This window comes from Streptomyces europaeiscabiei, assembly GCF_036346855.1.
Classification (GTDB): Bacteria; Actinomycetota; Actinomycetes; order Streptomycetales; family Streptomycetaceae; genus Streptomyces; species Streptomyces europaeiscabiei.
The window spans coordinates 6,542,315-6,773,000 of sequence record NZ_CP107841.1; the positions used below are offsets into that span (position 1 = coordinate 6,542,315).

The window sequence follows — 230,686 nt, forward strand, 5'->3', positions numbered from 1 at the left end:
CTGCGGCCGTCGTGGTTGTGGGCCGCGCTGTGCGTACCGCTGCTGGCGGCGCTCGCGGCGGGCACGGGGGTGTGGGCGGCGCGCGGCTGCCCCCGGCTGCCCCTGCCCGCGCTCCTCGGCGGCACCCCGACGACGGAGGGCCGACGGCACGTCGCGGCCGCCGCCGGACGGGCCGCTGGGGCGGGTGTGCTCGTGCTGGCCGGCGGCGGCGCTCTGCTGGTGGCCGTGTCCCTCGTCTGGCACGGGGGCGCGGCCCGCGACTCCTTCCTCCAGCTCACCGAAGGGCTGTCCGGGCGCTTCGCCGTACTGCTGCTCTGCCTCGCCCTCGTCCCGAACGCGGCGCTGTGGGCGGCGGCCTACGCCCTCGGCCCCGGCTTCGTGCTGGGCGCCGGACACACCACAGCCCCGCTGGCCGCAGCCGCTCCGGTCGCCCTCCTGCCCCCGTTCCCCCTGCTCGCGGCCGTCCCGGCGGGCGGGGGGACGCCGGTGTACTGGGCGGTGGGCGCGGTGCCCCTCGCCGCGGGGGTGACGGTCGGCTGGTTCACCGCGGCGCGGGCCGCCGCCGACCGGACGGAGCCGTGGTCAGCGTGGCGCACGGCCACCGCGACCTTCCTCGCGGCCCTCATGTCCGCCGCCGCCTTCGCCCTCCTCGCGCTCCTCGCCGGCGGGCGCCTGGGCGTCGCCGCCCTGACCGCTTTCGGCCCGGTGTGGTGGCAGGCGGGCGGCGCGGTCGGGGCCTGGGTGGGTGTGGTGGGGATGCCGGTGGCGTTGACGGCGCGGTCGTGGCGGATGCGGGCCCGGACACGGAAGAAGAAGACGTCGGCGGTGCCGGTGGCCCGGGGAGCCGGACAGGGGCAGAGGCCAGGGGCGCCTGTGGTCGCGGGGGCCGGTCGGTGGCGGAAGCGGCGGCCGGTGGCGGCCAGGGTGTCCCGGAGTGGGGCGAGGGCGACCGGGAGCGGGGCGATTCCCGAGGCTGTGCGGGCGGCAGACGCCGAGGCTGTCCGGGGCGGCTCCGATGGCCGGGACGCGACGACGGGCGGCGCGTCGGGCGAGCCCCGAACCGGGGCCCGGCGCACCGAGCGGTCGACGGAGCCGACCTACCCGCCGCAGCCGCAGCCCCTTCCGAAACGCTCCCGCCGGTTCCCCGCGTGGCTCTCCACAGCGAAGCCGCGTCCGGTCGAGCCGCCGGTCCCGGCCGGCTCCGCATCCGCCGCCGAGGCCAGAGCCGACGCCGGTCCCGGTCCTCGTCCCGGCCCGGGCTTCGGCGGCAACGCCGACCTCGGCTCCGGCTACGGCATCAGCCCCACCGACGCCCTCGCGCCGTACGACGCCCTCGACCCGTACGCCTACGAGTCCACCACCCCCGTACCCGAGCCCGTCTGGGACCCGGACTCCCGCGCGGCCCGCTGGGCGGCGCTGCGCGAGGCGTCGTCAACCCGCCGGGACGAGCACGGACGCACCCCTCACTCCGGCTCCGGCTCCATCCCGGGCCACGCCCCCGCCCCCGTCACCGATCCCACTTCCGGGGAGGCCGTCTGACGTGGTGAAGGCGCGCTGCCGGGACCACCGGCAGACGCGCCTTCACCTTTCGCTCTGCCTCGGCGCCCCTACTGCGCGCCCAGCACCTCCCGCAGCGGCCCCTCCGGCAGGAGCTCCTTGCAGGACTTCGCGGAGGTGGTGGTCAGGGAGTCGTTGACGCAGGTGTAGTAGTCCCGGTACACGAACTGGGCCGTGAAGGTGACGGCCACGATGGTGAGGGCGATCGTGGAGGTCACCAGGCCGCTGATGGCCGCCGTCTTCTGGGGACGGCCGCTCGGCTCGGGGGTCGCCGGCCGGTCCGGGTCCGGGGTGCCGGGCTTGGCGCGCAGGGCGCTGACGGCCCAGTACACGGCCAGGGAGCCGAGCAGCAGGGCGACGTACGGCCAGGCGAAGAGGGCGAAGAAGAAGGCCCACATGCCGCAGAGCAACGAGTACCGCGCGCGACGCTGGGAGGGGTCCGTCGGGTCCCAGCGCAGCCCGCTGCCCGGACCGCCCTCGGAGCCCTGGCCGGGACCGCCCGGCCCACCCGGCCCACCCGGTCCGCCCTGGCCGCCCGGACGCTCACCGAAGGGTCCGCCGGACGAGCGGCCGGGCTGCCGGTCGCTCCACTGACTGCCCCAGGGGGAATGACCGCCACCGCGCCCCGTTCCGTCGTCGGAACCCTGGCCGTCGGGCCGGCGCGGCTGCCACGGCCGGTCGGGCGTGCCCTCGGGCGGCGGCGCGAACGGATTGTCGTCCGAAGAGCCCGTGCCCTGGCCCCGACCGGGCTGCCCGGACTGCTCGGGGGTGTCCTCGCTCTCGCGCGGAGGCGTGGGCGAGGAACTCCGCTCGCGCAGCAGGAGCGAAGGAAGGCGGAGGCTGCGGTCCGGCATCAGGAGTGCGTCTTCCCCTTGGTGAATACGGCGGTGAACAGGGTGGTGATTACGGCGGTGAACTCGGAGGTGTGCTCAGTGGTGAACTCGAAGGCGTGCCTGGCGGCGGTGGAGTCCGTCGGTGAACTCGGCGGTGAGTTCGGTCGTGATCCCGGTCGTGATCTCTGTCGTTCCAGTAGTGATCCCGGCGGTGAAATCTACCGGCAGCGCATGAGCTGTCACTCCGTGAACGCCCCGCACACCGACCGCGTTCCCGAGCCCGCTCCTCGCAGACGCTACCTTCCGGCCACGCCCCCGTCCCACGGGGGCCGTCCGGTGTGCCGGTATCGTTGCTGACGGTCGGCCGCTTCGTAGACTTCCCCGTATCGGGGGACGTGAAGCATTCGTATGAATGCACAAGTACACATTCGGCGGACCGAACGTTCCCCGTAGAACCCGTAGAAAGGGCCCCACCGTGGCCGCCAAGCCCGTGGCCAAGCGCCTCGTCGTGCTGGTCTCCGGATCCGGCACCAACCTCCAGGCGCTGCTGGACGGCATCGCCGCGACCGGTGTCGAGGCCTACGGCGCCGAGATCGTGGCCGTCGGGGCCGACCGCGGTGGCATCGAGGGGCTCGCCCGTGCCGAGCGTGCCGGGCTGCCGACCTTCGTGTGCCGGGTCAAGGAGTACGAGACCCGTGACGAGTGGGACGCGGCGCTCGCCGAGGCCGTCGCCGCGTACGAGCCCGATCTCGTCGTCTCCGCCGGGTTCATGAAGATCGTGGGGAAGGAGTTCCTGGCGCGGTTCGGTGGGCGGTTCGTCAACACCCACCCGGCCCTCCTCCCCAGTTTCCCGGGGGCCCACGGGGTGCGGGACGCGCTCGCGTACGGCGCCCGGGTCACCGGCTGCACCGTCCACTTCGTCGACGACGGCGTCGACACCGGGCCGATCATCGCGCAGGGCGTGGTGGAGGTCCGGGACGAGGACGACGAGAGCGCTCTGCACGAGCGCATCAAGGAAGTCGAGCGAAGGCTGCTCGTCGATGTCGTGGGGCGGCTCGCCCGCAACGGCTATCGCATTGAGGGACGAAAGGTAGTTATCCAGTGACCGCCGACAGCACTGTCACGGCCGAGAGCGGCAAGCGGGGCATCCGTCGCGCGCTCGTCAGCGTCTACGACAAGACGGGCCTCGAAGACCTCGCGCGCGGCCTGCACGAGGCGGGCGTCGAACTCGTCTCCACCGGGTCCACCGCCGGGCGCATCGCCGCTGCCGGTGTCCCCGTCACCAAGGTCGAGGAGCTGACCGGCTTCCCCGAGTGCCTGGACGGCCGGGTGAAGACCCTGCACCCCAAGGTGCACGCGGGCATCCTCGCCGACCTCCGGCTGGAGGACCACCGGCAGCAGCTCGCCGAGCTGGGCGTCGAGCCGTTCGACCTCGTCGTCGTGAACCTCTACCCGTTCCGGGAGACCGTGGCCTCCGGGGCCACCCCCGACGAGTGCGTCGAGCAGATCGACATCGGCGGCCCGTCGATGGTCCGCGCCGCCGCCAAGAACCACCCCTCCGTCGCGGTCGTCACCAGCCCCGCCCGGTACGCCGACGTCCTGGCGGCCGTGCAGGTCGGCGGCTTCGACCTCACCACGCGCAAGCGGCTCGCCGCGGAGGCCTTCCAGCACACGGCCGCGTACGACGTCGCCGTGGCTTCCTGGTTCGCGTCCTCCTACGCGCCCGCCGACGACTCGCAGTTCCCCGACTTCCTCGGGGCCACCTGGGAGCGCGCGCACACCCTGCGCTACGGCGAGAACCCGCACCAGCCCGCCGCGCTGTACGTCTCCGGCACCGGCGGTCTCGCCGAGGCCGAGCAGCTGCACGGCAAGGAGATGTCGTACAACAACTACACGGACACGGACGCCGCGCGCCGTGCCGCGTACGACCACGACGAGCCGGCCGTCGCGATCATCAAGCACGCGAACCCCTGCGGTATCGCGGTCGGCGCGGATGTCGCCGAGGCACATCGCAAGGCGCACGCGTGTGACCCGTTGTCGGCGTTCGGCGGTGTGATCGCGGTCAACCGCCCGGTGTCGAAGGAGATGGCCGAGCAGGTCGCCGAGATCTTCACCGAGGTCATCGTCGCTCCCGACTACGAGGACGGCGCCCTCGAAGCCCTCGCCAAGAAGAAGAACATCCGTGTCCTCAAGGCCGCGGGCGCGCCCGGCAACCCGGTCGAGCTCAAGCCCGTCGACGGCGGTGCGCTCCTCCAGGTGACCGACCGGCTCCAGGCGGACGGCGACGACCCGGCCGACTGGACCCTCGCGACCGGCGACGCCCTCTCCGCCGACGAGCTGGCCGAGCTGGCGTTCGCCTGGAAGGCCTGCCGCGCGGTCAAGTCCAACGCGATCCTGCTCGCCAAGGACGGTGCCTCGGTGGGCGTCGGGATGGGGCAGGTCAACCGCGTCGACTCCTGCAAACTGGCGGTGGAGCGGGCCGGGGCCGAGCGGGCCGCGGGCTCGTACGTCGCCTCGGACGCCTTCTTCCCTTTCCCGGACAACATCGACGTCCTGAGCGCCGCCGGCGTCAAGGCCATCGTCCAGCCCGGCGGTTCGGTCCGTGACGAGCTGGTCGTCGAGGCCGCACAGAAGGCCGGGATCACGATGTACTTCACGGGGACACGGCACTTCTTCCACTGAACTTCTTCCACTGAACCGCACGAGCATCAGGAGGGCCCGCCGGTCTCGTACCGGCGGGCCCTCCTCCTACGTGGACTCGCGCGGTGCCGACCGGGTCAGGTTGCCCACCTCGCCGTCGGGGCCCAGGGAGCCCTCGGCCTGGTTCAGTACGAGGACGTGGCGCCGTCGAGCCGTCGGACCCGGGGTTGCCGTTCACGACGATGTCGATGGCCGGGTTGTGGCCCCGGGTGTTGAGCTGCCACTTGGTGTCGCACTTGAACGTCAAGGGCGGCCCGGAGGGCAGACCCTCATCCGAGCCACCCGCTCGGGCCCGGGCGGAACACACCGAGGGCCGTGCCCCCTCGTACGGGGGCACGGCCCTTCTGGTGCGGTGCTCGGTCGTGCGGGTGCCCGGCCGCTCAGTAGCGCGGGCGGTTGAACCATGCCTTGCCGTTGGTGTTGCCGACGAAGACGGCGATCAGGATGCCCAGCACCAGGTGGACCAGGCCGATCAGGAGGAACGGGAAGACCCCCAGGATCGCGGTGATGATGCCGAAGACCAGGGCGGCGGTGCGTACGCCGCTGCCGCCGGACTTGAACTTCACGGCCAGCATGATCGCGTAGACACACCAGGCCACCGCGAAGATGGCGATCGCCACCATCTGGCCGACGGGGATGTTGCCGAGCGCCTCCGCGAGGGCGGGGTCCTCGGTGCTGTCGCTGGCCGCGGACACACCGATCGCGCCGATGCCGTACAGGAGCACGCCGATCACCTGCAGGCCGACGATGACCCAGAGCATGATGCGGGCCGCGTTCACCGTGCTGGGCATGGTCTCGGGCGCGTTCGGGTAGCCCCCGTATCCCTGGGAGACCGGCGGGGCGGCCGGGTAGCCGTACCCGGGCTGCTGGGGCTGGCCCTGCTGCGGGTAGCCGTAGCCCTGGGCGGGCGGCTGCTGCTGGGGCTGGCCGTACGGGTTGTTCGGGTCGCCGAAGCTCATGGCGGGGTTTCCTCCGTTGCCTGGTGCGGGGACGCGCGGCACGGTTCGGAGGAATGCCCTGGATCTTTTGAAATGGTCACGCCCCCCGGCAGTGCCCGCGGCACTGTGTCCCAATCGTTTTATATGCCCGGCCGGATGTCCAGGGAGATTCGTCGGGTGTTGTGCAAGTGCAACACATCTGATCATGTCGGGCACGGGCCGCCGCCCTGTCGGGTACGGGGCTGTCGGGAACAGCCCGACGCGTGCCCGGAAGCGGGGGAGAGCGTCCGTCAGGTGACCGGATTGGAACCCGGCGCCGGTCATCCGCGAAGATTGGGGCCATGAGCGCCCAGATTCTCGATGGCAAGGCCACCGCAGCCGCGATCAAGTCCGATCTGACCGCCCGCGTGGCGGTGCTGAAGGAGAAGGGCGTCACGCCCGGACTCGGCACGATCCTCGTCGGCGAAGACCCCGGAAGTCAGAAGTACGTCGCGGGCAAGCACCGCGACTGCGCACAGGTCGGCATCGCCTCCATCCAGCGGGAACTGCCCGCGACCGCGACCCAGGAGGAGATCGAGGCGGTGGTGCGGGAACTCAACGAGGACCCCGCCTGCACTGGTTACATCGTCCAGCTGCCCCTCCCCAAGGGCATCGACGAGAACCGCATCCTCGAACTGATGGACCCCGACAAGGACGCGGACGGCCTGCACCCGATGAACCTCGGGCGCCTCGTCCTCAACGAGCCCGCCCCGCTGCCCTGCACCCCGAACGGTGTCCTGACCCTCCTCCGCCAGTACGGCGTCGAGATCAAGGGCGCCGAGGTGGTGGTCGTCGGGCGCGGTGTGACGATCGGGCGCCCGATGCCGCTGCTGCTCACCCGGCGCAGCGAGAACGCGACGGTGACCCAGTGCCACACCGGCACGCGTGACCTGGCCGCGCACCTGAGGAAGGCGGACATCATCGTCGCCGCGGCAGGCTCGGCCCACCTCGTCCGGCCCGAGGACGTGAAGCCGGGTGCCGCCGTCCTCGACGTCGGTGTCTCCCGCTCCGCCGAGGGCAAGATCGTCGGCGACGTCCACCCCGGCGTCGCGGAGGTCGCCGGCTGGATCTCTCCCAACCCCGGCGGCGTCGGCCCGATGACCCGCGCCCAGCTGCTCGTCAACGTGGTCGAGGCGGCGGAGCGCAGTGCCGGCTGACGACAGGGCGGAGGGCGCTTCGAGGGTGCCGCGGGCGTCGGAGTCGTCGGGGGTGTCGGGGGCGCCGGAGAAGGCGACCGGCCCGGTGAAACCGGGGGCGTCCGTGAAACCGGGGGCGTCCGTGAAACCGGGGGCTTCGGGAACTGCGGAGGGTTCTTCGGGAGCTCCGAGGGCCGCGGAGAACGCCGAGCCGCCCGGGGAGACGGCTGACCGGTCGGAGGCCGCGGAGCGGTCCAAGTCGACGGACGGGGCTGGAGCTTCGGAGAGGGTGGAAATGCCGAGGCCCGCGGGGACGGCCGGGACGGCCGGGAAGGCCGGGACGGCCGACGCGACTGGGACGGCCGGCGCGGCCGAGGCAGAGGCCGCTGGCGAGATCACGGTGCGGGATCACATCGGCGTGCCCGATGCCGAGGGCAAGCCCGTTCGCGGTACCCGGCGCTTCCCCATGTTCACCAAGGACACCGCACGGCCCGAGGGCGGCGGCCGGGCGGCGCCGCGTGAGGCGCCCGCGCCCTTCCGCCAGTGGCCGATCCTCGCCGTGCTGTCCACGGTGGGGCTCGGGCTGCTGCTCACCGCGCTCGACGTGTTCCGGGTCGGCACGATCCTGATCGGGGCCGCGCTGCTCGCCGGCGCGGTGCTGCGCTGGTCCGTCCGGGACGTCGGCATGCTCGCGGTCCGCTCCCGTTTCACCGACATGGCCACGTACATCGTCCTGGGCACCGCCATCGTGCTCCTCGCGCTGATGGCCCAGCCGAAGCCGTTGCTGGAGATCCCGTTCCTCAAGGACACTCTGCACTTCACCGTGGGCGACGAGGCGGGCTGAGGCCGCTGCCGCACCGCCCCCGGTCCCGAGCGCACGCGACGGCGGTCCGTCCCCTCCCCCGAGTAAGGACGGACCGCCGTCGCGTTCCACGTTCCTGCACGGCGAACGCCCCGTTCAACACCTGTCAGCCCGCTGTGGCACGGAAGTGACCATTCCGCCAAGGTGTCCGCACCGGGCGACGACGACGGCACCCGGACGTCATCACGGCATGCGTCACGGGCGCTCGAAGCCGGCGCCCGGGTTGTCTCGATGCGGGGCGCGGGCGCGCCCTGATATCGGGGCGGGCGCCTGGAAGCCGGGGCGCGGACGCCCGTGAGCGGGGCGCGCGGACGCCCGTGAGCGGGGCGCGCGGACGCCCGTGAGCGGGGCGTGGACGCCTGCAAGTGGGCGCGCGGGTCGCCTCACGCGCCCCTCAGTACACCCTTCGCTTCGCCTCATGACGCCATCCGTGCCGTGTCACTCCTCGCGCTGTCCGCCCGCCGAGGCGGCCCGCGTCCGTTGCGGTGGGAACCGGTTCACCCGCGACCGTCGTCACCTGCTCAGACCCGCTCTTGAACCGAGGAGGCAGCCGATGAGCGCCTGGCAGCCGCTGCCGGACGAACTCCCTCCGGAGGTACAGCATTTCGTCGAGCAACTGCGCCTGCTGAAGGACCGCACGGGACTCAGTCTCGTCGCGCTCGGCGCGCGCACCGCGTACAGCAAGTCCTCCTGGCAGCGATACCTCAACGGCACCCAGCCCCCGCCCCGGCAGGCGGTCGTCGCCCTGTGCCGGGTCGCGGAGGAGGATGCCGAACGCTTCGGGGTGCGCTGGGAACTGGCCGTGCGGGCCTGGCCGCGCCCGGCGCCCCAGACGGTGCCCCCGTCCCTGCCGCCGCATCCCGTGGGGGCCGGGGCAGGGGAGCGGGCCGGGGCGGAGGCGTACGAGGACGACCCCACGCGCCCCTGGTGGGACACCCCCGTCGACGAGCCGGACCCCCGCCCACCTGGCCGTATCGCCCTCTACGCGGCCCTCGCCGTCCTGATGGCCCTGGCCCTCGTCGGCGCCGCGCTGACAGGGGCCGTCACGCTGCTGTGACGGCTCCTCGCCCGGTGGGTCCACCGGCGCCGGCGGAATCCGCCGTCACCGGTCGGCGCCCACACGCCCCTCAGTCGCGCCGGTTGCACGCGGCGACCTTCCACTTCGAGCCGGTCCTGACGTAGTACTCGCCGTCGTGCGGCTCGAAGGTCACCCCGTGCTCAGGCCCGGGTAGGTGACCTTGCGTGTGATGCCCCTGGTCCACGTCGAGCTTCCGGCGTTCACTGACGCACACGGTCCGCAGGAGCCCCGGCCGCCCCGACGAGGTGTAGGAGTGCCGAGGCGCCCGCTGGTGTGTGCGAGGCGAACGAGTCCTCGTTCGACTCGTGCGACTGTGCATGTGTGGTCGTTGTGCCGATGTGTTGACAGGTTCGAGGATGTGGCACCGCTCCGCTCAACACCAGGGCTAATGTGGGCATTTGGGATGGTCAGGGATGTCCCGCGTGTGGACCTGTCATTCCGTCCGGAAATCCGGGATGCCGATGGGACACTGGACCGCAGGCCCGTTGGGGGGCGTGCAGAGGCGCGCAGCCCCGCCCGAAATGCTCCCGCACGCCCCTTTCCAGGGAACTGGCATCCTGACTGGGCGCATCCCAATGGGTAGGCCAGAACGGGGCTCCGGAGAGAGCCTCTAGCCGGCTCCCGGACCAGGATTCAGCGAGGGCATCATGCGCGGCGCAGGGGCAGTGGGCGCGGGGGGAAAGTCCAGAGTCGTACGGAGAGTCGTACGGGGGGAAGAGGGGGGAAGCAATGCCTCGTTGGAGGGCCTTGCCCGATGAGCTCGATCCACAGGTCAGGGAGTTCGCGGGCCAGCTGCGCCGGCTCGTCGACCGCAGTGGACTGAGCATCGCCGCGGTGGCCGACCGCACGGGCTACAGCAAGACGTCCTGGGAGCGGTATCTCAACGGCAGACTGCTCGCGCCGAAAGGCGCGATCGTAGCGTTGGCCGAGGTGACCGGTACCGATCCCGTCCATCTGACCACCATGTGGGAGCTGGCCGAGCGGGCCTGGAGCCGTTCGGAGATGCGCCATGACATGACCATGGAGGCGATCCGCATCTCCCAGGCGCGCGCCGCCCTGGGCGAGACGGGCGGCCAGTCCACCGTCAAGGGCGGCAGGAACGGCAGGGGGAGCCGGAGCGCGACCGCGACACCGGGCGTGGCCGGTCCGGCGGGCGTCTCGCCGACGGTGCCGGCGCAGCCGCGCTCCTCGGAAGGCGACCGGATCTCCCGGCCGCCGTACGGGGGTTCGGCCAAGCCGTCCACCTCGTCACCGTCCTCCTCGTCCTCCTCGTCCTCCTCGTCCTCCTCTTCCTCCGTCCCGCCGTACGGCGGGGGCGGCGGGGCGGGGCCGATCGCCGGCGGCGCGTCGCGTGTCAGCTGGGGTGTCACGCCGTCGTCGGCCCCGTCGACGCCATCGCCGTCGACTTCGTCGTGGTCGTCGTCGCCGTCGGGCCTGGCCGGGGGGCCGCCCTCCTCGGGTTCCGCGGCCGCGGCCTCGCCGTCGGCCTCGTCCCGCGTCCCGGCCGGCGCGTCGGTCCCCGGTGGTGCCCAGGTTCTCGGTGGAGCCTCGATGCCGTCCGGTGTCTTCGGCCCGCCGCCGGGCGGCGGCAGCGGCCGTTCCGGCGACGGCCGTTCCGGCGACGGCGACTCCCAGCCGAAGCGGCGCGTGACGATGTTCCTCGCGGGAGCCGTCGGCGCGCTCGTCGTGATCGCGGCGGCCTTCTTCCTCACCAACGGTGACGGGAAGGACCAGGCGGAGGACAAGCCGCCCACCTCACCGTCGACCTCGATCGGCGCGAACCCCGACCTGCCGGCCGGAGTGAAGTGCAGCGGCAAGGACTGCGACGGCAAGGACCCGGAGACCATGGGGTGCATCGGCAACCTCGTGCGGACCGCCGACGAGGCCACGGTGGGCACCACGAGGGTCGAGGTCCGCTACAGCAAGACCTGCCAGGCCGCCTGGGCCCGCATCACCGGTGCCGCCCAGGGCGACGAGGTCCAGGTCGCGGTCGGCATGACCAAGCGGACCGCCGCCATCGAAGCGGCCGGCGACAACATCGCCTACACCCAGATGATCGCCGTGAAGGACGCGGGCGAGGCCACGGCCTGCGCGACACTGGCGTCGGGCCTGAAGGGCTGCACGGGTTGACTTGCTCCTCGGGCTGAAAGCCCGAGGATTCTGGCTTTCCCATCCGTTGCTGTGCCGCTACGCGGCACAGTCTTCGGACGAACAGCAGAACCGGCCCGTGTGAGCATCGCCCGGCCTCCGCCGGGACCGGCCTCGCGACGCTCCGTGCCACGGGTGAGGAACACGTCATCCGGCTCCGCCGGACAAGAACCTGCAACGCTCCACGTCGCAGCCATCAAATTCGCCGCACCACCGGACTGAAGCCCGACGCACTGCGATGAATCCCGGTAGCGGGACGGAAGGGGGCGCGCCGGAGCGCCCCCATGGAGGCGTGGGGAGCGCGCGACCGGCTCCCACGGGCCGCCAGGCGCGTGACACACCGTATTCGTCGTTGCCGTAAAAGTAATCTCGGCGTAAGTGGAATGCCCGTCGAACTCCGGGGCATGCGGACAGTACCCCCACGGGAGTCCGGCCCGCCCGGGAGATCGGTACCCCCTCCCCTCCCGGCCCGGCACCCCCACAAAGGCGGCCGCCCTGGTCCTCCCCCCGGACCGGCGGCCGCCTTTTCGTGTCGCCCTCGCCACGGAGCGGCAGTGCGGAGCGACTTGTGGGCTGGGCCACACGAACCCCGGCCGTCCGGCATCCCGGATGCGCGGTAGCCTGACCACCGATCTCTCTTGACGCCAAGAGATCGATCATTTGTACGTCCCGCCAGGGGCAGGGACGCCCCACCGCCAGCTGTCATACGGAGAACGCCATGACCCGCACTCCCGTGAACGTCACCGTCACCGGCGCGGCCGGCCAGATCGGTTACGCCCTGCTCTTCCGCATCGCCTCCGGCCAGCTGCTCGGCGCGGACGTGCCGGTCAAGCTCCGCCTGCTGGAGATCACGCCGGCGCTGAAGGCCGCCGAGGGCACCGCCATGGAGCTTGACGACTGCGCCTTCCCGCTCCTTCAGGGCATCGACATCACGGACGACCCGAACGTCGCCTTCGACGGCGCCAACGTGGGCCTGCTCGTCGGCGCCCGCCCCCGCACCAAGGGCATGGAGCGCGGTGACCTCCTCGAGGCCAACGGCGGCATCTTCAAGCCGCAGGGCAAGGCCATCAACGACAACGCCGCGGACGACATCAAGGTCCTGGTCGTCGGCAACCCGGCCAACACCAACGCCCTGATCGCCCAGGCCGCCGCGCCGGACGTCCCGGCCGAGCGCTTCACCGCGATGACCCGCCTGGACCACAACCGCGCGCTGACCCAGCTGTCGAAGAAGACGGGCGTCCCGGTCTCCGAGATCCAGAGGCTCACGATCTGGGGCAACCACTCCGCGACCCAGTACCCGGACATCTTCCACGCCACGGTCGCCGGCAAGAACGCCGCCGAGGTCGTCAATGACGAGAAGTGGCTCGCCGAGGACTTCATCCCGACCGTCGCCAAGCGTGGCGCCGCCATCATCGAGGCCCGTGGCGCCTCGTCGGCCGCCTCCGCCGCCAACGCCGCCATCGACCACATCTACACCTGGGTCAACGGCACCGCCGAGGGCGACTGGGCCTCCATGGGCATCCCGTCCGACGGTTCGTACGGTGTGGCCGAGGGTCTCATCTCCTCCTTCCCCGTCACCGTCAAGGACGGCAAGTACGAGATCGTCCAGGGCCTGGAGATCAACGAGTTCTCCCGCGCCCGCATCGACGCCTCGGTCCAGGAGCTGGCGGAGGAGCGCGACGCGGTCCGCGCGCTCGGCCTCATCTGAGCCGTCCTGCGGCCGACGCCGTAGCGTCGACGTACTCGCATTCGACGTCCAATAGCTTGTTCTCGCAGGCCCTGTCCCGGTTTCGACCAGGACGGGGCCTGTTCGGCGTGTACGCCGCTATCGTCGGTGAACGCACGTCGTGAGAACGCCGACGGCGGCAAGGGGGACGACATGACGAGCTGGGACCCGCACCAAGGACGCTGGGTGGACGACCCGCCCGGACGTGGCAGCCCGTGGTCGCGCACGACCGCCGTCATCGTCCTTGCCGCGCTGCTCGGCGGCGGCGCAGGGTTCGGGGTGTGGACCCTGTCCCGGGACGACGGCACGACCCGTACGACCTCCACCGACAGCGCCACGTCGACGCCCTCGCCCTCCGTCTCGGCGGCGGGCCCGGAGGACGGCGGGAACACCGGCCCGGCCACGCCGAAGCAGTCGGACACTGATACGGATACCGATACGGACACGGACTCCGACCCGGGTGGCGCCTCCGGCTACGTGCACTCCGACGACCCGGCCGGCTTCACCGTCGATGTCCCCTCCGGCTGACGCACCGCGAAGACGCCGACGGACAAGCCCGCGGTCGTGACGTACGACTCCCCGGACGGCAGCCGGATCCTCCAGCTCTTCCGGGTCAGCGAGGGCACCCCCGCCGAGTCCATGGACCTGGCCGAGAACGAGAACTACGGCTTCGCCCGCCTCCCCGGCTATCGCGTCCTCGACCGTTCCGCCCCGGACGACAGCTACTCCGAGGTCGTCTACCGCTTCGACGGCGAAGGAGAGCTGGGCCCCCGTCAGGTCATCGACCACCGCTTCCGCACGGCCGACGACAAGATCTACGGAGTCCGCCTCAGCGCCCCCGAGTCGACCCCGCTCGACGAACTGCGCGAACCGGTCACGATGGTGGTCACGTCCCTGTGTCCGTCCGGGGCGACCTGCGTACGAGGTTGAGCGCGCAACGGCGTACGAGGCCGGGCCCACGCCGAGCCCCGACGGAACCCGAGCCCCGACGGAACCCGAGCCCGAGCCCGAACCCGAACCCGAACCGAAACCCGAACCGGCTCCGGCATCTCGGGGACGGGGCCGCGCGCCGGCCACCTCCACCTCCACTGTCATCGTGGCGTCGCGAGCCGCTTCTCGAATCGATCCGCCGTCCGTGGCTCCGCCTCCGCACCCGGTTGACCTCCTCCCGGAGTCGATCACTAGTCTGAGCGCCGATAAAGCGCACATAAGGCGTCGGCCGGTCGTCGCGTACCGCATCGCGAACCGGCCCCGGTACAGCAGGGTCCATGGGCCCGACGGGGGAGCACACATGGGAGAACAGCGCAGGCGGCTGCGGTCCAGCACGGTCGTACTCGGTGGAATGGGCGTCGTCGCGGCGGCCCTGACCTCCTGCGGTTCCGATCCGGACCGCCGTTGCGTGGACCGCGACAGCTACGACTTCGCCAACGGCTACAAGATCATCGCTGACAAGAACTGCAATGCGGGCTCCAGTTCGTCGTCGTACGGCAAGAACCGCAAGAGCAACAGCAGCGGCAACCGGCAGCAGGCCGGTTCGGTCGACGCCGCCTGGTACTACGACGCGGACGTCAGTGGCGGCCGGGCCGACGACGGCACCTTCAGCCGCAGCGAGGCCGTGGACCGCGACGGCTTCGGCTGCTCGGGCGACGGCGACGGCTCCGGCTCCAGCGGCGGCTGATCCGGCGGACGAGGCAGAACCATGGAACGCCGCACCATCGAACCCCGGCCGGGCTGGCAGGAGACCGTCGAGGAGCAGGGGCTCATCTACCCGCTGACCCGCCACCCGGACGGTTCCCTGCGCCCGTACTGGGACGAGAGCGCGTACTACGTCTTCTCGCTTCCCGAGGTCGAGGCGCTGGAGGAGGTCGTCGAGGAACTGCACGGCATGTGCCTGGCGGCGGCCGCGCACATCGTCGAGCAGGACCACTTCGCCGACCTTGGCATCACCGACCCGCGCCTCGTCGGCCTCGTCGCCGAGGCATGGCGACGACGGGCCGAACTGCCGTCCGTGTACGGCCGCTTCGACCTCCGCTACGACGGGACCGGCCCGGCCAAGCTGCTGGAGTACAACGCCGACACCCCGACCTCGCTCGTCGAGGCGGCCGGCCCCCAGTGGTTCTGGATGGAGGAACGCTTCCCGGGCGCCGACCAGTGGAACTCCCTCCACGAACGCCTCGTCGACGCCTGGAAGAAACAGTCCCCCCTCCTCCCGCCGGGCAGCCCCCTCTACTTCGCGCACTCCGCAGGCGACGAACTCGGCGAGGACCTGATGACGGTCGCCTACCTGAAGGAGACCGCCGAACAGGCCGGCCTCGACACCGACTGGATCTCCATGGAGGACATCGGCTGGGACCGCCTTTCCGACCGCTTCGTCGACAAGAAGCTCCGCTTCATCCGCAGCGTCTTCAAGCTCTACCCCTGGGAGTGGCTGACCACCGACCGCTTCGCCCCTCACGTCCTCGCCACCCTCGACAACGGCGGTGGCACCGGGACCACGATGTGGATCGAACCCGCCTGGAAGATGCTCCTCAGCAACAAGGCTCTCCTCGCCGTCCTCTGGGAGCTGTACCCCGGTCACCCCAACCTCCTCCCCGCCTATCTCGACGGCCCCCGCGAACTGGCCACCACCGCCGGCTATGTCGCCAAGCCCCTCCTCGGCCGCGAGGGCGCCGGCGTCACCCTCCACGAACCGGGCGCCGACCCCGTCCTCCGTGAAGAGCCCTGCTGCTACCAGGAGTTGGCCCCGCTCCCGACCTTCGACGGCCACCACGTCGTCCTCGGCGCCTGGGTCGTCGAGAGCGAGTCGGCGGGCCTCGGCATCCGGGAGTCCTCGGGTCTGGTCACGGACGAGTACGCCCGCTTCCTCCCGCACGTGATCCTCTAGCGCGCCCCGAGAGGCGCAGGGAACTGCGCGACCAGCCGAAACGGAGCCGCAGACCGCTGCCGACGCTTCCGAAACGGCTGCCCGAGCGCAGCGGCGTCGTTCGTATGGTGGACGCCCGGGTCCGGGCGTCCACGGCGACCGATAGGGTGATCAGCGGGCCGTGACTGGCGCGCTGGGATGGGACGGACCATCGGGGAGCGGCTCGGGAAGATGAGTGCCGTGCGCCTGGGCCGTACCGTGAACGCTGAACGCAACGTCCGGAGGTCCCCATGTCAGCCGAGCCCCTCTCCCACGAGTCCACCGCCTTCCGTGCCGCCCTCGATGTGATCCGCGCCGTCGAGCCGCGTGTGGCCGACGCCATCGGCCAGGAGGTCACCGACCAGCGCGAGATGCTCAAGCTGATCGCCTCCGAGAACTACGCCTCCCCGGCCACCCTCCTGGCCATGGGCAACTGGTTCAGCGACAAGTACGCCGAGGGCACCGTCGGCCGCCGCTTCTACGCCGGCTGCCGCAACGTCGACACCGTCGAGTCACTCGCCGCCGAGCACGCCAGGGAACTCTTCGGCGCCCGCCACGCCTACGTCCAGCCGCACTCCGGCATCGACGCCAACCTCGTGGCCTTCTGGTCCGTCCTCGCCGACCGCGTCGAGGTCCCCTTCCTGGAGAAGAGCGGCGTCCGCCAGGTCAACGACCTCTCCGAGGCCGACTGGGCCGAACTCCGCCAGGCCTTCGGCAACCAGCGCATGCTCGGCATGTCCCTGGACGCCGGCGGCCACCTCACCCACGGCTTCCGCCCGAACATCTCCGGCAAGATGTTCGACCAGCGCTCCTACGGAACCGACCCCGCCACCGGCCTCATCGACTACGAGGCCCTGCGCGCCTCCGCCCGTGACTTCAAGCCGCTGATCATCGTCGCCGGCTACTCCGCCTACCCCCGTCTCGTGAACTTCCGGATCATGCGCGAGATCGCCGACGAGGTCGGCGCCACGCTGATGGTGGACATGGCGCACTTCGCGGGCCTCGTCGCCGGCAAGGTCCTCACCGGCGACTTCGACCCGGTGCCGCACGCCCAGATCGTCACCACGACCACCCACAAGTCGCTGCGCGGCCCGCGAGGCGGCATGGTCCTGTGCGACGACTCCCTCAAGGACCAGGTCGACCGCGGCTGCCCGATGGTCCTCGGCGGCCCCCTCCCGCACGTCATGGCCGCCAAGGCCGTAGCCCTCGCCGAGGCCCGCCGGCCCGCCTTCCAGGACTACGCCCAGCGCATCGTCGACAACTCCCGCGCCCTCGCCGAGGGCCTGATGCGCCGGGGCGCCTCCCTGGTCACCGGCGGAACCGACAACCACCTCAACCTGATCGACGTCGCCACCTCCTACGGTCTCACCGGCCGCCAGGCCGAGGCCGCACTGCTCGACTCCGGCATCGTCACCAACCGCAACGCCATCCCGGCCGACCCCAACGGCGCCTGGTACACCTCAGGCATCCGCATCGGTACGCCCGCGCTGACCACGCGTGGTCTGGGCACCGCCGAGATGGACGAGGTCGCCGGCCTGATCGACCGTGTCCTCACCACCACGGAGCCCGGCACCACCAAGTCCGGCGCCCCCTCCAAGGCCCAGCACATCCTCGACGCGAAGGTCGCCGACGAGATCTCCCGCCGTGCCACCGACCTCGTCGCCGGCTTCCCGCTGTACCCGGAGATCGACCTCGGCTGACCCATTCAGCGCCGCCGGTCAGGCATCCAGCAGCTCCTGACGGGGCTCCCGCGGCGGTCCGGACTCGTGCCGGGCCGCCGCGCGGCGCAGCCAGAGCGTGGCCCCTCCGGAGCCGAGGAGCAGGCCCAGGGCCAGGGCGGGTATCGCCCAGCGGGCCAGGTCGGTCGGATCGGGTGCGTCTGCCCCGGCCCGTGCGTCGGCGGCCGTCTCGACGGCGTCGGCCCGAGCCCCTGAGAGCGCGTCGGCCGAGGACGGTTCGCCCGGCTCCGGGCTGCCGGAGGCCTCGCCCAGCACCCCGAGTCCTTGAAGCAGCGTGCGCAGCTCCTCCGACTGCTTCGCCTTGTGCCAGATGCCTTCGCCCGAAGCACCGGTGCCCTTCGCGACGTCCAGGTCCGTGTGGATCCAGACGTCCTTGGTGTCGGGCGATGCCGTATACAGCTCGTCCACCCGCCAGGGCCTCCCACCGGGGAACATCCACGTCACGGTGACCATGTCGCTGATCCTCTCTCCGAATGTGTCCCCCCTTGCCCACTCCGGAGCCTCCTCCCGGTTCCCGTCGAACGCGGAGTCCTCAGGGGCCAGGAGCCTCCCCAGAAATTCGTACTGCTTCTCCGTGCCGTACAGCGAAGCCGTCCGCTGACTGGTCGGTGAGACCAGCAGCACGCTGGTCGGCCCGCCCGCGGCCGAGGGCGGCGCCCCCAGCAGGAGCAGGGCCAGAGCGGTCATCAACCCGCCTACCGCCGCCGCCAGTTGTCGCAGTCCACGCATCCGACACCCCCGATCGATCCCGGTGCGGCCCGTCCGCACTCGCGGTGTCATTCCTGGTACACCGCTCGAACCGCCGGGGTTCCCACCCCGGCGGGACCGATCAACCCAATGACTCCGCGATCTCCCGCGCCCGCGCCTTCGACGCCACGCCCTCCAGCCGCAGCGTGAACGTGTCGTCGTGGACCCACAGCAGGGTGGGCCCCGCCGTGCGCTCGGAGCGGGTGAAGCGGGATCCGTCCTCGGAGGTCATCCAGAAGCGCAGGAGGTGCGGCTCGGGGAACCACAGCGCGCCGGGGTACGTGCTTCTGCTCAGCTCGACCCACTCGACGGCCTGCTCACCCGCCACGGTCTTGCCGTACTCGGGTGCCAGCCGGGCCGCGTACTCGTCGAGCCGGACGGTGTGCCCCCGCTCGTCCCAGCACAGGGTGATCACGAAGCGGTCCTTCGGCGCCCGTGTCACGGACACCGCGTCCGGGGCACCCAGCGCGCCCGGCACCAGCGGGGCGAACCCCGCCCGTCGCCCGGCCTCGGCGAGCGGGACCGGGTCCGGGCAGCCCGGCACCTGGGGACCGGGCGAAGGCGTCGCCGACGGGTCGTACCGCACCTCGACGCCGCCGAAGTGGAACCAGTCCGCCACCGCCGCCCGCACCGGGGGCGTGAGGACGAGCACGGTGAGCAGCCCGCACAGCGCGGCCGTCAGCGCGCGTCGGCGGAACACCGCCCACCGGCGCACCGCCCGCAGCCACTCCCCGGCCCCCGGCGGATCGGCCACCGGGCTCGGCACTCTCCCCCACTGCCCGGAGGGCGTGGGTGGTACCCCCACGGCGAGTATCTGCTGCAGGACCCGCTCGACCATGGTCTCGTCCCCGTCGGCCCCCGGCCGGTCCAGTGCCCGCCCGAGCGCCCGCAACTCCTCGGGCAGCCGGGCGTCACGACCCTCACCCTCCGTGATCTCCCGGTCCCGGTACTCGTACCTGTCCGGCCTGTCCGGCCTGTCCGCCCTGTCCGCCCTGTCCGCCCTGTCCGGCCTGTCCGGCCTGTCCGGCCTGTCCGCCCTGTCCGGCTCACTCACCCCCATCACCTCCTCCCGTCCGCCCCAGGGCTGGGCCCGGTTCGAACTCCGGCAGCAGGCGGCCCAGCTTGCGCAGCGCCCGGCTCAGGCGGGACTTCACCGTGCCCCGGGGCCAGCCCAGGGCGGCGGCCGTCTCGGGCTCGTCCATCTCCAGCAGGTAGCGGTAGGTGACCACCAGCCGGTGTTCCTCGCGCAGCTTCTCCAGGGCACTCAGGAGCGCGACGCGGCGCTCTATCTCCAGCGCTGCGACCGCCGGGTCGGCCGAGGGCGGTATCAACGGCTCGGCCTCGACGAAGGCCGCCTCCCGGTCGGCCAGGGACCGCTGGCGCCCTGCTGTCCGCACTGTGTTCCTCGTCTCATTGGCCACGATCGACAGCAGCCACGGCCGGAACGCGGCGCCGTCCCGGAAGCGGCTCAGTGAGCAGTACGCCTTGAAGAAGGCCTGCTGCACCACGTCCTCCGCGTCCGCACCGGCGCCGAGCGCCCGGGCCGCCCGCAGCGCGATGCCCGTGTGGGCACGCACCAGCTCCGCATACGCCTCCGGCTCCCCGGCCCGTACGCGTGCGATCACCGCGGCCTCATCGACGATGCGGCCCCCCTCCCGCGTTCTCACAAAATGGGTACACCGCCCGAGCCCGATCGGTTCCCACCCGTGTCACATCTGTTTCCGGTCGGTTCCGGAACGGGCCCGGATACCTGAGAGAATGGTGAGCATGGCTTCTGACCGACCCCGCGTGCTGTCCGGCATCCAGCCCACCGCCGGCTCGTTCCACCTCGGCAACTACCTCGGCGCCGTCCGCCAGTGGGTGGCTCTGCAGGAGTCCCACGACGCGTTCTACATGGTCGTCGACCTGCACGCGATCACCGTCGCGCAGGACCCCGCCGACCTGCGCGCCAACACCCGGCTCGCCGCCGCGCAGCTGCTCGCAGCCGGTCTCGACCCGGAGCGCTGCACGCTCTTCGTCCAGAGCCACGTCCCCGAGCACGCCCAGCTCGGCTGGGTCATGAACTGCCTCACGGGCTTCGGCGAGGCCTCCCGTATGACCCAGTTCAAGGACAAGTCCGCCAAGCAGGGTGCCGACCGAGCGAGCGTCGGCCTCTTCACGTACCCGATCCTCCAGGTCGCGGACATCCTGCTGTACCAGGCGAACGAGGTGCCGGTCGGCGAGGACCAGCGCCAGCACATCGAGCTCACCCGTGACCTCGCCGAGCGCTTCAACGGCCGCTTCGGCGAGACCTTCACGATCCCGAAGCCGTACATCCTGAAGGAGACGGCGAAGATCTACGACCTTCAGGACCCCGCGATCAAGATGAGCAAGTCGGCATCGACCCCGAAGGGGTTGATCAACCTGCTCGACGACCCGAAGGTCACCGCCAAGAAGGTCAAGAGCGCGGTCACCGACACCGACACGGTGATCCGCTTCGACACCGCGGAGAAGCCGGGCGTCAGCAACCTGCTGAGCATCTACTCGACCCTGACCGGTGCGGGTATCGGGGAACTGGAGCAGAAGTACGTCGGCAAGGGCTACGGTGCGCTCAAGACGGACCTCGCCGAGGCCATGGTCGAGTTCGTGACGCCTTTCCGGGAGCGCACCCAGCAGTATCTGGACGACCCGGAGACGCTCGACTCGATCCTGGCCAAGGGGGCCGAGAAGGCGCGCGCCGTCGCCGCGGAGACGCTCTCCCAGGCGTACGACAGGGTGGGTTTCCTGCCCGCCAAGCACTGAGCCGCTCCGCCTCTGCCCCAGAGCGCCGATCGCACCACCCGTCGCACCACCGACAGCGCCGCACATCACTCCCGCTGCGCCTGCCCGGAACACCGCCGTGGCCGTACAGTCGATAGCCGGTGCGACGGACCGCGCCCTGCAAGGACTACGACAACTCGCATGACACGACGACAGGAGACGACGTGGGGACCGTAACGATCGGCGTGTCGATCGCGGTCCCGGAGCCCCACGGCAGCCAGCTCCAGGAGCTGCGCGCGGGCTTCGGCGACGCCGCGGCTCACGGCATCCCCACCCATGTCACGCTGGTGGGGCCGACCGAGGTCGAGGCCACCACGCTGCCGGAGATCGAGACGTACCTCACCGAGGTCGCGGCGGCCGGTCGGCCCTTCCCGATGCGACTGTCCGGCACGGGAACATTCCGCCCGGTGTCACCCGTCGTGTTCGTGCGGGTCGTGGAGGGGTCCGAGGCCTGCACCTGGCTGCAGGAGCAGGTGCGGGACCCCTCGGGCCCGGTGGCGCGGGAGCTGAACTTCCCGTACCACCCGCATGTCACCGTGGCGCACGGCATCGCCGAGGAGGCGATGGACCGGGCGTTCGAGGAGCTCGCCGCGTACGAGGCCCAGTGGCCCTGCACCGGGTTCGCGCTCTACGAGCAGGGTCCCGACGGGGTCTGGCGCAAGCTGCGCGAGTTCACGTTCGGAGGGTCGGTCGTCCCGCCGCAGGCGGGGGCGCCGGTGGGGGACACGGCGACGCTGCCGCTGGGTGGAGCGGGCGCCTGACAGCTCGGGGATTCGGGCTGTCCGGCGGGTGCGGGCGCGCGGAGGATGCTCGCGCGGTTCCCCGCGCCCCCGAAAAGCGAGGTGCCCCGCCCTCTTAGAGCGGCAGGCGGCGGAACACCGCCCTCGGTACATGCCTCAGGGCTGCCATCACCAGACGCAGCGAACCCGGGACCCAGACCGTCTCCGAGCGCCTTCGCAACCCCAGTTCGATGGCGGCGGCCACCGCCTCCGGGGTCGTCGCGAGGGGGGACTCCGGCCGGCCCGCCGTCATGCTCGTGCGGACGAAGCCGGGGCGGACGAGCATGACGTGGGCGCCGGTGCCGTGCAGGGCGTCGCCGAGGCCCTGGGTGAAGGTGTCGAGGCCGGCCTTGCTGGAGCCGTAGATGAAGTTGGAGCGGCGGGCGCGCTCGGCGGCGACGGAGGACAGGACGACGAGGGAGCCGTGGCCCTGTGCCTGGAGGGCGCGCCCGCAGACCAGGGCGGACGAGACGGCGCCCGTGTAGTTGGTCTGGGCGACGCGCGCGGCGGCCACCGGGTCGCGTTCGTCGTTCGCCTGGTCGCCGAGTACGCCGAAGGCGAGGAGGACCATGTCGATGTCGCCCTCGGCGAAGACCTTGCCGAGGATCGCCTCGTGGGACTCGGGGTCGAGCGCGTCGAAGGTGATGGTGTGGGTCTCCGCGCCGAGTCCACGCAGGTGGACGGCCGCGTTCTCCAGTTCCTGCGAGGGGCGCCCCGCCAGCCACACCGTGCGGGTGCGGCGGGCGATCAGACGGCGTGCCGTGGCCAGCGCGATGTCCGACGTACCGCCGAGGATCAGCAGGGACTGGGGGGTGCCGAAGGCGTCCTTCATGACAGCTCCTGGGTGTGGGGACAGGGGGGTTTTCGGGGGCTTCCGCCGGTCTGCGGCCGGGGTTCCGTCCGTCTTCAGCCGGTTGTCGCGGGTGTCTCTACAGCCCCAGGCGGCGGGCCAGGTCCGACACGAAGACCCCGCCCGGGTCCAACTCCCGCCTCAGTGCGCGGAACTCGGGCAGCCGGGGGTACATCGCGGCCAGTAGTTCGGGGCGCAGACGGGCGTCCTTCGCCAGGTAGACGCGCCCGGCGGCGGCCGCGACCTCCTCGTCGAGCGTGTCCAGGAAGGCGCCGAGGCCGGGCAGGCCCGCCGGGATGTCCAGGGCGAGGGTCCAGCCGGGCATCGGGAAGGACAGCCAGCCGGGGTCGCCCTCGCCGAACCGCTTCAGGACGGCGAGGAACGAGGAGCAGCGGCGCGCCGAGATCCGGTCCACGACCCGGCGAAGGGCCTCCTCGTGGCCGTACCCGACGACGAACTGGTACTGGACAAAACCGGACCGGCCGTAGATCCGGTTCCAGTGCGGGACCCCGTCGAGGGGGTGGAAGAAGGCGGAGATCCGCTGCAGTTCGCCGGTGCGGGCGTGGGGGGCCCGGCGGTACCAGAACTCGTTGAAGAGGCCCACGGTCGTACGGCCGAGGAGGCCTTCCGGGACGAAGGCGGGGGCGGCCGGGAGCCGGTGGGTGCGGAATTCCAATGGACTGGTCGGTGCGTCTCGCCGGAGTGCGCCCCTGCGCGGGAAGTGCCGTCCACGCGCGCGCGTGGAGGGCGATCTCGGCGGCTCCAGCGCTGCCAGGGGCGCGTGGTCGCCGCGGGTGAGGACCGCGCGGCCCGTCGACGCGCCCCGGGCGAGCAGGTCGATCCAGGCGACGGAGTAGCGGTAGTGGTGGTCGGTGGCCGTGAGGCGGGCGAGGAGGTCGTCGAGGTCGCGGGCGCGTTCGGTGTCGACGGACATCCAGGACGTCTCCACGGGCAGGAGCCGTACGGTCGCGGTGAGGATGACGCCGGTCAGGCCCATGCCGCCGGCGGTGGCGTCGAAGAGGGGGGTGCCGGGGACGGCCGTACGGATCTCGCCGTCCGCCGTCAGCAGTTCGAGGGACAGGACGTGTCGGGCGAACGACCCGGAGACGTGGTGGTTCTTGCCGTGGATGTCGGCCGCGACGGCGCCGCCGACGGTCACCTGGCGGGTCCCGGGGGTCACCGGAACGAACCAGCCCAGGGGGAGCAGCACCTGCATCAGCCGGTGCAGCGAGACGCCCGCGTCGCACAGGACCGTGCCGCCCTCCGCGTCGATGGCGTGCACCCGGTCGAGCCCCGTCATGTCGAGGACGGTCCCGCCCGCGTTCTGTGCCGCGTCCCCGTACGCCCGCCCCAGCCCCCGGGCGATCCCGCCGCGCGCCCCGCACGCCCGTACGACGGCCGCGGCCTCGTCGTACGTACGCGGGCGGAGCAGTCGGGCCGCGGTCGGGGCGGTGCGGCCCCAGCCGGTGACGGGAACGGCGCGGCCGGGGCTCGGGGGTTCGGGAGCCGGAGGGGCTGCGGTGGCGTCGGCTGGCATGCTCGCGACCGTATCGCCGCGTATGCGAAGGAATCGGGCGCGTCGGCCCGGCCGCTCTGCCGCCTCACCGAAATGGGTGATTAATGGGATGTCGTTCTAGATTGCCGCAGCTCTCGGGCTGCCGCCTAGAAGAGTGACATCGCATGGATGAAGTTGACGTCGTCGACGGCGTGCGCGGCCTGGACCGGCGGTTGCTCTCCGTGCTCCACGCCCGTGGCGCGGACCCGCGCGTCGCGGGCGCCGCGCGTGGACTGTCCTGGGCCGGGGAGCACGGCCTGCTGTGGCTCGCGGCCGGGCTCACGGGCGCCGCCGCCGACCGGGAGCGGCGCGGAGCATGGCTGCGCGGCACGGCGCTGACCGCCGGGGCGCACCTGGCCAGCATGGGTGTCAAAAGAGTCGTACGACGGCCCCGCCCCGCACATGTCGAACCCCTGGTCCGCACGGCCGGACGGCACTCCTTCCCCAGCTCGCACGCGAGTTCGGCGGCAGCGGCGGTGGTCGTGGTGGCCCACGGGGCCTCGGGCGCCCCGCTCGTGCTCGCCGCCGCCGCGCCGCTCGCCGCCGCGATGTGTCTCTCCCGACTGGTCGTCGGCGTGCACTACCCGTCGGACGTGGCGGCGGGTGTGGCCCTCGGGGCGCTCACGGCGCGGCTCGGCGCACGCTGGGTGGTGAACGGCCATGGCTGAGCGCACGGCGGTCCTGGAGCGGTGGCCGGCCCCCGGGCAGGCGCCCCCGAGAGCCGGTCTCGCCCTCGGCCTCCTCCGCACCGCCCGCCCCCGCCAATGGATCAAGAACACCCTGGTCGTCGCCGCGCCCGCGGCCGCGGGGGAGCTCTTCACCACCCGGGCGCTCACCCAACTCCCCCTCGTCTTCGCCCTCTTCACGGCCTGCGCCGCCGCCGTGTACCTCGTCAACGACGCCCGGGACGCCGAGGCGGACCGCGCGCACCCGGTCAAGCGCCACCGCCCGGTCGCCGCCGGACAGGTTCCCGTAGCGGTCGCGTACGGCGTCGGGGGCGCCCTGGCCGTGCTCGCGCCCTTGGCCGCCGCGTGGCTCTGCTCCCCGCACACCTCCGCGCTGCTGACCGCGTACCTCGGACTCCAACTCGCCTACTGCCTCAGCCTCAAGCACGTACTGGTCGTCGATCTGGCGGTCGTCACCACCGGGTTCCTGATGCGGGCGATGATCGGCGGGCTGGCGCTGGGTATCCCGCTGTCGCGCTGGTTCCTGATCACCACCGGGTTCGGCGCGCTGTTCATGGTCGCGGCCAAGCGGTACTCGGAGGCCGTGCAGCTGGCCGACCGGGCCGGCGCGACCCGGGCGCTGCTCGCCGAGTACACGCCCGGATACCTGCGCTTCGTCTGGCAGCTGGCCGCGGGCGTCGCCGTGCTCGGCTACTGCTTCTGGGCCCTGGAGGAAGGCGGCGTACCGACCACGGGCATCCTGCCCTGGCGCCAACTCTCCATGGTCGCCTTCGTCCTGGCCGTCCTGCGCTACGCCGTCTTCGCCGACCGGGGCACGGCGGGCGAGCCCGAGGACGTCGTCCTGCACGACCGCGCGCTCACCGTCATCGCGGTGGTGTGGCTGACGATGTACGGGCTGGCGGTGGCGGACTGGTGACGCGGCCGGCCAGGGCGCCGTCGCAGGGTGTTCGGCCGATCGGGGCAGGGTGTTCGGGCTTCCGGGCCCGAGAGGCGGCAACCGCCCTCCCGGTTCTCTCGCCGGTCTCCTGCAGTGGCCGCGGTACGGCCGCGTCGGCCGAGGGCACTCGCCGTCGCCCACATGGGCCCGCCATCAGCACCCGGCAACCGGCCCCCGGCACCCGGGCATCCGGTTGCCGGTTGCCGGGTGCCGGGTGCGAGGTGCCGGCGGAACCGGCGAACACGACAGGAAGCAGCTCCGGCGGCGTGTGGCCGGGTGGAGCAGGAGGCCGGGATGCCGCCGAGCGCGCCGTCCCGGATCGGCTGCGCGGTCATCGAGCCCACGGTGATGTCAGGCGCGGGTGGACGTGCCGCGCCGACGCGACCACGTGCGGGGGCAGATCGACGCCGAAGGAGACACGCCGGGCACGCCGGGCACGCCGGGCACGCCGTGGCCCTTCCGGGCCGCAGCCCGGGTCCGTGACCCGGCCGAGGCCGCCCGCCCGCACTTCTTCGGCGAACGCGGTCGGCATGCGCGGGGCAACGGGCAACTCCGCGGGGTTCTCGACGAGTTCCGCCCACGAGGCGGGGATTGGGCCGTACGACTCCCGGACCCCGGTGACATGGAAGGGCTCGGTCACACCGGAGAAGCCAGCCTCGGGTCGGCTTCCGGGCCGGTACGGGGGTACCCGGCATCGGTCGCCGACGAGTGGGGCAGAGTTCGGATCATGGACTGGCTGAAAAGGCTCCCCGGGGTCGGCCCCCTGGTCGAGCGTCTGATGACCACGCACGCGTGGCGGTCGTACGAACGGCTGGACCGGGTGAAGTGGACCCGGCTGGCCGCGGCGATGACCTTCATCAGCTTCCTGGCGCTGTTCCCGCTGATCACCGTGGCCGCCGCCGTCGCCGCGGCGACCCTCGGCAAGGACAGGCAGCAGGACCTGGAGGACCGGCTCGCCGAGCAGGTGCCCGGCATCTCCGACCAGCTCGACATCGCCGGCCTCGTCGACAACGCCGGCACGGTCGGGATCATCGCCGGCGCGCTGCTGCTCCTCACCGGCATCGGCTGGGTCGGCGAGATGCGCGGCTGTCTGCGCGCGGTCTGGGAGAAGCCCGACCCCGACGAGAACCCCGTCCTCGCCAAGGCCAAGGACACGGGCGTCCTGGTCGGCCTCGGCGGCGCGGTCCTCGTCTCTCTGGCCGCCTCCACCGCCGCCTCCTGGGCCGTCGGCGGGTTCGCCGATCAGCTCGGCATCGACCGCGACGGCTGGGGCGGCATCCTCCTGCGCGGCGCCGCGTTCGCCGTCGCCGTCCTGGCCGGCTTCCTGCTCCTCCTCTACGTCCTCACCCTGCTCCCCGGTGTCCAGCCACCCCGCCGCCGCCTCGTCGTGGCCGCCCTCATAGGAGCCGTGGGCTTCGAACTGCTCAAGCTCCTCCTCAGCGGCTACATGCAGGGCATCGCCTCGAAGAGCATGTACGGCGCCTTCGGCGTCCCCATCGCCCTGCTCCTCTGGATCAACTTCACCACCAAGCTCCTGCTGTACTGCGCCGCCTGGACGGCGGAGGGCAGCAAGGAGCCGCTGGGCGACGACACCTAGGGGCGCGGGAAACAGCGAGAGGAAGTGTCATCCCGCCACTACGACGGACCCGCACCCCGCACCCCGCATCCGCCATCAACCAGGCAGACGCTCCCCGCCCCGCCTACTTCCGCCCCTGCAGAGGCCACTTCCGATTCACCAGAAACACCGCACCGGCCAGCAACACCAACACGCCCCCCATGATCCCCAGCGCGACCCCGACCCCGCCGCCCCCACCGGAGGCACTCGCGGCAACCGACTTCCCGCCCGCCCCACCGGGGGCCGACGGCGACGCGGTGGCCCCCGCCTGCGCACTCGGCTCGGTATCCCCACCGGGGGTCTCCGCACTCTTCGGCGACACCAACTCCCCCACCGGCGTCACCTTGCCCGCCGCCTTGAACCCCCAGTCGAGGAGGCTCGCGGTCTCCTTGTAGACCTGGTTGTGCTCGTTCTTCTCCGGGTGCATGACGGTGACGAGGAGGGCCCGGTCGCCCCGCTGGGCGACCCCGGTGAAGGTCGCGCCCGCGTTCGTGGTGTTGCCGTTCTTCACACCCGCGATGCCCTGGTAGGAGTCGAGACCGCTGTCCCCGGTGAGCAGCCGGTTGGTGTTCTGGATCTCGAAGGACGAACGGCTCTTCTTGCCGTTCTTGCCCTTCTTGGTCTCGCCTGGGAACTTCGCCCGCACGGTGGAGCAGTACTTCCGGAAGTCCTCATTCCGCAGCCCCGACATGGCGATCAGGGTCAGGTCGTACGCGGACGACACCTGCCCCTTGGCGTCGTAGCCGTCCGGGCTGACCACGTGGGTGTCGAGGGCCTGGAGCTCCTCGGCGTGCGCGTTCATGTCCGCCACGGTCTGTTTCACCCCGCCGTTCATGGCCGACAGGACGTGCACCGCGTCGTTGCCGGAGCGAAGGAAGACACCGAGCCAGAGATCGTTGACGGTGTACGTCTCGTCCTCCTTTATGCCGACCATGCTGGAGCCCGCGCCGACGCCCGCCAGGTCGGCCGGGGCGACCTTGCGCTCGTCGTCCTTGTCGAACTTCGGCAGCAGCGTGTCCGCGAACAGCATCTTCAGCGTGCTCGCCGGGGCCAGCCGCCAGTGCGCGTTGTGCGCGGCCAGCACCTCGCCCGTATCGGCGTCCGCGACGATCCAGGAGCGCGCGCTGATGCCCTTGGGCAGGACGGGCGCGTCGCCGCCGAGGGTGGCCTGGGTACCCGACTTGCCCAACAGCTCGCCGCCGACGGTCGACATGGTCGCCGGGGGAGTCGCGGACGGAGTGACACTCGGGCTCGGTGACGGCTTCGCCGCGAAGGCCGGGGCGGCCGTCAGCGTCGACAGCGAAGTCAGCGAGAGGGACAGCAGGGTGGCTGAGGTGACCAGCAGGGAGCGCCTGGCGGTCTTCTTGGAGGCGGGCACGATCGAGAAAGTACATGGCTCCGACCGGTAAATCCCACCGGAGCGCGCCATGGCTTCCTCTCTCCTGTTCACGCCCCCGCTCGCACCCCGGCGCGAGGACCCGGCGGCCGACGGCGATACTGAACACATGAAGCTCAGCCGCCCCCTCTCCTGGTTCCTGCTCGCCTTCGGGGTGTGGAGCTGGGTCATCTGGATCACTTTCATCAAGAATCTGTGGAAGGACGGCAGCGGGCTCGCGTTCGACGACGCGGGTGATCCGACGGCGTACTTCTGGGTGCATCTGACGCTCGCCGTCGTCTCCTTTGCCCTTGGGACGGCCATCGGGGTCATCGGGTTGCGTGGAGTGCGCGCCCTTCGCCGGACCGTGTGACCGGGAGTACGACGTGATGATCGTTGTCTTTGTCCTCGTCGCCCTGCTGGTGCTGGGCGCCTTCGGGGCGCTGCACTGGTACGCGTGGCGTCGGCTGGTGCGCGACACGACACGCGGGCCGGGTCTCGCCAGACGCGTGGGCACGGTGGTGTTCATCGCCGGGCCGGTGCTGATGTTCGCCGGCTTCGCGGCCGAGCGCGGCGGTGCCCCCTTCTGGCTGCAGCAGACACTGACCTGGCCGGGCTTCATGTGGCTCGCCCTGTCGCTGTACCTGCTGCTGGCCCTTGTGGCGGGGGAGCTCGTACGGCCCCTCGTGAGCCGTCTGGTGGCGCGACGCGACCCGGAGCCCGCGCTGCAGCCGGAGCCGTTGGTGCGCGAGCCCGAACCCCAGCCGGTGCCGGCGGGGGCGCAGCCCACGGAGGCCGCCGAGCCCGGACAGCCGACACCGCCCACCGCGACGGAACCCCCGGCCCCGCCCGCCCCGGCGGCCTCGACCGAACCCTCCCGCCGACTCTTCGTCTCCCGTGTCGTCGGCGGGGCCGTCGCCGCCGCGGCCGTCGGCACCGTCGGCTACGGCACCTACGGCGTCGTACGCGGCCCCAGGCTCAAGCGGGTCACCGTGCCGCTGGCGAAACTCCCGCGCGCGGCCCACGGTTTCCGGATCGCGGTGGTCAGCGACATCCACCTCTCGCCGATGCTGGGCCGGGGCTTCGCGCAGAAGGTCGTCGACACGATCAACTCGACGCAGCCCGACCTGATCGCGGTGGTCGGTGACCTGGTCGACGGCGATGTGGCGGACCTCGGCCCGGCGGCGGCGCCGCTCGCCGGGCTGAAGGCGCGGCACGGCAGCTACTTCGTCACCGGCAACCACGAGTACATCTCCGGCGCCGAGCAGTGGGTCGAGGAAGTGCGCCGGCTGGGCCTCACCCCGCTGGAGAACGCCCGTCGCGAGCTGCCGTATCTCGATCTCGCCGGGGTGAACGACATCGCGGGTGAGGACGAGGGCCAGGGGCCCGACTTCGCCAAGGCGCTCGGCGACCGGGACACCTCGCGGGCCGTGGTGCTGATGGCGCATCAGCCCGTCCAGATCCACGACGCCGTCGACCACGGCGTCGACCTCCAGCTCTCCGGGCACACCCACGGCGGCCAGATGTGGCCGATGACGTATGTCGCCGAAGCGGCCAACCCCACCCTCGCGGGCCTGGAGCGCTACGGCGACACCCAGCTCTACGTCAGCCGGGGCGCGGGCGCGTGGGGGCCGCCGGTGCGGGTCGGGGCGCCGTCGGACATCACGGTGGTGCAATTGGCGTCGAAACAGGCTTGACGGGGCGTCAGACCCCTTTCCCAACCGTTTCTTGAGCATTCTGAAACGTATGGGCAAGGCGCTTACTGCTTTCTGTCCCAACTCAACAAAACCCGTCTTCCGTCAACACAGCCGACTGTGATTAGGTGATCCGCGCCACCGCGGAACCACTGTGCCCAGTGAACCGGGTGGGGTTCTTGGGAGGGGCTCCGATGCGGTCGGTTCGGTTGCGGATTCTCGCGTCGCTGCTGGTAGTGGCGGTCGCGGCGATCGGCGGCTGGCAGTTGCTGCCGGCCCAGCTGGACGAGAACAGGACGATCACCGTCGGAACGACCGACACGGTCACCTCGCTCGACCCGGCCGGCGCCTACGACGCAGGCTCCTGGGCCATGTTCAGCAGTGTGTTCCAGTCTCTGCTGACCTTCGAACCGGGCGGCGCCGAACCTGTGCCGGACGCCGCGCGGAGCTGTGGGTTCGTCGGTAAGGCCCTCACCGTCTACCGCTGCACCCTGCGCCAGGGCCTGAAGTTCCCCAGCGGACGCGAGGTCACCGGCAAGGACGTCAAGTACTCCTTCGACCGGGTCAAGCGCATCAGCTCGGACGTCGGCCCCACCGCGCTCCTCGACGCCCTCCAGTCGGTCACCGCGAACGGGCTGTCGGTCGACTTCCGCCTCTCCTCGCCGGACGCCACCTTCCCCTTCAAGGTGGCCACCGGCGCCGGGTCGATCGTCGACCGCACGAAGTACCCGACGAGCCGGCTGCGCACGGACGGCGGCGCCGACGGCACCGGCCCCTACTCCCTGACCTCGTTCACGAACGAGCAGGCCCGCCTCACACCCAACGGCGACTACCAGGGCGTCGCGCGGTCCACCGGCAGCCCCGTCCTCATGCGCTACTACAAGGACTCGGCGGCGCTGCAGAAGGCGTGGAAGGCGCGGCGGGTCGACGTCGTCACGCGCACGCTGCCGCCCGCGACGCTCGCCGGGCTGTCGTCCAGTGATCCCGACCAGCGGGTCACCGAGGCCGACAGCACCGAGACCCGCAACCTCGTCCTCAACATGCGGGTGAACTCACCCTTCCGCGACCGCCGGGTACGGCAGGCGCTGGCCGCGCTCATCAACCGCGAGAAGCTGGTCGCCGACGTCTACCAGGGCACCACCGACCCGCTCTACTCGCTCATCCCGGCCGGCATCACGGGCCACACCACCTCGTTCTTCGACGCGAACCCCCAGCCCGACCCGCAGCGGGCCCGCAAACTCCTCGACGAGGCCGGCGTCGGCATGCCCGTGCGTTTCACCTACGGCTACGCCGAGGGCCGCGGCTCGTCCGCCGCCGAGGCCGCCGAGCTGAAGCAGCAACTGGAGGCGAGCGGGCTGTTCTACGTGACGACCAAGGCGTACGAGTGGACCGCCTTCCAGAAGCGGTACGCCGAGGGCAAGCTGGACGCGTACGGGGTGGGCTGGGTGGCCGACTACCCCGACCCCGACACCTTCAGCGGGCCCCTGGTCGGCACCGGCGGCTCCCTGAACAACGGCTACAGCAGCGAGCAGGCCGACCGGCTCATCCAGGACAGCCAGCGCTACGCGGACCGCAGCCGGGCCGCGCCGGACTTCAAGGAGCTGCAGGAGGTCGTGGCCCAGGACGTGCCGATGATTCCGCTGTGGCAGCGCAAGGAGTACGTGCTCAGCAGTGAGGAGGTCGGCGGGGCGCAGTACCTGTCCGACGGGACCGGGGTATTTCGGCTGTGGCGGCTGGAATGGATATGACCATGGATGCGGGAAGAGATGCGGCAATGGAGAGGGCGGAGGAGAGGGCGATGGACATGACGGACGGCCTCTCGTCCAGGGGCGGGTAGCCTCCGTGCCCGTGGTCGGGCAGGCGTGAAGTCGGCGGGCGGCGTCACGACGATCGTGCCTCCCGTCATCTCGACGCGGTGTCCCGGAAGGCGTTCCACGAACCCGCTCACCCGACAGTGATCACTCCGCCGCCCGCCCCTCGCCCCCCGGCTCCGGCTGCCCCTTAGTCATCCCCGGCAGGAAGTCCGTGAAGAGCTCGTGCACCTCGCGGGCCAGCGGCCGCAGCACCCGGAACCGGGCCAGCGAGACGCCCCGGGTCGTCAGCCGGGCCCCCCGCTCGGCGAACCGGTAGCTGCGCTCGCGTCCCTCCGTCCGGTCGAAGACCCAGTACATGACGAGCCCCATCTGGGAGAGCCACATCAACTCGGGCAGGACTTCGCGGAGTTCGTCCGGGACCTTGGCCTTGGACCCGGCGAGGACCTCGCGATGGATGGCGATGGACTCCTCGCGCGGCCCCTGCGACTCGGGGGAGAAGGGGCTGAGCGGGCTCTCCGGATCGGCGGCGTTCTTGAAGAACTGCGCCGCGAACTCGTGGTACGGCTCCGCCACGTCCAGCCAGGTCTTCAGCACCCCGGCGATCCGCGCCTCCAGGTCCTTCTCCCGCTCCAGCACCGGCCGTACCGCCGCCACGTGCTCCGCGCCGATCCGGTCGTAGAACCCCTGGATGAGGTGCTCCTTGCCGGCGAAGTAGTAGTACGCGTTCCCGACGGAGACCCCGGCCTCCTGCGCGATGGCCCGCATCGTCGTCTTGTCGTACCCGCGCTCCTGGAAGAGCCGCAGCGCGGTCTCCAGGATCAGTGCGCGGGTCTGCTCGGACTTGGCGGAGCCCTTGGGGCCGGGCTGCTCCGCGCCGTCCCTGGGGCCGACGGCCCCCGCGTCGGGCTTGTCGGCGCCGGGCTCTGGGCTGGGGTTGTCGTTCAGTGCGGGCACGGGCAGAGCCTAACGAGTCGTGCAGGTACCGGTGTCGCAGCAGCCGGCAGGGCGGTACACCCACCCGTACCCGCGGTCGTATGTCCACCCCTCCAGCGCTGCGCCGCCACCCGTGGCGGCCCCGCCGCCCGTGCCGACCCCGCCGCCCGTGCCGACCCCGCCGGCCTGCCGGTGGGCGCCCCGCCACTTCGCGGCGGCGAGCACGGCACCGCGTGCGAGCCGGGCTCCCGCCGGGGTGCTGAGCCGGTGTGCGAGCGGACGCTGCTCACGCAGCGCCCACAGACACACGATCCAGGCGGCGGTCCCCCGGTACACCTGTCCGCCGTCCCCCACGATCGTGATCTCCTCCAGCGTCGTCCCGTGGTCGAGCGACGGGAACAGCCGCCGAGCCTCCTCCGACCCCGCCGCCACGAACCCCAGCGGCACCAACTGCCGCTGCCTGCCCAGCCACTCCCGAAGAAAGGTGCACAACCCGCACCGGGCGTCGTACAGCACGGTGAGCCCGCGAACCGGGACGCGCCCGCGAACCGGGACGCGCTCGGCGCCCCGGTCCCCGGTGGCCGTCTCGGCCGTGGTGGTCATGCCCGCCCCGTCGGAGTGACCCAGCCCTGCGGCGGTACCGGCGGTACCGGCTCCCGCTCCATGATCCCCCGCCGCCGGAACTTGTTCAGCACGAACACGTTCCCCAGGTGCAGTGCTCCGAGCACGAGCAGCACCACGCCGAGCTTCGCCGACACCGCCTCGAACACCGCACGCGGGCTGGTGATGGCGTTCTCCGCGTTCAGATACAGCGCCACGAAGCCCAGGTTCACAAGGTAGAACCCGACCACCAGCAGGTGGTTCACCGCGTCCGCGAGCTTCTCGTTCCCCTGCAGCACATCCGAGAGGAAGATCCGCCCGTTACTGCTCAACGTCCGCGCCACCCACACCGTCAGCCCCACGCTGACCAGCAAATAGACGACATACGCGACGACCGTGAGGTCCATGTCCCCACCCCTTCCCGGCTTACTTGAACGCGTTCAAAACGTTCTGGGAGAGACTGTAGCCCTGTTTTTGAACACGTTCAAGCTGTCATCCGGTGCGGGCCAGCTCCGGCCGCTTGGTGTAGTCCGTGAACCCGACGACGTTCCCCCAGGGATCCGCGAACTCGACGGTCCACCCGGTGGCGACCGAGAACGGTGCGTCGAGCGGCGCCACCCCCGCCGCGGCGAGTGCCCGTGCCGCGGCCCGCGCGTCGCGCACCTCCAGCCACACCCGCGCCGCCCCCCACAGGGGCGGTCGGTGCGGCAACTCGTCCTCGACGCGAAGCAGCAGCCCGGGCGTCTCCTTGCCCACCTTCAGCCCCGCGATCCCGGCCTCGTCCAGCCGGAAGGTCACGGCGAATCCGACCCGCTCGTAGAAGGAGACGGCCTCGCCGAGGTCGCCGACGGGGAGGAGGAGGTTGTCGAAGCCGAGCAGTTCGTACGACTCATTGTCTGACATGTCGTCAGATTAGAGCCTCGGCCGACGTAGTCGCGGGAGCGACAGCACGCGCATGGTGCGGTCGGGGCGTCGGGAGGGCGGTGGGCGTGGGCGTGGACGTGTACGTGGACATGGGCCTGGGCGTGAAAAGGGGGCCGACCGCGGGTTTCCGCGGTCGGCCCCCTAGCCGCGCTCCGGTCAGCCGATAGCGATCCGGGTCTTCCAGTAACTCGCGGGCGCGATGATCTCCGTACCCGAGCCCGACAGGACGGCCTTGCCGCCGGCGTAGAAGCGGACCGAGCCGTCGGAACGCACGGTCCAGATGTCGGGGATGCCGTCCTTGTTGGCATCCGGCGTTCCGATGAGCAGGGGGACGTTGGCGACGGACCAGCCGGCGGAGCCGTATTCGAGATCGGTGCCGCCGGAGGAGTCGGCGCCGGACGACAGGGAGTCCAGGTCGGTGCCGCCGCCGCTCGCCGCTTTGCCCTTACGGAGCATCAGCTGGGCGTGCTCGTCCGTGCGGTACACCATGTCCGTCACACCGTCCCCGGTGATGTCCAGGACGGTCACGATGTCGCGCTCGGTCCAGGCGGAGGCCGACAGCCGGATCGCCTGGTCGATGCTGGCGCCGTGGTAGCCGGTGAGAGCCCAGAGTTCGTCGCCCGCGGTGGCGAAGAAGTCGGTACGGCCGTCGCCGGTGGCGTCACCCGTGGAGACGATCTGCGTCAGTGAGGCAGGGCTGGGAGCCCCCTCGGGCAGCAGGATCTCCACGCGCTTGTCGATGTTGACGGCGCCGTAGCCGTCGCCGGGATACACCCACAGCCTGCCGCCGACACGCACCACCAGGTCCTGGAGGCCGTCACCGCCGTAGATGTCCCCGTTGTGGGTGATCAGTGCGCCCGTGAAGTGTCCGGAGGGCGCGCCGGCGTACGGCGGCAGGTCGTCGCCGTTCGGATCCTTGTCGGGGTTGGCCCGGTAGGCACCGGCCATCGAGTAGTCCAGGTCACCGGAGCCCTTGTCGAGGTCGTTGGTGGCCTGGGACGGGTAGAGGGACAGGTTGCCCTCCTCGGTGACGGCCATCAGGTCCGGGAGCTTGTCCCCGGTGAAGTCGCCGGGCGAGTCGGCCTGGTCGCGCGGGGAGACGTAGAAGAAGTACTTCGTCGGCTGTGACACGTTGCCCGCGCCGTCCACGGTTCGCACGTACAGCACGTTGGGCCCTGCGGTGGGCGGCTTGGCATTGGTCAGCGTGGCACCGACGGTGGTCGCGGCACCGGCCTTCCGGTCCAGATGAAAGGGGTAGCTGGGCGAGTTGAATCCGTACTCGTACCGCACGACGTCCGTGTTGAGGGCGCGCACGGTGAAGGTGCCCGCCGTGCCGAACTTCTTCGTGCTCCACTTCGAGTCGTCGGCGCCGCTGCCGAAGCCGTTCTCGTCGGTGTCGGCGTTGGGGAAGTCGGTGGAACCGACCTTGGGCAGCTTCGGCGCGGCGGTGTCGAGGACGAAGCGGCACGGCGTCTTGGCCGGGGAGAACCGGGAGAACGATCCCGCGTCGTCCCGGGCCCGCACCCGCCAGGAGTAAAGAGTGCCGTTGGTCAGCTTGCTGGTGGAGAACTCGTCGGTCGTCCTCAGTGCGGTGTCCTTGTCACCGCCCACGGTCACTTTGCCGGTCTTGCCGAGCAGATCGCCCGTCGACGCCCATTTGCCGTGCGGCCACAGGTCGAAGTCGAGGAATTCGAGATTCTTGTCCCTGTCGGACGCCTTGGCGGTGAAGGTCAGACTTCCCGATCCCATCCGGACGTACGGCTGAGTGGTGGTGCATTTGGCGTCGGGGCCGAGGTCGAGGGAGGTGGGAGCGGTGGGCTTGCGGTTGTAGACGAGTTCGAGCACGGGCGGGTTCTCCCCGTTGGCCTGGAATTTCTTCCACGCGTACTGCGAGTTCTCGTCGCGGGCGCGCATCCCGAACGTGATGGTGTCCCGGCCGTCGTCGGCCTTCTTCTGGGCGGCCGTACGCACGTTGAAGCCTTCCCAGGCGTCCCGGCAACCGGACTTGTAGCCGTGCGCGAAGCTCTTGGTGGTGATCTTGTTGCCGTCGTGCAGCCTGGGCGCGTTCCTCCAGTTGGTCCGCCCGCTGACCTTGCCGGTGAGATGCACGCTCATCGAGCGGGGGCTGCACGACCAGGAGTACGTCTCCAGCATGTACAGCTTCGCCGACACGATCTTCGTGCCCTTGAGGTCCTTGTCGAAGTCGATGTTGAAGTAGGAGCGCGAGGTGCCCCAGGTGTCCGACTCGAAGCCGACCCGGGCCTCGTGCGTACCGCCCTTGTTGAAGCCCTTGCCGTTGTAGAACGTGGCGTTGGGGTGTCGGCTGTAGGCGGTGGTCCAGTTCTGGACATGCTTCTTGACCGACGGGTCGACGAAGACCGGGTACGTGGTGGCCGGGTCGCGGAGGAAGTCCTGGTCGGGAGTGAGGAGCCAGTTCCCTCCGGACAGGTCGGTCTCGACCAGCTCGCCGCGGGAGTCGGGGGAGGGGCCGTCGAGACCGGGCAGGCTGAGGGTGGCCGCCGAGCCGGACTGCGAGGGCTCGGGCGTCGGCTCGGCTGGTGCGGAGGGAGGCGGTGAGTCCGACGGAGTGGGCGCGGGGTCGTCCGTGCCCACCGGGAGTTCCTCGGGGTCCGGGTCGATCTGCTCGTCCGTCTCGACGAGTTCTTCCTCGGTGGCGCTCTCGTCGTCGCCCGGTGTCGGGGTGGACGAGTCGTCGGTGTCGGGGCTCTCCGGGTCGGTGGGCTGCGCGGAGGCGCCGACCGAGCCGTCGGTGACCGCCGGGGCGCCGCTGCTGTCCCACATCAGCGGCGTCGGCGACAGTGCGACCTCTTCACCGTCCGCGTCCTCGGCGGCGAGGACGCCGGTGACCGGGTTCAGCCGGAACGACAGGTCCGCCGAGGTGATGCCGTAGGTGAGCTGCTTGGCGCGCGGGTCGGCCGCGGCCTGCCGGTTCTTCAGGACCAGCAACTGCGCGAAGCCGTCGTCGTCGGCCGTCAGCACCAGATCGGCACCCGGGAAGATCTCCGGGTACAGGGCGCGCGAGCCGTCGACGATCGGTGCGGGGACCGGGCCGGGCCAGGTGAGGTGGATGTCGTGGCCGTCGACGGTGAGGGTGACGAGGGTGCTGGCGTCGGCGGCGGTGACTGTCGTGAGGCCCTTGAGCAGGGAAACCCGGTGCACGGTGGATCGGGAGGCACGCTCCTCGCCGTCACGTGTCCCCTCGGAGCCGGCCGAGAACACCATCCTGGTGTTGGTGGCCTTCGGCTCCCAGCCGTTCCCCGTGCGGCGGAGGTCGTAGTCGATGTCCTTCCACTCGCCGCCCACCTTGGCCCGGACCGGGGAGGAGTAGAGCTTCTTGGCCATCCTGCCGTCGGGCCGCGCCCAGGTGGTGGACCGTGCCGTTCGCAGCGCCGTGACCTCGACGGGCTTCCCGGTCTTCGCGGCCCGCGCGAGCGCGGCGCCGTCCGTGACCGGCTTCGCCCTCCGGTCGCCGCCCGACCTGCCGTGCGGACCCGGCTCGTCCAGGCCGAGGCCGATGAAAGTGATGCCGGTGGCAGCGAGCGCCGCGGTGAGTACGACGGCGGTGGTCCGTCCGCCGGGCACGCGGCGCCCGTTGCGCTCCTTGCGCGTCATCGGGCGAATTCCCCTTCCCCCTGTGGAACCGGCGCGGGACAGGGCTCGGCCGGGCCAGCCGATGATGGCTCACGAGAGCGCTGTCGTCACCCATCGCAAAGGGGGGCGCCGAATGAGTCGAGTAACAGCGGGAACCGTAAAGAGTGTTGTGCGTGGTTGTCGGCAACTGCTCCGGTGGCGGCCCCTCTTGGGGCAAAATGCTGCAGAACGGCAGCTAACTGCCTTGATTTCATGGGTGTTTGCGGCAAGTCCTCATGAACTGCGCGGTTGATCGCAGACGAGTCACTGCTTCCGGTAAAGCACGGGTAAATGCAGAATAAACGTCACTGACCGTTACCTTGCGTTACGCGCCGTGGCGATCATCACATCCTCTGGGTCGATCTAGCGGAACTCCACAGAGCCGACACAGAATCTGCCCATCTGATACGCCATCACGCGTGGTCCATTCCCGGCCCCGCCTCGAATGGTCCGGGGGGACCTCGCCGTGTTCGGTCGCTTCTTGCCTGTCCGCTCGCGTCGGCTGCGCCGGGTGCGCGCGGCCGTCGTGCCCACGCTCGGGGCGGCGCTGCTCGTGGGTCTGCTGCCCGCGCAGTCGTTCGCGCTGCCGCCCGACCCGGCCGCGGCCGAGAAGGGCCGCGAGACCGTCAAGCTGGAAACCCTCGACGAGGACGAGATCGTCGCCGGAGCGGTCGCCGAACCCGACCTGGAGACGCTGAAGGTCGACGTCCCTCCGGACCGGCAGCAGGCCCCGACAGGCACGGTCGTCACACCGGTGGCCGGCACGGAGCCGGTCAACTTCGGCTCGGCCGCGAGCACCGGTCCCGCATCGGCGCGGACGGCCGCGACCGCGCGACAGGTCGGCATGACCCCTGCCGGAAGGCTCCCCGTCAGTCTCGGGCAGGCTCCGGACCAGGCCGCACCCACCGGCACCTGGCAGGTCCAGCTCTACGACCGTGCGGCCGCCGTGTCGCAGGGCGTCGACGGCACCGTCGTGAAGGTCCAGGCCCCCGCCACCGGCTCCGTGCCGATCGAGGTCAAGCTCGACTACGCGAAGTTCAAGAACCTCTACGGCGCCGACTGGGCCTCCCGCCTGCGCTTCGTCCAGTTCCCCGAGTGCTACCTGACCACGCCCGACGACGAGGCATGCCAGGAGTACGAGGAACTGGAGACCACGAACGACATCACCACCCAGTCGATCACCGCCACGGTCGACACGGCGGCGGACGGAACCGTGACGCCCGCCTCGGCACGGACGACCCCGCCCGGCGGACCGTCGATCGCCCAGGCGTCCTACCGCACGTCGGCCACCGGAGTCACCTCGGCCACCGGGGTCACGTCGGCCACCGGGGTCACTCCGGTCGCCGCGACCGGTGACACGGCCGTCGTCGGGGCGGTCGACTCCGGCGGCGGTGCCGGCGGCACGTTCAAGGCCACACCGCTGGCCTCCAGCGGCAAGTGGTCGGCCGGCGGTTCGTCCGGTGCGTTCACCTGGTCGTATCCGCTGACGGTCCCGGCCGCCCCCGCGGGCCCTGCCCCCAACGTCGAGTTCAGCTACAACTCCCAGACCGTGGACGGCCGTACAGCCGTCGCCTCTCCCCAGTCCTCCTGGATCGGCGAGGGCTGGGACTACGACGCCGGTCACATCGAGCGCCGTTACCGAGCCTGCCAGGACGACCGCAAGAAGATGAAGTCCGGCACCGCCAACAACACCGCCAAGAAGGACAAGACGTCCGACCTGTGCTGGGTGTCGCACAACGCCGTGATGTCCCTGGGCGGCAAGACGACGGAACTGGTGCGGGACGCCGCCTCCGGCAGCGACCCCGAGAAAGACACCGAGATCTACCGCCCCGAGAGCGACGACGGCACCCGCGTCGAGCACCGCGTCGGCGGCACCAACAGCGACAACAACGGCGAGTACTGGATCGTCACGACCACGGACGGCACGAAGTACTACTACGGGCTCAACCAGGTCGGCGGTGGTCACGCCGACACCGACTCCGTCTCCACGGTTCCCGTCTTCGGCAACCACCCCGGCGAGCCCTGCCACGCCACGGCCTTCGCCGACTCCCGCTGCGGTACCGGCAAGAAGCAGGCCTGGCGCTGGGGCCTGGACAAGGTCGTCGACGTACACGGCAACGCCCTGGTCGTCACCTGGAAGCAGGAGACGAACCACTACGCCGTGAAGAAGAAGTTCAAGTCGCCCGAGCAGTACGACCGTTACGCCTACCCGAAGACCATCGAGTACGGCATGCGCGCGGACCTGACCAAGCCGTCCGCGACCGTCGAGTTCGGCGTGGCGCAGCGCTGCCTGAAGTCGGCGACGGCCTGCGACGCGGCCAACTTCGCGAAGACCTCCGACCCGGGCGCGTACCGCCCCTGGTGGGACACCCCCGGCAACCTCAACTGCAAGTCGACGTCGAAGCTGTGCCCGGCCTTCCCGTCCTTCTGGACTCAGCTGCGCCTGGACTCGGTGACGACGAAGGCGGCCCGAGCCGGCCAGACCGGTCTGGGCAAGGTGGACACGTACGAACTCCACCAGTCCTTCCCCGAAGACTGGTACTACACCTCCCCCGGCCTCTGGCTGAACTCGATCACCCGCCGCGGCTTCGCCCCCGGCGACACCACCGGCACCCTCCAGCACAAGGACGGCGTCAGCTTCGGCGAGTACACGGTCGGCTCCTCGTCCCCTCTGAAGGGTCGCCTGAGGGACCGTCAACTCCCCAACCTGGTGTTGAGCGGGCCGAAGGACCAGCGCCCGCCCTTCACCCGCCCCCGCATCGGCACGGTCGCCACCGAACACGGCGGTGACATCGAGATCGAGTACAAGGGCGGCTGCGCGAGCGAGCCGTCGGAGGACGAGGGCAAGAACAACGGCACCTGCTACCCGGTCCGCTGGTCGCCGGACGGCGACGAGAAGAAGCCCGCGAAGGCCTGGTTCAACAAGTACGTCGTGCACTCCGTGACCGAGAACGACAAGGTCACCGCGCGGGGCAAGCTGATCTACACCCAGTACGACTACACCGAACCCGCCTGGGCGAAGACCGACGACGAGTTCACCCGCCCGTCCCTGCGCACGCACAGCGTCTGGCGCGGTTACCGCCAGGTGGCGGTCACCAAGGGCAGCAAGACCACCACCTCTCCGGGAGTGCCGCAGGCGCAGTCCTACTCCGAGACGCGCTACTTCCTGGGCGTCGGCGGCGAGGTCAAGGACTCCACGGACAAGTACACGCTGGTCGCCGACGACGAGCCGCAGTACGCGGGCATGGCGGCGGAGACCCTCACCTACCTCGACTCGGACAAGGGCCAGCCGAAGAAGCGCACCCTCACCTACCCCTGGTCGGAGCAGACCGCGTCCCGGTTCCGTGAGGCCGAGGACGGCGCGGACATGGATCCGCTGCTGGCCCACCGCAGTGGTGTGAAGCGTACGGACGAGTTCCAGAGGGTCGGCGACAGCTGGCGGGCCGTCCGGACCCTGACGACCGTCGACGACACCTATGGCATCCCGGTCCAGGTCGAGACGGCGGTGGTCGAGCCGGACGGCTCCGGCGAGAAGTTCTCCGATCAGATCTGCACCAGGACGTCGTACGTGCACAACACGTCGGCCTGGCTCATCGGCCTGCCCAAGCAGCAGCGCACCACGGGCACCACCTGCGCGGATCACGACAGTGCCGACCCCGCCACGCAGCTGATCAGCGCGGGCCGCACCACCTACGACAACCAGTCCTACGGCGATGCCCCGACGAAGGGGCTGGTCACGGCCGCCGCAGGGGTGAACGGCGCCGGGACCTCGTACTCGGTCGTCACGAGGACGACGTACGACCCGCTGGGCCGGGTCCGTACCGTCGCCAAGCCGGGCGCCGGTACGACGGAGATGCGGTACACCCCGGGCGACACCGGGGGTCCCGTCACCTCGATGGAGGCGATCAACGCCAAGGGCCACGCCGTCACCACGACCTTCGATCCGGGCCGCGGCCTGGCACTGACGGTCAAGGACGCCAACGGCCGGGTCACCCGCAGCGAGTACGACGCCCTCGGACGCTTCGTGAAGGGCTGGTCGCCGGCCCGTTCCTCGGGCTCCAAGTCACCGAACGTCGAGATCGAGTACCAGCCGGCGATCGCCACCTCGAAGGAGTCCCGTCCTGCCGCCGTCACCACCAGGTCGCTGAAGGACGACGGTACGTACAGCCGTCAGGTGACGATCTACGACGGCCTGATGCGCCAGGTCCAGACGCAGTCGCAGGCGCACGGCCCCGGCCGCGTCGTCACGGACACCACCTACAACGACCACGGCCTGGCCGACGAGCAGACCAGCGCCTACCTCGCGAAGAACGAGCCGGCCACCGAACTCTTCTCGCCCAGGTCGAAGTCGCTCGTCCCGAGCCGGATCAAGCACCTCTACGACGGTCTGGAAAGGCCGGTCAGCCAGTCGACGTTCCACGACGAGAAGAAGGTGTACACGGCCAGGTCGGAGTACGGCGACACCTTCACCTCCGTGGACCCGGCCGGCTCGACGTCGCCGCGTGTCCGGACCGTCACGGACGCGCTCGGCCGGGTCACCTCGGTCGTCCACCACAAGGACGACAGCACGAGCGCCGGACGCACGACGACCTACGGGTACGACGACCGAGGCCTGCGCACCAGTGTCATCGACCCCGCCGGCAACAAGTGGACGTACACGTACGACGCCCGGGGCCGGGTCACCTCCACGACCGACCCGGACGTCGGCAAGACGGACACGTGGTACGACGAGGCCGACCGGCCGTTCAAGGTCACGGACGCCGAGAAGCGGACGACGTACACGGAGTACGACGAGCTGGGCCGGGTCAGGTTCGTCCGTGAGGGCTCCGAGACGAGCAACCCCGTCAAGTCGTTCACGTACGACTCCCTGTCGGGCGCCCTCGGCCGGCCGGTCGCCTCCACCAGGCACACCGCGAACGGCGACTACATCAGCCGCGTCACGGGCTACGACACCGAGTACCGGCCGACGGGCACCGAGACGGTGATCCCCGCCAACACCATGACGACGGGCGTCGCGGGCACGTACCCGTACAAGTACACGTACACGCAGACCGGAAAGCCGCAGACGGTCACGCTGCCCTCGGTGGGCGGTCTGGCCCAGGAGAAGGTCGTCACCCGCTACAACGGCGACGGCCTCACCGAGTCGACCTCGGGTCTCGCCTGGTACACGTCCGACGTCACCTACTCGCCGTACGGCGAACCCCTGCGGACGGTGTCCGGCTCCCAGCCGAACCGCGTGTGGACGACCAACTTCGTCGACCCCTACACCGGACGCCTCCAGCGCACGGTCGCGGACCGCGAAACCGCCGGCCCGCACCGCATCTCGGACAGCTCCTACTCGTACGACAAGTCCGGCGTCATCACGTCGAACGCCCGTCAGCTGTCGGATGCTTCGGGCGACACCTGGGACACCCAGTGCTTCACGTACGACGTGATGGGGGAGCTGGCCAACGCCTGGACGTCGAACATCGCTCCCACGGGCAAGGGCACGGGCTGCAAGTCGGCGAACGGTACGACGTGGGGCCCGCGCACGGACCACGCGGCCTCGTCGGGCCCGGTGGCCGACGCGCCGGACACGGCGAGCGACGCGTCCAGCCCGGACGCCTCGCTCAAGTCGACCCTGGCGGCCACGGCCCCCGCCGCCGCTACGGTCTCCACGGGCGCCACCGCGTACCACCAGTCCTTCACCTTCGACTGGCTGGGCAACCGGGCCACCCTGACCGAGGCCGACCCGGCGGACGCGACCAAGAACGTCACCTTCACGTACGGCTACAACACCTCCAAGCAGCCGCACACGATGACGTCGATCGCGTCCAGCCCGGCGGGGCAGGGCAGCACGTACACGTACGACGCGGTGGGCAACACGACACTCCGTGGCCTGCCGGCCGGGGCCCAGGACCTGAAGTGGACCTCGGAGAACAAGCTCGACACGGTCACCGTCGGCAGCAAGAAGACGACGTACGTCTACGACGCCTCCGGCAACCGCCTCCTGGAGAACTCACCCTCCGGTTCGACGCTGTACCTGGGCGAGACGGAGGTGACGACGGGCAGCGCGGGCGCGATCACCCGCGCCTCCCGGTCCTACGCCCAGCCCGGCGCCCCGATGGTGACCCGCACCGCGACCAGCGGCGCGACGACGGGACACCAACTCTCGGCCCTCCTCGCGGACCACCTGGGCACGGCGAACACGGCGGTCGCCCTGGCGAGCGGCCAGGCGGTCACCCGCCGAGCCGCCAAGCCGTACGGCGAACTCCGCGGCCCGAAGCCGGCGTCGTGGCCCAACAAGCGCGGCTACATCGGCGTCGGCATCGAGGACACCACGACCGGCCTGACGCACATCGGCGCCCGCGAGTACGACCAGAACGCGGGCCGGTTCATCTCGGCGGACCCGATCATCGACATCGCGGACCCACTGCAGATGAACGGGTACGCGTACTCCAACAACGGCCCGGTCTCGAACTCCGACCCGACGGGGTTGTGCTTGAGCTGCGGTGAGGGATATCCGATTGGAGGAACGGGCTCCAAGGGAAACAAGAAGCGCTATGTGAGCGCTTCGCAGGGTGCTTCTCAGGGAGAGGACCCGGGCTCCTACATGACCAAGGACCGGACGATCATCTATCCGGGCGTGGAAGTTCCGACGGGCTGGAAGGGGAGGGAAGAGTTTGATGATCGCTTCACCGAGTACCTGGACGGTGCCCGGTTCACGAACGGTCGGCTTCCCGTCGGTCTGAGTGACACCGAAAACACGGCCGTTCAGCAAATGCTCGCACATTGGGCAATGAACGTCTGCCTGGCAATGAAAACTTGCCCTGGTGAACTGGAAACGCAGTTCAGAGATCAGTCTGTGGGGTTCTCCTCATCAGTGACCGCAGCTGGTGACACCGGTATGCGCAGGACTCTGCCCGGAAAGGGAGCGAGGGGCGCCAACTCGAGCTGCAGCAAGTGCTTCCTGGCCGGAACAGACGTCCTCATGGCCGACGGCACCACCAAGGACATCGAGGACGTCGAACTCGGCGACGAGGTTCAGGCCACCGACCCGGAGACCGGCGAGACGGGAGCACGCGAAGTCACCCGCCTCATCGTCACGGAGGACGACAAGCACTTCAACGAACTCTCCATCGCGACGAAAGACGGTGTCGAACAGCTCACAGCGACCTACGAGCACCCTTTCTGGTCACCGTCAGAGGACAAGTGGACCGAAGCCGGCGACCTTGAGCCGGGCATGACCCTGCTCACCGACGAAGGCGACACGGTCATCGTCACCGGCAACCGTCCCTACACACAGCACGCCCGGACGTACAACCTCACCGTCGACGACCTGCACACGTACTATGTGCTGGCGGGTGAGACGCCGGTACTCGTTCACAACAGCAACTGCACGAAGCCGGTCAACCTTCCAGGGTGGCGGAAAGTGGACATCGATATGGATCATGTCCTCGACCGACACACCGCTGCAGGCAAGACGTACAAGCAGAGCGGAATCAAGACGAAGTTCCCGGACTACATGTCTCAAGGGGAGATTGAGTCCACGATTCGCCAGGCGTACAGGTCGTCTTCGGTTGCAGGGCGTTCTCAGGGGGATCGAGTCTTCCTGCGAGGCTCGGCAAATGGGCTTGACGTCGAGATGTGGGTAAACAAACAAACGCGCATGATTGAGACCGCATACCCGGTTTGGAGGTGAGATTGATGGAGTTCGAACTGTTCTGTGACGTGGAATCTCTCGATCTCGCTAGATCGGGCTCGATCTGGGGTAACGTCTGGATCGGTATCTCCGGGTGCCCCTTTCCGGAATCGAACTGGAACGACATGCCAGTCGCATTCATCGTGGAATTGATCGACGCGGTTTCCTTTGTTCGTCAGGCTGAGGGAAGGCGCAGGAGAGTCAGGTTCTTCGACGGCCCATTCTGGATCGATCTGGTCGGTCGGGGTGATGGTGCCGTGAATGTTTCGGCTAACGCCCACGGCGCAGACAAGAAGGTGACGGTCAGCGTTCACGACATGGCTCGATCGTTGACAGCGGTTCAAACTGAGTTGGTCCGTGCGTGCCTGGAGCGTGGATGGGGTGAACAGATGGACGTTCGCCGCTTGCTAGCTCAGTAACAGGCGTCCGACGAGACTCCTGATGGATTCAGAAGTGCAAATCTGAAGCCCCGCCAGGTACGTCCTGGCGGGGCTTCTGCACGGGGTGACGGCAGTAGTTGACGGCAACGTCAGCGGATGAAGGCGGTGCCGGGTGGCGGGTCGTCGCAGTCGCTGTTGGCCGTCTCGGTGGTCCGGCTCCCAAGTGCAGTGCTGAGGGTGTCGATGGCCTTGCGCTGGAGGCGGAGCCGAACGTGGGCGTAGACGGTGGCGGTGACGCCGATGTGGGCGTGGCCGAGGAGTTCCTTGATCACGACGAGTTCGACGCCCTGCTCCAGGAGCAAGGTCGCGGTCGAGTGCCGGAGGCCGTGGAAGCGGATGCGGCGGAGGCCGGCGCGGCGGAGGAGCGCGGTGAACGCGCGGGTGAGGTTGGTCGGGTCGATCGCTCCGCCCTGCGCGGTGGTGAACACGTGCCCGCTGTCCTGCCACGTGGTGCCTGCGGCCTCCCGTTCGCGTTGCTGCTGCTCGCGGTGGAGCTTCAGCGACTGGGCACAGCGGGTAGGCAGGGCGATGCGGCGTTCGGAGGCCCGGGTCTTGGTAGGGAGCGCGGTGAGCCCGCCTGCGCTGATGCGCTGCAAGGTGCGGCGGATGGCGGCGGTGCCCGTGTCGAGGTCTAGATCTTCCCAGTGGAGGCCGAGGAGTTCGCCCTTGCGGAGTCCGGTGTGGAGGGCGAGTTCGAACAGCGCATGCAGCCTATGGCCCTGGGCTGTGGTGAGGAACTGGCGGGCTTCGTCGGCGCTGAGGGGTTCGAAGCGTCGTGGCCGTGGGGTGCCCGTGCGGACTTTGCGGGCGACGTTGCGCGGGATCTCTTCCTCGCGGACGGCGTGCTCCAGGGCGGACTTGAGCACGGAGTGGATGTAGGTGAGCGTCAGCGGGGAGAGCAGCTTGTGGCAGCACTGGCCGGCGGCGCAGCAGCGGGGCTCGTCTCGTCGGGCGTCGAGGCCGCGCGTGCAGCACTGGCAGGTGGTGCGGAGCTGGTTGAGCCAGGTGCGGACGTCCTTGGCGGTGAGCTTGGTGAGCCTCCTATTGCCCAGGCCGGGGGTCAGGTACCGGTCGGCGCAGGCGGCGTATCGCGTGTGGGTGTTCTCGCGGAGATGGTGGACGGCGACGTTCTCCAGCCAGTACGTCAGATACGCGGCCACGCTGCCCTGAGCGGAAGGGACGGGGAGGCCGCGGTTGCTGGCGGCGATCTTCTCGGTGAGCTTGGCCAGGGCGTCTTTGCGGGTGGTGCCGTAGACGCGGACGCGCTTGCGGGTGTTTCCGGGGGCGAGGACGTATCCGGCGGCTTCCCAGCGGCCGTCCTTGCGCTGGTAGACGGTGCCGTCGCCGTTGGCGCGCACGCGGCGGGAGGCGGGGGTGTCGCGGGGCGTGGTCATCAGGCGGCGGCTTCCTGTTCGAGTCGGGTGGTGATGAGGGAGTCGAGCGCGGGGGCGGGGATGCGGCGGGCGCGGCCGAGGGTGATGGAGGGGAGTTGCCGGGTGCGGATGAGGTCGTAGACGGCGGTGCGGCCGAGTTGGAGGCGTTCCATGACCTGGGGGACGGTGAGGAGTTCGGTGCCGGCGGTCACGCGAGGGCCCCCGTCCGGACAGTGCTGGTCAGCCGATGAGTGGCGTGGCCGACCGGGTGACCGGCGGACTGACCGGCGCGGTCACCTCGGTGCTCCGAGTGGCGGGTTCGGGTCGGTTGTTCGGGCCGGGTCTGCCGTTTTGCGGCCAGGAGGTCGGCGAGGTGTTCGAGTTCGGGCAGGAGGCCGGTTCCGGCGTACTGCCAGTGGGAGATGACCAGCGTCGTGTCCGAATCCACGCCTTGACCGTCGATATTGCGGTGACCGGGACGGCGACCGGCGGCCAGGTCAGTGGGGTGTCCGGCGTCGTTGCTGACCTGATTGCCGTCCGTCTGGCCGGTCTGCGTCTCAGTCGACGCCGGGGTTGGGGTCTGGGTGTCGGGTCGGCCGGTTCGCCAGGCGGTGCGTTCGGCTCGGAGGTGGGCGAGGGTGGTGGAGTAGTGGCGGGTGCGGGTGGAGAAGTGGCCGCGGAAGCCGAGCATGTGGGCCCATTGGCGCAGGCGGAGGTGGGCGTGTCGGCGGTTGGTGGCGAGGTGCCAGGCTGTGTGGATCATGCGGCGGGCGTGATCGGTGATGTCATGTGCGGCGAGTTCGGCGAGGAGGCGGAGTCGGCGGTCGAGGGTGCCGGTGGTGGTCTCGGCGCCCTTGGTGGCGTACTTGGCGATGTAGGCGGCGACGTGCCGGTCGGTGACCGGGCCGTCTCCGGTGAAGTCGGTGCTGCGGATCGCCCGGACGTCGATCTGTCGTCCGAACCGGAACACCAACCGCCCTGCCCTATCTGAGTCTTGGGACGGGGATGCGTGGATGTCCCCGGCGGGCTGCGGTTGCTTCGGCGGTTCGCCGTGGTGGTGGACGCGGGTGCGTTGGGCGGCGGCGCGGACGGCGTGGTCGAGGAGTTGGGTGGTGGCCCAGGCGGGCGGGGTGCTGGTGGGGCCTGTGGGTCCGTCGAGGCGGATGACGGCGTGGAAGTGGACCTGGCCGCGTTTTTGGTACTCGGCGACCTTCCCGTACGAGAGCGTGGCGTGGTGCCGCAGCGCGCGGTGGGTGAGGCCGGCGGCCTTGGCGATCTCTCGACGTAGGTGGGTGGTGAAGCGTGCCCACAGGGCCGGGGCGTGCGCGTTCCACAGGACCGCGCCGGTGTAGTCGTAGCGCTCGGGGTCGAGCGGGGTGCCGAGGATCAGGTCGTCGTCGGGGTGGACCTGGCCGCAGTGGCAGCGGCCGGTGTCGGGCTGGTTGTGGACGGGCCCGAAGCCGGGCGCGGTGAGCGTCGCGAACACGCGCGGGTGCACGGCGACGCTGGTGGGGACGGTCTTGCCGCCTCGGAGTCCGGCGGCGATGAGTTGGTAGGTGTCGTAGCGGTAGACGGTGGAGCAGGCCGGGCAGCGGGTGGCACGGCGGTTGCCGCAGCGGACCAGCAGTTCGCCCGCCGGGAGTCGGCCGGAGTCGAAGTGGTCGAGGATCGCACCGGTAACGGAGTCCAGGCGCGTACGGTGCCCGGTGAGGCGGATCGGGTGCGCGCAGCCGCCGAGGGCGGTGATCTGTCGTGCGAGCGGTGCGAGGTGGCCGGTGGCGGCGAGCTTCGCCAGTTTGGCGGTGAGCCTGGCGCGGCGCTCCAGCGCCGACCGCCCTGCCGGTGAGGCGGTGGCGTCCGCCGGGCAGGTCGGTGCCGTGAACGGCGACGACGGACGTGAGGCGGCTGGAACGATCGTGGGGTACGGGAGTTGGAGCTGTGCGGGCATGCGAGATGAGGCCTTTCGGCGGGAGCGCGGACGCGGTACGGCGCGGGGTGGCGTGGGCAGGCCGAAGTGATCGGCTCACAGGGGAACGGGGCGCCTCGGAGTTGGGCGCGGGCGCCGGACCAGAGGGGGCTTGGTCGGCGGGGCGCGGTGGTGATCACCGGCGGGTGCGTGACGTTAACATCGGCCCACAGGCGCATTCAAGTGCATCCCTCCTCATTCCTTTCTGCGGGTGGTGGGACGCGGGTAGTGTGGGGCCGGTTTCCCGGTTTGGACGGGCAGGATTTTGCTGGTAGAGGGTGTGCAAAGAAGGGTGAGCGGCGTGGTGGTGGGGCGGCGCGGGCGCAGGCCGGCGGGTGGCGGGGTACCGCTGACGTTCGAGGTCGTCGCCGAGACCGTGCGCGAGCGGATCCGCTCCGGCGGGCTGCGGCCGGGGGACGCGCTGCCGACGCAGGCCATGCTGATGCAGGAGTTCGGGGCGTCGAGCCTGACTGTGCAGAAGGCCATGGCCCTGCTGAAACAGGACGGGTGGGCGGTCTCCCGCCCCGGCAAGGGTGCCTTCGTCGCCCACCGCGACCACGGCGTAGACGATGCTGATGACTTCGACAGCCCGGAGGCGACCGCACTCGTCAGCGGGGCGGCGGCCCGCGTCGAGGCGTTGGAACGGGCACTGGCCGAGGCCGTCGAGCAGATCGCCGACCTTTGCGCTCGTGTCGAGGCGCTGGAGTCGGGCGGCGGCGGGCGGGGCCGCTGACCCGCCGTGCCGGGCGGCCCGGGACACACCGGGTCGCCAGGGGTGTCTAGTCCCAGGTGATGTTTGACGTTCTGGTCCCAGATGATGCTTGACGGTGGGCCTAGACAACATCGGAAACCTTGTAGGGCTTGTTCGCCTTGACGTGGCGGACGGGAATGTCGGTCGTGCGCCGGATGACCCGGACCTGCCCGTCCAGCTCGACGGTGATCGTCGTCTCAGACACGTGCACGGTCACCGTCTGGCCTGCGTACGGGCGGCCGAGGGAGACGCTCTGGCGGCAGACCATGATCGTGCCCACAGCACTGATCCGCCGCTGCACCCGCACCGGCTCGATGCCCGGCCGCGGTGGCGGTCCGGCCGGACGCAGGCCCCGCAGCCGACGCACTTCCTCTCCGGTCAGCGGGTTGGGCCGCACCCGCAGGAGTTCTCGCGAGGATGGGTCGAAGAACGACAGCGTCTCGTCGTCGAGGCGGATGCCCACCTGGCGGCCGCCGAGGATCTCCGCGGCCAGCACCTGGCGCCCGGCCAGGCCCACCAGGCCGCTGTTGTTCACGACCCGGTCCACCTCGAACGCCATCCCCTCACCGGCAGGCAGCGGGGCCGGTCCGGCCGCACGGCCGCCCCGGACAGCCAGCCGTCCCAGGTCAGCCACCGACAGGTGCGACCGCACGCTCTTGATCCGCGTCCCAGCGATCAGCAGATGGATCACCGACGTGTCCGCCCAGAACGTCACCGTCAGCCCCGAACGGGCCGGACCCAGCCAAAACTGCTTGCCCGCCACCTGCAGATTCCCACTCGCAGGCACCACCCGATCGAACTCCACCGGCCCACCGGGCTCCACCGCCGCGGCCGGGACCACCTCAGGCAGGGCGGCGGGCACAGCCGAGGCTTCAGCCGGAGCCGGAGCCGGAGCCGGGTCCGGGTCCGCTGGAGGTGTCCGCTGCTGCGGCACCAGCGCCAGCACTCCGGGAATCTTCAGCCCCAGCATGTCCCGCTCCTCCTCGGGCACCGGGGTGAACCGGTCTCCCGGAGACTGCATGTCCAAGGCCTGATGCGGACGCATCGAGTTGTATTCCTGCACCCAACGATCCAGTGCCGCCTGGGCCGCTTCGATGCTCTCAAACGCGCCGCAGTCGTCGAGGAGTTCACGCCGCAGCGTCTGATGGAACCGCTCGACCTTGCCCGTCGTGGTCGGCGACGCCGGCTGCGTCAGCCGATGCGCGATCCCGTTCTCCCGGCAGATCCGGTCGAACAGCACCTCACCGCCCTGCCCGAACCGGTCGGTGAACTGCTTGCCGTTGTCGGTCAGCACCTCTTCCGGCACCCCGAACCTCCGCAGGGCCCCCGCGAACGCCGCACAGACCGCCCGACCGGTCGCCCGCTCCACCACCGACGCGATCACGCAGAACCGGGAATGATCGTCCACCCCGGTCACGACTTTGGCCTCGGTCAGCTCACCGGTCACCGTGTTGACCAGCATCACGCCGCCGACGATGTCCATCTGCCACAACTGCATCGGCCGGTCCCGCTGCCAGCGCTTGTAATCCGACCGCTTCCGCCGCCGCACCCCCGGCTCCACCAGACCGTGACGGACCAGGATCCGATACACAGTCATCCGTGACGGCAGCGGGCTCACCGCCCCGGACCGCTCCAGCGCATGAGCGATCCGCCGCGGACCCCAGCGAGGGTGCTTGCGCCGCAGCTCGCACACGGCCGTCTCCACCTCGGCGGAGGCCTGATGCGGACACGAGGCCGGCCTGCGTGACCGGTCCGCCAGCCCCGCCAGGCCCGAGGCGGCATACCTCGACTTCCACCCGCTCACCGTCTGCCGCGACACCCCCAGCGACGCGGCGATCTCCGTCACCGTCGCGCCCGCCAGCACCGCGAGCACAGCCCGGTATCTCTGCTCGACAACCGACAACTCCACCAGAGCCAATCCCGGCCTCCCGCCACACGCCACAACAACGTGCACAGAAAAGCCGATCACGGCCACCGTCAACCATCAGCTGGGATCGAAGTGTCAAGCATCTCCCGGGACCGGACACCGGGTCGCCAGGGGTGTGCGTTCAGATTTTCTCTTCGAGGTTCAAGGCGGGCCCCGCCCGCGTTGGCTGGCCGCCGTCGCTGACAAACCCGCCGTTCAATCGGGAGGCCGACTACGCCGCAGGTGGCGAGCCGCCCCCCGGCAGTCGGGGGTGATCCGGGGCTGCCAGAGCGGCAATCTGCCTGGTCACCGGGGCTGACCGTAACGGGGCTCCTGGCAGAGCAAGTTGTCGCCCACGACCGTCCTACGGCCGGATCGCAGGCACAGGGCCGGCCAGGGGGGCCGACCCTTCATATCCGTCACCGGGCTCACCGAGGGCGGTGGCCGGCGTCGTCTCCAGCGGGGAGCGAAGCTCCCAGCGCCCTACCATCAGCCGGTCCCTCTCCGACCCGACTTCGGAACATGCACTCGGCCGTTCGCCGGGCTGGCGTCGGCTTCCTGCGCGTACCCGCCCCCGGGCAGGCCACCAGCCCAAGATCCCGACAATGCCTGCGAGGATCGGCGCACGCGCGTTCGGAGATCGGCTCCGTGGGGTGAAGCCCGGTGCCAGCACGGGTCGGCCCCCGTATGCTGGCCTTGGTAGTCACATCCCGTCCTGGTGGAGGTCCCCGATGAGCACACCCGACGCGGAGTACTCCGGCTACCCACCGCTTCGGCCTCGCGTTTCGGTCGAGGAACTGCTGGCCGCGAAGAACACCCAGCCGATCCGGTCCCTGGACGACCTCGCCGCCGACACCTTCGAGTCGGACGAGGAACTGGAGGAGTTCCTGGCCTTCACGTACGGCGAGCGTCACCGCGACGTCGCCTGAGCCGCCGCCGTGCAACCCGTCATCCTCGACACCGACGTCGCCTCGCTGTCCCACAAGCGCAAGCTCACCGGCCCGCTCGCCACCAGGCTGATCGGACGCAAGCCGCTGATCACCTTCGTGACTTTCGGCGAACTGACCAAGTGGACCGAGATCCGCCACTGGGGCACCCGCAGTCGCCAGGAACTCGCCGACTGGCTCTCCGGCATCCCGATCCTGCCCGGCGACGAAGCCGTCGCCGCAACCTGGGGCCGCCTGTCAGCCGCAGGCATCCAGCGCGGACGACCACGCCCGATCAACGACATGTGGATCGCGGCCTGCGCCCTCACCTACGACCTGCCGCTGGCCACGCTCAACCTCAAGGACTACGAGGACTTCCGAACCCACCACGGTCTGCGCATCCTCGGCACGGAGTAGCCGTCGGCGCAGCCGGACCGGGCTCCCGGACGAGGCAGCGGCCCGTAACCAGGTTGACAAGAAACGGGCTGTTGGCGTGTCGCCTCCGACGGGGAATGAATCCAGCCCCTCCGAGCGGCGAGCCCGCTTGCCCCGGCCCCGCACTGCCGGACCGGCGGACGGCCGAGCCGCCGCGAGGCCCCAGCCCTGCCTGAGGGGTCAAGACCCTTGACGGCAGTAGTGACGGCAACAAACACGAACAACCCCGGCCGACCCCGCACCTCAGCGAACTGCCGAGTATCACTTGACCTGCGAAAACGCAGGTGGGGAGGGGGTGCGTAGCACACGTCTGTGTGCAGGCGGGGGAGACGCCGGTTCTAGTTCACAATAGCAACTGTTCCGGCATCGGCCGTGAATTGATTGGTGGGCAAGAGTAGTTCCATATCATTCACGGTGACAGAACGGGTGGCGGACATAAATGGCCCGGACAGCCTGGGAAGACCGTGTTTCCGCGCGGCTGGGACACCGACAAGATCCTTGATGGAATTGCCGATGTGGCGACCAGTCCCAACAGTGTTAGGACGCAACAGACAGGCCGAGCTGGAGCCCTGTATACGAGGAATGGGGATCCGTCGCGGTGGAAGGTTGAGGGAGTAGTGGACGGCGTGAACATCAGGGTCATTTATGAACCTGCAACGGACCGAATTGTGACCGGCTTCCCGTACCAGCCCTGATGGAGGTGCAGTGGAAGCTGTAGAGTACGAATCCAAGATCGAAGAACTGTTAGAGGAGTCTCCCATCGCTGCACCCTCGGTCGCAGTCGATGTGCGCGACCTTCTGACGGCCGGCGAGTTCGCCCTAGCTTTCGACACTATGTGCTCATGGATTTACGAGGACGAGTTGTCGATTAGTGAAGAGTATTACGAGCGACTTGTTCAACTGTCGGAAGATCTTGGATCTCGCGATCTGATCGCGCGAATGCGTGAGCTGGTGACGGGATAATAGCTGAGTGTGTTCCTCCCACTTCGATTGGGTCGCGTTGTGATCGTCTGATGTGCTCGAGTGGAGTGAGCGACCGCAAATCTGAAGCCCCGCCAGATGCGTCCTGGCGGGGCTTCTGTGGTGGGTACGGCAGTAGTTGACGCAGCGGACGGCTGCTTTGGCGGGTGGGTCGGCAATGTGATCGCTGTCCGTGGGAGCGGGCGGCCTTGCGAATTGTCGACGATGAGGTCAACAGCTCGACGCAAGTGGTCGTTTGAGGTGTGGGGATATGCCTCGCCGCGTCGCATGGAGCAGGGCGGTGAGTTCCCGGGGCTGGAAGTTCAGAGTGACCGTCGGGTCGTCGGACTCGCGGAGGTGGATCGTTCCGTCAGGGGCGGGGGCCAGCTCTATGCAGTTGCTGGCCTCGCTGCTGAACGAAGACTTCTGCCAATGGGGTTCAGGCATGAGGTGGCCTTTCAGAGGTTTGCGATCAAGGTGTGGATGAACTCGCGGGAGGGGTCGGGTCCGAGCGACAGGTTCTCCATGCGGCCCATGATCGTCCGGTACTTTACCAATTGAGCCTCTGCGTGCAGGAATTCGGAGCCGTGTTCCGTATCGAGTTGCACGGTGTCCAGCTGGGGATGCGGTCCTTCGGCGATGACCACGGTCTGACCTGCACCGGGGAAGATTCCCGCTGCGAACGGGAGCACGAGGACCGCCACGTGCTCACGCTCACTCATCTCGGCGATGTGTGCCAGTTGTTTACGCATGACTTCGGGGCCACCGAACTGCATGCGCAAGGCCGCCTCGTGGATGATCCCTGTGTACGGCTTCGGGCCGTCCGCATAGAGGACGCCTTGGCGCTTGATGCGGTGGGAAAGGCGGTGCTCGATCAAGGGTGGCGAGAGCGCCGGGACGTTCTGCTGGAAAACGAGGCGGCCGTAGTCCGGTGTCTGGAGTAGTCCCGGCAGGTGTGTGAACTGGACTGTGCGGAGCGCTGTCGCGCGCTCCTCCATTTCCGACAGGTCCAGCAGGACCGGTGGCAGAAGGTCGCGGTAGTCGTCCCACCAGTTGCGGGAGCGGCTTGCGGTCATGGCGGCCAGCGCCTCGACGTACGGCTCGTCGTCGCAGTCGTACCCAAGTGCGAACGCTCGAACGCGATCGGCGCTGACGCCGAATCTCCCGGACTCGATGTTGCTGATCCGGGCTGGATCGACGCCCAGTTTCTGACCCGCCGCACGAGTGGACAGGTCGGCGCGCTCGCGTAGTTTGCGCAGCTCAGCGCCTAGTCGTTGCTGCCTGGCAGTGGCTGTGGGCCTCGGTGGCACATCTGCTCCTCTTCAGGAAGTTTCCGTGTTCGGTAGCAGTATTGTAGTCGCCTGCTTTACGGTTGGTATCACACCAACTACCTACCGTGACATGACGTTCCCGGAAGTGCACCGCCCCTGCCTGCCCATGCAGAGCAGCGACTCGGCGGCAGAGCCACCGCACGCGTCACCCGACTGCCGCCCCTCTGTCCCCTATCCAATCCCCGTATCTCAAAGAGGAGTTACGGTCATGACCGAACTCGCCCTGAACGCCCACTTCGCAGCCTCCCCGCTCGACACCGACTGGGAGTACGCCCTCCGAATCCCCCACTCGCCTCTCGGTCCCGGCATCGTCCGCGCCCATGTGCGAGCCGTACTCACCCGCTACCGGGCCGATCCCACCGTCCTCGACAATGCCCAACTCGTCGCCTCCGAGCTGGTCACGAACTCCCTTGTTCATACGAGGGATTCGGTCGCTGTACGGCTTCTACGCGCCGATGGGCGGCTGCGGCTGAGCGTGTGGGACAGCAGCCCGTGTCTGCCGCGCGAAAGGCCGGGGCCAGGGCTCGACGCCGAAAGCGGGCGGGGGCTGTTGCTGTCGAGGGCGTGCGCCGACGAGTGGGGGCATTGCCTCGTCGTCAACGGGCGCCGTAGCGGCGGTGGCGAGGAGGTGTGGGCGGAGTGGCGTTTCCTGGGCGTATAGGCGAGGGGGCCGCCCGTTCTCGGAAAACGGGCGGCCCCCTCAGGAACTATGGCTTCGAGATCGGGAGAAGCGCGGTGCGTGGTCCGCTGTGCCAGGTCTCGCAGCCGCCCACCCGGCGGCTGCTCACGGCGATGTCATCTCGGGGTGACTGGATCGAAGCGGCGGCCTTGAGCCGGGCATGACCCTGCTCAGCGACGAAGGCGCCAAAGCCCTCGTGACCGGCAACGCTGCCTACATGCAGCACGCACGGACGTACAAGCTCACCGTCGCTGATCTGCACACCTACTATGTGCTGGCCGGGGACAACACCGGTCCTGGTCCATAACTCCACTTGCCCGGCGATCTCGATGGACGAAGCCGGGTCGAAGGTGGCCGCCTTCGTCGGCGGGAAGGACGGGTTGTCATCTCCGGAAGCGGCGGCCAATCCGCAGATTCCGATCGACATGAGCACCGTCAGACGTGGGGACATTCCGTGATTCAGTTTCAGTCGCAGCTCGTCGTCCGTTGTTCCGCGGAACCCGGTGAAGTGGAGGTCTCCGGGAGCGTGGACTCCCTGGAGGAATGGGCGAACGCCCTGACCGGGGACGACGTGGAGATCAGCACCAGCCCGGGGGATGATCCTTCCCCGTACTCCCGCTGTCTCACGGGGATTCGGGTGCGGTCGACCGCACCCGGGCTGGTGAAGATGTCCGTCGACGCGGACCGGCAGGCCCTGACCTTCACGGGTTCCGGGGAATCCATGAAGGTCCTGGCGGAGAACATCCTGGGCCTGTGCCGGGAAGGCGTGCCGGGGGAACATCTGCACATCGAGTACTTCCCCGACCACTTCTACCTTGCGGAATCGAGGATCTCCCTCGTCGTGGAACGCGCCGACTGACGGTACTGACCGGTCAGGAAGAGCAGCCTCCCACCCGTCGGGTGCTCACCGCGATGTCGTCCATGCGCATGTCGTACGACGACGGGGTGGGGCCCGACTGGTACAGCTGCCAGCCCAGCTTCAGCTTGTCGAAGGTGGGGAAGGTGAAGTCGTCCGCCGTGCCGCCGTGGTTCTTCGTGGAGACGGTCAGGTCGGGTTGGGGTACGCCGTCGAGGTAGACCGTGACCCGGCTGTCCGTGGCGTCCAGGTGGAATTCCACGCACTGCCACTTCGCGGCGACCGCCGGAGCCGAGGTCTTCCAGTTGGTCCAGTCGCCCGTCGGGCCCAGGTCGGAGCCGACGCCCCAGAAGTTGCCGGGCTCGGTGGGCGCGTACTGGCCGCCCAACGGCCGCACCAGCGTGGGGGAGTCGGCGCCGGAGGCTTCCGCGAGGGTCCAGTGAGCCCAGTCGGGGGCCGTGGGGAACTCAGTGACGCGCAGCCGCATCCGTGCCCAGAAGCTGTTGCCGCGCGGGGCCAGGTCGGACAGGACGACGAAGGCGCGGCCGTTGCCCTCGGTTCGGACGCGGAGTTCGCGGCCGTGGCCGCTGGCGCTGGGCTCGACGGTCAGGGTGCTGTTGGAGGTGTCGGTGGTCCAGCCCCGGCCCTTGGTCACCGGGCCGAGGGGGAGGTGATTGAAGTTCTCCCGGACGAGCGTGCCGCCGTACGTCTGATGAGGGGCGGGCGTTGCCGAGGCTGTGGGGGGTATCGCGATCAGGATCGCGGCCGCGGCCGACACTGCGGCCGCGGCTTTCCTCAGGGCGTTCATACGCGCAGTCTGTAACTAACTGCCTCATCTGTCACAGGAGTTGCACGGAATTTGGCCAGTCGCCCCATGGCGCATCCGGTCGTCCGAAGGCGTACGAGGGCGCTGCCGGTCTACAGCGGCGAAATCTCCACCCGCCCTGCGAACCTGCCGCCCACCTGGGCCGCCAGCCACTCGACGCGGGCAGTGTCCTGATCGCCGCGTACATGAACGTGGACGGTGTGGTCGGGGGACGGCTCGTCCTGGTAGAGGTCCCGGGAGTTCACCGAGAGGGTGAGGTAGGCGCACTTCTGCGTGATCGGGCCTAGGTCCGCTGTGGGGACCTCCGGCCAGCCGTTCAAGTCCCAGCGGACGGCCGCGGAGTCCGGGCCGAGAGCGGCGATGAACGGCTCGGCCAGCTCCAAGGGATGAGACCAGTCGTGCACCGCGATCGGTACACAGGCGGCCGGGTCGTCAGCGGACTCCGACGAACCGTGCTCCTTTCCCGCCTGCGCCCACCAGCTGAGGTTGGGAAGCAACCGGCCAATGTGGGCCGCGACGTCGGGCGAACGGATCGTGGCCTCGAAGTCCACCTCGGCGCCCTCCAGATCCGCGATGTCCAGCAAGGTGCGCACTGCGCGCATCGCCTCGGCGAGATCTACGGTGGTAAGGATCGCTGCTGCTCGGGAATTGCTCATCGCGCTGACCCTAGAGATGCCCACAGATCCCAGCAATGCGATTACGTGGTCTCAATGTCAGTGCCGCCCCCTACTGTCTCCCCTCACGGCAACGGTGACGTTCGTGGACTAGACGCCGAGTGGGATGCGCGGCGAGGGCCGGAGGCTCGAATTCACCGAGGAGCGGGTGACGGTGGGGGAGTTGATACGGCGGTGGGCTTCCTGGTGCCGCAGAGCGGCCGGAGGAGCAGACAGAGCCGGAGCTCAAGGCGTTCGCGGGGAACGGCTACCGGTCCTCGTGGGCGACCGCCAGGCCACCGAGCTGGACGAGGAGGTTGTGCCAATCAGAGTGCCGAGACCCGTCGGGTGCGGCTGTAGCCGCTTGTGCCGGGGCTCGCGATCGCCGTCAGGTGCACGCCGGAAGGGCGGTTCCTGCAGATCCAGGGCGAGTTGTACACGTATCGCATCCATCTCGGCTCCGGCAGCATCCTGCCGTCGCCGAACGACCGCTATCTGTGCCGTCCCCAAGTCGGCCGTCGGTGAGGGGAACGGAACCCCGCAGACCGGCTATCTCCCCTACGGGGGCGACCGTATGCTCGTTGTCATCCTCAGCAAGGCGATGCTGCTCGCCAAGGACACGGAGATCGCGGAACCGACGATCCTCAGCCGACTGGCCAACCGTGATCGCCGGACTGTGACTCCGCCCACATGCGGGAGTCGGGCGGGACCCGGCCGAAGTAACAACTTCTCTCGGGGCCCTTCCCTCCTGCAATATGACGGACAGCCCATAGTGAGTTATTCAGCCGCTCAAGCAAACAACACGCAGGAGTCAGTACCGTGACCGAGCAGCCTCAGCAGCCCGCTCAGCCCCCGCAGCCGCCGCAGCCCGGATACGGGTACCCGAGCGCCGCCCCCGGTCAGCCGGGTGCCAACCCGTACGACGCTTCGAAGGCCGGCGACCCGTACGGGGCTCCGCAGGGCGGCTACCAGCAGCCGGGTGCGGGCCAGCCCGGCTACGGCTATCCGCAGCAGGGCGGTTACCCCCAGCAGGGCGGTTACCCCCAGGGCGGCTACCAGGTGCCTCCCGCGCCGGGCGGCGCGTACACGGGTGACCCCAACGCCCCGTACGGCTACGACCCCTACGGGCGCCCGTACTCCGACAAGTCCAAGATCGTGGCGGGCATCCTCTCGCTGTTCCTGGGCACCTTCGGCGTCGGCCGCTTCTACATCGGTCACGTCGGTCTGGGCCTCGCGCAGCTGTTCACCTGCGGCGGCTTTGGCATCTGGGCGCTGGTCGACGGCATCATCCTGCTGACCGGCAGCAACACCACGGACTCCAACGGACGCGTCCTGCGTGGCTGAGCGCGGCCTCACCACCCTCCGGCATCCGGCGGCGGCCCCCTTCGCGGTGGCCGCCGCCGGGCTGGCGGGCGCCGCGTACCTGTACGGCACCAACCCGCACGAGCCCGGCCATCTGCTGCCCCAGTGCCCGTTCCGCTATGTCACGGGGCTGCTCTGCCCCGCCTGCGGCGGCACCCGCATGGTGTACGACCTGATGCACGGCCAGTTCAGCGCCGCCTGGCACGACAACCGGGTGCTGCTGCTCGCCGCGCCCTTCGCGCTCGCGCTGCTCGGCCGCTGGGCCGTCGAGGGCCTGCGAGGCCGCCGCTGGCGGCCCGAACTGAAGCCCCGCACCCAGGCCTTGATCCTGGGCATCGCGGTGACGTGGACGATCGTCCGCAACCTTCGCTGAGTGGCCTGAGTGGCCTGAGTGGCCTGAGTGGCCTGAGTGCCCTAGGCGCCCCGAGCGCCCTGGGTGTCCTGAGCGACCGCTGAGCGGTCGAGTCGGCGCCGCCGAACCCCTCCTTTTCCCTCTCCCGGCACCCGTAAATCCCTTACGCCCGCTTTATCTTGCCCAGTTGTAGCAAGTTGGCTGGAATCGGATCACGGAATCGGAACGATCGCCTGGTTCCCCTCCCCTGCGCCCCTTGCGTCTCACTACGCTGCAACGGCTACAGGGGGGATGACGGGGGACTACGTCGTGCTCGATCGTTGGCCGGTATTTGCCGTGCCCGATCGCTGCCGGTATTTGCCGCGCCTTCTCTCCTGGACTCCCCCGGAGCAATCCGCTTCGGTTATTCAGTCAGTACATCCAGGAGTTATTTCCATGACCGTCCCCACCCCTGACGCTCCCTACGGCCACGACCCGAAGGGTCTCCCGTACTCCGACAAGTCGAAGATCGTCGCCGGCGTTCTGCAGCTGTTCCTCGGCGCGTTCGGCATCGGCCGCTTCTACGTCGGTTCCGTCGGCGTGGGCGTCGCCCAGCTCCTCACCTGCGGTGGTCTGGGCATCTGGTCCCTGATCGACGGCATCCTGTTCCTCACGAGCAACGACCGCACCGACGCCCAGGGCCGTGTCCTGCGAGGCTGATCTCGCTGAGGATCACCGTCGAGGTGATCGACCGAAGGGCCTCGTCCGCCCCGGAGCTTCCCTCTGAGCTCCGCGCGGGGACGAGGCCCTCGTGCGTGGCGGTGCGTGGGGTGCGAGAACGCCCGCGCACGCCGGGCACGCGAAAGGCCCGCAGGTGAACCTGCGGGCCTTCTTCACGTGGTGCGGCGGCGGATCAGAAGCGGCGCGTGATGAGCGCCCGCTTCACCTCCTGGATCGCCTTCGTGACCTCGATACCGCGCGGGCAGGCGTCCGTGCAGTTGAACGTCGTACGGCAACGCCACACGCCGTCACGGTCGTTGAGGATCTCCAGCCGCTGCTCACCGGCCTCGTCACGCGAGTCGAAGATGAAGCGGTGGGCGTTGACGATCGCGGCCGGACCGAAGTACTGGCCGTCGTTCCAGAACACCGGGCACGAGGACGTGCACGCGGCGCAGAGGATGCACTTGGTGGTGTCGTCGAAGCGCTCGCGGTCCTCGGCGGTCTGGAAGCGCTCGCGCGTCGGCTCGTTGGTGTCCTTCGTGATCAGGAAGGGCATCACGTCCCGGTACGCCTGGAAGAACGGCTCCATGTCCACGACGAGGTCCTTGAGGACCGTGAGGCCCTTGATGGGCTCGACCGTGATCGGCTTCTCGGGGTTGATGTCCTTGATCAGCGTCTTGCAGGCCAGACGGTTCTTGCCGTTGATCCGCATGGCGTCCGAACCGCAGATGCCGTGGGCGCAGGAACGGCGGAAGGTGAGGGTGCCGTCCTCGTCCCACTTGATCTTGTGCAGACCGTCGAGGACACGCTCCTTGGGGTCGATCTCCAGGACGAAGTCCTGCCAGCTCGCCTCGGCCGCGACCTCGGGGTTGAAGCGGCGCACGCGGAACGTGACCGTGATGTACGGAGAGGCCGCGGACTCCGCCTCGACCTTGTCCAGAACAGGGGTAGCCATCAGTACTTACGCTCCATCGGCTGGTAGCGGGTCTGGACGACCGGCTTGTAGTCGAGACGGATGGACTCGGTGCCGTCGTCGCCGACCTCGCGGTACGCCATGGTGTGGCGCATGAAGTTGACGTCGTCGCGGTTCGGGTAGTCCTCGCGGTAGTGACCGCCGCGGGACTCCTTGCGGGCGAGCGCCGACACGGCCATGACCTCGGCGAGGTCGAGCAGGTTGCCCAGCTCGACGGCTTCCAGGAGGTCGGTGTTGAACCGGCGGCCCTTGTCCTGGATCGCCACGTTCCTGTAGCGCGCGCGCAGCTCGGCGATCTTCTCGACGGCCGTCTTGATCGTCTGCTCGGTGCGGAACACCATGACGTTGGCGTCCATGGTCTCCTGCAGCTCGCGCCGCAGCTCCGCCACGCGCTCGTTGCCCGTGGAGTTGCGCAGCCGCTCGATCTGCTCGACGACCAGGGACTCCGGGTTCTCCGGCAGCTCGACGAAGTCGGCCTTCTGGGAGTAGTCGGCGGCCGCGATGCCCGCCCGCTTGCCGAACACGTTGATGTCGAGCAGCGAGTTGGTGCCGAGCCGGTTGGCGCCGTGCACGGAGACACAGGCGACCTCACCGGCGGCGTACAGGCCCGGAACGACGGTGGTGTTGTCGATCAGGACCTCACCCTGGACGTTCGTCGGGATGCCGCCCATGGCGTAGTGCGCGGTCGGCTGGATCGGGATCGGGTCCGTGTAGGGCTCGATGCCGAGGTACGTCCGCGCGAACTCGGTGATGTCCGGGAGCTTGGCGTCGAGCTGCTCCGGCGGGAGGTGCGTGAGGTCGAGGTAGACGTGGTCGCCCTCGGGACCGCAGCCGCGGCCCTCACGGATCTCCGTGTAGATGGAGCGGGACACGACGTCACGGGACGCGAGGTCCTTCATGACCGGCGCGTACTTCTCCATGAAGCGCTCGCCGTCCTTGTTGCGGAGGATGCCGCCCTCACCGCGGGCGCCCTCCGTCAGCAGGATGCCCATGCGCCAGATGCCGGTCGGGTGGAACTGGAAGAACTCCATGTCCTCCAGCGGCAGACCCCGGCGGTACACGGCCGCCTGGCCGTCACCGGTCAGCGTGTGCGCGTTCGACGTCACCTTGAAGAACTTGCCGGTGCCGCCGGACGCGTAGATCACGGCCTTCGCCTGGAAGATGTGGATCTCGCCGGTCGCCAGCTCGTACGCCACGACACCGGCCGACTTCTTGACGCCGTCGACCTCGGTGATCAGCTGGTCCAGGACGTAGAACTCGTTGAAGAACTCCACGCCGTGCTTGACGCAGTTCTGGTACAGCGTCTGGAGGATCATGTGGCCGGTGCGGTCGGCCGCGTAGCAGGAGCGGCGGACCGGGGCCTCGCCGTGGTTCCGGCTGTGACCGCCGAAGCGGCGCTGGTCGATCGTGCCGTTGGGCGTCCGGTTGAACGGCAGGCCCATCTTCTCCAGGTCGAGGACGGAGTCGATGGCCTCCTTCGCCAGGATCTCGGCGGCGTCCTGGTCGACCAGGTAGTCACCGCCCTTGACCGTGTCGAAGGTGTGCCACTCCCAGTTGTCCTCCTCCACGTTGGCGAGCGCGGCGGCCATGCCGCCCTGCGCGGCGCCCGTGTGGGAGCGGGTGGGGTACAGCTTGGTCAGCACGGCGGTGCGGCTGCGCTGTGTGGACTCGATGGCCGCGCGCATACCGGCGCCGCCGGCGCCGACGATGACGGTGTCGTACTTGTGGATCTTCATGATCGGTTGCCTCAGCCCCGTGCCTAGCGGATGTTCGGGTCGAAGGTGAAGATCACCAGCGTGCCCAGCAGGATGGTGAACACCGTGGCGGTGTAGAGCAGGCCCTTCAGCCACAGGCGGGTGTTCGGGCGCTCCGCGTAGTCGTTGATGACCGTGCGCAGGCCGTTCGCGCCGTGCAGCATCGCGAGCCACAGCATCAGCAGGTCCCAGGTCTGCCAGAACGGGGACGCCCAGCGGCCCGCGACGAACGCGAAGCCGATCTTGGAGACGCCGCCGTCGAGGACGAGCTGGATGACCAGGTGGCCGATGACCAGGACCACCAGGACGATGCCGGACAGGCGCATGAAGAGCCACGCGACCATCTCGAAGTTGCCGCGGGTGGACCTCGGGGTCTTCTTGGTGCGCTTGCGGGGCGGCTCGATGAAGGGGGCCGGGTTGTCGGGGCTGTAGCCCGAGAGTTCCCCGGCGCCCTCGACGGGGCCGATGCCGGATGCGGTGGTTTCAGTGGCGGACATCTGTCTCAGCTCCCGAAGACTTCACGGACGGCGTGGCCGAGGACGGGGTACAGGGCCCCGATCATCAGCACGAGCCAGATGCCGACGACGGACCAGAGCATCGTCTTCTGGTGACGGGGGCCGTTCGACCAGAAGTCGACGGCGATGACCCGAAGACCGTTGAGCGCGTGGAAGAGGATGGCGGCGACGAGGCCGTACTCCAGCAGCGCGACGATCGGCGTCTTGTACGTGGCCACGACCTTGTCGTAGGCGTCGGGGGAGACACGAACGAGAGCGGTGTCCAGCACGTGTACGAACAGGAAGAAGAAGATGAGGACGCCGGTGACTCGATGAGCCACCCAGGACCACATTCCTTCCCGGCCGCGGTACAGCGTTCCAGCCGGCACGGAAGAACCCTCCGGGAGCGGGGATTGGGGCCGGCCGGCTTGCTTGTCGGTCTGACCCGGCCGGGTACGGTCCACCGGCCCCGGCCATGGTAGCGACGTCGTTGCACTTGGCTTAAGCCGGGATGGTTGGTGTGATCAAACTGGCATACAAAGGTGCACGTAAGGGTGAGTAGCGGGCGGCATCCGGAGTGGGGGGTGCCCGTGTGTTGCCGGGTGCGGGTTCGTGGTGGCCGATCGGCGCGGTTCCTCGAACCCCTAAAGGCGGCTCTTCGGGCCGGTCACGTGGGTGACCAGGCGTTCTCTTGCCAGGCGGCGTAGTTCTTCCGCCACCACCACCCGTTCCTCCTCCGGGTCGTTCGCGAGGCGGGACCGGAGGCCCTCCAGGGTGCGGTCGAGGAGTTCGTCGGGGCGGGCGCCGGCCCGGGAGATCACGAAGACGTGGCCGAAGCGGGCCTCGTAGGCGGCGTGGGCGGCGTTCAGGGCGGTGTGGGCCACGCCGTAGATGTCGTCGGGGAGGGAGGGGAGGGTCTCGCCGGCCAGGGCCTCCGCCAGATCGGCTGCCGTGAGGTCGTACGCGGCCTCGTCCGACGCGGCGAGCAGGGCGTCGAGGTCGGGGTAGGGGCGGTGGTCGGTGAGGCGCTGGGCCCAGCGGAGGCTGCGCAGGCAGGCGAGAAGGGCCTGCCGGGTGACGTCGGCGGGGGCGTGGTTGAACCGCTCCAGGGCTGACGGGCCGGGGGTGCGGACCTGCTCCGGTATGGCGACCTGGCCGGGGAGGTGGGGGAGACGGTGCGGAGGCAGCGTGGTTCCTCGGCGGTGCGTAGGGGTCGGCTGGGGAGGCTGGGCAGGCTGAGCGAAATGTGCCACCACGTTATCGAGGCGGGTCATGGGCTGTCCGTTCGATGCCCGAAATTCACCCGAACGGGAGAGTTTCGGAACCTGTGGTGGACGGATGGGGCGGTGGGACGTCGTAGGTTCGAGAAGGGGGCTCGGCAGAGAGTCGGGAGAAGACCGGGAGAAGACCGGGGGATGGTGCGGGCGAGAGGTGCGTGAGATGTCGTGGATGCTGACCGGGATCGGGACCGGGACCGGGGGCGCGTCGTGAACCGGGGTCGGCGCCGGGCACCCCGCAGGAAGACGGCGATCACGTCGAAAGGGTTGCTCCTCGGCGCCGGGGTCGTCCTGGCGGGCGGCGCGGTGGCGGCGGCCGTGACCGTGTGGCCGGGCGACGGGACGCGGACGTCGAGCGGGCCGGAGCCGTCGCGGGCCGGGCCGTCCGTGAGCGCCGCCGAGACTTCGCCCTCCGCGTCTCCGTCGCCTTCGCGCTCGTACCCGCTGTCCCAGGAGCCGCGGACCATTCCCGCCGTACGGCAGCACGAGGCCGCCCGCGGCCCCGGCTGGAAGCCCGCCGACGGGGGCCGGGTCGTCGTACGGAACGCGGCGCTGGCCGACGAGGGGCGGCTGACCGCCGGGGAGCTGGGTCTGGCCTACGCGGGGGAGGCCAGACCCCGGGACGGGGACGTGGAGCTGGCGCTGACGGGGGCGGACGAGCCGAGGTCGGAGGCCTACACGCTGACGGTGAAGGACCGCCGGGTGCGGATCGCCGCGCCCGCCGAGTCGGGGGTCTTCTACGGGACGCGCACCCTGAAGCAGGAGGTCCGCGGCGGCGGTACGGCCCCGGAGGGCGTCGTGCGGGACGAGCCGGCCAAGCCGCAGCGCGGTTTCATGCTGGACATCGCGCGCAAGCACTTCACGGCGGGCTGGATCGAGGACCGTATCCGTGAGCTGGGCGACCTGAAGTACAACCAGCTCGGGCTGCACTTCTCCGACGACCAGGGCTTCCGTATCGAGTCCGCGAGCCACCCCGAGGTGGTGTCGGACCAGCACCTCACCAAGGCCCAGGTGAAGAAGATCCTGGACCTCGCGAAGAGCCGGCACATCGAGGTCGTTCCGGAGATCGACTCTCCCGGGCATCTGGGGGCCGTGATCGCGGGCAATCCGGGGCTGCAGCTGAGGAACGCCCAGGGCGTGGCCGCGAGCGGAGCCGTGGACATCTCCAACCCCAGGTCCGCGGAGGTCGTGGACGAGCTGCTCGACGAGTACGCCGGCCTTTTCGACGGCGCGTACTGGCATCTCGGCGGCGACGAGTACCGGGCGCTGATGGTGTCGAACCCCGAGGCGTCCTACCCGCAGCTGGCCGCCGCCGCGCGGGCGAAGTACGGCTCCGGAGCGAGTGTCGCCGACCTCGCGACCGGCTGGCTGAACGACCGCGCCAAGGTGATGCGCGGCCACGACCGGACCGTGCGGGCCTGGAACGACGGGTTCTTCCGCGGCGGGTCGGTCCAGGCCGACAAGGCGATCCAGGTCGCGTACTGGACGGGCAAGGAGATCGGGGCCCGGCCGCCGGTCGAGTATCTGAGCGCCGGGCGGCAGGTGATCAACTACAACGACGAGTACCTGTACTACGTCCTCGGCGAGCCCAACCAGTTCGTCTACCCGACCGGGCAGCGCATCTACGAGTCCTGGACCCCGCGGGTGCTGCGCGGCACGACCGCCGTGCCCGCGCAGTACGACGACCAGATCCTCGGTGGTGTCTTCGCCGTCTGGTGCGACCTGGCGAACCGGCAGACCGAGGCGCAGGTCGCGGCGGGCGTCCGGATGCCGCTGCGGGCGCTGTCGCAGAAGCTGTGGGATCCGGGGAAACCGGCGATGAGCTGGACGGAGTTCCGGGAGCTCGCGGGGAAGGTGAGCTGAGCCCCGGGAAACCGGTGAAAACCGAATCGGGTGGACGGGCGGGGCCGGTGAACCGTATCTTCCGCGTGTTCTGATCGCCGAGCGTGAGGGTCTGGGGAGGACCGCGTTCGGTGTGTTTCGATCACACGGGGGATTCACGATGAACTGTGCGCGCTGTGGGAACCATGCGGCGGCGCCCGGCGGCGAGCTGTGCCGGCAGTGCGAGGCGGCGGATCTGCACCCGGCCGCCCCGCAGCCGCCCGCACACACGGCGCTGCCCATCCAGTCGCCCCATGGGCCCGCCCGGCTGCGGCCGACCGTGGGGCTGGGCCGGGCGGTGGCGATCCTGCTCGGGGCGGTGATCGTGACCGACCTGGTCGCGGTGTGGGCGGACCTCACGATGCTCGATGTACTGGGCAGGATGACGGACGGCGAGTACGGGCCGGCGGTCGAGGCGGATGCCGACCGGGCCGACCGGCTCTACGACCTGACCGGCAGCGCGCAGCTGCTCGCCTTTGTCGCCACCGTCGTCGTCTTCCTGATCTGGTTCCACCGGGTGCGGGTCAACGCCGAGGTGTTCGAACCGTTCGGGCATCGGAAGAAGCGGGGCTGGGCGATCGCCGGCTGGTTCGTGCCGATCGTGAACCTCTGGTTCCCGCGCCGGATCGCCCTCGAGTGCTGGGACGCCAGCAGCCCGTGGGAGAAGCCTCGCTCGCACGCGCTCGTCAACGCCTGGTGGACGATGTGGATCATCGGGGGTCTCACGAGCCAGGTGAGCGCGCGGTTCTCCCGGCAGGCCGAGACCGCCGAGGAACTGCGGTCGGCCGCCGAGCAGACGCTGTTCGCGGACGCTTTCGAGATTCCCACCGCCGTGCTCGCCATCCTCTTCGTCCTCGCGCTCACGCGTATGCAGGACGACAAGGCGCGGAGCGGTCCGCACGAGCCGGAACCCGTCACTGTTTGAGCCCGTCCTCCCGCAACCGTGTGGATTGCCCGATTCCGGGAGCGAACTGCTGCACGGGTGTGGTGTATTCCCGGTATGGGGTACTGGGGGTACTACGTCGTGGGCAGAAGCGGGCAGCCCCTCGCGGAGCTGGACGCGCTGGACGGGGCCGAGGGCTTGACGCTGTGTGCGACGGCGGCCGACGGCTGGCAGGTGTGGGCGTACCCGACGGGCACGCCCGGTGCCGAGGCCACGGGGGACGCCGGGGGCGCCGACGACGTGGGGAACATGAACACGCTGGCCCGGGAGACGGGGGCGCCCGCGCTGTTCGGGTACGTCATGGGCAGCGACTGTGTGGTCGTCGAAGCGGCAGGGCCGGAGAGCGGGGCGTGGACCACGTGTCTCGCGCGGCGTGCGATGGCCGCGTACCTGGGTGACGGCGAGGGGCTCACCGTCGAGGACTACTTCCTCGAACCGCGCGACGCCGCCGAGCGTGCCGTCGCCTGGGCCGCGGAGGCCGGGCGGGTCGCCGTCGCGCAGTCGCTGGTCGATGTGTTGACCTCGGAGCCTGGACCGGCGGACCCCCTGGCTGAAAACATTCTGTTCCGGTTGCTCGACCGGCTCGGGGTCGTCCCTCTGTGACACTCCCGGGTCGTCGCACGCAGTAAGGGGAAGTGCGGGCTCCGTATCACCGGGGTGTGGTCGAGCGGGATCTAGGGGAGGCGTGATGAGCCTGGTGGAGCTGATCGCCCAGGCCGACGAACGCGGTCTGGCGGCAAGCGGGTTGGCTTGTTTGGACCGTTGCGTACCGCTTCTCGGGGGTGGCGACGAGGTCCTGCGTCCGCTGTGGGCGGGGCTGGTGGACGACGGGGAGGGGTGGGAGGAGAAGGTGGTGAAGGTGCGGGGCGAACTGGTCCCGGCCGCCTCGGACTCGAACTTGGACTCGAACTCGGACCTGGAGGCGGAGTCGGACTGCGGCTCGGACTGCGGCTCGGACTCCGACTCCGGCGGTGACGTGCGATCCGCCTCCGGATCCGCCTCCGGATCCGCCTCCGGATCCGCCTCCGGATCCGCCTCCGGATCCGGTGGGGACGAGGAGATCGTCCTGCTCGCCCGTCGGATGCTCGACGCGGTTCCCCTGGAGCGGTCCGGCGAGGCGCTGCGTGAGTGGGCCGACGTGTGTTCGGTCTCCGCCCTGCGGATCCATCAGCTGCTCGACCCGTTGGACGCCGGGGGTGACGACTCGGTGGCGGCCTGCCGTGCGGGCCGTACCGAGGGCGCCTCCCATCTCGTCGCCGCCGAACTGCGCCGTCAGGTCGTGGTGCTGGAACTGCTCGCGCAGCACGGGGCGTCGGGGGTGCGGCAGGCGCTCGGTGTCTCCACGGAGGGGCGGCGGGTGCTGCGGGCGGTCGTGTCGCGGCGGGCGCGTGGGGCCAGGCGGTAAACCTCGGTTTCGTGGCGGGTCCTGTGGGTGTCCTGGGGCCGGCTGTGGTGGTCCTGCGCCGGTGTCGCGTACTCGCCGGAAAGCGCGAAACGTCTCGCCCGGGGCGAGCGCTGTCCGAGGTGTGAGCGCACAGCAGACATTCAGTTCGGGCAGTACCCCCGGTATGGCGGGGAGCCTCGGGAACCGGCCCGGGAGTGCGGCGAAGCCTCTTCGGTGGGCGGCCGACGCGGTGGCGATGATGCGGGAAGGGGCGCGGGTGCGTCTCGACTACTCGACGCAGAGTCTGTGGCGGGTGGACCGGATGATCGAGGAGATACGACGGGAAGGGGCGCCCTACGCCGCCGTGGAGGGAGCCTTGCGGGGGTTCGGGGCGTATGGCGGTGAGGTCGTCGTGCGCTGGGCCGGCGGTGAGTGGGTGGAGTCGGGCGGGGGGTACTGGGTGCGGACCTGGGACGGTCGCTTCTGGGATCCGCTCGACGAGGCCCGGCGGTGTTTCGCGGGTGACGGGTCGCTGCGGCTGTTGTGCCACGACGCGATGCCCTCCGGGTGACGTCGGGATTCTCTCGCCCCCGCCGCCCCTACCCGTTCCCGTCCCCAGGGGCGGTGCCCCTTCGACCCCCAGGTGCGGTCCGGTGGGGCTTCTCGCGCAGTTCCCCGCGCCCCTGAAAAGCAGGGGCTGCGCCCCGTGCTTTTCGGGGGCGCAAGGGCCGTAGGCCCTCAGGGGCGTGGGGAACCCGCGGTGGCTGACGGTGTGACACTTCCGCGGAGCGCGACGCAGATGACCATGGGGGCTTGGCGGCGGTCGGGACGGTCCCCGGGAACGCGATCCCGGCACTGACTTGGCACTGTCCCGGACAGCTCGGGGCCAGGGAGGGGAGCCTCGGCGCGTGCAGGCGTACGACGGGGAACTGGGGACGGCCGTCGCGCGGGCCCAGGACGGGGACGAGGCCGCGTTCGCGGTGGCGTACCGGCTCGTGCAGCCCGGACTGCTGGGGTACCTGCGCGGCATCGTCGGGGACGACGCGGAGGACGTCGCCTCGGACGCCTGGCTGGAGATCGCGCGGGACCTCGGGCGGTTCAAGGGCGACGGGGCCGGCTTCCGGGGCTGGAGCGCGACCATCGCCCGGCATCGGGCCCTGGACCATCTGCGGCGCCAGAAGGTCAGACCCCGGGCGACAGCCCTGGAGAACGACCTGCTGGAACTGCCCGGCACGCACAGCACCCAGGACCAGGCCCTGGAGGCCCTCTCCACCGAGCAGGCCCTCGCGCTCGTGGCGCGGCTGCCCCGGGACCAGGCCGAGGCCGTTCTGCTCCGTGTGGTCGTCGGCCTCGACGGCCCCGCTGCCGCCCGCGTCCTCGGCAAACGCCCCGGCGCGGTCCGTACCGCCACCCACCGGGGACTGAAGCGACTCGCCCAGCTCCTCCGGAGCGAGGGTGTGACGGATGACGGTCCCCGGACGCTGGGGGAGTCGAGATGACCGGCAGCGGCAGCGCCGACGGCCTTGGTCGCGACGGCGGAGACGGTGATCACCGCGGCCGTCACGGCAGCGGACGCAGCGGGACGTACAGCGGGACGTACGACGACAGGGAAGGGCGCGAGATGCCGTCGGGCAGGGCGGAGCCGGACAGGGACGAGGGGCGCGACAGCGAACGGCGCGACAGCGCGGGGCCGGACGACGGCCGCCGGTTCCTGAGCGACGGCACCGCCGTCGACCGTGTTTCCGAGGCCCTCGCACCGGAGGCCTCCGCACCGGAGGCCTCCGCACCGGAGGCCCTCGCACCGGAGGCCCCCGCACCCGAGGCCTCCGTACCGGATGGCGCCGCCTCCTCCGTCGACTCGCTTCTCGCCGCCGCCGTACGTGGTGGAGCGTCGGCCGACAGTGCGGGCGAGGCTCGGGCGGTGGCCGCCTTCCGGGCGGCACGGGAGACGGGGCCGCGTACGGCCCGTACCCGGCGTCGGGACGACTGGCGGCCGAACGCGCGGCGCCGCGTCCAGCTCTCGATACGCACCACCCTGGCCGTACTGCTGGCCAGCCTCACCCTCGGCGGGGTCGCCTTCGCGGCGATCGGCTCGGCCACGCGCGACGACGAGGGCGCCGGCGGGGACCGCGGGGGTTACGGGGGCCAGGACCGGCGCCCCCGCCCGACCGACGGCGCCCCCGCACGTCCCGGCCCCTCGACCGCCCCGCGCACGACCCCCTCGACGGCCGACCGCCCCGACCGGGACGAGGAATCCGGCGCGTCCCAACAGCCGGACGAGGACCGGCAGGCCGAAGGCAACGGCGATGGCGCCAAGGGCGATGGCCGGCACGGCAGCGATCGCACCGGCGAGGACACCGGCGACAGGCGGGGAGAGTCGCCACGCCCCGCTGAGCCGAACGCGTCGGCGTCGAGCAGGTCGAGGGTGCCGAACGAGCCGAGTCGGCCGACCGGGGCGGGCGGGCGAAGCCCGGGAGACGCAGACAGGAACCGGGGAGGCGCAGCAGGGAACCCGGGAAGCGCAGAACGGAAGCCAGGAAGCGCGGAGCGGGACCCGGGAGACGGGGCGAAGGTCCCGGAAACGAAGTGAGGCCGGCGTGCTCGCAAGACCCCCGTACTCGCAAGACACCCGGCCGACTCCGCCGATGGCAACGGTCGGGGCCGCCACCCCCCACAGGAGAGGCCCCGACCGTCGCGCGGCACGGGCCGCGCGGCGACCCGTATTACCTACAGCGCCGAGCCTGCGTTTTCTGTCACACCTCCCCGCATCACGAGTTAGTTGCATGTTCTATGGACATGGACGGCCAGTGGTTTCAGGCCGTAACGTGCCATTCGCGCCGGATCGAGGTTGGCGGAAGACCACCGCAACCACCGCGGTCCCGAAGACCGCAACCATCACTTGAGGTACCACGACGGCGAGAACCCGGTCCGCGAGAGCGGCGCCGGCTTAGGCGCAGAGGGGCGCGTGGGTGCTGGGGGACGACGCGGAGCTGACCGCCGCGGTGCTTGCGGCACAGGACGGGGACGAGACCGCGTTCCGGACTGTGTACCGCTCGGTGCACCCACGGCTGCTCGGGTACGTGCGCACGCTGGTCGGCGATCCGGACGCGGAGGACGTCACCTCCGAGTCCTGGCTGCAGATAGCCCGTGATCTGGAGCGGTTCACCGGAGACGCCGACCGGTTCCGCGGCTGGGCCGCGCGGATCGCCCGCAACCGGGCCCTCGATCACATACGCATGCGGGGCCGCAGGCCCGCGATAGGCGGCGACGAGACCGAGCTGACCGGCAAGCCGGCCGAGTCCGACACGGCCGGCGAGGCGATGGAGGCACTGGCGACCGGGCGCACGCTGTCGCTCATCGCCCAGCTGCCCCAGGACCAGGCGGAGGCGGTGGTCCTGCGGGTCGTGGTCGGCCTCGACGCGAAGACCGCCGCGGAGACGCTCGGCAAGCGCGCGGGTGCCGTACGGACGGCCGCGCACCGGGGGCTGAAACGGCTCGCCGAACTGATCGGGGAGAATCCGGAGACGGCTTCCGAGGCCGACCCGGAATCCGGCGACCCGCTGGACGCCGTACCCCCACCGAGAGCCGCGCGCGTGCGCGCGGCCACGTCCGCCGGTGTGACGCATACGCGTTCGCGGACGCAGAAGGATGTGTGATGGCCGACGAGCAGTACAGGTGGCTGAACCGCGACGCTGCGGAGCGGCTGCTGCGCGGGGAGCCCCTCGAAGCCGTCGACGCCGACACCCGCGCCCGTGCCGGCCGGCTCACCGAGGCGCTCGAAGCCCTGGCCGCCGAGGTCGCGCCGGTGTCCTCGCAGAATCCTGAACTCCCGGGCGAGGAAGCCGCGTTGGCCGCCTTCCGTACGGCTCGCACCACACGCTCGGTTCATTCGGCCGCCTCCGGTGAGGACGGTCGGGCCGCGGAGCCCGGCAGTGGAAGCCGTACACACACCACTGCGGCGCCCGACGCCGACGCGGGTCTCGTCCGCCTCGGACGTCCGCTGCGTCGGCCGGCCGGGCCGGCCGGCCGCCGGGCCCGCTGGGGGCGTCCGGTGCGGTTCGGGCTGGTCGCGGCCGTGGCTGCCGGGATGCTCGGTGGGGTCACGGCGGTGGTCGGCACCGGCGCGCTGAGCGCGTTCCGCGACGACGAACCGGAACCCTACGCCACCATCTCCGCCGCCCAGTCGCCGGACAAACCGCTGCTGTCGCCGTCACCGAACACCGAGCAGGGCGACGGCAGGCGTGGGGCGTGGGGCGAGGCGTCGCCCGAGGTGCCGCCGGACGCCTCCTCGAAGGGCGATGGCCCTTCCGGTGAGGGCGCCGGCGGTACCGACGAGGACGAGCAGCCCGGTGACAGCGGGCAGGACGGGAACCGCACCCAGGAGTGGTGGGACAAGGTGTTCTCCGCCTGCCGTGACGTCCACGCCGGCAAGCAGCTGGACGCCGACCGCCGACGCGGTCTGGAGGACGCGGCGGGCGGCAAGGGCAAGGGACAGCTGAAGCGGTACTGCGAAGGCATCCTGGCCGGCGGCGGCGCCAACCCCGGCACGGCGAAGCGGCCGGGCACGGGCACGGGCACCGGGACAGGGACGGGCAAGGGCAGCGGGACCGGCGCGTCGGACTCCGGCGGCCCCGCCGGCGGCGGTGGCAAGAACGCCCGGTCCGGCAACGACTCCGACGAGGACGACGACTCGGACAACGGCAAGGGCCGAAACGGGAATGGAAACGGCAAGAGCCGCCACGGAAACGGAAACGGCAAGAGCCGCCACGGCAACGGCAAGGGCAGCGGCAACGGCCTCGGACACGGCAACGGGAACGGCAAGAACAAGGGCGGCAAGAACAAGGCCGGCAAGGGCAACAAGGGTGGGAAGGGCAGCGGTGGCAGTGGCCACCGTGGGCGGCTCGCGGCGGTGAACCCGATCGGCTTCGGCGCCGGCGTCGGCACCGCGCCCTCCGAGCCGATGCTTACCCACCCATCCTGACCTGCGCTTTCGTATCCGCCATGAATTCTTTCGCGGGACGGGTAACACTTTCGGCCGCACCGGCGCAGTAATGAGTGAGCCGACTGGTCATCGGCCGTCGCACAGAGCCGGGGTTCCCCCCGTACCTACGGCTCGTGCACCTCGGCGCGGGCGGGACACGTTCCCCCGGTCCCGCCCGCGCCCCATATCCCCGTGATTCCCCCGTGGTCCCCCGTGACCCCGTACTCCCTCTGACGCGCCGGACACCCTCCCGCTATGCGTCATGTGACGCACGTCACCTCATTACCTTTCGAGTGATCCGTCGAGCATCCGTCGAGCGATCTGGCGGTTGATCCGTCCGCAGGTCTCGTCACCAGTACACGACCACCTTGTCGCCATTCCTGACCTGCGCGAACAGCTGCGCGATCTTTGCCTCGTCCCGGACGTTGACGCAGCCGTGGGAGGCCCCGTAGTAGCCGCGGGCCGCGAAGTCGGAGGAGTAGTGGACGGCCTGGCCGCCGCTGAAGAACATCGCGTAGGGCATGGGGGTGTCGTACAGGGTCGACCAGTGGTCGCGGGACTTGAAGTAGACGCTGAAGACGCCTTCGCGGGTCGGTGTGTACTCCGAGCCGAACCGCACCTCGACCGTCGTCAGCGTCCGGCCGTCCACCATCCAGCGCAGCGTGCGGCTGGTCTTGCTGATGCACAGCACCCGGCCGGTCATGCAGCGCGGGTCGGGTGAGGCGGCCGGCTGCCCGCCGTACGCGTACAGGTCCCACTTTCCGGGCTCCCGCGTCATGTTGAGCAGCCGTGCCCAGGTGACGCTGTCCGTCTTCCCGGTCTGCGGCAGTCCCCGCTTGCCCTGGAAGCCCCTGACCGCCCGGACCGTCGGATCGTCGTACGTCCCCGTGGGTCCGGCGAAGAGCCATGCGATCTGCCGTAGCCGGGCCTGCAACTCGCGTACGTCCAGCCCTTCGTCGCCCTGGGCCCAGAGGACCGTGGGGGCGACGGTGGGAGTGGGGGAGGGGGAGGCGCTGGGCGGCGGGGCCTGCTCGCCTCCCCCCTTGCCGTCACTGTCTCCGGCGACCTTGTCGCTGTCGCTGTCGCTGCTGTCGCTGCTGTCGCTGCCGTCGGCCTTGTCGCCGTCGTCCTGCTTCGGGGCGCCGCTCGGTGCGGCGGTCCCGTCGATGCGTACGGGCTGGCGCTGGCCGCCGTGCACATCGATCCCCTGGGCCGTGCAGGCGCCGGCCATGGCGAGTGCCGCGAGCGCGGCCACCGATCTCCGCATGTCCTTGGTACGCATCAAGGGCCCCCGTCGTCTCATGATCCGCCGCATCCGGTCGCTCTCCCCGGAGAGGTTTCCCGGACGTGACCCGTCGCGAACTAACGGGCATGGTGGTGAGCAAGGTCCCAGCCGGCCGCGCTCCACCGGGCGCGGACCCGCCGCTGCAGTCCGCGCGCGGGTCACGGTACCGGCTGGTAACAAGCGGGTGCGCGAGCAACCGGCGGACGGAGGGCACACCATGGCGCGCGAGTCGGAGTCCGGACTGCCCATCGAGCCGGTGTACGGACCGGAGGCGCTGCGGGACTGGGATCCGGCGGACAGGCTCGGCGACCCTGGCGCGTACCCCTACACCCGTGGTGTCTACCCGTCGATGTACACCGGCCGCCCCTGGACCATGCGCCAGTACGCCGGCTTCGGTACGGCGGTGGAGTCCAACGCCCGCTACCAGCAGCTCATCGCCAACGGCACGACGGGTCTTTCCGTCGCCTTCGACCTGCCCACCCAGATGGGCCACGACTCCGACGCCCCGATCGCGAGCGGCGAGGTCGGCAAGGTGGGCGTGGCGATCGACTCGGTCGACGACATGCGGGTGCTGTTCGGCGGCATCCCGCTGGACAAGGTCTCGACGTCGATGACGATCAACGCGCCCGCGGCCCTGTTGCTGCTGATGTACCAGCTGGTCGGCGAGGAGCAGGGCGTACCGGCCGAGCAGCTCACGGGCACGATCCAGAACGACGTGCTGAAGGAGTACATCGCACGCGGGACGTACATCTTCCCGCCCAAGCCCTCGCTCCGTCTGATCGCCGACATCTTCAAGTACTGCAAGGCAGAGATCCCCAGGTGGAACACCATCTCGATCTCCGGCTACCACATGGCCGAGGCAGGCGCCTCCCCCGCGCAGGAGATCGGCTTCACCCTCGCCGACGGCATCGAGTACGTGCGTACGGCGGTCGCGGCGGGCATGGACGTCGACGACTTCGCCCCGCGCCTGTCCTTCTTCTTCGTCGCCCGGACGACGATCCTGGAGGAGGTCGCCAAGTTCCGTGCGGCGCGCAGGATCTGGGCCCGGGTGATGAAGGACGAGTTCGGCGCGCGGAACCCCAAGTCCCTGATGCTCCGCTTCCACACACAGACGGCCGGCGTCCAGCTGACCGCGCAGCAGCCCGAGGTGAACCTCGTCCGCGTCGCCGTCCAGGGCCTGGCGGCCGTGCTGGGCGGCACCCAGTCCCTGCACACCAACTCCTTCGACGAGGCGATCGCCCTCCCCACCGACAAGGCGGCCCGCCTGGCCCTGCGCACGCAGCAGGTGCTGGCGTACGAGACGGACGTGACCGCGACGGTCGACCCCTTCGCGGGTTCGTACGTCATCGAGAAGATGACCGACGACGTGGAGGCGGCGGCCGTCGAACTGATGCGGAAGGTCGAGGAGCTGGGCGGCGCGGTCGCCGCCATCGAACACGGCTTCCAGAAGGGCGAGATCGAACGCTCCGCCTACCGCATCGCCCAGGAGACCGACTCCGGCGAGCGGGTCGTGGTCGGCGTCAACCGCTACCAGCTCGACGCGGAGGAGCCGTACGAGCCGCTGCGGGTGGACCCGGCGATCGAGGCCCAGCAGGCGGAGCGGCTCGCGACGCTGCGGGCGGAGCGTGACGGGGTGGCGGTGGAGGCCGCCCTCTCCGGCCTGAAGAAGGCCGCCGAGGGGGCGGACAACGTCCTCTACCCGATGCGCGACGCCCTGAAGGCCCGTGCCACGGTGGGCGAGGTGTGCAACGCGCTGCGGGAGGTCTGGGGAACCTACGTTCCGTCGGATGCCTTCTGAGCTGGGCGGTTGCTTCGCGCGGGTGATCATGGACCGAACCCGCGTGGGCCCGGCCGCGCTCGGCGGAGAGCGGACCCCGACGTCCGGGGCGGAGTGTCATACCCCCGTGCGACACTCCTTTTCATGTTCGGTGTCACTGACCTTCCCACCTATCTGGCAGGACTTGTCCTGATCGTCCTCCTGCCCGGCCCCAACTCCCTCTACGTGCTGTCCGTGGCCGCCCGGAGCGGGATACGGACCGGGTACCGGGCCGCCGCCGGGGTGTGGGTCGGGGACGCCGTGCTGATGACCCTCTCCGCAGCTGGTGTCGCCTCGTTGCTGCAGGCCAACGCCGTGTTGTTCGGGATCGTGAAGTACGCGGGGGCGGGCTATCTGTCGTGGCTGGCGGTGGGGATGCTGCGGGCCGCGTGGGGGATGTGGCGGAGCCGGCGTGAGCGGGTCGTCGAGGGGCCGGGGGACGAGGTCGTCGAGGGGGAGCGGCCGTTCCGGCGGGCTCTGGTGATCAGTCTGCTCAACCCCAAGGCGATCCTGTTCTTCGTCGCCTTCTTCGTGCAGTTCGTGGACCCCGGGTACGCCTACCCGGCCCTCTCCTTCGTCGTGCTCGGCGCCTTCGCCCAGCTCGCCAGCTTCCTCTACCTGAGCGCGCTGATATTCAGCGGCACGAGGCTGGCCGCCACCTTCCGCCGCCGGAAGCGGCTGTCGGCGGGTGCCACCTCGGCGGCGGGGGCGATGTTCCTGGGCTTCGCGGTCAAGCTGTCGCTGGCGAGCGGCACCTAGTGCCGCGGCAGGCGACGCGCGCCCCGTCGCGGCACTGGGCGAGGCCCGCCGCGGCCGTGTACGCGGTGAGGCCGACCGGGGTGTCGCCCGCCCCGCCGACGTAGCCGTCCGGACGGACGAGCCGTCCGGACGGACGAGCCGTCCGGACGGACGAGCCGTCCGGACGGACGAGGAAGACACCGGTGCCGTAGGCCTCGTACGGCGGGATGCGAGCCGTGCGTACGTTCTTCAGCCGCGGTGTTCAGCCACGGCGTCCGCCGAGTGACCTGCGCAGCAATGGCTGCAACGGGCGTTCGACCCAGTGGTGCAGCAGCCGGGCGAGCGTCAGCATCAGCGCCACGGTGAGCGCCACGGTCAGGGAGGACGGAAGGCCCAGGCCCTGGTGGAGTGCCCGCACCACCGGCCAGCCCAGGTGCTCGTGCACGAGGTAGAAGGGGTACGTCAGGGCACCCGCGGTGGTCAGCCAGGCCCAGTTGATCCGGTTCAGCCAGCCGAGGGCGATCGCCGTCACCGCCATGAAGCCGAGGGTGACGACGAGGACGATGCCGAACGAGGTGCGGAAGGAGAAGAACTCCGGGTTCGGGGCGTGCCACAGCCCGCGGACCGCGTAGTGCTGGCCGATCAGCCAGCTCACCGCCACGATGCCCCACGCGTAGGCGTCACGCCGGTCGCGGTGGACCAGGTAGAGACCGATCCCGCCGATGAAGAACGGCGCGTACTCCGGCATCAGCACGACGTCCAGCAGGGGCTCGTTCACGGACTGCGCGATCACCGCCGCCAGGGTCCAGCACGCGCAGAACATGATCACGCGGCGGCGGTTCGCGCCCGGCAGGACGACGCAGAGGGCGAACAGCGCGTAGAAGCGGACCTCCGCCCACAGCGTCCAGCAGACGCCCAGCACGCGGTCCACGCCCAGCGGCTGCTGCATCATCGTCAGGTTCACGAGCGCGTCGCTCGGTGACACCGCCTCGTACGCGACCACCGGCAGGGCGAACACCGCCGTCACCAGGATCACCGCCGCCCAGTACGCGGGCAGCAGCCGGGAGGCGCGGGAGACGAAGAAGGACTGCAGGGGGCGGCCCCAGCCGCTCATACAGATCACGAAACCGCTGATCACGAAGAAGATCTGCACGCCCAGACAGCCGTAGGCGAACCATTCGTGCAGCGTGGGGAACTGCAGCCTGGGCGAGGTTCCCCACGCCTCGGCGATCTCACCGTCCCGGCCGCCGTAGTGGTACGCGGCGACCATCAGCGCGGCGAGCAGCCGCAGTCCGTCGAGCGCGCGCAGCCGCGGCGCGGGCCGGCCGGCACCCCGCCGCACGGGGGGCGCCGACGTGGTCGTGGGTATCGCGCCGGTTTCCGGTGCGGGCATCGAGAGCGTGGTGCTTTCCGTGGTCAAACCGGGCTCACCCCAGGGTGGCGCGCTTGAGGGACCGCGCCCGCCGCGCGACTCTTCGTACCGTCGCGTTGCGCGGGATGAAGGCGAGCTGGACGGGGATGCCGCCGGGCAGCCCCAGCGAGGTGAGGCGGCGGCGCTTGAAGTACCGCAGGGCGTGCGTGCTCAGACTCCTCGTCAGATACGCCTCGGTCTCTGCGCGCAGCGACGGGTAGATCTTCGGCTGCATCGCGAAGCCCACCGCCCGGACCAGGGCGTCGAGGTCCGCCACCTTCGTGCCCGGCTGCTGCGAGGCGACCGACGCCCTGTCGCCCAGCTCCGGCAGCAGCGCGTCCACGATCGTGACGGGCACCCGGTTGCTGTTCTCGTACGGGGCGAGCCGGTCCAGCAGGGTGCTCGTGCCGACGCGGGCGACCGGCAGGCCGTACAGCGCGGAGGCGGTGAGCAGGGCCGTGGAGAAGCAGCCGACGACGAGGGCCGGACGCATCCGCTGGTAGAGCACCTCGGCGAGGACCGGTGTGTCCAGCACGGTCAGATCGGCGCCGAGCCGCTCCGCCTCCTTCTCCAGGCCGCGCGACCAGCGGGCCGGGGCGCTGGGATGCGGCTTGAACACGACCTCGGTGTGCCCGAGCGCGACCGCGCCCTTCAGCATCCGTACGTGGAGATCCTCCTCCTCCTCGGCGGTGAGGATGCCGAGCGCGGAGAGGTACTGCCCGAGCAGCAGCGCCGGCTCCTCGATCGCGGGGAGCACGTCACCGGTGTCGACCAGCTCCGCGAGCACCTTCACGAAGGCGTCCGTCGGCACGATCTCCGCCTCGACCCCGAACTCGGTGAGCAGCAGCGGCTTCAGGTCCGGCACCAGGTCCAGGTGCAGCAGCCGGTCGATGCGGGTGCCGACCAGCGGGTCGATCTTGTTGCGGGTGGGGCCGTAGCTCATCAGGCCGTCCGCGTACACGGTCACGGGGGCGCCGGTGAAGATCTGGGTGAAGCCGAGCGCCGGGTGGACCTGGATGGACTCCACAGCCAGCTCGACGTCGTCGTCGCCCAGGTTCCACAGCAGCCGCAGGTGCCGCTCCCACAGGGGTACGTCGTCCGGGCGAGGGGACCAGCCGCCGGGGTGGAAGGGGGAGATGGTCTCGTTCCAGGAGAGCACCTCGTCGAAGCGGCCGCGCAGCCGCTCGAAGCCGGGCATCTCGTCCAGGCCGGGGGCCGTCTCCGGCGTCGCCGCGTTGTTGGAGATCAGCAGGATGCGCCGGGCGGCGGGGCGGAAGCACTCGGTGTCCAGGGCGGCGGCCAGTGTGGCCGTGCCGTACAGCGTGGACGCCATGAAGATCTGTGTGGTCACGCGGCGACCCCCGCGGCGGCGGGACGGCGGCGCAGCCGACGCAGCCGGGTGGCGCGCTGGACGTCCATGGAGTCGAGGGCCTCGTCGAGCACGTCCTGCGGCATTCGGCGCAGCGCGACCGCGCTCATCGACTTCAGTTTCCGTGCCACCGCCGGCTCGAACCTTTCGATGGATCCCAAATGATGGGAGATAATCGCGCAATATGTGCGCACGGCCTTGGGGAGAAGTGCATCGGCGTCCCGGTCCTTCGCCGTTTCCGCGATGACCTGGTCGAATGCGCGAATGAAATCGAGCTGGCGTACGTCGCCGATCTGTGTCAGGGAAGAAGCCACCCCGCGCCGGTAGAAGACGCCCAGCAGCCCCACCGTGGCGAAGGAATCGGCCTCCCGGTGGAGCTTCCAGATCCACGGCCGGTCCTCCGCCGTGCGCAGTCCGTGGGTGAAGTGCAGCACGCCCTTGTCGACCAGGCGGCGGTGGTAGATGCCCGCCCAGGCGTACGCGTAGTCGACGGAGGTGGAGCGGTCGGCGGGCAGGATCGCGTGCCGCGGGTTCATCACCACGCCCCGGCGCCCGTTGGGCACCCGGTGGACGGATCGGGCCCGTGCGGTGCACTGGACATGGTCCGTGCGCACGAAGTCGCAGCCCAGGTCCTCGATGGCACCGAGCAGTCGGGGGTAGTAGCCGGGGGCGAGCCAGTCGTCCCCGTCGAGGAACGTCAGGTATTCGCCGCGGGCCCGGTCGATGCCCGTGTTGCGCGCGGTCGCCAGTCCTCCGTTCTTCTCGTGTCTGACATACACCGCCCCCGGCAGCTCGCGCTCCGCGCGCGCGAGAATGTCCGGTGTCTCGTCGCGAGAGCAGTCGTCGACGAGAATGAATTCGAAGTCGTCACGAGCGTTGGCTCTGAGACTCTTCAGGGTGTCGGGCGCGTATTGCTGCACGTTGTAGAACGGCACGATGACGGAGAGCTTGACCACCCCCGTGACGTTAGGGGGCCCTCCGGCATTCGTCTTGACCACCTGCTTGATGTCAGGTGAACGACGCGTGGCGGAACCGTGAACCAGGCACTTTCCTGTGCCTTCCGTACCCCGATTCGCTGTTCGGCGATGTGCTGTTAACCCTTTGTTGTATTCGGGTTGGGCCGTTCAACGAAATTACTTCCTAGCGTCTTCGGTGTGCCAGCAAGTGCTACGAACGGCCTGCGAGTCGCCGTACTCGCGGATTCCGACACCCGGTGGAAATGGGGCGCGCTCACCGCGACCCGTCTCGCTCCGGAGGATTCGGACATCCGCCTGGACGGCTACCTCCTGCGCGGCCGAGCCACCCCCACGGCCCGCCAGCTCCAGGAGGTCGGCGTCCGCCCCGACTCCCTGCGCGAGGTGACCGGCCTCGAGTTCCTGCGTGCCATGAAGGAGGAGTCGTACGACGTCGTCCTGCTCTCCCTGGTCGGCGGGGGCGTCCAGGCGATGCTGCACGGCCTGCGCCGGGCCTGGGACGGCCGGAGCGGGCGGCCCGTGGTCGTCACCGGTTACGTCGGTGTCGTCTACGAGAAGCTCGCCGACGGTCTGCTGCTGCGGCACGGCGCGGACCTCGTCCTCGCCAACTCCCGCCAGGACGCGGACCGGTTCCGGACCGTGTACGAGGGCGTGGGCGCCGACGCCTCCTCGGTCACCGAGGTCGCGCTGCCCTTCCTGGGCGGCAGGCCCTACGCCGGCGCCGAGGACCCGTCCGCGGAGCAGGGGCGCAGGCCCTACACGGTCGTCTTCGCCGTACAGCCGTCCGTCCCGGACAACCGCAGGGACCGTACGTACCTGCTGAACCGCATCGTCCGGCACGCGAAGCTGCACCCGGACCGTCAGGTCCTGCTGAAACTGCGCTCCAGGCCGGGCGAGCACACCACGCACATCGAGGAACTGCCGTACCAGAAGCTGGTGGAGCGGCTCCCCGGTGGCGCGCCCGCCAACTTCCGTCTGGTGTACGGGAACATGGGCGAGGTCCTCGACACCACCGACCTGCTGGTCACCATCAGCTCCACGGCCGCCCTGGAGTCGCTGCACCGCCGGATCCCCACCGTCGTCCTCACCGACCTCGGGATCCGCGAGACCCTCGGCAACCACCACTTCGTGGGCTCCGGCTGCCTCGCCTCCTGGGACCAGCTGGACGCCGGGTACGAGCCCGCGCCGGACCCGCAGTGGGTGGCCCGGCAGGGCGTCGTCGCCGGGGGCACCTCCCGGACGGAGTCCGGGGGAGGCTCGTACGCCACCGCCTTCGACGCGGCCCGCGACCGCATCGCCAAGCTGGTCGCGGCCGACGGACTGCCGCCCCTCGCGCCGTACTACACACCCGTCACCGCGCCCGGCTACCTGCCCGGCATCCTCGCCCGCCACCACCTCGGCCCCGACGGCGAACCGCTGCCCGGGGCGCCCGCCGCCGACAGGCAGGCCGGACCCGTACGGCAGATCGTGCGCCGGGCGGCGCGTGGCGCCTACCGCCACGGGGTGCAGCGCGTGGCACCCGTCATCCGGCGGATGGGGGAGCTGTGAGCCGCCGCCCGACCTCTTCGCACGCACCGCAAGGAGTCCCATCCATGTCCAACCCGGAAGCGGGCCGAGCGACTTCCGCACGCCGTGTGCTCGCCGTGATCCCCGCGCGCGGCGGCTCCAAGGGCGTCCCCGCGAAGAACCTGGCCCCCGTCGGCGGCGTTCCACTGGTGGCCCGCGCGGTGCGCGAGTGCCTCGCCGCCCGGCTGGTGACCGACGTCGTCGTCTCCACCGACGACCACGCCATCGCCGCCGCGGGCCGGGAGGCCGGAGCCGAGGTCGTGCTCCGCCCCGCCGCCATCGCCGGCGACACGGCGACCTCCGAGGCCGCCGTGCTCCACGCCATGGACGCCCACGAGGCGCTCCACGGTGCCGCTGTCGACGTCGTGATGCTCGTCCAGTGCACCAGCCCGTTCATCCTCCGCGAGGACATCGACGGCGTCGCCCGCGCGATCGTGGAACACGGCGCCGACACCGCCCTGACCGTCGCACCGTTCCACGGGTTCATCTGGCGCGAGACCGCGGACGAGTTCGCCGACGGCGAGGCGAGCCGGGCGGGGGCGGCGCTGGCGGGTGGCACGGCCGGATACGGCGGGTCCGCGCCGGCGCACGGCGCGCCCGTGGCAGCGGCCGACGGCGTGCGCGGCGAAGCAGTCGGTTCCCGCGCGGCCGCCGGGCTCAGCGCCGCGCCGACGCGGCAGTTCGGCGGCTCGGGCGGGGCGACCCGCGCCGATGTGGCGGCCGCCGACCACGCCTCGGTGACGAACGGCACCGCCGGGCTCGGCGAAGCCCCCGCCCGACTCGGCGAAGCCACCGCCGCGTCGGGCGCGGCCTCGGCCGTCGCTCTGGCGGGCGACGGCCATGCCACCCCCGGATCCACCGCCGGAGGCCACGGCGTGAACCACGACAAGTCGTTCCGCCCCCGCCGCCAGGACCGCCCGCAGGACCTGCTGGAGACCGGCGCCGCCTACGCCATGGACGCGGCCGGCCTGCGCAAGCACCAGCACCGCTTCTTCGGCCGTACGGAACTCGTCCGCACCGACCCCGCGCGGGTCCTGGAGATCGACGACCCGCACGACCTCGCCCGCGCCCAGGCCCTCGCGCCGCTCTTCGACGCGAACCGGCCCGGCGCCCTCCCCACCTACGACGACATCGACGCCGTAGTCCTCGACTTCGACGGCACCCAGACCGACGACAGGGTGCTGATCGACTCCGACGGACGGGAGTTCGTCTCCGTGCACCGCGGCGACGGACTCGGTATCGCGGCCCTCCGCAAGAGCGGCCTGACGATGCTGATCCTGTCCTCGGAGAAGAACCCGGTCGTCGCCGCCAGAGCCCGGAAACTGCAGATCCCGGTCCTCCACGGCATCGACCGGAAAGACCTCGCACTGAAGCAGTGGTGCGAGGAGCAGGGCATCGCGCCGGAGCGCGTGCTCTACGTCGGCAACGACGTCAACGACCTCCCGTGCTTCGCCCTCGTGGGCTGGCCCGTGGCGGTCGGCAGCGCCCACGACGTCGTGCGCGGCGCCGCACGCGCGGTCACCACCGTCCCCGGTGGTGAAGGCGCGATCCGGGAGATCGCCGGCTGGATCCTCGGTCCGTCTCTCGACTCTCTCGACCCCCTCGACAAGTAAGGAACCGGTCCCACCATGAGCACCAACTCCCGTCTGCGCACGTTCGGTTCGAAGACCGCCGGCCCCGGCCACCCCGTCTACGTCGTCGGCGAGATCGGCATCAACCACAACGGTGAGCTGGAGAACGCCTTCAAGCTGATCGACGCCGCCGCCGAGGCCGGCTGCGACGCCGTCAAGTTCCAGAAGCGCACCCCCGAGATCTGCACCCCCCGCGACCAGTGGGACATCGAGCGCGACACCCCCTGGGGCCGCATGACCTACATCGACTACCGCCACCGCGTGGAGTTCGGCGAGGACGAGTACCGCAAGATCGACGAGTACGCCAAGAGCAAGAACATCGACTGGTTCGCCTCCCCGTGGGACACCGAGGCCGTCGCCTTCCTGGAGAAGTTCGACGTCCCCGCCCACAAGGTGGCCTCCGCCTCCCTGACCGACGACGAGCTGCTGCGCGCCCTGCGTGGCACCAACCGCACGGTCATCCTCTCCACCGGCATGTCGACCCCGAAGCAGATCCGCCACGCGGTCGAGGTCCTCGGCAGCGACAACATCCTGCTCTGCCACGCCACGTCGACGTACCCGGCGAAGGCGGAGGAGCTCAACCTCCGCGTCATCAACACCCTCCAGGCCGAGTACCCGAACGTGCCGATCGGCTACTCCGGCCACGAGACGGGCCTGCAGACCACGCTCGCCGCCGTCGCCCTCGGCGCCACCTTCGTCGAGCGCCACATCACCCTCGACCGCGCGATGTGGGGCTCCGACCAGGCCGCCTCCGTCGAGCCGGGCGGCCTCACCCGCCTCGTCCGCGACATCCGCACCATCGAGGCCTCCCTCGGCGACGGCGTCAAGAAGGTCTACGACTCCGAGCTGGGCCCCATGAAGAAGCTGCGCCGGGTCTCCGGCGTCGTCGCCGAGGCGGAGATCGCGGTGGCGGCGGGCGAGCCGGTCGCGGTCTGAATCTCCTGCGATCCCTGACCACGGGTCTCCCTCACTACGGGACGGTCACACGTCGATGAGCCCCCGCGCCGGAACCGCCGGCCCCCACACTCTCGCCTTCGTCGAGAGCCCGGTACAGCTGCTGAACGTGCTGGAGTGGGCGCACGCCCACGCACTCCAGGACCCCGGCGCGGGCCCGCCCTTCGCGGCGACCGACGCGGGGCCCGCCCGGGCGTCCGGGGCCGGGCTCACCCTCGTGGTCCTGTCGCCCAACGACCCCATGACCCGGGGCCAGCTGCGCCGGATGGCGGAACTGGCCCGGGACGAGGGGCACGAGGTGCGCTGGGAGGAGGCCCGGGGCGGTACGACGGCCCCGTTCCACACCATCACCGGCCTGGCCCCGCTGTTGCGCAGGGCCAGGCGGGTGGTGATGGGCGACCCGTTCTCCCGCTACGTACAGCTCCTGCTGACCATCACCCGGGCCGAGGACCTGGTCGTCGTCGACGACGGCACCGCGACCATGGAGTTCGTCTCCCAGCTGGCCCGCGGCGAACGCCTCGTCCGCTGGCACCGCAAGGGCGGCCGCCCCGGCCCCCGTGACCTGATCTTCGCCCCGGTCTCCTCCAAGGCCCGCAAACGCCTCACCCCGACCGCCGGCAGAAGCGTCGAGGTCTTCTCCTCCATGCCGATCGACGAGAGTCCCGAGGGTGTCTCCGTCACCGCCAACGACTTCGCCTGGACCCGGGCCCGCTTCGGCCCGCCCCGCATCACCAAGGGCGCCGACCTCGTGGGTACGTCCCTCGTGGAGACCGGTGTCGTGGACGGCGGCCGCTACCTCGAAGCCGTCCGCTCCCTCGCGACGGTCCACGGCGCCACCCGCTACTTCGCCCACCGCCGCGAGAGCGCCGAGAAACTGCACACCCTCGCCGCGGAGACGGGCCTGGAGATCGTCCGCCCCGACCTGCCCCTCGAACTCATCGCCCGCCGGGGCCCCATCGGCCGTACGATCCTGAGCTTCCCCTCGACGGTGGTCCACACCCTGCCGCTCGCGCTCGCCGGAACGGACGTCCGCGTGGCGGTCTGCGACATCGACCCGAGCTGGCTGACGGAGAACGCCTCCCCCCGCGCACAGGGCTTCCTGTCCGGGGTCACCGGCACGGCACGGGACGTCCACCGCCTGTCGTCGGTGGCGCCGATCTGAGACGATCCTCGCCGCCGCTCCGCGTGCTCGGCTGCGTGAGCTCCGCTGTGCGTGCTCGGCTCCGGGTGTTCCGCTCCGGGTGTTCGCTCTGGGAGCGTCCGAAGCTGTCGCTTCCCCGGTCGGCCCGCGCCTGTCGTGCCGCGTGGCTGGGGAAGGCGAAGTGGCCTCACCTGCCGCTGGTGGCCGGCGTCGTCATCGCCGCCCTCGGCATGAAGAAGACCCTCCAGCAGGTCGCCGACACGGACCACTACGGACCGGCCGAGCCCCTCCACTCCATGCCCGCCTGGGCCCTGGCCGGCGGCGCGGGCCTGTTCCTGCTCGGCGCCGCCGCGATCCTGCTCCGCACCACGGGCCACCGCGCTCCGGTGCTGATCGTCGGAGGCGTGGCGTGCGTGGCGGCGGGCCCGCCGATCGCCCTCGTCCCGGCCCTGGTGGCGCTCACGGCCCTGGCCGCCACGATCACCGCCCTGCTGTTCCTGCACGGGCGCACATCGCACGGGCGTACGGCCCACAGGGCCGCCGCCGACTGAGAGGCACCGGACGGCGCCCATGCGCCGGTCGCCCGTCCGCCGGCCCCGCGCCCCCCACCGCTCCCGTGATCCCTGTCACCACCGCCACCCCCACGCCACCCCACCCGCACCCCGTGGCCCCGACACCCGGTTCACACCCGCAACCGCAGGCCAACACGGCCCTGCCTCCCCGGTGAGCCGCCTCGCCGACCACCCCGTCGAAGACGGGGCGTGACCGAGTCGTCGCGCGGCGGTGGTGATTCCGGGACGGCAGGACGGCGCGGACGTGGTATCCGTGGAGTGTGGGAATCGGCCGGGTACCCCCGGACGTTTAGACGATGGGATTCGCGGGCAACCCCGGCGCTCCCTTCTCCGAGGTCAACCTGCCCGCGAAGAGGCGGACGGGTATACCCATCCCTGCCAATACGTATGCGTCGTGCGACCGGAAATCTTCCCCTCACGGGCTGATTTTTTGTTGATCGAGGGTGAGAAGGTCGCCCGATCGCCCTACCCTTCAGAGGGTGAACCGACTGATGTCCCGAGAGTCCGAGGCAGATCTGCCAGGGGAAGCCGAAACATCGCTCCCCGGCACGTTGCCGGAAGCCCTGCGTGCCGAACTCGTCGCCTTCCGCCGCGACTTGCACATGCACCCGGAGCTCGGCAACCAGGAGTTCCGTACGACCGCCGCGATCAAGGCCCGCCTGGAGAAGGCAGGCCTCCACCCGCGCGTACTCGACAGCGGAACCGGACTCATCTGTGACATCGGCGAGTGGAACGGCCCCGACAGCTCCGCGCTCGCCCTGCGCGCCGACATCGACGCCCTGCCCATCCCGGACACCAAGGTGGACTGCGACTACCGCTCCACCGTCCCGGACCGCGCCCACGCCTGCGGCCACGACGTGCACACCACCGTCGTCCTCGGCGCCGGTCTCGTCCTCGCCGAGCTCCACCGCCAGGGCCAGCTGCCCCGCCCCGTCCGGCTGATCTTCCAGCCCGCCGAGGAGGTCCTGCCCGGCGGCGCCGCCGACGTGATCAGGACCGGCGCGCTCGACGGTGTCGGCCGGATCATCGCCGTGCACTGCGACCCGAGGGTCGACGCGGGCTTCATCGGCCTCCGCCACGGCCCCATCACCTCGGCCTGCGACCGGCTGGAGCTCTCCCTGGACGGGCCGGGCGGCCACACCGCACGCCCGCACCTCACCACCGACCTCGTCACCGCCGCCGCCCGGGTCGTCACCGACGTGCCCGCGCTGGTCGCCCGCCGCTTCGACGCCCGCGCCGGGCTCGTCGTGACCTGGGGCCGCATCGAGTCGGGCCACGCCCCGAACGTCATCCCGCAGCACGCCGAGCTGTCCGGAACGGTCCGCTGCCTGGACATCAACGCCTGGCGGCAGGCCCCCGACCTGATCCACGAGGCGGTCCAGGAAGTCGCGGTCATGCACCGCGCCAAGCCCGAGATCAACTACATCCGGGGCGTCCCGCCGGTCGTCAACGACCCCGTCGTCACCGAACTGCTGCACGACTCCATGGTCGCCCGCCGCGGCGTCAAGTCCGTCGAGGACACCGAGCAGAGCCTCGGCGGCGAGGACTTCTCCTGGTATCTGGAGCACGTTCCCGGCGCCATGGCCCGCCTGGGCGTCCGCCGTCCGGGCGATCTCACTGTCCGCGACCTCCACCAGGGCGACTTCGATGCCGACGAGCACGCCATCACCGTGGGCGTGGAACTCTTCACGGCGGCCGCCCTCCTGGACGCCCGCATGCGCGTCCTCGACACGGCCGGCCGGTAACCGCACTCCGGTTGCGCCCGGCACGGCCTCGCGGCAGCGTGGTGCGCGTGTCCGTACGAACACCGTACGGGGCGCGCACCTTCACGCTGAAGTCACCCCATGTACACGGAACGCGAGGGGCAGGAGAGGCACTGTGTCCGACACATCCCTTTCGATCCCATGGTTCACGAGGACGTAACGGCCACCGGCACGAATGGATAACGGCCAGTCGAAACCCCGTTCCCAGGAGGGTCTACGCGCGTTAATGTGCGCCGAACTGAGCACCCGGTCGCGGGGCTTTGGAGAAGATGGGGAACTTCAAGATGCGTCGGATTTCCAAACTGACCCGCGTCGCGGTGGGGGTCGCGTCGCTGGCGCTCGCCGCCACGGCCTGTGGTGGTACCAGCAGCGAGAGCAGCAGCAGCGGCAGCGAGACCAGCAAGGGCGAAAAGGGTCTCGCGATCGCGTACGACATCGGCGGCAAGGGCGACCAGTCCTTCAACGACGCCGCGTACGCGGGCCTGGAGAAGGCTCAGAAGGAATTCGGGTACAAGACCGAGGACATCGAGCCCACCGAGGGCGAGACGGACGCCGACAAGCAGCAGCGTCTTGAGTCCCTGGCCAAGCAGGGCTACAACCCGGTCATCGGCGTCGGCTTCGCCTACGGTCCCGCCATGGAGGCCGCGGCCAAGCAGTTCCCGAAGACCAGCTTCGGCATCGTCGACTCGGTCGTCGAGGGTGACAACGTGGCGTCCCTCGTCTTCGCCGAGCAGGAGGCCTCGTACCTCGCCGGTGTCGCGGCCGCCAAGGCCACCAAGACGAACACCGTGGGCTTCGTGGGCGGTGTCGACATCCCGCTCATCCACAAGTTCGAGGCCGGCTACAAGCAGGGCGTCGAGGACACCAGCGGTGGCAAGGTCAAGGTTCTCTCCCAGTACCTGACCCAGACCGCCGAAGAGGGCGGCTTCTCCAGCCCCGACAAGGGCAAGGCCGCCGCCGAGGGCCAGATCGAGAAGAAGGCCGACGTGCTCTACGCGGCCGCCGGTCTGTCCGGGCAGGGTGTCATCGAGGCCGCCGCCGCGGCCAAGGTCTGGGCGATCGGTGTCGACTCCGACCAGTACAACCAGGAGGCCCTGGCTTCCTACAAGGACTACATCCTGACCTCCGCCCTGAAGGACGTCGGCGGCGCGGTCTACGCCCTCGCCAAGTCCGTCGAGGACGGCAAGCCCCTCACCGGTGTCCAGACCTTCGACCTGAAGGTGGACGGCGTCGGCCTCGCGGACTCCAACCCGAAGATGGCCGAGATCGCCGGCCTCTCGGACGCGGTCGCCAAGGCCAAGAAGGAGATCATCGACGGCACCATCAAGGTGAAGACCGAGTAGTCGTCGGTCTCCGAGTGCCAAGAGGCTCCGAGTGACCTGAAGCGGGCGGGTGCACCTGTGCACCCGCCCGCTTCACGTGTGCGCCGGTTCAGGGCCGCTGTAGGCCGGTCGGGGCCGCCCCGCCCGCCTCGGGCGCGCGGGGCGCGCCTCTGCGGCCCCGCCGCAGAGGCGCGACCAGCCACAACGAACCCGCACCCCACACTCCACCCCCAACACCCCGGACCACCACCGGGCGAACCTTGCGACACGGCCCCATAACAACGTGGTCCACCGGGGTTTCCCGCAAGGTCTACGCGCGTTACTCTGCGGCGAAAGCCATACAAGGCGCCGACGCAGTGAAGCACTACTGAGCAGTACCCCCGGCGCTGTACGACAGGAGCACCACACATGCGCCGGGTTTCCCGCACAGCGGTCGCAGGCGCAGCGACCGTTTCTCTCGCCCTCGCTCTCTCCGCCTGCGGCGGCACCTCGACGGAGGCCTCGTCCTCCGCCGACGCCAAGGGCGACATGGGCCTCGCCATCGCGTACGACGTCGGCGGCAAGGGCGACCAGTCCTTCAACGACGCCGCGTACGCGGGCCTGGAGAAGGCGGAGAAGGAGTTCGGGTACAAGACCGAGGACATCGAGCCCACCGAGGGCGAGACGGACGCGGACAAGGAGCAGCGCCTGGCCTCCCTGGCCAAGCAGGGCTACAACCCGGTCGTCGGTGTCGGCTACGCGTACGCGACGGCCGTGAAGGCCGCCGCCGAGCAGTACCCGGACACCACCTTCGGCATCGTGGACGACTCCACCGTCCAGCTGAAGAACGTCGCGGACCTGGTCTTCTCCGAGGAGCAGGCCTCGTACCTCGCGGGCGTCACCGCGGCCAAGAGCACCGAGACCAACGTCGTCGGCTTCGTCGGCGGCGTGGACATCCCGCTGATCCACAAGTTCCAGGCGGGCTTCGAGCAGGGTGTCAAGGACACCAACCCGAAGGCCACGGTCCTCACCCAGTACCTCACCCAGACGGCCGAGGAGGGTGGCTTCTCCAGCCCCGACAAGGGCAAGACGGCCGCCGAGGGCCAGATCGAGAAGAAGGCCGACGTGATCTACGCGGCCGCGGGTCTCTCCGGCCAGGGCGTCATCGAGGCCGCCGAGGTCGACCAGATCTGGGCGATCGGTGTCGACTCCGACCAGTACAAGCAGGAAGCCCTGGCGAAGTACAAGGACTTCATCCTCACCTCGGCGACGAAGGACGTCGCCAAGGCGGTGTACAACCTGGCGAAGTCGGTCGAGGACGGTAAGCCCGAGACCGGTATCGTCAGGGGCGATCTGAAGACCGGCGAGGTCGGCCTCGCCGACTCCAACCCGAAGTTCAAGGACGACACCGAGCTCCAGGAAGCCATCAGGACGGCCAAGGAGAAGATCATCAGCGGCGAGATCAAGGTCAAGACCAGCTGATCCAGGTCGAGACCTGCTGACCCAGCTACACCACGAGCAGCCGGGTGGCCCCGGGGGAGTTCAGGCAAACCCGAGGCCGCCAGTAACCGCGGGGTTACGTCCGCTCAACGGGGTACGGGGAGTATCGCTCCCTGTACCCCGTTGTCACGGTACGTCGCCGCCCGCTTTCGATGCCGTAGGGGCGCTACGCGCGTAGACGACCCCCTTTCCCAGGAGAGTGCGCCATCAACGCGTCCAGCAGCCCTCCGGCCGACGTGGCGGTCAACGGTCAGGTGACCGCCGTCGAACTCGCCGGGATCACCAAGCGATTTCCCGGAGTCGTGGCCAACCACGACATCCACCTCACCGTGCGCAAGGGCACCGTCCACGCCCTCGTCGGGGAGAACGGCGCCGGCAAGTCGACCCTGATGAAGATCCTCTACGGCATGCAGAAGCCGGACGAGGGCACCATCGCGGTCGAGGGCGAGCAGGTCTCGTTCTCCTCCCCGGCCGACGCCATCAGCCGCGGCATCGGCATGGTCCACCAGCACTTCATGCTCGCCGACAACCTCACGGTCCTGGAGAACGTGGTCCTCGGCAGCGAGAAGCTGTACGGCATCGGCGCCAAGGCCCGCCGCAAGATCATGGAGATCTCCGACCGGTACGGCTTCGGGGCACGCCCCGACGTCCTGGTCGAGGAACTGGGCGTCGCCGAGCGCCAGCGCGTGGAGATCCTCAAGGTCCTCTACCGCGGTGCCCGCACCCTGATCCTGGACGAGCCGACCGCCGTGCTCGTACCGCAGGAGGTCGAGGCGCTCTTCGCCAACCTGCGCGAGCTCAAGACGCAGGGCCTGGCGGTCATCTTCATCTCGCACAAGCTGGGCGAGGTCCTGTCGGTCGCCGACGAGATCACGGTCATCCGGCGCGGCACGACGGTCGGCACGGCCGTCCCCTCCGAGACCACTCCGCGTCAGCTCGCCGAACTGATGGTCGGCAGCGAGCTGCCCACCCCCGAGACGGCCGAGTCCACGGTGACCGACCGCCCGGTCCTCACCGTCAAGGACCTCCGCCTGGAGGCCGTCGGCGGCAAGGCGCTGCTCGACGACATCACCTTCACCATCCACGCGGGCGAGGTCCTCGGCCTCGCCGGTGTCGAGGGCAACGGCCAGACCGAGCTGGTCGACGCGCTGATCGGCCTGAAGTCCGCCGACTCCGGCACGATCGCGCTCGCCGACGACGAGATCACCACCTGGCCCACCCGCAGGCGCCGCGAGCAGGGCGTCGGCTACATCCCCGAGGACCGCCACCGGCACGGTCTGCTCCTGGAGGCCCCCCTCTGGGAGAACCGTATCCTCGGCCATGTGACCGAGCGGCCCAACGCCAAGGGCGTCTGGCTCGACCCGAAGGCCGCCCAGGAGGACACCCGCCGGATCGTCGCCGAGTACGACGTCCGCACCCCCGGCATCGACGTCACCGCCGCCTCCCTCTCCGGCGGCAACCAGCAGAAGCTGATCGTCGGCCGCGAGATGAGCCACAAGCCGCGCTTCCTGATCGCCGCCCACCCCACCCGCGGTGTGGACGTCGGCGCGCAGGCCCAGATCTGGGACCAGATCCGCGAGGCCCGCCGCGAGGGCCTGGCCGTGCTGCTGATCTCCGCCGACCTGGACGAGCTGATCGGCCTGTCCGACACCCTCCGGGTGATCTACAACGGCAAGCTGGTCGCCGACGCCGACCCGGCCACCATCACCCCCGAGGAGCTGGGCTCGGCCATGACCGGCGCCGCCACCGGCCACCTCGAACACGAAGAGACCCCCGAGACCTCGGCGGACACGTCCGAGTCCGAGGAAGACGAGGCCCGCTGATGAAGAAGTTCGACAGGGAGCGCGTGCTCCTCGCGGTGGCCGGCCCGGTCCTCGCGCTCGCCGTGGCCTTCGCGCTGACCGCGATCGTGCTGCTCGCCTCCGGCAAGAACCCGGTCGAGCCGTTCTCGATCATGTTCGAGCAGGCCTCGTTCTCCGACATCCAGGTCCGGATCATCAACCAGGCCTCGCTGTACTACATCGCGGCCCTCGCGGTGGCCATCGGCTTCCGGATGAACCTGTTCAACATCGGTGTCGACGGCCAGTACCTGCTCGGCGCCATGATGGCCGCGATCGTCGGCGCCCACGTCGACCTGCCGGGGTTCCTCCAGATCCCGCTGCTGATGCTCACCGCGATCCTCACCGGTGCCTTCTGGGCCGGCATCGCCGGTGTCCTCAAGGTCACCCGGGGCGTCAGCGAGGTCGTCGCGACGATCATGCTGAACGCGATCGCCACCTCCGTCATCGGCTACCTCTGGCTGCCGAACGTCTTCGGCGTCAAGGTCGGCAACAACAACACCACCGGCGAGATGGCCGAGTCCGGCTGGGTGCCCGGCATCGACATCGGCGCGGCCGGCGAGATCTACGGCCTGGTCGTCCTCGCCGTGCTGCTCGGCATCGGCTACTGGATCGTCCTCAGCCGCACCCGCTTCGGCTTCGACCTGCGTGCCTCCGGTGCCTCGGAGACGGCCGCCGCGGCCAGCGGCGTCGACCCGGGGCGCATGGTGCTCACCGCCATGCTGATCTCCGGCGGCATCGCCGGCCTCGCGGGTCTGCCCATCCTGCTCGGTGACACCCACACCTACAGCCTCAACTTCCCCACCGGCATCGGCTTCCTCGGCATCGGCATCGCCCTGCTCGGCCGCAACAGCCCGGTCGGCATCGCCTTCGCGGCCCTGCTGTGGGCCTGGCTCGACAAGGCCTCGCCCGAGCTGGACTTCCACGACTACGACAAGGAGATCGCGGTCATCATGCAGGGCCTGATCGTGCTCTCGGTCGTCGTCAGTTACGAGACCGTGCGCGAGTGGGGCCTGCGCCGCCAGCAGCGCCGGGTCGGCGCCGAGCTCGCCGCGGGCCATGTTCTCGGTGGTCTGGGCGCGGAAGCCTCCGACAACAACAACGTCAAGAAGGAGGTGGCGGGCCGATGACCACGAGCACCACCGCGACCGACGTCAACCAGCCCTCGCTGCAGCCGGCCGCCCCGACGGGCCGCAAGCTGTCGCTGCCCGTGCTGCTGCTGGTCATCGCCGGTGTCCTGGCACTCACCTCGATCGTCCGCATCATCACCGGCGCCGACGGCATCACCAACGTCAGCCAGATGTCCACCGCGCTGGAGCTGGCCGTCCCGATCGGCCTCGCCGGTCTCGGCGGTCTGTGGGCCGAGCGCGCCGGCGTCGTCAACATCGGCCTCGAAGGCATGATGATCCTCGGCACCTGGTTCGGTGCCTGGGCCGGCTTCCAGTACGGCCCGTGGACCGGTGTCCTGGTCGGCATCGCCGGCGGCGCGATCGGCGGTCTGCTGCACGCCTTCGTCACCGTCACCTTCAACGTCAACCACATCGTCTCCGGTGTGGCCATCAACATCCTCGCCCTCGGCGCCACCCGCTACCTCGCCCCCCTCGCCTTCGAGGGCCACCAGGGCGGCTCGGCCAAGCAGTCCCCGCCGGTCGACTCCCTCGGCCAGTTCACGGTGCCAGGGCTATCGGACGCGCTCCAGACCCTCAACGAGAAGGGCTGGTTCTTCGTCTCCGACCTCGCCGGCCTGCTCGGCGGACTGGTCACCGACGTCTCCTGGCTGACCCTCGTCGCCGTCGCGCTGATCCCCGCCACCTGGTGGATCCTGTGGCGCACCGCCTTCGGTCTGCGCCTGCGCTCCTGCGGCGAGAACCCGGTCGCCGCCGAGTCCCTCGGCGTCAACGTCTACAAGTACAAGTACCTCGCCGTGATCATCTCCGGCGGTCTGGCCGGCCTCGGTGGCGCCTTCCTCGCCATCGTCGCCAACCCCTTCTACCTGGAGGGCCAGACCAGCGGCCGCGGCTACATCGGTCTCGCCGCGATGATCTTCGGCAACTGGATGCCGGGCGGCCTCGCCCTCGGCGCCGGCCTCTTCGGCTACACCGACAGCCTCAACCTGCGCGGCGGCTCCGAGAACGTCCACGCCCTGCTGCTCCTCGGCGCGCTGCTGCTGGTCATCGGCGCGATCTGGCAGGCCGTCCGCAAGAAGTACGTCTCGGCCGCGATCACCTTCGTGATCGGTGCCCTGGTCTTCACCTGGTACGCGACCACCAACGAGGTCCCCAACCAGGTCGTCGCCGCCACGCCGTACGTCATCACGCTGATCGTCCTCGCGCTCTCCGCCCAGCGACTGCGGATGCCGAAGGCGGACGGCCTGCCGTACCGGAAGGGACAGGGCAAGTGACCGCCGTCGACTGGGCCGGGCTCCGTACGGTGGCCCGGGACGCCATGTCCCGGGCGTACGCCCCGTACTCCGGCTACCCGGTCGGCGTCGCCGCCCTCGTCGACGACGGCCGCACCGTCTCGGGCTGCAACGTCGAGAACGCCTCGTACGGCCTCGGCCTGTGCGCGGAGTGCGGCCTGGTCTCGGAGCTGCACCGCACGGGCGGCGGCCGTCTCACGCACTTCACCTGTGTGGACGGCAAGGGCGCGATCCTCGTCCCGTGCGGCCGCTGCCGACAGCTGCTGTACGAGTTCGGTGGCCCGGACCTCCTGCTGGAGACCCCGGCGGGAATCGTCCCCCTCTCGGAGATGCTGCCCCAGGCCTTCGGTCCGGACCATCTCACCAAGTGACTCCCGTGCGGCCCCTCTGAGTTGCTCAGGGGGGCCGCACACGTTCGAAAACCTCGAAAAGGAAAGCCATGACGTCTCTGTCGATGGATGCCATCTCCGTCATCCGCACCAAGCGGGACCGCGGCGAGCTCAGCGACGAACAGATCGACTGGGTCATCGACGCCTACACCCGGGGCGAGGTCGCCGACTACCAGATGGCCGCCCTCAACATGGCGATCCTCCTCAACGGCATGGACCGCCGTGAGATCGCCCGCTGGACGGCCGCGATGATCGCCTCCGGCGAGCGCATGGACTTCTCGTCCCTGTCCCGCCCCACCGCCGACAAGCACTCCACGGGCGGCGTCGGCGACAAGATCACCCTCCCCCTCGCTCCCCTGGTGGCGGCCTGCGGCGCGGCCGTCCCCCAGCTCTCGGGCCGCGGCCTCGGCCACACCGGCGGCACCCTCGACAAGCTGGAGTCCATCCCGGGCTGGCGCGCCCTCCTCTCCAACGAGGAGATGCTGAACGTCCTTGACGAGGTGGGTGCCGTCATCTGCGCGGCGGGCGACGGCCTGGCGCCGGCGGACAAGAAGCTCTACGCGCTGCGGGACGTGACGGGAACCGTGGAGGCGATCCCCCTGATCGCCTCCTCCATCATGTCGAAGAAGATCGCCGAGGGGACGGGCTCCCTGGTCCTGGACGTGAAGGTGGGCACGGGAGCCTTCATGAAGACCATCGAGGACGCCCGTGAGCTGGCGTCGACGATGGTGGGCCTCGGAACCGACCACGGCGTGAAGACGGTCGCCCTCCTGACGGACATGTCGACCCCCCTGGGCCTGACGGCGGGCAACGCGCTGGAGGTCCGCGAGTCGGTCGAGGTCCTGGCCGGCGGCGGCCCCGCGGACGTCGTCGAGCTGACGATCGCCCTGGCCCGCGAGATGCTCGACGCGGCCGGCGTGAAGGACGCAGACCCGGCGAAGGCGCTCGCCGACGGCTCGGCGATGGACGCCTGGCGCCGCATGATCGCCGCTCAGGGCGGTGACCCCGACGCCGCACTGCCGACCTCGCGCGAGCAGCATGTGGTGAAGGCGAGCGCCTCCGGCGTCCTGACCCGCCTCGACGCGTACGACATCGGCATCGCCGCCTGGCGCCTCGGAGCGGGCCGCGCCCGCAAGGAGGACCCGGTCCAGGCCGGCGCGGGCGTCGAGATGCATGCCAAGCCCGGCGACACGGTCACGGAGGGCCAGCCCCTCCTCACCCTGCACACGGACACCCCGGAGCGCTTCGAGTACGCCCTGCAGGCCGTGGAGGGGTCGTACGACATCGCGGCAGCGGGCACGGAGTTCACCCCGACCCCGATCGTGCTGGACCGGATCGCCTGAGGCAGAGCTGACCGGACCGTCCGGTCGACCCACGGCGGGTGTGGTCGCCCACCGCGATGAGTTCCGGGATTCCGCCCGGTCTACCGATCGTGGACGCGACGACACCCGCCGTACTCGTGCTGCCAGGCCCCGTCACCCGGAACGAGGTGCCTCGGCTCTGTGCCGAGGTACGAGCGCGACTGGAAGGGACCGGGGCCGGGGTGGTGGTGTGCGATGTCGCCGGGATCGGCCCGCCGGGCCTGGGCGTCATCGACGTACTGGCCCGGTTGCAGCTCGCCGCGAAACGGGCCGGGGGCCGGATACGGCTGCGGGACCCCGACCCGGCGCTGTGCGCGCTACTGCGGCTGGTCGGGCTCGCCCTCGATGTGGAGGGGCAGGCCGAAGAGGGGGAACCAGCGGGCGGTGTCCAGGAAGCAGTGGAATCCGGCGATCCGGCCCTCTGAGATCTCCAGCGCCTGCACGGCCCACGCGCTGAAGCCGCCCTTCTCCGGGTCCGGCTTGTACTGCGCGAAGCCCGGCAGGCCGTTCACCGCGACCGGCACGAGGTGCGAGCCGGCACAGGCCGCGCCGAGCGTGGTCATGAACCCGGTGATGTCGCCCGTCCCGGTCAGCCACAGGTCGAACGGCGGCATCGTCATGACCGCGTCCTCGTGCAGCAGGGCCGTCAGCGCCGCCATGTCGTACCCCTCGAAGGCGGCCACATAGCGCTCAAGCAGCTTCTGCTGCTCCTCGTCCAGCGGGTCGGAGACATCGGCAGCCGCGACCTGCCCGTCACCCTCGGCGAGGGTCGCGCGGGCCCGCTGCAGGGCGCTGTTCACCGAGGCCACGGACGTGTCGAGCAGTTCGGCGACCTCGCTCGCCCGCCACGCCAGCACCTCACGCAGGATGAGCACCGCACGCTGCTTGGAGGGCAGCTTCTGCAGCGCCGCGACGAACGCCAGCCGCACGGACTCCTTGGCCACGGCGGCCTCCGCCGGATCGGCGGTCGTCGGCAGCACCCGGGCGTCCGGCACCGGCTCCAGCCAGGTGTTGTCGGGCCGGGGGGACAGGGCGGCCTGGGCCAGGGGCGTCGAGTCGGTGAGATCCATGGGCCGGGCCCGCTTGTTCCCGGCGGTCAGCATGTCGAGACAGACGTTCGTGGCGATCCGGTAGAGCCACGACCGCAGCGAGGACCGCCCCTCGAACTTCTCATAACTCCGCCAGGCGCGGATCATCGTGTCCTGCACGGCGTCCTCCGCCTCGAAGGACGAGCCCAGCATCCGGTAGCAGTACCCGGTCAGCTCGACCCGGTGCTTCTCCAACCGGACGTCGAGATCCGCCGTAACTGTCGCCGTACCGTCACCCATGGCCAACCCACCCCTGTGGCGTACCTGTGCGTACCAACACCTCGGAAGCTACCGCAGCCCACTGACAATGGCCTGGGGAAGGAAGGAAAGGGCAGGTCAGGGAGTTGTGCGCAGTTCCCCGCGCCCCTTCGGGGGCGCGGGGAACTGCGCGAGCGACCACGACGGACCCGCAGGTGGGGGCCAAAGGGGCGCAGCCCCTTGGGATGGGAAGGGGCGGGGCGGCGGGGGCGAGGAAACGAGCTCAGTGAACCGGCACCGGCCCCCGCCGAGCCGCACGGGACCCCACCACGGTGATCGCCACAACCCCCAGCACGGCCAGCAGCCCCATCGAAACGGTCCCGCCCCAACCCCCCGCATGGAAGGCCACCGCCCCGAGCGTGCTCCCCGCACTGGACCCCACGTAGTACGCCGACTGATACAGCGCGGACGCCTGCGCCCGCCCCTCCTTCGCCGTATGACTCACGGACGACGAGGCGACCGCATGCCCCGCGAAGAACCCGGCAGTGATGAGCACCAGGCCCAGCAGCACCAGCACCAGCGAGTCGGACAGCGACACCACCAGCCCGGCGGTCGTCGTACCACCCGCGAGATACAGCGCACCCCGCCGCCCGAGCCGCCCCGCCAGCCTCCCGGCGGTGGACGCCGACACCGTACCCACCAGGTACACGAGGAAGATCGACCCGATGACTCCCTGCGGAAGGGAGAAGGGCGCGTCGGCCAGCCGGTAGCCGATGACCGTGTAGACACCGCCGAAGACCGTCATGAACAGCGCACCGATCGCGTACAGCCGGCACAGCAGCGGATTCCCGAGGTGCGCCCGCACCGTCCGCCCCAGCACCCGCGGCCGCAGCGACCCCGCCACGAAGTGCCTCGGCGCCGGCAGCAGCAGCCGGAAAGCCACCGCGCACCCCACCGCGATCACCCCGAGCACCGCCAGCGCGACCCGCCAGCCCCACTCCTGAGCGACCCAGCCGGTGATGACACGGCCGCTCATGCCGCCGACGCTGTTGCCGGCGACGAAGAGCCCGATCGCGGTGATGAGGGCCCTGGGACGGACCTCCTCGGCGAGGTACGCGGTCGCCGAGGCCGGCACCCCGGCCAGCGCGGCGCCCTGTACGGCCCGCAGCACCACCAGCGCCCCCAGCGAGGGCGCGAAGGGGATCAGCAGCCCGACCGTCACGGCGACCGCCAGCGATGCCGTCATCAACGTACGCCGCCCGAACCGCTCCGACAGTGCGCTCATCGGCAGCACGAACAGCGCCAGCGCACCGGTCGCCGCCGACACCGTCCAGCTCGCCGCACTCGCCGTACTTCCGAAGCCGTCCGAGATCAGCGGCAGCAGGGCCTGCGTGGAGTACAGGAGGGCGAAGGTCGCGACACCCGCGAGGAACAGCGCCAGACTCATCCGGCGGTAGCCGGGCCCACCGGGGGCCACTCGGGAGTCGGCGGTGTGGATGCGGTCGGACGTGGCTGGTACGGCGCCCACGGTGGTGGACGCCTCGGTACTGGCGGAAGGCATGCCTCGAAACTACGTACGCCGCCACTCATCCGTCCAATGCATGGAACCCCCATAATCGTTCCCGTGATGCATGAGCAGAGGTCAGAGCCGCGCCTGTCACCGTCCGGTGACACAGGAGACATCGACAGCATCGAGGACATCGTCCTGCGCCTGGCCCCCCGCCTCGCCTACTTCGCCGGAGTCGCCCGCACCGAGCACGTCACCCGGGCCGCACAGGAGATGCAGGTCCCGCAGTCGACGCTGTCGCGGGCGATGGTCCGCCTCGAACGGGACCTGGGCGTCGACCTGTTCGCCCGCCGGGGGCGCACGGTCTCCCTCACCCACGCCGGCCGCACCTTCCACGCCTCCGTGGAACGCGCCCTCGCTGAGATCGAGCGCGCCGCCGACGAGGTCCGCGCCGACGCCGACCCCGCCACCGGCAAGGTCGCCTTCGGCTTCCTGCACACCATGGGCGCCGAGACCGTCCCCGGCCTCCTCCAGGCCTTCCGCGCCGAGCACCCCCGTGTCCGCTTCAGCCTCGTCCAGAACTACGGCGAGGCCATGCTCGAACGCCTGCGCGCCGGCGAACTCGACCTCTGCCTCACGTCCCCCGTCCCGGACGCCCCCGACCTGGTGGCCCGCCGCCTCGACGAACAGAAGCTCCGCCTCGTCGTCCCCGCCGGCCACCGCCTCGGCGCCCGCAGACGCGTCCGCCTCGCCGAGGCCGCCGACGAAACCTTCGTCACCCTCGAACCCGGCTACGGCATGCGCCGCATCACCGACGACCTCTGCAAGGAGGCCGGCTTCAAGCCCCGTATCGCCTTCGAGGGAGAGGAGGCGGAGACCCTACGGGGCCTGGTGGCGGCAGGGCTGGGCGTGGCCCTCCTCCCACCCCCGGCCGTCCCCAGGCCGGGCGTGGTCGAACTGACGGTCACCTCCCCGAGGGCGGCCAGGGAGATCGGCGTGGCGTGGCTCGACGGCCACCCGGACACACCCCCGGTGGCGGCCTTCAAGAAGTTCCTGCTGTCGAGAAGGGGCAACCTGCTGCCGGACTGAGCGGCAACAGACCCGGCGGCGCGGGGAACCGCGCGACAAGCCCCCGCCGACCCGCAGCCGCGCCACGAACCTCAGACGCGTCTGCGCGAGCGGGCCGTTCCGAAGCCGGAGGCGAGCGGCATACGCAACCCCAACGGCGGCGGAGCCGCAAGCGCGTCCTCCACCGGCCGCGCGAACGCCCTGCCGAACAGCACCCCCATCACAAAATCCGAAGCCAACGCATGCACCTCGTCCCGGTACTGCGTCAACCCGTGCCGATCCGCGTGCACCTCGAACCGGCAGATGTCGGGGTTCGTCTTCTTCGCCCGCGCCGCGAACCGGAACGACAGCTCGGGATCCACCCGCTCGTCGTTCGTCCCGTGCACGATGAGCACCCGCCGCCCCGACAACTGCTTCACCGGTTCGGGCGGCGCGGCCACATTCTCCTCGGGCAGCCAGGGGGCTATGGCCAGCACGGAGTTGACGGCCTCGTGCCCACCCGCGTGCAGCGCGGCCCGCGCCCCCATGTGGAGCCCGGCGAGACACACCGGCACGTCTCCGTACCGCCGGACCACCTCGTCCGCGGCCCACTCCGCGTCCCGTGCGAGCCGCGCCTCCGTGCCGTTCCAGCCCCGGTAGCGGTAGTGCACGACATGGGTCGCCAGCCCCTCCGTACGGCCGGCGCGGGCGAGCCGGCGGCCGAGGGCGCGCACGGAGGCCGTGGCCATCATGGGGGAGGGTCTGCGGGTGGATGCCTCGTCACCGGCCGGGAGCAGCAGAACGACTCCGCTGACCGTGCTCGGCTCCGGGCCGATTGTCCGCCCAAGTCGGGGCGTACGGACCGGCATTGCTTGCTGCGCCATGACAGAACAGTGTCAGAAGACATGGTGTACGCCACCCGTCCTGTGGGTCACCGTTGGATATCGACGGGATTATCCGGCAGGCGCTCTACGCGCGTAGGATATATCGTGCGAAAATGACGAACCAGACCGACCCGACCGGTAACACCCCGGACTCGGACCAGATCCGCCGGGCGCCCAAGGTTCTGCTGCACGACCACCTCGACGGCGGCCTGCGCCCCGGAACCATCGTCGAACTCGCCCGCGACAGCGGTTACGCCCAGCTCCCGGAGACCGACGCCGACCGGCTCGGCGTCTGGTTCCGCGAGTCCGCCGACTCCGGCTCGCTGGAGCGGTATCTGGAGACCTTCTCCCACACCGTCGGCGTCATGCAGACCCGTGACGCGCTGTTCCGGGTCGCCGCCGAGTGCGCCGAGGACCTGGCCGCGGACGGCGTCGTCTACGCCGAGGTCCGTTACGCCCCCGAACAGCACCTCGAAGGCGGGCTCAGTCTCGAAGAGGTCGTCGAGGCCGTCAACGAGGGCTTCCGGGAGGGCGAGCGGCTGGCCAGGGCCGACGGCCGCCGCATCCGCGTCGGCGCCCTGCTCACCGCCATGCGGCACGCCGCCCGCGCCCTGGAGATCGCCGAACTCGCCAACCGCTACCGCGACCTCGGCGTCGTCGGATTCGACATCGCGGGCGCCGAGGCCGGCTACCCGCCCACCCGCCACCTCGACGCCTTCGAGTACCTCAAGCGCGAGAACAACCACTTCACCATCCACGCCGGGGAAGCCTTCGGACTCCCCTCCATCTGGCAGGCGTTGCAGTGGTGCGGCGCCGACCGGCTCGGCCACGGCGTCCGCATCATCGACGACATCCAGGTCCACGAGGACGGCTCCGTGAAGCTCGGCCGCCTCGCTTCCTACGTCCGCGACAAGCGCATCCCGCTGGAACTGTGCCCCAGCTCCAACCTCCAGACCGGCGCAGCCCGTTCGTACGCCGAGCACCCCATCGGGCTGCTGCGGCGACTGCACTTCCGGGCCACCGTGAACACCGACAACCGGCTGATGTCGCACACGAGCATGAGCCGTGAATTCGAGCATCTAGTCGACGCCTTCGGCTACACGCTCGACGACATGCAGTGGTTCTCGGTCAATGCTATGAAGTCAGCATTCATTCCTTTCGATGAACGACTGGCCATGATCAACGACGTCATCAAGCCCGGATACGCCGAGTTGAAATCCGAATGGCTGTTCCGGCAAACAGCCTCCACCAGCGGTTCTGTCGACGAAAAGAGCTGAACGGCGACTTCGGGAAGCGGTCACGCGGACGGCGACGCGGCCGCTTTTCGATGTTTGCCTCCGGCGGGACTTTGGTGTTTACGTTTCGGCACCGCTCACCACCCGTCAAACGCATTCCAAGGACGCATTCAACATGAAGCAGTCTGCTGCCAAGACCCTCGGTGTCGCCGTCGCCGGTGCCGCCATCGCCGCTGCGGGCGCGGGCGCCGCGAACGCCGCTCCGAGTGCTCCCGAGGCCTCCCAGGCCGTCGGCACCGTCACCCAGGCGCTGCCCGTGGAGAACCTCACGAAGGCGCTGCCGACCGTCACCGGCGCTCTCGCCCAGGGTCAGAGCGCGCTCGGCGCCGGCCTGGAGGCCGCACAGCCCGCCGCCGCCAACGTCCTCGCCGAAGGACCCACCGCCCCCGTCGCCGGACTGCTCGGCGGCCTCCCCGTCGGCAAGACCCTCCCCGCCAAGGGCCTCGGCGTCAACGGTCTGCCCCTCGGCGGCGGCCCCGCCGCCTGAGGCGGACCACCACGCCCGACGGGGCGCACCCCTCGAAGGGTGTGCCCCGTCGGTGTGCGCGTCACCGGGTCGTGCGCGTCACCAAGCCGTGCGGGCCTTGCCCTCGGAGGGGAACAGGATCCAAAGGGCTATGTAGAGCAGGAACTGCGGGCCGGGAAGCAGACACGACACCAGGAAGATCACGCGCATCGTGGTCGCGGAGGTGCCGAAGCGCCGTGCCAGCGCAGCGCACACTCCGCCGATCATCCGGCCTTCGGTGGGGCGGGCAAGGCGGCTCATGAGGGCTCCTTCGTCAGCGTAGGACGCCGGCCGCGGGCCGACGGTGGGGCGAGGCCTTCCGACGGCCACCGCTCTCATTTCCACACCTTCGACGCTACGGTGACGAAGCGGACGAAGCGTCCCTCTACGGAGCCATCCCGACCCTGGGAATCGTCGGGGTCCGACCCTGAGACAACTCCTCCCGACGCAGATGCGCCGCCCGCACCCGGGTCTCCGCCCTCCGCCGCAGCGCCGACCTGACCACCGGCACCAGCGCGACATGGGCGAGTCCCACCCCGACCGAGTTCAGCAGGATCGAGTCGATGTCGACGACCTGCCCCGGCACCCCGGTCTGCAACAGCTCGATGGCCAGCGACAGCAGCGCCCCGGCCGCCACCGACCGGGCCAGCGATGCGAGCGGCGACACGGCCAGTCTCCCGTGCACCATCGGCAGCAGGACGCCCAGCGGAGCGAGCAGTGCCAGCCCCTCACCGATCCGATGGGCCGCCTCCGGCCACCCCAGGGTCAGATCCGCTCTGATCCCCGCGAACGGCCGCAGATTCGCTGGACTCATCCAGGTGACGTCCAGCGGACGCAGCGTGATCCAGGCAACGACCGCGAGATGTACGGCGAGGAGAACACCCCCCGCCGCACGGACACGGACATCGGCGCTACCGCCGTTCGTACCTTGAGGCTGCACGCCCCCCAAGACGCGGCCCCCGGCACGATCGGTTCCGCTGTGTTTTTCGGGGCTCGGTTCGCCGCCGGGGCGCAGAAGCCTGTGTCGAGAGCGCGACCGTGCTCGACCCCTCCTTCGTCGGGGCCTCCGCGCGCTCGCGCTCTCGACACAGGCGCGCCCCTTTGGCTCACTCCCCAACTCCTCTGCAGTGATCCACGCAGTGGACGTCTGCAGTGATCCGGGCAGTGGGCGTCTGCAGTGATCCGGGCAGTGGGCGTCTGCAGTGATCCGGGCAGTGGACGTCTGCAGTGATCCGCGCAGTGGGCGTCGCGCGGGCGGATCACGGGCTGGGGAACCCCTCGATACTCCCGTTCAGGAGCCGTTGACCTCCGTCGAAGGCGGGTTGCCCGCGCCCGGGGACGTCTGGGTCTCCGGCGCGCACTCGTAGCGCCGTAGCGACTCGGCGCTCGTGCTGCCCAGTACCACCGAGCCGTTGTCGCCGGCGGCCGCGGAGTCGGCGAAGGTGCAGACGAGCTGGGCGAGGGCGTACCTGGGGAGGGAGCCGGGGGCGGTGGACAGGCGGAGGGCGTCCTCGGGGTCTCCGGGGGCGGGGCCCGTCACCGTGAGGCCGGCCGGGACGGCGGTGCTGTAGCCGGCCTCGTCCTCCACGTGGCTGGGGTCGCCGGCCAGGGCGTCCAGCAGACCCTGTGCGACGACGACGCGCCGCTGGGCCTCCTGGGTGCCCTCGGCGACCTCCACGGAGCGGTTGACCCGCACGAGCGCCCCGGAGCACAGGAGGAACACCTCGACCGGCATGCCGGAGGGGGTCGCCTGTGTCGAGATGTCCGTCACCGACAGCTCGCACGGCACCATCGAGGGCGCCGGGCCGAAGTCCGTCGGCACCTGCGTGGCCCGGATCCCGCAGCCGGTGAGCAGCCCGGCCAGCGCGCCGGTCGCGGCCAGGACCCGTATGCCTCGCGCGCGTGAGCCCCGCACGAGTACGTCCGGCACTCGCACGCCCTGGATTCCCCCGTCTTCCCGTTCTCGTGAGCCTCGTATCGTCACTGACCGGCCCCCTCGGTGCCCTGCGGGCCGTCGTCGCCCTGGTCGCCGTCCCGTTCCTCCGCGATGAGCGAGGAAGCGTCGCGGGGCAGGCGGAGGGTGAAGACCGCGCCGCCCTCGGGGGAGTTGGCGGCGATGATCTCGCCGCCGTGGATGTGGGCGTTCTCCAGGGCGATGGACAGGCCGAGGCCGCTGCCCTCGGAGCGGGGACGGGAGGCGCTCGCCTTGTAGAAGCGGTCGAAGACGTGCGGGAGGACGTCCTCGGGGATGCCGGGGCCGTGGTCCTGCACCTCGATCAGCAGGTCCTCGCCCTCCTCACGCACCGAGACGCGCACCGGCGAACCGCCGTGCTTGAGCGCGTTGCCGATCAGGTTGGCCAGGATCACGTCCAGGCGGCGCGGGTCGAGGTTGGTGATGATGCCGCGCTCGGCGTCCAGCTCCACCGCGTCCAGCCAGGCGCGGGCGTCGATGCAGGCGGTGATCTGGTCGGCGATGTCCATGTCGTCGAGGACGAGGCGGGCCGTGCCCGCGTCGAAGCGGGTGACCTCCATCAGGTTCTCGACCAGGTTGTTGAGACGCTGGGTCTCGCTGACGACGAGCCGTACGGCCGGTTCGATCATGGGGTCGAGGCTGCCCGTGTCGGCGTCCAGCTCCTCCTCCAGCACCTCCGTGACGGCGGTGATCGCCGTCAGCGGCGTACGGAGCTCATGGGACATGTCGGCGACGAAGCGACGGGACGCCTCCTCGCGGGCGCTCATGTCGTCGACCTTCTTCTCCAGCGACTCCGCCGCGAGATTGAACGTGCGCGAGAGGTCGGCCAGTTCGTCCGTGCCGGAGACGCGCAGCCGGGTGTCGAGCTTGCCCTCGCCGAGACGCCGGGCGGCGACACCGAGGCGCTGCACCGGCTTCAGCACGGTCGTGGCGGCGGCCTGTGCGAGCAGCGCCGAGCCGATCAGCGACAGGCCCGTGGCGATCCCGAGCGACCAGGCCAGCGAGTTGAGGTCCTTCGCCTCCTCCGCGAGGGACTTGCGCATGTAGCCGGTCGGCCCGCCGCCGATCATCTTCGCGCCGCCCACCAGATACGGGGTGTCGCCGTCGATGACCCGCTGCCAGTACACGTGGTACGCGTGCCGGTTTCCCGACGTGAGCTTCTGCCGTTTGTTGACGGCCTTCTGGAGGGACGCCGGCACGTCGTCCAGCGAGAAGCCGGTCAGCGCGTTGTCGGTCGACGAACCGGAGACCGTCCGGCCGTCGGCGCCCTCGGCGAGGAGCAGCACGCTGGAGCGCTCACCGCCGTCCGCCATCTTCCGTGCCGCGATGCGCAGTTGGTCCTGCGTCGGGTTCGGGCGCAGCGTGCTCACATGGCTCTGCATCTCCCGCTCGAAGTCGTTGAGCGCCGCGTCCTGCGCGCGCGTCTGCACGGCCTCGCGGTTGAGCCAGTACGCGATACCGGACGCCGACACGGCGGCCGTGAGCGCCACCAGACCGAAGACCACCACCAGACGCAGCCGCAGACTGGTGAAACGGATCCGGGACTGCACTTTCCTGCGAGCCGCGGCCCAGCCGCGGATCCCCCCTTGAGCCTTCGTCACTGAGGAGTGTCCAACCGGTAGCCCACGCCGCGCACGGTACGGATCAGGGTCGGCGAGGACGGTACGTCCTCGACCTTGGCGCGCAGCCGCTGCACACACGCGTCCACCAGGCGGGAGTCGCCCAGGTAGTCGTGCTCCCACACCAGACGCAGCAACTGCTGCCGGGACAGGGCCTGCCCCGGGCGGCGGCTCAGCTCCAGGAGCAGCCGCAGCTCGGTGGGCGTCAGCTGGAGGTCCTCGCCGTTCTTCGTCACGGTCATCGCCGCGCGGTCGATCACGAGAGAGCCGAAGGCCGCCGCGTCGTTGGCCTCACGCTCACCGCGCCGCAGCACCGCGCGGATACGGGCGTCCAGCACCCGCCCCTGCACGGGCTTGACCACGTAGTCGTCCGCGCCCGATTCCAGGCCCACCACGACGTCGATGTCGTCGCTGCGCGCCGTCAGCAGGATGATCGGCAGCTGGTCGGTGCGCCGGATCCGCCGACACACCTCGAAGCCGTCGATTCCTGGCAGCATCACGTCCAAAACGATCAGATCCGGCCGCTGTTCGCGCAGCAGCTTGAGGCCATCCTCGCCGGTGGCGGCGGTGGCGACACGGTGCCCCTGGCGCGTCAGTGAGAGCTCCAGGGCCGTGCGGATGGCGTCGTCGTCCTCGATCAGCAACAGGGAAGGCACGGGCTCATTCTGGCCCATGGCATGGCGCCGAATCGACCGTTGGAGCGCTCCCACTCGACACCCGCACACGATCGTGCCGTTCGGGTAGCCGTACGACTCTTCTCTGTGATCAACCTGTGCCCCGACTGGGCCCGACCCCTGTGACAGGTCTGTGACAGTCGGCGGACACGGCCATGAAGGTGAACGGGCAATCTTTTCGTCACAGGCAAGGAAACGCCGCCCGACAGCACGAGGGGCGGAGCCGGAGAAGTACGAACGAGCACCACAGCACCACAACCGGAATTCCACGACGGGGGGCGCGAGATGAACACACTGCACGGCAACAGCACTGGCGCAGTTGTCACGCGTCTCCACGACGTCGTCCGGAACACGGAGAAGTCCGGTGCCGTGAGCGGGCGGGGGTGCGCTCGCGGCACCGGGCGTCAGCACACCACGTACATGTCGGTGGTTGACGCGCATGTGGGGGGAAGCAGCACGGGGGTGACGGGGGTCACCCACGGGGGAACGGGGACCGCGTACGGGGAGGGCACGGGGGAACGCCGGTCTGTGTCGGAGGCGGAGTTCACCGCCTACGTCCAGGAGCGTCGTGCCTCCCTGTACGCAACCGCCTACCACCTGACCGGAGACCGCTTCGAGGCCGAGGACCTGCTGCAGAGCGCGCTGTTCTCGACCTACCGGGCCTGGGACCGGATCAGTGACAAGGCCGCGGTGGGGGGCTACCTCCGCCGCACCATGACCAATCTGCACATCAGCGCGTGGCGCCGCCGCAAGCTGAACGAGTACCCGACCGAGGAGCTGCCGGAGACGGCCGGTGACACGGACGCGATGCGCGGCACCGAGCTGCGCGCCGTCCTGTGGCAGGCGCTCGCCCGGCTCCCCGAACTCCAGCGGACGATGCTGGTCCTCCGTTACTACGAGGGCCGCACCGACCCGGAGATCGCGGAGATCCTCGACATCAGTGTCGGCACGGTGAAGTCCAGCATCTGGCGGTCGCTCCGCCGGCTGCGCGAGGACGAGGTCCTCAGCTTCGGCCGTGACGAGGAGGAGTCCTTCGGGGAGCTTGTCGCCTGAAGGTCTGTGGGGGGAAGTGGGTAACGGGGGAAAGCGGGGGGAGTACGGGGGAACGGGGGACGTCACGGTGGCGCGGGGGAGCGCCGATGTGACGGCCGGGGGGAAGCCGGCGGGGTCCGGGGGGACCACGACGGTGCGACACGGGGGATCGCGGGGGAAGCGGGACTGGAGGGCCGGGGGGTCCGTCCAGTCCCGTTTTCATGTCCGCCCTCGGGCCGACTCCCTGTGTGCCCTCAGGCCGTCGCCTTCGCGCAGTGGCCCGCGGCGGCCGCCGCCAGCCGGCCCAGGGCCTCGTCCCGGTCGCAGGGGTGGGCGCCCAACTCCGTCTGGCGGGCCACGATCGAGCGCTCCAGACGCATCAGCCGCCAGCCGCGTCGCAGCAGGAACGGCACCGACTTGCGGCCCTCCCTCAGATCGCGCAGGAAGCGGCGGCGGAAGGTCTTCACCGGACCACGGGTCAGACACAGCGCGTCCGCCAGGAGGCCGAGTTCACGGCAGCGCCCGACGATCTCGGCGGCGAAGATGCCCTCGGCGATGAACACCGGGGTCCGCTCGATGTGCAGGGCCTCCGCGCCGGTGCGCGCGCTGAGGGAGATGTCGTACGTCGGGACGGTCGTACGGCCCGTGCGGCACAGTTCCTCGATCGCCGCGACGGCGGTGTCCGCGTCCCACGACAGCGGGTGGTCCCAGTCGATGTCGGTGCTGCCCTCCACCTGCGGCAGCGTCGGGTCGTCGCCCTCCTTGTAGAAGTCGTCGAGCCGCAGCACGGGCAGGCCGGAGCGGGCGGCGAGGAGGGACTTGCCTGAGCCGGAAGGACCGGAGAGCAGGACGACCCGGGACGGTATCGGAGGATGCGCACTCACGAGAGTCCAGTGTGAGGCATAGAGCGGCTCCAGCCGAGTCGGCGGGTCGCCCTTGGAGCGCACATCACACCTCAACTACCTTACGTATCTCCATGATTACTTTCCGAAGTGGAAACGCACAGGAAAAGGCGGCATCACTGATGGCTCGACACTCGGCCCCCCAGACCTCCGGCGCTCGGCGCGCGCTGCTGGCCGTCACCACCGCGGGGGTCGCGCTCGGCGCGGGCGCCGGTTCGGCCGCGGCGGCGGACAGCGCCGCCCCGGTCGTCGACGTGCTGCGCACCCGGCCCACCTCGGTCGGCCAGATCGACCCGCTGGCGGGTCTGCAGGCACTCAACGGCACCGTCGGGTACGTCACCGGCCCGATCGCCGGCCTCAAGCCCAACCCGCTGGCGGGCACGGGTGTCGACCCCCTCGACAACGGGGTGGGCACGCAGCTCGCCGACTTCAAGCCGCTGAGGTCGACGGCCCTGACCGGACCGGTGGCGCAGGCGCCGTCGATCGGGAGCATTCCGGTGGTGGGGCAGGTGGTGGGCGGACTGAAGGGCTGAGGAGCGCCGAGGAGTTCGGGGAACCGCGCGCTCCGAGGTGACGGTGCGGGCCGTCCCTGGCAGGTCGCGCGGTTCCCCGCCCCTCACGGGGCGCTCCTCCTCAGTACGAGGAACCCGACGCGCCCAGCGACCCCGTCGGGTGCCACACCGTCTTCGTCTCCAGGAACGCCGTCATGCGGTCGAGGCCGGGCGTGGCCGACCAGTCGTCCACAGGCTGTGGACGCAGGACGCGCTTGAGGTTGTCGGCCGCGGCGATCTCCAGCTCCTTCGCCAGGACCTCGTCCGCACCGGCCAGGTCGATCGCGTTGACGTCCTGGTGGGCGGCGAGAGGCGCGGCGATCTCCGCCGTACGGCCGGAGAGGACGTTGACCACGCCGCCGGGGACGTCGGAGGTGGCGAGGACCTCGCCCAGGGAAAGAGCCGGGAGAGGGGCCTTCTCGCTCGCGATCACGACCGCCGTGTTGCCCGTGGCGATCACCGGGGCGAGGACCGAGACCAGGCCCAGGAACGACGACTCCTGGGGGGCCAGGACCGCCACCACGCCCGTCGGTTCCGGGGAGGAGAGGTTGAAGTACGGGCCCGCCACCGGGTTTCCGCCGCCGACCACCTGGGCGATCTTGTCGGTCCAGCCCGCGTACCAGACCCAGCGGTCGATCGTCGCCTCCACCAGGGCGGCGGCCTTCGACTTCGACAGCCCCTCGGCGTCGGCGACCTCGTGGACGAACTGGCTCTTGCGGCCCTCCAGCATCTCGGCGACGCGGTAGAGAACCTGTCCGCGGTTGTACGCCGTCGCGCCGGACCAGCCGCCGAGGGCCTTGCGCGCGGCGACGACCGCGTCACGGGCGTCCTTGCGGGAGGAAAGCGGGGCGTTCGCCAGCCACTTGTCCCTTGAGTCCGTCACCTCGTACACCCGGCCGCTCTCGGAACGCGGGAACTTCCCGCCGACGTACAGCTTGTAGGTCTTGAAAACAGACAGGCGGTCAGACATCGAGGTACGCCTCCAGGCCGTGGCGGCCGCCCTCGCGGCCGAAGCCCGACTCCTTGTAGCCGCCGAACGGCGACGTCGGGTCGAACTTGTTGAACGTGTTGGACCAGACGACGCCCGCGCGGAGCTTGTTCGCCACGGCCAGGATCCGGGAGCCCTTCTCGGTCCAGATGCCCGCCGAGAGGCCGTACTGGGTGTTGTTGGCCTTGGCGACGGCCTCGTCCGGGGTGCGGAAGGTGAGCACGGAGAGGACCGGGCCGAAGATCTCGTCCCGCGCGATCGTGTGCGCCTGGGTGACGTTCGTGAAGAGCGTCGGGGCGAACCAGTAGCCCGCGGAGGGGAGTTCGCAGGCCGGGGACCAGCGCTCGGCGCCCTCCGCCTCGCCGCGCTCGACGAGCGAGGTGATGCGGGTGAGCTGTTCCTCGGAGTTGATCGCGCCGATGTCCGTGTTCTTGTCGAGGGGGTCGCCGAGGCGGAGGGTCGACAGGCGGCGCTTCAGCGAGTCGAGCAGCTCGTCCTGGATCGACTCCTGGACCAGGAGGCGGCTGCCCGCGCAGCAGACCTGGCCCTGGTTGAAGAAGATGCCGGTCACGATGCCCTCGACGGCCTGGTCGATGGGGGCGTCGTCGAAGACGATGTTCGCGCCCTTGCCGCCCAGTTCGAGGGTCAGCTTCTTGCGGCTTCCCGCGACCGTCCTGGCGATCTGCTTGCCGACCGCCGTGGAGCCCGTGAAGGCGACCTTGTTCACGTCCGGGTGCGCGACCAGGGCCGCGCCCGCGTCGCCGTAGCCGGGGAGGATGTTGACGACGCCCTTCGGGAGGCCCGCCTGGCGGCAGATGTCCGCGAAGAACAACGCCGACAGAGGGGTCGTCTCGGCGGGCTTCAGGACCACCGTGTTGCCGGTGGCCAGCGCCGGGGCGATCTTCCACGCCAGCATCAGGAGCGGGAAGTTCCAGGGGATGACCTGGCCCGCCACGCCCAGCGGGCGTGGGTTCGCGCCGTAGCCGGCATGGTCGAGCTTGTCGGCCCAGCCGGCGTAGTAGAAGAAGTGCGCGGCGACCAGGGGGAGATCGGCGTCCCGCGTCTCCTTGATGGGCTTGCCGTTGTCCAGGGTTTCGAGGACGGCCAGTTCGCGGCTGCGCTCCTGGACGATGCGGGCGATGCGGAAGAGGTACTTCGCGCGCTCCGCGCCGGGGAGCGCGGACCACTTCTCGAAGGCCTTGCGGGCCGCCTTCACCGCGCGGTCCACGTCCGCCTCGCCGGCCTGGGCGATCTCGGAGAGGACCTCCTCGGAGGCGGGGCTGACCGTCTTGAAGACCTTGCCGTCGGCGGCCTCGGTGAACTCGCCGTCGATGAACAGGCCGTAGGAGGGGGCGATGTCGACGACCGCCCGGGACTCGGGGGCCGGTGCGTACTCGAATGCGGAAGCCATGGGGATCAGTCCACCGTCACGTAGTCGGGGCCGGAGTAGCGGCCGGTGGCCAGCTTCTGGCGCTGCATCAGCAGGTCGTTGAGGAGCGAGGACGCGCCGAAGCGGAACCAGTGGTTGTCCAGCCAGTCCTCGCCGACGGTCTCGTTGACCAGGACGAGGAACTTGATCGCGTCCTTCGTCGTGCGGATGCCGCCGGCGGGCTTCACGCCGATCTGGACGCCGGTCTGGGCGCGGAAGTCGCGGACGGCTTCCAGCATGAGGAGGGTGTTGGCGGGGGTGGCGTTCACCGCGACCTTGCCGGTCGAGGTCTTGATGAAGTCCGCGCCCGCGAGCATGCCGAGCCAGCTGGCTCGGCGGATGTTGTCGTACGTCGAGAGCTCGCCGGTCTCGAAGATGACCTTCAGGCGGGCCGCGGAGCCGCAGGCCTCCTTCACGGCGGTGATCTCGTCGTGGACCTTGAGGTAGTTCCCCGAGAGGAACGCGCCGCGGTCGATGACCATGTCGATCTCGTCGGCACCGGCGGTGACGGCCTCGTGGACGTCGGCCAGTTTCACGGCGAGGGCGGCGCGGCCGGCCGGGAAGGCGGTGGCGACGGAGGCGACCTTGACGGTGGAACCGGCGACGGCGGCCTTGGCGGCGGGCACCATGTCGGGGTAGACGCAGACCGCGGCCGTCGAGGGGGCCGTGCGGTCGCCCGGGTCGGGGAGGACCGCCTTGGCGCCGAGGGACCGGACCTTGCCCGGGGTGTCCGCGCCTTCGAGCGTCGTCAGGTCGACCATGGAGATGGCCAGGTCGATGGCGTACGCCTTGGCGGTCGTCTTGATGGAACGGGTGCCGAGCGAGGCGGCGCGCGCCTCCAGGCCGACCGGGTCGACGCCGGGCAGCCCGTGGAGGAAGCGGCGCAGCGTGCTGTCGGACGAGGTGACGTCGGCGAGAGCGTGGGGTGCAGCTGTGGACATGGTCACCAGACGAGCATATCTACGCGCGTAGCAGGTGTACAGCCCCCGGATTGTTTGCGGGTGCCCTACGGCTCGGGAGCGCGGGTGGTGGGCGCGTGCGGGTGGTGGGGGGCCGGTCGCGCGGGCCTGCGCCCCTGGGAGGCACGGACCCGGGTGGGCTGCGAACAGATGTGGGGCGTCGGGCAGAATCGGACGTATGAGCACCTCGGATCAATCGTCGCCCGAGCCGGAGCACCCGTCGGCGGCTCGGAAGCGTGCGGAGGCTGGGACGGCTTCGGGGACCCCGAAAGCCGAGCAGGCTCCGGTGGTGGCGGCCTCTGCGTCGAAGCCCGACAAGCCCGTGTACGAGGACCGGGTGTACCGGTCGCCCGCCGGAATGGTGGGCGGGGCGCTGCTGCTCGGGCTGTTCGCGTGGCTCGGCGGCAGCGCGGTGGTGTCGGGGGAGGGGCGTGTGCCCTGGCTGGCGTTGGCCTCGATGTTGGTGGCCGTGCCGGTGGTGGTCGCCTTCTCGGTGCGGCCGGCGGTGTTCGCCAATGACGATCGGTTGCGGGTGCGGAATCCGTTCCGGGTGATCGAGCTGCCGTGGGCGAGCGTCGTGTCACTGCGGTCCGGTTACTCCAACGAGGTGATCGACGAGGGGGGCGCCAAGTACCAGCTCTGGGCGATTCCCGTTTCGCTGCGTGGTCGTAAGCGGGCCGCTCGGCGTCAGGCCCGGGACGTTGCCCGGGCGGTCGGCGGCGAGAGCGGAGGGAGTGCGGCCTGGGCCGGGCGGCCTGTGCGGGCGGAGGCCGATCAGATCATGGCCGATCTGCAGGAGCTGTGCGAGGCGCGGGCGAAGGCGGTCGGGTCGCAGGGCGAGCCGAGCGTGCGGTGGGCCTGGGAGGTCGTGGGGCCCGCGGTGGCGGGGGCCGTCCTGCTGCTGGTGCTGATCGCCGTCGGGTGACCTCGCTCTGCGGGGCTTTTCCAGGGAAGGGTCCCGGACATCTGTTCTATGGTGGCCTGGAACGCGCCGGACGAGACGTCCGGGAAGCATGCGAGAACCCAACCGCCCATGAGCCAGGGTCTGTTGGGTCGGAACGTGCCCGTGCGTCCCGCCTTCACAGCTTGGTCCGCTTGGATCGCGTCGGATCGCGCGCGACGAACGGCGTAACCACGATGGCGGCCGGAGTGTCCACAGAACGATGAGTACGAACCTTGAGCCCCGGCCGCAGCCCGGGTCCCCACCCCCACCCTCACCCCCGCACCGGCTGCCCACGACCGCCGTGCCCGAGGGTTGCGTCGCCTGGAGCGGGGAGAAGCTGGAGGCCTGGGCGCGGACCCGGCCGCCCGTATGGGTGCCGACCCGGACCCGCCCCCTGCACCTCCTCGCCGTGGTCCCGGGCGGTCTGATCGTCGGCTTCTGGCTGGCGAACTTCGCGGAGGTGCCCGCAGCCCTCGCCGTACTGGTCCCGCTGCAACTGGTGTGGACCCTGCTCAGGCCCGAGGTCGTACGGCTCTCGGCGCCGGCGCTCATGCTCCTGCTGGCCTGGTACGGGGGATCACGCGATGTGCCGACCCTGGTGGGCCTCATCGCCGTGACCTTCACCTGGGCCGCGGCCGAGGTCCGGCTGAGCAAGCGCAGACTCCAGCGGCAGTGGGCTCTGGTGGCCGCCGAGGGGGCCACCGCCACGGTGCCGGACGAGGCGGGGCCGCTGCGGCGCGGCCGGTTCCTCATGGGCTCCGGCTGTGTGCTGGCCGTACTCGGAGCGGGCCTGCTCGCCCTCGCCTCCGGCCGGGACCTCGCCACCGACCGGCACGAGGTCACCCTCGTCGGCTGGTTCGTCGTCGGCTGGGGGCTCACCTCGCTGCTCTCCGGATGGCTGGGGCGCCGCCGGGCCGCTGCACTGCGGGGCGCTCCCGTGCCGGTGCTGCGGGTGCTCGTACGCGATGGCGCCGACGGGGACGCCGAGGTCTTCGCCGCCGACGACGTGGAGGCACTGCGGCCGCTGTTCACCGTCGCGGCCGAGGAGTGGTACGAGGAGAGCGACGAGGAGGTCGAGGAAGGCATCGGCCGGGAGGAGCGGGACGAACTCCTCGACGCCGTCGAGGACGTCGACGATGACGACGAACAGCCCGGTTCCCTGCGCGAGGCCGTGCTGTACGGGCCGCCCCACGAGGGCGCCGAGATCGTGATCGTCAGCGCGGCGGAGAAGACGGAGAAGACGGAGTCCCCGGGTCCGGTGGACCTGGAGAAGCCGGGAGAGCCCGGCGGCACCGACGAGGCCGATGACGTGGGCGGTTCGCCCACGGAACCGGTCGTCGAGTCCTCGAGCGGGCCGGTGCGACCGCTGTCCGACCGGGCCGTACGGCGTCGGGTCGCCGCGCAGCGGGTCAGGGCGAGGCGGAACACGGTCCACGAGGAGCTGCGTGCCACGGCCGTGACGGAGAGCAGGGCGCGGCTGGGCGACGAGCCGGTGGCCGTACGGCGCTGGCGGGCGGGGTGGGCCGACCGGACCGCCGCCCTCTTCATGATCGCCGCGGTGGCCGCCGTCGGGCTGTACCCGGACGGGCTGAAGCAGTACGTCCTCGGTGGCGTCATCGGCCTCTTCGGAGTCCTGGTGCTGCCCCAGATGCTGGCCTGGCGCATCACCGCCGACCGCTCGGGCCTGTGGCTGAGCGGCTGGAGCCGGTCCCGGCACATCGAGTGGGACCACCTCATGACCGTCCGGTGCGCCGGTGCCGTGCTGACGGTGGACAGCAGCCAGGAGTCGTTCACGCCCTGGTCCGTCCGGGCGGAGCGCTGGCGCGGGCTGGAGCGGAAGCTGCGTCTGGTCCACCCCTACGAGAGGACCGCCGCCGAGATCACCGCCATGTGGCGGGAGCCCGCCCTGCGGCCCGAAGGGGAGTACGAGAACCGGGGGCTGCCGTTGTGGCCGCTGGGCGCGGTGCTGGCCGTGGTGTGGGTGGCGGCGCTGGTGCTGGTGCCGTAACCGCCCGCCCGGCCGGGCCCGGCCCGCCCGAACGCACCCGGGCCCCGACCGGTGATCCGGTCGGGGCCCGGGTGCGTTCGGGGCCAGGGGCGGGGAGCGGTCAGATACCCGCCGCCGCCGACAGGTCCCGCTTGATCCCGGCCAGCAGACCGGCAGCCTTCGTGCGGGCCGCCGGGAGACCGGCGTGGTCGGCGACCGGCACCACGACCTCCAGGTAGCACTTCAGCTTGGGTTCCGTGCCGCTGGGGCGGACGATCACGCGGGCGCCTTCGAGGGTGTAGCGCAGGCCGTCCGTGGGCGGGAGCCGGTCCGTGCCCCGCGTCAGGTCCTCGGCCCTGGTGACGGCCAGGCCGGCCAGCGCGGTCGGCGGTCGCTCGCGGAGCCGCTCCATCGCGCGGGCGATGAGCGAGAGGTCCTGGACGCGGACCGAGAGCTGGTCGGTGGCGTGCAGGCCGTGCTCGACGGCGATGTCGTCCAGCAGGTCCAGGAGGGTGCGGCCCTCCTCCTTCAGCCGCGAGGCGAGTTCCGTGATGAGGAGGGCCGCCGTGATGCCGTCCTTGTCCCGGACGCCCTCGGGGTCGACGCAGTAGCCGAGGGCCTCCTCGTAGCCGTAGCGCAGGTTCTCGACGCGGGCGATCCACTTGAAGCCGGTGAGGGTCTCCTCGTAGGGGAGGCCCGCCTTCTCGGCGATACGGCCGAGGAGGGACGAGGAGACGATGGACTCGGCGAACGTGCCCCGCACTCCGCGCGCGACCAGGTGGGTGGCGAGGAGCGCGCCCACCTCGTCGCCGCGCAGCATCCGCCAGTCGGTGCCGTCCTTGACCGCCGCGGCGCAGCGGTCGGCGTCGGGGTCGTTCGCGACGATCAGGTCGGGGTCCGTCTCGCGGGCCTTCGCGAAGGCGAGGTCCATCGCGCCGGGCTCCTCCGGGTTGGGAAAGGCGACCGTCGGGAACTCCGGGTCCGGGTCCGCCTGCTCGGCGACCAGGACGGGCTCCGGGAAGCCTGCGCGGGCGAACGCCGCCAGCAGGGTGTCCTTTCCGACACCGTGCATGGCCGTGTAGACCGTGCGGGCGGTGCGGGCGGAACCGGGCGCGAGGACCGCGTCCGTACGGGCCAGATAGGCGTCCAGGACGCTGTCGTCGAGCGTGTCCCAGCCGGCGTCGGGGCGGGGGACGTCGTCGAGGGAGCGTACGGCGTCGATCTCGGCCGCGATCCCGGCGTCGGCCGGGGGCACGATCTGGGAGCCGTCGCCCAGGTAGACCTTGTAGCCGTTGTCGCGCGGCGGGTTGTGGCTGGCCGTGACCTCAACACCGGCGACCGCGCCCAGGTGCCTTATGGCGAACGCCAGGACGGGCGTGGGGAGGGGGCGGGGGAGGACCGCCGCGCGCAGGCCCGCGCCGGTCATCACGGCGGCCGTGTCACGGGCGAAGTCGGCGGACTTGTGGCGGGCGTCGTAGCCGATGACGACGAGGCCGCCGCCGGCGCCCTGCTTGTTCAGGTACGCGGCGAGGCCCGCGGCGGCGCGGATGACGACCGAGCGGTTCATCCGCATGGGGCCGGCGCCGAGTTCGCCGCGCAGGCCCGCGGTACCGAACTGGAGGGTGCCGGAGAAGCGGGCGGTGAGCTCCGCCGTGTCCGCCGCGTCGATCAGCCCGCCGAGTTCGTCCCGGGTCTCCGGGTCGGGATCCTCGGCCAGCCACGCCTTGGCGCGGGCGATCAGGTCGTCGTGCACGGGGGTCAACCTCTCGTTCTTTGTTCGTGCAGGTCCTTGAGCGGGTCCTTGAGGGGTGGGAGGTGCGGGAGGTGCGGGCTTGATTGTCCTCGCCCTCGCGGCCTTACCCGTCCCATCCCCCAGGGGCTACGCCCCTTCGACCCCGAGGGAGTGCTTTGTCTGCGGGTCCGGTGGGGGCTCCTCGCGCGGTTCCCCGCGCCCCTGGGGAAGCATGGGCTGTGCCCCATGCTTCCCCAGGCCCGCAGGGCCTGGCCTGTGTCTTTCAGGGGCGCGGGGAACCGCGCGATCAGCCCCACCGGACCCGCACACGCCAACGGACCGGAGCTCCGATGTCTTGGGCGTTACAGCCGGTCCAGTACCCGTGTCAGCAGCGAACCCATGCGTGTCGCCGAGTCGCGGCCCGCCTGGAGGACCTCTTCGTGGTTCAGGGGCTCGCCGGTCATGCCCGCGGCCAGGTTGGTCACCAGCGAGATACCCAGCACCTCCGCGCCCGCCTCGCGCGCGGCGATGGCCTCCAGCACCGTGGACATGCCGACCAGGTCCGCGCCGATGACGCGGGCCATGCGGATCTCCGCCGGGGTCTCGTAGTGGGGGCCCGTGAACTGCGCGTAGACGCCCTCCTCGAACGAGGGATCGATCTCCTTGCACAGAGCGCGCAGGCGCGGGGAGTAGAGGTCCGTGAGGTCGACGAAGTTCGCGCCGACGATCGGCGACGCCGCCGTCAGGTTCAGATGGTCGCTGATCAGGACCGGCTGGCCGGGACGCATGCCCTCGCGGAGACCGCCGCAGCCGTTGGTGAGGACGATCGTCTTCACACCGGCGGCGACGGCGGTACGGACGCCGTGCGCGACGGCGGCGACTCCGCGGCCCTCGTAGTAGTGGGTGCGGCCAAGGAAGACGAGCGCGCGCTTGTCACCGATCTTGTACGAGCGGACCTTGCCGCCGTGGCCCTCGACCGCCGGCGGCGGGAAGCCGGGCAGCTCGGTGACCTGGAACTCGGCCTCGGGGGCGCCGAGGGCGTCCACGGCCGGGGCCCAGCCGGAGCCCATCACCAGCGCGACGTCGTGGGTCTCGGCGCCCGTCAGCTCGCGCAGGCGCGCGGCGGCGGCGTCGGCGGCGGCGTACGGGTCGCCCTGGATGTCGTCCGGAAGGAGAGATGCGTTCACGCGACGAGGGTATCCGGTCGAAGCCTACGCGCGTAGATGGCGAGGCTCACCGGATCGGGATCGTTGTCTTGTCGTTTCCAACAGCGGGTCCGGGCGCGGGAGGTGTCTCGCGCCCCTCGGCCGGCTTCCTCAGCAGGGGCGTTTGCGCAGTTCCATCACGTAGTCGTGGGGCGCGCCCGCCGACTCCGCCGCGTCCGCCACCTCGCCCAGGTAGCGGGCCGAGGGCAGGCCGCCCTCGTAGCCGTTGAGGACGTAGACCCAGGCCGCTTCCTCGCCGTCCAGGGTGTGTACGCGGACCCGCATCCGGCGGTATATGTCCAGGCCGACGCCGACCCAGCGGTCCATCGCGTCCTCGTCCATGGGGGCGATGTCGTACAGCGCCACGAAGACCTGGGAGCGCGGCGCCTCGACGACCGTGGCCAGTGCGCCCTCCCAGCCCATGTGCTCGCCGCCGAAGGTCAGCCGCCAGTCGTTCAGCCAGCCGGTTGCGCGCAGCGGGGAGTGGGGGGCCCGGCGGGACATCAGGCGCGAGTCCATGTTGCCGGCGTAGGCGGCGTAGAGCGACATGGGGGAGAGCGTACGGGAGCGCTCCGCCCGGGGCCGGGTCACCAGCGGCCCGGGGGTTCGGTCGATCGGCGGGTGCGGGGGCGTTGTGGCTGGTGGCGCGGTTCCCCGCGCTCCTGTGACGGCCCTGCGGGCCGATCGCCCGCCACTCCCGGGACCCCCGCGCAGTGGCTTCGGCCTCCGTACGGGACAATGGAGTACGTGACTCGGATCGTGATCATCGGTGGCGGACCCGGCGGATATGAAGCGGCGCTGGTGGCCGCGCAGCTCGGCGCGGAGGTGACCGTCGTGGACTGCGACGGTCTGGGCGGGGCGTCGGTGCTGACCGACTGCGTGCCGTCGAAGACCCTCATCGCGACGGCCGAGGTGATGACGACCTTCGACTCCTCCTACGAGGAGCTGGGGATCATCGTCGCCGACGACACCCCGCACATCGACACGCCCGCGCGTGTCGTGGGGGTGGACCTCGGCAAGGTCAACCGGCGTGTGAAGCGGCTCGCGCTGGCGCAGTCGCACGACATCACCGCGTCGGTGACGCGCGCCGGCGCGCGGGTCATGCGCGGGCGCGGGCGGCTGCAGGGGCAGCAGGATCTGGACGGGTCGCGCAAGGTCGTGGTGCGCGCCGCCGACGGGTCCGAGGAGACACTGACCGCCGACGCCGTACTCATCGCCACCGGCGCCCATCCGCGTGAGGTGCCCGACGCGCAGCCCGACGGTGAGCGGATCCTCAACTGGACGCAGGTCTACGACCTGGACGAGCTGCCCGACGAGCTGATCGTCGTCGGGTCCGGTGTGACCGGTGCCGAGTTCGCCGGCGCCTATCAGGCGCTCGGGTCGCGCGTCACGCTCGTGTCCAGCCGTGACCGTGTCCTGCCGGGCGAGGACCCCGACGCCGCCGCAGTCCTGGAGGACGTGTTCCGGCGGCGCGGTATGAACGTCATGGCACGCTCCCGCGCCCAGTCCGCCAAACGGGTGGGGGACCGGGTCGAGGTGACGCTCGCGGACGGACGGGTCATCAGTGGCTCGCACTGTCTGATGGCCGTCGGTGCCATCCCCAACAGTGCGGGGATGGGCCTGGAGGAGGCCGGGGTCAAGGTCAAGGAGTCCGGGCACATCTGGACCGACAAGGTCTCCCGGACGAGTGCGCCCGGTGTGTACGCCGCCGGCGACGTGACCGGTGTCTTCGCGCTCGCCTCCGTGGCCGCCATGCAGGGCCGCATCGCCATGTACCACTTCCTCGGCGACGCCGTGGCCCCGCTGAACCTGAAGACCGTGTCGTCCAACGTCTTCACCGACCCCGAGATCGCCACCGTCGGCTACACCCAGGCCGACCTGGACACCGGGGTCATCGACGCCGTCGGGGTGAAGCTGCCGCTGCTGCGCAACCCGCGTGCCAAGATGCAGGGCATCCGGGACGGCTTCGTCAAGATCTTCTGCCGGCCGGGCACCGGCATCGTCGTGGGCGGTGTCGTGGTCTCCCCGCGTGCCTCGGAGCTGATCCACCCCATTTCGATCGCGGTCGACAACAACCTGACCGTCGAACAGATCGCGAACGCGTTCACTGTGTACCCGTCCCTGTCGGGTTCGATCGCAGAGGTCGCGCGCCAGCTCCACACGCGCAAGTCCGGCGACGGCGTCTGACGATCGTCCGGCGGCTTCCGTCCCGGAAGACCCCTATATCACTTCTCGCCCCACACTGCGAACAACTTCTGCTATTCGGCGCAAACTGCTGAAAGCAGATGGTCGTTGGCGTTACTGTCAGTTTCGTGTTCGCTGCAGAACGTCGTCAATTGATCCTCGAAATGGTGCGGGCCAACGGAGCGGTGTCGCTCCGTGAGCTCGCCCGCGTCGTCCAGACCTCCGAAGTGACCGTACGGCGGGACGTGCGCGCTCTGGAGGCAGAAGGACTCCTCGACCGCCGGCACGGCGGTGCGGTATTGCCGGGCGGGTTCACGCGGGAGTCCGGCTTTCCGCAGAAATCTCATCTCGCGACCGCCGAGAAGACGGCCATCGCCGACCTCGCCGCGAGCTTCGTCGAAGAAGGCGAGGCCATCGTGGTCGGGGCGGGGACCACCACGCAGGAGCTGGCACGCCGGCTCGCGCGGGTCCCCGGGCTGACCGTCGTCACCAACTCCCTGCTGGTGGCCCAGGCGTTGGCCCACGCCAACCGTGTGGAGGTCGTGATGACCGGCGGCACCCTGCGCGGTTCCAACTACGCCCTGGTCGGCTCCGGTGCCGAGCAGTCCCTCCAGGGGCTGCGCGTCTCCAAGGCCTTCCTCTCCGGGAGCGGACTGACCGCGGAGCGCGGTCTGTCCACGTCCAACATGCTGTCGGCGTCCGTCGACCGCGCGCTGGTCCAGGCCGCCGCCGAGGTCGTCGTCCTCGCCGATCACACCAAACTCGGCACCGACACGATGTTCCAGACGGTGCCGACCGATGTGATCACCCGGCTGGTCACCGACGACCCGCCCGGCCACGACGACCGCGCGCTCACCGAGTTGCAGGCCCTGGCCGACCAGGGCGTGCAGATCTCCGTGGCAGGGGCGGCGGGCGGCGGTGGTACGGGAGGCGATCCCGTCCCGGCGCGCCCGTCGCGCCGGGACATGCCCCTCCCGGGGCCCCGCCGCAACCAGGTCCACGGCACCGCGCCGCAGTTGCGCACCGCCACGGTCCTGGGGGAGCAGTCGCCGACCGGTGAACGGGAGCGGGAGCGGGCGGCCCGCGTCGCGGACCTGCGGCGCCGGTAGCGCCGCGCGTACGTCCGCCGGGCTTCTCACCGGTCACGTCGGCCGGCCACGCCCGATCGCTCCGCGGTCAGGCCGGCGGGGGCCTCTCACCGGTCATGGCTTCAGGCCGCGCAAGGTCAACGTCAGCAGGCGGTCGGCCAACTCCGGGTCGTCCGGGGTTTCCTCGGCCGCCAGCGCGATCGCGTGGGTGAGCTGGAGCAGGTCGCCGATGGACACGTCGTCGCGTACGGCGTTGGCGTGCTGCGCCCGCCGGAGGAGGGCGGTGCCCGCCTCCCGGATGGGGGCGCAGCACCGGGCCAGGTCCGAGGGATTCTCGTCCGCGGCGCGGGAGTCCGCGTACGAGACCGTCATCAGGGCCTGGGCGAGACCGCGGTATTCGCCGGCGTGGGTGATGATGTCGCGCAGCCAGGAGACGAGTGCGGTGCAGGGTCGGGCCGCGTCGAGTTGCTCCTGCGCGCGGTTCAGCAGGTCACGAACGGCTTCCTCGAAGACCGCGCTCAGGAGGGCCTGGCGGTTGGGGAAGTGCCGGTAGAGAGTGCCGATGCCAACGTCCGCCCGGCGGGCGATGTCCTCGAGCGGGGCGGCGGTTCCGTGGGCCGCGAAGGCGAGGCGGGCCTCCGTGAGCAGGCGGTCGCGGTTACGGCGCGCATCGGCTCGCATCGGGCGGGTGGTCGGCAAGGGGTCACCTGCTCTCTTCGCCGGGTGGCGGGTTCAGCCTAAGAGCTCGGGTGACGGGGGTGGTCGCGCGGGTGCGGGGTGGGGCTGATCGCGCCCACACGGCGGAGCCGCGTGTCGACACCGCCCCGCGCCCCCGGAAGCGATCACGGCGGAGCCGCGTGTCGACACCGCCCCGCGCCCCCGGAAGCGATGGGGCGCGGGGGTTCCACGTACGGGTCAGTCCTTGATTTCGCAGATGGGGGCGCCGGAGGTGATGGAGGCGCCGACCTCTGCGTTGAGGCCCTTGATGGTGCCGGAGCGGTGGGCGTTGAGGGGCTGTTCCATTTTCATGGCTTCGAGGACGACGACGAGGTCGCCTTCCTTGACCTCCTGGCCTTCCTCGACGGCGATCTTGACGATGGTGCCCTGCATGGGGGAGGCGAGGGTGTCGCCGGAGGCGACGGGGCCGGACTTCTTGGCGGCGCGGCGCTTGGGTTTGGCGCCGGCGGCGAGGCCGGTGCGGGCCAGGGTCATGCCGAGGGCGGCGGGGAGGGAGACTTCCAGGCGTTTGCCGCCGACCTCGACGACGATCGTCTCGCGGTCGGTGTCGTCGTCGGTGTCGGTGTCGGTGGGGGCTGCGAAGGGTTTGATGTCGTTGACGAACTCGGTCTCGATCCAGCGGGTGTGGACGGTGAAGGGGTCCTGGCCGCCGGTGAGTTCGGGGCCGAACGCCGGGTCCCTGACCACTGCGCGGTGGAAGGGGATCGCGGTGGCCATGCCTTCGACGGTGAACTCGTCCAGGGCGCGGGCGGCGCGTTGCAGGGCCTGTTGGCGGGTGGCGCCGGTGACGACGAGTTTGGCCAGCAGGGAGTCCCAGGCGGGGCCGATGACGCTGCCGGACTCCACGCCCGCGTCCAGGCGGACGCCGGGGCCGGTGGGCGGGGCGAAGGTGGTGACGGTGCCGGGGGCGGGCAGGAAGCCCCGGCCGGGGTCCTCGCCGTTGATGCGGAACTCGAAGGAGTGGCCGCGCAGCGGCGGGTCGTCGTAGCCGAGTTCCTCGCCGTCGGCGATGCGGAACATCTCGCGGACCAGGTCGATGCCGGTGACCTCCTCGGTGACCGGGTGCTCGACCTGCAGGCGGGTGTTGACCTCCAGGAAGGAGATCGTGCCGTCGACGCCGACCAGGAACTCCACCGTGCCGGCGCCGACGTAGCCGGCCTCCTTGAGGATGGCCTTCGACGCCGCGTACAGCTGCTCGTTCTGCGCCTCGGACAGGAAGGGGGCCGGGGCCTCCTCGACCAGCTTCTGGTGGCGGCGCTGCAGGGAGCAGTCACGGGTGGAGACCACGACCACGTTGCCGTGGGAGTCGGCCAGGCACTGCGTCTCCACGTGGCGGGGCTTGTCGAGGTAGCGCTCCACGAAGCACTCGCCCCGCCCGAACGCCGCGACGGCCTCACGCACCGCGGAGTCGTACAGCTCCGGGACCTCCTCGAGGGTGCGGGCGACCTTCAGGCCGCGCCCGCCGCCGCCGAAGGCGGCCTTGATCGCGATCGGCAGACCGTGCTCGGCGGCGAACGCCACGACCTCGTCGGCGCCGGAGACCGGGTCGGGGGTGCCCGCGACGAGCGGCGCGCCGGCGCGCTGGGCGATGTGACGGGCCGCCACCTTGTCACCCAGGTCGCGGATCGCCTGCGGCGGCGGGCCGATCCAGATCAGACCCGCGTCCAGCACGGCCTGCGCGAACTCCGCGTTCTCCGAGAGGAAACCGTAACCGGGGTGGACCGCGTCCGCGCCGGCGTCCTTCGCCGCCTGCAACACCTTGCCCATGTCCAGGTAGCTGCTCGCCGGAGTGTCACCGCCCAGCGCGAACGCCTCGTCCGCAGCCCGCACATGCAGCGCGTCGCGGTCCGGATCGGCGTACACGGCCACGCTCGCGATCCCGGCGTCCCGGCACGCCCGGGCGACGCGGACAGCGATTTCGCCTCGGTTGGCGATCAACACCTTGCGCACGATGGCTCCCTCTCCTTGAAACAAGCCGAGTTTAGGGACTGCCGACACGGCGTTTCGACCCGTCCACAATGGTGAGCTTGCCCACACGGAGCGTGAACAGAGGCTCGCTCAACCCGCGAAATCCCTTGTCGCACAGCATTGCGCAGGACTCCATGCGGAAACCCTAGCCCTCTGATGTGGTCAAGGTCTCTGTGCGGCCGTGCTGCGGCAGGTTGGGTTTCTTTGTGGAGTCCCTACTAATGGCCCAACGATTCTTTGCTCTCGTAAGAACCCTTGTCCCGGGGTTTACCCGTTAGTAGCGTTCGCGATGTCTCGAACACCTACCTGGGGTAACGAGGTGGGCGTGCGAGGCGCTGAGAGCAGCAGGACGAGAGTGGAAGTGGGTGGGGCCGGTGATCCGCAGACCGGTGGCGGTGGTCACGGCGTTCGTGCTGTTCGCGGAAGGGCTCGGAATCGCCGGGCTGCAGTGGTTCCTCGGCACGGTCGTCGACCGGCAGAAGATGTCCCTCGCCGGGCTGGATCCGGACGCGATGTCCGTCTCCACGAAGGCCGGCGGTGTCGTCTTCGGCCTCTACTTCGTCTTCTGTGGCGTGATCGCCCTGCTCGTCGCCGTGCGCGACCGGCCTGCCGCCGGGCTCGGGAAGATCCTGCTCATCAGCGTGGCCGTCGTGCACGGGCTGCTGGGGGCGCTCACCGTGGGACTGGTCGGGTGGGGCGCCTTCGCGTTCATGATGGCCGTGCTGGGGCTCGTGCTGCTCACGCTGATGACGTACGACCGGCAGGACGGGGTGGCCGACGCGGCGCCCGGTGGATCCGGCGACGCGGGTGGGCCCGGTGGGCCGGAGCAGGCCGCTCCGGCCGTTCCTCCGGCGCCCAGTGCTTCGTGACCGTCCGGTCTCCGGCGCCCAGTGCTTCGTGACCGTCCGGTCTCCGGCGCCCAGTGCTTCGTGACCGTCCGGTCTCCGGCGCCCAGTGCTTCGTGACCGTCCGGGTCACTTCTCGCGGGGCGTCCACAGCTCTGTGATGCCTACGCCCAGTTGGGCCAGCAGGCGGCGGAGCAGGGGCAGGCTGAGGCCGATGACATTGCCGTTGTCGCCCTCGATGCCGTCGATGAACGGGGCCGAGCGGCCGTCGAGGGTGAACGCGCCCGCCACGTGGAGGGGCTCGCCCGAGGCGACGTACGCGGCGATCTCCTCGTCGGTGGGGTCGCCGAAGTGGACGACCGTGGAGGCCGTCGCGGAGGTGTGGCGGTCGGTGGCCGTGTCGTAGACGCAGTGGCCGGTCTGGAGCGTGCCGGCGCGGCCGCGCATGGACTTCCAGCGGGCGGTGGCCTCCTCGGCGTCGGCAGGCTTGCCGAAGGCTTCGCCGTCGAGGTCGAGCACCGAGTCGCAGCCGATGACCAGGGCGCCCTTGATCTCGGGCTTCGCGGCCACGACGGACGCCTTGGCCTCTGCGAGGGCCAGGGCGAGGTCGGCGGGCGTGGGGGCCGTGACGGCGTCCTCGTCCACGCCGCTGACGATCACCTCGGGGGCGAGGCCGGCCTGCCGCAGCAGGTTGAGCCGGGCGGGGGACTGGGAGGCGAGCACGAGGCGGCGGCGGGGGTGCGGGGCGGTCATGGGGCCAGGGTATTGCCTCCGGCGGTTGGCCGGTTCGGGTGTCTGGCCCGGGTGGTGGGGCGACCGGGGCGGTGTGTGTCCGTTCGCCGTGGGGGAGTTCGTCGGGTGCGGGTGGGTGGGGGCTTGTCGCGCCCACGCTGCGGAGCCGCATATCGATACAACCCCGCGCCCCTGATGGGGCGCGGCGCCCGGGGTTTCCGTGGGTGGGTCGGGGGCGCGCCGGGGGTGTCCGTCCTCGGAACGGCGCGGAACCGGTCGGCTGGGAGGCTGGAGGGCTTGTCGCGCCCAACCGCAACGGACACCCCCGACACACCGCCTTCCCGCCGTACGCGGCCACCGGGACGTCGGGACTGCGGCGCATCGGCATCGGCCCCGCGTTCCGTGCGTACCAGGCCCACCCGCCGTACGGAGTGCGGTCGTCGTACGGGCCCACCCGTCGTATGCGGTCCACTCACCGTATGAGGTGCACGTCGTACGGGCTGCGCGTCGTACGACGGTCAGAGGATGCCCAGGACGAGCATGGCCAGGAGCATGGCTATGGCCATGATGACGCCGAGCCGCCGAAGCATGGCCTGCGTGTCGCGCAGTTCCTTCGGCGGCTCGTTCTCAGGGTCGGACCAGAGCATGCTGCGATGGTGCGTCGCCCGGGGGGCCGGACGCCTGAGTACGCGTACTCAACTTGGTAGAGGCGGTTCCGCTCAGCCGGGCCAGTAGGTGCGGCTCCACGTGGTGGGGCCCGGGGCCGGCAGGCGGTGGGTGGTGATGCGGGAGGGGGCGGACCAGGCGTCGGGGGGTGTGGGTGCGCCGGGTGGCTCGGTGGTTGCCGCTGCGGCGCGGGCGCGGACCACCGCCAGGGCGGCGGCGAGTTCCTCCGGGGTCGGGTTGCCCCGTACGACCTTGATGGTCATGTCGGCTCCCAGCAGGGTTGGGGGTGGTCAGAGGGGGATGTTTCCGTGCTTCTTGGGGGGGAGGGATTCCCGCTTGGTGCGCAGTTGGCGCAGGCCGAGGACGAGGTGGCGGCGGGTTTCGGAGGGGGTGATGACGGCGTCGACGTAGCCGCGTTCGGCTGCGGTGTAGGGGTTGAGGAGGGTGTCCTCGTACTCCTGGATGAGGCGGGCGCGTACGGTCTCGCGTTCGTCGTCGGGGGCGGCGGCGATGGTGCGGCGGTGGAGGATGTTGACGGCGCCCTGGGCGCCCATGACGGCGATCTGGGCGGTGGGCCAGGCGAGGTTGAGGTCGGCGCCGAGGTGCTTGGAGCCCATGACGTCGTAGGCGCCGCCGAAGGCCTTGCGGGTGATGACGGTGATGAGGGGGACGGTGGCTTCGGCGTAGGCGTAGATGAGTTTGGCGCCGCGGCGGATGATGCCGTCGTGTTCCTGGCCGACGCCCGGGAGGAAGCCGGGGACGTCGACGAAGGTCAGGACGGGGACGTTGAAGGCGTCGCAGGTGCGCACGAAGCGGGCGGCTTTTTCGGAGGCGTCGATGTCCAGGCAGCCGGCGAACTGCATGGGCTGGTTGGCGACGATGCCGACCGGGTGGCCCTCGACGCGGCCGAAGCCGGTGAGGATGTTCGGCGCGAACAGGGCCTGGGTCTCGAAGAACTCGGCGTCGTCCAGGACGTGTTCGATGACGGTGTGCATGTCGTAGGGCTGGTTGGCGCTGTCGGGGACGAGGGTGTCCAGCTCGCGGTCCTCGTCGGTGAGGGTGAGGTCGGCCTGTTCGGGGAACGCGGGGGGTTCGCTGAGGTTGTTGGAGGGGAGGTAGGACAGGAGCGCTTTGACGTACTCGATCGCGTCCTTCTCGTCGCCCGCCATGTGGTGGGCCACGCCGGAGGTCGCGTTGTGGGTGCGGGCGCCGCCCAGTTCCTCGAAGCCGACGTCCTCGCCGGTGACCGTCTTGATGACGTCCGGGCCGGTGATGAACATGTGCGAGGTCTGGTCGACCATGACGGTGAAGTCGGTGATCGCGGGGGAGTAGACCGCGCCGCCCGCGCAGGGGCCGACGACGAGGGAGATCTGGGGGATGACGCCGCTGGCGTGGGTGTTGCGGCGGAAGATCTCGCCGTACATGCCGAGAGCCATGACGCCCTCCTGGATGCGGGCGCCGCCGGAGTCGTTGATGCCGATGACGGGGCAGCCGGTCTTGAGGGCGAAGTCCATCGCCTTCATGATCTTCTGGCCGAAGACCTCGCCGAGGGAGCCGCCCAGGACGGTGAAGTCCTGGGAGAAGACGGCGACCGGGCGGCCGTCGACGGTTCCGTAGCCGGTGACGACACCGTCGCCGTAGGGGCGGTTGTTCTCCATGCCGAAGTCGGTGGAGCGGTGGCGGGCGAACTCGTCGAACTCCACGAAGGAGTCCTCGTCGAGGAGCAGATCGATGCGCTCACGGGCCGTCAGTTTGCCCTTGGCATGCTGCTTCTCCACCGCGCGCTCGGAGCCGGCATGCGTCGCCTCGTCGATACGGCGCTGCAGGTCCGCGAGCTTCCCCGCGGTCGTGTGAATGTCGATCTGTTCCGGCTCGGACATCGGGATGTGGCTCCCTGCCTGCTCATGGGGACGTGAGGGATCGGTACTTGCTGCTCGGTGCGTGCTGGGTACGTGCTCAGAAGTGTGTGGGGTTACTCATCCGTAGCGTAGTGCTGTGCCTACCGTTCGGCAGTGCGGCGTTTACCACACTCCCCACCCCTTCCGGCCGCATGATCAGCGCGTCGCGGCGGGACACGCCGGAGGGGTGACGTCACGAGAGTGATCGAACGCCCGTGAACCTCAGCCGTCAGGGCTGGAATCCGTGCCCTTCGCCGGGGACGGAGGATGTCAAACCTAGGGTGGGTTGCATGACAACACCACCAGGTGCACAAGGAGACCCGTCCAACGGGCCCGATGAGCCGAGGTCGAACCGCTGGTCCGACCTTGGCCGGCCGCCCCTCAACTCCGCCTCCCTGCGCCGGGCGCTGGTGCGGGAGGGAGGGCTGTGGAGCTCCCTCGACGTGGTGTCGGCCATCGGCTCCACCAACACCGACCTCGCGGGGCGCGCCGAGCGGCTGCCCGAGGGCGCGGTGCTCGTCGCCGAGGAGCAGAACGCCGGGCGCGGGCGGCTGGACCGCACCTGGACGGCGCCCGCGCGCTCCGGGCTCTTCTTCTCCGTGCTCCTCAAGCCTGCGGAGGTCCCCCTCGAACGCTGGGGCTGGCTGCCCCTCCTCACCGGCGTCGCCGTGGCGACCGGGCTGGCCAGGGCCGCCGGAATCGACACGGCACTCAAGTGGCCCAACGACCTGCTGGTGACTGTGGATGGGCAGGAGCGCAAGGCCGGCGGCATCCTCGCGGAGCGGGCGGGTGCGGAGGGGGTGGTCATGGGCATCGGCATCAACGTCAGCCTGCGGGAGGACGAGCTGCCGGTGCCCACCGCCGGGTCCCTGGTTCTCGCCGGAGCCGTGACAACGGACCGTGATCCGCTGCTGCGGGCCGTGCTGCGGGCGCTGGAGGACTGGTACGGGCGGTGGCGTGCCGCCGACGGCGACCCGTCGGCGAGCGGTCTCCAGGAGGCCTACGCCGCCGGGTGCGCGACCTTGGGGCGGAAGGTGCGCGCCGAGCTGCCCGGGGACCGGTCGGTCGTCGGGGAGGCCGTGGCCGTGGACGGGGACGGGCGGCTGGTTCTCGCCACGGCGGACGGCGTGCAGGAGCCGGTGGGGGCGGGGGACATCGTGCATCTGCGGGCCGTGTGACGTGTGGGGACGGTGGGGCTTGGGCACCCGGGGGTCGGACCGGGCGGGAGTGGGATTCGCGCTCCGGCGCACGCCGGGTTCCGTGCACCGGAAGGGGTACGCACCCTTCGGCCCACCTGACGGAGTGAGCTGGCGCACACCTGCCGTAGAGTTGAGGCCGGTCGAGTACGTGACCGCGGGAGATCGGAAGGGCAGCAGGAGTGAGCGTCGAGGACACGGGCTCCGGCACGGACGCGGATGACCGCGTGGAGCCGCCCCCCCTCTCGGCTTCGCTCGAGCGGGGAGAGCCCCACGGCGAGGACGCCGACGAGGAGGACCCGCTGGCGCTGCGGCTCGAAGGGCTGATCCTCGGGGCCGAGCGCCGGTACACCCCCTTTCAGGCGGCGCGCAGCGCGGGCGTTTCCATGGAACTGGCGTCCCGTTTCTGGCGGGCCATGGGCTTCGCGGACATCGGCCAGGCCAAGGCCCTGACCGAGGCGGACGTACTCGCGCTGCGGCGGCTCGCCGGCCTCGTGGAGGCGGGGCTGCTGAGCGAGGCCATGGCGGTGCAGGTGGCCCGTTCGACCGGGCAGACCACGGCGCGGCTCGCCGAGTGGCAGATCGACTCCTTCCTGGAGGGCCTGACCGAGCCGCCGGAGCCGGGGATGACCCGGACCGAGGTGACGTATCCGCTGATCGAGCTGTTGCTGCCGGAGCTGGAGGAGTTCCTCGTCTACGTCTGGCGGCGGCAGCTCGCCGCCGCCACCGGGCGGGTCGTGCAGGCCGCGGACGACGAGGAGATGGTCGACCGGCGGCTCGCGGTCTGCTTCGCCGACCTCGTCGGGTTCACGCGTCTCACCCGGCGTATGGAGGAGGAGGAGCTCGGGGAACTGGTCGAGGCCTTCGAGACCACGGCGGCCGATCTCGTGGCGGCGAACGGCGGGCGGCTCATCAAGACCCTGGGCGACGAGGTCCTGTACGCCACGGACGACGCGGGCGTCGCGGCCGAGATCGCGCTGCGCCTCATCGAGACCATGGCCAACGACGAGACCATGCCCGAGCTGCGCGTCGGCATGGCCTTCGGCACGGTGACGACCCGGATGGGCGATGTCTTCGGGTCGACCGTGAACCTCGCGAGCCGGCTCACGTCGATAGCGCCGAAGGACGCGGTACTCGTCGACGGCGCCTTCGCCGAGGAGCTGACCCGCACGGGCGAGGCCCCCGCCTCCGAGGCCGAGGCCGCCGAAGCCGCGGCCGCCGCGGAGAAGGAGGGCGAGGAACCCCCGACCTACCGCTTCGCCCTCCAGCCCATGTGGCAACGCCCGGTGCGTGGCCTGGGCGTGGTCCAGCCGTGGCTGCTCACGCGGAGGCCGGGCAAGGCGTGAGGGCGGGCGCCTCAGGTGGCTGGTCCGGGGTGCCGGGCCGCCGAGCCGTGCCACTGCTTCGGAGTCGCACCTGTGCCCCGTGCGTGCCTGCCGCCGTCGCCGCAGGTCCTGGTGTCGGCGGGACTCTGCCGCTGTCGTAGCCGGGCGGCTGCTGGTGAGCTTCCTGACGCTGTCGGGCCCGGCCGCCGAGGCCGACGGCCGCCGGGCCCCGGTCAGGGGGTGCCCTGTCACCTGCCCAGGGCGTCGTCGACGCAGAGGCCGACGATCGGGACGCACAGGCCCGGCTTCGCGGGCTTCGTGGGGGTTGCCGTGTCGCCAGGGGTGGTCGATGAGTGCTGGGGGTCGGGGGCGGTCGGCTGCTGGGGGGCTGCCGCTGGTGGCCGGGTGGGCGTGGCTGGAGTGGGGCGGGGTGCATCCGGGGTGCGGGTCGCCGGGGGCGTGTCCGGGGCGGGCGGGGTCCTGGCGAGGTCGTAGGCGCCGGGGGCGGAGGGGATCTCGACACCGACACCGATGGCGGGGGCGGGCGGGACGGTGGAAGGGGCCGGCGTGGGGGCGGTCGCTCCCGGTGACGGCGGCCGTGTCGATACGGGGTTTTCACCGCCCATGGGGGTGTCGGCGGTCGGGGTGCCCGCGTCGGGCGAGGGCTCGCCTCCCACGGTCGCACCGGCGTTGGCCGCCTCGTCCGTGACCCCGTCCGCCGCGGTCGGCGCCGGGCCCGCCGTACCGGCGCCGCCGGCGGCCGGGTCCGATGCCAGCCGCAGGAGGCTCAGCGCCCCCGCCGCCAGCGCCATCCCGCCCACCGCGAACAGCAGCTTCCGGGGGCGCGGCCGCCGGTGCCGGCCTCGCGGCCGGGGCGCGGGCCGGCCGGGGTCGCCGCCGGCCTGGTACGAGAGGTCGGCCGAGGGCCCGGAGACGAGGGGAGAGAACGGCATCGTCGGCCGCACCGAGGTGGCCGACGGTTTCCAGAGGGCCGACGACTTCGCAGACTCCGCGGGCCCGGAGGGCATCGCAGACCTTGACGACGTTGACGGCCTCGGTGAGCCGGGTGGCGGGGAAGGTGCTGTTGCCGCGGACCTCGCCGGTGTCCCCGACGGCCCCCGTGGCGTGGCCGACGGCATCGCAGACTCCGCGGGCCCGGAGGGCATCGCAGACCTTGACGACGTTGACGGCCTCGGTGAGCCGGGTGGCGGGGAAGGTGCTGTTGCCGCGGACCTCGCCGGTGTCCCCCACGGCCCCTGCGGCGCGGACGAAGCCATCGGCCCCGATGCCGTCGGCGCACCCGCCGGTGTGTAGATCGTCGGTGCCGTGGGCGTCGTAGTGGCCGTCGGTGGCTCCTTTGGCTCAGCCGGCTCCGCTGGCTCCCGTGGCGCTCGTGGTGTGGTCGGCGTCGGCCTGGTGGCCGTGTTCGTCGTCATGGTTCGTCCCTCCCCTGCGCGCCCGTGTCCCCGTGCGCCTGTGGCGGAGCGCAGGTTATGCGCCGCTGTGGGCGGTGCGGCCGGAGAAGGTCCGGATGTCACTCGTACGTGGAAAAGATCGCCGGGGTTTGTCAATGGACCACCTTGCGGTGGCTCTCGTTGGGGTGGGCGCCGGGCGCGCGGGTGACGCTGCCGCCAAGCGTTTCTGTCGAGCCGTACCGACTGGGTCCTGGCCGGGGTTTCGTCGGCTCGGGGCGGCTGCGATGATCGGGGCGGCAGGAGTTAACCCGCGTTAACCGGGAGGGTTTCATGGGCGACGGTGCGGCAGTGGAGCGGGCGGTAGGGGCGGAGGGTGAGGGGGAGCGGCGGTTCGGGGACTTCGTTGTCGTGCGGCGGCATGGGTTTGTCGCCGAGCTCGCGCTCGATCGGCCCAAGGCCATGAACGCCGTGTCGACCGACATGGCCCGTTCCGTCGCGGAGGCGTGTGGGGCTCTGGCCGCCGACCGGGACGTGCGTGTGGCCGTGGTGACCTCTACGCATGAGCGGGCGTTCTGCGTGGGGGCGGATCTGAAGGAGCGGAACTCGTTCAGTGACGCCGATCTGGTGCGGCAGCGGCCCGTCGCACGGGCGGCGTACACCGGCGTACTGGAGCTGCCGATGCCCACGATCGCCGCCGTGCACGGCTTCGCGCTGGGCGGCGGCTTCGAACTCGCCCTGTCCTGCGACCTGATCGTGGCCGACCGTACGGCGGTGGTGGGGCTGCCCGAGGTGTCGGTGGGGGTGATCCCGGGCGGTGGGGGCACGCAGTTGCTGCCGCGTCGGGTGGGGGCCGCGCGGGCCGCCGAGCTGATCTTCACGGCGCGGCGGCTGCAGGCCGAGGAGGCGCGGGAGCTGGGGCTCGTCGACCAGTTGGTGGAGGAGGGGCGGGACCGGGAGGAGGCCTTGGCGCTGGCCGCGCGGATCGCCGCGAACTCGCCCGTCGGGCTGCGCGCGGCCAAGCGTGCGCTGCGGCTCGGGCAGGGGCTCGACCTGCGGGCCGGGCTGGAGGTCGAGGACGCGGCATGGCGTTCCGTGGCGTTCTCGGGGGACCGGGCGGAGGGTGTGGCCGCCTTCAACGAGAAGAGGAAGCCGGACTGGCCGGGGGAGTGACCCACGGGCCGGCCCGTGGTCCCCGAGCGGCAGGGGTGGGACGGGCCGGGCTGCTCCCCGGACCTCATGCGGAGCCCCGCCAGGTCGGGGGTGGCGGAGGGGCGCCCGCGCTGCGCTCGACGGTGGGAGGTGACTCCTGGCCCTGCGAGGTGCTTGATCGGGCGGGGGTGACGCGGGGCCCGTCCGCAGCCCGAAGGGCAGGGGAGGGTAGCTGTGGCCCCCGGAGCCGGGCGGGACAGGTAACGGGCATAGCGCTCGTCGGCAGCGGCCCCGACCCGTATTCGCGAGGACGCCGCCGGCAGCCCGTATCCCCGTCGGTGCCAGTGGCGGCCTGCGCCCGTGCCGACGCCATGGAAGCCCGGATCCCTCTCAGCGCCACTGGTACCCGTGCTCCCGCCGCCCGCCGCCCGCCGCCCGCCGCCCGCCGCCCGCCGCCCGCCGCCCGCCGCCCGCCGCCCGCCGCCAGTCCCTCGTGTCCCTGTGCCTGCCACCGGTGCCCGCGCCCCCGTGCCCGCCACCGGCACCCGTGCTTGGCGCCGACGCCCCGTGGCACCGCTGTGTCCGCCGCAGGCGCCGCCCCCTCCACCCAGGGGCGGCGTCGATGACCCGTACCCCTGTTCGCCCCACCAACGTCCCAAATCACCGCAAAGCTCCCTAGCCTGGGGTGATGGGAGAGGACAGGCGGCTGAGGGCCGTGGTGGCGTTGGCGCGTGGGATGGCTGGGGCGCGTACGTCGCGGGAGACATGGTGGGCGGCCGCGGACGGGTCGTGTCGGGCCCTGTCGGGCAGCTTCGCCGCGCTGTCCGTGTGGGAGCGGGAACGTGGGCTGCTGCGGGTGCTCGTGAACGTGGGGAACCGGGCGGCGGACGAGGACGAGTTCCCCGAGGACGAGACCTACCCGGTGCACGAGTTCCCGGAGATCGCGGAGTTCCTGCATGAGCGGTGGCTGGAGGGCGGTGAGCCCAACGCCTGGGTGGAGACGGCCGCCGGGCCGGTCGCCGGGCGACGGCCCGGCGGCTACTGCCATCAGCGGGTCGCCGCACTGCGTCGACGAGGTCGCGGCTGCTGCGTGGTGGCGCCCGTCGTGCTGAACGGCCGGGCGTGGGGCGAACTGTATGTGGCCCGGCCCGCCGGGGAGCCCGTCTTCCACCGTGACGACGCCTCCTTCGCGACCGTGCTCGCCTCGGTCGTGGCGGCCGGACTCGCGCAGTCCGAGCGGCTGGAGGAGGCCCGGCGGCTCGCCTTCACCGACCCCCTCACCGGGCTGGGCAACCGGCGCGCCGTCGACCGTCGGCTCGACGAGGCGATGGAGGCGCACCGGCGCGACGGCACGGTGATCAGCCTCGTCGTGTGCGACCTCAACGGCCTGAAGAAGGTCAACGACTCCTACGGGCACGCGATGGGCGATCAGCTGCTGGAGAGGTTCGGCTCGGTGCTGTCGCGCTGCGCGGCCGAGCTGCCCCGGGTGCTGGTCGCGCGGCTCGGCGGGGACGAGTTCTGTCTGCTCGCGGTGGGGCCGTCCGCGGACGAGGTGGTACGGGTCGCCGGTGACCTCTGTGTGCGGGCGAGGGAGCTGGAACCGGGTGACGGGGTTGCCTGTGGCGTTGCCTCCACCGGGGATCCGATCGGGCCGTTGCGCTCGGCCCGCCGGCTCTTCCGGCTGGCCGACGCGGCGCAGTACCGGGCGAAGGCCGCGGGTTCCGTCGAGCCGGTCGTCGCGGGACGTGAGGGGAAGGGCGGCGCCGAGGACCCGGTGGTCAGACTCGCCGACCGGCCGCCCGCGCCGGCCGATCCCGCGCACCCGGGGGACCGGCGCCGCATTCGAGGGCGCCGGTCCTAGGGCGGGCCGCGCGGCGGGTCGAGTCGCGCGCGGCCCCGGGCTGCCCACGGCCAAGGGGGGAGTGGGCCGTGGGCCGGTCTGTGGTCCGCAAGACGGAGGAACGGGAAGAGGGAGATGAAGAAGGAGAGGGGGAGAGGGCGGGGTGGCTCGGGGAGGAGCTCGGCTCTTCGTCGTCCGGTACTTCGACCTTACTCGCAGGGGTGTGCCGCCAAGGCCCTGACCTGGGGATTCTGATCAACCCCGGATCATTCTCCGACCGTTCTCTGATCAGTTTCTGATCTACGCGGATAGCGGACCGGCCGGTGGGCGCGGGTTCGCGATCCGCTCCTGGACGCAGTCGTACGACGAGGTAAGGAGCCCCTCCCTCCTTCGGTCGTGACATTCGGCGATTCAGTCCCTACGATCCTGAATATGGATATGCACTCTGTGGACACGGTGGTCCTCGGTACGTCCGGGGTCACCGCGGCCGACGTCCTCGCCGTGGCGCGCGCCGGCGCCCGGATCGAGCTCTCCGACGAGGCGGTGGCCGCCCTCGCCGCGGCCCGCGAGATCGTGGACGCGCTGGCGGCCAAGCCGGAGCCCGTCTACGGGGTCTCCACCGGCTTCGGCGCCCTCGCGACCCGGCACATCAGCCCGGAACTGCGGGCCCGGCTCCAGCGCAACATCGTCCGCTCGCACGCCGCCGGCATGGGGCCGAGCGTGGAGCGCGAGGTCGTTCGCGCGCTGATGTTCCTGCGGCTCAAGACCGTCTGCTCCGGCCGCACCGGCGTACGGCCCGAGGTCGCGCAGACCATGGCCGACGTCCTCAACGCCGGCATCACCCCCGTCGTCCACGAGTACGGCTCCCTGGGCTGCTCCGGCGACCTGGCTCCGCTGTCCCACTGCGCGCTCACGCTGATGGGTGAGGGCGACGCCGAGGGCCCGGACGGGGTCGTACGGCCCGCCGGTGAGCTGCTCGCCGAGCACGGCATCGCCCCGGTCGAGCTGCGCGAGAAGGAGGGGCTGGCCCTCCTCAACGGCACCGACGGCATGCTCGGCATGCTGGTGATGGCCCTGGCCGACCTGGAGAGGCTGTACACCTCGGCCGACATCACCGCCGCGATCTCCCTGGAGGCCCTGCTCGGCACGGACAGGGTCCTCGCCCCCGAACTGCACGCCATCCGCCCGCACCCCGGCCAGGCGGCCTCCGCGGCCAACATGCTCGCCGTGCTGAAGGGGTCGGGGCTCACCGGGCACCACCAGGACGACGCGCCCCGCGTGCAGGACGCCTACTCCGTGCGCTGCGCTCCGCAGGTGGCCGGGGCCGGTCGCGACACTCTCGCGCACGCACGGCTCGTCGCCGAGCGGGAGCTGGCGGCGGCGGTCGACAACCCCGTCGTCCTGCCGGACGGGCGGGTCGAGTCCAACGGCAACTTCCATGGTGCGCCGGTCGCGTACGTCCTCGACTTCCTGGCGATCGCGGTGGCGGATCTCGCGTCGATCGCGGAGCGGCGGACGGACCGCCTGCTCGACAAGAACCGGTCGCACGGGCTGCCGCCGTTCCTCGCGGACGACGCCGGGGTCGACTCCGGGCTGATGATCGCGCAGTACACGCAGGCCGCACTGGTGAGTGAGCTGAAGCGGCTCGCCGTGCCGGCTTCCGCCGACTCGATTCCGTCGTCCGCGATGCAGGAGGACCATGTGTCGATGGGGTGGGCCGCGGCGCGGAAGCTGCGGACCGCCGTGGACAACCTCACGCGGGTGCTGGCTGTGGAGTTGTACGCCGGGACGCGGGGCGTCGAGCTGCGGGAGGGGCTGGTGGCCGCGCCGGCGACTCGGGCGGTGGTCGAGGCTGTGCGTGGGGCCGGGGTGCAGGGGCCGGGGGCGGATCGGTTCCTCGCGCCCGATCTGGCGCTGGCCGACGCGTTCGTGCGGGACGGGCGGTTGGTGGTGGCGGCGGAGTCTGTCACCGGGCCGCTCGCCTGAGTCTTCTCGCCCCCGCCGCCCCTACCCATCCCCAGGGGCTGTGCCCCTTCGGCCCCCGTCCGCGGGTTCGGTGGGGGCTGGTCGCGCAGTTCAACGCGCCCCTAAGGACCTATGGCCCTATGGCCCTTGCGTGATCAGAGCCCCCCACACCGGACGACTACGCGCCCCCTACCGGCTCGAAATCCTCGCGTTCGCGGCGGATCGAGTAGGCGATGAAGGCGGCGCCCAGGCCCAGCATGGTCGTGCCGCCGATGACGTAGGGCGTGGTGTTGGGGCTGCCGGTGTCGGCCAGTTCGCGGTTGTCGCCGGTGGTCGTGTCCGTGTCGGCCGTCGTCGTGGTCGTCTGTTCGCGTATGGCCGCCTCCTGGGTCGCGTTGGCGGACGGCACGAACCAGAGGGCGCCCAGAAGGGTGCCCGCGGCGGTGGCGGTCAGCAACGATCGGCGGGCGGTGGACGACGCGCGACGTGCGACGGACACGGAATATCGATCCCCTTGTGGAGCTGGTGAATTGGCCGTAGAGAGCGATGCTAATGAAAGGCGCGGGTCGTGGGAAAGTCGCGTGACCTGTGAGCCGTACGCTCCGGAGCATGAGTACAACGGAGACATCACAGTTTGTCCGGCTTCGCGTTGAATTGGTGGTGGAGGTCGAAGACGTGGAAGCCATCACCGGGGCCGCTCTTCGGCGGATCGCGGCCGACTCCGATATGCCCGCCGATGAACGGGTACACGCCGAGAGCGCGGTGACGGAGGACACGGCGGAGGCCCTCGCCTATCTGGTCGACCCGTTCGACCTGGTCGGAGAGGTGCCTGGGGTCGAACTGGCCCAGGCCTCCTGGAGCAGTGAGGGAATCGACTACGACCCCGATTCGCCGGAATGGGGTCTCGACGAGGATGATGACGGAGAGGGCGAAGAGGAAGACGTGCGCGGCTGAGCTGCTGGGGAATTCGATGGCCCCGGGCGGCAACCGCCGCCCGGGGTTTCTTCGTCTCATGGGGCACACCAGTCACTTGTGCACCGCCGCCGGGTCGTCGTCGATCCGATGCGGGTGGAGTGGCGTACCCCACATATCCGCCAGAGCGGAACGGCTCAGTGCCGTAGTGGTGTTTAAGTGCTTACGGGGATCTTCGGGGTTTTGGGGATTCGGCAACGATGGAGAAGCGTGTGATGACGAACAGTAAGCGGCGCAGGGGCCTGACGGTCGCGTCCGCACTGCTCGGCGGGGTGCTGGTGCTCTCTGCGTGCAGCGGGGGCGGCGGCGACGACGCGTCGGGGAACGACGGCGGGGACTCCTCGCAGGCCAAGGTCGACGAGGCGGCAGCCGAGAAGACCTCCGAGGCCGACATCAAGATCACACCGAAGGACGGCTCCGACAACGCCTCCATCAACAACTCGGCCAAGGTCACCGTGAGCAAGGGAACGCTCACGGAGGTGAAGATGACCACCTCCGAGGGTGCCGCCGTCGAGGGTGAGATATCCGCCGACAAGAAGAGCTGGGCGCCGAGCACCCAGCTGGAGCGGTCCACCGGCTACAAGATCACGGCCGCCGCCCAGGACTCCGAGGGGCGCGAGGCCCACGAGAACGCGGCGTTCACGACGGTCTCGCCCGCCAACAGCTTCATCGGCAACTTCACGCCCGAGGACGGCTCGACCGTCGGCGTCGGTATGCCGGTCTCGATCAACTTCGACAAGGCGATCACCGACAAGGCCGCCGTGCAGAAGGGGATCACCGTCTCCAGCAGCTCCGGCCAGGAGGTCGTCGGGCACTGGTTCAACGCCAACCGCATCGACTTCCGCCCCGAGGACTACTGGCAGGGCGGCTCCACCGTCACGCTGAAGCTCGCGCTCGACGGGGTCGAGGGTGCCGAGGGTGTCTACGGTGTGCAGCAGAAGACCGTGACCTTCAAGATCGGCCGCAACCAGGTCTCGATCGTCGACGCCAAGACGAAGACGATGAAGGTCACGCAGGACGGCAAGGTCGTCAAGACCATCCCGATCTCCGCCGGCTCGCCCGAGAACAAGACGTACCAGGGTCAGATGGTGATCTCCGAGAAGTTCAAGGAGACCCGGATGAACGGCGCGACGGTCGGCTTCACCGACGACGACGGCAAGGGCGAGTACGACATCAAGGACGTACCCCACGCCATGCGTCTGACGACCTCCGGCACCTTCCTCCACGGCAACTACTGGGGCGCCGACTCCATCTTCGGCAACGTCAACACCAGCCACGGCTGTGTCGGTCTGAACGACACCAAGGGTGCCAACGACCCCGACACCGAAGCCGCCTGGTTCTACAACAACTCGATCGTCGGTGACGTCGTGGACATCCGGAACACCGGTGACAAGACGGTCGCCCCGGACAACGGCCTCAACGGCTGGAACCTGAGCTGGGCCGACTGGAAGGCCGGCTCGGCGGCCTGATCCGCCGTCGGCTGTCGTCCAACGTCAGCTGTGCACCACCGATGCCGTCCCTGTGACACCCAGGGGCGGCATCGGTGTTTCCGAGGCTGCCCACAGGGTTCTCATCAGGCTCTCAGCGGGGGCTTATCCCTTCATCACACGGCGTCCCTAGCTTGCCGCCATGTTCTTCACCTACCTGAGGCGCGAACTGCGCCGCCGCAGAAAGGCGGCCCTCGTCGTCGCCTCCGGCCTCGCCCTGGGCATCGCGCTGGTCATCGTGGTCAGTTCCGTGTCCTCGGGCATGGAGAAGGCGCAGGGCAAAGTGCTCGAATCCCTGTACGGCCTGGGCACGGACATGACCGTCACCAAGGCCGCCGCCGCGGCGGGCGAGAACGGCGGTCAGCGCCCGCGGTTCGAGTTCGACGCCCAGGACGACGACTCCGACGAGGAGCAGAGCAGCGACCTCGTCCGGGTCCAGGGCTTCCAGACCCTCGCGAGTTCGACCGTCACCAAGGTCGGCGAGCAGGCGGGCGTCGCCGACGCCGTCGGCGGTCTCAGCCTCCAAGTCATCAAGGTGGACGGGCAGTTCCGGCGCGGTCAGTTCCAGCCGGACGAGGGGGCCGGGGGCCGGCAGCAGGGCGGCCCGGGCGGCGGTGGCCAGAACGGCGGCACCGGGCAGCCCGAGGGGCGGGTCGAGGGCGGCGGCGCCGAGTTCGACGTCGACAACTACTCCGTGTACGGCACGGACGTCACCGAGCCCGCCCTGGGGCCCCTGACCTCCTCGAAGATCACCAGCGGTCGTACGTTCCAGACGTCCGAGACCAACGCCGAGGTCGTCGTCGCGGACAAGTCGTACGCCAAGGAGAAGGAGCTGAAGGTCGGTGACAGCGTCACGATCAACAGCGTCAAGTACGAGGTCATCGGGATCGCGACGCCCGACAGCGGGGACGCGGCGGCCAACCTCTACATGCCGCTGAAGCAGGCGCAGACGCTCAGCGACTCCAAGGGCAAGGTCACCACGATCTACGTCAAGGCGGGCGACTCGCAGCAGATCGACAGCGTCAAGGCGGCCATCCAGAAGAACATCGACGGCACGACCGTCACCACCTCCGCCGACCTCGCCAAGACGGTCTCCGGCTCGCTGTCCACCGCCTCCGACCTCGCCTCCAACGTCGGCAGATGGCTGTCGATCGCGGTGCTCGTGGCCGCGTTCCTGGTGGCAGGGCTGCTCACCTCGTCGGCCGTCTCGCGACGGGTACGGGAGTTCGGCACGCTCAAGGCGCTGGGATGGAAGTCGGGACGGGTGACCCGGCAGGTCGTCGGTGAGGCCGTCGTCAACGGGCTGGTGGGCGGTGCGCTCGGTATCGCGCTGGGACTTGGCGGGGCGTACCTCGTGACGGCGATCAGTCCGACGCTGCAGGCGGAGATCGCGGCGACGGGCGGTGGGTTCGGTGGGCCCGGCGGTGGGGGCCCCGGCGGCTTCCCCGGTGGGGGTGGCCCCGGTGGTGGGCAGCAGGCGGCTTCGGACGCGCTCGAAGTCGTCCTCACCGCGCCCGTCAGTGTCTCCACGATCGCCGTCGCGGTGGGGCTCGCCGTCGCTGGTGGGCTGATCGCGGGGGCGTTCGGTGGGTGGCGGGCGTCCCGGTTGAGGCCGGCGGACGCGTTGCGGCGCGTGGAGTAGGGCGCTCACACCGGCGGCGCGACTGCCGCAGCCAAGTCCATCCCCATGTCAGGAGTTGCACATGTACGTACTCAGTGGTGTCACCAAGCGCTATGCGCGCGGCAAGGACACCGTCACCGCGCTCGACGGGGTCGATCTCACGATCGCCGACGGGGACCGGCTGGTCATCCAGGGACCTACCGGGGGCGGGAAGTCCACCCTGCTGCAGATGCTCGGAGGGTTGGACAAGCCCTCCGACGGGAGCATCGAGCTCGACGGCACCGATCTGGCGAGACTGTCCGAGGGCAAGCTCACGAAGGTGCGGAGCGAGAACATCGGGTTCGTGTTCCAGAGCTTCAACCTGATCCCGACGCTGACCGCGCAGGAGAACGTCGAGACGGCTCTCGTGCCGCTCGGGGTGAAGGCGAAGGAGCGGCGGCAGCGGGCCGCCGAGGCGTTGGAGTCGGTGGGGCTGGGGGAGCGGCTGGGGCATCTGCCGGCCGAGCTGTCGGGCGGTCAGCAGCAACGCGTCGCGATCGCCCGCGCGTTGGTGAAGCGGCCGAAGGTGCTGCTCGCGGACGAGCCCACCGGCAACCTCGACGAGTCCATGCGCGACGAGATCATGGAGGTCCTGGAGGCCCTCTGGAAGGAGCACGGGCTCACTTTCATCATGGTCACGCATGACTCGACGCTGGCGAAGAAGGCCCCTCGGGTCGCGACGATCCGCAAGGGGCGGATCACGGTGAAGGAGAACGCCGGGGCGTGAGCGGCCAAGGTGTCGGCGCGCGCGGGTGCCGGCGCGCGAGGTGTCGGCGCGCGCGAGGTGTCGGCACTCAGGGCGTGCGGTCCCCATGGGGCGGGGCGCGTTGGTGTGGAGTCCGGGGCGCGTGCGGGTCGCGCGTGGTCCGGAGTTCGCCGCTTTGCGCCCAGTCGCGAGGTATGTGACACGAGTTGACCCCCGGTCATACTGCGGAGACCGGGGGAAATTGACGCTTATGTGTGCGGAAGGTCCCTCGGTCGGATCAAGGGGGAGAGTTGCGCAGACATGCGGGAAGCGTGTGCAGGGCCACGATCGCCATGGTGTCCGCCGTGACACTGACGGCGGGACCGACCGGCCCGGCGTCCGCGATATCGGGGCGCGTGACCGTCACCACCAGCACTACCGTCACCACCAGCACTACCAGCACTACCAGCACTACCAGCACTACCGGCACCACCGGCACCACTGGCTCGACCGTGGCGGACCTCAAGGGCCTTGCGGCCGGCAGCGGTGCCGGCGTCAGGGCGAGGCACCGCATCACCCTCGTCACCGGTGACCGCGTCCTCGTCGACGCCGAAGGCCACGTACTCGGTCTGGAACGGGCGAAGGGGCGTGAGGACGTCCCGGTGCAGCTCCGTGAGGTCGACGGCCACACCTTTGTCATACCGGCCGACGCTGCCCGGCTCATCTCCGCCGGTCGGGTCGACAAGCGGCTCTTCGACGTCACCGTGCTGAACAGGTCGGCGATCCGCACCTCCCAGAAGCAGGGCCTGAAGGTGATCGTCGGCTACGCGGGAACCGCCGCCGACGCCCGGGCCGACGTACGGGACGCGGGCGACACCAAGGTCCGCCGCACCCTGAGGACCCTGAACGCCGACGCGCTGCTCACCCCCGGGGACGACGCCGCAGCGCTGTGGCAGGCGGTGACCGACGCCGACGGCACCACCGCCACCGGGGTGGCCCACATCTGGCTGGACGGCGTCCGCAAGGTCAGCCTCGACAGGTCCGTCGCGCAGATAGGCGCCCCGAAGGCCTGGAAGGCCGGCTTCGACGGCAAGGGCGTCACCATCGCCGTACTGGACACGGGCGTCGACGCGACCCACCCGGACCTCAAGGACCAGGTGATCGCCGAAAAGAACTTCTCCACCTCGCCCGACACCACGGACAAGTTCGGCCACGGCACCCATGTCGCCTCCATCGCGGCGGGCACCGGGGCCCGGTCCAAGGGCAGGTACAAGGGCGTCGCGCCCGGCGCCAAGCTGCTCAACGGCAAGGTGCTGAGCGACGAGGGCTACGGCGACGACTCGGGCATCATCGCGGGCATGGAGTGGGCCGCCGAGCAGGGCGCCGACGTGGTGAACCTCAGCCTGGGCGGCGGCGACACCCCCGAGGTCGACCCGATGGAGGCGGAGATCAACAAGCTCTCCGCCGAGAAGGGCATCCTCTTCGCGGTCGCGGCCGGCAACGAGGGCGACTGGGGCGAGCGGACCGTCGGCTCGCCGGGCAGCGCGGCCGCCGCGCTCACCGTCGGCGCGGTCGACGGCAAGGACAGGCTCGCCTCGTTCTCCAGCCGGGGCCCCGGCATGGACGGCCAGATCAAGCCCGACGTGACCGCGCCCGGTGTCGCCGTCACCGCCGCCGCGGCTCCGGGCAGCGTCATCGAGCGCGAGGTCGGCCAGAAACCCGAGGGTTATCTGACGATCTCCGGCACGTCGATGGCGACCCCGCATGTCGCGGGCGCCGCCGCCCTCCTCAAGCAACAGCACCCGAAGTGGATGTACGCCGAGCTGAAGGCCGCCCTCGTCGCGTCCGCCAAGGGCGGCATGTACACACCGTTCGAGCAGGGTGCGGGCCGTATCCGCGTCGACAGGGCGATCAGGCAGACGGTCGTCGCCGACCCCGTCTCGGTCGACTTCGGCGTCCAGGAGTGGCCGCACACCGACGACAAGCCGGTGACCAGGAAGCTCACCTACAACAACGTCGGCACCAAGGCCGTCACCCTCGACCTTGCGGTGACCGGCATCAATCCCAAGGGCAAGCCCGCCCCGGCGGGTTTCTTCGAGCTCGGCGCCAAGAAGGTCACCGTGCCGGCGGGTGGCAGAGCCACCGTCGGCCTGATCGTGCGCACCAGGCTCGGCGGGAACCTCAACGGCGCCTACTCCGCGTACGTCACCGCCACCGGCGGCGGCCAGGGCGTACGCACGGCGGCGGCCGTGCAGCGCGAGGAGGAGTCGTACGACGTCACGCTCAGGATGGTCGACCGGGACGGCAGGCCGGCCGTGCACCACATGCTCGACCTGACCGGGATCTCCGGGCTCGCCCGGGACGAGTGGTTCACGCCGTACGACAAGGACGGCACGGTCGAGCTGCGGGTGCCGGAGGGGACCTACATCTTCAACGCCGGGATCGTGGTGGACCCGGAGGACCACAGCAAGGGCACGGACTGGCTGTCCCGGCCGACACTCACCGTCGACAGGAAGATCTCCCTCACGCTCGACGCCCGCAGGACGAGACCGGTGGACATCGCCGTGCCCGACACCGCCGCCGAACCGGCCCTCGCGGCACCGGAGTTCGCCCTGACGGTGGGCGGGAACCGCTACTCCTTCGGCTGGCTGCTCGACACCTACGAAGGGTTCCGTACCGCGCACCTCGGCCCGAAGACCACCGGCGGCAGGCTCACCCAGAGCTGGGCCGGCCAGTGGACCCTGGGCGACACCGCGCAGTACGCCGCCGCTGACGGAGGCGAGGTCGAGAAGCTCGCCACCGGCTACACCAAGCGCTGGAAGCAGGGCGAACTGGCCACCGTGAAGACCGGCCTCGGCGCCTCCAGCACCGGCAAGACGGGCGCGGTCCTCGCCTGGGCCCAGCTCCCCGGCAGTTCCGGCTCACCCGCCGTGGGCGTCCCGCAGCCGCTGCCCGGCAAGCGCACGCTGTATCTGTCCGCCGCGAACGGGGTGAAGTGGACCCTCGACTTCGAGCAGTACGGTGCGCAGGACGAGCAGGGTTTCCCGGTCCTGGACGCGTACTACACGACCGGCGACAGCCGGATCCTCAAGGCGGGCAGGACGTACGCACAGACCTTCAACGTCGGAGTCTTCGGTCCGCGGATCGCCGGGCTCCACGGCATCCGGCGTGACGGCGCCTACCTGTACGGCCTGCTGCCGATGTTCGCCGACGGCCGGGGGCACGCCGGGGCTTCCTTCTACGAGAAGGTCACGACCACCCTGTACCGCGACGGCGAGAAGTTCGCCTCGGGCGAGGACGCGCTGGACGGATCGGGCCAGTTCAAGGTCCCGGCGGGCCTCGCCACCTACCGTCTGACGACGTCCATCTCCCGGGCCGCCGACCTGGCCGGGGCCTCGTCCAGGATCGACGCGAGCTGGACCTTCAAGTCGAGGAAGACCGCGCGCGACACGAAACTGCCGGTCTCCACGGTCCGCTTCGGCGCCCCGTTCCTGGGCCTCGACAGCACGGCCCCGGCGGGCCGGAAGGCCACCGTCCGCGTCACCGTGCAGGGCGCGGCCGCCGGCAGGAACCTCAGGTCGCTGTCCGTGTACGTGTCGGGCGACGGCAAGAAGTGGACCGAGGTCGCCGTGAAGAAGGGCAGCTTCACGTACGGGACTCCGGCGGCGGGAAAGAGCGTGTCGCTGCGTGCCGAGGTGACCGACAAGAAGGGGAACAGGTCGACGGTGACGATCCGGGACGCGTACTTCGGCAGGTGAGTCGAGACAGTCGCACCGGAGTCGTACCAGGCGTCGCACCGGAGTCGTACCAGGCGTTGTGCCGGGCGTCGTACCAGGCGTTGTGCCGGACCTTGTGCCGGGCCTTGTGTCCTGAGGTCCGCCGTACGTCCGTGACCGCGACGGCCCGCCGGGGGTGCCGCCCCTCCTGCGGGCCGTTTCGCCTACGGCCGCACCGACGGCGCGCGGGTCGCGTCCGTGCCCCAGCTGGCCAGGAGACGGAGGGCGTCGGCGGAGGGGGAGCCCGGTTCGGCGTGGTAGGTGATCAGGTTCTGCTCGTGGTCGTCGGGCAGGCTGAACGTCTCGAAGGAGAGGGTGAGGTCACCGACCAGCGGGTGGCACATGCGCTTCAGCCCGTGGCTCTTCTCCTTCACGTCGTGCGTCGCCCACAGCCGCCGGAACTCCTCGCTCTTCACCGACAACTCGCCCACCAGCGCCGACAGCAGCGGATCGTCCGGATGACAGCCCGCGTCCATCCGCAGATAGCTGACCATGTCGGCCGCCTTCTGGTCCCAGTCGACGTACAGATCACGGTAGTCGGGCCGTAGGAACACCATCCGCGCCCAGTTCCGCTCCTGTGCCGGCAGCTCCGACCAGTCCCCGAACACCGCCGCCGCCATCCGGTTCCAGACGAGGATGTCCGAGCGCCGGCCGGTGACGTACGCGGGGATGCCGTCCAGGGTGTCGACCAGCTGCCGCAGGGCGCTTCGCACCTGCTGGGGACGGGCCGACCGCTTCTTCTTGTGCGCCTTCGGCTTCGCGAGATGGGTGAGGTGGGCGTGTTCGGCGTCGTTCAGCCGGAGGGCGCGCGCGATGGCGTCGAGCACCTCCGCCGACACATTGCGCCCGTTGCCCTGTTCCAGCCGTGTGTAGTAGGCCACCGACACACCCGCGAGCTGCGCCAGCTCCTCCCGGCGCAGCCCGGGAACCCGCCGGTGCCGCCCGAACGTCGGCAGCCCCACGTCCTCCGGCTTCAGCCGTGCCCGCCGGGTGCGCAGGAACTCGCTGAGCTCGGCACGCCGGTCCAGCGCACCGGCGGCTCCGGCCTCGCCGAGGGGCGGCACCTGCGCTGTTTCGGGCTGTTCGTCCATACGGCAAGTATTCACGGTCGTACGCCCGGGAGCCTGACCCCGCCAGTGGTAGGACCAGCGGACGTACGCAAAGCCGTGACCTGGGTGAACCCTGGGACTTCGGGCAGGCTGGTAGACGCACCCGGCCGGAAGGCAGGCCGGATGCGGGACGACGATCAGGAGAATCCCGGCATGACCACCACTGTTGCCGCCTATGCGGCTCCCGCCGCCAAGGCTCCGCTGGAGCGCACCACCATCGAGCGCCGCGAGGTCGGTGAGTTCGATGTTCTGATCGACATCAAGTACGCCGGTATCTGCCATTCGGACATCCACCAGGCCCGCGAGGGCTGGGGCGAGGCGATCTTCCCGATGGTCCCGGGCCACGAGATCGCCGGTGTCGTCGAGGCGGTCGGTTCCGGAGTCACCAAGTTCGCCGTCGGCGACAAGGTGGGCGTCGGCTGCATGGTCGACTCCTGCCGCGAGTGCGAGAACTGTGAGGCCGGTCTGGAGCAGTACTGCCTCAAGGGCAACGTCCAGACGTACAACGGCATCGGCAAGGACGGCGAGCCCACCTACGGCGGTTACGCGGAGAAGGTCGTCGTCGACGAGGCCTTCACCCTGCGCATCCCCGACGGCATCGCCCTCGACGAGGCCGCGCCCCTGCTGTGCGCCGGTATCACCACGTACTCCCCGCTCAGGCACTGGAACGCCGGCCCCGGCAAGAAGGTCGCCGTCGTCGGTCTCGGCGGCCTCGGCCACATGGGCGTCAAGCTCGCGCACGCGCTCGGCGCCGAGGTGACCGTGCTGTCGCAGTCCCTGCGCAAGAAGGACGACGGTCTGAAGCTGGGCGCCGACCACTACTACGCGACCAGCGACGAGGCGACGTTCAAGGAGCTGGCGGGCACGTTCGACCTCATCCTGTCGACGGTCTCGGCCCCCCTCAACCTCGACGCGTACCTGTCCCTCCTGAAGACCGACGGCGCCTTCGTGAACGTCGGCGCCCCCGAGGAGCCCGTCGCCCTCAACCTCTTCTCGGTCATCGCCGGCCGCAAGACCCTCGCGGGCTCCGGCATCGGCGGCATCCAGGAGACCCAGGAGATGCTCGACTTCTGCGCCGAGCACGGCCTCGGCTCCGAGATCGAACTGATCCGCGCGGACCAGATCAACGAGGCGTACGAGCGGGTGCTGGCGAGCGACGTCCGCTACCGGTTCGTGATCGACACGTCGACGATCTGACCGAGGCCGACCGAGCCGTTCCCCGCGTCCCTTGAAAGGGCCAGAGGCCCTGCAGGGCGCGAGCAACCCCCACCCACCCGCACTCGGGGGTGGAAGGGGCACCGCCCCTGAGAACGGGACGGGACGGGACCGGTAGGGGCGGCGGGGCGAGAAAATCAGCGCTCGCCACGGGCCCGCCCCAGCAACCACAACACATACGGCCCCGGCTACGGCTACGGCCCCGGTCCAGCGACGTCAGTGCCCCCACCGGAACCCGGTTCCGGTGGGGGCACGAGTGTCCGCGCAGGCCGCGACGACGACCGCCCGGATGCGGGGGCGGCGGGACAGCCGGATGATGGACGGGGGAGAGGCAGGCGGTCGCGGCGCGATCACCACCAGGGGGGTTCCGAGGTGTGAGCGACATGCCCCTGCAGAAAACCCGACCGGGCACGGTCCACAGGGTCCGCCCGGACATCAGCGTTCTGGCCGACAGCCTGGAGGTCCCGGGGATCGGACACATCCCGGTGAACGCCTTCGTGCTGCTGGCCGCCCAGCCGGTGGTGGTCGACACCGGCCTGGGCCTGCCCGACCGGAACTTCGTCGAGACGCTCAGCACGGTGCTGGACCCGGCGGACGTGCGCTGGATCTGGCTCACCCACCCCGACCGCGACCACACGGGCGGCATCTTCGACCTGCTGGCGGCGGCGCCCGAGGCACGCGTCGTGACGACCTTCGTCGCAGCGGGCATCCTCTCCTGCGAACGCCCGCTGCCCCTGGACCGCTGTTATCTCCTCAACCCCGGCGAGACGATGGACATCGGCGACCGCACCCTCACCGGCTTCCGCCCGCCGCTGTTCGACAACCCCGCCACCGTCGGCTTCTTCGACGACCACTCCGGCGTCTGCTTCAGCTCCGACTGCTTCGGCGCGCCTCTGCCCACGGCCGAGCTCGCCCAGGCCGACGACGTCCGCGACGTGCCCATCGACGACCTGCGTACCGCCCAACTCCTGTGGGCCACGGTGGACAGCCCCTGGGTCAGGACGGTCGACATGGACAAATACCTGGCGACCTTCCACCCCCTCAAGGACCGCAAGCCCGACCTCGTCCTCTCCACCCACCTCCCCCCGGCCACCGGCATCACCGGCTCCCTCCTCGACACCCTCACCACCGCCCCGGACGCCCCACCCTTCACCGGCCCGGACCAGGCGGCGCTGGAACAGATGCTGGCGGGGTTCGAACCGAACGGGGGCGGCCACGGGCGGTGAGGGCGAACCTCGTGGCGGGAGCCCTCAGTCCCTGACCCCTCTGCTCTCGCTCCTCAGCCCTTGCCCCCGGCCCTCGCCTCGCCGATCGGGCAGGACCCCCCGTCCCGCCGAGCCTTTGCTGCCATGTGCCCGTGGGCGGCAACACGGTTCTACTCAGGTCGAGTTGAGTATGCGCGCTCATGCCCGGCAGGCCCCTGTCCGGCGAGTATCGGTGAAGCGGCGCAGTCGAGAGCGCCGGCCCGATCCAGCTCAGACTCTTACGGAGACTCCTCATGTCCCGACGTATCGCTCTGTCCGTGGCCGCCGGTGTCGTTGTCCTCGGCGGCGCCGGTGCCCTCACTCTTGCCTACGCCGGAGACCAGCCCTTGGCGCTGGCGCACAGCACCGCCCGCTACACCGCTCCCGACGGCGACCGCGACGGCTCCTTCACCTTCGAGACCGACGTCACGGCGTCCTCCGGTGTCAAGAGCGTGAAGGTGCTGGCATGGGCGCAGAGCTCGTTCCTCGCCAAGAACGAGCTGACCGCCAAGGACATGACCCACGTGGAGTCGGCCGTCTGCAAGCCCTCCGGGAAGGACACCGTGCACTGCACGTACCGCGTCAAGGTCACCGGTTCCGACGCCGAGTCCTCCCCGCGCGGTGCCTGGCACGTCGCTGTCCTGGCCACCGCCAAGGACGGCACCACGATCCTGGACACCGAGGCGGCCGACTTCACCGTCAGGTGACCCGGCCGGGCACGCGACCGAGAGCGGGTGTCATCCCGGTTGCCCCGTACGCCCGTATCTCCGTCGACGTGCTCCTCGCGGTGCCTGGTCGTCGGCGACCGCGAGGGCCGGCTGGGCGGGCATGGAATCGCCTGGAGCCCTCGCGCGTTGAGGTCGGTGGGCATCGGATGGCGATGGTGTGCGAGCCGAGTACGCCGAGCCGCCGAGCTGACACGTATGGGAGGGCCGCAATGGCTGCGCAGACGCAGAGGGCCGTGCTGGCGGGCGGGTGTTTCTGGGGGATGCAGGACCTGATCCGCCGGCTCCCGGGGGTGATGGCGACCCGGGTCGGATACACCGGGGGTGACGTGCCGAACGCGACGTATCGCAACCACGGCACGCACGCGGAGGGCATTGAGATCCTTTTCGACCCCGAGAGGACCGACTTCCGCGCGATCCTGGAGTTCTTCTTCCAGATCCACGACCCGAGCACCAAGAACCGCCAGGGCAACGACATCGGCCTCAGCTATCGCTCCGCGATCTACTACGTGGATGACGAGCAGAAGCGGATCGCCGAGGACACGATCGCGGACGTGGACGCCTCCGCACTGTGGCCGGGCAAGGTCGTCACCGAGGTCGAGCCGGTCGGCCCCTTCTGGGAGGCCGAACCCGAGCATCAGGACTACCTGCAGCGCTACCCGGACGGCTACACCTGCCACTTCCCGCGCCCGGGATGGCGGCTGCCCGCCCGCGCGGAGGGCTGACCGGCGAGACGGCCCGGCGGAAGGCGGAGGCTCCGCAGCCGGACTGTGCCTGGCATCCAGGGACGGCGGTGCCGAGCGGAGTGCTGAGGACGGTGCGGCGGTCGAGCAGGTGAACGACGGCTCGGCGCGGCCACGCAGAGCCCGGCGGCCATGCAGAGCCCGGCGGCCATGCAGAGCCTGTTCGGCCTTCGGGAGTGGGCAGCCGGAACGCGAACGTTCCAGGTACCGTCCGCGTTCGGTCCCGCATCCGCTCGGGCTCGGTTCGGCGTACCGTCCGTTCAGTCCGTCGGGGACGCCGCCGCCACCGCCTGCGCCGACGAGTTCCGGATACGGCAGTAGAGCGCGGCCATCGCCTCGCCGCCGCCCTGATAGCGCCATGGCAGGGCGTTGACGTACCCGTCGACCAGCCTGAACTGTTCGAGCGCTGCGTCGTCGCGGTCCTGGAGCGAGAGGTAGTACGCGAGAAGGTGCCGCAGTTCGGGGAGGCGGGGGTGGGTCGGGTCGGCCGAGGCGGCGTCCGCGAGACCGGCGTCCACGCGGCCGATCATCCTCGGCGTACGGTCGACGCTGTTGTCGTCCGAGGTGTCGTGCTCGAAGTGCGCGATGAGCGGGAACGCGGTGAGCAGGCTGCCCAGCGGTGCCCGAGCGGCCGCGCGCTCGGCGAACTCCTTCGCCAGTTTCTCCGAACCCCTCCACTTCGCACACCAGTACTGCAGCGCCGAGAAGTGGGCCTCGTAGTGGTGCGGGGCCCTGGCGGTGATCTCCGACCACAGCTTGTCCATCTGGGAGTTCGGGTAGCCGAGCCCGAGCGCGACCCAGATCTCGGTGATGTACGGCGTCGGGTCGTCGGGGTTGAGCACCGCCGCCCGGCCGATCTCCTCGCGGGAACGTTCCAGCATCCGGTGGAAGCCGCCGAACTGCTCACCGGTCGTGTACTTGGCCTTCTTCCCGCCGCGCAGGTCCCAGGCCAGGATCACGGTGCTGCGGGCCCGTACGACGGCCGCGTCCGGGTCGTCGGGACGGTCCGCCTCCCAGGCGAGCAGCCAGTCGTCCTCCTTGGCCGCGATCTCGGCCAGCAGATACGCGGCAGAGGAGCGGCGTTCCCAGTCCCGGCCTGTGTCGTGCATCATCTTGGCCGCTGCTTTCCAGTCGCCGCCGCGTACGGCGGCGAGCGCCGACTCCTGGGCGGCCGGGAGCGGGCCCGGGAGTCTGGTGTTCTGCCGCTCCGCGGGCAGCAGCCCCATCGCCTCGGCGACGTCCGGGTCGACGTCGGAACTGGGAGAGAAGAACTCCTTGAGGAAGACCCAGGCCATCCAGAGGCCGAAGAGCAGGGTCGGTACCGCCAGGACGGCCAGTACCCATACCAGTACGGTCATCGCGGTGCGTCCGTTTCTCGGTTCGCGGGGCCTTGGGGCGCGGGCAGCAGCGTGCGCAGCGGGCCCGTGTCGGGGTGGTCGGCGACCGCCGCGGAGATCACGGCGCCGAGGTCGGTCTCCGTACCGTCCGGCGCGGGCGGCAGCCGCACCGCGGCCGGCTCCGACCAGGAGAACTCCCAGCGCAGCCGGGAGTGGGCGCTCAGCTCGGCCAGCACCATGCCCTGCAGCGCGTCCGCCAGCGCGGGCCGCACGAACTCGCGAAAGGCCCGGCCCTGCGCCTCGGCCGCCTGGTCCGACAGCGGCAGCCGCCGCGCCAGCTGCCACAGCTGACCGTCGTCGATCACCTTGAGCAGCGCGGGCAGGGACGGGTGGTCCTTGGTGTACATCGCGAGCGCCCGGTGCAGCGCGGTGTCGAGGGAGGCGAAGTTCGCGGCCATCGAGCCGTCGAGCAGTTCCTGCCAGTCGCCGGTGCGCCGGAACCGCAGCACGTCCTCGGCGAGGACCGCGTCCTCCAGCGCCGCCAGGCTCCGGTCCGGGTCGGTGAGCAGACCGAGCGCCGCGCCCCTGGCCTCGTCCGTGCGGCCGTCGGCGGGCAGTGCCTCGATCTGCTCGACGCGGTCGGCGATGGGCGGGTGCGAGTCGTACGGCGACGTCGGCTCGGTCGGCAACTCGGTGCGCAGACCGACCAGTTCGAGCTGGCGGGCGGAGAGCATCCGTCCGTAGCCGCCGAAGAACTCGCCGCGCGGCGGCAGCAGCCGGGCCTCGGATCCGAGCGTGGCGTAGCTGTTCATGTAGAAGCCGAACGCGGCGTCGAGTGCCTGTATCTCGCGCAGCGCCGACGCGGTGGCGTCGCGGCCGGCTATCCGGGCGGCCGCGGCGTCGGCGGCGTACTCCTGGCGGCGCGAACTCGCGAGCGTGGCGCGGATGTACAACTTGGCGTAGCCGATGTAGATCCACGCCATCGCGCGGTACGTGATGCCCGCGCCCGTCGTGTCGATCTCCTTGGCCTTCTTCCCCTTGGCCACGGCCTTGGCGTTCTTCTTCTCCAGCCGGGCCCGCTCACGACCGGCGGACCTGTCGGCCCGCTCCTCGAAGTGCCCGATGGTGCGCAGCACCTGGGCCCGGCCGCGCACGGTGATCGCGGCGAGCCGGGTGTCGGCGTTCGAGTAGTGCCCCAGCTCATGGGCGAGGACCGCGCGCAACTGAGCCTCGGTCAGGCCCTGCAGCAGTGGTACGCCGAGGTAGAGGTGGCGTGGACCGGCCAGCAGACCGAGCAGCCGGGCGTCCTCGCTGACGGCGGCGTTGAGGTCGGCCGTCAGGATGATCCGGGAGGGCACCCGGGTGCCGACCGCGTCGGCCAGTTCCCGTACGGTGCGCCACAGTTCGGGCTCGTCGGCCTCCGTCACCGGCAGGCCCGGCAGATCCTCGCCCTTCGGCGTCCGCAGCATGAACAGACCGCGGACCAGCGGGATCGCCAGCAGTACGGAGACCACGTACAGCTTGGCGGAGAGGCTGGACGGCGCGTACAGGTAGAGCAGGTAATCGGCGCCGGCGAGCGCTGCCAGCAGGATCACGCCGAGCAGATAGAAGCCGGCGAGCAGTACCAGGGCGCGCAGTGCGCGCAGGGTCGCGCCCATTGGGCAGAGTTCCCCCCACGGGAAAGATCGCGAACGATCACTTAAATGGCGAAGGAGGTCAAACTGGACGGCTTGGGGCGTGTCCATGACCGAAAGGTGTGAGGGGTGGAGTATTTCGCACGGGTGTGCGGGGTCGCAAGGGCTTACTGAGGGCCGGCGCCTCATGGGGTGGGGGCGTGGTGCGGGGGTGGCGGCTGCGGGGGCGACGTGGCTGGTCGCGCCGTTCCCCGCCCCCCTCTGAGGGGCCTTCGCCCCTTCCCGTCCCCGTCAGCGCAGCAGCGTCGCCGGACTCCCCCCGTTCGCCTCGTAGCCCGCCACCGCCAGGGCCCGGTACAGCGCGTAGTCCGCTGCCGGGTCGGAGGTGAGCGTCCAGGGGAGGGCGCCTACGTGGCCGTCGGCGTGCACGAGCTGGTCCATGGCCTCGGACCAGCGCTCGGAGCGGACCAGGAAGAAGATCAGCAGATGGCGGACATGGGCCAGCATCGGGTCGTCCGGCCGCGCCGCGTGCACCGCGAACAGGGCGCCGTGGATCGCCTTGGTGACGACCTCGCTCTCGTAGAAGCCCTGCACCAGGTTCACCTCGGGCAGGTGCTCGAAGACCGCGAAGAGAGGCATGGCCGCGAGGAGCGACCCCCGCGGGGCGCGGGCCGCCGCCGCCTCGGCGAAGGAGTACGCCAGCTCCCGCGAGCCGTGCCACTTCTCGCACCAGTAGTGCAGGGCCGCGAAGTGGGCGCCCATGTGCTCCGGGGCCCGGTCGAGGATCTTCAGCCAGAGCTGCTCGAACTCCTCACGGGAGTACGCCAGCCCGCGCGCCACCGACAGCTCGACGATGTACGGGATCGGGTCACCGGGGGCCAGCAGTGCCGCGTCGCCGCACGCCGATCTGGCCTCCTCCATGATGATCCGGAAGTCGTCCGTGCCCGGCGTCGACGTCCGCCACGCCTGCTGCACCAGGAACTCCGCGTGCACCGCCGCGCCGCCCGCGTCCTTGGGCGCCTCCGCGCGCCACACCCGCAGCCACTGCCCGCCCGGCGTCTCGCCCACCCCGCCGGGCCGCTGCGCCAGCTCCAGCGCCGCCGCACCCGCGAACGCCTGTACCCGCTGCCACCGGACCTCGCCGGCCGCCTCCGTGCCGGCCAGCAGCTGCTTCGCCGCCCGGTAGTCCTGGGAACGCTGCACCACGTCCAGCACGTCCAGCAGGTCCTGGTCGGGCCCCGGCATCCGCACGTCCAGCAGCTCCTGCCGCACGAACCCGTAGTTCTCCGGGTCCGCTGCGTCCGGATGCCCCGCCTCCACCTGCTGAATACCGGCCCTGCGACGCGCCAGAATCGGCCACGCCACAAAGCCGATCATGAGCATCGCCATCAGGACCCAGAGAATCTCCATACGACAAGGGTTCCAGACGCGGCCGACAATTGCCCAACCCGACCGGTGTCCTGTGGATAACTCCGGACGGCGCACGGGGGCGGGGGCGCCGTGCGGGGCGCTGGGCTGTGACATGTGCGGCTCCGCCGCGCGGGCGCGACCAGCCAGGACGAACCCGCAGCCGCCGGACCCACACGGGCCCTCACCCCGGAATGCGCCCCGCACCCCGCCGAGCGCTTAGGCTCGACAACCATGAGCGACAGCCACACCAGCCAACACTTCGAGACCCTCGCGATCCACGCGGGCAACACCGCGGATCCCCTCACCGGCGCGGTCGTCCCGCCGATCTACCAGGTCTCGACCTACAAGCAGGACGGCGTAGGAGGCCTGCGCGGCGGTTACGAGTACAGCCGCAGCGCCAACCCCACCCGCACCGCGCTGGAGGAGAACCTCGCCGCCCTGGAGGGCGGCCGCCGCGGCCTGGCGTTCGCGTCCGGACTGGCCGCCGAGGACTGCCTGCTGCGCACGCTGCTCAGCCCCGGCGACCACGTGGTCATCCCCAACGACGCCTACGGCGGCACGTTCCGTCTCTTCGCGAAGGTCGTCTCCCGGTGGGGCGTGGACTGGTCGGTGGCCGACACCAGCGACCCCACGGCCGTACGGGCGGCCCTCACGCCCAGGACGAAGGTCATCTGGGTGGAGACCCCCTCCAACCCGCTGCTCGGGATCACGGACATCCCGGCCGTCGCCCAGATCGCCCGTGAGGCCGGCGCGAAGCTGGTCGTCGACAACACCTTCGCCACCCCCTACCTCCAGCAGCCGCTGGCGCTCGGCGCGGACGTCGTCGTCCACTCGCTCACCAAGTACATGGGCGGCCACTCGGACGTCGTCGGCGGCGCCCTGATCGTCGGCGACCAGGAGCTCGGCGAGGAACTGGCCTACCACCAGAACGCGATGGGCGCGGTCGCCGGGCCCTTCGACTCCTGGCTGGTGCTGCGCGGCACCAAGACGCTCGCCGTCCGGATGGATCGCCACAGCGAGAACGCCACCAAGGTCGCCGACATGCTCACCCGGCACGCGCGCGTGTCGAGCGTGCTCTACCCGGGGCTGCCCGAGCACCCCGGGCACGAGGTCGCCGCCAAGCAGATGAAGGCGTTCGGCGGCATGGTGTCGTTCCGGGTCACGGGCGGTGAGGAGGCGGCCGTCGAGGTCTGCAACCGCGCCAAGGTGTTCACCCTGGGCGAGTCCCTGGGCGGCGTCGAGTCCCTGATCGAGCACCCGGGACGCATGACGCACGCCTCGGTGGCCGGTTCGGCCCTTGAGGTACCCGCCGACCTCGTACGCCTCTCCGTGGGCATCGAGAACGTCGACGACCTCCTGGGGGACCTCCAGCAGGCCTTGGGCTAGACCCGGCCCCGGGCGCTCACCAGCCCGTCATCGGTGGGGTCGTCCGCGACGGCGGCTCCACCCAGGGGCGGGTCATCGACGCCCACACCAGGAACGCGACCACGGCGGCCGCCAGCACCAGCCACATCAGATGGCGGGCCGCCGTCCGACGCCGCAGCATGCGCCCGCCGCGCCGCACCGCCGCCGCGCACAGGTCGGGCGGCACCTGCGCCGGCCGGCGCTCCAGGATCTGCCGTACGGCCGCCTCGCGGTTTCGCAGACTCATGACGGCGCCACCTCCACCACCTTCTCGGGGGCCGCCCTGCGCGGGGGATGCAGGACCGTCGTCATCGCGCGCAGACAGATCGTCGTCACGCGTTCGACGGGCAGCCCGAGCAGCGCCGCCGCCTGTTCCTCGGCGACCCCCTCGTAGAGCCGCAGGACGAGGATCAGCCGCTCCTGCGGGCTGAGGACGGCCAGGGCGCCGCCGGGCGCGGGGCGGAAGAGGCCGTGGTGGTGCCAGGCCCCGCGCGCGAAACGGACGGCCAGCTGCTGCCGGGTCCGGTCGTACGGGTCCTCGCCGCGCAGCCGGTCCCAGGTGGCGTACGTGTGGGCGAGGGCATGGGTCAGCAGCCGTCGCGCGCGCGGGTTGTCGTCCGGCTGCTCCGCCGTGAGCAGGGTGGCGGTCTGCAGCAGCCGCCCCGCCGCACCCGCGACGAACGCCTCGAACTCCCTGGCCCGGCGGGCGCCTTGGGCCACATGCCGATCTCGCACCACGCCTCCCGCCTGAGGCCGACCCTGAGCGAACGGGGCCCGGCCGCGTACGGATCGGTCTGCCGCACGGATGCGTCCGCCGTCTTCGACGAGGGCCCGGTCTCATATGAGGCCAGGAGCAGGGGCGCGGTCAAGAGTCAGGAGGGCGACGGTGCCTCCGGCGCCGCCGCCATGCGGGTCGAGAGCGCCGTGTTGAAACGGGTGAGGAGCGAGCAGAAGGCCTCGCGCTCCTCGGGGGCCCAGTCCTGGGTGAGTTCGGCCATCAGCTGGCGCCTGGAGGAACGTACCTCCTCAAGGCGGGACAGCCCGCGCGGCGACAGCTGGAGCACGACCGCGCGGCCGTCCTCCGGGTGCGAGGTGCGCTTGACGAGTCCGGTGTCCACGAGCGGCGCCACCTGACGGGTGACCGTCGAGGAGTCGATCCCCATGCTCGCCGCGAGCGCCTTGACGCCCATCGGACCTTCCTTGTCGAGGCGGTTGAGCAGCAGGTACGCGGCACGGTCCATGGAGTTGCGCACCTGCCCGACGCCGCCGAGCCGGGTCTGTTCGGCACGGCGTGCGAACACCGCGACCTCGTGCTGCAGCGTGTCGAGAAGACCGTTGTCACCGACGGTCGTCATGTCCATCGACATTTCAGGTGTTGTGGGCATGGCCAAAGGCTCAATTCGTGCGTGGGGCGCTGGGTTGGGGGACAGAGTACGCGGAGCGGGCGCGGGGTGTACGGGCCCCGCTGAATCCGGTCCCGCCCCTTGGTCACACCCGCGTTCGCCCCCTGTGAACTGCGAGACTGGTGGTCATGAGCTACAGCACGGCTGACTCCTTTCCGCGCGTGACGATCGACGACGTGCGAGGCGCGCAGAAGATGCTTACGGGCATTTCACGTGTCACCGCCATGGAGGGCAGCAGGCATCTCACTCAGCTCGTCGGCGCGCCGGTGCACTTCAAGTGCGAGAACCTCCAGCGGACGGGCTCGTTCAAGCTGCGCGGCGCGTACGTCCGTATCGCGGGCCTGCTGCCCGAGGAGCGTGCCGCCGGTGTCGTCGCCGCGAGCGCGGGCAACCACGCCCAGGGCGTCGCCCTCGCCTCCTCGCTGCTCGGCGTGCGCTCCACGGTCTTCATGCCGAAGGGCGCCCCGCTGCCGAAGATCAGCGCGACCGAGGAGTACGGCGCCGAGGTCCGCCTGCACGGCACGGTGGTCGACGAGACGCTGACCGCCGCCCAGGAGTACGCGGCCGAGACGGGCGCTGTGTTCATCCACCCGTTCGACCATCATGACGTCATCGCAGGTCAGGGCACGGTCGGCCTGGAGATCCTGGAACAGTGTCCCGAGGTGCGCACGATCGTCGTCGGGATCGGCGGCGGCGGGCTCGCGGCGGGTATCGCGGTCGCGGTGAAGTCGCTGCGGCCGGACGTGCGCGTCGTCGGCGTCCAGGCGGAGGGTGCGGCCGCGTACCCGCCCTCGCTGGCCGCCGGGCTGCCCGTGGCCGTGGAGAACCCGGCGACGATGGCCGACGGCATCAAGGTCGGACGGCCCGGTGACGTGCCGTTCGGGATCGTCGCCGAACTGGTGGACGAGGTCCGTACGGTCTCGGAGTACAACCTCTCCAGCGCCCTGCTGCTCTGCCTGGAGCGGGCCAAGCTGGTCGTGGAACCGGCAGGCGCCAGCCCCGTCGCGGCCCTGCTGCGCGACCCGAAGTCCTTCGAGGGCCCGGTCGTCGCGGTGCTCTCCGGCGGCAACGTCGACCCGCTGCTGATGCAGCGCATCCTGCGCCACGGCATGGCCGCCGGTGGCCGCTACCTGCAGGTGTGCCTCCGCCTGACCGACCGCCCCGGCGCCCTCGCCACACTGCTCGGGGTGTTGTCAGGGGTCGACGCCAACGTCCTCGACGTGAGCCATGTGCGGACCGATCCCCGGCTCGGGCTCACGGAGGTGGAGGTCGAACTGCACCTGGAGACGAGGGGGCCGACGCACTGCGCCGAGGTCAACCACGCCCTCCGCGAGGCGGGTTACACCGTCATCGACTGAGGTCGGCGGTCCGCCGTCAACTGTTCGTCACTCGTTCGGGCAAGTCCATTGAGAGACGCGATACATCGCGTTATGGTGTGTCTCGTGGCGCCGACCGGGAAGGTCTGGCCGCTGCCCGCCCGGTGTTGTGGCCCATGCCGCTACCGCGCAGAACAAAACGTACAAAACTAGGCTTTGCGAAGGAACCCCGAAGACGTGGAGAAATCACATGCCAGGCGCCATCCATGCCGAAGGCCTGGTGAAGACCTTCGGTGATGTAAGAGCCCTCGACGGCGTCGACCTCGACGTCCCCGAGGGCACCGTCCTGGGTCTGCTCGGGCCGAACGGCGCGGGCAAGACGACCACCGTCCGATGCCTCACCACCCTGCTGCGGCCCGACAGTGGCAGGGCCGTCGTGGCCGGCATCGACGTGCTGAAGGACCCGGACGCCGTGCGGCGCTCGGTCGGCCTCTCCGGACAGTTCGCAGCGGTCGACGAGTATCTGACGGGCCGCGAGAACCTGCAGATGGTCGGCCAGCTCTACCAGATGCGGGCCAAGGACGCGAAGGTGCGCGCCGGCGAGCTGCTGGAGCAGTTCCACCTCGCCGACGCCGCCGACCGGCCCGCCAGGACGTACTCCGGCGGTATGCGCCGCCGGCTCGACCTGGCGGCCGCGCTGGTGGTGTCGCCGCCGGTGATGTTCATGGACGAGCCGACCACCGGACTCGATCCGCGCAACCGCCAACAGCTGTGGGAAGTGATCAAGCAGCTGGTCTCCGGCGGTACGACCCTGCTGCTCACCACCCAGTACCTCGAAGAGGCCGACCACCTCGCGCACGACATCGCCGTGGTCGACCACGGCCGCGTCATCGCCCGCGGCACCTCCGACCAGCTCAAGGCCCGCACCGGCGGCGAGCGCGTCGAGGTCGTCGTGCACGAGCGCGAGCACATCCCGGCCGCCGTCGAGGTGCTGACCGGCTTCGGCAAGGGCGAGACCACCGTCGAGGAGCACACCCGTCAGCTCACCGTGCCCGTGAGCGGCGGTGCCAAGCTCCTCGCCGAGGTCATCCGCGAGCTGGACACCCGCGGTATCGAGATCGACGACATCGGCCTGCGCCGCCCCACCCTGGACGACGTGTTCCTCTCCCTGACGGGACACCTCGCCGAGGCGAAGGCCGAGGCCGAGGCCGAGGAGCGCGGCGAGGCCGCCGACGCCAAGGGGCGGGGCCACCGGAAGGAGGGTGCGAGGTGAGTATCGTCACCGGCTCCGTGCGGGTCGTACCGCCCGGCAACCCGATCACCCAGTCCATCAGGGACTCGCTGGTCGTCGCCAAGAGGAATCTGATTCGCATGTCCCGAATTCCAGAAATGGTGATCTTCGGGCTCATCCAGCCTGTCATGTTCGTGGTGCTGTTCAGCTATGTCTTCGGCGGCTCCATGAATGTCGGCGGCACCACGGATCCCGCCGTCTACCGCGAGTTCCTGATGGCCGGCATCTTCGCGCAGACCGTCACCTTCGCCACCGCCGGCGCCGGGGCGGGCATCGCCGACGACATGCACAAGGGGCTCATCGACCGCTTCCGTTCGCTGCCCATGGCGCGCGGGGCCGTGCTCACCGGACGGACCCTCGCGGACCTGGTCCAGACGGCGCTCACCCTGGCCGTGCTGGCCGTGGTCGCGCTGCTCGTCGGCTGGCGCACCCACACCAGCTTCGGCGAGGTGCTCGGCGCCTTCGGCCTGCTGCTTCTGCTGGGGTACGCGTTCACCTGGGTCGGCGCGCTCATCGGCCTCTCGGTGCGCACCCCCGAGGCGGCCACCTCCGGCGGACTGATCTGGCTCTTCCCGGTCACGTTCATCTCGAACGCGTTCGTGGACTCCAGCCGTATGACGCCCTGGCTGCAGCATGTCGCCGACTGGAACCCGTTCAGCGCCACCGTCCAGGCCTGCCGCCAGCTGTTCGGCAACCCAGGGGTGTCGCCGTCGGACGCCTGGCCCATGCAGCACCCGGTGTGGGCCTCGCTGATGTGGTCGGTCCTCATCATCGTCATGTTCCGGACCCTGTCCGTACGGAAGTACCGCTCGGCGTCGGCGTGAGCGGCGACCGGCCCCGGGCATGACCAAGCCCCCGGCGCCGAAGGGGCGCCGGGGGCCACGGGTCGGGCGGGAGCAGGCGTTCAGCTCTCGTAGGGCACGGCCTTGAGGATCTTCACCGAGGCCAGCTTGCCGTTCGGCAGCTCGTACTGCGCGTCCTGGCCGACCTTCTTGCCGGTCACGCCCGAGCCGAGCGGGGACTGCGGCGAGTAGGTCTCGATGTCGGAGCTGGCGTACTCACGGGAGGCGAGCAGGAAGGTCACGGTGTCGTCCTCGTCGCCGTCGAAGGCGATCGTCACGACCATGCCGGGCGCCACGGCGCCGTCCGCCGACGCGGGAGCCTCGCCGACCTTGGCGTTCTCCAGGAGCTGGGTCAGCTGGCGCACACGGAGCTCCTGCTTGCCCTGCTCCTCCTTGGCCGCGTGGTACCCGCCGTTCTCGCGCAGGTCGCCCTCCTCGCGCGCGGCCGCGATCTTGGCGGCGATCTCCGTGCGCGCGGGACCAGACAGGTGCTCCAGCTCGGCCCTGAGCTGGTTGTACGCCGCCTGGGTCAGCCAGGTGACGTTCTCGCTGGTCTGGGTCACAGGTGCTCCTCGTAGGTACTGGGAATACAAAGCATCGCCCTACCCAGAAGAATGTTCCTTCACGAGTGGGCGAAACCACGAGCCTAACAATTCAGCGGCGGGAGGGGGAGGACATAAACCACAAGCATTACGTCGACGCAGGTCAGGGGGTCGATTCGGAGAGCCGGGGGCCAGGTGGGGCCTCGGGGCCCGGGTTCAGCCCGCGTGACAGCCGAGGAGCTCGGCGGTGGTGCCGCGCGAGGTCGTCTTCAGAGTGACGACCTTGTCGATGTCCGTGGTGCCGGCGGCGAAGCGGAAGTCGGCGCGGCCGACCTCGGCGCCGTTCTCGGCCTGGGAGCGGACGGTGCAGTAGCCCTCGACGCCGGCGTCCTTGTCGCCCCTGAGGTGCACCTTCACCGAGTTCGCCGAGGTATCGAAGGTGTAGATCTCGACGCTGATCTTGTTTCCGGCGACATAGTGGTAGGCGAACCAGCCGATGAGGACGAGGAGGGCCGCGCCGAGGACGCGGCCGATGACCTTGAGCTTGCGGTCGGCGCGCTCGTCCGCGGAGCGGCCGTAGCGGCCCTCGGGAAGCCGCGTGCTCGCCGTGGTCATGGTCGTCCTCTCGAAAGGGCCGGGAGCGTGCTCCCGGTAAGGGGCGTCCACGCTCTGGACCGGGAATATCCCGCCCCCCGATGCCGTCACTATAGAAGCCCCCCGCCCAGCGCCTGACGGCCGCCCCACACGGGCGTCCGAGCGGGACGGCAGTATGGACTCTCCGGATCGCGCCGGGCCGAGTCACCGAAGTTCAGGCCGGGCGCCGAGTTACGAGGGAATGAGTCTTGACTGACCAGCTGCGACTGATGGCCGTGCACGCACACCCCGACGACGAGTCGAGCAAGGGTGCGGCCACCATGGCGAAGTATGTGTCCGAGGGGGTGGACGTGCTGGTCGTGACCTGCACGGGCGGGGAGCGCGGCTCCATCCTCAATCCGAAACTGCAGGGCGACAAGTACATCGAGGAGCACATTCACGAGGTACGCAAGAAGGAGATGGACGAGGCACGCGAGATTCTCGGCGTCGGGCAGGAGTGGCTCGGCTTCGTCGACTCCGGCCTCCCGGAGGGCGACCCCCTCCCTCCCCTTCCGGACGGCTGCTTCGCTCTGGAGGACGTCGACAAGGCGGCAGGTGAGCTCGTCAGGAAGATCCGTGCGTTCCGTCCCCAGGTGATCACCACCTACGACGAGAACGGCGGGTACCCGCACCCCGACCACATCATGACCCACCAGATCTCGATGGTGGCGTTCGAGGGCGCGACGGACACCGAGAAGTACCCCGAGGCCGAGTACGGCCCGGTGTACGAGCCGCAGAAGCTGTACTACAACCAGGGCTTCAACCGCCCTCGCACCGAGGCGCTGCACAACGCCCTGGTGGCGCGCGGCATGGAGTCCCCGTACGGCGACTGGCTCAAGCGCTGGGACGAGTCCGAGCACAAGGACCGCACCCTGACCACGCACGTGCCCTGCGCCGACTTCTACGAGATCCGTGACAAGGCCCTCATCGCCCACGCCACGCAGATCGACCCCGACGGCGGCTGGTTCCGGGTTCCGATGGAGATCCAGAAGGAGGTCTGGCCCACCGAGGAGTACGAGCTCGCGAAGTCCCTCGTGGACACCTCGCTCCCCGAGGACGACCTCTTTGCGGGCATCCGCTAGGCCTGGGGGACAATGCCAGGCATGAGCGTAAGCCTGGCAGTCACACACCTCGTTCCCCTCGCCGAGGAGCTGGACAAGGACAAGGTCACCCCCGGCATTCTCGGCTTCATCGTCTTCGCGGTGATGGCCCTGGCCGTCTGGGGCCTGATGAAGTCCATGAACAAGCACATGGGCAAGGTCGACTTCAAGGAGTCGCCGGACGCGGACGCCTCCGTCGAGGAGACGGCGACGGAGGCGAGTGGGAAGGCGACGTCGGCGAAGGGCTGAGTGCCGGGGCGACGGCTTGACGGCATGACTCCGTGACACCGTCCGGGTATCACGGAGTCCTGCTGCCTGCTGCCTGCTGCCCCGGCCTCGTCCCGTCCTGGCCAGGATCCACCCCTGGGCCGACGGCGACGGCGACGGCGGTCTGTCACGTTCGCTCCGGACGCTCCGGATCGGATCGCATCCGCCGAGGCAGGGGTCGCCGCGCCGCACCTGGCAGCAGTACGGCGTTCTCAAGCGCGTCGCAGGCTCGGGGCACGCCCCCCGAACGCGACACCGCTCCCCGGACCCGTTCCACCAGATCACCGCTCCTTCCTGCCCCCGGGCCCTCAGCCGCCCGTCACCGGTACCCCCATCACCTCCCGCGCGTGCCGGTTCGGGACCATGCCCAGGGTCCAGGCTCGCCAGCCGCTCTCCAGGTTCACGCCTCGCTCCAGCAGCAGCTCGTAGGCCTCGATGTACTCGGTGAGTTTCTCGTCGCGGAGGGGATGGGCGGTGCGGGACAGATGGGCCAGGTCCTCCTGTGCCACGGCGGTGCCGATCTCGACGCCGCCGGGGGCCGCGTACGGCAGCAGGGTGCACTTCAGGAAGCGGGCCCAGTCCTCGCCACGGCGGTCGCCGTAGGAGGTGAAGAGACGGGTCGCCTCCTCGCAGAGGGCCAGGGCCTGGGGGGTGCGGGCGTTGCCCGCGTCCACCACGGCCAGTTCCAGGCAGGTCCAGGCCTCGCCGTGGGCGACGCCGATGCGCTGGAAGTCGGCGCGGGCGTCGACGAGGAGCTGGCGGGCGAAGCCGGAGTTGCGCAACGAGCCGGTCTGGACGGCTCGTTGGTCACGGGTGACGCGGGCCGAATGGTGCCTCGCACAGGCCAGGCCGTAGACGTCGCGCATGCGGGAGAACATCGTGCGGGAGCGCTCCAGTTCACGGACCGCCTGGTCGAGGTTGCCGGTCTCCTCCAGGGCCTGGCCCAGGTAGTAGCCGCTCCAGGCCTCGCCGCGGGCGTCCTCGTTGTCGCGGTGGCGGGAGGCGGCCTGGCGCAGGCCGTCGACGGCGGCCGAGGGGTCGCCGGCGACCAGGCGGGCGCGGGCGAGCTGGGTCATCGTCCAGGCCTGGCCGCGGGTGTCGCGGGTGCGGCCGAAGAGGTCCAGGGCGGTGCGCAGTTCGCTCTCGGCGCGCGGCACCTCGCCCATGCGCAGCAGCAGTTGGCCGAGTTGGAAGTACGCCCAGCCCTCGCCGTGCAGGGACTCCTGCTGGCGGTGGATGACCAGGGCGCGGGTCAACAGGTCCAGGGAGTCGGCCAGATGGGAGCGGTCGCGTTCCACCGCCGCCAGGGCGTGCATCGTCCACGCGCGGTCCGCCGCCAGCTGGGGGGTCGACTGCATCTGGAGGGCCTCCAGGAGCTTCGCCGCCGCCTCGGTCAGGTTGCCCTGATGGTGGAGGGTGATGCCCAGGGAGCACAGGGCACGGGCGGCGCCCGCGTCGTGGTTGGTCTCCATGTAGAGGTCGACGACCGAGGCGAGCGTCGTACGGGCCTTGTCCAGCTCGCCCAGCTGACGGGCCGCGATGCCCGTACGCCACTGGACCGAGCGGGTCAGCAGGCCCTGGTCCACCGACTGGGCGAGCTCGCTCAGCTCACCGAGGCGGTAGAGGTCGCCGCGCAACAGGCAGTAGTCGCACAGGGCGCCGAGGAGGCTGAGGACCGCCGCCTGGTTCACGCCCTCCGCGTGCCGGAGCGTGGAGGTGATGAAGCTCGTCTCGTCGTCCAGCCAGCGCAGCGCCTCGTCCAGGGAGACGAAACCGTGCTGGCCGAAGCGGTCCGAGCGGGTCGACATGTTGCCGTCGACCAGGCGTAGGACGGAGTCGGCGAGATCGGCGTAGGTGACGATCAGGCGTTCCTGCGCGGCCGTGCGCTCGCTCGGCTGCTCCTCGTCGAGGAGGCGGGCGTGGGCGAAGGCGCGCACCAGGTCGTGCAGGCGGTAGCGGTTGCCGTGGACGTGGTCGATGAGGCCCGCACGGGCGAGCGCGGTGAGGTGGCGGGTCGCCTCCGTCTCGTCGGTGGCGAGGAGCGAGGCGGCGGCCGCCGCGCCCAGGGAGGCGCGGCCCGCCAGAGCCAGGCGGCGCAGCAGACGGCGGGAGGGTTCCGACTGGTCGGTGTAGCGGAGCCACAGGGCCCGTTCGACCGGCTCGACCGGGCCGTAGGCGCCCAGGTCCGTGGCCAGTCGGTCGGGCGTTCGCGGGCCCAGGGACGAGCCGGCGATGCGCAGGGCGAGGGGGAGGCCGCCGCACAGGTGCCGGATCCGGGCGACGGATTCGGTGTCGTAGGAGGCGGAGCCGGCGCTCGCGGGCGCTTCGGTCGGCGACCCCGCGGAGACACCGGCCGAGGGCCCCGCCGATGCTCCCGACGGCGCCCGTGTGTTCGACGCCCCCGCCGACAGCACCGAGCCGTCCTGCGCCGCCGTGCTGAGCAGTTCGTGCGTGCCGTTCCCGTCGAGCGCCTCGACGGGGAGCTGATGGACCCAGGCGGGCAGGTCCGCCGGCAGGGCGAGCGGCGAGCGGGAGGTGACCAGGACGAGGCTGTCGGAGCGTTCGGGGACGAGGACGCGGACCTGCTCGGGGTCGGAGGCGTCGTCCAGGACGATCGTCACGGGCAGGGCCGTCAGGTGCTGGTGGTACAGCTCGCTGAGCCGTCTGACCTGCTGGTCCTGGGAAGTGCGCTCACGGAAGAGGAGCTGGTCGCGGGGGGCGCCGAGACGATTCAGCAGATGCATCAGCGCGTCCCGGGTGGAGAGCGGGGTCTCCTCCGGGCTGTCGGCGCGCAGATCGACCACACAGGCGCCGCGGAAGTGGTCCCGCAGTTCGTGGGTCGCGCGGACGGCGAGGGCGGTACGGCCGGAGCCGGGCGCGCCGTGCAGCACGACGACGGTCGGCCGGGTCTCGGTCTCGGCGCGGGCCGCCTGCACCCACTGGCGGATCCTCCCCATCTCCGTGCGCCGGCCCGCGAACCGGTCGTCCGTCTCCGGGAGTTGGGCGAACGACTGTTCAAGAACGTTGCGCCGCCGCGCCGCCGCGCTCTTGTCGGCACCGCGCAGCTGGGGCGCCTTCTTCTTCGGCGTGGACGCGGCCAGTACACGCTGCTGGTCCAGGAACGGGCGTATCCCGCGCACCTCCAGCGCCGTCAGCCACTGCAGCCGCAGCTGCTCGGGGCCGCCCGGCTGGCCCAGGGCGCCCGCGCGGTGGTGGGCCGCGGGCACGTGGGAGGCGGTCACCTTCAGGACCGTGGCCACGGCGCTCGCGATGCCGACGATCAGACCGGTGCTGACTGCGGTGCCGGCGTCGACGCCGAAGGAGAGGTCGGCCACCACCGCCGTGCCGGCGGCAACGGCCGCGACCAGAAGGGGAGTTCCGGAGCCCTCCTTGGCGTAGCGCTGGCCGAAGGTGAGGCGGCCGACCTCCGACTCGTCCAGTGCGCGGGTGTACGCCTCGTACTCCTCGGCCGCGTTCCGCGCCATCGTGTCCAGCGCGGCGCGGGCGCGGCCGAGCAGGACCACCCCGTCCGTACGGCCGCCCGACCTGCGGACCTCCTCCTCGACCGCCCGGACCAACAGCCCTTCGGCCTCCCCCCGGTGGCTGTCCCGCATTCCACGTCCCCCTTCGCCGAAACGGTTGCCTCCGGCCAGTGTGGGGCGATGGGCGCGACTAGGCGAGAGGGCGTGATCGTAGGCTGGGGGGCTGGGGGCGAGGTGCGGGGTTTCGCCGTGGGTGGTGGGGTTGTTCGCCGACCGCGGGTCCGTCGTGGTTGCCCGCGCGGTTCCCCGCGCCCCTGACGGGGCGCGCGCCCCGTGCTGAACAGAGATTCCCGGGTACTGGGGAATGATGGTGTCCATGGCGAATCGACTGGCCCACGAGACCTCTCCCTATCTCCTCCAGCACGCCGACAACCCGGTCGACTGGTGGCCCTGGTCGGCGGAGGTGTTCGAGGAGGCGCGGCGGCGGGGGGTGCCGGTGCTGCTCAGCGTCGGCTATTCGAGTTGCCACTGGTGTCATGTGATGGCGCACGAGTCGTTCGAGGACCGGGAGACGGCCGAGTACCTGAACACGCACTTCGTCAGCGTCAAGGTCGACCGCGAGGAGCGGCCGGACGTCGACGCGGTGTACATGGAGGCCGTGCAGGCGGCGACCGGACAGGGCGGCTGGCCCATGACCGTGTTCCTGACGCCGGAGGGGGAGCCGTTCTACTTCGGGACGTACTTCCCGCCGGCGCCCCGGCACGGGATGCCGTCCTTCCGGCAGGTCCTGGAGGGCGTGCGGGCCGCCTGGACCGATCGGCGGGACGAGGTCGCCGAGGTCGCCGGGAAGATCGTGCGGGATCTGGCCGGGCGGGAGCTGAAGTTCTCGGCGGTCGACGTGCCCGGGGAGGACGAGCTCGCGCAGGCGCTGCTGGGTCTCACCCGGGAGTACGACGCGGCGCGCGGCGGGTTCGGCAGGGCGCCCAAGTTCCCGCCGTCGATGGTGATCGAGTTCCTGCTGCGGCACGCGGCGCGCACCGGCTCCGAGGGCGCGCTGCAGATGGCCCGGGACACCTGCGAGCGCATGGCCCGCGGCGGCATCTACGACCAGCTCGGCGGCGGCTTCGCCCGGTACTCCGTCGACCGTGAGTGGGTGGTACCCCACTTCGAGAAGATGCTGTACGACAACGCCCTGCTCTGCCGGGTCTACGCCCACCTGTGGCGGGCCACCGGCTCCGAACTCGCCCGGCGCGTGGCCCTGGAGACGGCCGACTTCATGGTCCGTGAACTCCGGACGAACGAGGGCGGGTTCGCCTCCGCCCTGGATGCCGACAGCGATGACGGCACCGGTTCCGGGAAGCACGTCGAAGGTGCCTACTACGTCTGGACGCCGGAGCAGCTGACCGAGGTGCTCGGCGAGGAGGACGCGCGGCTCGCCGCGCAGTACTTCGGGGTCACGGAGGAGGGGACGTTCGAGGAAGGGGCGTCCGTGCTGCAACTCCCGCAGCACGAGGGCGTGTTCGACGCCGAAAGGATCGAGTCGATCCGGGACCGGCTGCATGGGGCGCGTTCGCGCCGCCCCGCCCCGGGCCGTGACGACAAGGTGGTCGCCGCCTGGAACGGGCTCGCCGTCGCCGCGCTCGCCGAGACCGGCGCCTATTTCGACCGCCCCGACCTGGTGGACGCCGCGATCGCCGCCGCGGACCTTCTCGTACGACTGCACCTGGACGAGAAGGCGCGGCTCGCGCGGACCAGCAGGGACGGGCAGGTGGGGGCCAACGCGGGGGTGCTGGAGGACTACGCGGATGTCGCGGAGGGGTTCCTGGCGCTGGCGTCGGTCACGGGGGAAGGGGTGTGGCTGGAGTTCGCGGGGTTCCTGCTCGACCACGTGCTCGCCCGGTTCGTCGATGAGGGGTCGGGGGCGCTGTACGACACGGCCGTCGACGCGGAGAAGCTGATCCGGCGACCGCAGGATCCGACCGACAACGCCACGCCGTCGGGGTGGAGCGCGGCGGCGGGAGCGCTGCTCGGCTATGCCGCGCACACCGGTTCCGAGCCCCATCGGACCGCCGCCGAGCGGGCGTTGGGCGTGGTGAAGGCGCTGGGGCCGCGCGCGCCGAGGTTCATCGGGTGGGGGCTCGCGACCGCCGAGGCGCTGCTCGACGGGCCGCGCGAGGTGGCGGTCGTCGGACCGCAGGGGCATCCGGGGACGCGGGAACTGCACCGGGCGGCGTTGCTGGGGACCGCGCCGGGTGCGGTGGTCGCCGTCGGGACTCCGGACAGTGACGAGTTGCCGTTGCTGGCCGACCGTCCGCTCGTCGGCGGTGAACCGACCGCGTATGTCTGCCGTAACTTCACATGTGACGCTCCCACGACCGATGCCGACCGGTTGCGTACGGCGCTCGATGGGGCTCCGACCGGCTGAAACCCGCCGGTCAGGGACCGGGACAAGGCCGAACAACTAGCTGGATACAGGCTGGTGTTCTGACACATCCGATTACATGTTCCCTCGAACGGAAACACGCTTTTTATCGGAAGGGCTCCCAGGGTTCACAGTTTCCCCCTAGTCTCCTCACAGTGACGCGACGGAGGTAAATCCCGTCGTGGCAGGGGGTATTGGGGATCCGGGGGGATCTATCTTGGTCACGTCTGTCTTCATAGCCGTCGTCTCGGTTGCCTTGTTCTGGATGGCGGCTTTCACTCTGTGGTGGCAGATGCACGCGTGGCGCACGCCCGAAGTGCTCGCCTCCACCCGGTTCAGCAGACCGGACGGCGACGAACATGTCTCGTTCTCACTGCTGTTGCCAGCACGCCATGAACAGGCCGTGCTGGACCACACCATCCAGCGACTACTTGAATCCAGCCACGACGACTTCGAGATCATCGTGATCGTCGGGCACGACGACCCGGAGACCACCGCGGTGGCCCGGGCGGCCGAGGAGCGCGACCCGCGGGTCCGCGTGGTGGTCGACCACCACGAGAAGAAGAACAAGCCGAAGGCCATGAACACGGCGCTGCCGCACTGCCGCGGCGATGTCGTCGGAGTCTTCGACGCCGAGGACCAGGTCCATCCCGAACTGCTGTCCCACGTCGACCACGCCTTCCGCACCACGGGCGCGGACGTCGTGCAGGGCGGGGTGCAGCTCATCAACTTCCACTCCAGCTGGTACAGCCTGCGCAACTGCCTGGAGTACTTCTTCTGGTTCCGCTCCCGGCTGCACCTGCACGCGCAGAAAGGGTTCATCCCGCTCGGCGGCAACACCGTCTTCGTGCGGACCCACGTCCTGCGGGAAGCCGACGGCTGGGACCCCAACTGCCTTGCCGAGGACTGCGACCTGGGCGTACGGCTGTCGAGCGTCGGCAAGAAGGTCGTCGTCGCCTACGACTCCGACATGGTGACCCGGGAGGAGACCCCCGGCAGCCTGATGTCCCTGATGAAGCAGCGCACCCGCTGGAACCAGGGCTTCCTCCAGGTCTACCGGAAGAGGGACTGGAAGCAACTGCCCGGATTCCGGCAGCGGTTGCTGGCTCGCTACACGCTGATGACGCCGTATCTCCAGGCCTTCTCCGGGGTGATCATCCCGCTCAACGTGGCCGTCGCGCTCTTCCTCGACGTCCCCGTCGGCGTCGCCTTCATCACCTTCCTGCCGGCCGTCACCGCCCTCGTCACCTTCGTGTTCGAGGTCGTCGGGCTGCACGACTTCGGCAAGCAGTACGGCCTGCGTGTCCGGTTCGCCCACTACGCCAAGCTGATCGTGGGCGGCCCCTTCTATCAGGTGCTTCTCGCCTTCGCCGCCGTACGCGCGGTGTGGCGCGAGCAACGCGGCCGCAACGACTGGGAGTTGACCAGTCACGTCGGCGCACATCTCGCGAACGTCAACCGAGAGGACGTTCCTGCGTGACCTCCACCCTTCCCGCGGCGACCCAGACCGAAGTCGAGGTCCCCGCGCAGCGGACAGCTGCGCCTGCAGCCGGTTCGACCAGTCGAACGCCCGCCTCCGTTTCCCCTTCCTCTTCGCCTTCGCCTTCGCCTTCGCCTTCACCGAAGCGGCTGCGCGACTCGCGCCCCGACCTGATCCTCTGCGGTCTCCTCCTCGTCGCGATCATGATCGTGCAGGGGTGGAACATCGCCGACTACCCGACCCTCAGCGACGACGAGGGCACCTACCTCGCGCAGGCCTGGGCCGTGCAGGAGGGCAGAGGGCTCGCCCACTACACCTACTGGTACGACCACCCGCCCCTCGGCTGGATCCAGCTCGCCGTCCTGACCTGGATCCCCGCCCAGCTCGCCCCCGAGTCGATGACCGTCGGCTCGATGCGCGTGGTGATGCTGGGGATCAGCGCGGTCAGCGCCGTCCTCGTCTACGTCCTCGGCCGCCGCCTCTCGCTGCCCCGCTGGGCCGCCGGCCTCGGCATGATCCTCTTCGGTCTGTCCCCGCTGTCGGTGGTGCTCCAGCGGGAGATCTTCCTCGACAACATCGCGGTGATGTGGACGCTGCTCGCGTTCTGCCTCGCCGCCTCACCGAACCGTCACCTCTGGCACCACTTCGGCGCGGGGCTGGCCGCCGCCGCGGCCGTGCTCACCAAGGAGACGATGCTCCTCGTCCTGCCCGCCGTGCTGCTCACCATGTGGCGGCACAGCCACCGGGACACCCGGAAGTTCGCCATCACCGGCGCTGTCACCGCCTGCACCCTGATCGGCGTCTCGTACCCGCTGTTCGCCCTGCTCAAGGGTGAGTTGTTCCCCGGCGCCGGCCATGTGTCGCTGTGGGACGGCATCGTCTACCAGATGAGCCGCCCCGGCTCCGGCTTCATCCTCACCGAGGGCACCGGCTCGTACGGTGTCCTTCAGTCCTGGCTGTACTACGACCGCGTCCTGCCCCTCGGCGGACTCGCCGGCGCGCTGCTGCTCCTGGTCACCTGGCGGTGGTCGGTGACCGCGCGAGCCCTCGCCGGACCCGCGCTCGCCGTCGCGATCCTCGCCGGAATGGCCCTGCGCCCCGGCTATCTGCCAGCGATGTACGTCCTGCAGGCCCTGCCCTTCCTCGCGCTCGTCCTCGCGGGCGGCACGGCGAGCGTCACGCACGGTGTCCTGCGCAGATGGCGGAGCACGACGGAGAAGTGGCCACTGACCTGGGCGCGCCACACGGTCGCCGTCGCCCTGGCCGCCGCCGCGGCGGTGTACGTCGTCCCCCGCTGGTACGACGGCAACCACACCGCGATGACGTTCAACGCCAACGCGCCCTACCAGAAGGCCGCCGAGTGGCTCGGCAGTGAGGTCGACGATCCCGCGGGCACCCGTGTCCTCGTGGACGACGCGCTCTGGCTCGACCTCGTCCATGAGGGGTACGAGCCAGGGCTCGGCGTCATCTGGTTCTACAAGGCCGACCTCGACCCGGCGGTGACGAAGACGATGCCGCGCGGCTGGCGCGACCTCGACTACGTGGTCGCCTCCCCGACCGTACGGCGCGACGCGGTCGACCTGCCCAACGTCAGGGACGCGATGGAGAACTCCACGCCGGTCGCCACCTTCGGCACCGGCGAGGACCGGATCGAGATCCGCAGGATCGACGCGGCCGGCGACGGCCGGGCGCGTGAGACCGAGGCGGCCCGCGACGACCCGGGGCGTGAGACCGAGGCGGCCGACGACGGCGGCCGCATCCGCGAGACCGAGGCCGCTGGAGGCGACCGATGAACAGCGGAAGCTACGAGTCCACCGCCCCCGAAGAACTCGGCGACCCAGCCGTGCGCGGTGCCGAGATTCCCGAGCCCGGTGCCGTCACCATCGTCGTACCGACCTTCAACGAGTCGGCCAACGTACGGGAGTTGCTGCACCGGATCACCGAGACCGTGCCGTCCCGGCTGCCCTGCGAGGTCGTCTTCGTGGACGACTCCACCGACGACACCCCCGAGGTGATCAACGAGGCGGCGCAGGACTGCCCCTTCCCGGTGACCGTGCTGCATCGCGACGAACCGGTCGGCGGACTCGGCGGCGCGGTCGTCGAGGGCATCAAGGCGGCAACGTCCGACTGGATCGTCGTCATGGACGGCGACCTGCAGCATCCGCCGTCGCTGGTACCGGAGCTGGTGGCGACCGGGGAGCGGTCGTCGGCGGGTCTGGTGGTCGCCTCCCGTTACATCAAGGGCGGCAGCCGGGCCGGGCTCGCGGGCAGCTACCGGGTGGCCGTCTCACGCGGGGCGACCTGGCTCACCAAGTCCCTCTTCCCCCGCAGGCTGCACGGCATCAGCGACCCGATGAGCGGCTTCTTCGCGATCCGCCGCAGCGCGGTCACCGCCGACATCCTCCAGCCGCTCGGCTACAAGATCCTCCTCGAACTCGCCGTGCGCAGCCGCCCGCGGCAGGTCACGGAGGTGCCGTTCGTCTTCCAGGACCGGTACGCCGGCGAGTCCAAGTCGACCGCGCAGGAGGGCTTCAGGTTCCTGCGCCACCTCGTCGGGCTGCGCACCGCCTCTCCGCCGGCCCGCATGCTGGTCTTCGGGCTGATCGGTGTCACCGGCTTCCTGCCGAACCTGGCGGGCCTCTACGCCCTCACCTCGGCCGGCATGCACTACGTCCCCGCCGAGATCCTCGCCAACCAGCTCGGAGTGGTCTGGAACTTCTTCCTCATCGAGCACCTGTGCTTCCGTGAGCGGCGCAGACACCGCAAGGGGTGGGACCGCATCGGCCGGTTCGCGTTGCTCGCCAACGCCGATCTGGTGCTGCGCATCCCGCTGATCGCGCTGTTCGTCGGCAGGTTCGGGATGGGGGCGCTGTCCGCGACCGCGCTCGCCCTGGTGACGACGTTCGTGCTGCGCTTCGTGGGGACCGAGGCGCTGGTCTATCTGCCGCGAAAGGCGTCTCGCCGTGGGGAGCACGGCGAGCAGGAGCAGGAGCAGGTCGAGCCGGCAAGGAGAGCCGTGTGAGGAACCACCTGATGAGCCGCCTGAAGAGCGGCTTGAAGATCCGGATCAGCCCCAACCCCAACCACAGACCCAGACGAAGAACAGCCCTGCTGGCGGTCGGAGCACTTGCCGCCGGCCTTCTGCTGGTCTCACCCCAGTCCGCGTCCGCCGCCAACCTCATCCAGAACCCCGGCTTCGAGACCGCCGGCAGTGACGGCATGCCGTACTGCTGGGAGAAGTCCGGCTGGGGCGACAACGACTTCACGTTCACCACGGTGGCGGGCGCCCACTCCGGCACCAAGGCCATGAAGGTCGAGCTGACCCGCCGGGTCTCCGGCGACCGCAAGGCCCTGATCACCGAGTCGGCGGCCTGCGCGCCCTCCGTCACGGTGGGCAAGCAGTACGACCTGGCCCTCTGGTACAAGTCGACGACCCCGGACACGTCCGTCACCCTGTTCCGGCACGACACCACGGCCGGCTGGCAGTACTGGACCGACCTCAAGACGCTGGACATGGCCGGGAGCTGGACCGAGGCGACGGTCCGCACCCCCGAGATCCCGGCGGGCACCGACCGGATCACCTGGGGTGTCTCCGTCTACGGCACCGGCTCCGTCACCACCGACGACTACACGATGGACCAGGTCGCCGACCCCGTCCCCGAACCCGATTGCACGGGCACGCCCGACGAGTGCCAGAACGGCCGCTGGGACGTGCTGCCCACCCAGAACCCCGTCCGCTCCATGCACTCCGTCGTCCTCAACAACGGCAAGGTGCTGCTGATCGCCGGCTCCGGCAACAGCGAGGAGATGTTCGAGGCGGGCACCTTCACCAGCGCGGTCTACGACCCGGTGAACGGCACGTACAAGCAGATCCCCACGCCCGACGACATGTTCTGCGCCGGCCACGTCCAACTGGACGACGGACGTGTGCTGGTGATGAGCGGCAACAAGGCGTACCCGGTGGTGGGCGGGCACGGCTACGAGGGCTACAAGGACTCGTACATCTTCGATCCGGTCACCGAGACCTACAGCAAGACCAACGACATGAACGACGGCCACTGGTATCCGTCGGCGACGATCCTCGGCAACGGTGACGTCATCTCGTTCGGCGGTCTGCGCGAGGACTCCACCGGTTCGGTGACGGCCGAGCTGTGGTCGGACGCCGAGCAGAAGTGGCTCGAACTCTGGAAGGTCAACCAGACCTGGTCGTACTGGGGCCTGTACCCGTCGATGATCCTCATGCAGGACGGCCGCCTCTTCTACTCCGGCAGCCATGTCTTCGGCAACAACATCCCCGGCACGGGCAGCGCCATCTACGACTACGGCGCCAACACGATCACCCAGATCCCGGGCCTGCAGCGGAAGGACGAGCGCGACCAGTCCGCGAGCGTGCTGCTGCCCCCCGCCCAGGACCAGAAGGTCCTGACGATCGGCGGCGGCAACATCGAGTCCAACCCCGACGCCAACCGTCTCACCGACGTCATCGACCTGAAGGCCGCGAACCCGGCGTACGTCGCCGGTCCGCCGATCCCGCAGGGCACGGTGGACCTGGGCAACGGGAAGGTCGCCCAGACGGGCACCCAGGGCAAGATGTACGTCTCCGCGGTTCTCCTCCCCGACGGCAAGGTCCTGGAGACGGGCGGCGCCCTGCACAACCGCGCCGACCCGGTGTTCGAGACGTCGATCTACGACCCGGCGACCAACGCGTTCGACCCGGTGGCGACCGATCCGGAGGAGCGCGGCTACCACTCCTCGGCCTTCCTCCTCCCCGACGGCCGCGTCATGACCACGGGCGACAACCCGGGCAACGGCACGTGGAACCACGACGTGTCGATCTACACCCCGCCGTATCTGCTGAAGGGTGCCCGCCCGAAGATCACGTCGGTGATCGACAAGGAGTGGGTCTACGGCGACACGCAGCGCATCACGGTGGACCGCCCGATCGCGAAGGCGGAACTGATCCGCCCCGCAGCGGTGACCCACTCGTCCGACCCGAACCAGCGCTTCGTGGACCTACCGCTCTCGGTCGACGGCAACAACATCGACCTGAACGTGACGAGCAACCCCAACCTGGCCCCGCCCGGCTGGTACATGCTCTTCGCGGTCGACGCCAACGGCGTCCCGTCGGTGGCGGAATGGGTCCACCTCCAGGGCCCGACCGCCTTGGCCCAGGCCTCCGGCGAAGCCCCCTCGGCCCACGTCCACGACTTCGCGGACGCCCCGAGGGGCAAGACCACCGGCCCCCGGAAGAAGACCAAGTCGAAGAAGGTCAGCCCGACGATCTCCGGCTGCGACCGCCACTACGGCACGGCGAACGTCTGCGTCCCGACCACGTTCCCGGACGAGGTAGAGAAGACGACGGCGTCCCGCTGCGAGTGGCTGAAGGAGAACGACTACGGCCGCCTGAAGGTCAACGGCAAGGACGACCCGTTGAAGCTGGACCGGAACAGGGACGGGTCGGCCTGTGGAAAGGCGGATGTGAAGCGCCGCTGAGATGCGCACGCACGGCACGACCTGAGAGGTACACCGTGGGAAAGCGGCCCCGCACCCGGCGACAGCTGCCGGGTGCGGGGCCGCGGTCCGGTCCGGAACGGCGGGCAAGGCAACCCCCCCTTGGAGGCATCGACATCGGTTCGCCTCCCCCGCCGACCGCACGGCACAGCAGCCGCCGGCAGGGGGCCTTCGCCCCTGCAACACGCGTATTCCCACCGGGAAATGAGCGGCGGAGTCCCCTGCTATGGTGCGCCGATGTCGTCGATCAAGCAGGTCCAAGTCACCTTCGACTGCGCGGAACCCGAGCGCGTCGCTCGCTTCTGGTGCGAGGTGCTGGGGTACGTCGTACCGCCACCACCGGAGGGGTTCGCCACGTGGGACGATTTCGATCGCTCTCTGCCGGCTGAGCGGCGGGGTGCGGCGTTCGCCTGCGGTGATCCCTCAGGCGTGGGCCCGCGCCTGTACTTCCAGCGCGTCCCCGAAGGCAAGGTCGTCAAGAACCGGGTGCATCTCGACGTGCGAGCCGGCACCGGGCTCGTGGGCGAAGAACGCCTCGCCACGCTCGAAGCCGAGTGCGCACGACTGGTCGCGCTCGGCGCGACATGCGTGCGAGTGCTGCGTGCCGACGACTACAACGAGTCGTGCATCCTGATGCAGGACATCGAGGGCAACGAGTTCTGTCTCGACTGACCGTGTTCCGAGGGCGGTGTCGATGCCGGACCCCGATGAGAGTGCGACCGCCATGGAGTCCGGCCGGCGCACGTCGTACTCGGGCGGGGGCGGCAGCGAGTCACGCGTGAAGCGGTATGCCGGGCCCGGCGGCCAAGAGGCTGTCGATCAGGGCGAGAGCGAGACGAGACGCACCACAAGCGCACCGGATCGGGTGGGCAACAGCGGGGAGCCGCGGTACGAGCCGCCGGACCCGAGGAGGCCCGTACCCCCTTCATCCGCCCAGTTCGGCACGTTGACCGGCCCCGAATGATCGCAGCTTCCCAACCTCCCAAGCTGATGGCCCGGGTCGCGTCCCGCGACGTGGTGTAAGCGATCATGCGCTTCGCCTTCCGGTACCTGGCTCGCGATGATCTCACCGGTGGCGCGGCACGCGAAGTGGCCCGGTCAGGCGCCGGGAGTACCTCAGCCGGTCGAAGCACCGCGCGTGACCTGCGAGTTCCGATCCGTTGATCGGCTACACCACCTCGTGGGACGCGACCATGGATCGACAGCTCAATACGGCCGCTGAATCTCGTGCTCGCCCAACGCAGCCTCGTACCGCGCCAGCAGAGCATCCAGGTTTGTCAGTAGAAGGCCGGCAGAGTCCCGAGCTTCCTCCAGATCGCCTCGCTCGCACGCCTCCACCACCTCGGCCACGTCACTGCGGAGGATGCGAAGGGAGTCGCCCTGCACCAGGACCCCGGGAAACCGTCTGCCGGGCAGGCGAACCACGGCGTCGTTGCCACCATCTGTGAACAACTCGGCCTCGATATGCTTCATCGGACCATCCAACCCGACATCACCGGTTGACATCAACGATGGTGCACGCAGGCGCCCTTGAGTGATCACGCACGCCATGTCGGTAGGACCGTGGGGGCCGTGGGAGAGTCGCGTGATCGAACTCCTGAAGCGGTGCTCAGTTCGGTGCAACGGCACGGAGCCCCCGGGATCCGTCGGGGGCGATCAGGGAGCCAGGTTGAGCTGTGTGATGATGCACAAAAGCTGACTGGCCCTGGGGAGGGGTCGGGTACCTGGGAAGGGCGGGGCCCATGGGGGACAAGGGCGGGGAGTCCATACCGGACGACGAGTGGGAGCGCTTCCTTCGTGAAGCCGAGGCGGGGACCAAGGACGCGCCCGAGGAGCCGTCGGCGCGGGCCCGGATGGTGGCGCGGCGGCTGCAGGAGGAGTCCGGTCGGCCGGAGCCGTGGCGGAGTCATCAACCGGCCCGGCGGCAAGGAGGCAAGGGCTGGTACGTGATCGGTCTGCTGGTCGCGGTCGCCCTGCTGGTCGTGGCGCTGGATCCGGGGCGGGTGGCCGGCTGGTTCGGAGGTGGAGGCGGCGAGAGTGCGCCGCTCGCCGTGGAGTCGAAGCGTCCGGATCAACCGCCGCCGACGGAGGCGGCAGCCGGTGATCCGACCATGGAGCAGCCGTTCAGGGGGTCGCCCGCGGCTCAGTGGGGTGACGGGACGGCTGGGGTCGGCCTGCCCGAGGCACGGGCGACCGGCTGGATGAGCAAGGGGCAGGTCGCGCAGGCGCTCGAGAAGACCCGGGACTTCCTCGCCGCGTCCAGTCTGGATCCTGGTGTGCTGCGTGGGGAGCGGCCGAGGAAGGCGATCGCGTTGATCAATCCTCATCAGCAGGATGTCCAGGACTACCTGGCGACCGCGTTCCGTGCGCCCAGCCGGGAGAACGATCCTCTGCTGCTGTTCAGCCGGTTCAGGACGACGAAGGTCCGGCTTGTCGGGGATGTGGTCAAGACACGGGGGCGAATCACGTACCGAGAAGGTGAGCGCGGTGCGGTCGAGGTGACCACCGATGTCACGTACGTATATCCGGCCGTACGCGCTGCGGCGGGAAGCGACGAAGTCGCGCGCACGATCGTGCGCCGCGAGGTCGTGATGAGCTGGGACGACCCGGCGAAGATCGTCATCGAGCCGGGTACGTTCTCCCTCGTCTCCTACAAGGTGGACAGCACCAACGGAGGCTGCGACAACCTCACCGGCTACTTCACCCCCACGTTCGGCGCAGAGCGCGCGACTTCGTCCCCGGCAGACGGCCCCGAGGTCGACCCGTACGACCGGAGCACGTCGATGGAGACGCGCATGCGGGAGGCCGGCGATGCGGGGTGCGGGACTGCCACCCGGTCGTGAGCGGCGGTTGCAGGAATCAGAAGACCGAGCGGGGAACAGCAGGGGGCCGGCTGATGGCTGATCCGCCACCATCGGGCCGGGCCGTCCGGGTGGCGCCGATGTCTGGTCGTACCCTTCGGCCAGTGTCAGATGCGCTGTGTCGTATCGACTGGAGAAGTGAGAGGTGTTGTGCGCGCGCTGACGGCCATACGGGAGTGGAGTCCGCGGCGCAGGGTGGCTTTCGCCGTGGTGTTGCAGGTGTTGTGGCTGTGCGCATTGCTCGGCGCCGTCCTGGGCTTGGAGTTGCCTTTGACAGTGCCTGTCGCGATCGCGCTGTGGGCCGGGCCCGCGCTGGGAGGAATCCTGGGTGTCTGGATGGGCTCGAAGTCGTCGCCCGGCTGACAGGGCGCGAACACACACTGTGCTGCCTGATCCGACTGTCGGCGTGATGTCTTCGACCGTGGAGGCCAAGAGGTAGTGGAACGCGGGGAACCACGCGAGCAACCACAGTCACCCGGTAGCCGCGAGTAGCACCGACCGTCAGCGGCGCTCGGGTGTCCGGCTGACGAATCAGCCTGTGCGCATCCTCAACGCCTCCCGGACGATCGCTTCCAATTGCTCGTGGTGTGCGCCCTTCCAATAGGCCCGCCCGCACGCCTCGCACTGCGCGAACACGTCGTACGACTTCTGCGTCCCACCCTCCAGCCGGTCCGCGACCTCCTCCTTCGTCGCCGGCTTCAGGAGCCCGTTGCAGGCGGTGCACCGCGTCCACGGGCGCAGCTCGGGTGCGAACCGGTCCAGTACGTCGCGGAGTTGCTCCTCCGGCTGCGTGCTGTAGATGTACGCCCCGGCCCACAGCTCCCGCCGCCGCAGCAGCCCCCGGTCGCGGCTGAGCATCACCCGCTGTTCGGCGGCGGACCGCGTGGCCAGCGCCGGGTCGCCGATGTCCGTCGACTCGTACGCCGCGTCGACGCCCAGCAGCCGCAGCCGCCGGGCGAGCGTGCCGAGGTGGACGTCGAGGAGGAAGCGGAGAGGGGCGCCCGGGACCTGCTGGGGCCGGGGGACCGGGCGTACGGTCACCGACTCGCCGTCAGCCGGGATGTGCGACACCGGTACCTCACGGCCGTTCACGACGAGCGCGCCCACCTCGGTGAGGGGGACCCCGAGGGACTCGATGACGTGGCCCAGCGTCGAGACACCGTCGGTGGCCAGCGGGGTACTGCCCTCGCGGCGGGCGTGCGGGACGAACAGGGCCAGCTCGGGGGCGACTTCGACGTGGATCTCGGCTGCTTTCACCTGGTCAGGATGGCATGGGGGAGTGGGGTGGCCTCAGGGGTTTTCCGTTCGGAGGCCGTGTTGGAGGGTCGTCAGGGTGCGGTCGACGAGTTCGGCGAAGTCGTCACGGTGGCCGTTCTCGGCCCAGTAGAGGGACGTCTCCATCAGACCGCCGATGAGGGACATCGCCCAGACCCGTACCTCCAGGCTGTCCGGGTCCCGGCCGGTGCGCTCGCCGATGGCGGTGCAGAGCATGCGGCCGGTGACCGACATGCTCTGCATCATGCGGGAGCGCACCGCGGGGACCTGGACCATCAGCTGGGTGCGCAGCCGCGCGACCTCCAGGTCCTCCTCGATGCCCGTGCGGACCGCCTCCCGCATCACGTGACGGATGCTGTCCGGCCAGGGTTCGTCCGCCGGCCGGGCCCGCAGTTCCTCCAGGAGGATCGGGTCGTACTCGTCGGTGAGGACGATGTCCTCCTTGGTGGGGAAGTAGCGGAAGACGGTCGACGGTGACACCTCCGCGCGGTCGGCGATCTGCTCGATCGTCGTGGCGTCGTAGCCCTGTTCCCCGACCAGTGCGTAGGTCGCGGCGCGGATCGCCTCGCGGGTCTTGATCTTCTTCCGTTCACGGAGTCCGAGCTGCGGGCGGTCGGCGGGGGCCGTGGAGGTGGCGGGGGTGGTGGGGCGTGCGGCCGTCATGCCGTCATTGTCGGGCATCGGCCTTCGGCGCGGCCAGGTCAGGGCCGGTGCTCCGGCGGCTTCGCCCGCTCCGGTCCATCCGCTCGCCCGGCCCCGTCGGCGTGCTCGGCAGGAAGGCCGCGGCCAGCAGCGCGGCGACCAGGGCCGCGGCGCCGCACACCAGCAGGACGAGGCCCATGCCGTGGACGTACGAGGCGTTCGCGGACGTCAGGAGATCGGCCGCGCCCGCCCGTTCGGCGACGAGGTGGGCCGCGACCACCGAGTCTCCGGCGGTGTCGGCCGCTGCCGCAGGCAGCGCGGCGGTGTCGAGCCGGTCCCGGAAGGCGCCCGCGAGCAGACTGCCGAGCAGGGCGATACCGATCGCGCCGCCCACCTGCCTCAGGGTCATCAGCACCCCGGACCCGCTGCCGGCCCGGTCGGTGGGCAGGGTGCCGAGGGCACCGGACATCGCGGGCACGATCGAGAGCCCGAATCCGGCTCCGGCGAACGACAGCCACAGTGCGGTGAATCCGTAGCCGGAGCCGACCGTCGTACGACTGCCGAGGAAGGCGGCGAAGGCCAGCACCACCAGTCCCGCGCTGACCACGGACCGGGACCCGAAGCGTTCGACGACGGGTTGCGCGACGCGCGCGCCGACCAGCAGGCCGCCCATCAGCGGCAGCAGCCGTACGCCGGTACCCAGGGCGTCGTTGCCGAGGACGGCCTGGAGGTAAGGCGGCAGAACGAACATCAGGCCGGACAGGACGAACATGACGAGGGTCGCGGCGAGTGCGTTGAAGAGGAATCCGCGGTGGGCGAGCAGGCCCATGTCGAGCATGGGGCGCGCGGACCGCCGCTCGCGCAGCACCAGCGCGGTGACGAGGACCGCCGCGCCGGCGAACATGCCCAGGACCAGCGGGTCGCCCCAGCCACGGGTGGGTGCCTCGATGATCGCGTAGATGAGAGAGCCGAGGCCGGCGGCGGTGAGCGCGGTGGAGACGGTGTCGATCCTGGGGGAGGCGGGGTCGCGGGTCTCGGGCAGCAGGAAGACGCAGGCGGCGATGCCGATCGCCGCCATCGGGACGTTGATCAGGAACACCGAGCCCCACCAGAAGTGGTTGAGGAGCCAGCCGCCGATGATCGGGCCGAGCGGCAGGCCGAGCATGGAGCCCGCCGAGACGATGCCGACGGCCTTGGTGCGCTCGTCGGGGGCGAAGAGCGAGGGCAGTACGGAGAGGGCGAGCGGGGTGACCAGTGCGGCGCCGATCCCCATCACGGCGCGGGCTGCGACGACCGCGTTCACGTCCTGGGCCAGTGCGCCGACGACCGATCCGGCCAGGAAGATCCCCAGCCCGACGATCAGCATCCGCCGTCGGCCGAACCGGTCGCCGAGCAGTCCGGCGGGGAGCATCAGGGCGGCGAAGACGACGATGTACGCGTCCGCCATCCTCCCCCAGTGCTAAACGCCTGGGGGGACCCCCAGCTGCTCACCTGTGGTCGCGCCGATCTGCTCGGCCATGGTCGGCAGCGCCACGTTGAGGATCGTCATGTCGAAACCGAGCACCAGCATGCTCGCGACGAGGGCGCCGAGGGCCCACCAGCGGCGGGGGTCGGGCCGGACGGAGGAAGACTCTGTGACAGTAGCCATGAAATGATAGTAGCTCTCAAAATCTACCCACTGTCAATCCATGGCTGCTCTCATTCGGCGTCCGGGGGTACGGAAATGGCCACGGCTCGGGAGCCGTGGCCAGGAAGGAGTGGGGGGAGTGTTACGCGTGCTGGTAAGCCACCATCGAGATGCCCACGTAGTGCACGACGAACGCGGCGAGGGTGAAGGAGTGGAAGACCTCGTGGAAGCCGAACCAGCGAGGTGACGGGTCCGGGCGCTTGAGGCCGTAGATCACTCCGCCGACGCTGTAGAGGAGGCCGCCGACGATGACCAGGACGAGGACGGTGATGCCGCCCGTGCGCATGAAGTCGGGCAGGAAGAAGACGGCCGCCCAGCCCATCGCGATGTAGCAGGGGGTGTAGAGCCAGCGCGGGGCGCCGACCCAGAACACCCGGAAGGCGATGCCCGCGAGTGCCGCACCCCAGATGCCCCACAGCAGCCACTGCCCCTTGGCGCCCGGCAGGAGCAGCATGGTCAGCGGGGTGTAGGAGCCCGCGATGATCAGGAAGATGTTGGCGTGATCCAGTCTGCGCAGGATGCCGTCCATGCGCGGGCTCCAGGTGCCCCGGTGGTACAGCGCGCTCACACCGAACAGCAGGCAGGCCGTGAGGGTGAAGATCCCGCAGGCGATGCGTCCGCGTGTGGAGTCCGCGAGGGCGGTGAGCACCAGGCCTGCGACGAGCACGGCCGGGAACATGCCGAGGTGCAGCCAGCCCCGGAGTCTGGGCTTGATCTCGTCGGTGATCTGGTGAGCGATCTGATGCGGCAGGGATCGCGCGTCGGAAGGGCGGCTGTCGGCCGGCGTCTCCGGGTGCGCATCGGGGACGGACGCTGTCATGTCCTGCATCGTACCTACGGAGCCGTAACTTACGGGACCGTGCGGACTGTTCGTGTCCCCGGAAGTGGCCATCGTCTCACGCGGAGCCCTCGATGGGGTATCGAGCGCATGCGCTGATACTCGCGGTGAGGCAGTGGTGACGCAGGGAAACCTCTCGGGTGAAGACCGGTGAGTGGCGATGGTCACGATGCTCACCTGTGAGGCCCTCTGGACATATGGGCACTCTCGTCGGATGATCAAATGAGTGTGGTCGGCACCGGATGAGCGCCCAGAGATCCAATCCTCGAAGCATCCGGGTCGCAGCCCCCACGGGGCCTCCAACAAAAATTCCCTCATTTAGGAGCAATCGTGGCGCGCGACATCGCGGCTCCCCCTTCAACCGTCCCGACCACCCACCGAGAACTCGTGGCGTGGGTGAACGAGATCGCCGAACTGACCGAGCCGGACAACGTGGTCTGGTGCGATGGATCCGAGGCCGAGTACGAGCGCCTGTGCGGGGAGCTCGTCGAGAAGGGCACCTTCCGGAAGCTCGACCCGATCAAGCGCCCGAACTCGTACTACGCCGCGTCCGACCCGACCGATGTCGCCCGGGTCGAGGACCGCACCTTCATCTGTTCGGAGAAGGAAGAGGACGCGGGCCCGACCAACCACTGGAAGGCCCCCGCCGAGATGCGGGACCTCTTCCAGGGCGAGAAGGGCCTGTTCCGCGGTGCGATGCGCGGTCGCACGATGTACGTCGTCCCGTTCTGCATGGGACCGCTCGGCTCGCCGCTCTCCGCGATCGGTGTGGAGATCACCGATTCCGCGTACGTCGCCGTCTCCATGCGCACGATGACCCGTATGGGACAGCCGGTGCTGGACGAACTGGGCTCCGAGGGCTTCTTCGTGAAGGCCGTGCACACCCTCGGCGCCCCGCTGGAGCCCGGCCAGGCCGATGTGCCGTGGCCCTGCAACAGCACCAAGTACATCTCCCACTTCCCCGAGAGCCGCGAGATCTGGTCGTACGGCTCCGGGTACGGCGGCAACGCGCTGCTCGGCAAGAAGTGCTACGCCCTGCGCATCGCGTCGGTGATGGCGCGCGACGAGGGCTGGCTGGCCGAGCACATGCTGATCCTGAAACTGACGCCCCCGCAGGGCGAGTCGAAGTACGTGGCGGCGGCCTTCCCGTCCGCCTGCGGCAAGACGAACCTGGCGATGCTGGAGCCGACCGTCAAGGGTTGGACCGTCGAGACGATCGGCGACGACATCGCGTGGATGCGCTTCGACGAGGACGGGCAGCTCTACGCCATCAACCCCGAGGCCGGGTTCTTCGGCGTCGCGCCCGGCACCGGTGAGCACACCAACGCCAACGCGATGAAGACGCTGTGGGGCAACTCGGTCTTCACCAACGTGGCGCTGACGGACGACGGCGACGTGTGGTGGGAGGGGATGACGGAGGAGACTCCGGCACACCTGACCGACTGGAAGGGCAACGACTGGACGCCGGACACCGATACGCCGGCCGCCCACCCCAACGCCCGCTTCACGGTCCCCGCCTCCCAGTGCCCGATCATCGCGCCCGAGTGGGAGAACCCCAAGGGCGTGCCGATCTCGGCGATCCTGTTCGGTGGCCGCCGGGCCACGGCGGTGCCGCTGGTGACGGAGTCCTTCGACTGGAACCACGGGGTGTTCCTGGGCGCGAACGTGGCGTCCGAGAAGACCGCCGCGGCCGAGGGCAAGGTCGGTGAGCTGCGCCGCGACCCCTTCGCGATGCTGCCTTTCTGCGGCTACAACATGGGCGACTACATGGGCCACTGGGTCGACGTCGCCAAGGGCAAGGACCAGGCCAAGCTGCCGAAGATCTACTACGTCAACTGGTTCCGCAAGAACGACGCGGGCAAGTTCGTCTGGCCCGGCTTCGGTGAGAACAGCCGCGTCCTGAAGTGGATCGTGGACCGGCTGGACGGCAGGGCGGAGGGGGTCGAGACCCCGATCGGCATCCTCCCGACGTCGCAGGCGCTGGACACGGAGGGGCTGGACCTCTCCTCGTCCGACCTCGACTTCCTGCTGACCGTCGACAAGGAGGTGTGGCGGGAGGAGGCCGCGCTCGTCCCCGAACACCTCAACACCTTCGGTGACCACACGCCGAAGGAACTCTGGGACGAGTACCGGGCGCTGGTGAGCCGTCTGGGCTGACGCCTCTGCCCCTTTTGCTCCGCGACCGGCCGGATATGGGTTGCCCTGACCAGCGACGTCTCCTCGGCCGGTCGCGGATTTCTTGCTGCGCCCGACAGCCCGGGAGTGCCTGTGGGGTGGCGACTGCGGGTCCGGTGGGGCTTCTCGCGCAGTTCCCCGCGCCCCTGAGGGCCTACGGCCCTTGCGGGCCGAAAAAGCAAGGGGCGCAGCCCCTGCTTTTTCAGGGGCGCGGGGAACTGCGCGACCAGCCCCCACCGGACCCGCAGCCGGGGGTCGAAGGGGCACAGCCCCTTCGGACGGGACGGGTAGGGGCGGAGGGGGCGAAAAGCGCTGCCGCGCACCGGATTTCGCGGGACACTCGGGACATCCGCACCGAACCCCGAAATGAGGTGAACGGGGTGCGTACACCCGTAAGTGACCCCCTGAGGATCGGCCCGTACAAGATAGTCGGCCGCCTCGGATCGGGCGGCATGGGCTGGGTCTACCTCGGCCGCTCACCCGCCGGCCGCGAGGTCGCCGTCAAGGTCGCCCGCCCCGAACTCGCCTCCGAACCCGAGTTCCGCGAACGCTTCGCCCGCGAGGTCGCCGCCGCCCGTGTGGTCAGCGGTGCCTACACCGCCGCCGTGGTCGACGCCGACCCGACGGCCGAACTCCCCTGGCTGGCCACCCTGTACGTCCCCGGCCCCTCGCTCGCGGAAGCGGTCCGCGCCGACGGCCCCCTCCCCGAGGCCCAGGTCCGCCCCCTCGGCGCCGGCCTCGTCGAGGCGTTGCAGGCCATCCACGCCGCCCATGTGATCCACCGCGACCTCAAGCCGGCGAACGTCCTGCTCGCCCAGGACGGCCCCCGCGTCATCGACTTCGGCATCTCCCGGGTCGACGGCGCCCCCGGCCTCACCCGCGTCGGCGTCGTCGTCGGCACCCCGCCGTTCATGTCGCCCGAGCAGATCCGAGGCGACCGGGTCGGCCCGCCGAGTGACGTGTTCTCACTGGGCGGGGTCCTGGTGTACGCGCTCACCGGCCGCCCACCGCACGGCAGCGGGGAAGCCGTACGCGTGGAGGTCGTACGGGGAGAGCCGCGGCTCGACGGTGTACCGGCGGGACTGCGGCCCGTCATCGCCCGCTGTCTGGCCAAGCGCCCCGAGGACCGGCCCCGACTCGCAGAGATCCTGGCCCAGTTGATGGGGGAGGACGCCGGCGCCGAGGTGTGGCCGCCGCCGCAGGTGGCCCGGACCATCGAGGTACGGTACGAGGAACTGCAGGAGCGCCACCGGCACCGTACGACGAGCGAGTCCGTCCCCTCCTGTCTGCTCCTCCACGCGCAGGCGCTGCTCGACGCCGGGCTGACCGACGCCATGGTCGCCGGGGCGGTGGTCCGTGACGGTGCCTGACTCCTACCCCGGCCGGGATTCCTCCCCGGGCCGCGACTCCTCCCTCGGCCGCGACTCCTTCTCCGGGCGCGGCTCGTACTCCGGGAACTCCGGGCGCGACTCGTATCCGGCGGGCAATGCCGAGATATACGACCTCGGCACGCACTGGCGGCAGTTGGTGCAGAACTGGGTCGCGCGGCGGAATTACCACACGGTCCACGACACCGTCTCCGTTTCCCTGCGATTCGATCTCCATGAGGCGGGGCGGACGGTCACGGTGAGATTCATGACCACCAAGAGACTTCTCGTGGCGTTCGCGACCGACGGGAATTTCCTGCGGCAGGACCAGCTCGCCATCGCCGCGGCCGCGTCGAACGCATGGAATACCGAACAGCTGAACCCCATGCTTTCCGTGTGGGACGTGCGCGGGCCGCGCCCCTGTCTGGCCGGAGTCTGCGATCTGCCACTGACGTGCCGTATCACGCAGTCGGACTTCGACGCGCTGGCCAATGACTGGGTGGATCGGGCGCGACAGATGTTCAGTCGTTGTCATCAGGTGTTCAAGTTGTAGAAGTGAAAAGCGTATTGATCGTAAATTGACGGAAGTCGCCGTAACTCCACCGGCGGAATTCACCAAACCCTTCCGGCCGCCGGGCCGCCTGCTCCACTATTGGATGGGTTTTTCAGGGCCGCGGGGGTGTGCCTTTCAGGCCACGGGGGGTTGGTGCGATGGGTGCGGTCGGGCGTTCGTCGTTTCTCGGTGTGCTGGTGGGGTTGTCGGTCGTGGTCCTGCCGGGGGGGCCGTCGGTGGCGGTGGCCGACTCCTGTGCCGACCGGCTCACCGAACAGTTGGAGTGCTGGGCCGAGGTGATCAAGGACGGCCCCGTGGTGATCACGCTGGACGAGCCACTGGCGTACGAGGACGTCGAGGAGCGGCAGCGCCACGACATCGAGACGCTGCGCAGGGACAGGTACCCGCTCGTGGTCCGGGTGCAGAAGGGCAAGGCCACCGGTGAGGGCGGTACGGCCCTGCTGGTCCTGGCCGAGGGGCGGCTCGTCCACCCCGAGGCCCGGATCGACCGGCTGCGGCCCGGCCCGATGGACGCTCTGCGGGAGGCGGGGCTGTGCATCGACCGGGAGCCGTTGTGCGGCCTGATCGAGCGCAAGGGCGACAAGTCCGAACCCCTGGACGGCAAGGCGCTGATCGACGCGGGGTTCGCCGCCGACCACACCACACATGTCGAGGCCATCGGCCCCGTAGAGAACGACCGGAAACCGTCCGCCTCGACCGCGCCGGGCAAATCCGCCGGCCAGGGCGGCGAGGAGCGGGACGACGACCGGGCCGCCCCCACCGACGGCGAAGCCGTCGGCTACAGCGGCGCCACCTGGACCGCCTTCTGGATGGGCCTCCTCCTCGCCCTGCTCCTTCTCGCCTTCGTGATCGTGATCCGGCGGTCCAGGGGCCCGGTGGCCGTGGGACACCGGGCGCCGTCCCCCGGGCGGGGCGTCGGCGGGCCCGCGCGGGCGGCCCCGGCCCACGCGGCGCGCGGCGGGGGCGGCGGAGCCGGGAGCGGGGGCGGCGCCGGGAGCGGCGCCGGGGACGAGAGCACCACGCGGCTGCGGGTGGCGCCCGCGCCCCGGTACGGGCGGCAGGTGGGGACCCGCCCCGCGCACGCCCGGACCGCGGTCGTACGGACCGAACTGCATCCGCAGGGCTATGTCGAGGTCGACCGGGTGCTGCGCCGGGCGGTGTGGGCCGAGCCGGGGCGGCCGCCGCCCGCGCCCGGCGGTCTCGTCGATGTCACCGACGCACGAGAACGCGACTCCGACGTCCTGTACGCCTTCCCGCCGACCGCCGCCCGGCATGCGAAGGGCACGCCCCGGTAGGGCACCGGCCGAGCCGTCGGAACGACGCCCAGGACGCACCACAGCTCGACCGCGACAGCAGAGGCTCCGGAAGCACAGAGGCACCGGAAGCACAGAGGCACCAGAAGCACAGGGGGAAGAACCATGCACAGCGAATACCCGCCCACGCTGCCGGCGGAGTACGCCGACATCGAGTTCGAGAACAACGCCCAGCGCATGCCGCTCGTGCTCTGCCTCGACACGTCCAGTTCCATGGCGGGCCAGCCGATCCAGACGCTCAACAACGCGCTCGCCGAGTGGACCCGCGAACTCCATGACGACGTCAGCCTCAGCTACAGCGTGGAGGTCGCCGTCGTCACCTTCGGCGGCCAGGGCGTCGGCGCCTGGCGCGGACCGCAACTCCTCGACCCACGCACCCGGACGAGCCCCTTCATACCCGCGCACGCCTTCCAGGCACCGCAGCTCACGGCCGCCGGCGTCACCCTGATGACCGAGGCGCTGGAGCTCGCGATGCACATCGTGGCGGCCCGCAAGAGCGAACTGCGGGCCTCCGGGCTGCAGTACTACCGGCCGCAGATCTGCCTCGTCACCGACGGCCTGCCCACCGACCCGACCGGCCATCTCACCGACTCCTGGCACCGGTTGGTCCCCGTCCTCGCCGAGGAGCAGCGCGCCCGCCGGTTCCGGCTGTACGCGATCGGGGTCGGCGGGATCACGGACCGGGGGGAGCAGGTGCTGCGCGCGTTCGCGCCGAAGTTCAACGCCCGGCTGCAGGGCTTCCCGTTCCGGGAGCTGCTCCAGATGATGTCCGCCAGCGCCAACGCCGAGCAGAAGGGCGCGGGGGACGAGGTGTTCGAGAAGATCTTCAGCCAGTTCAAGACACAACGCCCGGCCTGGGAGGCGTGAGGTGACCGCCGCCCCGCCCTGGCGGATCCACGGCCTGAGCGTCGAGGGCTACCGGCACCGGCGCCAGGGCCTGCCCTGTCAGGACGCGTGCGCCGCGACCGCCACGCCCTGCGTCGCCGTGCTCGCCGTCGCCGACGGGGCCGGCAGTCGGCCCCGGTCGGAGGAGGGCGCGCGGCTCGCGGTGCAGCTCGCGACCGAGCACTTCACGCGGCGGGCCGAGGCGGCCGTGGAGGTGCGGCCGGGGGAGGCCGTGCACGAGTTGCTGCGGGACGCCCTGCACGACGTGAGCAAGGACTTCCTCGACCGGACCGGCGCCGACGCGCAGGACTTCGCCACGACACTCACGGTGGTGGTGCTCGCGCCCGGCTGGATCGGCCACGTCACCGTGGGGGACGGGTTCGTCGTCGTACGGGCCGGGACGGAGGACGGGGAGCGGCAGTTCCATCTGCTGCCGCAGGCCGCGGCGGCGAGCGAGTACAGCAACGAGACGGTCTTTCTGACCTCGCCGGACGTGGCGCGCTGGACCCGCACCGAGTGCGTCGCGGACGACGGGGTCGACGGGGTGCTCCTGTCCACGGACGGGCTCGCCCAGGCCATGCTCAACCGTTCGGCCGACGGCGCCCAGTCCCCGAACACCTCGTTCGCCGACGCCGTCTTCCGCTCCCTCGACACCGCCCCCGAGGACGACCGCGACCCCAACCTGGCCGCCCTCCTGCGCTCCGACCGCCTCACCGCCCTCAACGCCGACGACAAGACGCTGCTGCGGGCCGTGCGCACCCACCGGCGATGACTGCTCCGCACAGGGCGCGACCGCTTCTGCGTGGCGACGAACGGCCCGACGAACACCCGGAGGTACGGCCATGAGCGGCCGCACGGTCTTTCTCGACGGTAGGCGGGTCACTCTGGCCGAGTTGCCGCTGAAGGGCGGCGGACAGGCGGCGGTGTTCCCGGTGGAGGGGGACACGGGAATCGTCGTCAAGATCTACCGGGACACACCCGGGCCGGACCAGGAGCGGCGGCTGGCCCGCATGCTCACGATGTCCCCGCTGGCCGCCCGCCCGACGGACGCCAACCAGCCGCCCGAGCTGGCCTGGCCCACCGCGATCGCCCGGGGCACGAACGGCGAGTTCCTCGGGTACGCCATGCGCCGCTTCGGCGAACCCCAACACGTCCAGCTGGTCGGTCTGTTCACCCGCGTCCAGCGCCTCAAGCTCTTCCCGGACCGCGCCGACTGGCGGTTCCTGCTGGGCGTCGCCTGGAACCTCGCCTTCATGACCGCCCGTATGCACTACGACGACCTCGTCATCGGCGACTTCTCCAGCAGCAACGTCGTCGTCGACGCCAACGGCTTCGTCACCTTCCTCGACTGCGACTCGATCGCCTTCACCGACCCGGTCACCGGCGAACTCTTCCCGTGCCTGATGCACACCACCGACTACTCGTCCCCCGAGCGACAGGCGGGCGGCCCCGCCACCCGGCAGAGCGACGACTTCGCCCTCGCCGTCCTCGTCTACCAGCTGCTCACCGCCGGCAACCACCCCTTCGGCGGGGTCCCGCACGAGAGCGCCTCCGAGTCGACCGTCAAGGACAACATCGCCGCGAGCTGCAGCTATGTCGTCCGTCCCGAGCGGGTCACCATTCCGCGCGGCACGATCGACCCGTCCGTCCTGCCGACCGAACTCCTCATCCTCGCCAAGGCCGCCTTCGGGCCCGGCGTCGAGATCCCCGACGCCCGGCCGCAGGCCGAGGCCTGGCTCCGCGCCCTCGACAAGGAACGCGGCGAGGTGCGCGCCTGCACGGTACGGCCCCTGCACACCTACGGCTCCCACCTGCCGACCTGTCCCTGGTGCACCCGCGCCGCGGTCACCGGCCACGACGTGTTCAACGGCCCCCGGCCGACGTCGGTGCCGGTCCCACCGCCCCCGCCCGGCCCGCCCCCGTCGCCGTACGCGGCGCTGAAGGTGCTGGCCGTGGTCGCGGGGGTGGTGTTGCTGATCGTGATCCTGACCAGCGTGGGGTGAGAGTCTCGGACCGAAGGGGTGGATGGGTGCGTGGGTGGGTGCGGCTCCGGTGGGGCTTCTCGCGCAGTTCCCCGCGCCCCTGAAAAGCGGGGGCCCCGCCCCGTACTTTTCGGGCCCCGCCGCCCCGTCGTCTTCCAGGCTCGCCGCCCCGTCGTCTTCCAGGCTCGCGGTGCCGATTGTCTTTCAGGACTGCGGGGCCGTGGTCTTTCAGGCCCGCAGGGGCCTGGGCTTTTAGGGGCGCGGGGAACTGCGCGAGAAGCCCCACCGGGCCCGCGCCCGACCACCGGGCCCGCGCCCGACCACCGGGCCCGCGCCCCCTCAACCCGACCGGTCCTCCAGATACCGCGTATGCGACTCCTGCCGACGGGCCTCCGCGTCACGCAGAGCCATCGCAAGATGCCCCAACTCATTCTGCAGCAGCCCGAGCTGACGTTCGAGGTGCCGCTCCGGCGGTTCCGTGCCCGGCGTCAGACGGGTCCACCAGCGGGTGCGTACGAAGGTGTCGACGGCCTCGGGGACGTCCTGCCGTACGGCCCGGGAGAGGGCGTGGATGCCCTCGGGGTCGCGGGCCAGGACCTCGGCGACCCAGCCGGGGTCGAGGAGGGCCGTGAGGAGTTCGGTCAGCTCGGTGAGCCGGCCGGAGGCGGCCGGCGGGAGCTCGATGTCGGCCAGGTACGCGCGGAGGATGCCGAAGTCGGTCCGCAGCTCGTCCAGTTGGGCGGAGGGGTCCGGGAAGTCCGGCAGCGGGGGGCGCTCCGGCGGGGCGATCAGCGCGCCCGCGCCGTACAGCCCGACGACCACGACCGGCCAGTACGGTCCCGCGACGCCCGCGAAGGTCAGCCCGAGCCCGGCGACCCCGAGGGCGCTGCCCGTGAGGTTCTTCCGGGACTCGAGGTACGCGAGGAATCTCATGGATCTACCTCTGATCTTGGCCGGTGCTCCGCCTTTCAGAGCGGGGGTGAAGGCCATCTTTGGGGCGGAGGCGCGGAGCGCAGGAGTGCTCCGCGCCTCCGGGGTGACGGTCAGATGGGGCTCCGCTGGTTTTCGATGTACTGCCCCAGGTAGCGGCGGATGTGGTCCTGTTCGCCGTTGAACTGCTTCAGCTCGGCCTCGAAGCCCGCTGCCGCGAGGTAAGCGGGAAGCTCCCGGCTGCAGCCGGGAGAGCACTTCACTGGTAGCCACGGATCTCCTCGAAGGCGCCGTCGAGCGAGCCCTGCCGGGCGTCGAACAGGCGCCCGCCGGTCAGGTCGGCGATGTGCTCCAGCTCGCCCTTGTCGGAGTCGCCGAAGAGGATCGGGAAGACGGGGATCCGCTGCTCGGCGGCGGGCAGCCGACCGTAGAAGTCGTCGAAGTCGGCGGGGCTCGCGCCCTCGGTGTTCTCGCCGTCCGTCATCAGCACGATGGAGGTGAAGGTGTCCCGGTCAACGGTGCCGAGATGCTCGTACGCCTTCCGCAGTGAGGTGTAGATGGCGGTGTCGCCGTCGGCGGACAGCTTCCGGGTGTCGGCGCGGATGCCGTCGAGCCCGGCCTTCGGGTCCTCGGGCCGCACGACATGCGTGCGCACGCTCTTCACGTCCGAGCCGAACGGCATCAGCGTGACCTCCTCCCGGTCCCGGAAGTCGCCGGTCAGCTCGGTGAGCGCGGTCTTCAGCCGGTCGAGGCGGTCGCCCTCCATCGAGCCCGAGGTGTCCAGGACGTACACGGTCCTGGAGGGGCGGCGCAGCTCGTTCTCGTACGCGTAGAGGAGGCCGTCGGCGACGGACCGGCTGCCGGGGAAGGGGAGTTCGCGGCGGCGCGTGGTGTCGAGGCCGGCCGCGGGCGGGACGGAGGCGACGACCGGGCGGCGCAGCGTCCTCTCGGTGATCAGCCGCTGGATGCCCGGGGTGCGCAGGGCGTCCGTGAGACGGCGTACGTCGTCCCGGACGTCCTCGCTCGTGGACGCCAGCGAGGAGAGCGGGTAGTCGGCGGTGACGACCCCGTCGCGCGGCCGGATCACCGTCAGGCCCTTCCTCCCCTTCAGCACCGACTCGTAGTTGAGGAGCGCGTCGATGTCACCGCGCCGGTCGTACGCCGCCGCCAGCCAGCCCGACGACCCGGACGTCAGCTTCTGCCCCGTGAAGAACTCCTTCAGCCGGGGCGTCGCCCGCGCCACGTCCGCGTCCGTGAGCGCGGACTGGGCGTCGGAGAGGCCCGACGCCACCGAGACGAGCGTCGAGAAACCGGAGTGGGAGCGGGACGGGTCGGTCATGCCGTACGTCAATTTCCCGTCCGCCACCGCGTTCTCGATGTCCGACCAGGTGACGTTCTCCGGCTTCCACCCCAGCTTCCGTACGGTCTCGTTCTTCACACCGATCGCGACCGGACTGGACATCACCGACGTCTCGGACACGACCTGCTTCGCCGCGTCCGGGCGGAGCCGCAGGTAGTCGTTGGAGGAGAGCCAGACGGCGTCGTACGAGCCCTTTGCCCGCGACTCGGTGAGCAGTTCGACCGCGTCGAGCGTGCCCATGTAGGTGGGCCGGACCTTGATCCCGGTGTCCTTCTCGACCCGCTCCAGCACCGGCTTCATGTCGGCGAGTTCACTGGAGGCGAGGACGCGGAGGGTGCCGGGGACGTACGTGGTCGCCTCGGCCGGATCGGGCTGCGCCCGGTTCGCGGCGGTGCAGGCGGTGGCCAGGAGGGCGAGGGCGGTCGCCGCGGCGACGGCCGTCGTCGTACGTGTTCTCATCCGAGGCCCCCTTCCAGCGCTCCCCGGTTCCGGCTCCGCTCCAAGTACTGCGTGGCGTTCTGGAGTTCGGAGGTCAGGGACTCGACGGTCGTGGCCATGGTCTCCGTGGCCTGCACCTTGTAGGTGTCGATGGCGTCGAGGGTGCGGTAGATCTGCTGGAAGGCCGAGCGGAGCGTCTCCGCGCCGACGGCCGGGTCGGCGGCGATGCGCTGGATCTCGCCGGTCTGGGTGGCGAGCATCTCGGCATTGCCCCGGATGAGGTCCTCGGTGGTGCCGCGCAACGCGTTGACCTGGTCGACGACCCTCTTCTGGTTGTCGAGGGCGGAGGCGAGCATCACGGAGATGCGCAGCGCCGAGACCGTGGTCGTGGCGGCCCGGTCGACGCCCTTGATCAGCTCCTCGTTGTTGCGCCGTACGACGTCCATGGCCAGATAGCCCTGGGCGCAGACGGCCAGCTGGGTGAGCAGGTCCTGGTGCTTCTGGCGGACGGGGAAGAGGACGTCGGCGCGCAGGGTGTCGCCCTGCTGCGGATCGGCCCCGTGGATGTGCGACTGGATGTGCGCCTCGACAGCCGTGTCCAGGGCCTCCGTGAGGACGACGTACTCCTGGAGCTTGCCCATGGTCTCCCACAGCCGGACGCGTTCGGTCTGCAACGCGGCGTTGTCGCGCCGCAGTTCGTCCTGACCGCCGCGCAACGACCCCACGATCCTGTTCAACGTCCCCTGCGCGGAGGCGTACTTGGCGACGTGGTCGCGCAGCTTGTTCCCGCCGGGCAGCCGGGACAGGAACTTGCGTCCCTTGCTCGCCGCCAGGTCACGCGGGTCCAGGTCCTCGACCACACGTCGGAGCTCGACGAGCGAACCCCCGACCTGAGACTGGGCGTCCCCGCCCTTGCTCGGCAGGCTGCGCACGGTCCGCTCCAGCATCCGGTTGGACTGCGCGGCGGCGGTGCGCATCTCGCCCGCGCCGAGCGAGGTGATCTCCCCGACCCGGCCGGCGAACTCCGGGGAGCGCGCGTCGAGAGCGGCGAGCCCCCGCACGTACTCCTCGGCCTTGCGGGCCATGTCCGTCCGCACGGACTCCTCGACCGGCACGAGCCCGCCGGCCTTCTCCCGGGGCACGGCGGCGACCGGCTCGGGAGGGGTGAGGGTGAAGGTGCTGTCGCCGCTGCTGTCTTCGATGGTCATGTGTCGTGTTCCCCCGTCGTCCTACCGGCCCCTGGCCCGGCGCGCCATCTCGTGCAGCACCTCGGAGGTGGGCACGGGCGCCTGCCGGACGGCCAGCTTCCGCATCAGATAGGTGGTGTGGCCGGCGGTCGCCGACGTGAACTCGGTGGCCGTGCCCTGCGGCCGGAATCCGTGCCGGGCGGCCAGTTCGCGCAACTTCGGGTCGGTGCCGAGGAGTTCGCCGAGCGCGCGGCCCTCGGCCGTGACCGGTACGACGGTGTGGTCGCTGAAGACGGTGGTGTCCGGATAGAGGACGACCATGTCCTCGATGCTCTGGCCCGCCGTGAGCAGGGCGGCGACCTGCGACTCGTAGACGAGTACGAGCGGGTTGCCGACCCCGCTGACGAAGTCGCGGAAGGCCGCGTCGGTGCTCGGCTGCTGGGCGCCCTGGACGCTGATCAGCTCGTGCATCAGCGGCGCGGTCCGGTCCAGGTCCGCCTTGCTCGCGACCACCCGCCCGCCGTTGGCGACGTTGGAGGCGGCGGCGAGGTAGAGCGCTCCCGAGCTGGAGGTGGTCGGATCGGTGGTGGCGATGTACAGGAGCCCCAGCAACTCGCCGTACTTGTCGGCCCCCTTGAGGTCCTGCCACGTTCGGCCGGCCTCGGCGGCCCTCAGATATGCGCCCATGTCGAGGACGCCCCGGCTCTCGTCGAGCGTGGCGAGCCCGTTCTGCCGCAGCACCTCGGCGGCGTCCCGGTGGGCGACCACGACGAGGGGCGAGTAGAAGGGGCGCGGCAGCGGCTCACGGACCTTGTACTTCGCGGCCAGTTCGTCGGCGGGTGCCTTGCTGGACGGGAACGCGAAGTCGTACCCCTTCAGATCCAGGCCGTCCATGGCCCAGGATCCCGACGTCTCCGTCTTCACGGTGTAGCCCTTGGCGGCCAGGGCCTTCACCACCTGCGGGTCGGCGAAGAACTCCGCCTTCTCCGACCCGATCACTCCTCGCACGGTCTTCGTTGCCGTGCTCGTGTCCCCGGTTTCCCGGCCCGCCACGACGGCTGCCACCACGCCGCCGATCAGCAGTACCGCGAGGACGATTCCTGCGATTCGTCTCACACGGGGAGAGTGCTCCCGGAACCCAACGTTCCTCGGCGTCATGGGTGAACGGGGGGTGAAGCGGTGGTCCCGGAACGCAACGGACGGGCTTGGCCGGGCCGGGGGGAGCTCGGGGGGTTTCGGTGTGGGGTGGGTGTGGGTGGGTGGGTGAAGGTCCGGTGGGGGCTGGTCGCGCAGTTCCCCGCGCCCCTTGGCGGCATGGGGCGCGCCCGGAGTCTTTCAGGGGCGCGGGGAACTGCGCGAGCAGCCACAACGCAGCCACAACGCAGCCACAACGCACCTACAGTCGCCCGATCGCAGTCGGCCCCGAGCTGTCAGGCGCTCAGGGGAACACCTGCGTGCGCGTCCATCCGCTCCGCTGCCAGAATCGCGGACGCGGTATCCGCACGGGACGCCGCGACGACGAGCGCCCGCCCGGCGAGCGCGTGGGCGCGAAGGTGAAGCGCGGCGACGTCACCCACGCCCCCGCCGGAGGCGGAGCGCACCGGCGGAAGTCCGTTCCTCAGCCGGGTGACCTGCGCGGCCAGCGCCTCCGCGGCGACGTCGAGATCGTCGGAGGGGGCCAGTGCACGGAGCTCGTCGGTCGCTGCCAGCAGAGCCGCCAGATGACCCGCGAGCTGGATGTCCAGCTCTTCCTCACGTGAACGGTGAGGGAAGTCGGAGGAGGTCGTGCCGGCCATCGTGTGGACCGATTTGGTGCGGATCGGCTCGTACATGGGATGGCCTCCAAGCTCTCGGACGACCACTCTACCTTAGATTTCGTCTAAAGTTGAGTGAGATCCGAAAGCCCTGGTACGCCATGCTCGCCTCGCGGTGTCACACCTGCCCGGAGCTGTCACACCTGCCCGGCGGTGTCATGCCTGCCCGTATCCGTCCAGGAAGTTCCCGATCCGGGTGATCGCGGACCGGAGGTCACCCACCGTCGGCAGGGTGACCACCCGGAAGTGGTCGGGTTCGGCCCAGTTGAACCCGGTGCCCTGGACGACCATGATCTTCTCCTGCCGGAGCAGGTCGAGGACCATCTGACGGTCGTCCTTGATCTTGAAGACGTTCGGGTCGAGGCGTGGGAAGAGGTACAGCGCGCCCTTCGGCTTCACGCACGAGACGCCGGGGATCTGCGTGAGCAGCTCGTACGCGAGGTCCCGCTGCTCCTTGAGCCGCCCGCCCGGCAGGACCAGGTCGTTGATCGTCTGGCGCCCGCTGAGTGCGGCGACCACCCCGTGCTGACCCGGCATGTTCGCGCACAGCCGCATGTTCGCGAGGATCGTCAGGCCCTCGATGTAGGAGTCGGCGTGTGCGCGCGGCCCGGAGATCGCCATCCAGCCCACCCGGTAGCCGGCCACCCGGTACGCCTTCGACATGCCGTTGAAGGTGAGGGTCAGCAGGTCGGGGGCGACCGAGGCCGTCGGTGTGTGTGTGGCGTCGTCGTAGAGGATCTTGTCGTAGATCTCGTCCGAGCAGACGAGGAGGTTGTGGCGGCGCGCGATGTCCGTCAGGCCGCGCAGCATCGCCTCGTCGTACACCGCGCCCGTCGGGTTGTTCGGGTTGATGATGACGATCGCCTTGGTGCGGTCGGTGACCTTCCGCTCGACGTCCGCGAGGTCCGGCATCCAGTCGGACTGCTCGTCGCAGCGGTAGTGCACGGCCGTACCGCCGGACAGGGAGACCGCCGCCGTCCACAGCGGGTAGTCCGGGGACGGTACGAGGACCTCGTCGCCGTCGTCGAGCAGGCCCTGCATGGCCATCACGATCAGCTCGGAGACGCCGTTGCCGATGAAGACGTGCTCGACGTCCGTCTCGATGCCGAGGGTCTGGTTGTGCATGACCACCGCGCGGCGCGCCGCGAGCAGGCCCTTCGCGTCGCCGTAGCCGTGGGCCGACGACACGTTGCGGAGGATGTCCTCCAGGATCTCGGGCGGGCACTCGAAGCCGAAGGCCGCCGGATTGCCCGTGTTCAGCTTGAGGATGCGATGCCCTGCCGCCTCGAGCCGCATCGCCTCCTCGAGCACCGGGCCCCGGATCTCGTAACAGACGTTGGCGAGCTTGGTCGACTGGATCACCTGCATGTCCGTGAGCTTACGGCCCGGTAACGCGTTCCGGGTCGTGTTTTCCACCACGTGGACGGGCCGCTATACCCCGAAATGCCCTGCCGCTGTCCCCCTGACCCTCCTCCTCTCTACAATCCGCCAGAAGTCCGGCCGTCCCCACCGCCCGGTCCTCGACCACGCGACACATGGTCATACGGCACATGACACGAAAGCGGCGGAACGACATGAATGGGGTGGGCGGCGTGGACGGGTCGCACGGACCGGACCGGAACGAGGCCGACCTCCGGAGACCGCCGAACGTGTACCACCCTGTCGGCGACGTCCGCGCCACCCCCGCCTACGAGGCCTTCATGGACCCCGCCGCCGCCCACGGCTGGCAGAACGCCTACGACGACACCGTTCAACTGGACGAGATCGTTGCGGACGGCCCGGGTGCGGTCGGGGACGGTTCGGGCGGAAACGATTCTGCAGTGGGACGGGTGTCGTACGGCGAGGCCGAGGCGTACGCGATGGATGCGCCGTACGTCGAGGGTGCGCCGTACGGGGCGGGCGGCCCGGGGGCGAAGGGTGGGGCGGGCGGCCCGGAGGCCCTGGACGCGGCAGGGCGTCGGGCGCGGCCGGCGGACGGCCGGCGTGTCACGCTCGGGCGGCGCCGCGCCCGGCGCCGCGGCGTGCTGATCGCGGGCGGTATCGGCGTCGCGGTGCTCGTGGGCGTCGCGGTGGCCGGACTGGCCGGGTCCGGCCCCTCGGTCCAGGAAGGTCCGGATGCCCCGGCGCCCCTTGAGTCCACCCCGGCCGCCGCTCGGTCCGGCGACGCGGAATCGGCCTCCCCGTCAGCCGGCGGATCCGGTACGGGGGCCACGACGTCCCCCGACACCTCCATGCAGCCCTCCTCGGCCGCTACCACCCCCGAGCCCTCCGGCCCCACCTCCCCCACCCCCACCCGGACCTCCGCCACCTCGACCGCCTCGCCCTCCGCCAAGGCGACTTCCTCACCCCGAGGCAATTCCAACGGCAACCAGGGCCGGGGTCAAGGAGCCACGAAGGGCCCCAGGTAGCCCACGAGGCCGCTCGGGGGGTGGCCGGAGGGTGGGGCCACCCGTCGTGGGGGCGTCGTCGGTGGCTGGGTGGCTCGGTGGCTCGGTGGCGAGGTCGTGCCCAGGTGTGTGGCTGTCGTCCGGTGGGGTTGCTCGTGGACTCGGTCGGCCGGAGCGGGCGATCGTGAGCCCGCCGCCCGCCGCCCGCCGCCCGCCGCCCGCCGCCCGCCGCCCGCCGCCCGCCGACGCCTCGGCGATGGGATCCCCCCGCGCAGCCCGCGGCCGGGATGCCGTCCGGGGGCCAGTGGCGAAACCGCGCGTGCCGGTGGACGGGAGGCGCGCGTCCCTGCCGGATGCGCTCGGCGTCCTGGGCCTGCGCCGCGGCACTGCGCCCGCCGTCCCCGCGCGGTGCGCAAAGGTGAGGCATGCGGAGTCGCCTGTCGGGTCAGCCATATGAAATGGCTCGGTGGGCGGGCGGGTTGACGCCTCGTTCGCTCTGCCGCCGTCGCGACGCCCTCGCCGTCTTCCGTCACCCATCGCCGCCTCCCGTCACCCCTTGACCCCGACCCCACCGCTTGGCCGAAGATCGTGCGGCCGGAACCAACTCCTTGCCTGGTCATCACCCGGCCTTCACAATGCGCATGACAAACTGCGGTGGCCGGAAGATCTTCTGTCACCCACGTAGCAAGAGGGGACCCCCACATGAGAAAGCCTCTCGTTGCCTCGCTGTTCGCCCTGGTGATCACCGGAGCGGGCGCGGCACCGGCGATCGCGGCACCGGAGCCCGCGGCGGCGCCCGTGAAGGCGGTGGTCGGCAGTGTCGTCGACACGGCGAACAGGACCGTGGCCGACGTCGCGGCCCCGGCGGTCCAGGCCGTCAACTTCGCCGGCACCGTCTCGCTCAGCAACTGTTCCGGCTCGGTCGTCCGGATGCCCGCCTCCGAGGACAACGACCCGGCGCTGGTGATGACCAACGGCCACTGTCTGGAGAGCGGCTTCCCGGACGCCGGCGAGGTCATCGTCGACCAGGCCTCCACCCGCACCTTCGGCCTGCTCAACTCCGCAGGCACCCGCGTCGGCACACTCCGCGCCAGCAAGATCGCCTACGGCACGATGACCGACACGGACATGGCGGTGTACCAGCTCACCACCACGTACGCACAGATCAAGAGCTCGTACGGCATCGACGCCCTCGTCTACGACACCGCCCGCCCGGCCGTCGGCACCGCCATCACGGTCGTCTCCGGGTACTGGAAGCGGACCTACAGCTGCGCTGTCGACGGATACGCGTACCGCTTGAAGGAGGGAGCCTGGACCTGGAAGGACTCCATCCGCTACACCTCCGCCTGCCAGACCATCGGCGGCACCTCGGGCTCCCCGGTCCTCAACAACGCCACCGGCAAGGTCGTCGGCGTCAACAACACGGGCAACGAGAGCGGCGGGCGCTGCACCGACAACAACCCGTGCGAGGTCGACGCGAACGGCACCGTGACCGTCCGGCGGGGCATCAACTACGCCCAGCAGACCTGGCACGTCCCCGCCTGCTTCGGCGTGGACAACAAGCTCGACCTCACCCGCAGCGGCTGCATCCTTCCCAAGCCGTAGCGAACAGCCCTCTCAGTCCCCGCGCCGGATCGCCCGGCCCGCCAGTACGTCCGTCCGACGGCCGTCCTCGATGACGAAACGGCCGTCGACCAGGACGTACGGGATGCCGGTGGGCAGGGTGCGCGGTGCCTCGTACGTCGACCCGGCGGCCACGGTCGCCGGGTCGAAGAGGACGAGGTCGGCGCGGTACCCCTCGCGGACGAGTCCCCGGTCCGCGAGGCGGAGCCGCGCGGCGGGGCGTGAGGTGAGGTGGGCGACGCACTCCTCCAGGGACAGCACGCCCAACTCCCGCACGTACCGGCCGAGATAGTGGGGGAACGTCCCGTACGCGCGCGGGTGCGGCTTGTCGCCGCGCAGGATGCCGTCGGAGCCGCCGGTGTGCGCGCGGTGGCCCATGATGGTCCGCACGTTCTCCTCGTGCCCGACGTGCTGGAGGATCGTCGAACCGAGCCGGTCCTCGACGAGCAGCCGGCGCGCGGTGACCCAGGGGTCCTCGCCGTGTGCCTTCGCCGACCGCGCGATCGTCCGGCCCACGTACGACGACAGCGCCGGTTCGGTGACGCCCGAGATCTCGATGGTGTCCCACTCGACGGGCACGCCGTGGCAGCCGTCGGCGCCGACGACCTCCAGGTGGTGCCGGACGCGTTCGGCCGTGTCGTCGTCCCTCAGTCGCGCGAGGACCGCCTCCGGACCGCCCGCGCCCGCCCAGCTCGGCAGCAGCGCCACCAGCGTCGTGCAGCCGGGGGTGTAGGGGTAGGTGTCGAGCGTGATGTCCGCGCCGGCCGCGAGCGCGTCGTCGAGCAGGGTGAGCAGTTCCGGGGCCCGGCCCTCGTTCTCGCCGAAGTTCAGGGTGGCGTGGGCCAGATGGAGGGCGCAGCCGGCCTCGCGGGTCAGCGCGACCATCTCCGCGTACGCCTGGAGCGCGCCCGCCCCGTACGAGCGGTGGTGCGGGCAGTAGTAGCCGCCGTACGAGGCCACCACCCGGCACAGCTCGGTGAGTTCGGCGTCCTTCGCGTACATGCCGGGGGTGTAGGTGAGCCCCGACGACATGCCGACCGCGCCTTCCCGCAGCCCGGCGGCCACCGACTCCCGCATACGGTCCAGCTCCTGCGGTGTCGCGTCCCGGTCCTCCCAGCCCACGGCGAGCATCCGGACCGTGCCCTGCGGGACGAGGTACGCGGCGTTCAGGGCGATGCCCTCGCCGTCGAAGCCGTGGTCGAGGCGGTCCAGGTACTCGCCGACCGAGCGCCAGGAGAAGTCGATGTCCTCTCCGTAGCCGTTCCAGCCGGTGATCGCGCGGCGGACCTCTTCGAGGGTGCGGTCGTCGACCGGCGCGTACGACAGCCCGTCCTGGCCGATGACCTCCAGGGTCACCCCCTGTGCCGCCTTCGCGGTGTGCTCGGGGTCGCGCAGGAGCGCGAGGTCGCTGTGGGCGTGCATGTCGACGAACCCGGGGGCCAGGACCAGGCCCTCGGCGTCCAGCTCCCGCCGGGCCCTCGGCCGCTGGCACCCCGCGGCGGCCGCCTCCTTGACGATCGACGTGATCCTGCCGTCCGCCACGACCACGTCGGCGCGGTAGGAGGGGTCGCCGGAACCGTCCACGACCTCGGCGTCACGGAAGACCAGGTCCATGTGCGTCGCCCTTCGGGCTGCGGCGGGATCGGAAGCGGATGCCGGCGGGCTCAGAAGAACGTGCGGACGTAGTCCACGACCGTGCCGTCCGCCTCCACCACCGGAATCAGCTTCCACTTGTCGAACGACGTGCACGGATGCGACAGCCCCAGCCCCACCCAGTCGCCGACGTCCAGCCCGGCCCCGGCCTCCGTGCGCAGCCATGCGTGCTGGTCGGACAGGCCCGTCACGGTGATTCCCGTGGCATCGCGGACCGTGCCCGTGGCGGCGTCCCGTACGACCTCGGCGGCGGGCAGGTCGAGGTCGTGCGCGGCGTCGCGCTTGCCGGCGTTGGCGAAGGCCTGGTCGGGGGAGGGGCGGGAGACGACCTGGGCCCAGAGCCGGAAGGCGGGCTCCAGGGTGCCCTCCTCGGGGACGCGGTTGAAGGGGGTGATCCGGCGGTAGTGGCCGGCGTCGTGCGAGACGTACGCGCCCGACCGCAGCAACTTAAGTACGGGCACGGACAGTTCGGGGAGTTCGGCGAACACCTCGGCCACCGTGTCGAACCAGGCGCTGCCGCCCGCGCTGACCACGATCTCGTCCAGCCCCGCGAACCGCCCCGACTTGTCGAAGTCGACGGCCAGCGAGGTGAGCCGGCGCAGCCACGCCCCCACCCGCTCGGGGTCGGCCCGCGGCACCTCGCCCTCGTACCCGGCGACCCCCACCAGCCGCAGCGTGCCGGCCGCGGCCACCGCGTCCGCGACCGCCGCGCACTCCGCCTCCGTACGGACCCCGGTGCGCGCGCCCTCGCCCGCGCCCAGCTCCACGACGACGTCCACCGGGCGGGCGGAACGCCCGGAATCCCGTAGGGCCGCGTCCATCAGTTCGACACCGCGCACGGAGTCGACGTAACAGACGAAGCGGAAGGAGGGGTCCGCCGCCAGTTCGGCGGCGATCCAGCGCAGGGCCGCCGGGTCGACGACCTCGTTGGCGAGGAAGATCCGCTCGATCCCGAACTCCCTCGCCACACGCATCTGATGGGGCATGGCGAGGGTGATGCCCCACGCGCCGCGCTCGATCTGCCGCCAGAACAGCCGCGGTGCCATGGACGTCTTGCCGTGCGGGGCGAAGGCGAGGCCGTGGCGGGCGGAGTAGGTCTCCATCAGCGCCAGGTTGTGCTCCAGGCGCTCGGCGGACAGGGCGAGGACCGGGGTGGTGAAGCCGCCGGTGAACAGGTTCAGTCGCCGGTCGGCCAGCTCGGCCACGGTGAGGCCGTCGGTGTCCGTCGGGAGGCCCTTGAAGCGGTGGTCGACGCGCTCCGCGGCCAGCCGGGCCAGCGCTTCGACACTCTCGACACCCATGGGGATCCTCCCTGACGAGGTACGTTGCAGTAAATGCAACGTTCATTGCGTATGTCGCTTACAGCTGTCTAACATCCCAGCCAGCGCCGGGTCAACGGCGCCGCCCCGCCCCCAGCCGACGCGACGAGGAGCCTCCATCATCGTGACCGCCGACGGACTCCGTTCCCCCGACGCCGCTCCCGGCATTGTCGACGTCGTCGCGTTCGGGGAGTCCATGGTCACGTTCCTGCCCACCCGCTCCGGGCGCCTCGCCGACGTCCACTCCTTCGACCGGGCCATCGGCGGCGCGGAGTCGAACGTCGCGTGCGCGCTGGCGGCGGCCGGGCACACGGTCAGGTGGGTGAGCCGGGTGGGGGCCGACGGATTCGGGGACCACCTGGTCGAGACGATCGGCGGACACGGCGTCGACGTGACCTCCGTGGGTCGGGATCCGGCGCGCCCGACCGGCGTGTATTTCCGCACGGCGGGGGACCGGGCCACGGACGCGCACGAGGTCGTCTACTACCGGGCCGGTTCGGCCGCCTCGGCGATGTCTGCGGAGACCGTGGACCTGGCGGCGGTGCGCGCCGGACGTGTCCTGCACCTCTCCGGGATCACGGCGGCCCTGTCCGACGACTGTCTGAACCTGCTCCGCGACCTGATGGCCCCCCGTCCGAACCGCCCCCTGATCTCCTTCGACGTCAACCACCGCCCGGGTCTGTGGCGCGCCGCCGACGGCCCCCACGTACTGCTCGAACTGGCCCGCGCCGCCGACCTCGTGTTCGTCGGCGAGGACGAGGCCGAGGAGGCCTGGGGCGTCACGGGCGGTCCGGAGGCGGTCCGGACGCTGCTGCCGGAGCCGGCGACCCTGGTGGTGAAGCAGGGAGCGCACGGAGCCACCCTGTTCGAACGCCCGCCCGCACCGGCTGATCAGCCGGGTACGGCTGACCAGCCGGGTACGCCGACAAGGGGGTTTGCCGGGGGGTGTCCGCCCGTAGCGGCCGGTGTCCACCACCGGGCCGCCCGTGACACGGCGGCACCCGCCGGACCGAGGACGAGGACCCCCCGGCGCGTCCACGGCACCACCCCCGCCCCGGCCGCCTCCACCACGGGGCGCACCCGGCCGCCCACGGACACGACCACCTTCGTCCCCGCCCTCCAGGTGCACGTGGTCGCCCCGGTGGGCGCCGGCGACGCCTTCGCCGCCGGCTTCCTCTCCGCCACTCTGCGCGCCCTCCCCGCCCGCGACCGCCTCCGCCACGGCCACCTCATGGCCGCCGCCGCCCTCACCGTCCCCGGCGACCTCGCCGCCCCGCCGCTCCCCGACCACGCCGATCGTCTGGCCGCCCTGGACGACGACGCGTGGGGGAGACTTCGAATCGGCCCCGGCTGGACGCAAGCCGATCGGGCCCCCGAGGAGGTACACACCCCATGAGCCAGACCGTCGACCGCGCGCTGAGCATCCTGCCGCTGCTCGCCGAGGGCCCCGCAGACCTCGGCCGGGTCGCCGACCGCCTGGGCGTCCACAAGTCCACGGCCCTGCGCCTCCTGCGGACCCTCCACGAACACGGTCTGGTCTACCGCCAGTCCGACCAGCGCTACCGACTCGGCGCCCGCCTCTTCGCCCTCGCCCAGGAGGCCGTCGAGAACCTCGACATCCGCGAGATCGCCCACCCCCACCTCGTACGCGTCAACGAACACTGCGGCCACACCGTCCACCTCGCCGTCCACGAGGAGAACGAGGTCCTCTACATCGACAAGGTGGAGAGCCGCTACCCGGTCCGCATGTACTCCCGCATCGGCAAACCGGTCGCCATCACGGTCGCCGCCGTCGCCAAGCTGCTCCTCGCCGACCTCCCCGAAGCCGAGCGCCGCGCCCTCGCGGAGAAGCTCGACTACCCCCTGTACACGTCCCGTTCGACACCCAACGCTTCCGCCTTCCTCAAGGAGCTGGCGCGGGTCCGCGAACAGGGCTGGGCCACCGACCTCGGCGGCCACGAGGAGTCCATCAACTGCGTCGCCGCGCCCATCCACGGCACCGACGGCCGGGTCGTCGCCGCGATGTCGGTCTCCGCGCCCAACGTCGTCGTCACCGCCGACGAACTCCTCACCCTGCTCCCGCTGGTCCGCCGCGTCGCGGACGCGATCAGCGGCGAGTACTCCGGCAGAACCCCAGCGAAGGACACCGTATGACCGACACGACCGGTGAGAACGACAAGAACGACAAGAGCGGCAAGGGCGACAGGAGCGAGAAGGTCGCCCTCACCCCCGCGACCCACACCGCCCCGCCCGCCAAGTTCTCCCACGGCGTCAGGAAGGGCAACATCCTCCAGGTCGCCGGCCAGGTCGGCTTCCTCCCGGCCGTCGAGGGCCGGCCCCCGACGCCGGCCGGCCCCACCCTTCGCGAGCAGACCCTCCAGACCCTCGCCAACGTCAAGGCGATCCTGGAAGAGGGCGGCGCCACCTGGGACGACGTGCTGATGATCCGCGTCTACCTGACCGACGTGGACCACTTCGCCGAGATGAACGCGCTCTACAACGAGTACTTCGATCAGCACCTCACGGCAGTCCCGGCAGCCCGCACCACGGTGTACGTCGGCCTCCCGGCAGGCCTGCTGATCGAGATCGACGCGCTGGCGGTACTGGACAACTGAGTCCGACACCCGCGCCTTCAGGGGCGCGGGATCCCTTGCCCGGGATCCCTTGCCCGGGATCCCTTGCCCGGGATCCCTTGCCCGGGATCCCTTGCCCGGGATCCCTTGCCCGGGATCCCTTGCCCGGGATCCCTTGCCCGGGATCCCTTGCCTGGGATCCCCATGCCCCCAGGCCGGACCGTGCCGTCCCTCGCGGGTTTCGCGATGGCGGTCGTACTGAGCCTGTTCGTACGGACGTGTCCGTATGGAGGAGGGCGCCAGGGGCGAGGTCGTGAAACCCAGATACGGACATATGCCTGGCCCGACTGTCCCCGGCACAGGGTCGTCGACCATACTGCCCGCTGTGGAGCAGCGCATCGGTTCGAACAACCAGCCCCTGGCCGCCGCCGCGGTCGACCCGTCGCACATCCCCGGACTCACGGCACCGGTTTCCGTGAAGAAGGAGAAGCAGGAGGAGCCGGAGGACATCAAGCCGACGGAGCCCGTCGAGCCGACGGAGAACGAGGAGCCGGACGAGGCCGCCCCGGGGCGGGACGAGCCGGCTGCCGCCGAGAAGCCGTCGAAGCCGTCTCTCGCGAAGGCGCCGGCCGAGAGGACCTCGGCCGACGACGAGGCGGACTCCGAGGACGACGGCACGGACGAAGACGATGACGCGGAAGCGGACCCGGACACTGCCGACGCGGAAGCCGAGGAAGCAGCCGAAGAGGTGACCGACGGTCCCGTCTTCGAGGCCTCCGACCGCCGCGCGAAGATCGTCGCCGACAGTCGTGGCGTACGGCTGCGCCTGGACGACCAGAATTGCGAGTTCGGCTGGGACGAGATCGGCGCGATCGAGACGGAGTCCCCGCGCTTCGGCAAGCGTTTCACGGTCACGGTGCACACCCCCGACAGCCGTTGGTACCCCATCGAGATCGAGGCCAAGGCCAAGTCCGAGCACGCGGCCTGGGAGAAGCAGATCGACGAGGTACTGGACGCGTACTTCGACGACGGTATCGAGGAAAAAGAGGCCGAGACCGAGACCGAGACCGAGACCGAGGCCGAGGCAGGGGCCGAGACCAAGGCCGAGACCAAGGCCGAGGACAGCGCCCCCTGAGGCGCGTGGGGAACTGCGCGACCAGCCACGACCGGCCCGCAGTTCCCCACCCACAGCTTCACAGCCTCACAAAACGAACCCCACGGCTAGCAGTACTGCGCTTCCTTGCCGATGGACCGGTACATGCAGTCCGAGTTCTCCAGCAACTGCAACACCGCGTCCCGGTTCCGAGCGGTCTCCCGGGCGATGACCTCGTCGGGCGGGTAGAACCCACCCCCGGACGCCGACCCCGGATACATCTCGAACGTGTACCCGAAGATCTTCTGGTTGCCCCACAGCCAGTCGTCGATCGACCCGTCCGTGATGTAGAGGTCACTGGACTGCTCGGGTGTGTACCCGTTGCTCGCGGCCATCTTCCCGCCGACCGTCGCGAACGCGTTGCGGTCGTCCGCCGTCATCCCGGTCGTCGTGTTGGCGGTGGTGTACCCGAACGGCCACAGCACCAGCTCGCTGTACGTGTGGAAGTCGATCCCGGTCCTGATCTGCTGGACCCCGCCGACGACCCGGCTGCGCACGAAGTTGGCGACGACCTTCACCTCGGGCGCCGACTCCGCCGCCGTACCCCGGTAGGTGTCCGAGGACGTCGACCCGGACGAGCCGCCGCAGCAGCCCCAGCGGTAGTTCCAGTTGCGGTTGAGGTCGGTGCCGACGGCCGACGAACCGCTGTTGGGCTGCCGGTTCTTGCGCCACGAGCGGTACGAGCCGGTGGCGACGTCGTACTCGCCGCCGTCCGGGTTGACGTCCGGGATGATCCAGATCTCGCGGTTGTTCACCATGTTGGTGACCCTTGAGTCGGTCCCGTAGTCGGAGGTCAGCTCGTTGAGCAGATAGAGCGCCATCTCGACGGTGAGGTGCTCACGGGCGTGCTGGTGGTGGGTGAACAGCACCTCGGGCTCGGCCTCGTCCGAGCCGACGTTGTCGCTGATCTTGATGGCGACGATGTTCCGGCCCTGGTACGTCGTGCCGATCACCCGCTGGCTGGCGATCGAACTGTTCGCCGCGACCACGGAGTTGATCTCGTTCGTCATCTCCGCGTAGTTGTGATAGCGGGAGTCGGCGGACGGGAAGTCGAAGAGCCGTACGTCGCCTTCGCCGTTGGACCGGTCCGGCACCGCGCCGAGTGCCGTGACCTCGTAGCCCTGCTGCTTCAGTTTCTTGATCTGGTCCGCGCGTCCGGAGACGAACACCGAGTGGTCGTCGGCGTCGTCCACGGTCACGCCGGCCTGCTGCAGCGCCGTGCGGGACTTGCTGTCCGAGTGCATGTGGACCTCGTACTGGCGGATGTCGTCCGCCGAGGCCCTGGGCCGCTCGGCGCTCGTCGCCGTCGCGTCCGTGGTCGTCGCGGCGACCGGGGCGGCGAGGGCCAGCGTCAGCAGGGTGGCGAGGGCGGCGGTGCGGCGGCCTGATCTCCTGCCCGTGCCGCCGGGCGTCGCCGACCTGCCGCGTATGCGGAGTCGCATGAAGTCTCCTATTTTCTCCAGGAGTTCCGGGGTCTCCGGAAGCGGGGAGTGGAGCGGGGGGTGGATCCTTGCGACGTGCCTCGGGCCTGGCCGACGACCGTGGGGGCGCCCGGCAGACCCTGGTGCGGGTGTGGCGCTCATGGTCCGGGTCTGGCATGACCGGGTCAAGAGTGAGGGTGGCGGGCGCGGGGCCGCCACGGCCGGAACCTACGGGAACCGGTCGCGGCGGGGCGGGAAGCAGTCAGGGGGCGCGTAAGCCGCGCACAACCGCGTAGGGGTACATCGGTGTCTTGCATGCCCAATTGTGGACGTACTCGGGCGGTAAACAGGTATATGCAGGGCCGGAAACGGGTAATCCTCCCCGTGTGCCGCGTACGCGCGGCGGTAACCCTGGAAGCATGCTGCAATTCTCCGGGGGGCTCCTTCCGGATTCCGGCCCCCACTTCGCCTCTTACCCCCAACCACCCATGGGCGCAGGCCACTTGAGCGTCGAGTACGAGCCCCGGCCCACAGCCGCCGCCCAGGCCCGCGCGCAGGTGCGCAGGCAGCTGGAGGGATGGGGACTGCTCGACCAGACCGATACGGCGGAGCTGTTGGTGAGCGAGCTGGTCACCAACGCGCTGGTGCACGCGAAGAGCCGACTGAAGCTGACCCTGTCGGCCGCGCACGGCGTACTGCGCTGCGAGGTGTCGGATACGGACTGCCGCCCGCCCCGGGTGCGCCGGGCGACGGGGATATCGGAGATCGGCAGAGGGATGTTCCTGGTGGAGGCGCTCGCCGGGCGTTGGGGCTGCCACCAGGACGGGCCGGGCAAGACCGTGTGGTTCGAGCTCGGGACCTGCGGGTCCGACGGCTGCGGTCGGCGACAGCCGTAGCGTTCCGCTCGGTTCGGCGGCTTCGGCGGCACCTGTCGCCGAGGCCGCTGTTCGGGGAGGCCACTGGGGGAGGCCGCTGTTCGGTGAGGCCGTCGTTCGCCGAGGCCGTCGTGCGTCCGCGGCGCCGTCGTGGCTGGTTGCGCAGTTCCCCGCGTCCCTGAAAGCATCCCGGGCATGCCCTCTTGTCTGGTGGGGGCCCATGGGGTTTCTTGACCTTCATGGCGGACACCACGGGAAACCCCACTGACACCCCGGCAACATCCGACATCAACCCCACACCCCGCAAATCCAGTTGGAAGTACATCGGCCCCGGCATCGTCGTCGCCGCGACCGGCGTCGGCGCCGGCGACCTGGTCGCGACCCTCATCGCGGGCAGCAACTTCGGCTACACCCTGCTGTGGGCGGCCGTCATCGGCTGCCTCGTCAAGATCTCCCTCGCCGAGGCGGCCGGCCGCTGGCACCTGTCCACCGGCCGCACCCTCTTCGACGGCTGGGCGAGCCTCGGCCGCTGGACGACGTGGTTCTTCGTCGTGTACGTCGTGATCTGGGGCTTCGTGTACGGCGCGGCCGCGATGTCCTCCAGCGCCCTGCCCCTGCAGGCGCTGTTCCCGGACGTCATGGACCTCAAGTGGTGGGCCGTCCTGTGCGGCCTGAGCGGCCTGGTCTTCGTCTGGTTCAACAAGTACGAGGTCTTCGAGAAGGTCATGACGGTCCTCGTGGGCGTCATGTTCGTGGTGACCGTCTACCTGGCGATCAGGGTCACCCCCAACCTCCCGGACGCCTTCGCCGGCCTCCTCCCGGTCCTGCCCGACGAGAAGGACTCGATCCTCAACACCCTCGGCCTGATCGGCGGCGTCGGCGGCACGATCACGCTGGCCGCCTACGGCTACTGGGTCAATGCCAAGGGCTGGACCAACACCGGCTGGATGAAGGTCATGCGCCTCGACAACCGGGTCGCGTACATCACCACCGGCATCTTCGTGATCTCCATGCTCTTCGTCGGCGCCGAACTGCTGCACTCCGCCAACATCGCCATCGCCAGCGGCGACAAGGGGCTGGTCCAGCTCAGCGACATCCTGGCGGACGAGTACGGCACGGCCACCGCCAAGTTCTTCCTGATCGGCTTCTTCGCCACCTCGTACACCTCTCTCATCGGCGTCTGGCACGGCGTGAGCCTGATGTTCGCGGACTTCGTGGAACGCTTCCGCAGGAAGGGCGCGGTGACGGGCGAGGAGGTCGCCTCCGGCCGGCGCGAGAAGTCCTGGCCGTTCCGCGCGTACCTGCTCTGGCTGACCTTCCCGCCCATCGTCCTGCTCTTCCAGGGCCAGCCGTTCCGCCTGATCATCCTCTACGGCGTCCTCGGCGCCGCTTTCCTCCCCTTCCTCGCAGGAACCCTCATCTGGCTCCTGAACTCCTCCCGCACGCCCCACGAATGGCGCAACGGCATCCTGAGCAACGCGATGCTGGCCATCGCGGGCCTGCTGTTCCTGGTCCTGGCCGTGAAGCAGATCTGGGACCAGCCGTGGGCGGACTTCCTCTGACGCCTTCGAGGAGGAGAGGGGTCGGCTAGCCGAGCTCCTTCCACCTCTCGCTGGTGACGATCTCCTTCAGCTGAGCCATGGAGAGCGCGGGGGTCCCGCGGGTCGCGGCCGTGTGCTGGGCGCCGGAGTTGAAGGCGCTGATCACGACCCGCAGCCCGTCGGTGCGGAGCGTGTCCACGGTCCACATGACGACCCCCTCGCCGCCCTTCTCACCGGGGCCCTGCCGCGTGACGACCTTCGTGCCGTCGGGCAGGGTCTCGGCGTCGGCGCCGAACAACGAGTCCGTGACGTCCGCCATGCCCAGCTGCACATTCACCTGCACCAGGCTCTGCCCCTTGCCGTCGTCGAGGACGACATAGGCGAAGTCCGACTCCAGCTCCTCCTCCTTGCTGACGATCTCGACGTTCTCGGGAAGGAGGCTGATGAGTGTCCGCCGGATCGCTTCGCCGCCGACCATCGGGGGCGAAGCGGGGTCCTCCGGCCTCACGGTCGACGACTCCTCCCGCTCCTCCTTGTCTTCCTTCGCCGTCTCCTCAGGAATGGCGTCGACGACCTCCTGCCACTCCGGGGCGGTGACGATCGCCCGCAGATACGCGGTGGGGAAAGGCGGTTCGGCACGGGTGACCGGCGCGTCCATCTGCGCCCCGGCATTCCATTCCCGGACGCTGACTTCGAATCCCTCCGGGTCGACCACCTGCGCGTACCAGAACTTGGTGTCCACGCGGCGGTCCGGGTACTCGTACCCCTCGAAGAGCATCAGCCGCGAGCCGTCCGGCCGGGTGCTCTCCTTGCAGGAGTCGTACTCGATCACTGCCTTGTCCGGGCACTCCGTCAGCTGCCGGGCGTGCTCGCTGTCGGGGTCGATCCGCCCGAGCCCGAGCTCCACCGCCGCCGCACCGTTGCCGTCGTCGTACACGACATGTGCGTACGGCCCCGGCTCCGTGCCCGTGCCCCGCGCCGACTCCCCGCTGAACTTCCCCTTCGGCATCAGGTTCTTGAGCCGCTGGACCATCTCGGCGCCGGACACCTCGCCGTCGTCGCCGCTGACCGTCTGCTCGCCGGACCGCTCCGCCGCCACGGACCGCTTCCCGTCTCCGTCCCCGCCACCGTCGCCGATCCCGGGCAGCAGGACCGCCCCGCCCACTCCGATGAGCGCGATCCCCGCGACCCCGCCCAGCATCGCCGCCCGCTGCCGGAACAGCAGTCGACGGCCGCGTACGACTCCGCCGTCGACCATGGTGCGCCCATCGGTCTCGAAGGAGTCTCCGGCCTGGCGCAGGGCGTCCCCGAGCCTGCCCTCGAAGGGGTCTTCGTGCTGGTCAAGGGGCATGACGAACCGCCGTTTCTACGAGTGGTGCGGGTGCTGGCCGGTGTGGTGTCGTTGACGTCTTGGAGGCGCTGAGAGGGCTCGGGGGCTCGCGGTCTCGGGGCGCTCAGGGGGTGACGTACTCGCCGATGGTGTCCCCGAGGAGGACGCGGAGTCGGGCGAGGGCGCGGACGCATCGGGTGCGTACCGCTGCCGAACTCGCGTTCATCGCGGCGGCGGTCTCCTCGATCGAGCGGTCCTCCCAGTAGCGCAGGACGACCACCGCCCGGTCCTTGGGCGGCAGTTGGGCCAGCGCCTCGACGAGGGTGAGCCGCAGGGACGAGTCGGAGCCGGGCGCGGCGGGCACGTCCGGGATCACATCCGTGGCCCGTTCCCTGCTGCTGCGCCGCCGCTGATGGGCCAGAAAAGTCCTGGTCAACACGGTCTGCGCGTACCCGGCAGGGTTGTCCGCCCGCTGTACCCGCCCCCACTTCACGTACAACCGGCCGAGTGTCTCCTGCACGAGGTCCTCGGCGAGATGCGTGTCCCCGCCGGTGAGCAGACACGCGGACCGGTAGAGATGCCTCGCGCGCGCCGAGGCGAACTCCTGGTACCCGTCCCCGCGGACCTGTCTCATCTCCGGCTCCCCCTGAACGAGCTCGCGTAGGCCGTGGCCGCTTCTTCGCGTCTTCGCCTCTCACACCATTGATGCGGTGGCCCCCGGGGAATGTTTCACGGGCAGGGGAGGGATACGGTGCGGTACGAGTCACACCAACGGGGCAGAGGGACGAACACCATGGACCAGCCTGATCAGGGCCACCAGTCGCCGCCGCCACCACCGCCGCAGCCTGGGACACCGCCGGGCGGCCAACAGGGCTTCGGGCCCCCGCCCCCGCCGTACGCGCCCCCGGCCGTGCCTCCGGGCCGGCCACCACAGCCGTACGCGCAGCCGCCGCAGGGCCAGCCGTACGGGCAGCCGCCGCAGGGCCAGCCGTACGGGCAGCCGGCACCGCCTCCCGTCGGCCAGCCGCCTCACCCGTACGCCCAGCCGCAGGCAGCCCCGGGAGCCCCAGGCGCACCCGCCCAGGGCCCGGAGTTCCTGGCCGTCGACCGCCACAACTCCGTCGTCGTCGACATCAACGGCGTCGCCTTCGAGGACCACGGCATCGCCATCGACTTCACCTGGCCCGAGATCCGCAGCGTCCACTACAAGGCGAGCGGCAACGGCAAGGCCCTCATGGTGGCCGTCATCCACCTCGACGGCGGCTTCTACGAGTGCACGGTCGAGGCGAAGCCCCGCGAGCGCCTCCACCAGTGGTTCGGGCACCTGGCCCAGGTGCTCGGCTACTACCGCCCGATGGGATAGCCGCGTCATTCCGGCAGGGGCGCACCTGCGGCCACGGGTGTCAGGGCGACGACGCCGGAGCCGTGGGCGATGCCGTCAGCCGATCCAACAGCCCTCCCCGCCTGCCTGGTTGAGGCATATGCGTCTCACTCTGTGTCGATACGGCCACACCTTCCGTGAGTTGATCAAGGAGATTCGGTGTTGATCGGGCCATGCCGTGGATATGGTGCTGATGCAAGACGATGCAGGAGGGACGTCGAGCAGGACGTCGTTCCTCACAGGGGCCGTCTGAGGCGGTGGTCGACCACCCCGCCGAAGTGAACGGGGTGGTGTGCAGCGTGCCGACCGCGATAGCCGTCACCAGTTCCGATCTGGTGCTCCCACCGCTCGACCGGCAGACCCCGCCCGCGGTCGTCCAGCCGCAGGAGACCCTCGAAGCCTCCCTGTTCGCCATGCACGCGCTCATCGAGCAGCACGGCTATGTCATCGCCCTCCACTCGGCCACCGAGGCGTCGGCCGTCACCCGGCGGCTGCACACCGTCCGTTCCGTGCTGGAGAGCGACCGCATCGCCCTGCTCGGCGTGGATCTGCCGCCGCTCGGACTCGCCCTGCTCGCCCAGCAGTTGCGGCAGCTGTCCGTGTGCGACTTCAGCCCGGGAGTGCTCGCCTCCTCCGTACGCCTCCTCGCGCACTACATCTACGCCGGTGCCCACCTCGGCTCCGTGGCCAAGCTCGACCGGGTGCCGGTCACGCTGAAGTCGCACGCCAAGTCGTGGATGCCGGGAGCCCGGTTCGCCGTACTGGCCAACCCGCGGCCCCAGCTCGTCCGGCTCAACACCGCCGACGAGGAGCCCCTTGCCGGGCCCGAGTTCGGCACCCGGCTGCTCGTCGCGCAGGGGCCCCAGCCGCCGTCCGACTGGGTCACCGCGACGCTCGCCCCGGCCTGGCAGGTACAGGGGTCCCTGCCGGTGCCGCTGCCCGAGGGGTCCGTGCGCTGGTGGGGGACCGGCAAGCTCGTCGAGTTCGCCGCCGGCCTCTCCGACGTCTCCGTGCTCTACCAGCTGGTGTCGTCCGTACGCCGCGAGACGTGCCACTGGTGCGGTCTCGAACTCATCGGCGACCGCTGCGGGTTCTGCGCGGCCCCGTTACGGGAACCGGAGCCGGCCCCCGGCCCGGACCGGGCGGCCCTTCCGCTAGGGGTCACATGACAGCCGTACGACAACTCCACAGCCCGCGAGGCAGCGGGAAAGGCAGGCCCGCTCAAGTGCCCGGCACGTTCCCACGAGGTGAGATGTAGTGAACTCACGCCAGCGCCGCGGCGTCATCCTGCTGGTCCTCTCGGCCCTGTGCGCCCTGGCCGCCTTCGCCGGGGTGCTCTCCGTGATCCGTGACGTGAACGCGAAGGTCGGGCCCGAGGTGACCGCGTACCGGCTGAAGGACGACATCGCGCCCTACAAGGAGCTGTCGGCGGGCCAGTTCGAGAAGATCACGATGCCGGAGCGGTGGCTGTCCGGCACGGCCGTCACCGATCTGTCGGAGATCCGCGGGAAGATCGCCGTCACCCAGCTGCGCAGGGGCTCCCTGCTCCAGTCCGACATGATCGTAGACCGGCCGGAACTCGAATCCGGGCAGCAGGAGATCGCGATCCTGATCGACGCGTCCACCGGTGTGGCGGGGAAGATCAACCCGGGGTCGCGGGTCAACATCTACGCCACGTTCGAGGAGAAGGACAGCGACTCCGGCAAGGACACGTCCAAGCTGATGGTCGCCGACGCACGCGTCATCGACGTCGGCAGGCTGACCCCCCTCGAATCCGGTCAGTCCAGCAGCGACCGCCGTCGCACGGCGACCGAGGCCGTCCCGATCACCTTCGCGCTCGACACCGCCGACGCCCAGCGCGTCGCGTACGCCGAGTCGTTCGCCGAGCACGTCCGTCTCGCCCTCGTCGGGGGCGGCGAGGCCACCGTCGTCGTACCGGACGACCGTTCGTACACCCTCGACGAGGACAAGTAGGAGGCCCCGCGATGAGGTCGGTCCGGAACGTCCGTACGGGGATGCCTCGAACGAGGGTGCGTCGAATGCCGCTGCGGGTGGGCGTGCCGAGGGTGGGCATGCTCAGGGGGGTACGGCGAACGAGGGTGCCGTGGGCGGCGAGTGCGCCGCGGGTGCCGCGTGAACCCTGCTGGTGTGAGGCGGCCGAGCCCCGCACGTCCGCGACCGGAACGAGGATCCGCCGATGACCATCCGTATCCTCCCCGTCGCCGGAGACATCGAGTCGGCCCGTGCCCTCACCACCCTGCTCGGCCAGCTGGCCGACGCCGAACCGGCACCGCACGTGTCCGACTCCACGGCCCTGCTGGACACCCTGGCGCGGCAGGCCGCCGACTCGCTGGACGAACTGCCGGAAGTGGTGCTCGTCCACGAACGGATCGGCCCGGTACCGGCGTTGGACCTCGTCCGCGATCTCGTCCTGCGCTTCCCGGCGGTCGGCGTCGTCCTCGTCACCTCCGACACGAGCACCGGTGTCCTCACCGCCGCCATGGACTCCGGCGCCCGAGGCATCGTCAACCTCCCCCTCTCCTACGAGGCCCTCGCCGAACGCGTCCAGGCAGCCGCGGCCTGGTCGGCCGGCATGCGCCGCCACCTCGGCAGCCCCACGCCGGAGCTGTACGCGGGCCCCGGCGGCACCGTCGTCACCGTCAGCGGGGCCAAGGGCGGCGTCGGCGCCACGGTCACCGCCGTCCAACTAGCCCTCGCGGCACGCGCGTCCGGCCGTACGGTGGCCCTCCTCGACCTCGACCTGCAGTCGGGGGACGTGGCCTCGTACCTGGACGTGCAGTTCCGCCGTTCGGTCGCCGACCTGGCCGGCATCTCCGACATCAACCCCCGCGTCCTGCAGGAGGCGGTCTTCGCCCACGACACCGGCATCTCCCTCCTCCTGGCCCCCGCCGAGGGTGAGCGCGGCGAGGAGGTGACGGACCGGGTGGCACGCCAGGTGGTGGCCACGCTCCGCTCCCGGCACGACGTGGTGATCGTCGACTGCGGCTCGCAGATGACCGCGGCGACCGCGGCGGCCGTCGAAATGGCCGACCAGGCACTGCTGTTGGTGACCCCGGACGTGGTGGCGATCCGTGCCGCCAAACGCATGGTCCGCCTCTGGGACCGCCTCCAGATCCGCAAGGCCGAGGAGACGCTGACGGTCGTCAACCGCCTGTCGCGCGGTACGGAGATCCAGCCGTCGCTGGTCGAGAAGGTCACCGGCACCAAGGTGGCCCGCGCCGCCGTCCCCGCCGCCTTCAAGGAACTCCAGTCCGTCGTCGACGCGGGCCGCCTCCAGGACCTCGACGCTCGTTCGGTCGTCAAACAGGCGCTGTGGGCGCTCGCCGGCGAACTGGAACTGGTCGCCGCGCCGGAGCACGGGCACGGCGGCCGACGCCGCAGGACGTCCGCGGACCGCGGCGCCCTCGTCCTGCGCCGCAAGGGCGGCGACCGGGGTTCGGTGACCCTCGAATTCGCCGGAATGTTCCCCCTGCTCCTGGTCACCATGACGATCCTGTGGCAGGCCGCCCTCTACGGCTACACCTACTCCCTGGCCGGCAACGCCGCAGACGAGGCCGCCCGCGCCGCCACCGCCGCCTACGCGGTCGACGGCGACGTCGCCGCCGCCTGCGAAGCCGCCGGCACCCAGAACCTCCCGGGCGCCTGGGACGGCACCTCCGTCGACTGCGCCCCCGCGGGCCCCGTCATGCGCGCCGAGGTCCAGGCCAACGTCCCCCTCTTCTTCCCGGGCTTCGACGCCGGCTGGACCGTCAACGGCGAGGCGGGCGCGGCGCTGGAGGGAGACCCGCAATGACGCGGACGGACGTGGCGGTATGCGAGGAGGCCGGTACCCGCCCGAGGGGCGAGGACGAGGCCGTACGTGGTGAAGCCCGGACGCGTCCGAGGGGCGAGGGCGTGGCGGTGCGCGGGGAGGCCGGTACCTGCCCGAGGGGCGAGGGCGTGGCGGTGCGCGGGGAGGCCGGTACCTGCCCGAGGGGCGAGGGCGTGGCGGTGCGCGGGGAGGCCGGTACCTGCCCGAGGGGCGAGGGCGTGGCGGTGCGCGGGGAGGCCGGTACCTGCCCGAGGGGCGAGGGCGTGGCGGTGCGCGGGGAGGCCGGTACCTGCCCGAGGGGCGAGGGCGTGGCGGTGCGCGGGGAGGCCGGTACCCGTCCGAGGGGCGAGGACGTGGCGGCATGCGGGGAGGCCGGTACCTGCCCGAGGGGCGAGGACGAGGCGGTGCGCGGGGAGGCCGGTACCCGTCCGAGGGGCGAGGACGAGGCGGTATGCGGGGAGGCCGGTACCTGCCCGAGGGACGAGGACGTGGCGGTGCGCGGGGAGGCCGGTACCTGCCCGAGGGACGAGGGCGTGGCGGTGCGCGGTGAAGCCCGGACACGTCCGAAGGACGAGGACGCCGCTGGCACCGCGGCGCGCTCCGCATGCCGGGAGGACGGCGTACGCCCCACAGCCCGGGCGGCCGTGGCACAGCCCCCACGACGGGCGGGCCGCGCACGGCGGGAAGGGGACGTGCCGGGGGGCGTCCGCCCACAGCGGTTGGCGCGTCGACGGAGCGGACTTCCCGCCGCACCGATTCCGCCCCGTGCCGAGGACGGACGCCCCCGCACGCGCCCCCGACCCACCGACCGCCCCCGCGCGCACCACCCCCCGAAGGAAGGCCGACTCCACCACCTGCGGAACGACCGGGGCTCCTCCATCCTGGAGTTCGCCGGCTTCCTCCCGATCCTCCTCCTCGTCGGCATGGCCGCGATCCAGCTGGGCCTCATCGGCTACGGCATCAGCCAGGCGGGATCGGCGGCCCGCGCGGCGGCCAGGGCCGAGTCGCTGCAGCCCGGCACCGGCCAGGCCGCAGGCGTCGCCGCCGCGAGCGCATGGCTGAACCCGAACCCCGCCGTGGCCCCCGGCGCCGACACCACCACCGCCACGGTCACCGTCACGGTCCCCTCCGTGGTCCCCCTCTTCGACCCGGTCCCCGTGGAACGCTCCGCCACCATGCCCAACGACACCGACGACTGACCCGCCGCACCCCGACCCCTTCCGCGCACCCCCAACCGCCCACCCCCGAGAGGAGTTGACGACAAGATGAGCCTGCGATCCCGTATCGCCGCCCCGGACGAAGGCGGAACCGGACGCGAGGACGGACACCTCGTGGCCGTCTACCGCGCCAAGCTCCTCGAAGAGATCGACCTGGCCGAGATGTCGGCCCTCACCGCGGCCGACCGCAGGGCCCGCCTGGAACGCGTACTCGGCCACATCATCAGCCGAGAGGGCCCGGTCCTCTCCTCCGCCGAACGTTCCCAGCTGATCCGCAGGGTCGTCGACGAGGCCCTCGGCCTGGGCGTCCTCGAACCCCTCCTGGCCGACGCGTCCGTCACCGAGATCATGGTCAACGGCCCGGACTCGATCTTCGTCGAGCGAGCCGGCCGCGTCGAACAGCTCCCCCTGCGCTTCGCCTCCACCGATCAGCTCATGCAGACGATCGAACGCATCGTCTCGACGGTCAACCGCCGCGTCGACGAGTCGAACCCGATGGTCGACGCCCGCCTCCCCACCGGCGAGCGCGTCAATGTGATCATCCCCCCGCTCTCCCTCACCGGCCCGACCCTCACGATCCGTCGCTTCCCCCGCGCGTACACCCTCCCGGAGCTGATCGACCTCGGCTCCCTCGACGAGCAGATGCTCATGCTGCTCGCCGCCTTCGTCCGCGCCCGCTTCAACGTGATCGTCAGCGGCGGCACCGGCACCGGGAAGACGACCCTCCTCAACGCCCTCTCCGGCCTGATCCCGTCCCGCGAACGCATCATCACCATCGAGGACTCCGCCGAACTCCAACTCCAGCAGGAGCACGTCGTCCGCCTGGAGTCCCGCCCCCCGAACATCGAGGGCAAGGGCCAGATCACCATCCGCGACCTGGTCCGCAACTCCCTGCGGATGCGCCCCGACCGCATCATCGTCGGTGAGGTCCGCGGCGGCGAGACCCTCGACATGCTCCAGGCCATGTCGACCGGCCACGACGGCTCCCTCGCCACGGTCCACGCCAACTCCGCCGAGGATGCGCTGATGCGCCTGCAGACCCTCGGCTCGATGTCCGAGGTCCTCATCCCCTTCGAGGCACTCAAGGACCAGATCAACTCGGCGGTGGACGTGGTCGTCCAGCTCACCCGTTTCGCCGACGGCTCCCGCAAGGTCACCGAGATCGCCCTGCTCGTCTCGCACGGCCGCGAACAGTTCCGCATCGCCACGGTCTCCCGCTACGCCCCGGACCCCCTCGGTGCCGACCGCGTCGTCCACGGCCGCTTCGAGCACCTGCCGGTACCCCGGCCCGTCGCGGAGAAGCTGTACGTGGCCAACGAGCCACTGCCCCCCGCGTACGGCGTGGCCGAGGCCATCGACCCGCTCAACACCCGCCAGGCCATCGGATAGCCCCGAGAGCCCCGAGGAGGTAGGACCGAACAATGGCGACAGCCCAGGCACTCCAGGCACCCCTGGCAACCCTGGCCCAGGCACCCCTGGACCTGGACAAAACCACCCTGCTCGCCCTCGGCGCCACCGTCCTCGGCGGCACCCTCGCCGTCGCGGGCGCGCACACGTACCTCTCCGGCCGCGCCCAGCGCCAGGCCCTGGTCGACCGTCTCGCGGGCAGCCAGGGCGGCCCGCTCCGCACGGCGACGGGGCGCGTACGACGCTTCACGGCCGTCGACCGCCGGCTGCGCCGCACCCGCCTCGGCCGGGCGATCCACCTGCGTCTGACGACGACGGGACTCGATCTGACGGCGGGCGAGTTCGCCACGTACGTCGCCATGGCCGTCGCCGCCCTGTGGCTGATCGCCGCCGCCACGCTGGCCCCCTTCTTCGGCCCGATCGCGGGCGCCGTAGGTGTGTGGGCGGCCGCCATCTTCCTCAACTGGCAGCGCCAGAAACGCATCGAGGCCTTCATCAACCAGCTCCCCGACGTGGCCCGCCTCCTGGCCAACGCCACCGCAGCCGGTCTCGCCCTGCGCACGGCCCTGGCGATGGCGGCGGAGGAACTGGAGGCCCCGGCGGGCGAGGAACTGGCCCGGGTCGCCGATCAGCTGGCGCTCGGCCGCTCGGTGGACGACGCCCTGGGCGAGCTGGCCGAACGCCTCCCCTCCCGCGAGCTGATCGTCCTCGTCACCACCCTGGTCCTGTCCAACAAGGCGGGCGGCACGGTGGTGAGTTCGTTGCGCAACCTGACCCAGACGCTGGAGGACCGCAAGGAGACCCGCCGCGAGGTCCGCACGATGCTGTCCGAGGTCAACGCGACGGCCTTCACCGTCCCCCTCCTGGGCCTCGGCTCCCTCCTTCTGATCAACTCCTCGAACGACGGAGCCCTGGCCCGGGTGACCGGCTCCCCCCTCGGCCAGGCCCTGGTGCTGATCTCGATCGGCCTCTACACGGTCGGCTTCTTCGTCATCCGCCGCCTCGGCAAGATCGAAGTCTGAGAAGGGGGCGTGACCTGACATGACGACATCGACGCTCCCCCTCCTCCTGGCCCTCCTGACGGCCGTCGCGGTCGCGGGTGCCCTCCTGGGCATCCGCATGATCCGCGCCGACGCGAAACTCCCCAGCGACCTGGCCCTCGCCCTGGAGGTGGGCGCCACCCGCGTCTCGAAGACCGGCTCGGCCGTCGACCGCCTGGGCATGCGCTTCGCCCCGCTCGTCCTGCGCCTCATGGGCGCCCGCCGGGTCGAGGCCAAGCGCCACCGCATCGACATGGCGGGCAACCCCGGCGGCCTCACCCTCAACCGCTACGCCGCCCGCCGAGCCGTCTACGGCTTCTTCGGCGCCTTCATGGGCCTCGTCTTCCTCACCAGCGGCCGCCCCCTCTTCGCCGCCTTCACCTTCGCCTTCGGTCTCCTCGCCGCCGACGCGGCGATCTGGCAGGCCATCCGCGAACGCAAGGACGTCATCGACCGCACCCTGCCCGACTTCCTCGACGTCCTCGCGGTCGTGGTCTCGGCCGGACTGGGCTTCCGCCAGGCCCTGGACCGGGTGGCGGAGAAGTACGAGGGCCCCTGGGCGGACGAACTCCGCATCACCCTGCGGCAGATGGACATGGGCGTGAGCCGCCGCCAGGCCTTCGACGAACTGCGCAGACGCAACTCGTCCGAGCAGGTCGCCCAGTTCGTCTCGGCGCTCCAGCAGGGCGAGGAACTGGGCTCCCCGATCGCCGAGACCCTGATCCAACTCGCCGCGGACATGCGCCGCACCGACGCCCAGAACGCCCGCCGCCGAGCTGCCCGAACCATCCCCAAGGCAACCCTCGTCACCCTGATCTTCATGCTCCCGGCCACGATGATCCTCATCGCCACCGGCATGTTCCTCGGCTCGGGCACGAACTTCGGCGACATCCTGGGCCGCTGATGGGAACCCGGCGGACCTGGCGCGCACGGCTGATTCGGCTCACCCAGCTGCGGGCAGTCGTGCCGCTGGGGCGATGGGGGTCCCCCCGGTCGAGCGAAGCCGAGAGTGGGGGAGGGTGGGCGCAGCGGCACCCTGTAAGCGCAGGCAAGCGCCTCCCACCCCCGCCCAGCCCCAGCGAGGGCCGGCGCACGTCACCCCCGCCCAGCCCCAGCACAAGCCCGCACCTCCAGGCCCCGCCCGCCACCGGCTATCTCGCGGACGACGCCACACCCCCCGCCACCCTCCGCCTCCAGCTCAACGCCCTCCAGGCCCTGGCCCGCCAGACTTTCGCCGTCCGCCTGGTCACTCTCACCATCGGCACCCCCTTCGCCATGGCCAACACCACCGGCGGCCCCCCGACCCACGCCGTACTCATCGCTGCCGTCCTCGGCATCACCGTCTCGTACGCCATGCTCAGGGACTGGGACCGCTTCGCCCCCCGGCTCCTCGCCCACCCCACCCTCATGGCCCTGGACCTCCTCTTCGGTGCGGTCCTCCTTCTCACCGCCTCCCCGGCCTCCCCCCTCGCCTACGCCACGGTCTGTACCCCCCTCCTCTCCGGGCTCCTCTACGGCTGGCGCGGCGCCGGAGTCCTCACCGGCCTGCAACTGGCCGTCCTCCTCACCGTCCACCGCACCTGGGAACACCACCCCGGCGCAGGTGTCAGCACCCTCCTCATCGCCGGCTTCTGCGTCGCGGCCGGCATCATCGGTGTAACCCTCCGCAACCTGATGTTCCGCTTCGGTACGGCCACCCAGGCACTCTCCGAAGTCACGTCCCGCCTCGCCGTCGCGGAGGCCGTGGAGTCGGAACGCGCCCGCCTGGCCCGCGAGCTCCACGACTCGGTGGCCAAGACCCTCCACGGCCTGGCCCTGGCCGCGGACGCCCTGGCGACCTCGGCGGACCACCCGGCCCCCGACCCCGCCCATCTGAAACGACAGGCCGGCCTCGTCGCATCGGCGGCCCGCCGGGCCGCCGACGAGTCCCGCGACCTCCTCACGGACCTGCGCCGGCACACGGACCTGACCACGACCCCACCGGCGAACCTGCGGACCGAACTGGCCACACGAACAGCGGACTTCGAGTCCCGCACCTCCCTCCCCACCCACCTCACCCACACGGGCGAGCCGGCCGCACACCTGCCCCCGGAGACGATCCACCACCTCCTGGCGATCACGTCGGAGGCTCTGGAGAACATCCACCGCCACGCGCGGGCGACCACGGCGCAGGTGTCCCTGAAGATCACCCCGGACACCCTCCACCTCATGGTCAAGGACGACGGCGTAGGCCTCCCACCCGCCCTCACCCTCGAAGAGGCGCAAGAATCCGGCCACTTCGGCCTCCTGGGCATGGCGGAACGCGCGGACCGCACCGGCGCGGTCCTGCACCTGGGATCGGACACCACCGGTACGGAAATGACGCTGACCCTCCCGCTCCCCGCCCCTCCCACCACCCCCGAAGCCCCCCGACAGGAGGCCGCACATGCCTGACCAGCCCCAGGCACGCCCCGGCCCACCCCTCCGCGTACTCGTCGCGGACGACAACCCGGTGGTCCGCGCCGGCCTCACAGCCCTCCTGGACACGCACCCCGACATCGAGGTGGTCGCCCAGGCCACCAACGGCGAGGAGGCGGTGGCCCGAGCCCGCTGCCACCACCCGGACGTCGCCCTCCTCGACGTTCGCATGCCCGGCACGGACGGCCTCACCGCACTGCCCGAACTGGCCGCCCTCTGCCCCGTGATGATGCTGACGTACAGCACGGAACCCGAGGTCGTGACCGAGGCCCTGTGCCGGGGAGCGGTCGGCTACCTGGTCCACGGCGAGTTCACCGCGCCCGAACTGATCGCGGCGGTACGGAACATGAGGGAGGGCCGCCCGACCATCTCCGCGGCCGTCTCTCCGGCTGTCTCAACTTCGCTCGGCGTTTCCTACGAACCTTCACACGAAAGTCACGACCTCTCTTCGCGTCTGCAACCATTTGTGACACAGTCGCCAAAGGGTGGCCCCGCCCCTGTGTCGGCACTCCGGCGCCGCATGCTCGACCATTCCAGTCGACCGTCTTTCGGCCTGAGTTCAAGGGAGGTGGAGGTGATGGACCTCATCGCATCGGGCATGAACAACCGTCAGATCGCCGCCACCTGCTTCATCAGTGAGAAGACCGTCAAGAACCACATCAACCGCATCTTCGCGAAACTGTACAGTTCGACCCGCAGCGAAGCCATAGCCCACTGGCTGGGCACGACTCCCGGGGGGTGGCCCCGATGACCCCACCACGAAAGGGAAGTTGGGCCCCCGGACCCACCCCCGGTACGTGCTGTCTCACGTACGGTGATCCGGTTGGTGTCGGCATCGCGCGGGAAGGCAACCGCCATGAAGGTGAAGCACCGTTTCGAGACCTGGAGGACCACCGTCGTCTCCCGCATGCGCGGGAAAGGGCGGGACTCGGGCGCGGGGTTCGTGGAGTACGCGGGCATCATGATCATCGTCGCGGGGATCTTCGTGATGATCGATGGGCTGGGGCTGGACGGAATGATTTCGGGTGCGATCAGGGATGCCATCGCCGACGTCGTTGGTGGCTGAGTTCGTCTCGTCTGCCTGGCGACAGAGGATCCACGCTCCCCATCTACATGTGGCTCACGACGATCACTCTTTTCGTCGGGCTCGCCTTCTTCGCGTTCGCTCAGGCGGCGTCCGCCCGCAGCGGTGCCCAATCCGCGGCGGACGCTGCGGCGTTGGCGGCGGCACAGCATGCGCGAGACGAACTGATGCTGGTTCTCGGAGACGATATCGAGGCAGGCAACGGCAACTGGTTGGACTGGCTCGACCTGTCCGGAGGCCTCCCCGCTGGAGGGGAGGCCACCGCTGCGGCTGCCGAACTTGCCGCGCAGAACCGCTCGAATCTCGAAGGTGGCGCCCAGC

The 230,686-nt window shown here is 70.6% G+C and carries 204 protein-coding genes, 2 pseudogenes and 1 riboswitch (2 of these 207 cut by a window edge); of the genes and pseudogenes, 125 read left to right on the forward strand and 81 right to left on the reverse strand.

The window, feature by feature from the left end; genetic code table 11:
* Positions 1-1,539 carry the 3' portion of a cell division protein PerM gene (locus OG858_RS28690; protein ID WP_328544283.1) on the forward strand. The gene continues 579 nt to the left of window position 1, outside the view, so the window shows 1,539 of its 2,118 coding nt (coding positions 580-2,118); the start codon falls outside the window, past its left edge; the stop codon is at positions 1,537-1,539.
* A gap of 68 nt (positions 1,540-1,607) precedes the next feature.
* Here the strand turns inward: OG858_RS28690 and OG858_RS28695 are convergent, their stop codons facing one another.
* Positions 1,608-2,411 (reverse strand): hypothetical protein, encoded by an 804-nt coding sequence (locus OG858_RS28695; protein ID WP_319068100.1) that lies wholly within the window; start codon positions 2,409-2,411, stop codon positions 1,608-1,610.
* A 454-nt stretch (positions 2,412-2,865) separates the two neighbouring features.
* Here OG858_RS28695 and purN point away from each other — a divergent pair, with 454 nt between their 5' ends.
* Together purN and purH are read left to right on the forward strand one after the other, a co-directional pair.
* Complete coding sequence (purN, locus tag OG858_RS28700; protein WP_037694330.1) at positions 2,866-3,495, forward strand: phosphoribosylglycinamide formyltransferase; 630 nt, start codon at positions 2,866-2,868, stop codon at positions 3,493-3,495.
* A complete protein-coding gene (gene purH, locus OG858_RS28705; protein ID WP_319068102.1) occupies positions 3,492-5,072 on the forward strand; it encodes a bifunctional phosphoribosylaminoimidazolecarboxamide formyltransferase/IMP cyclohydrolase in 1,581 nt (526 codons plus the stop codon). Before purN ends, purH begins: the two co-directional genes overlap by 4 nt.
* Positions 5,073-5,470: 398 nt before the next feature.
* Here purH and OG858_RS28710 read toward each other — a convergent pair whose 3' ends face one another.
* Entirely contained in the window at positions 5,471-6,049 is a 579-nt protein-coding gene (locus OG858_RS28710; protein ID WP_086750816.1) for a hypothetical protein, read from the reverse strand.
* Positions 6,050-6,369: 320 nt separating this feature from the next.
* Between OG858_RS28710 and OG858_RS28715 the strand changes: the two genes are divergently transcribed.
* The 10 genes from OG858_RS28715 to OG858_RS28760 all read left to right on the forward strand — a co-directional run bounded on the left by OG858_RS28715 (position 6,370) and on the right by OG858_RS28760 (position 17,619).
* Entirely contained in the window at positions 6,370-7,224 is an 855-nt protein-coding gene (locus tag OG858_RS28715; RefSeq protein ID WP_319068106.1) for a bifunctional methylenetetrahydrofolate dehydrogenase/methenyltetrahydrofolate cyclohydrolase, read from the forward strand.
* 274 nt (positions 7,225-7,498) lie between these two features.
* Positions 7,499-8,047 (forward strand): DUF3017 domain-containing protein, encoded by a 549-nt coding sequence (locus OG858_RS28720; RefSeq protein ID WP_256960741.1) that lies wholly within the window; start codon positions 7,499-7,501, stop codon positions 8,045-8,047.
* A 571-nt stretch (positions 8,048-8,618) separates the two neighbouring features.
* Complete coding sequence (locus OG858_RS28725) at positions 8,619-9,122, forward strand: helix-turn-helix domain-containing protein (RefSeq protein ID WP_328544282.1); 504 nt, start codon at positions 8,619-8,621, stop codon at positions 9,120-9,122.
* Positions 9,123-9,872: 750 nt separating this feature from the next.
* The gene (locus OG858_RS28730) at positions 9,873-11,273 is read left to right on the forward strand and encodes a helix-turn-helix domain-containing protein (protein WP_319265952.1); all 1,401 of its coding nucleotides are present in this window, start codon (positions 9,873-9,875) and stop codon (positions 11,271-11,273) included.
* A 736-nt stretch (positions 11,274-12,009) separates the two neighbouring features.
* Positions 12,010-12,999, forward strand: a complete 990-nt coding sequence (locus tag OG858_RS28735) for a malate dehydrogenase (protein ID WP_037694352.1) — start codon at positions 12,010-12,012, stop codon at positions 12,997-12,999.
* A gap of 126 nt (positions 13,000-13,125) precedes the next feature.
* Positions 13,126-13,545, forward strand: a complete 420-nt coding sequence (locus OG858_RS28740; protein ID WP_319265949.1) for a hypothetical protein — start codon at positions 13,126-13,128, stop codon at positions 13,543-13,545.
* A gap of 36 nt (positions 13,546-13,581) precedes the next feature.
* Positions 13,582-13,947: a hypothetical protein gene (locus tag OG858_RS28745; protein WP_319265947.1), complete on the forward strand. Its 366-nt coding sequence runs from the start codon at positions 13,582-13,584 to the stop codon at positions 13,945-13,947.
* A 361-nt stretch (positions 13,948-14,308) separates the two neighbouring features.
* Positions 14,309-14,695, forward strand: a complete 387-nt coding sequence (locus OG858_RS28750; RefSeq protein ID WP_319068113.1) for a hypothetical protein — start codon at positions 14,309-14,311, stop codon at positions 14,693-14,695.
* A gap of 21 nt (positions 14,696-14,716) precedes the next feature.
* A complete protein-coding gene (locus OG858_RS28755; RefSeq protein WP_086747417.1) occupies positions 14,717-15,901 on the forward strand; it encodes a glutathionylspermidine synthase family protein in 1,185 nt (394 codons plus the stop codon).
* A gap of 150 nt (positions 15,902-16,051) precedes the next feature.
* A riboswitch (ZMP/ZTP riboswitch) is annotated at positions 16,052-16,139 on the forward strand.
* Positions 16,140-16,170: 31 nt separating this feature from the next.
* Positions 16,171-17,619, forward strand: a complete 1,449-nt coding sequence (locus tag OG858_RS28760) for a glycine hydroxymethyltransferase (RefSeq protein ID WP_086747416.1) — start codon at positions 16,171-16,173, stop codon at positions 17,617-17,619.
* A gap of 18 nt (positions 17,620-17,637) precedes the next feature.
* Here OG858_RS28760 and OG858_RS28765 read toward each other — a convergent pair whose 3' ends face one another.
* The 3 genes from OG858_RS28765 to OG858_RS28775 form a co-directional block, all read right to left on the reverse strand.
* Entirely contained in the window at positions 17,638-18,345 is a 708-nt protein-coding gene (locus tag OG858_RS28765) for a hypothetical protein (protein ID WP_256960275.1), read from the reverse strand.
* Positions 18,346-18,487: 142 nt separating this feature from the next.
* Complete coding sequence (locus tag OG858_RS28770) at positions 18,488-19,339, reverse strand: hypothetical protein (protein WP_086747421.1); 852 nt, start codon at positions 19,337-19,339, stop codon at positions 18,488-18,490.
* Between the two features lie 112 nt (positions 19,340-19,451).
* Entirely contained in the window at positions 19,452-20,072 is a 621-nt protein-coding gene (locus OG858_RS28775) for an RNA polymerase sigma factor (RefSeq protein WP_327724775.1), read from the reverse strand.
* A 100-nt stretch (positions 20,073-20,172) separates the two neighbouring features.
* On the opposite strand from OG858_RS28775, the gene trpS reads away from it, so the two are divergent.
* Together trpS and OG858_RS28785 are read left to right on the forward strand one after the other, a co-directional pair.
* Positions 20,173-21,186 carry a tryptophan--tRNA ligase gene (trpS, locus tag OG858_RS28780; RefSeq protein WP_046706673.1) on the forward strand — a complete coding sequence of 338 codons (1,014 nt, stop codon included), beginning with the start codon at positions 20,173-20,175 and terminating at the stop codon, positions 21,184-21,186.
* 182 nt (positions 21,187-21,368) lie between these two features.
* Complete coding sequence (locus tag OG858_RS28785) at positions 21,369-21,965, forward strand: 2'-5' RNA ligase family protein (protein ID WP_086747413.1); 597 nt, start codon at positions 21,369-21,371, stop codon at positions 21,963-21,965.
* Positions 21,966-22,059: 94 nt separating this feature from the next.
* Here OG858_RS28785 and OG858_RS28790 read toward each other — a convergent pair whose 3' ends face one another.
* Entirely contained in the window at positions 22,060-22,815 is a 756-nt protein-coding gene (locus OG858_RS28790; RefSeq protein ID WP_319265940.1) for a decaprenylphospho-beta-D-erythro-pentofuranosid-2-ulose 2-reductase, read from the reverse strand.
* A gap of 97 nt (positions 22,816-22,912) precedes the next feature.
* Complete coding sequence (locus OG858_RS28795; protein ID WP_327744890.1) at positions 22,913-24,370, reverse strand: FAD-binding oxidoreductase; 1,458 nt, start codon at positions 24,368-24,370, stop codon at positions 22,913-22,915.
* Positions 24,371-24,513: 143 nt separating this feature from the next.
* Between OG858_RS28795 and OG858_RS28800 the strand changes: the two genes are divergently transcribed.
* The 3 genes from OG858_RS28800 (at position 24,514) to OG858_RS28810 (ending at position 27,608) form a co-directional block, all read left to right on the forward strand.
* Positions 24,514-25,056 carry a phosphatase PAP2 family protein gene (locus OG858_RS28800; RefSeq protein ID WP_327744892.1) on the forward strand — a complete coding sequence of 181 codons (543 nt, stop codon included), beginning with the start codon at positions 24,514-24,516 and terminating at the stop codon, positions 25,054-25,056.
* On the forward strand, positions 25,049-25,990 hold the full coding sequence (locus OG858_RS28805) for a decaprenyl-phosphate phosphoribosyltransferase (RefSeq protein WP_328544281.1): 942 nt from the start codon (positions 25,049-25,051) through the stop codon (positions 25,988-25,990). Before OG858_RS28800 ends, OG858_RS28805 begins: the two co-directional genes overlap by 8 nt.
* Positions 25,991-26,738: 748 nt before the next feature.
* A complete protein-coding gene (locus OG858_RS28810) occupies positions 26,739-27,608 on the forward strand; it encodes a YihY/virulence factor BrkB family protein (RefSeq protein WP_327726065.1) in 870 nt (289 codons plus the stop codon).
* A gap of 103 nt (positions 27,609-27,711) precedes the next feature.
* Here OG858_RS28810 and OG858_RS28815 read toward each other — a convergent pair whose 3' ends face one another.
* On the reverse strand, positions 27,712-29,004 hold the full coding sequence (locus OG858_RS28815) for a D-alanyl-D-alanine carboxypeptidase family protein (protein WP_327724776.1): 1,293 nt from the start codon (positions 29,002-29,004) through the stop codon (positions 27,712-27,714).
* A 127-nt stretch (positions 29,005-29,131) separates the two neighbouring features.
* On the opposite strand from OG858_RS28815, the gene OG858_RS28820 reads away from it, so the two are divergent.
* The 3 genes from OG858_RS28820 to OG858_RS28830 all read left to right on the forward strand — a co-directional run bounded on the left by OG858_RS28820 (position 29,132) and on the right by OG858_RS28830 (position 32,443).
* Positions 29,132-29,374, forward strand: a complete 243-nt coding sequence (locus OG858_RS28820) for an SCO4848 family membrane protein (protein ID WP_046709675.1) — start codon at positions 29,132-29,134, stop codon at positions 29,372-29,374.
* A gap of 16 nt (positions 29,375-29,390) precedes the next feature.
* On the forward strand, positions 29,391-30,698 hold the full coding sequence (locus OG858_RS28825; protein WP_319265933.1) for a metallophosphoesterase: 1,308 nt from the start codon (positions 29,391-29,393) through the stop codon (positions 30,696-30,698).
* 191 nt (positions 30,699-30,889) lie between these two features.
* Entirely contained in the window at positions 30,890-32,443 is a 1,554-nt protein-coding gene (locus OG858_RS28830; protein ID WP_328544280.1) for an ABC transporter substrate-binding protein, read from the forward strand.
* A gap of 210 nt (positions 32,444-32,653) precedes the next feature.
* Here the strand turns inward: OG858_RS28830 and OG858_RS28835 are convergent, their stop codons facing one another.
* From OG858_RS28835 to OG858_RS28855, 5 genes are all read right to left on the reverse strand, one after another.
* Positions 32,654-33,454, reverse strand: a complete 801-nt coding sequence (locus OG858_RS28835; protein WP_408059495.1) for a TetR/AcrR family transcriptional regulator — start codon at positions 33,452-33,454, stop codon at positions 32,654-32,656.
* Positions 33,455-33,472: 18 nt separating this feature from the next.
* Positions 33,473-34,045: a thiol-disulfide oxidoreductase DCC family protein gene (locus tag OG858_RS28840; protein WP_328544279.1), complete on the reverse strand. Its 573-nt coding sequence runs from the start codon at positions 34,043-34,045 to the stop codon at positions 33,473-33,475.
* Complete coding sequence (locus OG858_RS28845) at positions 34,042-34,449, reverse strand: hypothetical protein (RefSeq protein WP_086746506.1); 408 nt, start codon at positions 34,447-34,449, stop codon at positions 34,042-34,044. Before OG858_RS28845 ends, OG858_RS28840 begins: the two co-directional genes overlap by 4 nt.
* Before the next feature lie 85 nt (positions 34,450-34,534).
* Positions 34,535-34,945, reverse strand: coding sequence for a VOC family protein (locus OG858_RS28850; protein WP_086746507.1), 411 nt, complete (start codon positions 34,943-34,945; stop codon positions 34,535-34,537).
* 177 nt (positions 34,946-35,122) lie between these two features.
* Positions 35,123-38,599, reverse strand: a complete 3,477-nt coding sequence (locus tag OG858_RS28855) for a DNRLRE domain-containing protein (protein WP_328544278.1) — start codon at positions 38,597-38,599, stop codon at positions 35,123-35,125.
* 484 nt (positions 38,600-39,083) lie between these two features.
* On the opposite strand from OG858_RS28855, the gene OG858_RS28860 reads away from it, so the two are divergent.
* Both OG858_RS28860 and OG858_RS28865 read left to right on the forward strand, forming a co-directional pair.
* Positions 39,084-46,298, forward strand: coding sequence for a polymorphic toxin-type HINT domain-containing protein (locus OG858_RS28860; protein WP_328544277.1), 7,215 nt, complete (start codon positions 39,084-39,086; stop codon positions 46,296-46,298).
* A 5-nt stretch (positions 46,299-46,303) separates the two neighbouring features.
* Positions 46,304-46,717 carry a hypothetical protein gene (locus OG858_RS28865; protein WP_327724779.1) on the forward strand — a complete coding sequence of 138 codons (414 nt, stop codon included), beginning with the start codon at positions 46,304-46,306 and terminating at the stop codon, positions 46,715-46,717.
* Between the two features lie 110 nt (positions 46,718-46,827).
* On the opposite strand, the gene OG858_RS28870 is transcribed toward OG858_RS28865, so the two are convergent.
* Genes OG858_RS28870 through OG858_RS28880 form a run of 3 tightly spaced genes read right to left on the reverse strand, consistent with a single transcriptional unit; the run spans position 46,828 to position 50,059 of the window.
* Positions 46,828-48,132: a tyrosine-type recombinase/integrase gene (locus tag OG858_RS28870; protein WP_327724780.1), complete on the reverse strand. Its 1,305-nt coding sequence runs from the start codon at positions 48,130-48,132 to the stop codon at positions 46,828-46,830.
* The gene (locus OG858_RS28875; protein ID WP_155058002.1) at positions 48,132-48,323 is read right to left on the reverse strand and encodes a helix-turn-helix domain-containing protein; all 192 of its coding nucleotides are present in this window, start codon (positions 48,321-48,323) and stop codon (positions 48,132-48,134) included. The genes OG858_RS28870 and OG858_RS28875 overlap by 1 nt, the downstream gene beginning before the upstream one ends.
* Positions 48,320-50,059, reverse strand: coding sequence for a replication initiator (locus OG858_RS28880; RefSeq protein ID WP_327724781.1), 1,740 nt, complete (start codon positions 50,057-50,059; stop codon positions 48,320-48,322). The genes OG858_RS28875 and OG858_RS28880 overlap by 4 nt, the downstream gene beginning before the upstream one ends.
* A 310-nt stretch (positions 50,060-50,369) precedes the next feature.
* Between OG858_RS28880 and OG858_RS28885 the strand changes: the two genes are divergently transcribed.
* Positions 50,370-50,810 carry a winged helix-turn-helix domain-containing protein gene (locus OG858_RS28885; RefSeq protein WP_327724782.1) on the forward strand — a complete coding sequence of 147 codons (441 nt, stop codon included), beginning with the start codon at positions 50,370-50,372 and terminating at the stop codon, positions 50,808-50,810.
* A 100-nt stretch (positions 50,811-50,910) separates the two neighbouring features.
* Here OG858_RS28885 and OG858_RS28890 read toward each other — a convergent pair whose 3' ends face one another.
* A complete protein-coding gene (locus OG858_RS28890) occupies positions 50,911-52,731 on the reverse strand; it encodes an IS481 family transposase (protein ID WP_328545298.1) in 1,821 nt (606 codons plus the stop codon).
* A gap of 734 nt (positions 52,732-53,465) precedes the next feature.
* On the opposite strand from OG858_RS28890, the gene OG858_RS28895 reads away from it, so the two are divergent.
* The 4 genes from OG858_RS28895 (at position 53,466) to OG858_RS28905 (ending at position 55,058) form a co-directional block, all read left to right on the forward strand.
* Positions 53,466-53,663 (forward strand): hypothetical protein, encoded by a 198-nt coding sequence (locus OG858_RS28895; protein ID WP_327724783.1) that lies wholly within the window; start codon positions 53,466-53,468, stop codon positions 53,661-53,663.
* 9 nt (positions 53,664-53,672) lie between these two features.
* A complete protein-coding gene (locus OG858_RS28900) occupies positions 53,673-54,077 on the forward strand; it encodes a type II toxin-antitoxin system VapC family toxin (RefSeq protein WP_155057998.1) in 405 nt (134 codons plus the stop codon).
* Between the two features lie 425 nt (positions 54,078-54,502).
* Positions 54,503-54,790: an EndoU domain-containing protein gene (locus OG858_RS48230; RefSeq protein WP_406201886.1), complete on the forward strand. Its 288-nt coding sequence runs from the start codon at positions 54,503-54,505 to the stop codon at positions 54,788-54,790.
* Positions 54,791-54,800: 10 nt separating this feature from the next.
* Positions 54,801-55,058 (forward strand): MafI family immunity protein, encoded by a 258-nt coding sequence (locus OG858_RS28905; RefSeq protein WP_327724784.1) that lies wholly within the window; start codon positions 54,801-54,803, stop codon positions 55,056-55,058.
* Between the two features lie 228 nt (positions 55,059-55,286).
* On the opposite strand, the gene OG858_RS28910 is transcribed toward OG858_RS28905, so the two are convergent.
* Together OG858_RS28910 and OG858_RS28915 are read right to left on the reverse strand one after the other, a co-directional pair.
* Positions 55,287-55,502: a DUF397 domain-containing protein gene (locus OG858_RS28910; RefSeq protein WP_327724785.1), complete on the reverse strand. Its 216-nt coding sequence runs from the start codon at positions 55,500-55,502 to the stop codon at positions 55,287-55,289.
* An 11-nt stretch (positions 55,503-55,513) separates the two neighbouring features.
* Entirely contained in the window at positions 55,514-56,365 is an 852-nt protein-coding gene (locus OG858_RS28915) for a helix-turn-helix domain-containing protein (protein WP_327724786.1), read from the reverse strand.
* Between the two features lie 229 nt (positions 56,366-56,594).
* Between OG858_RS28915 and OG858_RS28920 the strand changes: the two genes are divergently transcribed.
* Positions 56,595-57,047, forward strand: a complete 453-nt coding sequence (locus OG858_RS28920) for an ATP-binding protein (protein ID WP_327724787.1) — start codon at positions 56,595-56,597, stop codon at positions 57,045-57,047.
* 46 nt (positions 57,048-57,093) lie between these two features.
* Here the strand turns inward: OG858_RS28920 and OG858_RS48550 are convergent, their stop codons facing one another.
* Positions 57,094-57,492, reverse strand: coding sequence for a hypothetical protein (locus tag OG858_RS48550; protein WP_327724788.1), 399 nt, complete (start codon positions 57,490-57,492; stop codon positions 57,094-57,096).
* Between the two features lie 27 nt (positions 57,493-57,519).
* Between OG858_RS48550 and OG858_RS28930 the strand changes: the two genes are divergently transcribed.
* Entirely contained in the window at positions 57,520-57,924 is a 405-nt protein-coding gene (locus tag OG858_RS28930; RefSeq protein WP_327724789.1) for an Imm32 family immunity protein, read from the forward strand.
* Between the two features lie 13 nt (positions 57,925-57,937).
* Here OG858_RS28930 and OG858_RS28935 read toward each other — a convergent pair whose 3' ends face one another.
* Positions 57,938-58,729 carry a hypothetical protein gene (locus OG858_RS28935; protein ID WP_327724790.1) on the reverse strand — a complete coding sequence of 264 codons (792 nt, stop codon included), beginning with the start codon at positions 58,727-58,729 and terminating at the stop codon, positions 57,938-57,940.
* Between the two features lie 110 nt (positions 58,730-58,839).
* Positions 58,840-59,403 (reverse strand): hypothetical protein, encoded by a 564-nt coding sequence (locus OG858_RS28940; RefSeq protein ID WP_327724791.1) that lies wholly within the window; start codon positions 59,401-59,403, stop codon positions 58,840-58,842.
* A 363-nt stretch (positions 59,404-59,766) separates the two neighbouring features.
* On the opposite strand from OG858_RS28940, the pseudogene OG858_RS48555 reads away from it, so the two are divergent.
* From OG858_RS48555 to OG858_RS28955, 4 genes and pseudogenes are all read left to right on the forward strand, one after another.
* Positions 59,767-60,223 (forward strand): annotated as a pseudogene (locus OG858_RS48555) (DUF7737 domain-containing protein).
* A complete protein-coding gene (locus tag OG858_RS28945; protein ID WP_086750655.1) occupies positions 60,220-60,744 on the forward strand; it encodes a TM2 domain-containing protein in 525 nt (174 codons plus the stop codon). Before OG858_RS48555 ends, OG858_RS28945 begins: the two are co-directional and overlap by 4 nt.
* On the forward strand, positions 60,737-61,135 hold the full coding sequence (locus OG858_RS28950; protein WP_037694412.1) for a DUF2752 domain-containing protein: 399 nt from the start codon (positions 60,737-60,739) through the stop codon (positions 61,133-61,135). Before OG858_RS28945 ends, OG858_RS28950 begins: the two co-directional genes overlap by 8 nt.
* Before the next feature lie 414 nt (positions 61,136-61,549).
* Complete coding sequence (locus OG858_RS28955) at positions 61,550-61,813, forward strand: TM2 domain-containing protein (protein WP_086750653.1); 264 nt, start codon at positions 61,550-61,552, stop codon at positions 61,811-61,813.
* Positions 61,814-62,006: 193 nt separating this feature from the next.
* On the opposite strand, the gene OG858_RS28960 is transcribed toward OG858_RS28955, so the two are convergent.
* The 5 genes from OG858_RS28960 to OG858_RS28980 form a co-directional block, all read right to left on the reverse strand.
* Positions 62,007-62,768, reverse strand: a complete 762-nt coding sequence (locus OG858_RS28960) for a succinate dehydrogenase iron-sulfur subunit (RefSeq protein ID WP_037694414.1) — start codon at positions 62,766-62,768, stop codon at positions 62,007-62,009.
* Positions 62,768-64,522: a succinate dehydrogenase flavoprotein subunit gene (sdhA, locus tag OG858_RS28965; RefSeq protein WP_086750652.1), complete on the reverse strand. Its 1,755-nt coding sequence runs from the start codon at positions 64,520-64,522 to the stop codon at positions 62,768-62,770. Before sdhA ends, OG858_RS28960 begins: the two co-directional genes overlap by 1 nt.
* A 23-nt stretch (positions 64,523-64,545) precedes the next feature.
* Entirely contained in the window at positions 64,546-65,037 is a 492-nt protein-coding gene (locus tag OG858_RS28970; protein WP_037694418.1) for a succinate dehydrogenase hydrophobic membrane anchor subunit, read from the reverse strand.
* Positions 65,038-65,042: 5 nt separating this feature from the next.
* Entirely contained in the window at positions 65,043-65,423 is a 381-nt protein-coding gene (gene sdhC, locus OG858_RS28975; protein ID WP_078531457.1) for a succinate dehydrogenase, cytochrome b556 subunit, read from the reverse strand.
* A 255-nt stretch (positions 65,424-65,678) separates the two neighbouring features.
* Positions 65,679-66,308: a 2-oxo-4-hydroxy-4-carboxy-5-ureidoimidazoline decarboxylase gene (locus OG858_RS28980; RefSeq protein ID WP_319068132.1), complete on the reverse strand. Its 630-nt coding sequence runs from the start codon at positions 66,306-66,308 to the stop codon at positions 65,679-65,681.
* 270 nt (positions 66,309-66,578) lie between these two features.
* Between OG858_RS28980 and OG858_RS28985 the strand changes: the two genes are divergently transcribed.
* From OG858_RS28985 to OG858_RS29025, 9 genes are all read left to right on the forward strand, one after another.
* Entirely contained in the window at positions 66,579-68,174 is a 1,596-nt protein-coding gene (locus tag OG858_RS28985; protein WP_327726066.1) for a beta-N-acetylhexosaminidase, read from the forward strand.
* 139 nt (positions 68,175-68,313) lie between these two features.
* A complete protein-coding gene (locus OG858_RS28990) occupies positions 68,314-69,117 on the forward strand; it encodes a DUF4328 domain-containing protein (RefSeq protein WP_086754173.1) in 804 nt (267 codons plus the stop codon).
* Positions 69,118-69,192: 75 nt separating this feature from the next.
* Positions 69,193-69,738 (forward strand): hypothetical protein, encoded by a 546-nt coding sequence (locus OG858_RS28995; protein WP_086754171.1) that lies wholly within the window; start codon positions 69,193-69,195, stop codon positions 69,736-69,738.
* Between the two features lie 85 nt (positions 69,739-69,823).
* Positions 69,824-70,540: a hypothetical protein gene (locus tag OG858_RS29000; RefSeq protein ID WP_319068133.1), complete on the forward strand. Its 717-nt coding sequence runs from the start codon at positions 69,824-69,826 to the stop codon at positions 70,538-70,540.
* A 163-nt stretch (positions 70,541-70,703) separates the two neighbouring features.
* Entirely contained in the window at positions 70,704-71,090 is a 387-nt protein-coding gene (locus OG858_RS29005; protein ID WP_086751767.1) for a hypothetical protein, read from the forward strand.
* Between the two features lie 337 nt (positions 71,091-71,427).
* Positions 71,428-72,018: an RNA polymerase sigma factor gene (locus tag OG858_RS29010; RefSeq protein WP_107482439.1), complete on the forward strand. Its 591-nt coding sequence runs from the start codon at positions 71,428-71,430 to the stop codon at positions 72,016-72,018.
* Positions 72,015-73,109, forward strand: a complete 1,095-nt coding sequence (locus OG858_RS29015; protein ID WP_319068135.1) for a hypothetical protein — start codon at positions 72,015-72,017, stop codon at positions 73,107-73,109. Before OG858_RS29010 ends, OG858_RS29015 begins: the two co-directional genes overlap by 4 nt.
* 379 nt (positions 73,110-73,488) lie before the next feature.
* Positions 73,489-74,175, forward strand: a complete 687-nt coding sequence (locus OG858_RS29020; RefSeq protein ID WP_319068137.1) for an RNA polymerase sigma factor — start codon at positions 73,489-73,491, stop codon at positions 74,173-74,175.
* The gene (locus OG858_RS29025; protein WP_328544276.1) at positions 74,175-75,500 is read left to right on the forward strand and encodes a hypothetical protein; all 1,326 of its coding nucleotides are present in this window, start codon (positions 74,175-74,177) and stop codon (positions 75,498-75,500) included. The genes OG858_RS29020 and OG858_RS29025 overlap by 1 nt, the downstream gene beginning before the upstream one ends.
* A gap of 349 nt (positions 75,501-75,849) precedes the next feature.
* Here the strand turns inward: OG858_RS29025 and OG858_RS29030 are convergent, their stop codons facing one another.
* Positions 75,850-76,782, reverse strand: a complete 933-nt coding sequence (locus OG858_RS29030; RefSeq protein WP_327724796.1) for a L,D-transpeptidase family protein — start codon at positions 76,780-76,782, stop codon at positions 75,850-75,852.
* Positions 76,783-77,002: 220 nt separating this feature from the next.
* Between OG858_RS29030 and OG858_RS29035 the strand changes: the two genes are divergently transcribed.
* Both OG858_RS29035 and leuE read left to right on the forward strand, forming a co-directional pair.
* Complete coding sequence (locus OG858_RS29035; protein WP_327724797.1) at positions 77,003-78,583, forward strand: acyl-CoA mutase large subunit family protein; 1,581 nt, start codon at positions 77,003-77,005, stop codon at positions 78,581-78,583.
* Between the two features lie 123 nt (positions 78,584-78,706).
* Positions 78,707-79,360 carry a leucine efflux protein LeuE gene (leuE, locus tag OG858_RS29040; protein ID WP_086750237.1) on the forward strand — a complete coding sequence of 218 codons (654 nt, stop codon included), beginning with the start codon at positions 78,707-78,709 and terminating at the stop codon, positions 79,358-79,360.
* Positions 79,361-79,601: 241 nt separating this feature from the next.
* On the opposite strand, the gene OG858_RS29045 is transcribed toward leuE, so the two are convergent.
* The 3 genes from OG858_RS29045 to OG858_RS29055 are packed head-to-tail and all read right to left on the reverse strand — an operon-like array spanning position 79,602 to position 83,075.
* Positions 79,602-80,732: an acyltransferase family protein gene (locus tag OG858_RS29045; RefSeq protein ID WP_086750238.1), complete on the reverse strand. Its 1,131-nt coding sequence runs from the start codon at positions 80,730-80,732 to the stop codon at positions 79,602-79,604.
* A 34-nt stretch (positions 80,733-80,766) separates the two neighbouring features.
* Positions 80,767-82,101 carry an alpha-2,8-polysialyltransferase family protein gene (locus OG858_RS29050; protein ID WP_319265908.1) on the reverse strand — a complete coding sequence of 445 codons (1,335 nt, stop codon included), beginning with the start codon at positions 82,099-82,101 and terminating at the stop codon, positions 80,767-80,769.
* Positions 82,098-83,075 carry a glycosyltransferase family 2 protein gene (locus OG858_RS29055; RefSeq protein WP_328544275.1) on the reverse strand — a complete coding sequence of 326 codons (978 nt, stop codon included), beginning with the start codon at positions 83,073-83,075 and terminating at the stop codon, positions 82,098-82,100. Before OG858_RS29055 ends, OG858_RS29050 begins: the two co-directional genes overlap by 4 nt.
* A gap of 198 nt (positions 83,076-83,273) precedes the next feature.
* Here OG858_RS29055 and OG858_RS29060 point away from each other — a divergent pair, with 198 nt between their 5' ends.
* From OG858_RS29060 to OG858_RS29125, 14 genes are all read left to right on the forward strand, one after another.
* Entirely contained in the window at positions 83,274-84,641 is a 1,368-nt protein-coding gene (locus tag OG858_RS29060; RefSeq protein WP_319265905.1) for a DUF6716 putative glycosyltransferase, read from the forward strand.
* Positions 84,642-84,685: 44 nt separating this feature from the next.
* Entirely contained in the window at positions 84,686-86,272 is a 1,587-nt protein-coding gene (locus tag OG858_RS29065; protein WP_086753605.1) for an N-acylneuraminate cytidylyltransferase, read from the forward strand.
* A gap of 15 nt (positions 86,273-86,287) precedes the next feature.
* Entirely contained in the window at positions 86,288-87,226 is a 939-nt protein-coding gene (locus OG858_RS29070; RefSeq protein ID WP_086753607.1) for an N-acetylneuraminate synthase family protein, read from the forward strand.
* Between the two features lie 55 nt (positions 87,227-87,281).
* Positions 87,282-88,406: a hypothetical protein gene (locus tag OG858_RS29075; RefSeq protein ID WP_319269099.1), complete on the forward strand. Its 1,125-nt coding sequence runs from the start codon at positions 87,282-87,284 to the stop codon at positions 88,404-88,406.
* Between the two features lie 65 nt (positions 88,407-88,471).
* Entirely contained in the window at positions 88,472-88,936 is a 465-nt protein-coding gene (locus OG858_RS29080) for a low temperature requirement protein A (protein ID WP_327745883.1), read from the forward strand.
* 512 nt (positions 88,937-89,448) lie between these two features.
* A complete protein-coding gene (locus tag OG858_RS29085; RefSeq protein ID WP_037694462.1) occupies positions 89,449-90,702 on the forward strand; it encodes an amidohydrolase in 1,254 nt (417 codons plus the stop codon).
* A 302-nt stretch (positions 90,703-91,004) separates the two neighbouring features.
* Positions 91,005-92,063 (forward strand): BMP family lipoprotein, encoded by a 1,059-nt coding sequence (locus OG858_RS29090; RefSeq protein ID WP_086747455.1) that lies wholly within the window; start codon positions 91,005-91,007, stop codon positions 92,061-92,063.
* Between the two features lie 387 nt (positions 92,064-92,450).
* Positions 92,451-93,503: a BMP family lipoprotein gene (locus OG858_RS29095; RefSeq protein ID WP_319319989.1), complete on the forward strand. Its 1,053-nt coding sequence runs from the start codon at positions 92,451-92,453 to the stop codon at positions 93,501-93,503.
* A gap of 272 nt (positions 93,504-93,775) precedes the next feature.
* The gene (locus OG858_RS29100) at positions 93,776-95,344 is read left to right on the forward strand and encodes an ABC transporter ATP-binding protein (protein WP_319319992.1); all 1,569 of its coding nucleotides are present in this window, start codon (positions 93,776-93,778) and stop codon (positions 95,342-95,344) included.
* On the forward strand, positions 95,344-96,489 hold the full coding sequence (locus tag OG858_RS29105; RefSeq protein ID WP_086749328.1) for an ABC transporter permease: 1,146 nt from the start codon (positions 95,344-95,346) through the stop codon (positions 96,487-96,489). Before OG858_RS29100 ends, OG858_RS29105 begins: the two co-directional genes overlap by 1 nt.
* Positions 96,486-97,760 carry an ABC transporter permease gene (locus OG858_RS29110; RefSeq protein ID WP_086749327.1) on the forward strand — a complete coding sequence of 425 codons (1,275 nt, stop codon included), beginning with the start codon at positions 96,486-96,488 and terminating at the stop codon, positions 97,758-97,760. The genes OG858_RS29105 and OG858_RS29110 overlap by 4 nt, the downstream gene beginning before the upstream one ends.
* Complete coding sequence (locus tag OG858_RS29115; RefSeq protein ID WP_086749326.1) at positions 97,757-98,149, forward strand: cytidine deaminase; 393 nt, start codon at positions 97,757-97,759, stop codon at positions 98,147-98,149. Before OG858_RS29110 ends, OG858_RS29115 begins: the two co-directional genes overlap by 4 nt.
* Positions 98,150-98,226: 77 nt before the next feature.
* A complete protein-coding gene (locus tag OG858_RS29120) occupies positions 98,227-99,510 on the forward strand; it encodes a thymidine phosphorylase (protein WP_327726067.1) in 1,284 nt (427 codons plus the stop codon).
* Positions 99,511-99,566: 56 nt separating this feature from the next.
* Entirely contained in the window at positions 99,567-99,953 is a 387-nt protein-coding gene (locus OG858_RS29125; protein WP_086749325.1) for an STAS domain-containing protein, read from the forward strand.
* On the opposite strand, the gene OG858_RS29130 is transcribed toward OG858_RS29125, so the two are convergent.
* Positions 99,846-100,856: a sigma-70 family RNA polymerase sigma factor gene (locus OG858_RS29130; RefSeq protein ID WP_086749324.1), complete on the reverse strand. Its 1,011-nt coding sequence runs from the start codon at positions 100,854-100,856 to the stop codon at positions 99,846-99,848. The two genes, OG858_RS29125 and OG858_RS29130, sit on opposite strands and share 108 nt — an antisense overlap.
* 241 nt (positions 100,857-101,097) lie before the next feature.
* Positions 101,098-102,375 (reverse strand): MFS transporter, encoded by a 1,278-nt coding sequence (locus tag OG858_RS29135; protein ID WP_327744902.1) that lies wholly within the window; start codon positions 102,373-102,375, stop codon positions 101,098-101,100.
* Between the two features lie 66 nt (positions 102,376-102,441).
* Between OG858_RS29135 and OG858_RS29140 the strand changes: the two genes are divergently transcribed.
* On the forward strand, positions 102,442-103,410 hold the full coding sequence (locus tag OG858_RS29140; RefSeq protein ID WP_046706680.1) for a LysR family transcriptional regulator: 969 nt from the start codon (positions 102,442-102,444) through the stop codon (positions 103,408-103,410).
* A 71-nt stretch (positions 103,411-103,481) separates the two neighbouring features.
* Here OG858_RS29140 and OG858_RS29145 read toward each other — a convergent pair whose 3' ends face one another.
* Positions 103,482-104,252, reverse strand: a complete 771-nt coding sequence (locus OG858_RS29145) for a prolyl oligopeptidase family serine peptidase (RefSeq protein WP_086752654.1) — start codon at positions 104,250-104,252, stop codon at positions 103,482-103,484.
* A 113-nt stretch (positions 104,253-104,365) separates the two neighbouring features.
* Here OG858_RS29145 and OG858_RS29150 point away from each other — a divergent pair, with 113 nt between their 5' ends.
* Positions 104,366-105,529, forward strand: a complete 1,164-nt coding sequence (locus tag OG858_RS29150) for an adenosine deaminase (RefSeq protein WP_086752652.1) — start codon at positions 104,366-104,368, stop codon at positions 105,527-105,529.
* Positions 105,530-105,662: 133 nt separating this feature from the next.
* The gene (locus tag OG858_RS29155) at positions 105,663-106,034 is read left to right on the forward strand and encodes an ATP-binding protein (protein WP_086752650.1); all 372 of its coding nucleotides are present in this window, start codon (positions 105,663-105,665) and stop codon (positions 106,032-106,034) included.
* A 78-nt stretch (positions 106,035-106,112) separates the two neighbouring features.
* Here OG858_RS29155 and OG858_RS29160 read toward each other — a convergent pair whose 3' ends face one another.
* From OG858_RS29160 to afsQ1, 5 genes are all read right to left on the reverse strand, one after another.
* A complete protein-coding gene (locus OG858_RS29160) occupies positions 106,113-106,313 on the reverse strand; it encodes a PspC domain-containing protein (RefSeq protein ID WP_037694490.1) in 201 nt (66 codons plus the stop codon).
* A gap of 124 nt (positions 106,314-106,437) precedes the next feature.
* On the reverse strand, positions 106,438-106,992 hold the full coding sequence (locus OG858_RS29165; protein WP_086752656.1) for a VanZ family protein: 555 nt from the start codon (positions 106,990-106,992) through the stop codon (positions 106,438-106,440).
* 351 nt (positions 106,993-107,343) lie between these two features.
* Positions 107,344-107,988 (reverse strand): hypothetical protein, encoded by a 645-nt coding sequence (locus OG858_RS29170; RefSeq protein WP_406198642.1) that lies wholly within the window; start codon positions 107,986-107,988, stop codon positions 107,344-107,346.
* Between the two features lie 44 nt (positions 107,989-108,032).
* Complete coding sequence (locus OG858_RS29175; protein ID WP_086748375.1) at positions 108,033-109,574, reverse strand: sensor histidine kinase; 1,542 nt, start codon at positions 109,572-109,574, stop codon at positions 108,033-108,035.
* 47 nt (positions 109,575-109,621) lie between these two features.
* Positions 109,622-110,299, reverse strand: a complete 678-nt coding sequence (gene afsQ1, locus OG858_RS29180; RefSeq protein ID WP_179200974.1) for a two-component system response regulator AfsQ1 — start codon at positions 110,297-110,299, stop codon at positions 109,622-109,624.
* 303 nt (positions 110,300-110,602) lie between these two features.
* On the opposite strand from afsQ1, the gene OG858_RS29185 reads away from it, so the two are divergent.
* Entirely contained in the window at positions 110,603-111,370 is a 768-nt protein-coding gene (locus OG858_RS29185; RefSeq protein WP_319068149.1) for a SigE family RNA polymerase sigma factor, read from the forward strand.
* Positions 111,371-111,603: 233 nt separating this feature from the next.
* Here OG858_RS29185 and OG858_RS29190 read toward each other — a convergent pair whose 3' ends face one another.
* Positions 111,604-112,233 (reverse strand): uridine kinase family protein, encoded by a 630-nt coding sequence (locus OG858_RS29190; protein ID WP_319068151.1) that lies wholly within the window; start codon positions 112,231-112,233, stop codon positions 111,604-111,606.
* Positions 112,234-112,373: 140 nt separating this feature from the next.
* Here OG858_RS29190 and OG858_RS29195 point away from each other — a divergent pair, with 140 nt between their 5' ends.
* The gene (locus OG858_RS29195; RefSeq protein WP_086750147.1) at positions 112,374-112,784 is read left to right on the forward strand and encodes a hypothetical protein; all 411 of its coding nucleotides are present in this window, start codon (positions 112,374-112,376) and stop codon (positions 112,782-112,784) included.
* Between the two features lie 100 nt (positions 112,785-112,884).
* Here the strand turns inward: OG858_RS29195 and OG858_RS29200 are convergent, their stop codons facing one another.
* From OG858_RS29200 to deoC, 3 genes are read right to left on the reverse strand one after another with little or no spacing between them, the layout of a single operon-like run.
* Positions 112,885-113,772: an aldehyde dehydrogenase family protein gene (locus tag OG858_RS29200; RefSeq protein ID WP_328544273.1), complete on the reverse strand. Its 888-nt coding sequence runs from the start codon at positions 113,770-113,772 to the stop codon at positions 112,885-112,887.
* Positions 113,765-115,201: an aldehyde dehydrogenase family protein gene (locus OG858_RS29205; protein WP_086750145.1), complete on the reverse strand. Its 1,437-nt coding sequence runs from the start codon at positions 115,199-115,201 to the stop codon at positions 113,765-113,767. Before OG858_RS29205 ends, OG858_RS29200 begins: the two co-directional genes overlap by 8 nt.
* A 5-nt stretch (positions 115,202-115,206) precedes the next feature.
* Positions 115,207-116,160: a deoxyribose-phosphate aldolase gene (gene deoC / locus OG858_RS29210; protein ID WP_327726068.1), complete on the reverse strand. Its 954-nt coding sequence runs from the start codon at positions 116,158-116,160 to the stop codon at positions 115,207-115,209.
* 376 nt (positions 116,161-116,536) lie between these two features.
* Between deoC and OG858_RS29215 the strand changes: the two genes are divergently transcribed.
* Both OG858_RS29215 and OG858_RS29220 read left to right on the forward strand, forming a co-directional pair.
* Positions 116,537-117,103, forward strand: a complete 567-nt coding sequence (locus tag OG858_RS29215) for a PH domain-containing protein (RefSeq protein WP_256960648.1) — start codon at positions 116,537-116,539, stop codon at positions 117,101-117,103.
* Between the two features lie 238 nt (positions 117,104-117,341).
* Positions 117,342-119,129 carry a hypothetical protein gene (locus tag OG858_RS29220; RefSeq protein ID WP_328544272.1) on the forward strand — a complete coding sequence of 596 codons (1,788 nt, stop codon included), beginning with the start codon at positions 117,342-117,344 and terminating at the stop codon, positions 119,127-119,129.
* Positions 119,130-119,229: 100 nt separating this feature from the next.
* On the opposite strand, the gene OG858_RS29225 is transcribed toward OG858_RS29220, so the two are convergent.
* From OG858_RS29225 to OG858_RS29235, 3 genes are all read right to left on the reverse strand, one after another.
* Positions 119,230-120,861 (reverse strand): phospho-sugar mutase, encoded by a 1,632-nt coding sequence (locus OG858_RS29225; protein ID WP_328544271.1) that lies wholly within the window; start codon positions 120,859-120,861, stop codon positions 119,230-119,232.
* 341 nt (positions 120,862-121,202) lie between these two features.
* Positions 121,203-122,027 (reverse strand): purine-nucleoside phosphorylase, encoded by an 825-nt coding sequence (locus tag OG858_RS29230; protein WP_086750925.1) that lies wholly within the window; start codon positions 122,025-122,027, stop codon positions 121,203-121,205.
* A 129-nt stretch (positions 122,028-122,156) separates the two neighbouring features.
* Positions 122,157-122,594 carry a gamma-glutamylcyclotransferase gene (locus OG858_RS29235; protein ID WP_037694514.1) on the reverse strand — a complete coding sequence of 146 codons (438 nt, stop codon included), beginning with the start codon at positions 122,592-122,594 and terminating at the stop codon, positions 122,157-122,159.
* 189 nt (positions 122,595-122,783) lie between these two features.
* On the opposite strand from OG858_RS29235, the gene OG858_RS29240 reads away from it, so the two are divergent.
* Both OG858_RS29240 and OG858_RS29245 read left to right on the forward strand, forming a co-directional pair.
* Positions 122,784-124,232, forward strand: coding sequence for an NAD(P)H-quinone dehydrogenase (locus OG858_RS29240; protein ID WP_037694517.1), 1,449 nt, complete (start codon positions 122,784-122,786; stop codon positions 124,230-124,232).
* Between the two features lie 98 nt (positions 124,233-124,330).
* A complete protein-coding gene (locus OG858_RS29245) occupies positions 124,331-125,338 on the forward strand; it encodes a DeoR/GlpR family DNA-binding transcription regulator (RefSeq protein ID WP_086750926.1) in 1,008 nt (335 codons plus the stop codon).
* Between the two features lie 93 nt (positions 125,339-125,431).
* Here OG858_RS29245 and OG858_RS29250 read toward each other — a convergent pair whose 3' ends face one another.
* Together OG858_RS29250 and OG858_RS29255 are read right to left on the reverse strand one after the other, a co-directional pair.
* On the reverse strand, positions 125,432-125,998 hold the full coding sequence (locus tag OG858_RS29250) for a TetR/AcrR family transcriptional regulator (RefSeq protein WP_086750927.1): 567 nt from the start codon (positions 125,996-125,998) through the stop codon (positions 125,432-125,434).
* Positions 125,999-126,232: 234 nt separating this feature from the next.
* Positions 126,233-128,005 carry an acetyl/propionyl/methylcrotonyl-CoA carboxylase subunit alpha gene (locus OG858_RS29255; RefSeq protein WP_327744904.1) on the reverse strand — a complete coding sequence of 591 codons (1,773 nt, stop codon included), beginning with the start codon at positions 128,003-128,005 and terminating at the stop codon, positions 126,233-126,235.
* A gap of 392 nt (positions 128,006-128,397) precedes the next feature.
* Here OG858_RS29255 and OG858_RS29260 point away from each other — a divergent pair, with 392 nt between their 5' ends.
* Positions 128,398-128,892, forward strand: a complete 495-nt coding sequence (locus OG858_RS29260) for a hypothetical protein (protein ID WP_319322224.1) — start codon at positions 128,398-128,400, stop codon at positions 128,890-128,892.
* Positions 128,893-128,997: 105 nt separating this feature from the next.
* On the opposite strand, the gene OG858_RS29265 is transcribed toward OG858_RS29260, so the two are convergent.
* The 4 genes from OG858_RS29265 to OG858_RS29280 form a co-directional block, all read right to left on the reverse strand.
* Complete coding sequence (locus OG858_RS29265; protein WP_319270015.1) at positions 128,998-129,621, reverse strand: nucleoside triphosphate pyrophosphatase; 624 nt, start codon at positions 129,619-129,621, stop codon at positions 128,998-129,000.
* A gap of 497 nt (positions 129,622-130,118) precedes the next feature.
* On the reverse strand, positions 130,119-130,247 hold the full coding sequence (mmpB, locus tag OG858_RS29270; protein ID WP_086754290.1) for a morphogenic membrane protein MmpB: 129 nt from the start codon (positions 130,245-130,247) through the stop codon (positions 130,119-130,121).
* Between the two features lie 72 nt (positions 130,248-130,319).
* On the reverse strand, positions 130,320-130,529 hold the full coding sequence (locus OG858_RS29275; protein WP_327724804.1) for an acyl-CoA carboxylase epsilon subunit: 210 nt from the start codon (positions 130,527-130,529) through the stop codon (positions 130,320-130,322).
* A gap of 27 nt (positions 130,530-130,556) precedes the next feature.
* The gene (locus OG858_RS29280; RefSeq protein WP_327724805.1) at positions 130,557-132,146 is read right to left on the reverse strand and encodes an acyl-CoA carboxylase subunit beta; all 1,590 of its coding nucleotides are present in this window, start codon (positions 132,144-132,146) and stop codon (positions 130,557-130,559) included.
* Positions 132,147-132,454: 308 nt separating this feature from the next.
* Between OG858_RS29280 and OG858_RS29285 the strand changes: the two genes are divergently transcribed.
* Both OG858_RS29285 and OG858_RS29290 read left to right on the forward strand, forming a co-directional pair.
* The gene (locus OG858_RS29285) at positions 132,455-133,342 is read left to right on the forward strand and encodes a biotin--[acetyl-CoA-carboxylase] ligase (RefSeq protein WP_328544270.1); all 888 of its coding nucleotides are present in this window, start codon (positions 132,455-132,457) and stop codon (positions 133,340-133,342) included.
* Positions 133,343-133,542: 200 nt separating this feature from the next.
* Positions 133,543-134,706: an adenylate/guanylate cyclase domain-containing protein gene (locus tag OG858_RS29290; RefSeq protein WP_046706527.1), complete on the forward strand. Its 1,164-nt coding sequence runs from the start codon at positions 133,543-133,545 to the stop codon at positions 134,704-134,706.
* 227 nt (positions 134,707-134,933) lie between these two features.
* Here the strand turns inward: OG858_RS29290 and OG858_RS29295 are convergent, their stop codons facing one another.
* Positions 134,934-135,638, reverse strand: coding sequence for a hypothetical protein (locus tag OG858_RS29295; protein WP_327724806.1), 705 nt, complete (start codon positions 135,636-135,638; stop codon positions 134,934-134,936).
* A gap of 16 nt (positions 135,639-135,654) precedes the next feature.
* Between OG858_RS29295 and OG858_RS29300 the strand changes: the two genes are divergently transcribed.
* The 4 genes from OG858_RS29300 (at position 135,655) to hutH (ending at position 141,075) form a co-directional block, all read left to right on the forward strand.
* On the forward strand, positions 135,655-135,999 hold the full coding sequence (locus OG858_RS29300; RefSeq protein WP_327724807.1) for a hypothetical protein: 345 nt from the start codon (positions 135,655-135,657) through the stop codon (positions 135,997-135,999).
* Positions 136,000-136,430: 431 nt separating this feature from the next.
* Entirely contained in the window at positions 136,431-137,270 is an 840-nt protein-coding gene (locus OG858_RS29305; RefSeq protein ID WP_319069628.1) for an enoyl-CoA hydratase/isomerase family protein, read from the forward strand.
* A 667-nt stretch (positions 137,271-137,937) separates the two neighbouring features.
* On the forward strand, positions 137,938-139,110 hold the full coding sequence (locus OG858_RS29310; protein ID WP_319069514.1) for a GGDEF domain-containing protein: 1,173 nt from the start codon (positions 137,938-137,940) through the stop codon (positions 139,108-139,110).
* A 426-nt stretch (positions 139,111-139,536) separates the two neighbouring features.
* On the forward strand, positions 139,537-141,075 hold the full coding sequence (gene hutH, locus OG858_RS29315) for a histidine ammonia-lyase (protein ID WP_319069521.1): 1,539 nt from the start codon (positions 139,537-139,539) through the stop codon (positions 141,073-141,075).
* Positions 141,076-141,232: 157 nt separating this feature from the next.
* Here hutH and OG858_RS29320 read toward each other — a convergent pair whose 3' ends face one another.
* Positions 141,233-141,553: a hypothetical protein gene (locus OG858_RS29320; protein ID WP_256960218.1), complete on the reverse strand. Its 321-nt coding sequence runs from the start codon at positions 141,551-141,553 to the stop codon at positions 141,233-141,235.
* 110 nt (positions 141,554-141,663) lie between these two features.
* On the opposite strand from OG858_RS29320, the gene OG858_RS29325 reads away from it, so the two are divergent.
* The 5 genes from OG858_RS29325 to OG858_RS29350 all read left to right on the forward strand — a co-directional run bounded on the left by OG858_RS29325 (position 141,664) and on the right by OG858_RS29350 (position 149,616).
* Positions 141,664-142,008 (forward strand): hypothetical protein, encoded by a 345-nt coding sequence (locus OG858_RS29325; protein ID WP_086746917.1) that lies wholly within the window; start codon positions 141,664-141,666, stop codon positions 142,006-142,008.
* 233 nt (positions 142,009-142,241) lie between these two features.
* Positions 142,242-143,495, forward strand: a complete 1,254-nt coding sequence (locus tag OG858_RS29330) for a L,D-transpeptidase (protein WP_256960217.1) — start codon at positions 142,242-142,244, stop codon at positions 143,493-143,495.
* A gap of 160 nt (positions 143,496-143,655) precedes the next feature.
* Positions 143,656-145,155, forward strand: coding sequence for an ABC transporter permease (locus tag OG858_RS29335; protein WP_319268517.1), 1,500 nt, complete (start codon positions 143,656-143,658; stop codon positions 145,153-145,155).
* Positions 145,156-145,216: 61 nt separating this feature from the next.
* Positions 145,217-145,900, forward strand: a complete 684-nt coding sequence (locus OG858_RS29340) for an ABC transporter ATP-binding protein (protein ID WP_319069516.1) — start codon at positions 145,217-145,219, stop codon at positions 145,898-145,900.
* Between the two features lie 311 nt (positions 145,901-146,211).
* Positions 146,212-149,616 (forward strand): S8 family peptidase, encoded by a 3,405-nt coding sequence (locus tag OG858_RS29350; RefSeq protein ID WP_408059496.1) that lies wholly within the window; start codon positions 146,212-146,214, stop codon positions 149,614-149,616.
* A gap of 182 nt (positions 149,617-149,798) precedes the next feature.
* Here OG858_RS29350 and OG858_RS29355 read toward each other — a convergent pair whose 3' ends face one another.
* A complete protein-coding gene (locus OG858_RS29355) occupies positions 149,799-150,725 on the reverse strand; it encodes a helix-turn-helix transcriptional regulator (RefSeq protein ID WP_086750607.1) in 927 nt (308 codons plus the stop codon).
* Between the two features lie 171 nt (positions 150,726-150,896).
* Here OG858_RS29355 and OG858_RS29360 point away from each other — a divergent pair, with 171 nt between their 5' ends.
* The 4 genes from OG858_RS29360 (at position 150,897) to msrA (ending at position 154,652) form a co-directional block, all read left to right on the forward strand.
* Positions 150,897-151,940 (forward strand): NAD(P)-dependent alcohol dehydrogenase, encoded by a 1,044-nt coding sequence (locus OG858_RS29360; RefSeq protein WP_086750609.1) that lies wholly within the window; start codon positions 150,897-150,899, stop codon positions 151,938-151,940.
* Between the two features lie 401 nt (positions 151,941-152,341).
* Entirely contained in the window at positions 152,342-153,184 is an 843-nt protein-coding gene (locus OG858_RS29365; RefSeq protein WP_086750606.1) for an MBL fold metallo-hydrolase, read from the forward strand.
* A gap of 272 nt (positions 153,185-153,456) precedes the next feature.
* On the forward strand, positions 153,457-153,909 hold the full coding sequence (locus OG858_RS29370; RefSeq protein ID WP_086750605.1) for a DUF5707 domain-containing protein: 453 nt from the start codon (positions 153,457-153,459) through the stop codon (positions 153,907-153,909).
* 230 nt (positions 153,910-154,139) lie between these two features.
* Positions 154,140-154,652: a peptide-methionine (S)-S-oxide reductase MsrA gene (gene msrA, locus OG858_RS29375; protein ID WP_086750604.1), complete on the forward strand. Its 513-nt coding sequence runs from the start codon at positions 154,140-154,142 to the stop codon at positions 154,650-154,652.
* Between the two features lie 278 nt (positions 154,653-154,930).
* Here msrA and OG858_RS29380 read toward each other — a convergent pair whose 3' ends face one another.
* The 3 genes from OG858_RS29380 to OG858_RS29390 all read right to left on the reverse strand — a co-directional run bounded on the left by OG858_RS29380 (position 154,931) and on the right by OG858_RS29390 (position 159,051).
* Positions 154,931-156,028 carry a hypothetical protein gene (locus OG858_RS29380; protein WP_086750603.1) on the reverse strand — a complete coding sequence of 366 codons (1,098 nt, stop codon included), beginning with the start codon at positions 156,026-156,028 and terminating at the stop codon, positions 154,931-154,933.
* Entirely contained in the window at positions 156,025-157,665 is a 1,641-nt protein-coding gene (locus OG858_RS29385) for a M48 family metallopeptidase (RefSeq protein ID WP_319268529.1), read from the reverse strand. The genes OG858_RS29380 and OG858_RS29385 overlap by 4 nt, the downstream gene beginning before the upstream one ends.
* Positions 157,666-157,932: 267 nt before the next feature.
* Positions 157,933-159,051, reverse strand: coding sequence for a hypothetical protein (locus tag OG858_RS29390; protein ID WP_319069518.1), 1,119 nt, complete (start codon positions 159,049-159,051; stop codon positions 157,933-157,935).
* A gap of 231 nt (positions 159,052-159,282) precedes the next feature.
* On the opposite strand from OG858_RS29390, the gene OG858_RS29395 reads away from it, so the two are divergent.
* A complete protein-coding gene (locus tag OG858_RS29395; protein ID WP_086747448.1) occupies positions 159,283-160,437 on the forward strand; it encodes a cystathionine gamma-synthase in 1,155 nt (384 codons plus the stop codon).
* Positions 160,438-160,453: 16 nt separating this feature from the next.
* Here the strand turns inward: OG858_RS29395 and OG858_RS29400 are convergent, their stop codons facing one another.
* The 3 genes from OG858_RS29400 to OG858_RS29410 all read right to left on the reverse strand — a co-directional run bounded on the left by OG858_RS29400 (position 160,454) and on the right by OG858_RS29410 (position 161,822).
* A complete protein-coding gene (locus OG858_RS29400) occupies positions 160,454-160,702 on the reverse strand; it encodes a hypothetical protein (RefSeq protein ID WP_086747449.1) in 249 nt (82 codons plus the stop codon).
* Complete coding sequence (locus OG858_RS29405; RefSeq protein ID WP_179200885.1) at positions 160,699-161,190, reverse strand: sigma factor-like helix-turn-helix DNA-binding protein; 492 nt, start codon at positions 161,188-161,190, stop codon at positions 160,699-160,701. The genes OG858_RS29400 and OG858_RS29405 overlap by 4 nt, the downstream gene beginning before the upstream one ends.
* 137 nt (positions 161,191-161,327) lie before the next feature.
* Positions 161,328-161,822 (reverse strand): MarR family winged helix-turn-helix transcriptional regulator, encoded by a 495-nt coding sequence (locus OG858_RS29410; RefSeq protein WP_173531495.1) that lies wholly within the window; start codon positions 161,820-161,822, stop codon positions 161,328-161,330.
* A gap of 164 nt (positions 161,823-161,986) precedes the next feature.
* On the opposite strand from OG858_RS29410, the gene ilvA reads away from it, so the two are divergent.
* The 3 genes from ilvA (at position 161,987) to OG858_RS29425 (ending at position 165,289) form a co-directional block, all read left to right on the forward strand.
* On the forward strand, positions 161,987-163,216 hold the full coding sequence (gene ilvA / locus OG858_RS29415) for a threonine ammonia-lyase (protein WP_086747451.1): 1,230 nt from the start codon (positions 161,987-161,989) through the stop codon (positions 163,214-163,216).
* A gap of 208 nt (positions 163,217-163,424) precedes the next feature.
* The gene (locus OG858_RS29420; protein WP_328544267.1) at positions 163,425-164,447 is read left to right on the forward strand and encodes an ATP-binding cassette domain-containing protein; all 1,023 of its coding nucleotides are present in this window, start codon (positions 163,425-163,427) and stop codon (positions 164,445-164,447) included.
* Positions 164,444-165,289: an ABC transporter permease gene (locus OG858_RS29425; protein ID WP_327744912.1), complete on the forward strand. Its 846-nt coding sequence runs from the start codon at positions 164,444-164,446 to the stop codon at positions 165,287-165,289. The genes OG858_RS29420 and OG858_RS29425 overlap by 4 nt, the downstream gene beginning before the upstream one ends.
* A gap of 80 nt (positions 165,290-165,369) precedes the next feature.
* On the opposite strand, the gene greA is transcribed toward OG858_RS29425, so the two are convergent.
* Together greA and OG858_RS29435 are read right to left on the reverse strand one after the other, a co-directional pair.
* Positions 165,370-165,870 carry a transcription elongation factor GreA gene (greA, locus tag OG858_RS29430; RefSeq protein WP_086753105.1) on the reverse strand — a complete coding sequence of 167 codons (501 nt, stop codon included), beginning with the start codon at positions 165,868-165,870 and terminating at the stop codon, positions 165,370-165,372.
* A 195-nt stretch (positions 165,871-166,065) separates the two neighbouring features.
* Positions 166,066-166,464 (reverse strand): DUF4307 domain-containing protein, encoded by a 399-nt coding sequence (locus tag OG858_RS29435; protein WP_086753103.1) that lies wholly within the window; start codon positions 166,462-166,464, stop codon positions 166,066-166,068.
* 248 nt (positions 166,465-166,712) lie between these two features.
* On the opposite strand from OG858_RS29435, the gene mca reads away from it, so the two are divergent.
* Together mca and OG858_RS29445 are read left to right on the forward strand one after the other, a co-directional pair.
* The gene (gene mca, locus OG858_RS29440) at positions 166,713-167,564 is read left to right on the forward strand and encodes a mycothiol conjugate amidase Mca (protein ID WP_037694607.1); all 852 of its coding nucleotides are present in this window, start codon (positions 166,713-166,715) and stop codon (positions 167,562-167,564) included.
* Positions 167,565-167,585: 21 nt separating this feature from the next.
* Positions 167,586-167,831 carry a hypothetical protein gene (locus tag OG858_RS29445; protein ID WP_037694614.1) on the forward strand — a complete coding sequence of 82 codons (246 nt, stop codon included), beginning with the start codon at positions 167,586-167,588 and terminating at the stop codon, positions 167,829-167,831.
* A 326-nt stretch (positions 167,832-168,157) separates the two neighbouring features.
* Here OG858_RS29445 and OG858_RS29450 read toward each other — a convergent pair whose 3' ends face one another.
* Positions 168,158-171,463: a tetratricopeptide repeat protein gene (locus tag OG858_RS29450; RefSeq protein WP_327724814.1), complete on the reverse strand. Its 3,306-nt coding sequence runs from the start codon at positions 171,461-171,463 to the stop codon at positions 168,158-168,160.
* Positions 171,464-171,707: 244 nt separating this feature from the next.
* On the opposite strand from OG858_RS29450, the gene OG858_RS29455 reads away from it, so the two are divergent.
* From OG858_RS29455 to OG858_RS29480, 6 genes are all read left to right on the forward strand, one after another.
* Positions 171,708-173,756: a thioredoxin domain-containing protein gene (locus tag OG858_RS29455; RefSeq protein ID WP_319268539.1), complete on the forward strand. Its 2,049-nt coding sequence runs from the start codon at positions 171,708-171,710 to the stop codon at positions 173,754-173,756.
* Between the two features lie 214 nt (positions 173,757-173,970).
* Positions 173,971-175,233: a glycosyltransferase gene (locus OG858_RS29460; protein WP_086746801.1), complete on the forward strand. Its 1,263-nt coding sequence runs from the start codon at positions 173,971-173,973 to the stop codon at positions 175,231-175,233.
* Positions 175,230-177,026: an ArnT family glycosyltransferase gene (locus OG858_RS29465; RefSeq protein WP_328544266.1), complete on the forward strand. Its 1,797-nt coding sequence runs from the start codon at positions 175,230-175,232 to the stop codon at positions 177,024-177,026. The genes OG858_RS29460 and OG858_RS29465 overlap by 4 nt, the downstream gene beginning before the upstream one ends.
* Positions 177,023-178,255: a glycosyltransferase family 2 protein gene (locus tag OG858_RS29470; protein ID WP_319268546.1), complete on the forward strand. Its 1,233-nt coding sequence runs from the start codon at positions 177,023-177,025 to the stop codon at positions 178,253-178,255. Before OG858_RS29465 ends, OG858_RS29470 begins: the two co-directional genes overlap by 4 nt.
* Before the next feature lie 11 nt (positions 178,256-178,266).
* Positions 178,267-180,726 (forward strand): galactose oxidase-like domain-containing protein, encoded by a 2,460-nt coding sequence (locus OG858_RS29475; RefSeq protein ID WP_319268564.1) that lies wholly within the window; start codon positions 178,267-178,269, stop codon positions 180,724-180,726.
* A gap of 255 nt (positions 180,727-180,981) precedes the next feature.
* A complete protein-coding gene (locus OG858_RS29480) occupies positions 180,982-181,416 on the forward strand; it encodes a VOC family protein (protein WP_086746804.1) in 435 nt (144 codons plus the stop codon).
* A gap of 534 nt (positions 181,417-181,950) precedes the next feature.
* On the opposite strand, the gene OG858_RS29485 is transcribed toward OG858_RS29480, so the two are convergent.
* Positions 181,951-182,217: a DUF6959 family protein gene (locus tag OG858_RS29485; protein ID WP_086746805.1), complete on the reverse strand. Its 267-nt coding sequence runs from the start codon at positions 182,215-182,217 to the stop codon at positions 181,951-181,953.
* A gap of 269 nt (positions 182,218-182,486) precedes the next feature.
* On the opposite strand from OG858_RS29485, the gene OG858_RS29490 reads away from it, so the two are divergent.
* Entirely contained in the window at positions 182,487-183,587 is a 1,101-nt protein-coding gene (locus OG858_RS29490) for a hypothetical protein (protein ID WP_327744914.1), read from the forward strand.
* Between the two features lie 213 nt (positions 183,588-183,800).
* A complete protein-coding gene (locus tag OG858_RS29495; RefSeq protein ID WP_179200804.1) occupies positions 183,801-183,968 on the forward strand; it encodes a hypothetical protein in 168 nt (55 codons plus the stop codon).
* Between the two features lie 168 nt (positions 183,969-184,136).
* On the opposite strand, the gene OG858_RS29500 is transcribed toward OG858_RS29495, so the two are convergent.
* The 4 genes and pseudogenes from OG858_RS29500 to trhA form a co-directional block, all read right to left on the reverse strand.
* Positions 184,137-184,862 (reverse strand): Mut7-C RNAse domain-containing protein, encoded by a 726-nt coding sequence (locus tag OG858_RS29500; RefSeq protein ID WP_086746808.1) that lies wholly within the window; start codon positions 184,860-184,862, stop codon positions 184,137-184,139.
* Between the two features lie 33 nt (positions 184,863-184,895).
* Positions 184,896-185,543 (reverse strand): TetR/AcrR family transcriptional regulator, encoded by a 648-nt coding sequence (locus tag OG858_RS29505; RefSeq protein ID WP_327748430.1) that lies wholly within the window; start codon positions 185,541-185,543, stop codon positions 184,896-184,898.
* A 4-nt stretch (positions 185,544-185,547) separates the two neighbouring features.
* A pseudogene (locus OG858_RS29510) lies at positions 185,548-187,170 on the reverse strand (MFS transporter).
* A 121-nt stretch (positions 187,171-187,291) separates the two neighbouring features.
* Positions 187,292-188,029: a PAQR family membrane homeostasis protein TrhA gene (trhA, locus tag OG858_RS29515; RefSeq protein WP_327748429.1), complete on the reverse strand. Its 738-nt coding sequence runs from the start codon at positions 188,027-188,029 to the stop codon at positions 187,292-187,294.
* Positions 188,030-188,377: 348 nt separating this feature from the next.
* Here trhA and OG858_RS29520 point away from each other — a divergent pair, with 348 nt between their 5' ends.
* From OG858_RS29520 to OG858_RS29550, 7 genes are all read left to right on the forward strand, one after another.
* Entirely contained in the window at positions 188,378-190,204 is a 1,827-nt protein-coding gene (locus tag OG858_RS29520; protein ID WP_086748377.1) for a phosphoenolpyruvate carboxykinase (GTP), read from the forward strand.
* A 398-nt stretch (positions 190,205-190,602) separates the two neighbouring features.
* On the forward strand, positions 190,603-191,592 hold the full coding sequence (locus OG858_RS29525) for a serine/threonine-protein kinase (RefSeq protein WP_086752786.1): 990 nt from the start codon (positions 190,603-190,605) through the stop codon (positions 191,590-191,592).
* Complete coding sequence (locus OG858_RS29530) at positions 191,579-192,142, forward strand: hypothetical protein (RefSeq protein ID WP_179201395.1); 564 nt, start codon at positions 191,579-191,581, stop codon at positions 192,140-192,142. The genes OG858_RS29525 and OG858_RS29530 overlap by 14 nt, the downstream gene beginning before the upstream one ends.
* A 158-nt stretch (positions 192,143-192,300) precedes the next feature.
* A complete protein-coding gene (locus OG858_RS29535) occupies positions 192,301-193,458 on the forward strand; it encodes a hypothetical protein (RefSeq protein WP_319320350.1) in 1,158 nt (385 codons plus the stop codon).
* 123 nt (positions 193,459-193,581) lie between these two features.
* Positions 193,582-194,343 (forward strand): vWA domain-containing protein, encoded by a 762-nt coding sequence (locus tag OG858_RS29540; protein WP_319069581.1) that lies wholly within the window; start codon positions 193,582-193,584, stop codon positions 194,341-194,343.
* A 1-nt stretch (position 194,344) separates the two neighbouring features.
* Positions 194,345-195,133, forward strand: a complete 789-nt coding sequence (locus OG858_RS29545) for a PP2C family serine/threonine-protein phosphatase (RefSeq protein WP_086750488.1) — start codon at positions 194,345-194,347, stop codon at positions 195,131-195,133.
* Positions 195,134-195,203: 70 nt separating this feature from the next.
* Entirely contained in the window at positions 195,204-196,364 is a 1,161-nt protein-coding gene (locus OG858_RS29550; protein ID WP_319069580.1) for a hypothetical protein, read from the forward strand.
* Positions 196,365-196,682: 318 nt separating this feature from the next.
* Here OG858_RS29550 and OG858_RS29555 read toward each other — a convergent pair whose 3' ends face one another.
* The 7 genes from OG858_RS29555 to OG858_RS29585 form a co-directional block, all read right to left on the reverse strand.
* Positions 196,683-197,276 carry a hypothetical protein gene (locus OG858_RS29555; RefSeq protein ID WP_319269923.1) on the reverse strand — a complete coding sequence of 198 codons (594 nt, stop codon included), beginning with the start codon at positions 197,274-197,276 and terminating at the stop codon, positions 196,683-196,685.
* A gap of 110 nt (positions 197,277-197,386) precedes the next feature.
* A complete protein-coding gene (locus OG858_RS29560) occupies positions 197,387-197,536 on the reverse strand; it encodes a hypothetical protein (protein ID WP_319069579.1) in 150 nt (49 codons plus the stop codon).
* Entirely contained in the window at positions 197,533-199,092 is a 1,560-nt protein-coding gene (locus OG858_RS29565) for a substrate-binding and vWA domain-containing protein (RefSeq protein ID WP_328544265.1), read from the reverse strand. The genes OG858_RS29560 and OG858_RS29565 overlap by 4 nt, the downstream gene beginning before the upstream one ends.
* Entirely contained in the window at positions 199,089-200,279 is a 1,191-nt protein-coding gene (locus tag OG858_RS29570) for a toxic anion resistance protein (RefSeq protein ID WP_328544264.1), read from the reverse strand. The genes OG858_RS29565 and OG858_RS29570 overlap by 4 nt, the downstream gene beginning before the upstream one ends.
* 21 nt (positions 200,280-200,300) lie before the next feature.
* Positions 200,301-201,374 (reverse strand): substrate-binding domain-containing protein, encoded by a 1,074-nt coding sequence (locus OG858_RS29575; RefSeq protein WP_319069578.1) that lies wholly within the window; start codon positions 201,372-201,374, stop codon positions 200,301-200,303.
* A gap of 314 nt (positions 201,375-201,688) precedes the next feature.
* Positions 201,689-202,090 carry an SCO4983 family protein gene (locus tag OG858_RS29580; RefSeq protein ID WP_086752936.1) on the reverse strand — a complete coding sequence of 134 codons (402 nt, stop codon included), beginning with the start codon at positions 202,088-202,090 and terminating at the stop codon, positions 201,689-201,691.
* Between the two features lie 138 nt (positions 202,091-202,228).
* Entirely contained in the window at positions 202,229-203,440 is a 1,212-nt protein-coding gene (locus tag OG858_RS29585) for a pyridoxal phosphate-dependent aminotransferase (RefSeq protein WP_037694679.1), read from the reverse strand.
* A 281-nt stretch (positions 203,441-203,721) separates the two neighbouring features.
* Between OG858_RS29585 and OG858_RS29590 the strand changes: the two genes are divergently transcribed.
* Together OG858_RS29590 and OG858_RS29595 are read left to right on the forward strand one after the other, a co-directional pair.
* Positions 203,722-204,480, forward strand: coding sequence for a hypothetical protein (locus tag OG858_RS29590; RefSeq protein ID WP_328544263.1), 759 nt, complete (start codon positions 203,722-203,724; stop codon positions 204,478-204,480).
* A gap of 681 nt (positions 204,481-205,161) precedes the next feature.
* Positions 205,162-206,064, forward strand: a complete 903-nt coding sequence (locus OG858_RS29595) for a S1 family peptidase (protein ID WP_319066424.1) — start codon at positions 205,162-205,164, stop codon at positions 206,062-206,064.
* A gap of 12 nt (positions 206,065-206,076) precedes the next feature.
* Here OG858_RS29595 and OG858_RS29600 read toward each other — a convergent pair whose 3' ends face one another.
* Together OG858_RS29600 and OG858_RS29605 are read right to left on the reverse strand one after the other, a co-directional pair.
* Complete coding sequence (locus OG858_RS29600) at positions 206,077-207,696, reverse strand: N-acyl-D-amino-acid deacylase family protein (RefSeq protein WP_319066425.1); 1,620 nt, start codon at positions 207,694-207,696, stop codon at positions 206,077-206,079.
* Between the two features lie 50 nt (positions 207,697-207,746).
* Positions 207,747-209,036, reverse strand: coding sequence for an amino acid deaminase (locus tag OG858_RS29605; protein WP_327748423.1), 1,290 nt, complete (start codon positions 209,034-209,036; stop codon positions 207,747-207,749).
* Between the two features lie 142 nt (positions 209,037-209,178).
* Between OG858_RS29605 and OG858_RS29610 the strand changes: the two genes are divergently transcribed.
* The 4 genes from OG858_RS29610 (at position 209,179) to OG858_RS29625 (ending at position 212,762) form a co-directional block, all read left to right on the forward strand.
* Positions 209,179-210,450 carry a PfkB family carbohydrate kinase gene (locus OG858_RS29610; RefSeq protein ID WP_327748422.1) on the forward strand — a complete coding sequence of 424 codons (1,272 nt, stop codon included), beginning with the start codon at positions 209,179-209,181 and terminating at the stop codon, positions 210,448-210,450.
* On the forward strand, positions 210,447-211,208 hold the full coding sequence (locus tag OG858_RS29615; protein WP_086748827.1) for an IclR family transcriptional regulator: 762 nt from the start codon (positions 210,447-210,449) through the stop codon (positions 211,206-211,208). The genes OG858_RS29610 and OG858_RS29615 overlap by 4 nt, the downstream gene beginning before the upstream one ends.
* On the forward strand, positions 211,205-211,669 hold the full coding sequence (locus tag OG858_RS29620) for a RidA family protein (RefSeq protein WP_086748826.1): 465 nt from the start codon (positions 211,205-211,207) through the stop codon (positions 211,667-211,669). Before OG858_RS29615 ends, OG858_RS29620 begins: the two co-directional genes overlap by 4 nt.
* Positions 211,670-212,012: 343 nt before the next feature.
* Positions 212,013-212,762 carry a hypothetical protein gene (locus tag OG858_RS29625; RefSeq protein WP_319263012.1) on the forward strand — a complete coding sequence of 250 codons (750 nt, stop codon included), beginning with the start codon at positions 212,013-212,015 and terminating at the stop codon, positions 212,760-212,762.
* Between the two features lie 86 nt (positions 212,763-212,848).
* Here the strand turns inward: OG858_RS29625 and OG858_RS29630 are convergent, their stop codons facing one another.
* On the reverse strand, positions 212,849-214,222 hold the full coding sequence (locus tag OG858_RS29630; RefSeq protein ID WP_319263009.1) for a M14 family metallopeptidase: 1,374 nt from the start codon (positions 214,220-214,222) through the stop codon (positions 212,849-212,851).
* Positions 214,223-214,689: 467 nt separating this feature from the next.
* Between OG858_RS29630 and OG858_RS29635 the strand changes: the two genes are divergently transcribed.
* Positions 214,690-215,097 carry an ATP-binding protein gene (locus OG858_RS29635; protein ID WP_086748829.1) on the forward strand — a complete coding sequence of 136 codons (408 nt, stop codon included), beginning with the start codon at positions 214,690-214,692 and terminating at the stop codon, positions 215,095-215,097.
* Positions 215,098-215,315: 218 nt separating this feature from the next.
* Positions 215,316-216,638 (forward strand): Nramp family divalent metal transporter, encoded by a 1,323-nt coding sequence (locus OG858_RS29640; RefSeq protein ID WP_086748828.1) that lies wholly within the window; start codon positions 215,316-215,318, stop codon positions 216,636-216,638.
* A gap of 25 nt (positions 216,639-216,663) precedes the next feature.
* Here OG858_RS29640 and OG858_RS29645 read toward each other — a convergent pair whose 3' ends face one another.
* Both OG858_RS29645 and OG858_RS29650 read right to left on the reverse strand, forming a co-directional pair.
* Positions 216,664-217,968, reverse strand: coding sequence for a hypothetical protein (locus tag OG858_RS29645; protein ID WP_328544262.1), 1,305 nt, complete (start codon positions 217,966-217,968; stop codon positions 216,664-216,666).
* 103 nt (positions 217,969-218,071) lie between these two features.
* On the reverse strand, positions 218,072-218,581 hold the full coding sequence (locus OG858_RS29650; protein ID WP_086748822.1) for a SigE family RNA polymerase sigma factor: 510 nt from the start codon (positions 218,579-218,581) through the stop codon (positions 218,072-218,074).
* Positions 218,582-218,740: 159 nt separating this feature from the next.
* On the opposite strand from OG858_RS29650, the gene OG858_RS29655 reads away from it, so the two are divergent.
* From OG858_RS29655 to OG858_RS29710, 12 genes are all read left to right on the forward strand, one after another.
* Positions 218,741-219,310 carry a hypothetical protein gene (locus tag OG858_RS29655; RefSeq protein WP_328544261.1) on the forward strand — a complete coding sequence of 190 codons (570 nt, stop codon included), beginning with the start codon at positions 218,741-218,743 and terminating at the stop codon, positions 219,308-219,310.
* Between the two features lie 275 nt (positions 219,311-219,585).
* Positions 219,586-220,497 (forward strand): hypothetical protein, encoded by a 912-nt coding sequence (locus OG858_RS29660; RefSeq protein WP_037694710.1) that lies wholly within the window; start codon positions 219,586-219,588, stop codon positions 220,495-220,497.
* Between the two features lie 88 nt (positions 220,498-220,585).
* Complete coding sequence (gene cpaB / locus OG858_RS29665; protein WP_086748820.1) at positions 220,586-221,302, forward strand: Flp pilus assembly protein CpaB; 717 nt, start codon at positions 220,586-220,588, stop codon at positions 221,300-221,302.
* Positions 221,303-221,525: 223 nt separating this feature from the next.
* The gene (locus tag OG858_RS29670; RefSeq protein WP_086754335.1) at positions 221,526-223,142 is read left to right on the forward strand and encodes an AAA family ATPase; all 1,617 of its coding nucleotides are present in this window, start codon (positions 221,526-221,528) and stop codon (positions 223,140-223,142) included.
* Positions 223,139-224,359 (forward strand): TadE family protein, encoded by a 1,221-nt coding sequence (locus tag OG858_RS29675; protein ID WP_328544260.1) that lies wholly within the window; start codon positions 223,139-223,141, stop codon positions 224,357-224,359. Before OG858_RS29670 ends, OG858_RS29675 begins: the two co-directional genes overlap by 4 nt.
* Positions 224,360-224,425: 66 nt before the next feature.
* Positions 224,426-225,766, forward strand: a complete 1,341-nt coding sequence (locus tag OG858_RS29680) for a CpaF family protein (RefSeq protein ID WP_319066438.1) — start codon at positions 224,426-224,428, stop codon at positions 225,764-225,766.
* A gap of 32 nt (positions 225,767-225,798) precedes the next feature.
* Complete coding sequence (locus tag OG858_RS29685) at positions 225,799-226,806, forward strand: type II secretion system F family protein (protein ID WP_328544259.1); 1,008 nt, start codon at positions 225,799-225,801, stop codon at positions 226,804-226,806.
* Positions 226,807-226,825: 19 nt separating this feature from the next.
* Positions 226,826-227,728 (forward strand): DUF5936 domain-containing protein, encoded by a 903-nt coding sequence (locus OG858_RS29690; protein ID WP_086749570.1) that lies wholly within the window; start codon positions 226,826-226,828, stop codon positions 227,726-227,728.
* The gene (locus OG858_RS29695; RefSeq protein WP_328544258.1) at positions 227,728-229,257 is read left to right on the forward strand and encodes a sensor histidine kinase; all 1,530 of its coding nucleotides are present in this window, start codon (positions 227,728-227,730) and stop codon (positions 229,255-229,257) included. The genes OG858_RS29690 and OG858_RS29695 overlap by 1 nt, the downstream gene beginning before the upstream one ends.
* On the forward strand, positions 229,250-230,032 hold the full coding sequence (locus tag OG858_RS29700; RefSeq protein ID WP_328544257.1) for a response regulator transcription factor: 783 nt from the start codon (positions 229,250-229,252) through the stop codon (positions 230,030-230,032). Before OG858_RS29695 ends, OG858_RS29700 begins: the two co-directional genes overlap by 8 nt.
* Positions 230,033-230,137: 105 nt before the next feature.
* Entirely contained in the window at positions 230,138-230,347 is a 210-nt protein-coding gene (locus tag OG858_RS29705; protein ID WP_319062052.1) for a hypothetical protein, read from the forward strand.
* An 11-nt stretch (positions 230,348-230,358) separates the two neighbouring features.
* Positions 230,359-230,686: the 5' portion of a pilus assembly protein TadG-related protein gene (locus OG858_RS29710; protein WP_330346589.1), read on the forward strand. It continues 275 nt past the right edge of the window; 328 of the gene's 603 nt are visible here — the first part of the coding sequence; its start codon is at positions 230,359-230,361; its stop codon lies beyond the right edge, outside the window.

Bases quoted from the DNA above. Each gene is read 5' to 3' on its own strand.
- OG858_RS28695 (WP_319068100.1), bottom strand. From the start codon at position 2,411: ATGCCGGACCGCAGCCTCCGCCTTCCTTCGCTCCTGCTGCGCGAGCGG.
- OG858_RS28710 (WP_086750816.1), bottom strand. From the start codon at position 6,049: ATGAGCTTCGGCGACCCGAACAACCCGTACGGCCAGCCCCAGCAGCAG.
- OG858_RS28715 (WP_319068106.1), top strand. From the start codon at position 6,370: ATGAGCGCCCAGATTCTCGATGGCAAGGCCACCGCAGCCGCGATCAAG.
- OG858_RS28720 (WP_256960741.1), top strand. From the start codon at position 7,499: ATGCCGAGGCCCGCGGGGACGGCCGGGACGGCCGGGAAGGCCGGGACG.
- OG858_RS28725 (WP_328544282.1), top strand. From the start codon at position 8,619: ATGAGCGCCTGGCAGCCGCTGCCGGACGAACTCCCTCCGGAGGTACAG.
- OG858_RS28730 (WP_319265952.1), top strand. From the start codon at position 9,873: ATGCCTCGTTGGAGGGCCTTGCCCGATGAGCTCGATCCACAGGTCAGG.
- OG858_RS28735 (WP_037694352.1), top strand. From the start codon at position 12,010: ATGACCCGCACTCCCGTGAACGTCACCGTCACCGGCGCGGCCGGCCAG.
- OG858_RS28750 (WP_319068113.1), top strand. From the start codon at position 14,309: ATGGGAGAACAGCGCAGGCGGCTGCGGTCCAGCACGGTCGTACTCGGT.
- OG858_RS28755 (WP_086747417.1), top strand. From the start codon at position 14,717: ATGGAACGCCGCACCATCGAACCCCGGCCGGGCTGGCAGGAGACCGTC.
- OG858_RS28760 (WP_086747416.1), top strand. From the start codon at position 16,171: ATGTCAGCCGAGCCCCTCTCCCACGAGTCCACCGCCTTCCGTGCCGCC.
- OG858_RS28765 (WP_256960275.1), bottom strand. From the start codon at position 18,345: ATGACCGCTCTGGCCCTGCTCCTGCTGGGGGCGCCGCCCTCGGCCGCG.
- trpS (WP_046706673.1), top strand. From the start codon at position 20,173: ATGGCTTCTGACCGACCCCGCGTGCTGTCCGGCATCCAGCCCACCGCC.
- OG858_RS28790 (WP_319265940.1), bottom strand. From the start codon at position 22,815: ATGAAGGACGCCTTCGGCACCCCCCAGTCCCTGCTGATCCTCGGCGGT.
- OG858_RS28795 (WP_327744890.1), bottom strand. From the start codon at position 24,370: ATGCCAGCCGACGCCACCGCAGCCCCTCCGGCTCCCGAACCCCCGAGC.
- OG858_RS28800 (WP_327744892.1), top strand. From the start codon at position 24,514: ATGGATGAAGTTGACGTCGTCGACGGCGTGCGCGGCCTGGACCGGCGG.
- OG858_RS28805 (WP_328544281.1), top strand. From the start codon at position 25,049: ATGGCTGAGCGCACGGCGGTCCTGGAGCGGTGGCCGGCCCCCGGGCAG.
- OG858_RS28810 (WP_327726065.1), top strand. From the start codon at position 26,739: ATGGACTGGCTGAAAAGGCTCCCCGGGGTCGGCCCCCTGGTCGAGCGT.
- OG858_RS28820 (WP_046709675.1), top strand. From the start codon at position 29,132: ATGAAGCTCAGCCGCCCCCTCTCCTGGTTCCTGCTCGCCTTCGGGGTG.
- OG858_RS28825 (WP_319265933.1), top strand. From the start codon at position 29,391: ATGATCGTTGTCTTTGTCCTCGTCGCCCTGCTGGTGCTGGGCGCCTTC.
- OG858_RS28830 (WP_328544280.1), top strand. From the start codon at position 30,890: ATGCGGTCGGTTCGGTTGCGGATTCTCGCGTCGCTGCTGGTAGTGGCG.
- OG858_RS28840 (WP_328544279.1), bottom strand. From the start codon at position 34,045: ATGACCACCACGGCCGAGACGGCCACCGGGGACCGGGGCGCCGAGCGC.
- OG858_RS28845 (WP_086746506.1), bottom strand. From the start codon at position 34,449: ATGGACCTCACGGTCGTCGCGTATGTCGTCTATTTGCTGGTCAGCGTG.
- OG858_RS28850 (WP_086746507.1), bottom strand. From the start codon at position 34,945: ATGTCAGACAATGAGTCGTACGAACTGCTCGGCTTCGACAACCTCCTC.
- OG858_RS28855 (WP_328544278.1), bottom strand. From the start codon at position 38,599: ATGACGCGCAAGGAGCGCAACGGGCGCCGCGTGCCCGGCGGACGGACC.
- OG858_RS28865 (WP_327724779.1), top strand. From the start codon at position 46,304: ATGGAGTTCGAACTGTTCTGTGACGTGGAATCTCTCGATCTCGCTAGA.
- OG858_RS28870 (WP_327724780.1), bottom strand. From the start codon at position 48,132: ATGACCACGCCCCGCGACACCCCCGCCTCCCGCCGCGTGCGCGCCAAC.
- OG858_RS28880 (WP_327724781.1), bottom strand. From the start codon at position 50,059: ATGCCCGCACAGCTCCAACTCCCGTACCCCACGATCGTTCCAGCCGCC.
- OG858_RS28895 (WP_327724783.1), top strand. From the start codon at position 53,466: ATGAGCACACCCGACGCGGAGTACTCCGGCTACCCACCGCTTCGGCCT.
- OG858_RS28910 (WP_327724785.1), bottom strand. From the start codon at position 55,502: ATGCCTGAACCCCATTGGCAGAAGTCTTCGTTCAGCAGCGAGGCCAGC.
- OG858_RS28920 (WP_327724787.1), top strand. From the start codon at position 56,595: ATGACCGAACTCGCCCTGAACGCCCACTTCGCAGCCTCCCCGCTCGAC.
- OG858_RS48550 (WP_327724788.1), bottom strand. From the start codon at position 57,492: ATGTCGATCGGAATCTGCGGATTGGCCGCCGCTTCCGGAGATGACAAC.
- OG858_RS28935 (WP_327724790.1), bottom strand. From the start codon at position 58,729: ATGAACGCCCTGAGGAAAGCCGCGGCCGCAGTGTCGGCCGCGGCCGCG.
- OG858_RS28940 (WP_327724791.1), bottom strand. From the start codon at position 59,403: ATGAGCAATTCCCGAGCAGCAGCGATCCTTACCACCGTAGATCTCGCC.
- OG858_RS28955 (WP_086750653.1), top strand. From the start codon at position 61,550: ATGACCGTCCCCACCCCTGACGCTCCCTACGGCCACGACCCGAAGGGT.
- OG858_RS28960 (WP_037694414.1), bottom strand. From the start codon at position 62,768: ATGGCTACCCCTGTTCTGGACAAGGTCGAGGCGGAGTCCGCGGCCTCT.
- sdhA (WP_086750652.1), bottom strand. From the start codon at position 64,522: ATGAAGATCCACAAGTACGACACCGTCATCGTCGGCGCCGGCGGCGCC.
- OG858_RS28970 (WP_037694418.1), bottom strand. From the start codon at position 65,037: ATGTCCGCCACTGAAACCACCGCATCCGGCATCGGCCCCGTCGAGGGC.
- OG858_RS28980 (WP_319068132.1), bottom strand. From the start codon at position 66,308: ATGACCCGCCTCGATAACGTGGTGGCACATTTCGCTCAGCCTGCCCAG.
- OG858_RS28990 (WP_086754173.1), top strand. From the start codon at position 68,314: ATGAACTGTGCGCGCTGTGGGAACCATGCGGCGGCGCCCGGCGGCGAG.
- OG858_RS28995 (WP_086754171.1), top strand. From the start codon at position 69,193: ATGGGGTACTGGGGGTACTACGTCGTGGGCAGAAGCGGGCAGCCCCTC.
- OG858_RS29000 (WP_319068133.1), top strand. From the start codon at position 69,824: ATGAGCCTGGTGGAGCTGATCGCCCAGGCCGACGAACGCGGTCTGGCG.
- OG858_RS29005 (WP_086751767.1), top strand. From the start codon at position 70,704: ATGGCGGGGAGCCTCGGGAACCGGCCCGGGAGTGCGGCGAAGCCTCTT.
- OG858_RS29015 (WP_319068135.1), top strand. From the start codon at position 72,015: ATGACCGGCAGCGGCAGCGCCGACGGCCTTGGTCGCGACGGCGGAGAC.
- OG858_RS29025 (WP_328544276.1), top strand. From the start codon at position 74,175: ATGGCCGACGAGCAGTACAGGTGGCTGAACCGCGACGCTGCGGAGCGG.
- OG858_RS29030 (WP_327724796.1), bottom strand. From the start codon at position 76,782: ATGCGTACCAAGGACATGCGGAGATCGGTGGCCGCGCTCGCGGCACTC.
- OG858_RS29035 (WP_327724797.1), top strand. From the start codon at position 77,003: ATGGCGCGCGAGTCGGAGTCCGGACTGCCCATCGAGCCGGTGTACGGA.
- leuE (WP_086750237.1), top strand. From the start codon at position 78,707: ATGTTCGGTGTCACTGACCTTCCCACCTATCTGGCAGGACTTGTCCTG.
- OG858_RS29045 (WP_086750238.1), bottom strand. From the start codon at position 80,732: ATGCCCGCACCGGAAACCGGCGCGATACCCACGACCACGTCGGCGCCC.
- OG858_RS29065 (WP_086753605.1), top strand. From the start codon at position 84,686: ATGTCCAACCCGGAAGCGGGCCGAGCGACTTCCGCACGCCGTGTGCTC.
- OG858_RS29070 (WP_086753607.1), top strand. From the start codon at position 86,288: ATGAGCACCAACTCCCGTCTGCGCACGTTCGGTTCGAAGACCGCCGGC.
- OG858_RS29075 (WP_319269099.1), top strand. From the start codon at position 87,282: ATGAGCCCCCGCGCCGGAACCGCCGGCCCCCACACTCTCGCCTTCGTC.
- OG858_RS29085 (WP_037694462.1), top strand. From the start codon at position 89,449: ATGTCCCGAGAGTCCGAGGCAGATCTGCCAGGGGAAGCCGAAACATCG.
- OG858_RS29090 (WP_086747455.1), top strand. From the start codon at position 91,005: ATGCGTCGGATTTCCAAACTGACCCGCGTCGCGGTGGGGGTCGCGTCG.
- OG858_RS29095 (WP_319319989.1), top strand. From the start codon at position 92,451: ATGCGCCGGGTTTCCCGCACAGCGGTCGCAGGCGCAGCGACCGTTTCT.
- OG858_RS29105 (WP_086749328.1), top strand. From the start codon at position 95,344: ATGAAGAAGTTCGACAGGGAGCGCGTGCTCCTCGCGGTGGCCGGCCCG.
- OG858_RS29110 (WP_086749327.1), top strand. From the start codon at position 96,486: ATGACCACGAGCACCACCGCGACCGACGTCAACCAGCCCTCGCTGCAG.
- OG858_RS29125 (WP_086749325.1), top strand. From the start codon at position 99,567: ATGAGTTCCGGGATTCCGCCCGGTCTACCGATCGTGGACGCGACGACA.
- OG858_RS29130 (WP_086749324.1), bottom strand. From the start codon at position 100,856: ATGGGTGACGGTACGGCGACAGTTACGGCGGATCTCGACGTCCGGTTG.
- OG858_RS29135 (WP_327744902.1), bottom strand. From the start codon at position 102,375: ATGCCTTCCGCCAGTACCGAGGCGTCCACCACCGTGGGCGCCGTACCA.
- OG858_RS29140 (WP_046706680.1), top strand. From the start codon at position 102,442: ATGCATGAGCAGAGGTCAGAGCCGCGCCTGTCACCGTCCGGTGACACA.
- OG858_RS29145 (WP_086752654.1), bottom strand. From the start codon at position 104,252: ATGGCGCAGCAAGCAATGCCGGTCCGTACGCCCCGACTTGGGCGGACA.
- OG858_RS29150 (WP_086752652.1), top strand. From the start codon at position 104,366: ATGACGAACCAGACCGACCCGACCGGTAACACCCCGGACTCGGACCAG.
- OG858_RS29155 (WP_086752650.1), top strand. From the start codon at position 105,663: ATGAAGCAGTCTGCTGCCAAGACCCTCGGTGTCGCCGTCGCCGGTGCC.
- OG858_RS29160 (WP_037694490.1), bottom strand. From the start codon at position 106,313: ATGAGCCGCCTTGCCCGCCCCACCGAAGGCCGGATGATCGGCGGAGTG.
- OG858_RS29185 (WP_319068149.1), top strand. From the start codon at position 110,603: ATGAACACACTGCACGGCAACAGCACTGGCGCAGTTGTCACGCGTCTC.
- OG858_RS29195 (WP_086750147.1), top strand. From the start codon at position 112,374: ATGGCTCGACACTCGGCCCCCCAGACCTCCGGCGCTCGGCGCGCGCTG.
- OG858_RS29200 (WP_328544273.1), bottom strand. From the start codon at position 113,772: ATGTCTGACCGCCTGTCTGTTTTCAAGACCTACAAGCTGTACGTCGGC.
- OG858_RS29205 (WP_086750145.1), bottom strand. From the start codon at position 115,201: ATGGCTTCCGCATTCGAGTACGCACCGGCCCCCGAGTCCCGGGCGGTC.
- deoC (WP_327726068.1), bottom strand. From the start codon at position 116,160: ATGTCCACAGCTGCACCCCACGCTCTCGCCGACGTCACCTCGTCCGAC.
- OG858_RS29215 (WP_256960648.1), top strand. From the start codon at position 116,537: ATGGTGGGCGGGGCGCTGCTGCTCGGGCTGTTCGCGTGGCTCGGCGGC.
- OG858_RS29220 (WP_328544272.1), top strand. From the start codon at position 117,342: ATGAGTACGAACCTTGAGCCCCGGCCGCAGCCCGGGTCCCCACCCCCA.
- OG858_RS29235 (WP_037694514.1), bottom strand. From the start codon at position 122,594: ATGTCGCTCTACGCCGCCTACGCCGGCAACATGGACTCGCGCCTGATG.
- OG858_RS29240 (WP_037694517.1), top strand. From the start codon at position 122,784: ATGGAGTACGTGACTCGGATCGTGATCATCGGTGGCGGACCCGGCGGA.
- OG858_RS29245 (WP_086750926.1), top strand. From the start codon at position 124,331: ATGGTCGTTGGCGTTACTGTCAGTTTCGTGTTCGCTGCAGAACGTCGT.
- OG858_RS29250 (WP_086750927.1), bottom strand. From the start codon at position 125,998: ATGCGAGCCGATGCGCGCCGTAACCGCGACCGCCTGCTCACGGAGGCC.
- OG858_RS29265 (WP_319270015.1), bottom strand. From the start codon at position 129,621: ATGACCGCCCCGCACCCCCGCCGCCGCCTCGTGCTCGCCTCCCAGTCC.
- mmpB (WP_086754290.1), bottom strand. From the start codon at position 130,247: ATGCTCTGGTCCGACCCTGAGAACGAGCCGCCGAAGGAACTGCGCGAC.
- OG858_RS29275 (WP_327724804.1), bottom strand. From the start codon at position 130,529: ATGACCATCAAGGTCGTACGGGGCAACCCGACCCCGGAGGAACTCGCC.
- OG858_RS29280 (WP_327724805.1), bottom strand. From the start codon at position 132,146: ATGTCCGAGCCGGAACAGATCGACATTCACACGACCGCGGGGAAGCTC.
- OG858_RS29285 (WP_328544270.1), top strand. From the start codon at position 132,455: ATGACAACACCACCAGGTGCACAAGGAGACCCGTCCAACGGGCCCGAT.
- OG858_RS29295 (WP_327724806.1), bottom strand. From the start codon at position 135,638: ATGCCGTTCTCTCCCCTCGTCTCCGGGCCCTCGGCCGACCTCTCGTAC.
- OG858_RS29305 (WP_319069628.1), top strand. From the start codon at position 136,431: ATGGGCGACGGTGCGGCAGTGGAGCGGGCGGTAGGGGCGGAGGGTGAG.
- OG858_RS29310 (WP_319069514.1), top strand. From the start codon at position 137,938: ATGGGAGAGGACAGGCGGCTGAGGGCCGTGGTGGCGTTGGCGCGTGGG.
- OG858_RS29325 (WP_086746917.1), top strand. From the start codon at position 141,664: ATGAGTACAACGGAGACATCACAGTTTGTCCGGCTTCGCGTTGAATTG.
- OG858_RS29330 (WP_256960217.1), top strand. From the start codon at position 142,242: ATGACGAACAGTAAGCGGCGCAGGGGCCTGACGGTCGCGTCCGCACTG.
- OG858_RS29335 (WP_319268517.1), top strand. From the start codon at position 143,656: ATGTTCTTCACCTACCTGAGGCGCGAACTGCGCCGCCGCAGAAAGGCG.
- OG858_RS29340 (WP_319069516.1), top strand. From the start codon at position 145,217: ATGTACGTACTCAGTGGTGTCACCAAGCGCTATGCGCGCGGCAAGGAC.
- OG858_RS29350 (WP_408059496.1), top strand. From the start codon at position 146,212: ATGGTGTCCGCCGTGACACTGACGGCGGGACCGACCGGCCCGGCGTCC.
- OG858_RS29355 (WP_086750607.1), bottom strand. From the start codon at position 150,725: ATGGACGAACAGCCCGAAACAGCGCAGGTGCCGCCCCTCGGCGAGGCC.
- OG858_RS29360 (WP_086750609.1), top strand. From the start codon at position 150,897: ATGACCACCACTGTTGCCGCCTATGCGGCTCCCGCCGCCAAGGCTCCG.
- OG858_RS29365 (WP_086750606.1), top strand. From the start codon at position 152,342: ATGCCCCTGCAGAAAACCCGACCGGGCACGGTCCACAGGGTCCGCCCG.
- OG858_RS29370 (WP_086750605.1), top strand. From the start codon at position 153,457: ATGTCCCGACGTATCGCTCTGTCCGTGGCCGCCGGTGTCGTTGTCCTC.
- msrA (WP_086750604.1), top strand. From the start codon at position 154,140: ATGGCTGCGCAGACGCAGAGGGCCGTGCTGGCGGGCGGGTGTTTCTGG.
- OG858_RS29380 (WP_086750603.1), bottom strand. From the start codon at position 156,028: ATGACCGTACTGGTATGGGTACTGGCCGTCCTGGCGGTACCGACCCTG.
- OG858_RS29385 (WP_319268529.1), bottom strand. From the start codon at position 157,665: ATGGGCGCGACCCTGCGCGCACTGCGCGCCCTGGTACTGCTCGCCGGC.
- OG858_RS29390 (WP_319069518.1), bottom strand. From the start codon at position 159,051: ATGGAGATTCTCTGGGTCCTGATGGCGATGCTCATGATCGGCTTTGTG.
- OG858_RS29395 (WP_086747448.1), top strand. From the start codon at position 159,283: ATGAGCGACAGCCACACCAGCCAACACTTCGAGACCCTCGCGATCCAC.
- OG858_RS29400 (WP_086747449.1), bottom strand. From the start codon at position 160,702: ATGAGTCTGCGAAACCGCGAGGCGGCCGTACGGCAGATCCTGGAGCGC.
- OG858_RS29410 (WP_173531495.1), bottom strand. From the start codon at position 161,822: ATGTCGATGGACATGACGACCGTCGGTGACAACGGTCTTCTCGACACG.
- ilvA (WP_086747451.1), top strand. From the start codon at position 161,987: ATGAGCTACAGCACGGCTGACTCCTTTCCGCGCGTGACGATCGACGAC.
- OG858_RS29420 (WP_328544267.1), top strand. From the start codon at position 163,425: ATGCCAGGCGCCATCCATGCCGAAGGCCTGGTGAAGACCTTCGGTGAT.
- OG858_RS29435 (WP_086753103.1), bottom strand. From the start codon at position 166,464: ATGACCACGGCGAGCACGCGGCTTCCCGAGGGCCGCTACGGCCGCTCC.
- mca (WP_037694607.1), top strand. From the start codon at position 166,713: ATGGCCGTGCACGCACACCCCGACGACGAGTCGAGCAAGGGTGCGGCC.
- OG858_RS29445 (WP_037694614.1), top strand. From the start codon at position 167,586: ATGAGCGTAAGCCTGGCAGTCACACACCTCGTTCCCCTCGCCGAGGAG.
- OG858_RS29450 (WP_327724814.1), bottom strand. From the start codon at position 171,463: ATGCGGGACAGCCACCGGGGGGAGGCCGAAGGGCTGTTGGTCCGGGCG.
- OG858_RS29455 (WP_319268539.1), top strand. From the start codon at position 171,708: ATGGCGAATCGACTGGCCCACGAGACCTCTCCCTATCTCCTCCAGCAC.
- OG858_RS29470 (WP_319268546.1), top strand. From the start codon at position 177,023: ATGAACAGCGGAAGCTACGAGTCCACCGCCCCCGAAGAACTCGGCGAC.
- OG858_RS29475 (WP_319268564.1), top strand. From the start codon at position 178,267: ATGAGCCGCCTGAAGAGCGGCTTGAAGATCCGGATCAGCCCCAACCCC.
- OG858_RS29480 (WP_086746804.1), top strand. From the start codon at position 180,982: ATGTCGTCGATCAAGCAGGTCCAAGTCACCTTCGACTGCGCGGAACCC.
- OG858_RS29485 (WP_086746805.1), bottom strand. From the start codon at position 182,217: ATGAAGCATATCGAGGCCGAGTTGTTCACAGATGGTGGCAACGACGCC.
- OG858_RS29490 (WP_327744914.1), top strand. From the start codon at position 182,487: ATGGGGGACAAGGGCGGGGAGTCCATACCGGACGACGAGTGGGAGCGC.
- OG858_RS29505 (WP_327748430.1), bottom strand. From the start codon at position 185,543: ATGACGGCCGCACGCCCCACCACCCCCGCCACCTCCACGGCCCCCGCC.
- trhA (WP_327748429.1), bottom strand. From the start codon at position 188,029: ATGACAGCGTCCGTCCCCGATGCGCACCCGGAGACGCCGGCCGACAGC.
- OG858_RS29535 (WP_319320350.1), top strand. From the start codon at position 192,301: ATGGGTGCGGTCGGGCGTTCGTCGTTTCTCGGTGTGCTGGTGGGGTTG.
- OG858_RS29540 (WP_319069581.1), top strand. From the start codon at position 193,582: ATGCACAGCGAATACCCGCCCACGCTGCCGGCGGAGTACGCCGACATC.
- OG858_RS29550 (WP_319069580.1), top strand. From the start codon at position 195,204: ATGAGCGGCCGCACGGTCTTTCTCGACGGTAGGCGGGTCACTCTGGCC.
- OG858_RS29555 (WP_319269923.1), bottom strand. From the start codon at position 197,276: ATGAGATTCCTCGCGTACCTCGAGTCCCGGAAGAACCTCACGGGCAGC.
- OG858_RS29565 (WP_328544265.1), bottom strand. From the start codon at position 199,092: ATGAGAACACGTACGACGACGGCCGTCGCCGCGGCGACCGCCCTCGCC.
- OG858_RS29570 (WP_328544264.1), bottom strand. From the start codon at position 200,279: ATGACCATCGAAGACAGCAGCGGCGACAGCACCTTCACCCTCACCCCT.
- OG858_RS29580 (WP_086752936.1), bottom strand. From the start codon at position 202,090: ATGTACGAGCCGATCCGCACCAAATCGGTCCACACGATGGCCGGCACG.
- OG858_RS29585 (WP_037694679.1), bottom strand. From the start codon at position 203,440: ATGCAGGTGATCCAGTCGACCAAGCTCGCCAACGTCTGTTACGAGATC.
- OG858_RS29595 (WP_319066424.1), top strand. From the start codon at position 205,162: ATGAGAAAGCCTCTCGTTGCCTCGCTGTTCGCCCTGGTGATCACCGGA.
- OG858_RS29600 (WP_319066425.1), bottom strand. From the start codon at position 207,696: ATGGACCTGGTCTTCCGTGACGCCGAGGTCGTGGACGGTTCCGGCGAC.
- OG858_RS29605 (WP_327748423.1), bottom strand. From the start codon at position 209,036: ATGGGTGTCGAGAGTGTCGAAGCGCTGGCCCGGCTGGCCGCGGAGCGC.
- OG858_RS29615 (WP_086748827.1), top strand. From the start codon at position 210,447: ATGAGCCAGACCGTCGACCGCGCGCTGAGCATCCTGCCGCTGCTCGCC.
- OG858_RS29620 (WP_086748826.1), top strand. From the start codon at position 211,205: ATGACCGACACGACCGGTGAGAACGACAAGAACGACAAGAGCGGCAAG.
- OG858_RS29630 (WP_319263009.1), bottom strand. From the start codon at position 214,222: ATGCGACTCCGCATACGCGGCAGGTCGGCGACGCCCGGCGGCACGGGC.
- OG858_RS29635 (WP_086748829.1), top strand. From the start codon at position 214,690: ATGGGCGCAGGCCACTTGAGCGTCGAGTACGAGCCCCGGCCCACAGCC.
- OG858_RS29640 (WP_086748828.1), top strand. From the start codon at position 215,316: ATGGCGGACACCACGGGAAACCCCACTGACACCCCGGCAACATCCGAC.
- OG858_RS29645 (WP_328544262.1), bottom strand. From the start codon at position 217,968: ATGCCCCTTGACCAGCACGAAGACCCCTTCGAGGGCAGGCTCGGGGAC.
- OG858_RS29650 (WP_086748822.1), bottom strand. From the start codon at position 218,581: ATGAGACAGGTCCGCGGGGACGGGTACCAGGAGTTCGCCTCGGCGCGC.
- OG858_RS29655 (WP_328544261.1), top strand. From the start codon at position 218,741: ATGGACCAGCCTGATCAGGGCCACCAGTCGCCGCCGCCACCACCGCCG.
- OG858_RS29670 (WP_086754335.1), top strand. From the start codon at position 221,526: ATGACCATCCGTATCCTCCCCGTCGCCGGAGACATCGAGTCGGCCCGT.
- OG858_RS29675 (WP_328544260.1), top strand. From the start codon at position 223,139: ATGACGCGGACGGACGTGGCGGTATGCGAGGAGGCCGGTACCCGCCCG.
- OG858_RS29680 (WP_319066438.1), top strand. From the start codon at position 224,426: ATGAGCCTGCGATCCCGTATCGCCGCCCCGGACGAAGGCGGAACCGGA.
- OG858_RS29685 (WP_328544259.1), top strand. From the start codon at position 225,799: ATGGCGACAGCCCAGGCACTCCAGGCACCCCTGGCAACCCTGGCCCAG.
- OG858_RS29690 (WP_086749570.1), top strand. From the start codon at position 226,826: ATGACGACATCGACGCTCCCCCTCCTCCTGGCCCTCCTGACGGCCGTC.
- OG858_RS29695 (WP_328544258.1), top strand. From the start codon at position 227,728: ATGGGAACCCGGCGGACCTGGCGCGCACGGCTGATTCGGCTCACCCAG.
- OG858_RS29700 (WP_328544257.1), top strand. From the start codon at position 229,250: ATGCCTGACCAGCCCCAGGCACGCCCCGGCCCACCCCTCCGCGTACTC.
- OG858_RS29705 (WP_319062052.1), top strand. From the start codon at position 230,138: ATGAAGGTGAAGCACCGTTTCGAGACCTGGAGGACCACCGTCGTCTCC.